This is a genomic window from Rhizobium sp. SG570 (genome assembly GCF_012275345.1).
GTDB lineage: Bacteria > Pseudomonadota > Alphaproteobacteria > Rhizobiales > Rhizobiaceae > Rhizobium > Rhizobium lusitanum.
Map to the genome: position 1 here is coordinate 284,393 of NZ_JAAZQI010000003.1, position 227,897 is coordinate 512,289.

The following is a 227,897-nucleotide window of genomic DNA, read 5'->3' on the forward strand; positions in this document are numbered from 1 at the left end:
CCGCAAACTGTCAACAACACAAACAGTAATACAGAGGGCACGGGGTTGCGAATTGACCAGGCGGAAATGTTCATTTTGCCGCCCCTTCAACATTAACAAGCGCGCCTTCCGAGAGGAAAGCCCCGCCAGATCGCACAAGCATCTCATCGCCCGCCAAGCCAGCTGTAATCTCGACGCGGTTCTCTCTTCGGCGACCGACATCAACGCGGATCCGGTGTACTCGGCGTACTTGATCAATGGCAAAGACGTAATTGATACCGTCTCTGAAAACCAAACTGGTTTCCGGCACGGTCAATGCTCTTTTCGTACCAATATCGATGTTACCAGATACATAGAGACCAACACGGGGTTGAGGCTCTTTAGGCAACTCCACATAAACAATCGAACGGCCTGTATCGCTGCTGACGGTTGGTGCGATAAGTCTGACCTTACCCTGAAACGCCTTTCCGCCCGGCTCCGTGACTTCCGCGGGCAACCCTATCTCGACCTGCGGAAGATATTGAGCTGACACTTCAGCCTGCCATTCGACGCGCTGCTGGCGAATAAGACGAAAAAGCTCCGTGCCGGTGGACACGACTGCACCTAGCGAGGCTGATCGCGAGGTGATGATGCCGTCGTCGACGGCGGTGATAGTGGTTTGCTCAAGTTTAATTTGCTGGCTCTCAAGCGTGGCCCGTTCAGAATCAAGATCTGCCTTCGCGGTCTGCTCCGTGGTCAGGTATTCCACTCTCTTCTGGTCGGACAACGCGCCCGATCCTCCGATCGTGCGCGCTCGATCCGCGTCGACCTTCGCCTTTGCTAGATCTGCCTCTTTTGTAGCGACAGCCGCCTCCTCTTTGCGCAGATCGGCCAGCACGGCTTCCTGATTCAGCCGGACAAGAGGATCGCCCTTCTTGACGATGGATCCGACGTCGGCAAGGACCTCTGTGATACGCAAACCGCTCGTTTCAGATTCAATCACGGCTTCATGCCAAGGCTTCAGCCATCCACTCGCCGGGATTGTTTGAGGCCAGTCTTGGAGCGAAGGTTTAACCGTCGCGACAGTCAGTGCCGCGGCCCCCTTGGTTTGTCCCTGTTCTTCTGCCGCGACAGGGCGTGTTCCAACCATGCACGTCGATATGACGGCAAAAAAAGCCCCACAAATAACGCGCTTTAGGTCGTCGCGGAGATGGGGATTTCCCAGATAAGTCTTATGTGAAATAGTCATTGAGCGGATTGCTTTGCCTGAAGGTGCGGAGCCTCGTTCACGTCGCGAACGGCCGGCTGTGAAATGTCGATCGGACCGGTCCATCCGCCTCCGAGCGCTTTGTTAAGCGAGATATAATATGTCGCGATATCGGCTTTGGTCTCGATGAGACTTTTTTGGGCCGAGTACAAAGACCGGTCGGCGTCCAACACGTCGAACAGATCCCCTTCGCCGGCGATTTGCAGCTGCTTTGAAAGCTTCGCAGCCGCCCGATAGCCTTCGACCGACTTCGCCAGATCCACCGAGCGCGCCCTCGATCGATTGAGAGAAATTATGGCGTTCTGAACATCCTCTAGAGCGGTGAGGACGGCTGACTGGTAGGAGAAGAGGTACTGATCACGTTGTGCCTTGGCGACATCAACCGCCGCCCTCAACTGGCCACCCTTGAAGATCGGAATCGTAAGCGAAGGGCCAAACGACCATCCGATGGTAGATTTCTTACCCAGATCAGAAATGCTCGTGGCGGAAGAATCAATGGATCCGGTAAGGCTCAGCGACGGGTATCGATTAGCCTCGGCCTCGCCAATCTTTGCTGTCGCTTGGGCCAGTTCACGTTCTGCCTTGCGCACGTCTGGGCGGGTATTCAATATGTCGGCAGGTATTCCGACGGAGATCTTCGCGGGAGGAACGGGAAGCCTTGACCTCTTGCCCAGGAGGCTCTCAAGCAGCAATGGCGACTTGCCGAGCAAGACCCCCAACCGATTGACTGACTTGGCATAGGAGATTTCATAGGATGGAACATCGGCATGGGTGGACGCCGCTTGAGCTTCGGCCTTGGTAACATCGACCAACGACGTACCACCCGCACTATATTGTGTGCGCGTCAGCGCGGCCGTTTGGGCCTGAGATTTTGAAGAATCTTGAGCGAGTTCCGCCAGCTGCTGATATTCGCGTGCCTGAAGATAATAGGTCGCGACATCCCCAATCAGGGTGACGAGCGTATCGCGCAGGTCTTCTTCCGCGGCGTCGACGCCATATTTCGCAGCCTCCGCCGTACGCTTATTGCCCCCAAATAAATCAAGCTCCCAGCTGGCATCGAAACCGGGCTGATAATCATTGTAGGCGGTAGCCGGCGTGCCACCAGACGCGGCCGTGCGGTTGCGTGTCGCGGAGGCCGTGCCCTCGATCGTCGGGAGCAGTGCGCCAACCTGTTCGCGATAGGTCGCGCGAGCTTCCCTTATCTTTGCTTTCGCCGTAGCGACATCGAGATTGGCCGCGACGGCTTGAGCAATAAGGTCATCGAGGATCGGATCCTTCATTTGCTTCCACCACTCCGCAAGTGCTGGTGGCTTGTCCGGATTATCGTGCGCTCTGGTGTTCCAGCTCTTGGGCATGGAAAGCCCCGGCTTCTGGTAGTCTGGGCCGACGACACAGCCGCTGAGCGCACCAGCCAAAAGAAGCAGAGTGCTAAACTGGTGCATATTCAGCCATCGGGCTGAGCTTCGACACCAGCCCTGTGTTGTAGGCGCCAGCTTGCTCCTGCGAGCTCCGCTATCGGTATCCAGTCCCGCCCCCTCTAATGGCACGGGATAAGACTGCGAATGGGATTCAGTTGTCTCAGTCAATACGAGGCTCCAGGGGCAAATTGCCGACGGCCCTCTGATAGCGACTGTGATGTTAAGCGACGTTAAGGAAGTGTAAAGTTGTGTAAAACTTCTTCCGATCGGCGTTGTTGGGTGTATTCGTGCCGAGGAAATGCACACGGAACCTGATATGGCGAAAGTACTTTTGATCGATGACGACAGTGAGCTGACGACCCTTCTCAGCGAATATCTTGTAGAGGAAGGGTTTCAGGTTGAGACGTCGGAAGATGCCCGTGTTGGCATAGCTAGTGCCGCCGACCAATCGGTGGACATCATCGTTCTCGACGTGATGATGCCGCGGATGAACGGCATAGACGCTTTGCAACGCATCCGTCGCCTAGGCGATGTACCCGTTTTGATGCTGACGGCAAAGGGAGATGACATCGATCGAATTTCCGGTCTCAATCTTGGCGCGGATGATTATGTCGCAAAGCCGTGCTCTCCCGGTGAACTGGTCGCTCGCATTCGCGCTATTCTTAGGCGAGCAGGAAGCAGGCCCGGTGATGAAAATATTCTTCAGGTCGGTGACCTCGCCTTACATCCGGCCAGTCGAACCGCCCAATGGCAAGGCAAGCCGCTGGAATTAACGGGTGCGGAATTCAACATACTCGAAGTGTTGGCACGCAATGCCGGGCAATTGGTACCAAAGCAGGAAATCTCTCGGCGCGCATTCGGCCGACCTCTTACGCCATTTGACCGTCGCATCGACGTTCATATCAGCAGCGTACGCCAAAAGCTCGGCACCCGTGATGACGGCACGTCCTGGATTCGCTCCATCCGCGGCCAGGGATATCAACTGGTGCAGGAGTACTGATGCGAAAGTTATTTTGGAGGATTTTCGCAATTGTTTGGCTTACAATGGCTCTATCAATCGCGATACTGTTTGCGATCGGTTCTGTCTTTGGACTGGTACCTCCCGCGCAAGAACTCCGCGACCAACGGACATCTTTCGCGCTCGATACAGCCGCTAGGTTATTGGCGACAGGCGGGGTTGACGTATCACAACAATTCCTGTCCGCCGTTGCGCAGACGCCGTCGCCAGTCCATCTGAAACTGACGGTCATCGGCGGACCAATGGAATGCACCATCAAGGTTACGGATAAATTTGAAAGACGTGTCGTCAATGCAGACCATTGCTTTCAACTGAGCGCCGAGGCGACGGAAGTCGGCTTTCTATCACGCAATCTGCCGAGGCTCGTCCCTTGGGCTTCAGCCATGTTTGCTGCTGCACTCGCTGCCTATTGGCTGGCGCAATATCTAACGCGGCCCGTGGAACAATTAAGGGGTGGATTGCGCGCCTTGGCGCTCGGCCAATTCGATATACGAATCGGCAATAAGATCGATCGAAAGAGGGATGAGATTGCAGCGCTTGCTCATGATTTTGATATCACCGCGGCGCGTCTGCAGGAGTTCCAGAATATCCAACAGCGTCTCTTTCACGATATATCTCATGAACTTCGATCACCTCTGTCTAGGCTGCAGGCAGCAATTGGCCTTCTGAACAAGAATCCCAGTCGATTGCATGCAATGACCGAGCGTGTCGAACGAGAAATCGCAAGAATGGATGATCTCGTTGGCGAGATTCTGACTCTCGCCAGACTCACCACCACCGAGATTGAACCACTGGAGCGACAGACCGTTGATCTAGTCGACCTGCTTCGCGAGATTGCCGACGATTGCGCGTTTGAAGGCGCTTCGCGCAACATCACTCTGCTTTACGAGGGAGTAGGATCCTGCGTGACATCCGTTAATGGTGAGCTCATTTACAGAGCGATAGAAAACGTGGTGCGAAACGCTGTCAAATATTCCCCATCAAATACACAGGTCCTCATTCGAACCAAGAGGGAAGATCAGGCCTTCGCGATTACCGTGGTGGATCAAGGTCCGGGCATCCCCAAAGATGTTCTCGAGGCAATCTTTCAACCGTTTCGGCGTGGAAGTGATCTTCCCCCTGGCGCCGTCGGTTTTGGCCTCGGATTAGCGATAACAAAACACGCCTTCGCACGCCATGGCGGCGAAGTACAGGCCGAGCTTCCAGCGGAAGGCGGACTGCTCATGCGTATGATTCTTCCTGTTTAACCACCCATAATTTTGCGAAAGTGCAGGCCATGTTCCACTCGCATGCTTTTTGCATTCCCATGATTCTTGCAATCGGAACCCTCAGCAGCTGCGTCGATACATCCGTAAGTGCACCGGCGGCAGACATGCCAAAGACATTCGTTGGCGCGACAAGACTAACAAGAGCCTCACCGATCAGCCAGGATTGGTGGCGCGCTTTTGCTGATCCTGAACTCAATAAACTCATTGAGCTTGGGAGCGCGAAAAATCCCGAGATATTGGAGGCTCAAGGCCGTGTTGGGCAGGCTCGTGCGAACGTCGATCTTGCATCGGCAAACTTGCTGCCGACGGTCTCCGGCGGGGTCGGCAAAGCGCGGGGTGACAAATACGGATTTGGCACATCGACAAATAGTTATGGTACCGCTTCGGGAAGCTGGCTTGTGGATATTTTTGGTGGCGCGCGGGCACAAAAGCGTGCGGCGGAGGCGCGCTTTGATGCTGCGGTGTTTGACGCCGCCGAAACGAGCCTAAACGTACTTTCGTCAATTGGGTCAACCTATGTGGACCTACGCTACTACCAAGAACGAATTGCGCTGGCACGCCAGACCGTTGAAAACAGAAAGCGCAATCTATCCTTGATGCGGGACAGTCAGGGCGTTGGACAAAGCAGTGGACTGCAGATCGTTCAAGCCGAACAGCTCGTGGCGAAAGCCGATGCAGAGCTTCCGTCACTCGAGATCCAGCTTGAGAGTTCTATCGCCACTCTCGCGAGCCTGACCGGGGTGCCGGATGCAGAGCTGCGTGCTGAACTTCATGATAAAGCGGCTCAACCGCGCCCGCGATACAAAATCGGAGTTGGCATCCCTACCGATGTCATCCGCAATAGACCGGATGTGCGGCGAGCGGAAAAGAACTTCATCGCCGCCGCCGAAAGCGTTGGAGTTGCGAAGGCGGCCTTTTATCCTTCCTTGGAGCTCAGCGGCTATATTACGCCGACAGCAGTCGTACACACCGGCCATGTCGACATCTGGCAAATGGCTGCCAATCTAACCGCACCCATTTTTGATGGGGGAAAGAACAAGGCAAATCTCGCTTCCGCGAAAGCACAATTGCAACAAGCACAAGCCGCTTGGCAATCCGCGGTTCTGAATGGCATCGCCGAAGTCGAAAAAGCGCTTGCGGCTTATAATAGAGATGGACGCAATATTGCCGCGCAAGAAAAACTTGCCTCAACGTCAGAAGAGACATTGCGACTTGGTAGGGTGAGTTTCCAGCTAGGTGCGAGTGAATTCTTCAATATTCTCGATGCTGAGCGCGACTACCTCGAGGCCCAGCAGTCGAGAGCACAAGCCATCCGCGATCAGGCACTGCACTACATAGCGCTCTGCAAGGCTGCCGCACCAGTCACGCAAGGTACTAGGGCGCGTGGACAAATCGCTGACAGTCCGCCGACCTACCGCTTGGGTTACAAGTGATGTCATACTTGTCCGGCGGTGGCTGCATGATCGGTATCGGCTAGCCGCGTTAGCCGCTATGCGACTAAGAACGCGGTTATTTCATCGGCCAAGCCAGCGAGAAAAGTGTTCCGATCCGGATGAGGTTCCGGCACATTTGGCGGCAATTCGTCCATGTAGGTGAAATGGCCGGCATCGGGATCAACTTGGACCGCCACAGATGCCTGAGCGGCGAGCACATCCATGAGAAAGCGAGATTGAGCCGGCGGCGTGATAGTATCCTTGGCTCCCACCCAGATTTTCATCGGCATCTTTATACGGTGAAGCGCGCCTGGACGGCGGAAGAAGTCCGTTGGCGGAGCCAAGAGGGCCAATCGCTCAAGGCGTGGAGTCGCGCCTGTAATCAGTTGCTGCCCATCAAGGGTTTCGCCCTCGGCGCCTTGAAGGGCGAGCAGAGCTGTAGCTCCAATGGAATGCCCGATGCCAACGATGGGGAGGTTGCTGTAGGCGCAACTGTCTATAGATGCTTCGAGCCTGTGGATGCGCATGTCCAACTCGGCTTTGGTCGGGACACTTGAGGCCAGCATTTCGAAGTGTGGCGCAATGACCGTGCAACTCCTGTTAGCCATGGTCTGCAGCAAATGATGGTGGCGTGCCGGGTTACCACCACGACCGACTGCGAACAAAGCAATGCACTTTGGCTGCTCGGCCTCGATCCGAGTAATGGTAAAGGCTTCCAACTCGTTTGATACGATGTTGGTATCGGACTCAATTCCCATATTTTCCTCAATCATCACAATAGGTTTAGCATCGTCTTCCGCGACAAACGAAGCTCAAAGTATCTCAATCATTGACGTCCCGACCAGTCACTGATTCAAGGCTGCTTTTTGGTGGCAGCATTGAGCCGGGGCGATCTCACTGAAACAGAATGGCGCATTCTGGAGGGTCTGTTGCCAATCGAACCGAAGAACCGCGGTCGAGGCAGACGGTCCAAGAAGAACCGCTCGACGCCCTCGGACGACCGCTCGCCTTCATTCTGACAGGCGGCGAAGCGGCCGATTGCAAAGCATATGATGCCCTAATTAGCTTGCCCGAACGCTCGCCGGGCGCCTTGCTGGCAGACAAAGGCTATGATGCTGAGACCATCCGTGCCGACCTCGCCGAACGGAAAATCGAAACGGTCATCCCCGGCACGTCAAACCGCCGCGTGAAGATCGAACATGACCGGGCGCTCTACAGGCAGCGCAACCGCATCGAGCGCATTTTCGGCCACCTAAAGGTCAATCGTGCCATCGCTACCCGCTACGATCAACTAGCCAACAGCTTCCTCGGCATGGTCTATCTCGCCACCGCCAGATACTGGCTTAAATTTGTCCACGCCGCCTAGTGTCCCAGAGGAAATGGATCCAGCCAGGCGCCCGCTGTCAAGCTAATGCCATCTCCGACACTGATTGATCGGGACCATTTCGCTCGGATAGTTAATTGCCCGCAGGGATCTGCTGCGCCTTAGAAGCGCACTGAAATCCGCGGAGCTGGAGCGCCGCCCTTACTTGGGCAAGCAGTCGGGAGCCAAGACAGCGACAGAATGACATTGGAGGGACAGTGGCTATTCACGAAGGTGATGAGGCCAGAGTCGGCGGTCTGGCAGATATTTCCATTTCCTTCGCCCGCGCATTGTTTCATGCGCTGGGAGCGTCGTTAATTGGCACCTTTCGATCGTATCCCGCGACCTGTTGATGGAAGATGCCGATTCCCACGTCAAGGCAGCCGCCCTTTGCCGGCGAGGTGCACCAGCTTAGATGACGAGTAGCCCAGTTAAGCAATTCGCTATCTTTATCGGCTAGTTTATTGAAAATTTACCATGGGGAGGGGCTAAAAATGGAAATGTCTATCAGGACAGGACTGACATCACTCCTTGTCGTGCTTGCGCTCGCCTTCTGCGGCAACGCGCTTGTGTCGTTGGTGGGATTGAACGAAACAAACGCATCCACCATCTCACTCGGCAAGAATATGCTGCCGAGCGTTCGGACCATCGGCGACCTGGAGGCCGCCCTTACTGATAAACGCTTGGCCTATGCACAGCACATCCTATCGTTAACGCCAGAGACCATAGCCAAGGCGGAGCAGCGCATCAATGACGTGAAGCAAAAAGCCGCCCAGCAAATTACCGCCTACCGTGCTCTCGCCGCGTCGGATGTCGAGCGGAAGCTGATTGACCAGATTGAAGCCGGTGTCGCGACTTACGACACTCTCGCAGCGCCAATGATCGAACTGTCGCGCCAAAACAAAAACGAGGAGGCAGCCGCCATCCTCAATGGGGCGATGCGGAATCAAGCGATCAAAAACGGTGAGCTGCTCAATCAACTCAAGGACGTCAACCTGGACGTTGCCAACCAAGCCGTCGGCAGCGCGGCAAAGGCATTCTCGTCGGCATTGGGAATCTCCATCGCGACCATCGTCGTTATTCTCGGGCTGAGCGGCTTTGGCATCTACTATGCGGTCAGGATCGTTTCGCTACCGCTGACCCGGATTACCGGCTCCATGAAGGAGTTGGCAGAAGGCGCCCTTGATCGAGAAATCCCTTATCGGTCGCGTGCCGACGAAATCGGGAACATTGCAGCTGCGCTGGAAGTCTTCCGCGAAAGTGCACTTGCCAATCAAAGATTGGAACAAGAGGTTGCTGCCCAGCGAACGCTCTCCGAGCGGGAGCGCGACCGCATTGCTCAGCTCGAAGAGGTGCGGGCCGAAGCTATGGCCTACGCAACGGCGCAACTCGGGAGGGGCCTGAAGCAGCTGTCTCATGGGGACCTGACCGGCCGAATCACGGAACCATTCGTCGCGGAACTCGAGAGCCTAAGGGCGGATTTCAACAGCGCCACGGCCCAGCTCGCGGAAACGCTGCGAGCGGTTGCCGATGCAACCGGCGCCATCGACGTCGGGACGAGCGAAATCAGCCAGGGCGCGCAGGATCTATCGAAGCGAACTGAACAGCAGGCGGCGTCGCTTGAGGAAACTGCCGCGGCCCTCGATGAAATTACCGTCAATGTATCGAACTCCTCAAAGAGAGCCGATGAGGCCCGAGCTGTAGCCGCGCAGGCAAATGCGGGCGCGGCACATTCGGGCGTTGTCGTGTCAAATGCTGTAAACGCAATGCAGAGGATTGAGCAGTCATCCAACCAGATCGCGAACATCATCGGTGTCATTGACGAGATTGCGTTCCAGACAAACCTCCTGGCGCTCAACGCGGGTGTGGAGGCCGCCCGAGCAGGGGAGGCGGGCAAGGGCTTTGCTGTTGTCGCGCAAGAGGTGCGTGAGCTTGCCCAGCGTTCCGCACAGGCAGCAAAGGAGATCAAGGATCTCATACGCAGTTCGAGCGTAGAAGTGCAGAGCGGTGTCAAGCTTGTTAGCGAGACTGGGGAGGCGCTGAAGACCATCGAAGGCTATATTATTACGGTCAACCAGCATATGGGCGCGATAGCAACCTCAGCGAAGGAGCAATCCGTAGGTCTTTCCGAAGTTAACATTGCTGTTAACCAGATGGATCAGGTAACGCAACAGAATGCCGCAATGGTCGAACAAACAAACGCGGCAAGCGCAACGCTCGCCGGCGAAGCAACCAGGCTGCGAGAGCTGCTCAACCAGTTCCAACTCGGCGTGACAAGAGCGTCGCAGGATGCGCCGCGCCGCAAACCTCCCGCCTCGCCGGTTGCCGTCACCGCTCTCCACAAGCCGGCCATTTCTCCGGCACGCAAAATGGCTAACACCGTAGCCGCAGCCTTCGGCGGAAAGACAGCGTGAGTGCTGGCAGTCGGGAAGAGTTTTGACGATAATCGGGGTTGATCCGTCAACGTTTGGAGTGTCAAACGGCGCGGAGAGCGCGCCGCTCGGGCGGAGCGCAAAGTGCCGATCTTTGAAAATAATTTGAAAAAGAAAGTGGGGCCGCAAACACTATCGATGACGGTTCTATGGCATCTGCCTTTGACATCAGCACCACATCTTTCAGGAGTGAGTTTCCGGTCGCCAACCTGTTTCACAATGTTCTCCGACACGATATCTCGCCTACTTGTTGCGTGACGCCAAATCAGATCAAGCTACAGCAACGAAACCCACGGCCTTGACGGGAGTTTCTCGAAGATTATCGGCGTCCGCGCTCGCAGTCCCGCAGGCTGAAACAGCGCCACCCACGGCGATCAGCACGGGATTTTCGTAGCCGATCTTCTCCATGCCCTTGGCAAGGTTTTTGAGGCTGCCGTGCCATTCCCGCTGGGTAGCGCGGCTGACGTCGGCCATGATTACGGCAGCGGTGGAAGGCGGCAGGCCGTTGGTGATCAGCCGATCGGCAATGAGCGGTGCTGTCCTGCCTCCCATGTAGAACACGGTTGTCGTATGGGGATCTGCGACGCATGCCCAGTCAACGTCTTCCGGCAGTCCGCCATGCCGAGAGTGGCCCGTGACGAAGCGCACGGACTGGGCGTGGTCCCGGTGGGTGAGCGGCATGCCAAGGCAAGAGGCCATGGCGCTTGCTGCCGTGATGCCGGGAATAACGTCGACGGGGATGTTCTCGCGACGAAGATGATCGATCTCTTCGCCGGCACGGCCGAAAATCATCGGGTCGCCCGACTTGAGGCGAACGACTCGCTTGCCGGCCTTGGCGAGCGCCAACATCGTTGCGTTGATGTCCTCCTGCCTGCAGCTTTGGCGGCCACCACGTTTGCCTACCAGCATGCGTTTGGCCTCACGGCGGGCAAGTTCCAGCACCTCCGCAGAAACAAGATCATCGAACAGGATGACATCGGCGGCTTGGAGGGCGCGGACCGCCTTCAGAGTCAACAGTTCGGCGTCGCCCGGGCCGGCGCCCACGAGCGTCACGTGACCGGCAGGGTTAGCATTGCTACGAATTCGGTCTGCATCCGCGATCAGGCCTGGTACCGCATCTGCGTCGGGCTCCTCGCCCGCGAAGGCGCGATCGACGAAACGTTCCCAGAAGTTTCGTCGTTGAACTGAGGTGAGGGCGTCTGTCACATGGGCGCGGATAGCCTGCGCAAGCTGAGCCCAGGATTTGACCGACCGCGGGAGGAGTGTTTCGATGCGCCGGCGGATAGCTTGGCCGAGGATCGGAGCAGCGCCGTCGGTCGAGATGCCAATCACCACGGGCGAGCGGTTAACGATCGAGCCGAACTTGAACTGACAGAATGCCGGCTTGTCGATGACGTTGACGGGAACACCGGCAGCGACAGCGTGATCGTGAAAGCAGCATGCTTCCTCGTCGGTTTTGCAGTCGCCTACCGCCAAAGCAAAGCTCTTGAAGCATGCCGCCTGCCAAAATGCATCGTGGTGGACAAACTGGTCAAGTTGCTTCCGAAAGCCCTCGGAAAGCTCGTCCATGGGGCAGAAGACATGCACCTCCGCGCCCGCTGCTGCCAGAAGTTCGGCCTTCCACGCCGCCCCGTCGCTGCCGCCGGCGATCAGCACGGATTTCCCCTTGAGATCGAAAAATACCGGCAGCGAGGTGAGTGGAGCGATCCGCTCCAGTCTATCATTCCGCGGCTTGACGAAGGCAGCCATCGATAATCCCCTTAATTTCAATGCGGCAAGAGCCACAATTGGTTCCGGCATTGAGCTGTCTGCCGATAGCCTCGACCGTGTGGCAGCCGCCTGCGACGGCGCCTACGATCTGGTTGATGCCGACCGAGAAGCAGGAGCAGACGGTTGCGCCAGGGTCCATCTGATCGGTACCTGGCCGGCCGGCGAGCACCGCAAAGCGCGCGCGCGCAGTCTCCAGTGGTGTGCTGAGTTGCTTGACGGCCCAGTCACGCGATACGGCGACAGGTTCGGGCGCGGCATAAAAGGCGAGCAACAGCCGTCCTCCGTCAAAGAAGCCATGACGTTGCTGTCGCGTCGGGTTGTCGACATAGGCGAGATGCTCGCCACGATCAAAAAGGCCGAACGTATCGCGACACCAGGCTTCGATATCGTCAAGTGCCTTGTCGAAGCCGAATTCCACGCGCCATCCGGCTTCTGTCTTCGCGACCGCCCAATAGGGCGCCTCTAGCCGCTCAGGGCGGAAGGCGACAACTGCAAAACCATGATATGCCATTTCGGCTGGCCGTACCTTGACGCCGATATTCTTGAGCGCGGGCTGGCCGGAGATGGGGTCAGTGTGTGGCGCCAGCAGAGCGGCCACGCGCGCATTTGCAGAATACTCATCGTTCCAGTGCATCGGCACGAAGACGCCGCCGCGTGGCTGCCGCTCTGTGAGCAAGGCTCGTAGCACGACTGAACCGAAGGAATTTTCCACCCGTACCAACCCCGCCTTGTCGATGCCGAGTTCAGCGGCGTCCGCCGGGTTGATTTCGGCGAAAGGTTCGGCGAGATGCGACGAGAGCCGCGCCGCCTTGCCCGTGCGCGTCATCGTGTGCCACTGGTCGCGGATGCGGCCGGTATTGAGAATAAAGGGGGCATCCTTGCTTGTGCGGTCATCGCGCTCAGATTTTACGGAGATGAACCTGGCCTTGCGATCCGGCGTGTAGAACTGGCCATCGGCGAAAAATCGCGTGACGCCTTCGGGAGCACCTTTGCGATGCGGCCATTGGAACGGTGACATAGCCTCGAAGATACCAGGAGAGATATCAGCTTTCGCGCCTATGTCGAAGTCGCGTGTGCCGCCATTTTCGAATCCAGAAAGGGCCGCGTGTTCGGCGAAGATTGTGGCGGGATTGTCGTAGTCAAAGCCGTCGAAGCCCATCCGCTTGGCAACTTCGGCCATATGCCACCAGTCGGGCTTTGCGTCGCCGGGCAGATCCAAGAAATTGCGCTGGCGGGAAATGCGCCGCTCGGAGTTGGTGACGGTTCCGTCCTTTTCGCCCCAGCCGGCGGCTGGCAATAGCACATGGGCGAGTGCGGCGGTGTCGGTGTTCTTTTGAATATCGGAAACGACGACGAAGGGGCAGTTGCTAATTGCTTCGCGCACCCGGTCGGCATCCGGCATCGAAACGACCGGATTCGTCGCCATAATCCACAGGGCTTTGATGCGCCCGTCCGCCACGGCTTCGAACATTTCGACGGCCTTGAGACCGGGCCTTGCAGCCATGGTTGGCGAATTCCAGAAGCGTTGCACACGATCGCGCGCGGCTTCGTCCTCAATATTCATATGCGCTGCCAGCATGTTGGCAAGACCACCCACCTCGCGGCCACCCATCGCATTCGGCTGGCCGGTCAGCGAGAAGGGTCCCATGCCTGGTTTGCCGATGCGCCCAGTGGCCAAATGGCAATTGATGATCGCGTTAACCTTGTCGGTGCCGATCGAGGACTGGTTGACGCCCTGGCTATAGCAGGTCACCACCTTTTCGGTTGTTTCAAACAGACGATAAAAGGCCCGCAGTTCACCGACCGCTAAGCCTGTTTCCTCCGAAACATCCAGCATGCTCCTGGTTTGCGCGGCTTCCAGCGCATCGTTAAAGCCGATCGTATGCGCCGATACATAGTCCTGGTCGAAAGCCGACGATCCTGCGAGATGGGCAAGCAACCCATTGAAGAGGGCAACATCCCCGTCGCTTTTGATCATCAAGTGCATGTCCGCAAGATCGGCGCTAACCGAGCGTCGCGGATCGATCGTGACAATTTTCATATCCGGTCGGCTTTGTTTTGCCGCTTGGATCCGTTGGTTGAGCACCGGATGGCACCATGCGAGGTTCGAACCAACGAGTACGATCAGATCGGCGAGTTCGAGATCCTCGTAAGTGCCCGGCACCGTGTCCGAACCGAAGGCGCGTCGATGACCAGCGACGGAGGAGGCCATGCAAAGCCGTGAATTCGTGTCGATATTGGCCGAACCGATAAAGCCTTTCATCAGCTTGTTGGCGACATAATAGTCTTCCGTCAGGCATTGACCTGAGACATAGAATGCGACCGAATCCGGCCCATGCTCGGCGATGGCTTCACAAAATTTCGAGGCTACGAGATCGAGCGCGTCGTTCCAGTTTGCACGTTGACCGTCGATTTCCGGGTAGAGGACACGGCCGTCGAGATCGATCGTTTCGGCCAGCGCCGAGCCCTTGGAACAGAGCCGGCCGAAATTGGCCGGGTGCCCCGGATCCCCTTTAACGGAAGCCTTTCCGTAATCGTCGACCGTCGCAATAACGCCACATCCGACACCGCAGTAGGGACACGTAGTCTTCGTTTCAGTAGGCACGCTTGGTCTCCCCGATGCTTAGTCGCCGATGGTTTACACCCTCCTCTGACATCTCCCCCTCAAGGGGAAGGATCAGGAGCTCGCCGTGCCACTGGTCTCCACCCACTGAACAAGAGCGATACATGCTTTTCTTGTTCAAACGGGCAGCAGCAAACTCAAACCGATCTTCCGTCTTGAGGGGAAGATGTCTGGAACGAACAGAGGAGGGTACCACCGCGCACACGGACATGATCTATTCCGCCGCCATCATCATGGTGTCGAGAGCGATCGACAGCATGCCGTTCTCATTGCGCACAGGAATGGTCCTGACCGAGCCCTTGTCCGCGCCGAGAGCTTGCCCGGTTTCGAGCGAGATGACCCAGTTGTGCAGGGGGCAGGTGACGGCAGCGCCGTGGACGATGCCCTGGGAGAGCGGGCCGCCTTTGTGCGGGCAATGATCCTCGATGGCGAAGACCTCGTTTTCGGCCGTGCGGAACACGGCGATCTTGCCCTGCGGGGTTTTCACGCAGCGTGCGCCGCGCAGCGGGATGTCAGAGATGTCGCCGATCGGATGCCAGGTGTCTTTTGGCCAGTTCATGTCCATCTCCTTACTCCGCAGCCTGATGGAAGCCGACCGTCGCCATCGGCCGGAATTCGTGCTTGTCCTTGCCGGAAACACGCTCCGACCAGGGATCGACCTGGGCGAATTTCTGGCTGAAGACGAAGCGCTCGTAATAGGCCCTACGCTTGTCGGCATCCGTCATGATCTGGCGGCGGATCTCGTCGAGGCCGATGCGCTTGGCCCATTTGTAGATGCGCTCGAGATAGCGGCCCTGCTCGCGGTACATCTGCGTCAGCGCGACGATATGCTCCAGCGCCTCGTCCTCGGTCTTCACTAGGCCGAGCACTTCCGTGCCCTTGATGTCGAGGCCGGCGGCACCAGCGAAGTGGATCTCGAAGCCGCTATCCACACAGATGACGCCGATGTCCTTGCAGGTGGCCTCGGCGCAGTTTCTCGGACAGCCGGACACCGCCATCTTGAGCTTTGCCGGCGTCCACGAGCCCCACATGAATCTCTCGATGCGGATGCCGAGGCCGGTGGAATCCTGCGTGCCGAAGCGGCACCAGTCGGAGCCGACGCAGGTCTTCACCGTGCGCAGGCCCTTGGCATAGGCCTGGCCAGAGATGAACCCGGCCTTGCCGAGATCGGCCCAGACGGCGGGCAGGTCCTCCTTCTGGATGCCGAGCAGGTCGATGCGCTGGCCGCCGGTCACCTTGACCATCGGGATCTCGAACTTGTCGACGACATCGGCGATGGCGCGCAGTTCACCGGAATTGGTGACGCCGCCCCACATGCGCGGCACCACCGAATAGGTGCCATCCTTCTGGATATTGGCGTGGACGCGCTCATTGATGAAGCGGGACTGGTAGTCGTCGGCATATTCGTCCGGCCAGTCGCAGACCAGGTAATAGTTGAGTGCCGGCCGGCATTTGGCGCATCCGCAGGAGGTTTTCCATTCCAGCTCCTGCATGACGGCGGGGATGGTCTTCAAACCCTTGGCCTTGATCAGTCGGCGCACGTCGTCATGGCCAAGCTCCGTGCAATTGCACATCGGCTGTACCGCCTTCGGATTATAGGCATCGCCAAGCGTGATCGACATCAGTTGCTCGACAAGGCCTGTGCAGGAGCCGCACGAGGCGGACGCCTTGGTGTGGGCGCGCACATCGTCGAGCGAGGCCAGGCCCTTGGCGGTGATGGTCGAGGTGATCTTGCCCTTGCAGACGCCGTTGCAGCCGCAGATTTCCGCGTCATCCGGCAAGGCTGCAACGGCCGCCATAGGGTCCAGCGGCGACCCTCCCTGATAGGCCTGACCGAAGATCAGCGTCTCGCGCATCCCGGAGATGTCGGTCGCCTTCTTCTTCAGGTCGTTGAACCAGGCGCCGTCGGCCGTCTCGCCATAGAGCACGGTGCCGATGATGCGGTTGTCCTTCAGCACCAGCCGCTTGTAGACGCCGCCGGCCGCATCGCGCAGCACGATCTCCTCGCGATCGTCGCCATCGGCGAAGTCGCCAAGGGAAAACAGGTTGATGCCGGTGACTTTGAGCTTCGTTGGCGTGTCCGAATGCACGAAGGCGGCGGAGCGGTCGCCCGACAGATGCGATGCGGCGACACGCGCCATTTCATAGAGCGGCGCCACCAGGCCATAGACCTGGCCGCCGACTTCGGCGCATTCGCCAAGCGCCATGATGCTGCCATCCGAGGTCTGCATGCCGTCATCGACGACGATGCCGCGGTTGACGGCGATACCGGCGTCCTTGGCAAGACCGATATTGGGACGAATGCCGACGGCCATCACCACCAGCGTCGCGGGAATGATGCGGCCGTCATCAAGCTCGATGCCCTCGACCTTGCCGTTGCCGATGATCGCCTTGGTATTGGCCTTGGTGATGACCTTGATGCCGCGCTCTTCGACGGCCTTCTGCAGCAGATAGCCGGCGGCGGGATCGAGCTGGCGCTCCATCAGCGTTGCCATAACATGCAGAACGGTGACATCCATGCCGCGCGAGGCAAGGCCGGCAGCCGCTTCGAGACCAAGCAGGCCGCCGCCGATGACGATCGCCTTCTCGCGCGACTGGGCGGCAAGCAGCATCGCCTGCACGTCATCGAGGTCGCGATAGGTGATGACGCCGGGCAGATCCTTGCCCGGGACGGGAATGATGAAGGGCACGGAGCCGGTCGCAATGACAAGTTTGTCGTAGCTCTCGAAGACGCCGTGATCCGAGGTGACGGTCTTGGCCACCCGATCGATGGCGACGATCTTGTGGCCTTTGTAAAGGGTGATGTTGTTCTTGATGTACCAACCGTCGCCGTGGATGATGATCTGCTCGTAGTCCTTCTCCCCGGACAGGACCGGCGACAGCATGATACGGTCGTAATTGACGCGCGGCTCGGCGTTGAAGATCGTGACGCTGTAGCGACCGGGTGCCTGTTCGAGGAGGTGCTCCAGCATGCGGCCCGGCGCCATGCCATTGCCGACGATGACAAGTTTCTGGGTCATAGTTCCAAGTCCTTGAGATTAGGTGGCGGCTACAACGGGGGCAGAGGACCCACGGCGCTCGAGTTGCCTTACGGAGAGATGCATCCAGACGAGCGAAATCGCCACAATCGCGAAAAGCAGCAGGAAACAACTGGACCAAAGGCCGGTGATGTCCTTGAGCAGGCCAAAGACGATCGGCAGGATAAATCCGCCAAGGCCTCCCATCATGCCGACAATGCCGCCGACCGCGCCGATGCTCTCAGGGTAGTAGGCGGGGATGTGCTTGAATACGGCCGCCTTGCCGAGGCTCATGAAGAAGCCGAGGACGAAGATGACGACGATGAAGACGGCCGGGGTAATTCCAAATGCCGAGCTCGTTGGTGTGACAGCGGGCAGGGAAAGGACTAGGGTAGCGACGGCCGACACCGCAAGCATTGCATACATCACGCTGCGTGCCCCCTTCTTGTCGGAGAGTACGCCGCCGAAGGCGCGAAAGACGCTGCCAGGAATGGAATAGGCAGCCGCAACCATGCCGGCAACCTCAAGATTGAAGCCATAGGCGCCGACCAGATAGCGTGGCAGCCAAAGCGAGAGGGCGACAAAACCTCCAAAGGCGAAGAAATAGTAGAGCGAGAAGCGCCATACCTGAACGTTTTTCAGCGGTGCGAATTCCTGAAGCAAGCTCCTGGATGCAACCCCGCGATCGCGACGAGCGCGGAAGGCCGGATCGTCGGTGGTGGTGAACCAGAAAGCGATCGCCATGGCCGCGAGTACCAGCGCCCAGATTTCCGCAACCGCCTGCCATCCCCACGCGATCAGCACGAAGGGAGCGGCAAACTTGGTAACCGCCGCTCCGACATTGCCGGCGCCGAAGATGCCGAGTGCCGTTCCCTGCTTCTCTGGTGGAAAGAACGGGGAAACATAGGCGACGCCTACCGCAAAGGAGCCGCCGGCGAGGCCGACGCCCAGGCCGGCAATCAGCATTTGCATGTAAGTGGTTGCATAGGACAGGAGGAAGGTTGCCACCGCGGCTGCCAGCATTGTGAGCGTGTAGACCACGCGGCCGCCGTAACGCTCTGTCCATATCCCGAGCAGGATACGAACGACGGATCCGGTGAGCACGGGTGTGCCGACCAGCAAGCCGAATTCGGTCTCGCTCAGGCCGAGTTCCTGCTTGATGCGAATGCCTATGATCGCAAAGATCGTCCAGACGGCGAAACAGATCGTGAAGGCGAATGTGGAAATCCACAATGCTTTCGCCGGTTCGCCGGCGGACATGGGCTGTGTTTTCTTAAGAACAGACATGGCTTCTCCCGGGGCTCGACAAGGTCGTGCCAATCCATCATTGAGGGTCAGAAACACAAAAAGCCGCACCTCAGGGCGCGCGTACGAAAGTACACGGAATATCCTGATCGGCGGCTTTGCCTGAGGCGTCCGTCATTGGACGCTAAAATGCGGCCTTTCGGCTTGCTATTTTAGAAGCAAGGACCGTGCCAATTCGAAATTTGGGTCTAGTTATGGCGTTCTAAGCAAAAAAGCTTCCGCCGGGCAGGCTATGAAGCGATTAAATCAGCAGTGCGTGCTCCCAATATTTGGGCATTGCTCACAAAGTAGGCATACTGGTCGTGTTTTTTTGAGCCGCGACATATTCATCGATGCGATCAGGATCAAAAAGGGTGCCGTCGAAAAACCCGTCTGGGCCAAGCGTCAGCATGCCACTTGAGCCCACCGGCGTTTCCATACGCAAGGCGCCCTCGACCTTGGAGCTTGCGGCTGGCATCGCGAGACCCAGCGCCTTCAGAGCGTTCCGGTAAATATCCGGTCGATAAGTGTTGCCGGCGATACGCTGGTGAGATGCGGTGTGTTTGACCTGACCCCAGCGAACCATCTGTGTGTAGAACCAAAGCGCGTGGCTCTTCCACGGAAACGTCGCCGCCTTCGCGTTTGGGACGAAAAAGTCCTTTACGGTTTGAGTGTGCTGGCCACCGATTCTAAGCTCGCCCGTCACCGCGGGCCGCAACAATTCCACAGACTTGTCGATGTATGCAGGTCCGGAAAGCAATATGGCAAGCTCCTCATGGTTGGCAACATCGGCACACCAGAGTGATGCATTGTAAAGCGCCGTGAGCAATGCGGCGAGGGCTTCGGGATGGCTGTCGCCCCAACGGCCATTCACTCCCAGTACCTTTTCGGGGCTGGATTTCCAGATCGCGGCCTTGACCGTCGCGAGATGCGCACCTCGTTTCAAAACGCCGAACGTATTCCACGGTTCACCGGCGCAATAGCCATCGATGAAACCAGCCTTCAGTGCATTTCCCATATCCGCAGGAGGCAGGATTACGATCTCAACCTCCCGATCGGGATCGATGCCGCTCGCAGCAAGCCAATATCGAAGTTCGTAGTTATGTCCGGAATAGGGATGCACCACGCCGAAACGGAGCTGATCTCCAGTTCGCTGTGAGATCACCCGCCGCAGCGCCATGCCGCTTGAGCGGGCATCGAGATTGCCAATCGCACCATTCTCGACCATTGCCCGCCACAAGCCACCCGACACCGTGACGGCATTTCCGCCGAGGCCAAGCGCCATGGGCACGATCATTCGCGGCGCCGGCGCCGTGAGTCCAAGGTTACAGGCGATCGGCATCGGCGCGAGGATATGGGCAACCTCAAAGTGCCCGACAGCTAATCTATCCCTGATCGTTGCCCACGAACGCTCGCGCACGAGCGTGAGATCCACCTGCTGCGCTTCGGCAAAGCCCCTCTCTTTGGCAACGACCAGGAGGGCACTATCCACGAGCGGCAAGAAGCCCGCGGTGATTTCGTACCTACTCGTCTTCATGTGTCCCCTCCCGGATCGAGCAGGCTTGCCGCGGTAACGAGGCTTTGAGCAATCTCGACAATTTTCCTGTTCTGGCCCATCGCCGTTCGCCGCAGGAGTGCATAGGCCTCCATCTCCGAAAGCCCGCGCGCGCGCATCAGCAATCCCTTGGCGCGTTCGATCAGCTTTCGGTTTTCCAACTCGCCGCGTGCTTCTTCAAGTTCGCGGCTCAGTCGCGAAAACGCATTGAAACGACTAATCGCCATCTTAAGGATGGGTCGAACACGTTCCTGCCTTAGACCGTCGACGATATATGCTGAAACCCCAGCGTCCACAGCAGCTTCGATGGAAGCTTCATCGGACTTGTCTACGAACATCGCGATGGGCCGATTTACGGCACGTGATATCTGAAACATGCTTTCCAACACGTCCCGGTTGGGGTTTTCAAGATCGATGACAATCACATCAGGATTGATCTCGGTGATCCGCCTCGCAAGACCCGTCATATCGGCGATGATTGTTACGTTGTCGTACCCTGCGTCCCGCAAACCTTCTTCAATGATGGATGCGCGAATGCGGTTCTCATCAATCACCAGTACATTCAGACTGTTAGGTTTCATGAGATCGACGCCACAGGTTATCGGCATTCATTCAATGTCAGGCGCGCAAATAGTGACGGCCGAAACGAAGAGACTCCGCACATGCGGGAAGTCTGCTTCAAAATCAAGCGCTGTCTTGGGTATTGTTGCACGAATAGCGACATGGCAGATATTGAGCGGGTGTCTTCGCTCATTAAACGTAGGGTCACCGCAATCTGGAGTAAAAGATATTACCAGATGTCAGAACTAACCGAAGCAAGCGCGGCGATCGGCCTGGTGATAGCATTGTGGGCGAGCGGAGGCTGAAGGCGGAGGATCCTGGCACATTAGAGTGTCGGCGCTTATCATGCACTGCATTTTCGGGATGAAACCCCTGGTCGGTGATGCTGACGTGGAACAGGCGGCAAAAAGATTCTGTTCGTTATGATTGAGATCCGAAGAAACGGTTTTTTGTCGAACGGAAGCCGAGCCTTTCGGACATCTCATGCGCGGCTTTCAGAAGACTGTCTAGATAGGAGGCACGGTTGCGCAGGCCGTCCTCACGTGGGGCAACTAGGCAGAGAGTGGCGATGCACGAGCCCTCGGCCTGATAAATTGGGACAGCGAAGCAATGAGTGAAATTCTCCACCTCGCTGTTGAAGGTGAAATATCCGTCGTCGGAGGCCTGCCGCACCTGAGCGATGAAATCCGCCGGTTCCAGCTGTCTACCATCCGGCAAGACGAAATCCTCCGGCGGAATGAAATCAAGAATTTCTCGATCCGAAAGATGCGCGACGAGCAGACGTCCGGAGGCTGTCCAGGGAATGGCGACGAGTTCGCCGACATTCGAGGAGATGCGGAACGGACGGATGCCCTCGCGCATCATGGCGACCGTGTATTTATTGCCTTCCAGCAGGCACATCTGCGCGGTTTCGCGGGTCTCCTCTGCCAGAGCGTTCAGCACGCGATCGCATTCGCGCATTAAATCGAATTGTTCGGCATAGGCAGTTCCAAGGAAATAAAGGCGACGGCCGAGAAACACCCGGCCATCGTCCCCTTGATAGTCAAGCATGCCGTGGCCGAGCAAAAGATTGACGAGTTCATAGATAGAGGAGCGCGGTGCGCCGATTTCCGTGGCGATCTCGTTCGGACGCATTGGCTGACGCTTCATCCGCAGAAATTCAAGGATTTCGAAAGCTCGATCTAGACCACGCATGCGTCGCGATATGGTATCGTTCGGTGTGTCGGCCATGCTCTTCTCCGAATATTCTCAACCGGTCGCAACCGGCGCAATGGGATGCAGTGCGGTGGTGGGTTCTTGCCGATTATTCGGCATTGATGCCCGATGGCCCTCAAGGAGAGGCTGCGATAGCATTCGCCTGTGTGCTAACGCAACGCTTGTCCCGCGCCACCTTATCCCTGTCAGTTGAAACTTGAGGTCTTGAGGAATTCGGCAAGCCGATCTGTTTTCGGACGCACAAACATGTCCTTCGGGTCTCCTTCCTCACAAATGACGCCTTGATTCATGAATATGACACGCGATGAAACCTCGTAGGCGAAGCGCATTTCATGCGTCACGAGCAGCATCGTCATGCCGTCGGCGGCGAGCCCCTTGATGACTTGAAGAACCTCGCCCACCAGTTCGGGATCGAGGGCTGACGTCACTTCATCGAACAACATCAGCCGCGGCGCCATGGCGATTGCACGGGCGATGGCGACACGCTGCTGTTGGCCACCGGAGAGCTGGCCGGGATAATGGTTGGTGCGGGTTGCAAGGCCAACGCGGTCGAGCCATGTGTCTGCGACGGCGCGAGCTTCCGGCTTCGACATCTTCTTCACCTTGACGAGGCCCAGCATCACGTTTTCGGCTGCGGTCATATGCGGAAAAAGATTGAACTGCTGGAAGGCCATACCCGTCAGCGCGCGTTGACGCGCGATTTCCTTCTCGCTCTTGCGGCGGCGGGTGCTACCGTCGACGTGATAGCCGATCTCCTCGCCATCGAGGCTGATCTTACCCCCCTCAAATTCCTCCAGCATGTTGACGCAGCGTAGCATCGTCGTCTTGCCGGAGCCGGACGAGCCGATAATGGAAATGACCTCGCCCTCCTGTACGCTACAGTCGACGCCCTTGAGGACCTCATTCTGGCCGTAGGTTTTGCGCAGGCCCTGGATGTCTAGAATTGTCTTGGCCATCGGTCGGATCTCCTCAGGACGGCAGTGCGGTCTTGCGCTCGACATATTTGCCGAAACGCTCAATACCGAAGTTGACGATGAAATAGAGAGCGCCAGCGAGAAAATAGAACTGGAGGCTCATGAAATTGCGGGAGATGATCTCCTGTGTGCGCAGGAGCAGCTCGGCAACGCCGATGACGGATAGCAGCGTCGAGGCCTTTACCATCTCGGCGGCGGTATTCACCCAGGCCGGCAGGCACTGGCGCATTGCCTGCGGCCATAAAACCGAGGTGAAAGTCTGGCTGAAAGTAAGGCCGATTGCCTTGGCGGCCTCCGTCTGACCTTTCGGGATGGCCTGAAGCGCGCCGCGCACGATTTCACCGACATGCGACGAGCAAAAGATTGCAAGGGCAAGGACACCAGCAGAAAACGGTCCCAGATTGAGACCTACCGCGGAAGAGACGTAATAGCTTGCCAACACGAGCACGAGCACGGGCGTGCCGCGGATGATATCCGTATAGGCCCGGACGGTAAGGCGTAAAACGGTACCGCCGTAGACGAGCGCCAGACCGACGAAAACACCGAGCAAGGAACCGGCGAGAATGGCCAGCAAAGAGATCGACACCGTCACGCCAACGCCGTTCATGATAACGTAGCGGGCGATCCAGATTTGTTCGAAAAATGTGTGGGACATCCGGTCTTACCTGGGCAGAGCCAGCCGGCGCTCGACGAAGCGCATCAGGGCAGCGATGAGGAAACAGGTTGCGACATAGAGAGCTGACGTGACCAGCCAGGTCTCTATGACGCGGAAACTCTCGACATTGATCTTGCGGGCCGCGAAGGTGAGTTCCGGCACGGCGATGGCGGCGGCGAGAGACGTGTCCTTGAAGAGCGAGATGATCGTCGAGGACAATGACGGCAGCACGTTGCGCAACATCAACGGGGCGATGATGGAGCTGCGGATCTGCATCGATGTCAGGCCGATGGAGAGACCGGCTTCGGTCAGGCCCCTCGGAATTGACAGCAGTCCGGCGCGGAATACTTCCGCCAGATAAGCTCCGGAATACAGCGCAAGCACCAGAACGAAACTCTGCAGCTTGTCGAGGCGGAAGCCCATCTGCGGCAGCGCGAAGTAGGCGAAAAGCACCAGGACGAGGATCGGCAGGTTGCGGACCACCGTGACATAGACCTGCGCCGGCACGACTGCGATACGTTTTTTTGACGTCAGCGCGAAGGCCAAGACGAGACCGATCGCAGAGCCGATCAGGATCGAGACTACGGCGAGGCCGAGGCTGAGCGCCAGACCGCTCAAGAGAAAGTCGAAGTTGCGCCAGACGGCTGCGAAATTCAGCGTGTAACCCATGGCGGGCCGTCCCTTTTCAGGCTGGCGGAGCGGGGAGGTTCCCGCTCCGCTCTGCTGTTACTTGAACTCGACCGGGAAGCCGATCTGCGGAGGGGTAAGATCCTTGCCGAACCAGGTCTTGTAGGACTTGGCGTAGCTATCGAATTCGACGCCCGTCATAGCTTCGTGCAGCGCGGTGTTGACGAAGTTCAGCCAGTCCTGATCGCCCCGCTTGACCGCGCAGGCATAGGTCTGCGGGTTCCAACCGAAGCCGGCATCCTTATAGCGGCCGGGATTCTGCGTCATGTACCAGGCGAGCGACGACTGATCGGTGGCCACCGCATCGGCACGTCCCGATTCCAGCGCTTGATAAATGAGATCGACGGATTCGTACTGATCGACCTTAGCGTCGGGTAGGGCCGCATGGACCATGGACTCTGCATAGACGTTCTGGAGAACCGAAATGGTGATCGAAGAGCCGGCCGCCTTCAACGCGGCATAGTCGCCATATTTGCCGTCAGCCTTGAGCATCAGCCCAACGCCTTCACGATAATAGGGAATAGTGAACGCAACCTGCTGCGCGCGTTCACCAGTAACGGTCATGAACTGGCAGGTAATGTCGACCTTGCCCGTCGTGATGTTCGGGATACGGGCGTCGGACGACTGGTTTACATATTCGATTTTATCGGGATCGCCGAAGAGTGCCTTGGCGATGATGTGGCCCATATCGACGTCGAAGCCCTGAAGCTTGTCGTCCGCGCTCTTGAAGTGCCATGGCGCGTTGGTGCTGCCGGTGCCGAGGACAAGGTGCCCGCGAGCGAGCACTTCGTCGAGTTTGCTGCCGTCGGCGAAGGCAGGCGTGGATGAGAGGAGGGTTGCGGCGACCAGCGACATCACGCCGGCGCGGAAGGAAATAGTCATAGCGTTCCCCTTGGTTAAGCGCTTTTGGATATCCAATATACCGGACATGTGTCTGTTCTCTTGGATGGGCATATCAAGGAGCACGGCTGATGACTTGTCAAGAGTGGCTGATGTTGCCGATCGTTAAGGATGTGAATGTGAGGACGAGTTGGCATCCGTCTTTCCGATGACCTGCTTCGGATCGCGGGCGTCAACGCTTGATCAGGAAGTCCAGAGCTTCGAGGATGTCATGCTTCCGAACCTGGCGGCGACGGAGACGAACCCCGCCGTCCGGCAAGCTCGGGCGGTCTCGGATCAGTGTATTTTCAGCAATAAAAAGTGTGAGGCCGGATGATGATCAATCTGTCCGTCGTGATTTGACCCGTCTTTCCGCTTGGCACCGACCCTGCCAGGCGGAGACAGGCCTATGAAGTGCTTCACTATTCTGAAGCAATTGCGGGATCAAAGGTTTGCTCGTTCGGAAAAGCTAAGGTGATGTTACCGTTAAGCGTGCGGCGGCAGGGGAGCACCGGCGAGTTTTGTCTTGATCCAGTCCGAAACGCGATAATAGCGCAGGGTGAGCTTAGGCCCATAGTTCATGTAGAAGGGCGCTGACGTCAGCGGCTCCAGCTTGAGCGAAAGATCCTTCTCGGGCACGCCCCTAGCCCATTCCGCCAGAATGCCGCCAAGCATGCTGCCTGTCGGCACACCGCGGCCGGAAAGACCGGTCAGCGCGACAACGCCGGTTGCCAGGTCATAGAGGCGCGGGACCGTGCGATATTGCATGTCCAACTCGCCGAACCAGAAGTATTCCCAGCGGATCTCCTGTTTGATCTGCGGATGCAGCCACTTCAACCTATCGCTCATGACTTGCCGCGTGTATTCCATGTCGCGGCCACGTCGACCCATTGGAAACATGGAGGCGACGATCCGTCCTTCGGCATTGTATTTGTAAACATAGATATCGCCGCGGCCATCGTGGATGGTGGTGTTTCGCGGCAGGATCGATTGGCGCTCCTCATCGGAAAGCGGTTGGGTAGCGGCGACGAAGACTTTCTGGATTTTGAATGTCTGGTCAAGTTTCGGCCAGCCGCCCACGGTGTAGGCGCCGGTCGCGAAGATCACCTTGTCAGCGATGACCTCGCCCTTGGCCGTACTGATCGCCCATCCGTCGGCCTGGCGCTCGCATCCGGTCACCGGCGAGTTGGTGTGGATGATGCCGCCCTCTTGGATCACCGCCCGCGCGAGACCCCGGGAATAGCCGAGCGGGTTCAGATGCCCCGCCTCCTCATGCAGCCAGCCGCCATGAAAGCGCGGGCTGCCGGTGATAGCCGCCACTTCGTCCTTGTCGAGCGCCCGGGTCCTGGCGCCGACGGCATTGTAGGTCCGCACCTTCTCCTGGATCGTCTTCATCGCGCCGGGGTAGGGAGCGCCCATGACATAGCCGTTCTGCTGCCATTCGCATTGGATCTGATAGCGCCGGATCATGCTGGAAACGCGGTCATTCGCGCGGGTCTGCCGGGCGATCAGCCGCTCGGCCCAGGGCTCGTCCAGCATCGCGCGCAATTCGGGCAGGCTGTAGTGCGTGAAGGTCGGCGTGCAATGCCCGGCATTGCGGCCGGAGCCGCCGAAACCGATTTCTTCCTTTTCGAGAAGCACGACGCTGATGCCGCCGCTGGCAAGCTCCAGCGCCGTCGTCAGTCCGGTATAGCCACCGCCGACGATGCAGACGTCTGCCTTGGTTGTGCCTTCCAACTCTGTGGTTTCGGGAGCCGGCGGTGCCGTCGCGTACCACAATGTCGTCTTGAACGGCGAAAACTTGGCCATAGCGGTTTTCCTCAGTTCAGGTCGCTGCGGGCGTCGAGCGCATCGCGCAAGCCGTCGCCGATAAAATTGAAGCTGGTGACGGCAAGGGTGATGGCAACGCCGGGAACGATCGCCAGCCACGGGGCACTGGCCAGATATTGCTGGGCACCGTTCAGCATGTTGCCCCAGCTTGGCAAGGGCGGCTGGATGCCGTAGCCGAGGAAGCTGACATAGGCCTCAAGCAGAATGGCGCGTGCAACCGTCAGGGTCGCCGCTACGATGATCGGGCCTATTGCGTTCGGCAGCAACTCGCGAAACATGATCCAGCCGTTGGAAAGGCCGAGCATGCGGGCCGCCAGCACAAAGTCGCGTTCGCGCAACGAGCGCACCTCTGCCTCGACGATGCGCGCGACCTCCATCCAGCTCGTCACAGCTATAATGACGGTGATCATGAAAGGGCTCGGCTTGATGAAGGCGGCGAGTGCCAGCAGCAAGAAGATGCTGGGGAATGACAGGAAGGCGTCGACGAAGCGCATCAGAAGCATGCCGAGGCGGCCGCCATAATAGCCGGCGACGACACCGATCGTGGTGCCGATCAAGGTGCTGAGTACCATGGCGAAGAAGCCCACCAGAAGCGAGATGCGGCCCGCCATGAAAAGGCGCACGGCAACGTCGCGCCCGAGCGGATCGGTCCCGAAAATATGGTAGCCGGCCGTAAAGGGTGGCGCGAAGCGATGGCGCAAATCGATGAAAAGCTCGTCATAGGGAAGTAGCGACGGCCCGATCAGGCAGGTAAGGATGATGAGCGTGATCATGGCGACGCCGAGGAGGGCGAGCCTGTGGCGAGCGAAACGGCGCAGCGTGCGGTTCTGCCACCAGCGCGTATGCGCGAATACGGGCGGGGAGAGACTGGTGGGGGAAGAGGAAGACATGGCGTTTCTCCTAACCGAGCCGGACGCGCGGATCGACGAAGGCGACCAGCAGATCCGCGAGCAGATTTCCGATCAGCGCAAAGACTGCCGAGAACATCAGAAGGCCCATGACGACCGGGTAGTCGCTGTAGCCGAGACTATCGAGAAAGAGCCGCCCCATTCCCGGCCAGGTGAAGACGGTTTCGGCCACCAGCGCGCCCCCGAGGATCGTCGGTAATTGCACGCCGGCAAGGGTGATCATCGGCAGCAGAGAATTGCCGACGACATGCCGCATCAACACGCGTCGAGGCGACAGGCCCTTGGCCTTGGCGGTGCGGACGAAATCCTGGTTGATGACATCGAGCGTGGCGGTGCGCATGTAGCGGCTCCACACAGCAATGTTGACAAGGGCAAGCACCAGGCTCGGCATGATCAGGTGGATCGCATAATCACCGAACGAGCCATTGCCGACCGTGTACATGTTGCCGGCCGGCAGCCACTTCAGCTTCAGCGAGAAGATATAGATGGCGACAAGGCCGAACCAGAAGGTCGGGATCGACAGTGCCACCATGGCGCCGATGGTGGCGCTATAGTCGAAGATCGAATAGCGCTTGGTCGCACCCCTGATGCCGATCCAGGTGCCGAGAACGATCGAGATCGCCATCGAGGTGCCCATCAGGAGCAGCGTGGCGAAGAGGTGGCCGAGAATGATCGATAGCACCGGCTGGTTGTCGCGATAGGAATGGCCCCAGTCGCCCATCAGCATGTGCCTCAGCCAGTCGAGATACTGGATGGGCAGGGGACGGTCGAGGCCCATCTGCGCGGCGATCCGGTCGAGAGCCTCCTTGGTCATGCCCGGCGTCAGCGTATATTGGGATAGCGGACCGCCGGGTGCGAGGGTGAGAACGGCAAAGCCGATCATCGATACGAGCAGCAGCAGTATCAGGCTCTGCCAAAGGCGACTGAGGAGATAGCGAAGCATGGCATTCGTCTCCGATGGTGATGAGATGGGAAGCGGCCAGCCCTCCGACCCGCAACGGATCGAAGGGCTGGAACGGGACGGCTAGGCCTTGGCCCAGTACCAAGTGCCGACGTTCCATGTGTCGATGCGCACGTTGACGTTGGGGATGACGTTTTCAACCCCTACCTTGTGCCCGCGCACGGTCGCATATTGGAACAGCGGCAGAAAAGGTAGGTCGTGGCGCATGATCTCCTGGATCTTCTGGTAGACCTTCTTGCGCTCCTCCGGCACGAAGATCTGGCCGCCTTCAGCCAGGAGTTTGTCGACTTCCGGATTGGCATATTGCCAGGAGTTCTGACCGGCTCCGCCTTTTGCGGTGATTGCGGTGGAGCGGAAGTAATCCGACGTGTCGGGATCGGAGCCGGTCTGGAAGTTGATGCCGACGACGACGGAATCGAACTTCGACATTGTCCAATAATCGCCCCACATGACCGCCGGCGGCAGGTTGGAGATGGTGAGCTCCACGCCGATATCCTTGAAGGTCTGCTGCATGAACTGCTGCACCTGCTCACGGATATGGTTGCCGGCGGTGGTGGAGTTGGTGAAGGCGAGCCTGACGCCGTCCTTCACGCGAATGCCGTCGGCACCGGGCTTCCAGCCGGCATCGTCGAGGATCTTCTTGGCCTTATCGGTGCTGAATTCCTGCTTCGGCAGGTCTGGATTATAGTAGAAGGACTGCTGCGGTATGTAACTCTCGGTCGGCGTCGGCAGGCCGTAATAGAGCGCATCGATAATCGTCTGCTTGTCGATCGCGCAATAGAGTGCCTCGCGTACCGCCGGGTCCTTGAACTGGGGGCGCTCCATGTTGAAGCCGACGGATTCGACGGTGGCAGCGGGAACAACGGCGACGGCCTTGCCATCCAGCCCCTTGGCCTCGTCATAGTGATCCGGCGTAATCCATTGGAGGCCAACGACGTCGATATCGCCGGTCTTGAACTGCGTATAAAGCACCGTCAGGTCGGGAATATATTTGTAGACCAGGGTCTCGAGGTAGGGACCCTCCCCGTAATAGTCGGTGTTGGCCGCAAGCGTGATGTGATCGCCGGCGATGCGTTCGACCCATTTGAACGGGCCTGTGCCGATGGGCGCGTTGTTGAAGGGCGCGCTGTTCTTGTCCTTCTCCGCGCCAAGGATATGCTTGGGCACGATGAAGGTGGCGGCGAGGATCGACGGGTAGGGCGCAAACGGCTTTTCCATCCGCCAGGTAATTTCCGTCGGCGAGACGACGGTGAGATCGCGCACCAGCTCGTGACCAGTCTTGCGCCAACTGCGGAAATCCGGATCGACCATGAGTTCGAGGGTGAACTTGACGTCTTCGGCGGTGAACGGAGTGCCGTCATGCCATTTCACGCCGTCGCGGAGTTTGATCTTCCACTTAAGACCGTCGGCCGAGATGCCGCCGTTTTCGACGGTCGGGACTTCGGTTGCAAGCGCGGGAGAGAACTTGCCATCCGGGGTGACGTTGAAGAGCGGATCGAAGACGCTGAAATGGATACCCTCATCGACTTCGATGTGTATCAGGTGCGGATTGAAGACGGTCGGCTCCTGCGAAAAGCCGATGACGAGCTGACCGGTCGGCTTGGCGGGCGGTGCCGCGAAGGCTTCGCCGCGGCCGAGAATATTGGGCATGATCAGCCCGGAAGCACCGAGCGCCATCATGGTCAGCGCCTGACGGCGGGTGGGTTTCAGGAGGATAGTGTCGTTTGCGTCGGACATGTTGTTCCCCTTTTTGTTGGTAGGACGTTGGCTGTTCTTCTCTCTTATTGTTTTTGCTGTCTTTTATTGGCGAGCAGGTCAGAAACCGCTGATCAGTTCGATCTTCGAACCGTCGTGGAAGCGGGAGAAACGGAAGTTCTTGGGATCGACGATCGGCGGCTTGCCGGTGACGATATCGGCCATCAGCCGCCCGGCGGCCGGACCGATGCCGAAGCCGTGGCCGGAAAAGCCGGTCGCGATATGGAAGCCTGGAATGCTGTCGATCGCGTCGATCACCGGCACGGCATCGGGCGTCACGTCGATATAGCCGGCCCAGCGCTGGGCGATCTCGGCCTTTTCGAAAACCGGGAAGGCTTTCTTGAGATTGGCAAGCGCCGTGTTCGAAAGCTTGGTCGATGGTTTCGGATCGAGAACGCGGCAATATTCGAAGGGGCTTGCCTCATCCATCGCCCAGCGGTCGGGAATGCGGACCTCGTCAAGAAAACGGCCGGAGAGGCGGAAATTCAGCGAGCGCCATTCCTTTTTGAACGCCGGCAAGAACTTGCCGGCATAGCGGAAGGATTTCGGCACGATGTCGACGATGTTCTCGTGACCGGAGGCGATGGTGTAGCCGCCATCCTGGCGCTTTCGCAAAGCAAAGCCGTTGGCCCAGATCGCCTGCTCGGGGCCGCCTTCCAGCGGCTTGGTGCGCAGTACGGAGTTCATCACCTTCAACTGCGGCAGGTCGAGTCCGAACATGCCGGCAAACAGGCTTGACCAGGCGCCGCCGGCGAGAACGACCGCCTTGCAGGCGATCGGGCCGCGCTCGGTGATGACGCCCGAGATTTTGCCGCCGGCCGTCTCGATGCCGCGCACGGCGCATTCAGTGAGGATCGTCGCACCCTTGTCGCGCGCGGCTTCGGCGATTGCCGGCGCTGCGCGTTGTGGTTCCGCCCGGCCGTCTGACGCTGTAAAGAGCGCGCCTTTCAGGTCTAATTGGGAGCCCGGAAAAAGGCTCTTGAATTCAGCGGCGCCAACCATGCGGCTATCGAGCTGATAGCCCTCGAGATTCCGGTTCCATCGCTCATGATCAGCATATTGCTTGTCGTCGGCGCAGGTAAAGACGATGCCCGCTTTCCTGTAGCCAGTGTCGCGGCCGGTGCGTTTGTCGAGCGTGCTCCAGATGCGCAGCGCCTCCGCCATCAGCGGTACCTCGCGCGGGTCACGCCTGGAAATGCGTACCCAGCCCCAGTTGCGGCTCGACTGCTCCTGGCCGATTCCCCCCTTTTCACAAAGCGCGACACGCAGACCGCGCTCAGACAGTTCGAGGGCTGTCGAGGTGCCGATGATGCCGCCGCCGATGACGACGACGTCGACTTCCTTGGGCAATTCCGTATCCCCATGCACGGGGACTACATAGGGGCCGGGCATACTCAGTAAGACTCCTCTAGCTGGCAGTTGATCGCAAACTCCGCGACGCTTGCTTCGTTCGGCAGCTCGATCAGCATGGAAACGATGCGGGCGAGATCCTGAGGGCTCGTCATCTCGCTATCGGCCCTGCCGCTGATGCCGCGCGCCATGTCGGTTGCGACAAAACCTGGGCATATGGCCGTCGCGCGGATGCCGAGATCGAATCCTGCGTGGCGAAGCGCATGGGCGAGAGCGACAGCTGCGAATTTTGATACGGCATAAAGCCCGGATTTAGCGCTTTTGACCCGCTTGCCGGAAAGCGAACCAATGATAATGACGCGACCTCGGCCGCTTTCGGACAAAGCAGCCCAGGTGGCTTTTGCCAGACGCTGCGGGGCTTTGACATTGACCTCAAACAGCTGATCCATGTCGTTGTCATCAGCCTCGATGACGGTCTTGGGGATCATGATGCCGGCATTGGCAACGACTGCGTCGATGCGTCCGAAGGCATCGATTGCCGCATCGTTCCAGCGTATCCCGGCCTGCGCATCAAACGCGTCATAGGCAAAGATATGGACGCGAGCAGGGTCGGCCCAGGCCGGCATTTCCGGCTGCCGCATGCCGAGCGAAAGGCGCCAACCGCGGGCGGCCAATTCTTGCGCCAGGGCAGCACCGATGCCGCGGCTGGCACCCGATATCAAGGCGACGCGGTCTTCACTCACAGCCTTCTCCAATACTCGGTTCGTCATGATCGCTCCAAGATACGCCGATAGGTCCGGCGCAAGATGTCGAGGACCAGGTCGTGCTCTTCATCGGTCATCTCCGAAAAGAATTCGCGGGACTGCAGCGTCACCAGCCTGCGCACATGCTCTGCAAGCTGGGCACCTTTGTCGGTGATGTAGAGGGCTTGAGCGCGGCTATCCTCCGGTGCGATTTGTCGCCGCAGGAGCCCATGTCCCTCCATCTGATCGACAAGCCGCCCCATGGCCGAACGGTCCTTGAAAATCACCTGGGCGATCGTGGAAGGGCGGATGCCGGGATTTCCATCGACAAGAAAGAGCGTGGTGATCTTGCCCGTACCCTGGGCGACATCGAGACCTTCGAGCTTCTCGTCGAGATCGCGGGACACCGCGATGTTGATGCTGCGGATGTAAAAGCTCAGCGTATCCTCGAGCACATCGATGTCGATGTCCTTAACAGAGGTAGGGCCATTCTTGGTCGGTGTCGTCATGGCACGGGGCTCGCGATGGCAGCAGAAATCCACGCCCGCAATCCGTCAAGAAAGGGGATATCGCTGAGATGAACGACAATGGATCGTTTGAATTTTCAACGATATGAAACGTCGGATAGTGGACAAATGCAACTATTTTTTTCGACGTCGGTACAAATTTTAATCGCGGAAAGTCATTGCCTATTTCATAAGCTTGGTGCGCCGTGAAAAAGGCAACATGATCAGAAACATCCCGTTTTACATCCGCAGCAGTAGAGTCCCGGACAAGCGATCCCCTTTAAGCACTTGCTTCCCAGTCACCGCCGGGAATAGCTGCGACGAGGCGTTGCGTATAGGCGTGAGCTGGCGCCTGGAAAATCTGTGATGGTGGTCCATATTCGACGATCTCACCCTTGTACATCACCGCCACCTCGTCGCAGATCTGGCTTGCGACGCGCAGGTCATGGGTAATGAAGACCATCGCCACTTTGGTATCCTGCTGAATCTCGGCAAGAAGCTGAAGGATCTGCGCCTGAATGGAGACGTCGAGCGCGGACACGGCCTCGTCGGCTACGAGCAGCACTGGGTCGAACATCAACGCCCGCGCGATACCGATGCGCTGTCGTTGGCCTCCGGAAAATTCGTGCGGAAAGCGATCATAGGCGCCCTCGTCGAGGCCGACGCGTTTGAGCAGCCGCAACGCCTTGGCCCTGGCCTCCTGCATCGACATCGCGTGTGCCATCGGCCCGACCGTCAAAATTCGGCCGATCGTATGGCGGGGGTTGAGCGATGCAAACGGATCCTGAAAGATCATCTGGATATAGGGTCGCATCGGCCTGAACGCCTGATCGGACATGGTCGCGATATCGCGACCATCAAACAGAATCTTGCCGCCGTCCGAGTTCATCAGCTTCAGGAGCACGCGGCCGAGCGAAGACTTGCCCGAGCCCGATTCACCGACGACTCCGAGCGTGCGGCCCTTACGAATGGAGAAGCTGACATCGTTCACCGCATGCACAACCCGCGCTTTGGAGAAAAAGCCGCCACCGCTTCGATAGGTCTTGTTGAGGTTTTGCACCTCCAGCACGACAGGCGTGTCGGTGGCCCCCTCCCGATCCCTACCGGTCATTCGAGGAACGGCGGCGATCAGCCTTTGTGTATAGGGATGGGTCGGCTCCGTCAGGATCTGCAATGCGGGCCCCTGCTCGACCATACGACCCTTTTCCATGACGATAACCCGGTCGGCAATTTCAGCGACGACGCCGAAGTCGTGGGTGATGAACATGACGCTCATGTTCTTGCTCCGCTGAATCTTGCGAATGAGATCGAGAATCTGCGCCTGCGTCGTGACATCGAGCGCCGTGGTCGGTTCGTCGGCGATCAGGATATCGGGATCAAGCGCCAGCGCCATGGCGATCATCACCCGTTGGCGCTGGCCGCCAGACAGGCGGAAAGGATATTGATGCTGCAGCATGACAGGGGCGGGCAATCCAACCTCGGACAACAACTCCTGTACCTTTTCCTGCCGGCTCGAAGGGGTGCCGACCTTATGGGTCTCAAGGACCTCCAGGATCTGATCGCCGATCGTCATCAAGGGGTTCAGCGCCGAAAGCGGATCCTGGAAGATAATGGAGACAGCCCGACCGCGCAGCCCCTGAAGTCTTTTCGGATCAGCGCTCAAAAGGTCAATGCCCTGGAATCGGATGCTGCCGCTCGTGACCCGGATAACCGGCGCCAGCAGGCCCATGATGGCGTTCGCCGTTACCGATTTGCCGGAACCGGATTCACCGATAATGCAGAGAATGTCGCCCCTGTGCAGATCAAAGGAGATATCCTCGACCGCATAGGCGCGCTCCATGTTCTTGGGAAGGCTCACAGTCAGTCCACGCACCGAGAGAACCGGATCGCTGAAGGCAGCGACATTCTGGATATGGGATGGGGTCATGGAAACCTTCCTTGCTCTGAACCAGGGACAACACGCCGTCTCAGCGAGAACTCGTGATTGACAGAAGCAAGAAGGATGCCGGCATTACCGGACATGACGCAAGCAGAGAAATTCCTTGAGCGAATATTCAATTTCACGACGTCTGTGGCTTTTCGCAATCGTCCTTTGACGTTCAGGCGCTATCGACATTTCCTAGTGCTTGCTGGCTTGTAGGATTGGGAAAAGCCCGCCGACCATCTCGGCGTGCAATACGGGTCTCTTCAAGTGGGTGTTGCTGAAGAGCCCGGGGATGTCACTCCGTCGGACAGGTCAATTCACAAAGGCCCGGGGCCCAAGGCGCCGATGCTGGTCAAATATCTCAACATCATTGAACAGGACCACCGGTTTATCAAGAAGCTGAGCCGCCCGATGAGAGGCTTCAAATCTTTCTAGTCTGCGTCAGCAACCCTGGATGGCATCGCTGTGGCGCGTATGACCCGCAGTCACCAATTTCCAACCAGTGGCCAATCGGCATTTCAGCAATTCGCTGCACAATTGCGTCCGGCGATAGCTGTTTCTGCGGCCTAAAAAAGTTTGCGACAGCCAGCCCTAATCACGAGAAATTTGCCATTTGACGATTGGACGAAAACACTGAGGTCCGAGCGCCTGGCGCTCCGCACGACCTCATCATCCACCAGGTCAACATCCTCGAGATGGAACGGCGAAAGCTATCGTCTCGCTCAAAGCCGCGCCAGAAAGGCAGGCTAAGATCCTTTGGGAAATCACTACGCGCGCAAGACGCCCCGGCTCGGGCTACGCCCTCCCGGCCGTCTCATACGCGCGTAAAGCGTGGCCGACTTTCACTCCGCCGCGTGGCAGGGTTTTGCTCCGCCCTTGACACGCCTCTGAAAGATTTTTGCGTTCCGCGGGGTTGCTATCCGGGCGAAGAGCCTTCAGTAGGTCCTCCTTGAAGAATTGATGCGTAAGACCGGGCTGCGTTTCTTGCAAAAGGTTCAGTGACTGAAGTGACTTTACCGCACTGACCGATCCGCCGATCGCGCGGATGCGTTGAATTCTTCAATCCCGATACTGCGCAGTTGTTCATATTCGGGAGCGCCGGGAAACAGCTTCGCCAATGTTACGAGGCCGCCCAGCAAGAATGCTCGATCAGCATCTCCTAGGCCCGCTCTTACGACCATTGCACCTAGCAAAGCCTGCTGACGCCGTTGAGCCGTTTGCTCAGCCGACATGCGGATGTTCCTTAGCCGTTCCAGACCTATGATCCGCCGGTTGAGACGTTTCAGAGGTGGTGAGAGAGGTCTCTTTTGTCTGCCTGCGAAATCGAGCGGCAATCTCGTTAAAGAGTGCGTCGATCTGCGTGTCGGTAATCTCCATCTCGGCCACGCCCGACTTTGTTGCCGCACGTGCAAATCGTTCGGCAGACTTAACTATCAATAATCTTTTACGTTCCATCAGCGCCTGAATTTGAGTGTCGAGATCTAGAACCGTTGATTTTGAAGCCATATTATCCATATCCCCGTGTCGGTGAAGCTAGCTAGATGCCATTATACTGACTAGTAAGAGTTAGTAAAATAGATTATTTTGATCCGATAGAACCCGTCAGGCGAAACAAATGCCTCGCGTTGGCGGTTCAGGGAGCGATTTGACGGATGCATACTGAACTAGACGGAGAAACGACTATTGCCGATCATGTTTGTTAGGGCACAACTGATCAGTCGAGGCGCTGGACGTTGCGTGATTGCCGCCGCCGCCTATCGCCATCGTAGCCGGATGATCGATAAACAGACCGGCATAGCCTACCGTTCTCGGGGCGATACCGCGGAACTGGTGCATGAAGAATTGGCGCTTCCTGCGGACGTGCCGACCTGGCTAAGCAACGCGATCGAGGGCCGATCCGTGGCCGGCGCCAGCGAGATTCTTTGGAATGCGGTTGAAGAGTTTGAGACGAGAGTGGATGCCCAGCTGGCGCGCGAGTTGATCATCGCACTGCCGGAGGAACTCACACACGAGGAGAACGTGACTCTGATGCGCGAATTCGTGCGCGATCAAGTGACAGCGCGCGGCATGGTCGCCGACTGGGTTTATCACGATAAGCCGGGGAACCCGCACGTCCATCTGCTAATGACCTTGCGGCCTCTGGCGGAAAATGGATTCGGGTTGAAGAAGGTGGCGGTCATCGACGATGACGGTCAGCCGGTGCGCATGCCGGCGTTGGATGCCTCGAAGAAGGGCAAGCAGGTCTATCTGAGATGGGCCGGAGACAAGGAAACGATGAGGCAGTGGAAGTTCGCCTGGGCCGAAATGGCGAGCCGGCATTTGGCGCTCGCCGGCCATGATGTTCGTCTCGATGGCCGCTCTTATGAGGAGCAAGGGATCGGCGGACTTGCGCGGCACCATCTCAGTCCGGCTAAGGCAGCGTCGCAGCGACAGGGCGCACAGATGTTGTTCGCACCCGCCGAACTTGCGCGGCGGCAGGCCATGGCCGACCGGTTGTTGAGGAATCCCGAGCTGTTGCTGACCCAGCTTTCCAACCAATATTCCACCTTCGATGAACGCGACATCGCCAGAGCGCTCAACCGCTACATCGACGATCCCGCAGCCTTCGCAAATATCCGCGCTAAGCTGATGATGTCGGATGAACTGGTGCTCTTGAAGCCGCATCAGGCATATTGGGAGAGTGACGCGTCAACAGAACCTGCAGTCTATACAACGCGCCAGACGTTGCGCACCGAATGGGAGATGGTAAAATCTGTAGAGGTATTGGTAAGAAGCGGCGGCTTCGCGATTGGCGCGAAACGGGTACGTGCCGCAATCGAACGACTTGAACACCGTGATCCCAATCTGTTGTTCCGGTTGGATGCTGAGCAAGTGGATGCGGTACATCATGTTACCGGAGACAGCGGGATTGCGGTTGTCGTCGGCCTTGCCGGTGCCGGCAAGTCAACACTGTTGGAGGCTGCCCGTCTTGCTTGGGAAGGTGATGGTCGGCAGGTGGTCGGGGCAGCGCTTTCGGGCAAGGCGGCCGAAGGTCTGGCGGTGAGCTCCGGCATCCAGTCACGCACACTGGCTTCTTGGGAGCTTGCCTGGAGCAAGGGCCGTGATCTGCTTGGGCCCGGCGACGTGCTCGTCATCGATGAGGCCGGCATGGTGTCATCGCGTCAGATGGCGCGGATGTTAAGGGCGGGAGAGCAGGCAGGAGCCAAGGTGATACTGGTCGGCGATGCCATGCAGTTGCAGCCGATCGGGGCAGGGGCCGCCTTCCGCGCCGTCGCCGAGCGCATCGGCTTCGCTGAACTGTCCGATGTGCGTCGGCAGCAACAGCAATGGGCCCGCGCTGCATCGAGGCAATTTGCCGAAGGCGCGGTGGAACAAGCGCTCGATGCCTACGCCGCCCAGGGTCATATCATCGAGACGCAAAGCCGCGACGAGGCGATCGACAGGATCGTCGCCGATTGGTCGCAGGCAAGGAAGGAGCGTCCGGACGACCGCAAAATTGATCGCAAACAGAGCCCTACTCGGGACCAGACGGAAGCTATTCTTGATAGCCGCGCTTATCCAGATCCTCATCTAAGGGGCGACCAACTCTTAGTGCTTGCCCATACGAATGAGAGCGTGAAGCGCCTAAATGAGGCATTGCGTTCGGTGATAAAGGAGGAAGGGTTTTTGAACCATCCTCGCTCATTTCGGACCGAACGAGGCATGCGTGAGTTCGCCGCTGGCGACCGTATCATCTTCCTGGAAAATGCTCGCATACCCGATCCTGGCCGAACAAAGCCGACGATGCAGCCGGTCAAGAATGGCATGCTAGGCACGGTTATGTCGACGACGGATCGGTTTGGCGCTACGCTATTCACGGTACGCCTCGACAATGGCCATATGGTCGTATTCGGCGAACGTCATTATCGTAACATCGATCACGGCTATGCGGTGACAATCCATAAATCGCAAGGAGCGACGGTCGAGCGCAGTTTCGTGCTGGCGAGCGGCATGATGGACCGCCATTTGACCTATGTGGCGATGACCCGTCATCGTCATCGCGCCGACCTCTACGCAGCACGAGAGGATTTCGCGCCGCGGCGGCGATGGGACGGAAAGACACGCGTCGCCCATAGTGCCGGCGTGACCGGCGAACTTATCGAGACTGGTCAAGCAAAGTTCCGCGAGGGAAGCGAGGTTGATCCGACGCCCTATGCCGATCTCAGGACGGACGACGGCAAGCGACATCGAATGTGGGGCGTTAGCCTACCGGCAGCCCTTGCGCAAGCCAACATCAACATTGGTGATAGCGTTACGTTGCGAAAAGACGGAATGGAGCCCGTCACGGTCAAAGTGCCCGTTATCGACGAAGAGACGGGCGCGAAGCGCTACGAGGAGCGGCGGGTCGAGCGCAATGTCTGGACGGCAATTCGGGTAGAGTCAGCTGGGGAGAGACAGTCACGGATTGAAATGCAGAGTCATCGCCCGAAACTGTTCAACGAGCTCGTCGAACGCCTTTCGCGCTCGGGCGCCAAGTCGACGACACTCGACTATGAGGCGGAAGACGGCTACCGGCGATATGCAAGGGATTTCGCCCGCCAGCGCGGGATCGTCTGGCTGGCGGACAAGGTCGGTGCCATCGAGGATGCCGTCCACAGACAATTGGCCTGGTTCGCGGAAAAGAGGGAGCAGCTTGCTGCTCTCTGGGAACGGGCGGGCAATGCGCTATCGTCCGCTATCGAGAAGGATCGGCGTGTAATCTATGGCGACGCAAGGCACGTTTTGCGAGATATCGACTCGGAGGATGGTGTAGTCAGCGCGTTAGCACGCAGGGAGCTGGGACATTCGTCGACCGTTGCCACCGCAGCAATGCAGCGAACCTTGCGTTCAACTGATGCCTCCGCTCCACCAATACTTCCCGCGGTGACCGAGTTCAGGACGTCGATCGAGGAGGAGGCGCGCGATCGGACACTGGCTAAACCTCACTATCATCAGGCGCGAAAGGCCTTGACGCAGGCCGCGGAGCGCATATGGCGTGATCCGGCAGGCGCGGTGCAGATGATCGAAGATCTCGTCGTCAGAGGTGTCGCACCCGGTCGGATTGCCGCTGCCGTGGACAGCGATCCCGCCGCTTACGGAGCGTTGCGTGGCTCGGGCAGGATGTTGGATCGGTTGCTGGCTGCCGGGCGCGAGCGCAGGCAGGCGAGCGAGGCCGTTGCAAACGCCGCGACGCGCCTCTCCTCATTGGCTTCGACCTATGCGTCCTCGTTCGAGACGGAGCGTCAAGCCGTCGAAAACCAGCGTCGGCGCATGGGCATCGCCATTCCAAGCCTGTCGCAAGTAGCCCAACGCGAACTGACGCGAATTATGGCAATGGTGAAGCAGAACAGACAGTTATCGGAGGAGATGATCGCCGGGCTCGATCCGAAAATCCGGGATGAATTTGCCACGGTTAGCACTGCGCTTGATGCTCGCTTCGGACGCGGCGCCGTCTTGCGCAACGACAACGATCTAGTCAGCCTAGTGCCTCCTGAAATACGAAAGACATTCGGCGCAGTGCGAGATAACTTTAAAATCCTACAACAGATCGCTCGTCTCGATGAAAACCAGAGGATTATTTCAGAGCGCAAGGCGCGGGTTGCGGGTCAAACGCGGACCATGGAAAGATAGACCTGGGGCAACGGGTAACCATGCCTTAACATCGAGTCCGAGGAAAGAATACTCATGGTGCCAACCGATAACCACGAGCAAAGTGGAGTCTTCGATGGGGATCTAAAAGCCAGCCTCGCCCACTGTTTTGAGCGCATATAGGACTTGGACTGCCAACGCCGCCCATTTTGATCAATGCTCGGTTATCCGCTCGACGCTGGTTGATCAAGACGCCGGTTCAAAGGCCGGTATGATCGCCGTTGTTGAGACGGACCAGAAGGAGGAGACGCTCGCCGCGGAGACCGGCCAGCTCGAAGAGCCAAAGGCGTCACTGGCGGTCACCACGAGCGATGGAGGGAAGACGGTTAGTACCTCTGTCGCTGACAATGTTCAGAAGGCGGGAGATGCTCACGGCAAGCCGACGAACTGGGACGATCAGCACTCCGATCGATGGCACCATCCGGTCGGCCTCGATCAACAAGCCTATATTCCGAACAGCGACATCGGCTTCGTGTCGGTCGGGCAACCGGCCGTGGTCAAGATCGAGGCGTTCCCGTTCACGCGCTATGGCGTGATCCATGGTCGCGTGACGGCTGTCGCCACCGACGCCATTCCGGAGCCGGATGCCAACCAGCTCGCGGGCGATCCGACCAAGCTGCCACAGGCAACCGTGCCAACGGCGAATGTGCAGCGGGTTCAGAACCTCGTCTTCCCCGTTACCATCAAGCTCGACAGCAGCGTCATGAACGTTGACGGCAATTCGGTAACCCTGTCTCCCGGCATGGCCGCGACGGCAGAGATCAAGACCGGTAGACGAGGGATCCTCTAATATCTGTTCTCGCCGATCGTCGAAGTCACGTCGTAGGCCATGCAGGGACGGTGAATCGAATCCACTCACTAGCGAATCCAATTGTTCCAGCGTTGAAGCAACATTGCATTGTTGGCGTTGATCCAGTCCGCATCCGGCACGACAATGTAATCGCGAACATCCTCAGCGCTTGGCATGGTCTTTCTAACCTCCTCAGGGATCAGTGCAGCCGCCTCGATGCTGGGAGGAGTGCAGGACAGAATAGTGCAGGCCTGTGCCTGAGCTTCGGGAGAGTTTAGCCAGAAGGCAATCAGTTTCAGTGCATTGTCGTGATGGGGCGCACCTTTGATCAGTGCGATGCGATCGCCAACCAGAAAGGATGCCTTATAGGACCAGCCAATGGGCAGACCCTCAGTTTGCATCGCCTTTGCTCGCGTTAACCAGATCTGGCCGAGTGAATAATCGCCATTGCGGAAACCCTGCACGCTCTGATCGCCAGTCTTCCACCAGATCGAGACAGCTGGGCGGATTTGATCAAGCCTCTTCAACGCACGATCGACATCGAGAGGAAACAACTTGTCTCGCGGTACGCCATCGGACAGAAGGGCAGCTGCCATCACCCGCCAGGGATCGTCAAAGTTGGGAAACGCACGCCCACCCGGAAATTTCTTCGTATCCCACATATCCGCCCATGTCTCCGGCAGGGGATCGCCGACCTTGCCAACCCGATAGGCCAGCAGAGTGGCCGTCGACTGAAGAAGAGCGCCGCCGGCCACACAGGCGTGAGGTCCAAGATCCTTGCGGTCGATAAATTGGCGGCAGAACTCGGTGAGATCCTCCGTGACCTCACGATGTGCTTTTGAGGCTGCCTGTATCTCGCCGTCAAGGTATAGATCCCAGGTGACGTTGCCTGTCTTTACCATTGCACTGGCTTTGGCGCGCATTTCAGCATTGGTGGCGACAACCGTCACAACCTCGATGCCTGTGGCCTTGGTGAATGGGTCGAACCACGCCTCTTTAAGGGCCCGGTCATACGCCCCACCGGTTGAGGCGATGATGACTTGTCCTGCAGCTGTCGCCGATTGTGGAGGGGCAAGTAGCCCCAGGAGGCCGGCAGCAGCATAGGCCAATCGCCGGAGTTGGAATTTACGTGTCGGATAGCTTTCAGATGACATGGAATGTTCTCTTTGTGTGTGTTTTGAATTTGTTGGCTTCGGCGTCATTGACCGGCTTTGCGGGCGGTCAGCAGGTGTGTCGTTCCCATCAGAAGCAAGGAGACGGCGACGAAAACCGCAGACGCAGCGGCAATCACCGGCGTCAGATTGAAATCGATGTCTTCGAACATCTTACGCCCGATTGATTTTCCGCCGGTGTCCGAGATGAAAAAGGCGACAGTCGCCTCGTCGAATGATGCAAGGAAGGCGAAGACGGAGGCAGATGCGATGCCGGGCGCAATATTAGGCAGCACAACTCGAAAGAATGTCTGCAGCCGGTTTGCGCCACAGCTCAACCCCGCAAGCTCCAACGTCGGATCGAGGCGCTGGAGCGATGCCGTAACCGTAATAACGACATAGGGGATGGCAAGCACGGTATGTGCGATCAGAAAACCGATAAAGCTTCCAGTAAGCTGCAACGGTGAGAAGACCAGATATAGGGCAACGCCGAAGACGACATGCGGAACGATCATTGGCCCAACCGACAGGACCTGAAGCGCGTTTTTGAAGGGAAGATCCCCCCGGACGATGGCAAGCGACGCCATGGTTCCTATGATGGTGGCGCTTGCAGTTGTCGCAATTGCGATCTTGATACTAAACCATGTCGCCGCCATCCAGTCCGGATCACTGAAATAGACCTGATACCAGTGCCAGGTCAGTCCCTGCGGCGGGAACTGAATGTAATCGGTTTGGCTTAGCGACATCGGGATGATGAGCAGCGTCGGCAGAATTAGAAAGAACAGGATGCTTCCGACGAGCACGCCAGCACCGATGAGCGCTGCTGCCCTGCCAAGGGGATGCAAAGCCGCGAGCCTGAGCCTGCCGGTCGCAGCGAAAAGTGGTGGCAAGGTGGAAGATTGATCAATGAACACTGCTGAATCCTTTGCTGAAGGAAAGCGCCTTGCGAAATACGACGATGAAGACGATCGTCATGGCGAGAAGAACCGTCGACAGGGCGGCGGCAAATGGCCAGTCGAGTAGAACAGTGGTCTGCTGGCCGATCAGGTTCGCCATCAGCATCGAACCCGGGCCTCCGACCAGAGCCGGCGTGATGTAAAAGCCCAGCGCAAGAACGAAACACATGGTTGCGCCGGCAAAGACACCTGGGAGGCTGAGCGGCAAGGTCACGAAGAGGAAGGTCCGGATCGCCCCGGCTCCAAGATTGCGTGCCGCTCGGGCATAGTCCTGTGGGAGCATTTGCAAGGTGGAAAAGATTGGGACAATGACGAAGGGCAGGAGCACATGCGTCATCGCCAGCACGACGGCACCTTGCGTGTAGAGAAGCTTGAGCGGTCCATCCGTCAGGTTTGTCGCGACGAGTAATGAATTGACGATGCCGTGACGCTGAAGCAGCACGATCCAGGCATATGAGCGGATGAGAACCGAGGTCCATAACGGAATGAAGACGCATGCCGCAATGACCAAGGCCAGCCTCCCTTTGAGGCGGGCCATGGCAAGGGCGACGGGGTAGCCTATGAAAACGCAACTAACGGTGACAGCAGTGGCGATTCCCACGGTATTCGCAAGAACGGCCGCGTAGAGAGGATCATCCAGAAGGCGCCCGTAATTGGCGAATAGGCCTCCGATAAAGCTGAGGGTGATTAACTTGGTCAAAGGATAAAGGAAGCCGATCGCATAGATCGCCAGAAGCGGCAAGACCAGCAGCCAGGAAGAGATGGCTGCATGGTGTCGTGCAGAACCGGGCCGCATCCATGTGGCCGGCCGTAACTGGTTTGTCGCGGTCGAAGGGGAAGCTGGCAAGGTCATGCGGCAAATCCTTCCTTGATCGGGAAGGTTTGCACCCTCGCTTCATCGATCAGGAGATTGACACTGCTTCCTTGCTCGAAGGCCGTCGCTTGTCCGGCGGGCATCTGCACCCGCAGGACAACGCTGGGCAATCTTGTGAGGCGGACAAGCAGGATGTTGGTCGAGCCGAAGAAGACAGATGCCTCTACGATGCCGGCACCCGTACTGTCGCGATTTTGGCCTGATGGTGCCAGACTTATATGTTCGGGCCTGATGGCAAGGTGAAGCGGTGAACCCTTTACCAAATGGATGGCACTGCCATCCGAAACGGTTGGAGCCCTCAACAGGACGTCTTCCGCTACCTGAAATACATGCTTGCCGCTCTCGGTCCCGACATAAGTACCGGGCACGAAGTTCATCACGCCTATGAAGTCAGCGACGAAGGCGTTGGCAGGTTTGCCGTAAAGCTCGGTAGGCGTTCCTATCTGCTGCAATTCGCCTTGCCGCATGACCGCAACTCGATCGGACATCGCCAGAGCTTCATCCTGATCGTGTGTGACATAGACAACGGTCGCGCCGAGTCGCTGCTGTATGCGTTTGAGCTCGAATTGCATCGCCTCGCGCAGCTTCTTGTCGAGTGCGCCAAGTGGCTCATCCATGAGAATGACCGGCGGATCGAAGACCAGCGCTCGGGCAACCGCAACCCGCTGCTGCTGCCCGCCTGATAGTTGGTTCGGATAGCGATCCCGGTATTCGGACAGTTGAACGAGTTGAAGTATCTCCTCCAGTCGCGATTTAAGCGGCGCTCCCGAAAGCGCGCGGCGCATCTTCAGCGGAAACGCAATGTTCTGCCCTACCGTCAGATGCGGAAACAACGCATATTTTTGAAAGACCATGCCGATATCACGACGGTTGGGTGGCAGAGGCGTGACGTCTTTGTCGCCAATGCGGATCGTCCCCGCGGTCGGCATCTCGAAGCCGGCAATCATTGTCAGCAGCGATGTCTTGCCGGATCCAGACGGACCGACGATCGAGACGAACTCGCCCGGTTCGATCTCCAGATTTGTGCATCTGACAGCCCAGATGTCTGCATAGCGTTTTTGGAGTTCCGAAAGGATCAATCTTCGGCCAATCAAATCATTACCCTCCTTCTGTTGAGCGAGAATTCCCCAATTTTTTCGCGCAGCCTTAGCCATCCGCGAACGGTGCTAGCCTCTTTTTGGCAGCCCGGCAGATCGCTTGAATGCACATTTCATTGAACCAGCAGCCCCGTGACAGTCACAAAGCGGGCTGCTAAAGCTATTTTGATGTGACAATCGCTTTGCGAAAACTTCACATAATCTTTTTGTTGCATCAAAATACTGGCCTGTCAACAGCGGGAACGGAAAATGATATTAGAACTGGCAGAAGGTGCGGGTTTGGATAGGCAGGCTAGCGGGTTGGGAGATGCCGCATATCGGGAAATGAAGGAGCGCTTGATCCGAGGTGTCTATGAGCCCGGCTACAAGATGACGGTACGCGCCGTCGCTGAGGAGCTGGGGATCAGTTCGACGCCTGCTCGCGATGCCATCAATCGCCTGATCGGCGACGGCGCACTGGTTTACGCCGGTCCCAAGACGGTGATTGTTCCCGTTCTCAGGGAGTCGGATTTAAAGGAGATAACCTCGATCAGACTTGCTCTGGAGGGTCTTGCGGCCGAGCGGGCGGCGTTGCATGGGAATAGTCAAGATATTGATAAATTACGACAAATTCAGGATGAGATCAATTCGGCTCTGGAGGTGGGTGACTACACGGCAGCGCTTCGGCACAACAAGGAATTTCATTTCTCGGTCTATCGCATGGCAGGCCTTCCTTATCTAGTCTCAATGATTGAAGGGCTCTGGCTGCGCATCGGTCCGTCGCTCTACAACCTCTATCCGGAGTTTGCTGAAGAGAAGTACGGCGTGCGCAATCATGAGATGGCAATGGAGGCGCTCGCTGAGCGTGATGGCGCCGCTTTGAGGGCCGCCTTTGAGAGCGATATCCGCGATGGCTATCGCAGCCTGCGGCGCGCGGCGAGGAGAAATTTGGGCTCTTGATGTCAAAATTTTGATGCATTGACTTGACGGCGAGTAATTTTGTTGCAACAAAAATATAAAGGCGGTGCAAAGACACGCGTCTGAACTTGCAACAGAAAGCCTCCTATCATGTTTACGGACAAAGCTCAGGGACGAGGCTGGTCGGCTATTCGAGCCCGATCAGCTCATCTCTTTCGCCGGGGAAAAGGCGTTTTTCCGGCTGGTGTTACACGCTCCACGATCGAGAGGGATCCCATCCCGATCTACGTCGCCAAAGGCGAGGGAGCCTATGTCTGGGATGCGGACGGCAACCGTCTGCTCGACCTCAACAACAACTTTACGACATTGATCCATGGCCACGGTTTCGCGCCCGTCATGGAGGCCGTCGAAAAAGTCTTGAAAATGGGCACATGTTTCGCCAATCCCACGGAATATGAGATCGCGCTAGGCGAACTACTGGTCTCGCGCCTACCGGCGATGGAACAGGTGCGTTTCGTCAATAGTGGTACCGAAGCCGTCATGTTTGCCATCAAGGCTGCGCGGGCCTTCACCCGACGATCAGCAATTGTCCGCTTTGCGGGTTCCTATCATGGCGCCTATGACTGGGCCGAGGCCGGTCAGGGTGGCGTGATCGTAGACGACGCTTCCGGGAGAAATTTGCCTAAGCTCGGTTATCCCGGCGCGCCGCAATCGATCGCCGACAATGTCCTTGTTCTGAATTTTAACGATGTTGCCGGTATAGAGCATTCAATCGCGCCGAGAGCAAACGACGTCGCTGCCATTCTCATCGATCCGATGCCGAGCAGGGCAGGCCTGCTGCATCCGGCGCCCGACTTCATCGCTACAGTATCCGCCGTCGCCCGCAAATACGGCATTCTTGTCATTGCCGATGAAGTTCTCAATCTAAGGCAGGGTTTTGCCGGTGCTTCGGCCCGCTATGGTCTTGAACCGGATCTGATCACAGTCGGCAAGATCATCGGGGGCGGCTTTCCAGTGGGCGCCATTGGTGGCCGCACGGACGTCATGGCTGTGTTCGGTAGTGACGATGAGGCGCCGCTCCTTTCACAAGGCGGTACGTTTTCGGCGAATCCCGTGTCCATGGTTGCCGGAAAGGCTGCAATGGAGGCCATGACGCTCGAAGCCTTCGACCGTCTAGAGCGATTGGGGGATGGTTTGCGCAAGGGGTTGGCGGATGTAGTCCTGAAACGGAGCGCCCCGTTTTCAGTTTCCGGAGCGGCGTCTTTGTTTCGCATCCATCCGAGGAGGATCGCGCCGACGAGTTTCCATATGGCGACCATGACATCGGAGGAGAATGACGTCATGCGGGCGCTCTCGCGACATTTCCTGGCATGCGGGATTTTGCTGCCGTTCGGCGCCGCGGCATGCCTGTCGACACCGATGTCTGACGCCGATGTCGAAAGCGTTGTCGCAGCATTTGATGACTTTCTGGAAAAGAACAGCAGAACGGATTGGGAGGGACGGTAATGAAAGAAACCTCAATGATGGGTACGGTCGCCGATCGGATCGCAGAAGCGCTCGGACGTCATGGTGTTGAAATGATTTTCGCCCAGAGCCTGCCGTCCGCGCTCATCCTTGCCGCCGAGGCGCGCGGCATTCGCCAGATTGCCTATCGGCAGGAAAACATGGGGGGAGCCATGGCGGATGGCTATGCCCGTAGCTCCGGAAAAGTCGGGGTTGTTGCCGCCCAGAATGGCCCGGCCGCGACCCTGCTTGTGCCGCCATTTGCCGAGTGCCTGAAGGCGAGCATTCCGGTTGTAGCAATGGTCCAGGATGTTGAGCGTGACCAGACGGACAGGAACGCTTTCCAGGATTTTGATCAGATAGCCCTGTTCCAATCCTGCACCAAATGGGTCCGGCGCGTCACAGTTGCTGAACGGGTCGACGACTACGTCGATGCGGCATTCACTGCCGCCACCTCCGGTCGCCCCGGCCCAGTAGCATTGCTGTTGCCGGCTGACCTCTTACGTTCGCCCACGCCCGTCGCCGGAGCACCCCGCATCAGCAATCTCGGACGATGGCCGCTTGATCGAACCCGACCATCGGATCACGATCTGCAAACAGCCGCCGAACGGATCGCCAATGCCCGATCGCCCGTCGTTCTTGCCGGCGGCGGTATCCACTGTGCTGGGGCAGCTGAAGAACTGGCACGTTTGCAGGATGAGGCAGGCCTGCCTGTCTTCACGACCAATATGGGGAAGGGCGCTGTCAGCGAATTCCATCCACTGTCTGCCGGTGTCCTGGGCTCTCTGGTCGGCCCGCGATCCCTTGGCTTCTACAGCCATGAGCTTATGTCAGAAGCGGATCTGGTCGTCCTTGTCGGGACGCGCACCAATCAGAACGGCACTGACAATTGGCGACAGATACCGGCCAAGGCAAGTGTGATCCATATCGATATAGATCCAACGGAGGTGGGCCGAAATTATGAGGCTCTCCGACTTGTCGGCGACGCGAGGGAAACATTGGCGGCGTTGCGCCGGTCGCTTGAAAGCTGCGACCTCGCGCTCAGACGAAACTTGCGCGCGCCTCTCGAAGAGCGGATTGCTTCATTCTGGCGACATTTCGATGAAGCGCGCCATACCCAGTATGCCTCGGTCGATTCTCCCATTCGTCCGGAGCGGGTCATGGCTGAGTTGCAGCCCTGGCTGCAGCGCGATATCGCAATCGTCGCGGACGCCAGCTATTCCTCCATGTGGATTCTTGGGCAGCTGAGGGCGCCACGGGCGGGCATGCGTTTCATCACACCGAGAGGCCTAGCCGGACTTGGTTGGGGTTTTCCGCTTGCGCTCGGCGCTAAGGCTGCCGAGCCGAAGCGTCCAGTGGTCGCGGTCGTCGGCGACGGCGGTTTTGCCCATAGCTGGGCCGAGCTCGAAACGATGATGCGGATGCGTTTGCCGGTGACCATCATCGTGCTCAACAATGGCATTCTGGGTTTTCAGCGCGATGCCGAGACTGTGAAGTTCGGCCAATATACCTCCGCGTGCCATTTCGCCGAAGTCGATCACGCCGCGCTTGCGAAAGCCTGCGGATGCCCTTCGATCCGCATTAACGATCCCGCAGCAATCGCAGCAGCTCTGAAACGTGGCATCGAAGGAAACGAACCGCTGCTCATCGAAGTGATGACGGATCCAGAGGCACATCCACCCCTGTCACTGTTCGCTGAGATGGATCGTGCAGCATGACCTCGGCTTCTCGGCAAAAGCTTGCTGTCGTGACCGGCGGCAGCTCGGGAATCGGCTTGGCAACCGCTGCAAGCCTGCTCGCGCATGGCTACAAAGTGGCTATTTTCGGGCAGCGCCGGGACCATGTCGCAGCCGCAGAGCAAATGCTTTCGGCGCGGTTCGGCGCTGAGAATGTCTTTGCTCGGACGGTGAACTTGGCCAAGCCGATACAGATACAACGGTTCTTCCATGCGCTGGAGCGCGAGTGGACCACGGCGGATATCCTCATAAGCAACGCGGGTATATCCCCAAAGGGCGAAAACGGTGCAACACCATTCCTACAGATCACCACCAACGAGTGGCACTCGGTTCTCGCGGTCAACCTGACTGGCGCAATGCGGTGTTGCCAGGCCGTCCTACCGCACATGATCGACCGTGATTTCGGGCGCATCGTGTTCATCAGTTCGATTGCTGGCCGCACGATTCCACAGATATCGGGTGCAGCTTACGCCGCGTCGAAGTCAGCGCTTGCCGGGTTGGCTCGCTCGCTAGTAGCTGCCTCTGCCGGTCACCGCATTACCATCAATCTTGTGGCTCCCGGCAGGATTGCGACGCAAATGGCAGGGGCACCAGACGGTGAGACCAACAGGGCTGCGCTTGCTCGCATTCCACTCGGACGGATCGGGACACCGGAGGATGTTGCGGCCGCCATCTGCTTTCTCGTCTCGGAAGAGGCGGGGTTCATCAATGGTGCCGTGCTGGATGTGAATGGCGGTGAGTTTGCTCCGCTATAATACAAGCCGGAGGAGGAGATATGGATTTTCGAATTCTTGTCCATTCGCACGATGTGCAAATGTTTCTGCTTCTGCAACATCTTCTCGCCATTGACGGGTTTCCTGTCGCACTTGTGCGCACTTTGGACGAAACGGTGCGCGCACTGCGTGACGATAGCGTGCGAGTCGTCATCATGTATGGCGCGTCCTCTGAAATGGGCCCTGGGGGCTTGCGATCTCTCAAGGTCGCACGGCCTGAAATCGCAATTGCTCTCCTTTGCAATGAATTCGACAAATTAAGGGATCCATTGTTCGAAAAGGATGGTGCCGATCTTGTTTTAACGCGCCCCTTTGATCCGGTTCGTCTCATCGCATTTCTTCGCTGCCTCAGGTCAGATGCTCTGATCGAAAAAAGCGGCGTCGCGGCAGAGGCCAATGTGCTTCGCTACGCCGACCTCGAAATGAATTCAGCTACCGCCAAGGTGCATAGAAGTGGTCACGATGTCCCATTGACCGCCTTGCAGTTCCGCCTGCTACGCCATCTCTTGCAAAATCCTGAAGCTGTTCAAAGCCGTGAGACGCTGATTGATGCAGCGTGGCCAGCGGATGCTGATGTTGAGCCACGGACGGTGGATATTCATATAGGTCTCATTCGCAAGGCACTTCGAACGTTGGGGCCGGATCTCATTCGTACTGTTCGTACGCGTGGCTATGCGCTGACCAACTAGTTCAGCCTGCGGCTGAACGCTCCACTCCAAAGTAACGAGGCGCCCCGCGCCTTTCTTCTGCTCGCCATTGTTGTAGTAGCTTGCCGCCCTGGGTCACAGATTTATACAGGGATTGTTGCATGGCTCCTGCAGGGGAACGCCACGATGCGCCGCCTCGATCAGATCGCTGGATCGAAACCCGTGGAAAAAAACCTCCGGATCCAGACCCGCTCGCTTACAACGTGCCTTCAAGATTGATCCTTTTGCCCCCATTGATCGATACGGCGGAAAACTGGGCCGGGCAACGACCTAGCGCAAGTGCGGTAGCATATCAGAGGAATTTATGACCGGAGCGCCATAAAGGTCGTGTTCCCTGGGGGTACTGACATGCGCTGTGATTTAAGCCGGCTTGGAACAGCGCTTGATCTGGCCCATTCAAGGAGAAAACGGCATATGGCCAGATCTCGGCAGACCCCACCAGTGCTGGGGTGCAATCAAAGCACGACGACCTTTGTGCCCACGGCGACCCGGCCATAGAGATCCATCACATCCGGATTTGCCATGCGGATGCAGCCAGAGGATACCGCCTTGCCGATCGAGTTGGGCTCGTTGGTGCCATGGATGCGGTAGAGGGTGGAACCAAGATAGAGCGCTCTCGCTCCAAGGGGATTATTGAGACCGCCATCCATGTAGTCAGGCAATTCCGGCCGGCGAGCGATCATTTCCTTGGGCGGCGTCCAGGTCGGCCACTCTGCTTTGCGGCTGATCGTCTCCGTGCCCTTCCAGGCGAAGCCCTGCTTGCCGACACCGATGCCGTATTTGAGGGCAGTTCCGTCGTTGAGCACGAGATAGAGGCGCTTTTCCTTTGTGGAGATCACGATCGTGCCAGGATCGTAGCCGGAAAAGGGGACAACCGTGCGCGGGATGGGTGACCGCGCCAGGCTCGCCCGCCTGTCATCTTTGACGCCAGAATTGAGTTGGGGAGAGATCGCGCCCCGATCGATCGAAGCCCGCCGTTGTGGACGGGGTTGCGACGGGAAATCGCCGTTTTCGTCGTCATAATAGCCATAGGGGTCACCCCGATAGTAATAGTCATCGTCGAAACGACGATCATCGCGATAGCGCGGCGGCGCCTCCCGCCCATAGTGCGGAGTAGCATAGCCGCCATCCAGGTCATCGCCATAATCCGGCAAATACCGCCATTCCTGGGCATGCACGGAGACGCTTGTCATCAGCACAGCCAGAGCGGGCAAAAGGATCAATCTTGAAGTCTTCATGTCACAACCAACTTACCGAACAACGCACGGGACTGCGCCCCGCGTCGGCGGGGTATGCGTGCCGCCGACAATTTCGGAAGCGACAGGCATAATTGTGGCAGCGGCGATCGAAAACGAAGATTTGCGGACGGCGTCAGTAGAGCAATCGAGTTCGTATCGTTCCCGGGATCTGGCGAAGCGCATCAAGTATGTCATCGGCTGTCTGGCCGACGCCCTCGGCTTCGATGACCACGTAGCCGGTGTCGCCGTGCGTCTGCAGGAACTCACCGACGATATTAAGTGCGCGGGACGAAAAAATCGCATTCAGACTGTTTAGCATGCCAGGGCGATTTTCATGAACATGGATGAAACGCGTGCCGTTTGGACGTGGCGGCAATTGAACCTGGGGAAAATTGACGGCGCCCAGCGTCGAGCCGACGTCGGAATATTCCACAAGCTTCCTGGAGACCTCTCCTCCGATGCGCTCCTGGGCTTCTTCGGTCGAGCCGCCAATATGCGGCGTCAGTATGACATTGTCCAAACCCTGGAGCGGCGTTTCGAAACGCTCGTTGTTTGATGCCGGCTCCTTAGGGAATACGTCCACGGCTGCCCCCGCGAGATGTCCTTCTTTCAAAACCTTCGCAAGCGCTTCGAGATCCACTACGGTCCCGCGGGAGTTATTGATGAAAAGTGCTCCCTTTTTCATTCTGCGCAGTTCGGTCTCTGTTATCATGTTTTGCGTCGAACTGGTTTCGGGAACATGCATCGTCACGAAATCCGAGATTTCGAGAAGCTCGCCGAGGGTGGCCATCGATTCTGAATTGCCGTGGCGAAGCTTGTCTGAAGGATCGAAATAGCGCACGTTCATGCCCATGCTTTCCGCAAGAACGCTAAGCTGCGAACCGATGTTGCCGTAGCCCACGATACCAAGCGTTTTTCCACGCACCTCACGACTGCCGACAGCAGATTTGTCCCATCCGCCCTCATGCGCAGAAGCAGAACGCGGGAAAATCCGCCGCGTCAGCATTATGATCTCACCGATCACAAGCTCGGCAACCGAGCGGGTGTTCGAATAGGGAGCGTTGAAAACTGGGATGCCGCGTCGGCGGGCCGCATCCAGGTCGACTTGATTTGTCCCCACGGAAAAACAACCGACGGCAATAAGTTTTTTTGCGGAGCTGAAAACCTCCTCCGTCAGCTGGGTGCGCGAACGAATGCCGATAATGTGCGCCTCGGCTATATGGCTCTTGAGATCCTTGTCATCCAAGGCCTTCGGCAAATGCGTCACATTGACGTAGCCGGATGACGTAAAATAGTCCACGGCGCTCTGGCTGATGCCTTCAAGCAGAAGGACGGAAATCCGCTCGCGCGGGAGAGAAAGTTGTCGGGTCATTGAATTGCTTTCGATTTTCGAATTCGACGAAGCCGGGGTTGCTTGTCGGCCGTAAAGCTCGCAGATATGGCAAAATCTTTAGCGACCATCCAACGGAAAACGCAACAACAAACTCCACTCCGACGGCAGATAGGGAGGTGTCAGTCCGTCCAATCGCGCCGAAAGATCCGCTAGGAGACGACATTGACGCTGTCGCTTTGGAGGCTCAAAGCCATCACCATCGATACTTGATCAGGACCGATTGAATTGACGAAGACAGCCAGGCTCGCAACGCGGCGGATGTCGGACGTACGGGCTTCCGGCTGGTGCCAGCCAACGATATCAGTGGCCGGATGTAAGATTGGAGCGTGCAACCTTATGTCGAGAGGCGGTTACCTGAAAACTAAAAGTTGACAATCCGATACTGGTGGCCTATACGGTGATCGTCGATATTTGCTTGCTGAGCTTTGGTTACCGCGCGTTTGGCACCGTGCCCTGAACGAACCTTCCTTTCAAAAATCGCTACCACCATCCGCAACGCTTTCGTGTTGTGGTTTCTTTATTGCTATGAAAGGGTTCATCATGACCACTGGCACAGTTAAATGGTTTAATTCCACCAAGGGCTTCGGCTTCATCCAGCCTGACAATGGCGGCACCGATGCATTCGTCCATATCTCCGCTGTCGAACGCGCTGGTATGCGCGAGCTCGTCGAAGGCCAGAAGATCGGCTTCGAACTGGAGCGCGACGTCAAGTCGGGCAAAATGTCGGCCTGCAATCTCCAGGCTGCCTAAGGCACCCGGTATCGGCTTTCCCTTGACCACGGATGTACTGGCACTGTTGAGAGCATGATACCAAACCAAGGTCAGGCAGATTGCCTGGCCTTTTTTATTGCCGCATTGACCCGGCCTTAATCCAGGAAACATCATGACACAGACATACAGCAAATCTCGCCAGAAGGCGGAGATTGCTTTCGGCAATGTCCAATCGCAATTCTTTGCCCGCAACAACGCCGTCGATGAACTCGACTTCCTTACCCGTTCCCGCGAGGAAAAGACCCTGCGCCTTCGTGAAGCGCGTCTTGCAAAGGAACTACAGGACCGCACTGCGGCGACCGCTTCCCTCCTGGCTAAACGCGCCAGGAAGCCCTGATCTATTTTAACCCGAATCCCAGGATAGACATTTGAAGAACTCCAGAAACACCGAGCTTTCCGATCGCCGCGCGGCAGCCGCGCAAGCAAAGACGGCTCTCCTGACTGCCTATCGCACGGCGCAGACGGCGGCCCAGCCGACCAGGTTGGCGCGGGAGGCGGAACGCGTGGCCGTGGCCGCGGCCCGGGAGGAGCGGCGTCTTGAACGCGAGCGGGTAAAGCTTGAGGAGCAAGAGCGGCTGGTAGCCGAGGCGGCCGAGCGGCAGGAAGCCGTAGTTGCTGCAGCCCGCGCCGAAACCGAAGCGCGTGAGACAGCCGAAAAAGGCCGTATGGCTCGCTTGATCGAAGATGAAGCCACTCGAAAGGCTGACCGCGATCGGCGCTACGCCAACCGCAAGGCCCGACAAGCTTAGTGGCACGTCTCTCTAAGGCCGGTAATCGACCCACCTCGGTTGTTAATCGGCCTTGCTGCACGACCCATCGGCCCAATCCTGCGCAAGGTATGTCGCTGCGTTGAATGACGGTCGCCTACGGCATCGTCGCGACTTCGAACTAAACCCAGCGCCGAATGAATCGCTGCTGAAAGTCTGTCGCCTACGGGAGCCTCCATCGTAGAAAATACGGGCGAGCTTCAGGCAATCAACACGGTCGGGCAGATCGCTATTCAGGAAATCCTGCGGATGGTCATCCGCTCGATGGCGCCCGAGGCAACTTTATGACAACGCCAAGGCGGAAAACTTCGTGAAGACGCTGGGGGTTGAAGCGGTGTATCCGCTGGCGTTCGAAACCAATGACGATGTCAACGAACATCTTCCCTACTTCGTCGAAGAGGTCTACACAAACGTCGGCTCCATTCAGCGCTCTGCTTCTTGGGTCACCAACAGTTCGAGCATTAGCACGTCTAGAAGATCAGCAACCTGATCCTTGCCCACCCCAAGGGGACTACTTCAACTTCAGGCAATTCGAGACCATGGTTTGATGAGAGAAGACTTCATTCAATCGCTCAACGAGGAGCTTGGCGCCGACGTTGTCTTTGGCGCAGACATTCCAGCACGTTTCCGCAATGACTGGGCAGGGCTTGAACCTGTCACGCCATTGGCCCTGGTGCGTCCGCGCACGACCGAACAAATATCAGCAACGCTCAGGCTTTGTGATCGTTTCAAGATTTCGGTCGTTCCCCAGGGCGGATTGACGGGTCTTGCTGGCGGCGCCCGCCCGATCGAAGGCGGCGTTGCGCTATCGCTCGACCGCATGAACGGCATTGACGAAATCGACCCCGTCATGGCGACGATGACGGTCCAGGCCGGTACGCCGCTCGGTGTCATCCAGAGGGCCGCGGAGGAAGCGGGACTTTTCTTCGGGCTTGATCTTGGCGCCCGCGATTCCTGCGTCATCGGCGGAAATCTTTCCACCAATGCCGGCGGCAATCGCGTCATTCGCTTCGGCATGGCGCGCGAACACGTGCTTGGCCTTGAGGTGGTCTTGCCCGATGGTACGATCGTGCGCTCGCTCAACAAGATGCTGAAGAACAACGCCGGCTATGACCTAAAGCAGCTTTTCATCGGCTCCGAGGGGACGCTCGGTATCATCACCCGCGCCGTGCTGCGCCTACAGGCGAAGCCCGCGGCGCTCGCCAGCGCCTTGTGCGGCTGTTCCGGTTTTCCGGCCATGCTGGAGTTACTAAAGAGCGCCCGGTTGCGCATGGGTTCGGCGCTGATCGCTTTCGAGGTCATGTGGCCGAGCTTCTATGATTTCATGACTGGCAATCTACCCGAGCTGCGCCGGGCATTGTCCGAACCGCACGGTATCTATGTGCTGATCGAAGCAGGTGGGCGCGACACGGACGAAAACCGGACGATGCTCGAACATATCCTGTCTGATGCCCTTGAAGAGGGTTGGGTGTCCGACGCGGTCCTGTCGTCCTCGGAGCGTGAAGCCCGCGAACTCTGGGCGGTTCGCGATAGCGTTTCGGAATATGGGCGGCTCATGGGACCTCAGACTGCGTTCGATGTCGGGCTCCCCACCAGCGTAGCCGGCAGCGTGGTGAGCGAGATTGAAGCGGCGATGAAAAATCGCTGGCCCGACGCAATTGCGCTCAGCTACGGCCATATCGGTGATAGCAACCTGCATTTCGTCTGCAACATCCCCTCGCTTGGCAAGTCGCAGCCGCATAAGGAAATCACCGAGCTTGTGTTTACGGCTGTCGGCCGGGCGGGCGGCACGATTTCCGCCGAACACGGGATAGGCCTGCTGAAGAAGCCCTATCTCAAGCTCTCCCGCACGCCGGAAGAGTTGGCCCTGATGGAGCGCATCAAGCGCGCTATCGATCCGAACAATATTCTCAACACCGGTAAGGTGCTGACGATTTGAGCCGCCCGTCTCTGAAGCTAACTCGGTGGACATACCGGCGAAGCAAGCTTCGAGTTCCTGAGCTCGAACCGGACCGGGCCCCCATGTTTTCATCGATAGCGTCCTTGGACATTACATGAATCACCTCAAGGGCGACAGGAAGGCGGCGGAGAAAAGTCGTAAGAGGCAATCTGTCATGGCGAGTGCGCGAGGCATAGAGGAACCAATCGGGCGCGATATGTTTTAAGTTTAAACTTGTTTTTTGCTCTGTATCGCTCGATACTGAAATCTCCGCGGTGGGCTTTGAATACCGGTTTGGCCTGTCACCGTTTTCTAGCGAGTACGGAGAGTTCGACATGGCCTTCGCCTATCTTGCCTTTTTCGAAAGCTCCGACGACGGTGACCTCGCAATCAGCGAAGCCGATCTCGCAACCGTTGCCGCAATCATCAAGACAACTCCCGGCCTTGCATCCGCGAATCTCTATACGCCCGAGACGACCAACGACATGTACAACAAGGTCGAGCGATCGCCGGTTCTTGGACTTCAGCTTTATTTCGATCAACTGACCACACTCGAAAGCGCCATCGGCCCTTCGGGCCATCTGCAGCAGCTCGCGGCCTTTGATGTTCTCACCAGCATAAGGGGTACTAAGGCGACGCAGCAGGCGATGTATGTGCGGCCGTTTCCGGTCGATGACGGCAAGCTGCGCACCGGTGACGGTCAGTTGCCATGCAGCTACGTGGTTCACTATCCCGGCCCCGCCGGGGATATGAATGCCTGGCTACACCACTATGTTAGCCACCATCCGCAGGTCATGCGCACCTTTCCGGATATCCGCCAGATCGAGGTTCTATCACGGGTCGACTGGTGCGGCTTCCTACCCTGGGAGCGCGTCAATCACATGCAGCGAAACCGGGTGATGTTCGATAACCCCGTCGCCCTACAGACCGCCTTGCAGTCTCCCGCGCGCGTTGCCATGCGGGAGGATTTCAAGACGCTTCCTCCCTTTGAAGGCGGCAATTCGCATTTTCCGATGGCGACACGGATCATCGTCCCATAAGCAAAGACGCACCTATTCGACCTGATAACCTGTCTCGGCCAATACCGGCGACCATTCGGCTTGAACGTCGTCCGGCGGCACGGAAGCGAGCAGGCTTTGCGTATAGGGATGCTGCGGGTTGGCGAAGACCGTCTCCGTCGCGCCGCTCTCCACCACCTCGCCGCGATACATCACCAGCACGCGGTCGCAGAGATAGCGCACGACGGAAAGGTCGTGCGAGATAAACATCATGGAGAAACCGTGTTCGTCCCGCAACTTCAATAGGAGATCCAGCAGTTGCGCCTGAACCGAAACATCGAGGCCAGATACAATCTCATCGGCGACCAGAATGCGCGGCACCGAGCAGAGGGCGCGGGCAATATTGACGCGTTGCTTCTGGCCACCGGACAGTTGTGAGGGGAAGCGCATCGCCGCATCCGGCGGCAGGCCGATTTCAGCGAGCAGCTCGGCGGCGCGATCCATGCGCTCTCGCTTGCTGGCGTGGAGGCCACTCGCCTCATTCGCCTGGGTGACGATGCTACCGACCTGGCGGCGCGGATTGAGCGCCGATTGCGGATCTTGAAACACCATCTGGATATGGTCGCGGCGATAAGCCTTTTCCGACGATCCATTGGCGGTAATATCGCGGCCCGCAAGCGTGAGGCGACCTTCGGTCGCTGTATCCAGCCCGACGACAAGACGGGCGAGCGAGCTCTTGCCGCTACCGCTTTCTCCGACGATGCCAACGAATTCGCCTTCACCGAGCGTGAAATCGACGCCGTTGACCGCCCTAAACTTGGGGTTCCTGTTGAAGGGGCTCCAGGCGACCGTGTAGGCCTTGGTTAGCTTTTCGCCTTGCAGATAGTTCTTCGCTGTCTCGACGTTGCGGGCCGGAGCCAACGGCGGCGGCACGATCTCAGGCGTCTTTTCCGTGCGGATGCAGGCGGCGATATGGTCGGGTGCAATTTCCGCAAGCGGCGGCTCGGCCTCGGTGCAGGCGGCGACGGCATTCGGACAGCGGGAGGCAAAACGGCAGCCGGTAATATCCTTCAACACGCGTAGCCCCGGCATGCGCTCTGGCAGGATGTAGAGGCCGCGGCGCTCTCCACTGATGGTGGGATTGGCGAGTTGAAGACAGCGCGTATAGGGATGTGCCGGCGCCGAGAACAGTTGCTTGGCGGGTCCGCGCTCGGCCGGACGCCCGGCATAGAGCACCATGATCTCATCGCTGATCTGCGAAGCAAGCCGCAGGTCATGGGTGATGAAGATGACCGCCGTGCCGTCACGCTTCTGCATCTCGGCGATCAGCTTGACGATACGGGCCTGGATGGTGACGTCGAGGGCCGTTGTCGGTTCGTCGGCGATCAGCAGGCGCGGGCGGCTGGCAAAGGCCATGGCGATCAGGATGCGCTGGCACATGCCGCCGGAAAGTTGATGCGGGTATTTGCCAAGTAGCGCTGCGCCATGTGGCAGGTGCACTGCTTCGAATTCGGCAAGCGCCCGCTGCCGCCAGTGTTCGCCCGGAGCGAGGCCAATTCGCAAGAGATGTTCCCTCATCTGCTGACCGACGGTCAGCACGGGGTTGAGGCCGGACAGGGGCTCCTGCGGGATGAAGGCGATGTCCCGACCGAGCAGATTGCGACGGCGCTCCGACGCCATTGCTACAAGGTCCTCACCGGCGAATTCTAGTGTCCCCTTGGTGACGGCGAAGCCGCTCGGGAGGAACTGCGAAATAGTGCGGCCGATCATCGACTTTCCGGCGCCGGACTCGCCGACGAGGCCGAGAATCATGCCCGGTACCAGCGTGAAGTTGAGATCGCTCAGGACGGGAAAGGACTCTTTGCCCGCGAATGAGTCTACGCAGAGGTTTCGTGCGGCTAATATGGTCATGTCAGGTCCTCTCCGTCTGCGTCAGGCGCGAGTCGAGGGATCGGCGCAGACCGTCTCCGAGAATGTTGAAGCCGAAGACGGCAAAGAAGATCGCGAAAACCGGACAGAGAAGATTGAGTGGCGCCTCGTAAATGTTCTGCCGGGCGTCGGCGATCATCTGTCCCCAGGCGGGTGTGTCTGCACCGACGCTCATGCCGACAAAGGAGAGGATCGCCTCGACGATGACGGCGACGCCCATTTCCAGGCTCATGAGCGTGATCAGCAGCGGCAGCGTGCCGGGCAGGATTTCGCGCGTAATCGTGCGCCAATGGGAAAAGCCGACGAGCTGGGCGGCGGCCACATAGTCTCGCCGTCGCAGCACCAGCACCTCGCTGCGTAGCACCCGGCAAAAGCGCGTCCAGTCGACGAGCACGATTGCGAGGATCACATTGCGAATGCCGGTGCCGAGGCCGACCATCAGGATCAACGACAGGATGACGGGCGGGAAAGAGAGCCAGATTTCCACGACGCGCCCGATCAGCCAATCGACCCAGCCGCCGAAATAGCCGGCGATATGCGCCAGGATCGCGCCGATGATCATGGCGCCGAACGAGGCGATGAAGGCGACGGTGAGCGCAACGCGCGTGCCGAAGATCAGGCGCGAGAGGATACAGCGTCCGAGGCTGTCGGTGCCGAGCGGAAACATCGCGTCGCCGCCATCCGCCCAGGCAGGCGGCGTCAGGATGGACAAGAGGTTTTGTTCATTCGGATCGTTGAGTGCGATCCAAGGCGCGAAAATCGCGCAGACCGTCAGGATGGCAATGATGACGAGGCCTGTCTGAACGCGGCCGGATCTCAACCAGAGCGGAAGATGTTTCATTATCAGCGCGCCGTCAGTTTTGGGTTGAGGATCAGGTAAAGACTATCGACCACGGTATTGATGACGAGGACGGCGACGCAATAGGTCAGGCCCGCGCCCTGAATGATCGGCAGATCGGCATTGCGGATCGCATCGACCATCAGATTGCCCATGCCGGGGTAGGAATAGATGAGTTCCACCAGGAGCGTGCCGCCGAACAGAAAGCCGAACTGCACGCCCATCAGGCTGAGTGTCGGTAGGATGGCGTTCTTGAGCGCGTGGCGGATGAGGATGCGTTTCTCCGACAGGCCGCGCAGCCGCGCCTGCTGAATATAATCATCCTGATAGGCGTCGAGCAGGCTCGATCGCAGCACGCGCATGAGCGACGGCGAAAGCGCGATGCCGAGCGCGAGGCTCGGCAGTATCATATGCTTGATCGCGTCCCAGAAGACCGCAATGTTGCCGGTGATGAGGCTATCGAGCAGAAGAAAACCCGTCACCATCGGTCGCTCGAAGCCGGGGCTGAGGCGTCCGGTAAACGGCAGGAGATTGAAGAAGACGCCGAAAATCAGGAGCAGGAACAGGCTCCACAGGAACTCCGGCAGCGACAGAAGCAGGATGGAGAGGAAATCCATCACGGCTTCTGCGCGCGTTCCGCGCACGTAGAACAGGAAAAGCCCGCCGGCGAGGCCGAAGACAGTGGCAACGACCATGGCGAGCACCGCCAGCTCGATGGTCGCGGGCAGCGTCGAGCCGATCAGCGAGGACACGTCCTGGCGGAAATGGATCGAGCGACCGATATCGCCATGCAGAAGCTTGACGAGCCAAATGCCGTATTGCTCGATGAGCGGCCGGTCGAACCCCATCTCCTTGCGCATCGCCTCGATCTCTTCGACCGTCGCATTCGGTGGCATCGACATTGCCGCCGGATCGACCGGCAGGACGCGCAGGATGCAAAAGAGAAGCGCGGACACGATGAGCAGGATCGGTATCGCGGTCAGAAGACGTTTTACCAGCAGTTTGGCGATGGTCACGAACATGCGCATGCCTTGTCTTACGAAGCCAGGAAGGCAGCCCGGAGCGAACCCCGGACCCCATGGTCTTTCAAGCTATGCAGCGCAAACTCACGACCACGACATGGTGTTGCCCAGGATCCAGGCGTTGCCATACTTGGCGTAAGCGAGGTTCTTTTTGCGGACCAATGTCTGGACGCTCTGCAGGAGCGGAATGGTGGCTCCGGTTTCGACGGCTTCTTTTGCAAGATCCCGGTAGCCGGCCACGCGCTTGTCATAGACAGGCTCGGCGAAGAGGTTGAGAACCTTCTGGCCGATCTCCATTCCCTTCCATGCGCCGAACGGCATTTTTGGATTCAGCAGATAGCCGGAGAAGATCTCGGGGTCACCCGTGGCGTTGTCGAAGCTATAGAGGGTCGCCTCCGGCAGTTTGCCGCCACGATTGAGCTCGAAATACTTCGAATATTCGATCTGCTGTATCTCGCACTTGATGCCGACCTTTCCCCACATCTGAACAAGCGCGCGGGCGATGTCGAAATCGCTGGGGAACTGGCCGTTGGTGGCCGCAAGCGTGATGGTTGCAGGCTTGTCGGCGCTGAAGCCGGACTTGGCGAGCAGCTCCTTGGACAGGGCTGGATCGTATTTGAAGCTGTAACCTTCGACGAAACCTGGTGTGCCAGGCGTCGCGGGAACCGAGAGTGGGACGGCCGCACCGCCATAGAAAGCCTTGGAAAGGGCAGCCTTGTCGATGGCGTGGTGTGCAGCAAGCCGGACATTCTCGTCGGCAAAGCCCATGTCGTTGCGGATCTGCAGCAGGATGATGCGGGTGAACGGATTGATTTCGGCGGTGAGCCCCTCCACCTTGCCGAGACGTTCGGCCTCACGGACGGGGATGTTGACGGTGAGGTCGATCTGGCCGGACTGGATGGCGGCGGTGCGCGCCGAAGGATCCTTGATGATTTCGATGGTGACGTTCTTGATCTTCGGCTTTACGCCGAAATAATCATCGTTGCGCTGAAGTACGATGCGTGAGTTCATCTGGTAGTCGACGAGCTTGTAGGGTCCAGTGCCGACGGGCTTTTTCAGGAACCCATCCTGGCCGACGGATTCCATGTATTTCTTCGGAACGAGATAGCTTCCGAGAAAAGCCAGCCATTGCGGCGCGGTCGGTGTCGGTGCCGAGAATTTCATGATGCCGCTGGTCGGCGACGTAACTTCGATCGCGGTCAGATTGCGCCAGGAATTGGCGATATCGAGCTTCAGGCCGGATTTGATGCGATCGACGAAGGTGTAGCTGAAGTCCTCCATCGTCATCGGATCGCCATTGTGGAACTTGACATCGTTGCGGATCTCGAACGGCATGGAAAGACCGTCGGTGGCAAGGTCCCACTTGGTAATGAGATTGGGGATGAGCTTCAGATCGGGCGACTGATCGAGCGGCTGGTCAAAGACCAGCTTGAAGATCGGCTGCGCATCCGGAACGAAGCGCTGGTTCGGATCCCAGGACGGCACATCGCTTGGCCAGCCGATGGAGACGCTGTCGGTGTCCGCCGCATAGGTGAAACTTGCGCGCGAGAGCACGGCGCCGCTGACTGCAGCAAGGCCGAGCATCTGCAGGAGATTTCTGCGGTCTAGTTCAAAAGTCATCACGATCCCTCTGGTGTGCACACCTGGCCTTGCTGCTCTGTGCAGCGATAGGGGGCCGGTGAGCCTGCGGCGGTTGTTGAACGCAAGCCTGCAATCTTGCCGAGGGCTTTTTGGTTTTTGCTATTTTAGCCTCTTTTCGCGGGCTTCCCCTTAGCAATTGCGGAGATCGTAGAACGGGCTAAAAATTACTTCAAGCCTAAAATTTATTGATTACTCGAATTTCATTCGGCAAGGGATGTTCCGGGATAAAAGGCGGAAAAATAGGCGTTTCAGGTGGGTGGAAGCGAAAGGCGTCGTTTTCTTTCGGCGCAAGAATGTGGCCGGGTCCGATCGAGGCCGAAAAAAACATTGACGCCCTTTCAAGTTATTTTATGCTTAAAATGTTGTTTGAGCGAATTGATCCTATCATCCCGGCAAATCCGAAGAGGGGACGTTGATGCTAGACCCGCATTGCCATTCAAGCAGCATCAAGGTGGAGCGCCCTGCCGCTCTCACATTTGAATTGATGTCGGATGGGCTGAAGCAGGGAAGCTGGGCATGGGGCAGCTTCGACCGGAGAGAGGTCGAGCCGGGCCTGTTTTGCGGCACATCGATTTTCTCCGGCAAAGAGACCTATGTCCGCCTCGATGTGGATCGGGATCGTTTGCAGGTGGATTACGAGGTCGGCGGGTCGAAGGAGGCCATGCAGTTTCGCAACATGTCCCGCGTCATTCCCGGCGACCTGTTGAAGATGGGGCAGAACACATGCGTCGTCACGCTGCTGACCTGGCGCCTGCAAACCCAGACCGACGCGGAATGGATCCAATTCGGCACGATCCATGAGGCGGAGATGTTCCTGATCAAAGGTCTTCTCGAGCGCGAATGAAGGACAAGATGACACATTCTCCCCATCTATTGTTTGCCGACCGGGCACGCGCCAACCCCGAAGCAGCCTTGTTGATCGCACCGGCCAGCGCCGGGCTACCCTATGCGCCACTGGGGTTTCGTTACAGCTACGGCGAGGTGTTCGCTGAAGCTGCCGCGCTGAGCCAAAAATTTGCGGCCGCCGGTTACGGCCTTGGTTCACGGGTGGCTCTGCTTCTGGAAAACCGGCCGGAATTCTTCACCTTCTGGCTGGCGCTGAATGCCATCGGCGCGTCGATCGTGCCGATCAATCCAGATCTGCGGCGTGACGAACTTGTTTTCCAGCTCGATATGGCCGAGGCGCCGTTGCTGATCGCGATTGCCGAGCGGCTGGCGGACCTTGCCGACATCCATCCCGGCAAGGTCACAGTAATCGGGGCGAACGACGACATTCCGCCGTCGCCTGTGAGGCTGACGGCGGAGCCAGGCGGCCCGGACGCGGAATGCGCCCTGCTGTTCACATCCGGTAGCACCGGCAAGCCCAAGGGCTGCATGCTCTCTAACATCTATTTCATCCGCCTTGCCGAGTGGTACACTACTCAGGGCGGCGTTGCTGATATGGCGGAGGGTAGCGAGATTGCGCTCACGCCGCTGCCGATGTTCCATATGAACGCGCTTGGTTGCACGGTGGTTGGCATGATCATGAAAGGCGGCGCCATTGTGCCGCTCGATCGCTTCCATTCCAAGAGCTGGTGGGCCTCGATCGCCGATTCAGGTGCAACCATCATTCATTGTCTCGGTGTCATTCCGGCCATCCTGCTGCAGATGTCGCCAGTCGAGGCCGAACGCGCGCACAGGGTCAAATTCGCGCTCGGCCCCGGCGTCGATGCCCGGCACAAGGTCGAATTTGAGGAGCGCTATCGCATCCCGATCGTCGAAGCCTGGGCCATGACCGAGACAGGTGGGCGGGCCGTCACCACGACGGCGGCCGACGATTACGCGCCGGGACTGCGCTGCATCGGCCGGCCGCGCGCCGGCATGGAGTACAGGATCGTCGACGATGCCGGCAACACGGTCGACTTGGGGACACCCGGTGAGCTTCTGGTGCGGGCGGAAGGGCGCAACCCGCGAGACGGTTTCTTCAGCGGCTATCTCAAGGATGAGAAAGCGACGGAAGAGGCCTGGGAAGGCGGCTGGTTCCACACCGGCGATGTCGTCTATGCCGGCGAGAACGGGTTGCTCTACTTCTTCGATCGCAAGAAGAGCATCGTGCGTCGCAGCGGCGAGAATATTGCCGTACTTGAAGTCGAGGCAGCGCTTGCCAAGTTGCCCGGCATCAAGGCGTCGGCGGTGACGCCGGTGCCTGACGATCTGCGCGGCGAGGAGGTTTTCGCCTTCATCGTTGAGGCCGAGGTTACAGCAGGCGGCGATCTTCAGCAGCGGGCCTCGCGTATCATCGAGGCCTGCGGTGCATATATCGCCTATCACAAACTGCCCGGCTATGTGGTCTTCATCGAGAAGCTTCCCGTCAGTTCCACACAGAAGGTCCAGCGCGGCGAGATCAAGACCATGGCGGCCAAGGCGGTCGAAGACGGCTCGGCGATCGACCTGCGCAAGCTAAAGGCAACGATCCGCAAAGGTGGCTGATGTGGAGCCCTTTCGAAGGGCGAGCGCATCTGTTATACAATAAATCAAAGCTAAAATCCTTTCTAAGGAGATCCGTATGACACCGGAAAAAATTCTCTATGAAACCGCTGTCACCGCTTTCGGTGGCCGGGACGGCAAGGCGCAAAGCGCCGATGGCAGTTTTGTGGTTGGTCTTTCCGTGCCGAAGGGGCTTGGCGGGCCGGGCGGGGAGGGCACCAACCCTGAACAACTGTTCGCTGCCGGCTATGCTGCCTGCTTCCTCGGTGCGGTGAAGCTGGTCGCGCGCACCCGGAAAATAGCGCTTGCCGACGACGCGTCGGTGACTGCCAAGGTCGGCATCGGCCCGGTGTCAGTCGGCTATGCGCTCGCGGTCGAACTCACGGCTTCGCTGCCGGGTATCGACAGAGCTCTGGCGGAGGAGATCGTTGCCGGCGCTCACGAGCGTTGCCCCTATTCCAATGCCACGCGCGGCAATGTCGATGTGGTTCTGACGGTGGCCGGATGACGGCTTCGCGCCCCCGCAAATCCTATGACGGCGTGGTTCTGGCGGTGCCGGTGGCGGTGCCCTATGAGCGATATTCGATCGAGAGCGCGCATTGGTGGATCGGTCGGGCGTTACGAACGCTGGCAGACGGAGCGGGCATCAGCCATCGGGAATTCGACGGGTTTGCGGTCTCGAGCTTCACCATGGGACCGGATGCGGCGATCGCGCTGACGCAGCATTTCGGCCTGACGCCCCGCTGGCTGGATCATCTGCCAATGGGCGGTGCCTCCGGCATCGTCTCGATCCGGCGTGCGGCCCGCGCCGTGCAGGCGGGTGACGTGAATATCGTCGCCTGTGTCGCGGCCGATACCAATCAGGTCGACACGTTTCGCAAGACGCTCGCCAGCTTCTCCCGCTTTGCCCAGGACGCCTCCTATCCCCATGGCGCTGGTGGACCCAATGCCAGTTTCGCGCTGATCGCTCGGGCCTACATGGATCGCTACGGCGCTACACGCGAGGACTTCGGCAAGCTGTGCGTCGCGCAGCGCGACAATGCGCTGCGCTATCCGCATGCGCTGATGAAGAAGCCGCTGACTTTGGAGCAGTACATGTCGGCACGGCCGATTGCCGAGCCGTTTCATCTCTTTGATTGTGTCATGCCCTGCGCCGGCGCCGAGGCCTTCCTGGTCATGCGCGAGGAAACCGCAGTGTCGCTCGGCCTTCCTTTCGTGCGGCTGCTGTCGGCGATCGAGCGGCACAATGCTTTCCCCGATGATGCCGTGCAGATGCGCGGCGGGTGGGTGATGGATCGCGACGAGCTCTATGGTATGGCCAGCCTGACGCCCGATGATATCGACTTCGTGCAGACCTATGACGATTACCCGGTCATCTCCATGATGCAGTTCGAGGATCTCGGTTTCTGCGGTAAGGGCGAGGGGCCGGATTTCGTGCGCCAGCACACATTCACGATCGACGGTTCCTTTCCGCACAATACCTCGGGCGGGCAGCTCTCGGTGGGGCAGGCGGGCGCTGCCGGCGGCCATCTCGGCATCGTCGAGGCCATGCGCCAGCTTCTGGGCGCGGCGGGCGGCACACAGGTGGCGGACGTCAAGGTCGGCCTCGTGTCCGGTTTCGGTATGATCAACTACGACCGCGGTCTGGCATCGGCGGCGGCGATCCTGGCGAGGCAATCGGCATGACCCGTCCGCTCGCAAAACCACTACGCAAGAACCCGTTTTCCCGCACCAAGGTGCCCTTGCTGCCGCCATCGGCGCGTAGCCGCAAGGCGCAAGGGCTGACGCTTGCAGCCGCCACGGGCCGCTTCATGCTGCAATGCTGCGCCGAATGCGGAACATATGCTTATCCGCCGCGCGACGCCTGCCCGCGCTGCCTGTCGGCAGCACTTCCCTTCGTCGATGCGCCGACAGGCGGTACGCTGCTTTCCAAGACTTCGGTTGAGGTTACCAGTGATCCCTATTTTCGCGAGCATATGCCGTGGCGGGTGGGGCTCGTTCAGCTCGATTGCGGGCCAAGTGTGGTCACGCATCTGCATGGCGATTGTGCCGGCACCGGTAGCCGGGTGACGCTGTCGCTGCAACTCGACAAAAGCGGCCAGGCCGTTTTCTTTGCCAAACCCGTTTCGGAGACGCCGCATATGGAAGACGATCCTCAATGGCGTGAAATGACAGCCGACCCGAAGCATCGGCGTATGCTGATCACCGACGGCCGCAGCCCCACGGCACTGGCTCTGGCCGCCGCACTGAAGAAGGCGGGTGCGTCCACGATTTATGTCGGCATCGCCAACCGCTGGAAGCCATTTGACGGCCAGTTGCAGCTCGAGGCGATCGACGGTGTCGAGATCGTCGATCTCGACCTCACAAGCGAGCGGTCGGTGCAGGAGCTGGCGGCCGATATCGACGCCAAGGTCGAAGTTCTCATCAATACGGCCGACCATGTGCGGCCTGCCCATCTTTTCGACGCGGGCGCTGCCAGTACCGCGCGCGACACAATGGATCATACTGTCATGGGTCTGATGCGCCTTGCCCAATCCTTCGGACCGGTAATGCGGGCGCGCGGCGCGGACGGTGTTGCCGCGGCCGCCTGGGTCAATATCCTCTCGGTGCACGCGCTCAGCAGCGACCCGCAATTCGGCGTGCATTCGGCGGCGCATGCCGCCTGCCTATCCCTCTCGCAATGGCTGCGCACGCAGCTTCGTCCCGGTGGTGTGCGGGTGATCAACGCCTTTGTCGGGCCGCTCGACACGGAGTGGTTCCAGACTGTGCCGCCACCCAAGGTCGCGCCCAAGACGCTGGCCGATGCTATTGTCGACGGGCTGAAGCGTGGGCTTGAGGATATCTATGTCGGCGACGTCGCCAAGGATCTTTATGCGCGGCTTCTGGACAATCAAAAGGCCGTCGAACGCGAGGCGGAACAATGAGCGCCGATATTCTCGAAACTCTGGCTGGTTCGCTTGCTAGCGGTGACATCCGTGTGGTGGATCTCACCCATACGCTTTCACCGGACTTTCCTATCATCGTCATGCCACCGGAGCTGGGCCAGTCCGCCCCCTTCCGCATGGAACGTATTTCCCGTTACGATGCCGGCGGGCCGGCCTGGTACTGGAACAACCTCTCCTTCGGTGAGCATACCGGCACGCATTTCGATGCGCCGATCCACTGGTATACGGGCCGTGATCTGCCGCTAAATTCCGTCGATACATTACCGCCGACGGATATGATTGCGCGGGCCTGCGTCATCGATTGCTCACGCGAAAGCGTCGGAAACGCCGATTTCCTGCTGACGGTTGCCGATGTGATGGTGTGGGAAGAGCAGCATGGTCAAATTCCGCCACGCTCGTGGGTGTTGCTTCGCACTGACTGGTCGAAACGCAATGGTGCAGCTTATGCCAATCTCCTCGCCGATGGTGCGCATACGCCGGGGCCGAATGCGGAGGTCATGCAATGGCTAGTGACCGAGCGCGACATTCTCGGTTTTGGGACCGAGACCATCGGGACCGATGCCGGGCAGGCGGGCCATTTCTCGCCGCCCTATCCGGCGCATCACTATCTGCATGGCGCCGGGCGCTACGGGCTGCAATGCCTTGCCAACCTCGACCAATTGCCGGCGACGGGCGCGATGATTTTTGCGGCGCCTCTGAAGATCCAGGGCGGATCGGGAAGTCCTCTACGCGTGTTGGCCCTGGTTCAGTCGCGCTCGACGGTATGAGGGGCGATCGCCACGCGCCTGGCAGCGGTATCGTAGAAGCTCGTCAAAAGCTCCAGCATTTCGGTCGCATCGCCGAGCCCTTTTTCCGCGTGGTCCATTTTCTGGATGAGCGAGATCAGCAAATGCCGGCGCAGGGTGCGGTAGTCCTGCGTCAGCTTGCTGCCTTTGCGTGTCGGAACATAAAGCGTGTCCTTGCGCGACCGGCCCTTCACTCGCTCGATTAGCTGCAGGGCCTGCAATTTCTTGATCGCATATTGAATGTTGGCGGTGTCGTCGCGGCCGAGGAGGCGGGAGATTTCGGCAAGGCCCTTCGGCTTGTTGCGGTAGCGGATCGTATGAAGGACGGCGGTGTCGAGGCCGCTGAGGCCAGACCCGGCAAGCTCGCTGGCACATTCCGACTGCCAGCGCACGAAGGCGGCGGAAATCCGCCAGAGCGACCATTCGAATTCGGTCAGCGCCGCTTCCGCCACTTCCGTCGCCGTCTCGTCGAGTGGAATTTCGTTTGCTGTAGGCGAATTCATTTGGTTCTCCAGAGTGGATATGGCTACGATTAAAGCCTTAAATTCCCGTTTTGACGAGAGCAAAACGACGCGTGACAACGAACAGGACGAGGGAACAATGCGCATATTCTGGCAAAGCTTCATCGACGCCACGGCCAGCGCCACTTACATGCATAAGCTTTCGGACTACCTGAACGGCATCGCCGAGCCCGGTACGACAGTCGAGGTTTTCGGCATCAGTCCGCCGGACCGGCACTTCGGGCGGCTGGCGGAATTCCGTTGCGCGGCGATCGCGATAGACAACGGGCTTGAAGCCGAAAAGCGCGGCTATGATGCGGTGGTTCTCGGCCATTTTCAGGATCCCGGCCTTTTCGAGCTCAAATCGGCGGTGAGCATCCCGGTGATCGGCGCAGGCGAGGTCTCGATGCACTATGCCGCCCGCTTCGGACGGCGCCTCGCGCTTGTCACCCTCGATGACGTCTTTCAGACCTGGCACTATGAGCAGGCTGATCTCTACGGACTGGGCGACCGGGTGAAGCACGTGGTGGGGATGAATTGCGCGCCATCCGATTTCAGCGCCGCCTTTGCCGGCGACGATGAGGCGCGCAAACGTATGCTTGCAGCCTTCAGTGCCTGTGCCGAACCGCTTGTGCGCGATGGCGCCGATGTCGTGGTGCCGGCCGGCATCCTGCCCGGCCTGCTGGTCGGCGGCGAATATGGCTTCAAGGTGCTGCATGCGCCGGTCGTCAATCCAGCTGCGGTGACCTTAAAGAGCGCCGAAATGGATGTGCGCCTGCGGAAACTCAACGGCATCGACGTGAGCCGCGGCCCCTTCTGCTCGCTCGCAACGTCGGAAGCAGTCAAGGATTTCCGCAGCTTCGTCGCCCATGGCCGGCAGACGCCGTTGTTTTCAGACGACGTCTGAGTGATCTCATCCGATCGTTGGCGTCAGCGCAAGCGTTGCAGCGTTGCCTCTGCCGGGATCAGCGACACATATTTCTCGCCATCGAGTTGCTTGCGATGCTCGGTTTTCGCCGCGATGACCAATGTCGGATCGGTCAGCGCCCGCACGGCCGAAGCGGCCATGATCTTGCCGGCTTGCGGCATTCAGTCGACTGACGGCGGCGAAGGTGCAGCTTTGTGTGGAATTCCAAGCCACAAGGCTCAAGGTGCAGGCGGCATTAATGCCTTTCCTTGAGGAGCGCTTGCGATAGCATCCGGGATGCTTCTCCGGATTTAACCGTGAAAAGCTGCCAATTGTGCAGCCCCTCGATAAGGTCCTCGGTCGACTGTGTGTTCGCCGTCTGACTGCGTGCAGAAATACGCCATATGCTGGCCACCGTATCGGATCTGCTTCCAGCCTCGTTCAAAATGCCCGATCGTTCCTGATGTCGTTTCCAAGTCGCGCCACGCAACCCTCAATCTTGGCCAGCAGGATCTCGAAATCGATCGGCTTGGTTCCTTCGACATCATTGGATGGTTTCGGCAATAAGCTCTCGCTTACACTGCAGGCGCATTCGCAAACTGGAATTCCTTAGACTATTGGTGCTGCATGACGCTCAACCCGCCGTCCACAGTCAGGCAGGTTGCATTCATGAAGGGGCATTCGTCCGAGATCATGAAAACCGCAGCCATGGCGATCTCTTCGGGTGTTGCGATGCGGCCGCCCGGATGAAGCTTCATCGTTTCGGCCTTAGCTTTTTCCGGATCCGGGAAACTATTCCAGTAATCCACGACTTTCTGCGTCGCGACATAACCTGGAGCCAGGGCATTCACGCGAACGTTCTTCGAAGCATATTCGATCCCCAGCGACTTGGTCATTCCCAGAAGGGCGTGCTTGGCGAGCGGATAGGGAAAGGTGTGCGGAATGATCGTGAAGGCATGCGTCGAGGCGATGTTAAGGATCACGCCGCCACCGTTGTCGATCATCTGTGGCAGCACGGACCGGCAGCAGTTCCAGGCCCCCTTGAGGTTGATGTCGAAGCAGCGCTGCCACTCCTCATCCGTTGATTGCAACGGTTCCGCAAATACATTGACGCCAGCATTGTTGACGAGCGCATTGAGGCTTCCGATCTGCTTGTCTGCCTCGGCGATGGCCGCCTTTATAGCCGCCGCGTCGGTAATGTCGGTGGCGTGGTGACCGAGGATGGCGCCCTTCGCCTTCAGTTCAGCGGCCGTTTGCGCAAGAACCGATTCATCACGATCGACAAGGAAGAGACGTGCGTCTTCAGCCGCGAAAGCCTCTGCGATTGCCCGTCCAATTCCCTGAGCAGCGCCTGTGATAAAGACCCTTTTGTCAGAAAGGCGGTTCGGCATCCTGTATTTCCTCTTCAAGCATTGCTGAACATGGTGGGTGGTCAGGATTGGCATTATCCCGGGATTTCGTGGGGTTGCAGCCGGATTGAGCCCTCAAGACCTTCCCCGTGGTGCAGAACCTTCAGATCGCCCAGACCCGGCAGGTTATGGCCGTTGGCCAAATGGGACATTGGCTCGAAGCAGAAGTAGTCCCGGCGAAATTCGGGGTCAAACTTGCTATCCGAAAGAAAAATGAACGTATGCTGGAAAAGTGGGTCCGCGGTCAGGGCGAGGGCCGTGCGGTTTTCCGGCCAGGTGATTTGCGCCTCGCCGCTCCAGCCCTCGAAGCCGTTGTTGATCCAGCGGTTGGGCAAGGGAGACGGCCGCGAAAAGTCGAGCTCGGTCGGAATGTCGGCGGGCTTGCCAGGCAGCCAGCCGGCGGTCTCGGTCCAGTAGCGCTGCGTCTTCGCGCAAAGCGTCGTCTGCTCGGTCAGCGGAAAGAACGGATGCCAACCGAGCCCGAAGGGAAGGGCATCTTCGCCGGTATTCTCCAACCGCATATGCAGCCTCAGCCCGTCGGCAGACAAAGTGATGGTCTGTTTCACGTCGTAGCTGTAAGGCGTCCCCTGTCCTTGGTGGCGGTAACCGATCTGCACTTCGTTGCGGCTGCGGGACAAAAGCGACCATTCGCCCAACCAGCCGTCGCCATGAAGATAATGGGCGTCCCAGGACGTGTTGGGCAAAAGCGAATAGTTGCGACCCCCGAATGCGAAACGGTTGTTGCGGACGCGATTGCCGAAGGGGACAAGCGGATAACAGGCGGAGGAACGTGCATCGGCAGCGTCCTGCGCGGGTCTCAGAAGCGGGATCTTGCGGCCATCCACCAACCAGGAGAAATCGAGCAACAGGCCGCCCGACGTCGAAACACGGGCCGAAAAAGAGCCCGCCTGCAAGTCGATGAGAGCCATTGAGCGGCTGCCTTTCCCGGGCTGATCCTGATGCGCGGCACCCTATATTTGGTCGGGTGAAAGTCAATATATATGTACTATTTATTTCTATGGTTCGCTGGATGTATTCCGCTCAAATCCTTTCAATGACAGGGAAATGAGGCATTTTCCTCAAGATTGACCGCTAGAAACCGCGCTCATAACCAGAAAAATCATACACAAATATTGACTGGTATGATGTTTATTTTTATTCAATATCGGCTGCCGATGCGTGGCAGACCGAGATTTTCAGGGAGAGAGACATGCGTTTGTTCAAAGCAGCCATCGTGGCTGGCACGTTAGCCGTTTTGGCGGCTGGCTCCGCTTTTGCAGAGGACGTCAAGATCGGCTTCATCGTAAAACAACCGGAAGAGCCGTGGTTTCAGGACGAATGGAAGTTCGCGGACCAGGCCGCCAAGGAGAAGGGCTTTACCCTCGTCAAGATCGGCGCCGAGGATGGCGAAAAGGTCCAGTCGGCAATCGACAACCTCGGTGCGCAAGGCGCCCAGGGCTTCATCGTCTGTACACCCGACGTGAAGCTTGGCCCAGGCATTGTCGCCAAGGCCGCGGCCAATCAGCTGAAGCTGATGACGGTCGACGACCGCCTGGTCGATGCCAACGGCAAGCCGCTCGAAAATGTTCCCCATATGGGCATTTCGGCCTCGAAGATCGGCGAAACTGTGGGGCAGGCAATCGTGGACGAGGTAAAGAAGCGCGGCTGGGATTTGAAAAGTGTCGGTGCGATCCGCGTTTCCTACGACCAGCTTCCGACGGCAGTTGATCGCGTCGAAGGCGCCATCTCCGTGCTGAAGGCAGCAGGCTTGCCGGCTGCGAACATCTATGACGCCCCGCAGGCGAAGACTGATACCGAAGCGGCTCTCAATGCTGCCACGACAGTACTCAACAAGCATGCCGACGTGAAGTATTGGGTTGCTTTCGGCCTTAATGACGAAGCCGTGCTCGGCGCCGTGCGCGCGTCTGAATCGGTCGGTATCGCGGCCGACAACATGATCGGCGTAGGCATCGGCGGCGCGGATTCGGCGATCAACGAATTCAAGAAGCCTTCGGCTACGGGCTTCTTTGGCACCGTCATCATCTCGCCGAAACGCCATGGCTATGAGACTGCGCTCGATATGTACGACTGGATCGCCAACGGCAAAGAGCCGCCGAAGCTGACGCTGACCTCCGGTTCCCTAGCGCTACGCGGCGATTACGAAAAAGTCCGCAAGGGTCTCGGCATCGAATAATCATCCACACAAGATGATTTTTAATCCCGGCGGCGTCATCAACACCGCCGGGTTCTTCCCCGATGGAGCGATGATGGCCTTCCTCGAATTCAACAATATTTCCAAAGGTTACCCCGGTGTCCAGGCGCTTTCCAGCGTCTCCTTCGACGTGGAGAAGGGGGCGATCCACGGATTGATGGGCGAGAACGGAGCCGGCAAATCCACGCTGATCCGTATTTTGTCCGGCGATCAGGCCGCGGATCAGGGTAGCATTCTCATTGGCGGCGAGGAACAGAGGTACGGGTCGACCCGCGATGCGTTCCATGCGGGCGTCATCGTCATCCATCAGGAGCTTCAGCTGGTTCCGGAGCTCACCGTTGCCGAGAATCTCTGGCTCGGGCGCTTTCCGAGCAAGGCCGGGGTGATCGACAGCAAGACGCTGATCCAAACCGTTCGCGCCAAGCTCGACGAGATCGGCATCGATGTCGATCCTTCCGCCAAGGTTTCCGCGCTTTCGATCGGCGCCCGCCAGATGGTCGAGATCGCCAAGGCGGTGATGCTGGATGCCCGGGTAATCGCGTTGGATGAGCCGACGTCGTCGCTGTCGTCGCGCGAAAGCGAAATTCTGTTTTCCCTGATCGACAGGCTGAAGGCGAGGGGCGCGGTCATCCTTTACGTTTCGCACCGCCTGGACGAGATTTTCCGGCTTTGCGACAGCCTGACTGTCCTGCGCGACGGCAAACTTGCCGCTCATCATCCCGATATCGGCGAGACGACACGTGAGCAAATCATCGCCGAAATGGTTGGCCGCGAAATCACCAATATCTGGGGCTGGCGCGAACGGCCGCGTGGCGATATCCGCCTCGACGTCAAGACTCTGTCCGGTTCAAAATTACGCAATCCGATCAGCTTTTCTGTCCGCAAGGGGGAGATCCTCGGTTTCTTTGGGCTGATCGGCGCGGGGCGAAGCGAGATGGCGCGGCTTCTATACGGTGCCGATCATCGCCATCAGGGTACCGTCACTATTGACGGCGATACCGTTTCGCCCGGCAATCCGAAGGCGGCGATCAATGCAGGCATGGTTCTGTGCCCGGAAGACCGCAAGTTCGACGGCATCATCCAGGGTCGGTCGATCGAAGAGAACGTCACGATCTCGTCGAGGCGACATTTCTCTCCCTTCGGGATATTGAACCCGAAGAAGGAAGCCTCCGTCGCCGATCAGTTCATCGCCAAGCTCAAGGTTCGCACGCCGTCCCGCAAGCAGGACATCATCAATCTTTCGGGCGGCAATCAGCAAAAGGTCATCCTCGGCCGCTGGCTTTCGGAGCAGGGCATCAAGGTGCTGGTGATCGATGAGCCGACCCGCGGCATCGATGTCGGCGCCAAATCGGAGATCTATGAGATTCTTTATGAGCTGGCGGCCGGCGGAATGGCGATCGTCGTCATTTCGAGCGAGCTTCCCGAAGTCATGGGTATTTCCGATCGCATCATCGTCATGTGCCAGGGCCGCGCCGCGGCCGATGTCGCGCGCGCCGATTTCGATGAGCGCAGAATTCTGACTGCCGCCCTCCCCGATAAGAATGCCGCCGGCACAATTTAATTCAGGAATTATAACGATGAACTCGTTGAAAAAAATCCTTCTCGGCGAACAGGGCCTCGTGGTGATCTTCGCCATCGCCTTTGTGATCGTCTCGATGTTCGTTCCGAGCTTCCTGACGGAGCGCAATATGCTCGGTCTGCTGCAGTCGGTGGTGACGATTGGCATCGTCGCGTGCACGATGATGTTTTGCCTGGCGTCGCGTGACTTCGATTTGTCCGTCGGTTCTACCGTCGCCTTCTCGGGCATGATTGCCGTCATGGTATCGAACTCGACCGGCTCGATCCCGCTCGGCCTCGTCGCAGCACTGATCTGTGGCAGCATTGTCGGCGTCGTCAACGGAGTTGTTATCGCCAAGTTCCGCATCAACGCGCTGATCACGACGCTCGCCACTATGCAGATCGTCCGTGGGCTGGCGCTGATCGCTTCCGATGGGCGGGCAGTCGGCATCAACGATCCGGCCTTCTATCAACTGGCTCTCTCACGCTTTCTGACGGTGCCGACGCCGATTTGGATTATGGTCGTCCTCTTCGTCATCTTTGGTTTCGCTTTGAACCGCACCGTCTTCGGCAAGAATACGCTGGCGATCGGCGGCAATCCCGAGGCCTCGCGCCTTGCCGGCGTCAATGTCGTCAACGTGCGCATCTGGATCTTCGCATTGCAGGGCCTTGTGTGTGCCATTGCCGGCATTCTGCTTGCCTCACGCATCACATCGGGCCAGCCGAATGCCGCAACCGGGCTTGAGCTTTCGGTCATCTCGGCTTGCGTGCTCGGTGGCGTGTCGCTCGCGGGGGGCAGGGCGGCGATGACCGGCGTGATCGTTGGGGTCCTCATCATGGGTATCGCCGAAAACGTCATGAACCTGCTCAACATTCAGGCTTTCTATCAATATCTGGTGCGTGGCTGCATTCTTCTGATTGCCGTCCTTCTCGATAATTTGCGGTCGTCGGCCGCTGGGCGTGGTGCTCGATTGTGACGAACGATCAGATTCCTTGGGAGAAGTCCGCAGACCTTGCAATTGCGCATTGATGCCGGAGCGTGGCACCGCTCATGATCTTGGTCGGGCCAGCGGAAGGGAGTGCAGGTGAAGAGTACGCGTTTTGGATCTCCGCGAGCGACGCATGTTGATACGCCACCTGCACAGGGAAGGCGTAGCGTGCGGGAGGAGTTGCTGAAGAAACTGATTGGACAGATCGTCTCCGGAGATATTGTCGAAGGTTCCCTGCTTCCCAATGAGGCGGAGCTTTCCGAGGTGTATGGTGTCAGCCGCACCAGCCTGCGGGAAGCCATGCAGTATCTGTCGGCATTGGGAATGGTCCGGTCGCGCACGCGCGCTGGGACCAATGTTCTGCCTCGTGAGAACTGGAACTATCTGGATCCGCTGGTTCTGGATGCGACGCTGGAGCTCAGCAATGATCGTAGCTTTTATGAATCATTGCTCGATGCTCGACAGCTGCTGGAGCCGGCTGCGGCAGCGCAAGCCGCTGCGAATGCCACGGCAAAGCAATTGGCACAGATTGCTGAGGCTTTCGAGGACATGGTAGCCGCAAACGCACGCGACAATGAAGCATGGAGCCAGGCAGACCTCGAGTTTCATACCGCGATCATCAATGCCAGTGGAAATTGGGTCTTTCGCCAATTCGCGACTGCCATCCGGGCCGCGCTGCTCGCGAGTTTCCGACTGACCAACCGCGCCAGCCAGTCGCATGAATATGCGATTGCGCGGCATCAGGACGTGCTGGATGCGATCCGAATGCGAAGGCCGGATGCTGCTCGCATCGCCATGGAGCAGCTAATAGGCACTGCGCGGATTGAACTCAGCGATGCACTGCGCGAGAGTAGGCCAGAGGGAAAATAGGAGCGCAAGCGCCTTAGCCAATTTCCTCTCCTCTCGTCACGCTGTTAAGTCTTGTGTTTTCTTGACCCATTTCGATCGAGTGAACCCCGAGCCAGTTCAAAGCTCCTGCGCCGGATGGGTTAGCAAATGTTGACGAGGGCGCTTTAAACACTGAAAGGCGACGGCACGGTCGGACGCCCCGTTCACTAAAGCGGATCACGCGCGAAACTGGCCATGCCCGTTCATTACACCTTCACATCGACCCTTGGTGACTGTTACCATGCCGTCCGCATGACACATCTTTTTGTTGCATCGCATCATCGAATACTGATTTACAAAAGTATTACTATATGATTTTTTGACTGCGGGCCTGAGAAGATGGGCCTTTGGGAGGATATCATGAAGTTGAAGACTGCACTGATCAGTGCCACGATTCTTGCTACCTGCATGTTCACAGCCGCATCTGCAAAGCAGCTGGTCGTCGGCTTCTCGCAAATCGGTTCGGAGTCCGGTTGGCGTGCCGCTGAAACGACCTTGACCAAGCAGGAAGCCACAAAGCGCGGCATTGATCTCAAGTTTGCCGATGCGCAGCAGAAGCAGGAAAACCAGATCAAGGCAATCCGTTCCTTCATCGCACAGGGCGTTGACGCAATCTTGCTGGCGCCAGTCGTCGAAACGGGTTGGGATGCCGTGCTGAAGGAAGCCAAGGAAGCCAAGATTCCGGTTATTCTGCTCGACCGTACGGTCAACGCGCCGAAGGACCTTTATCTGACCGCTGTCACGTCCGACTTGGTTCATGAGGGTAAGGTTGCCGGCGACTGGCTCGTCAAGACGGTCGGCGACAAGAAGTGCAATATCGTCGAGCTGGAGGGCACGACTGGCTCCTCGCCGGCCATCGCCCGCAAGAAGGGCTTCGAGGAAGCCATCAAGGGTCACGACAACCTGAAGATCGTTCGCAGCCAGACGGGCGATTTCACCCGCTCCAAGGGCAAGGAAGTCATGGAAAGCTTCCTGAAGGCTGAAAACGGCGGCAAGGACATCTGCGCCCTCTACGCCCACAACGACGACATGGCCGTCGGCGCCATCCAGGCGATCAAGGAAGCAGGCCTTAAGCCGGGCAAGGATATCCTGACTGTCTCCGTCGACTCGGTTCCGGATCTCTTCAAGGCGATGGCCGCCGGCGAGGCGAACGCGACGGTGGAGCTGACACCGAACATGGCTGGTCCGGCCTTCGATGCGCTCGATGCCTATCTGAAAAACAAGAAGGAGCCGCCAAAGTGGATCCAGACCGAGTCCAAGCTCTACACGCAGGCTGACGATCCGCAGAAGGTCTATGAGCAGAAGAAAGGCCTCGGCTACTGAGACGAGGGGCGACCGCACCGGGCGAACAATTCAGCCGATGCAGTCTCTTACATCGAATGCCGGCGCATCATCTGTATGCGCCGGCTATCGCTTTCGAATATTGGCTCAACCCAAGGACATTCACGCTTCATGGCTCACGACGTCGAGCGACTTCTGACAGCGACAGGCTTTTGCAAATATTTCCCAGGCTCGACCGCCCTCGATCATGTCGATTTCACTTTGATGCGCGGAGAAGTCCATGCGCTGCTCGGTGAAAACGGAGCGGGAAAATCGACCTTGATCAAATGCATGACCGGCGCCTATCGCCGAGATGCAGGCACTTTGGTTCTCGATGGCACTGAGATTGATCCGCATGATACGCTCGCAGCCCAGAAGCTCGGTATTGGAACGGTCTACCAGGAGGTGAACCTGCTCCCGAACCTGAGTGTGGCGGAGAATCTGTTTCTCGGTCGCCAGCCGAGGCGCTTCGGCTTGGTCAGCAACCGCGTCATGAACGGCATGGCCAGGGATCTGCTGGCGCAATACGGCATAGATATCGACGTTGGCCGTCAGCTCGACCGGTTCTCGGTCGCCATCCAGCAGGTGATCGCGATCGCCCGTGCCGTCGATCTCTCCGGCAAGGTCTTGATCCTGGACGAACCGACCGCAAGCCTCGATACGCAAGAGGTCGCCATGCTGTTCGGCATCGTCAGGCGGCTGAAGCAACGTGGCTTAGGGATTGTTTTTATTACGCATTTTCTCGAGCAGGTTTATGAAATCTGCGATCGAATCACCGTTCTCCGCAACGGCCGCCTGGTCGGCACGCGGAATGCGGAAGGACTTTCACGGCAAACCCTGATTGCCATGATGCTCGGCCGTGAGCTTGCGCAGGCGGAGAGCGCCGCAAAGCAGGTCACCAACGAAAGCGGGCCGGTAAAGTATCGCTTCGCGAATTTCGGCAAGCGCGGCAAAATCAAGCCCTTCGATATGGAGGTGCGTGGCGGCGAAGTGGTCGGCATCGCCGGTCTGCTCGGGTCTGGCCGCACCGAGACCGCCGAGGTACTCTTCGGCGTCGAACGATCAGACAGCGGCGAGGCGACGGTCGAAGGCAACAGCGTTACGCTTTCCAGTCCGCGCGCCGCCATCAAGAACGGTTTCGGCTTTTGCCCGGAGGACCGCAAGACAGACGGCATCATCGGCGATCTTTCCATCCGCGAAAACATCGTCATGGCCCTGCAAGCGCGTCGTGGCTGGGCGAGGCCTCTGGCGCGCAGCGAACAGAACGCCATCGCCGATCGCTACATCAAGGCACTGGATATCCGCACGACCGACCGTGAGAAGCCGATCAGGCTTCTGTCGGGTGGCAATCAGCAGAAGGCGATCCTTGCGCGGTGGTTGGCGACCAACCCAAGCTTCCTGATCCTTGATGAACCGACGCGCGGCATCGACGTCGGCGCGCATGCGGAAATCATCCGCCTCATCGAAGATCTTTGCCAGCAAGGCATGTCGCTGGTGGTCATTTCATCCGAACTGGAGGAACTTGTCGCCTATAGCTCGCGCGTCATCGTCCTGCGGGATCGCGAGCACATTGCCGAGTTGACCGGCAGCGAGATAACCGCCGGAAATATCGTCGAGGCCATTGCCACCACTCAAAATACCCGTGAGGACGCATGATCTCGCAAATTAAGGCATCCCTGTTTCGCTTGATGCCGCAGCTTATTGCGCTGGCGGTCATTCTTCTGTTGAATTTCATTATGTTCCCGCAGTTTTTTCATCTGGAAATTCAAAATGGCAGACTCTACGGGAGCGTGATCGACGTGCTGAATCGCGGTGCGCCTGTCGCGCTGCTATCCATCGGCATGACGTTGGTCATTGCCACCAAGGGGATTGATCTTTCGGTCGGTGCGGTCATCGCGATTTGCGGCGCGGTAGCCGCAGCTTCAATCGTTGCAGGCTATTCGCTTGCCTATACCCTGTTGCTGACGATCGGCGTGGGTTTGGCGTGCGGCCTCTGGAATGGCTTTCTCGTGGCTGTGCTCGATATCCAGCCGATCATTGCAACACTGGTGCTGATGGTGGCTGGCCGCGGCATAGCGCAATTGATTACCGAGGGCATGATCCTCACCTTCAACAATGACGGGCTGATCTTCCTAGGCAGCGGCGCCTTTGCCGCGTTGCCCATGCCCGTGGTAATCTGGGTGCTCGCGGCGCTTGTCGTCATCCTGTTGGTCAGGCGCACGGCGCTTGGCATGCTGGTCGAAGCGATCGGCATCAATCGCCGGGCAAGCACGCTCTCCGGCATCCAGACGCCGGTGCTGCTGATCGCCGTCTATGCGCTGAGCGGCCTTTGTGCTTCCATCGCCGGTATCATCGTTTCGGCCGACATCAAGGGCGCGGATGCCAACAATGCCGGTTTGTGGCTCGAGCTGGATGCGATCCTCGCCGTGGTCGTCGGCGGCAACTCGCTGCTTGGCGGTCGCTTCAGCATTGTCGGTTCGTTGATTGGGGCGATGATTATTCAGTCGGTCAATACAGGCATCCTTCTGTCCGGTTTTCCACCGGAGTTCAATCTGGTCATCAAGGCAATCATCGTTATCGTCATTTTGGTCATCCAGTCTCCTGCCCTGCAGTCCGCCACCGCGTTCTTCCAGCGGCGCCGAGGCGAGGGACAGATGGTCCATAAGGAGCAGGCGAAGTGAATTCGAAATATCTTCCACTGCTCGCGACCATCGTCATCTTCATCCTGGCCTATGCGGGTTGCGTGGCGGAGTACCCCAACATGCTGTCGACGCGGGTGGCCGGCAACCTGTTGACCGACAACGCCTTCCTGGGGATTGCCGCGGTCGGCATGACATTCGTGATCATTTCGGGCGGCATCGACCTGTCGATCGGTTCGGTCATCGCCTTTACCGGCGTTTTCCTGGCGATCATCCTGCGGGACACCTCGATCCATCCGCTGTTGGCTTTTGCTCTCGTGTTGCTGATCACTACGGTCTTCGGCGCCGGCATGGGCGCCATCATCCACTATCTCAGCATGCCGCCCTTCATCGTAACGCTGGCCGGCATGTTTCTGGCGCGCGGAATTGCCTTCGTGATCTCCATCGACAGCATCCCGATCGAGCATGATTTCTATTCGCGGCTCAGCGATCTCTATTGGCTGATGCCGGGCGGCGGTCGATTGACCTTGATCGGCGGCGTCATGCTGCTCGTCTTTGCCGGCGGCATTGTTCTCGCGCATCGCACGCGCTTCGGCGCCAACGTCTATGCTATGGGCGGCGGCGTGCAGACGGCCGAACTCATGGGTGTTCCGGTTGGCCGCACGACCATCCTGATATACGCCTTGTCCGGCTTTCTCGCCGGTCTGTCCGGAATCGTTTTTTCTATCTATACATCAGCAGGATATTCGCTTGCCACGGTCGGTGTTGAGCTAGACGCTATCGCGGCCGTGGTCATAGGCGGAACACTGTTGACGGGAGGCGCGGGGTTCGTTGCAGGAACCCTCATCGGAATCCTGATACAGGGCCTGATTCAGACTTACATCACCTTCGACGGATCGCTTTCCAGCTGGTGGACGAAGATTTTGATCGGCTTATTGCTGTTTGCATTTATTCTGATGCAGAAAGGCCTTCTTCTGCTTTCCCGATTCAATCGACGTTACGTCTAAGGGAAGGGCGGTGCGGTAACATCAGCGGAGGGTAGATGTGGAATGCGTTGTCACGGAAGTTGACTCGCAGTCCGGCGTACAAAATCCGTTGCCGCTGGTTCGACTCCGCTCGAGAGCGCCGATTGTGGCTTTTGATCCGCTCGACAAGGCGTTGCGCGAGACCTTTGCGGCGCCTCTGCTGGCTGAAGCTCGAACCGAGCGATGAGGTCGCGGAGATTCACAATTTGGTTGACCAAGCCGTTTGTGGCTACGGTCAATTCCGGGGGCGAGGAAGCAGAGCCTAGCCTTTATCCCACCTCTGAAAGTTCTTTATCCTTCGGGCGGCAAAATTCGATCAACTGCTTTGAGCTCATTGGTCGTGCCAGAGCGTATCCCTGCAGTAAGTGGCAACCAAGATCTCTCAGGATCTTCACGTGCTCCATTGTTTCCACACCCTCGGCAACGATGTCGATGTTCTGCGACCGGCCGATTTCGATAATCGAGGAGACCAGACGGCGTTGAGATGGAGACGCGACAATCGGTTTGATAATTTCCCGGTCGATTTTAAGCCTTCGCGGCTCGAGCCTAAGTAAGCTTATGATGCTGGCATGCCCGGTGCCGAAATCATCAATCTCGATTTCAATTCCAAGCTCTTTGAGAGCTGGAACTATGTGATTGAGAACGGGCTGAAGATCATCGAAGGAGATTGTCTCCAGCAGCTCGAAACATAGGCGACCTTTCGCGAAGGGAAGTTCGGATAGCTCGGCAAGCAGATTTGCCTCCACCAGCCGACGCGCAGAAATATTGACCGAAACACGCGGGATGCGCATTCCCAGGCTGTCCCATCTTGTAAGCTCGAACAGAGCCTTCTGCAGGATTAGCCTATCCATGTCGCCGGAACGTCCCAAATTTTCCGCGACAGCGAGAAATTTATCCGGGGCGAGCAGACCGTTTCGCGGGTGATCCCAGCGCGCAAGTGTCTCGACGCCGGCGATATCCAATGTGCTTGCATTGAACTGCGGCTGGAAAAATGCAACCAGTTCGTCGCGATCGAGCGCATGATTGAATTCATCCGCCAATTCCTTCGAACGGATTGCGGCGCTACGAAGCGCCTCGGTGAAAATGGCCGCGCGACCGCGGCCCACATTCTTCGCCTCGTACAGAGCCAAATCGGCATTCAAAAGCAATTGGCTCAGGTCCTGCCTACGAGCATATTCAGTTTCCCAGGCGACGCCGACGCTTGCGCCGACCACACACTCCGAGCCATCAACGAATATGGGCTGCTTGAGTGTATCGACAATCTGTTGGGCCAATTCGTTTGCCTTAGGCGCGGGATCGGCGCTCCAGGTTGCGAAGATGAACTCATCTCCACCGATCCGAGCCGCTACGTCGTTTGGGCCGGCCAAATTGACAAGGCGCGAAGCCACTGCCTGCAAGACCGTATCACCTCCGGCATGCCCTTTCGTATCGTTGATCTCCTTAAATCGATCCAGATCGATATGAATCAGTATCAGACAATCTTCTGGATCGGGCCTCGGCGATTGCGAGATCATCTGATCAATAAATCGGCGATTGGGAAGCCCCGTTAGTGCGTCATGCAACGACAGGTATTCGAGCCTTTGCCGCGCTCGAACGAGCTTTTTCTTGTGAAGGCGAAGTTTTTCAATGGTTCTTTGGCGTGATTTGGTCAGAAAGCCTACCCAAACAATTGGCGCAACGACACACAAAGACAACAGGCAAGCATAGAGCTCAAAAGTGGCCATGCCGCTGTTTTGGCCCCATCCGCCCTTAGGCACTGCGACAAGGGTCCATCGGCCATAAGTCATATCAACGGATGCCACGACCGGATTCTTCGAAAAAGTTTCCAGGTCGCCGAGAAAAACTTGTTTGGCCAACTTCGGTTCCGCTACGGCGCTGACGGCAATCTCAAGGTCGGTCGATTCAAGGCCACTATCTTGGTAGAGCCTTGGTATGTCTACGATTCCAGAAACAAGACCCCAGAAGATCTGGCTTGTTCTGTCATTGATATAGACCGGGCACCTGACCACGAAAGCCGTTCCGCCCTGCACGAGCTCCACAGGGCCCGTCAAAACGATATTGTGGGTGTTGCGCGCCAGCATTGCGCTATCCCGTTGCTTTTCGTTCGTTCGATAGTCGAGTCCGATCGCTTTTTCGTTTCCCTTTTCTGGATAAACCCACTTGACCACCATGCCGGGGGCTGCGGCGAAGCTTCGCAATTGTGAATCCGGCTGCAAAATCTCCGCGGCGAGTTTGGAGAAAGCGCTTTGGTCCATCGCCGGATTGACTGTGATACCGGCCGCCAGGCCTTGCAACAGTTTCACGTTGCCATTGAGGTTCGTCTGAAGCCGAGATGATATGGTGGCAAGCTCACCGGCAACAATTGAGCGTTCGTCGGCTACCGATCGTTCCAGCCTCCAGTTCGTTGCGACACAGACGACGAATACTGCAATAGTCGTCGCAAATATTGCCGGAGCAAATGCGCTGGTATGGCTTACTGCAGAACTCGCGAAGCCACGCAATATTTTTTGTTTTCTTCGAAACTTCATCAGATTGCCGGTATAGGAAACGGGCCTGCATCCTTACACAGTTTCTTTAAAGCAACGCTAAGTCCGCTAACCAACCTGCTATTGAGGAAAGCTGTGTGTGTTGTTGAGAAAGCGCCGTAAAGTTATCGGCCTCGGGTTAAAGTACCCTCGCAAATTTTCTCGTCCGAACGAGAGCCGCGACGTCGCGTGGGGTAAATATCAAGCTGGCGTGCGATGAGACTCCGCACGCCTTTGCTCGCGCAGACGTTCGAGATCAGTTTCCCAAAAGCATCGTGGCCATTGCGTTTGCGATGGCGTGATCGCCGTAAGGCTTCGAGAAGAATTGGCTTCCCTCAGGAAGGCTGCTCTCTTTGAGGATGGCCCTGCCGGAAGCAACGATCAATTTTACCGGCGGCCATCGGCTACGGATGTAGTGGGAGAGCTTGATGCCGTCCATCGTTCCGGGCATTTCCACGTCGGTGAAGACGAGGTCGATATCGGCCCTCGATTCCAGAATGCGAATTGCCTCGTCGGCGTTGCTTGCCTCGAGCGCCTCGTAGCCGGCGGATCGGACCAGGTCGATGGCGCCCATTCGAATTAGCGCGCTGTCTTCGACCACTAGGATGACCGCCTTGCCATTAAACATATGTCACTCGGTTTTGTGTGAGCCGGGAACCCTGGACTCAGTTGATAACGTTTCGGTGAAAGGTCAGTTCCTATGCGGCCGCTGGGATTCTGGTTCGACGGTCGGCATCCCCGCGATGACTTATGATCACTGCGGTTCCTGGGCTTGCGTCGTTCAACTTAATCTCACCCTGTAGGTTCCGGGCGAGGGCCTCGACGATGCCTGTGCCTAGTCCAGCCTTGGCAGCAACGCTGCCAGTGGGCATGCCTACGCCATCGTCAGCTACCGAAAGTGTCCAGTCGCTGCCGGTCGAGCGATAGTCGATCGCGATCCTTCCCGTCTGCTGGTCAATAAAGGCGTGTTTGAGAGCGTTGATCACCAATTCGGTCACGATAAGCCCCAGGCTGACGGAGACGTCCGCTTCGACGGCGCTGTCATCCACCGTCACCGATATCGAGAACCGGCTCTCGTCAGCAATCATCGATGCGCCGAGGCTCTCGCAAAGCTGGGTGAAATAGCTACGAAGTTCGACATTGCCGCCGCTCGATGTCGAGAGTTGTCGCTGAACGGCCGCAATCGACATCACTCGGTGATGGGCGTTGTGAAGATGTCCGCGCGCTTCCTCCGACTGCACCCGACGTGCACTCTGCATAAGGACGCTCGCAATGATCTGAAGGCTATTTGCGACGCGATGCTGAACTTCCTGTATCAGGATGGCTTTGTCCCGGACGAGGTCATCTTTCAGTTTTGCTTGGGCGCGCGCGTCGGTCACGTCGGAGAGGGCCACCAGCAGCCGGATATGGTCCTTGTTGCCGTCGTCAAGGATTTGCGCATTGACGACCAGTTGGCGTGTCTTCTGGTTTGGCCGCATAAGGTCAATTTCGTAGGCCTCGATCCTCGCACTTCCGGCTGCCGTCGCCTTCAGAAGAGAAGTGAGCTTGGGCATCGCCCATTCGCCGTTTCCAAGCTCACTCAGCGCCCTGCCGGGAATTGTCGCAGGATCGATCTCGAAGGTTCGGCAGAACGATGTGCTCGCCGCAATGACCTTCTGGTCTGCAGACAGGAACAGCAACGGCTCGTTTGATGAAACCACGACGGCAAGCGTACTCGCTGCCTCGAAATGGGCAATCGGTTCTTTGGACATGAAAATGGCCCTCATGGGCCGAAAACTCGCGTAGCGAATCATCACTCGGCAGGAGCGCCGTCAATGCAAACCTTGGAATGACGCTCTAAAGCACGCTAGCACATCCGCTTCCGATCGGCATCATACTTATTGCCCTAGCAGGATCTTAAGCTAATCGTTACTGGTTCGCCTCCTGCCAGAAAATCGACCCCAAAGATATTTTTGATCACACTGGGTCTACTTGCCGGGATATTGAACGTCTTGCTCCTTGCTTCCAACACTTGTTGCTGCGCTGGACTGGAGATCAGCCATCTGCATCGCAGCCGACAGAAGTTCCTCTCGGCTACGGAGACCACTGTGATAAAGCCTGGCAACCGCCACTGTCAGCTTGCCTACAGCGACTGGATCTTTCGAGATACCCCTCGCACTGGAAACCTCCCTTACGACGCCTGCGCAAAGCCGGGCATCCTCCCGCGACAACAGTTGCGTTGAATTCATCTTCCCCTCCGAAAGTGGCCCGCCCCTTGATGGGGCGGGCTAAGCGTATCACTCTTAGAAGTCCATGCCGGCACCGGCGGGGATCGCCGGAGCGGCTTCCTTCTTAGGTTTCTCGGCGATCATGGCTTCCGTTGTTACGAGGAGGCCGGCGACAGATGCCGCATCCTGAAGTGCCGTGCGCACGACCTTGGCAGGATCGATGACGCCCTGGGCGTAGAGATCGCCGTATTCACCCGTCTGGGCGTTCCAGCCGTAGGAGAATTCCGTCTTCTCGCGCAGCTTGCCGACGATCACCGAGCCTTCGGCGCCGGCATTTTCGGCAATCTGGCGCACCGGCGCTTCGATTGCGCGGCGAACGATCTCGACGCCGACACGCTGATCCTGGTTGGCCGTACTGAGATTGTCGAGTGCCTTGACGGCCCGCAGCAGCGCCACGCCGCCGCCGGGTAGGATGCCTTCCTCGACGGCCGCGCGGGTGGCATGCAACGCGTCGTCGACGCGGTCCTTCTTTTCCTTGACCTCGACTTCCGTCGAGCCACCGACACGGATGACGGCGACACCGCCGGCGAGCTTGGCAAGGCGTTCCTGCAGTTTCTCGCGGTCATAATCGGAGGTGGTTTCCTCGATCTGCGCGCGGATCTGCGCAACGCGGCCGTCGATCTCGGCCTTGGAGCCGACGCCATCTATGATCGTCGTATTCTCCTTCTCGATCGCTACCTTTTTGGCTCGGCCAAGCATGGTCAGCGTCACGTTCTCCAGCTTGATGCCAAGATCTTCGGAGATGACAGTACCGCCCGTGAGGATGGCGATGTCTTCAAGCATGGCCTTGCGGCGATCGCCGAAACCAGGAGCCTTGACGGCAGCGATCTTCAGGCCGCCACGCAGCTTGTTGACGACGAGCGTTGCAAGAGCTTCGCCTTCGACGTCTTCAGCGATGATGAGGAGCGGCTTGCCGGACTGGACCACGGCCTCGAGCACCGGCAGCATGGACTGGAGGTTCGAGAGCTTCTTCTCGTGGATCAGGATATAGGGATCCTCAAACTCGACCCGCATCCTGTCCTGGTTGGTGACGAAGTAGGGTGATAGATAGCCACGGTCGAACTGCATGCCTTCGACGACTTCGAGTTCGGTTTCGGCGGTCTTGGCTTCTTCAACCGTGATGACGCCCTCGTTGCCGACCTTTTCCATCGCTTCCGCGAGATAGCGGCCGATTTCCTCGTCGCCATTGGCCGAGATGGTGCCGACCTGGGCAATCTCGGAATTGTTGGAAATCTTGCGGGCGTTGGTCTTCAATTCCTTGACGATTGCGTCGACAGCCAAATCGATGCCGCGTTTCAGGTCCATCGGGTTCATGCCCGACGCCACCGCCTTGGCGCCTTCCCTGACGATCGCCTGGGCAAGAACTGTTGCGGTCGTGGTGCCGTCGCCGGCAATGTCGTTGGTCTTTGACGCGACTTCGCGCAGCATCTGTGCGCCCATATTCTCGAACTTGTCTTCGAGCTCGATTTCCTTGGCGACAGTGACGCCGTCCTTGGTAATACGCGGTGCGCCGAAGGACTTGTCGATAACCACGTTTCGGCCTTTGGGACCGAGCGTCACCTTGACGGCGTTGGCGAGTACATCGACCCCCCGCAGCATGCGGTCACGGGCATCGGTGTTGAATTTTACGTCTTTCGCAGCCATTCTGTTCACTCCTTTACTAGGCAGCAAGTTCGACTGGTGATTGGAAGCGCCTTAAGCGGCCTGCTTCTGCGTTGCCTGGGCCTCGATGACGCCCATGACATCGCTTTCTTTCATGATCAGAAGGTCTTCGCCGTTGATCTTGATCTCTGTGCCCGACCATTTGCCGAACAGGATGCGATCGCCGGCCTTGACGTCGAGTGCCTGCAACTGGCCGGCATCATTGCGCGCACCGGGGCCGACAGCGATGACCTCGCCTTCCTGCGGTTTTTCCTTGGCGGTATCGGGAATGATGATGCCGCCTTTGGTTTTCTCTTCGGATTCAACCCGGCGGACAAGAATGCGATCATGAAGCGGTCGGAACGACATGTTTTCCTCCAATGGACAAACAATGATGACGTTGTTCCCCGGCCGGACCGGATGACCAGTCCGGGCGGGCGCAAAACCTCGATCGAGCGTCTTGCGCGAAATGATCTGGTTTGTCGGATTTTCGATTTCAAGAGGTCAAAATAAAAAAATTAGCACTCTTCAGGAATGGCTGCTAACACACTGGAAAGGAACAACAACCTGGCCTCGAGCGTTCAAAAAATCATTGATGGATGCAAAAATTTACGCCACCTTCAGATTGTTACGAAACGGAGATGAAGCATGCGATTTTCATCGGATCTGGAGCGTCAGCTCAACGGTTATGGCCTTACCACCGCGCATATCCTCTACCGCATTCCCGATTTCGAATCCGTCCTTCAGACTTATGTCTGGCAGGACTATGATTTGGCTCCCGATTTCCCTGAGATGCAGAAGTTCCTCAACTACTGGCAGGCGAACCTTGACGGGCCGCTGCATTCAGTGCGCTACACCCATCAGCGTCTGATCGGACCCAGCGAATGGCGCCGCGTTGAAGGCGAGTTCAAGCTGCATTGAGGCTCGAGGGTCTCCATCCAAATCCGGACGTTATGGAGGCCCAAAGAGCTCAGTCGCCAAGGAATATACAAGCAAGAAAAAATTTTCAGACGAGGCTCTTGAACTCAAAAATCCGAAAAACCAAATCGATTGCCGCCAGCCGCTGAGAAAAGGGCTGGTCATGCTGGGAGCGCTGTCTTTCGGCGCTTCCGTATCCATGTTGCTTCAAGGAGGATATGGCTATGGCAACGACTTATAACTATGCACCCCTGTTCCGCTCGAGCGTCGGCTTCGATCGGGTCTTCGATCTTCTGGAAAATGCCCAACGCGGTCGTTCGATCAGCGATTGGCCACCCTATGACATCATCAAGACCGGAGACGACAGTTACCGAATTACGATCGCGGTGGCGGGCTTTGCTCAAGACGATCTCGACATCACCTTCCAGTCCAACCTTCTAACCGTGACGGGCAAGAAGGAGGAGACCCCTGGTGAGGGCTACCTGCATCGCGGCATCGACGGCCGGCCGTTTGAACACCGGTTTGAGCTTGCCGACCATGTTAGCGTGAGCGGAGCCGATCTGAAGAACGGTCTGCTTTCGATCAACCTTGTTCGCGAGATCCCGGAGGCGCTCAAGCCGCGGAGAATCTCCATTGAAGCCGCGCCCGCTTCGACATCGACTGCACCCGCACAGATCGACGCGCAGAAGGCAGCTTAATCCGCATTCTGTTGAGCAAGGGCGCCGTCATGACGGCGCCCATCAACATCTGGGTTGGGAAGGAGAGCATGATGAAACCCGATATGTTCCAAGAGCCCGTTTCTATTCTTGTCGGCCTCGGCTTTCCGGCCGAGATTCGTTCGGTGACGGAAGCTTATCGACATCTCATGGAATGGCCGGCCTCTTCTAGAGACCCCGCGCATTCAATCGCGCTCAAGGCCTGCGATGCGGCACTACGAGGTGAAATTGAAGCTGAGACCGTGCGCGGCCTATTTGCCGCCTTCGCCGAGAAACACGATCTCCTGGCGCCCGACGGCGATGTCATCGTCGCGTCCCGGCTGCGGCGGGACAGAGATCCGCACGTGCGTTGAGAGGCGTCGATGAAGGAGAATATCTTGAAACAAGCCGTCAGCGATGCCGTGGCGATTGGTCTGGCTGTTCTGATGTCGCGAACGTCAAGTTTCGGCGTCTCATTGACGTCGTGACGACAGTCCGCGCTTCCGAAGATGACAATCGGACGAACTTGGCGGACTGAGCGTTGGATATCCAGGGATCGATTCGAAGACGGTTTCGTGCGGGGAGCGCTTAAACCGGTTCGATCCACGGGGTGCGTTTGCCTCGGTCAGCGCTTTGGCAGATGACGAACCATAGTCTCGATCCAGCGACGTGTTTCGTCGACTTGGTAACTGCCATAGCACCTCGACCAACGCACAAAATTTCCACGTCGTGAACGCTCACCGGGAAATGGATAGCCGCGAAGTTGGGGCAAACCTTTAACTCCGATCAATTTCGCGCCGGTTGCTGTCTTTTGCGCGAGATTGATTGTAGCGAGCTTCAATACCGCCGCCGGGTCCGGTAATCGGAAAGCTTTCAGAAGGTCTATCGAGGTAACGAAGCTAGGCCGGTGGATGGCGGTTTGCTCCGTCGACGCGACAAGCTCTATCGGCTGAGCCAGCCCGTGCGGTTCATGATCGGTGCCTGTTTCGGCAGGGTTGCTGCTGCTAGTGATGTTCGAGCGCGATTTGCCGGCAATGTTCGAGATAGGCTTTGTCATGGATCGACAAGAGCTCGGTTACGCACGTCCAGAGCCACGACGGTGCATCCGGCTTCCTCTTGCGCCCGCTGGTAAGTTCGCCCGTCCACGAACGCCACTCTTGCTCGCCCATCTGCCGGGCGTGAGCAAGGCCCACGACCCCGCCGAGATAGTGGCCGATTTCGCAGAGTTCTTTTGCGCCAAGACGTCCGAGGTCGATTTTCATATCCTGGGGCGCGATCTCGCGAACGAACACAGCCTTATCCATCACCCTTGCCGCAACCATGCGATTGCCGAGATTGGGTGACAGAGCCTTTGCTCCCGCGACGACCCTTTCGGCATCGTCGCGCGGCATTCCGGATCCGGCCGCCGAAGGGGCGGCGGCACCCATTGCCTCCTTGATATCAAGCAACGAAACCGGCCGGTGCTTGTCATCACCAACCAAAACAGCGCATCGCAGATGGCCGAGCGAACTGCAGCCCTTGACCCAGTAAGCTGCGTCAAGCACGGTCGGGTTGCCCGATTTTTGCAGTTTTTCCGGCTCAAGGACGATTTCCCCCAGTTTCCTCTGCCGGCAAAGCGCAAGAACCGCGGCGCGTTCGGACCTGTGCAGCGGCCAAAGGCGCTTGTTGCGGGGAAGCAAGGGGTGTTTTGTGTGAAAATTCTCCATTGCTAGATCTCGCCAGCGCCTACGCAATGAATGTCTGACAAGCTTTCTGATGTCCTTCGGTTGGCGCAGGTGCGGTGTGTGCGCCTGACTTTCCCCGGATGCGGATTCGTATCCACCAATAAGGGCATCCAGCATTCTCGCAGTGGTCACACCAGGAAGGTCAGAATCCCGCGCGGCGGAGGCGAGAGAAAGCCCCAGCCTTATGAGATCGTGAGCGGGATTGCCAATGACAGCCTGATCGAAATCCCTGATCTGAACGGCAACGTCGCCGTTGCGATTCGCCAATGCCCCGAGATTGCCCAGATGACAATCACCACAGATCCACACGGCGGGTCCGTCAGGGACTGAGAAAGAGTGTCGGGCCAGCCAGTTGTAAAACAGTCTGGTGGTCCCCCTGATGTAGGCTTCCGGGGACCGTGCCATCTTGAGGTTTCGTCGGGCGATCAGGAGAGAATCGCGGTCCTTGGCGCTCATCCGTTAGCCCTCGCGTCGCACATCGTAAGGCGCGGCGTGCATCCTAATAGGCGGTAATTCAAAATGAGTGTCCGCTGCACGGCCATCCTCGCGAACGCTTGGAATAATTATCATAACGCCGCCTCGTCGGAACAGTTCCGCAGGCCGACCGGCGTTGCCTCTGAGCCCCACTTCAGCGATCGACCGGCTGGGCGTTGCCTTTCGCTGACGCGGTCGGACATTGAAACTCACTTGTGAGCGTGGGCACGGAACAAACTTCGTTCGCTTCGGTTACCCCTCCTCAGGAAACAAGGAGGATCACCAATGGATCATACAAATCATGTTCGCCTCGTCACGACTGAACTGACGCCTGCCGTGCTTGAAGGCGCGACCATTTACGGCGCGGACGACCACAAAATAGGCACGCTGGATCACATCCACGGCTCCGGCGCAAGCGGCACCGCCGTCATCGACGTAGGCGGCTTCCTCGGCATCGGAGCAAAGCCCGTAGGCGTTGCGCTAACGGATCTGCAATTCATGCGCGACGAGGATGGCGATGTCCATGCCGTCACAAACTGGACAAAGGATCAGCTCAAGGACATGCCAGAGCACAAAGACTAGCGTTCTAAGCTCACGAACATCAAAGCCCGGCCATCGCGCCGGGCTTTTCCGTATCTCGGCGGCCTTGTAGAGCTCCGCGATCCGTAGGCAACTCCTGGGCGAAACAATTGAACAACCTCATCCAGTCGCAACTGCCGCTGATCGCGGTGATCGAAGCCGCGATCAGTCCGTATTGCGTGGCGAGCGCGGTGAGCGGAGAAGGCTTCTTCGTTAACATCGAGCGGGACGATGTCGGTATTTTGCCCGCTTACTTCATTGATTTTCTGGAAATTCCTCACGGGGGAGGCTCATCGTTCGCAATGAATGATAGGCCTCTGTTCCCCTCCGAATGGCGATCCTTGGCGTCAAAGGATCGGTCTACCGCCGGTAACCGCGATCGTGGCGCCAGAGACATAGCTGGATAGAGGATCGGCCAACATCACCTACGCCGTCGCTGAACCGCCAAAGAGTTCCGGTCCGATAACAGATCGCAGGACCCAGCAGCCACCACCTAGGCCAGATGGCGGCCATCTTCATCTTCAGACTACTACCAGGCGATTTCATAGAACGACGCCCCGCGGCTCTCTGGGTCACAGGAAGGGATATCCCTGTGCAGGACAACGTTGGCAGCCAAGTGTCGTGGATCGATTTAGACGTTGAAGTTCGGCATTATGCCACGCATCTTCAGCGCATTTTCGCAGGCCGCTCCCGACGCAGTGTTGTCGAAAACGCACCAGCTGTCGGCGGCAAGCAACCCCGCAAAGGAAAGGATCTCCTGGTCGTTGTAGCTCGAATAGTAGATCTTTGGTTTGCCGTGCAGACGAACATAACGAGGCGGATGCAGAAAATCCGTAGTCCGCCAGACAGGAGCGGGATCTGCCAGTACCCGGTCAAGCGAATATCGGTCAATCAGAGCCCTTGCTTGGGCCGCCGCCCAACTTTCGTGTCGAACCTCAAGAACGATTGGGCCGGGATGCGCACTTCGCATCGTCTCGAAGGCGCGCTCGGCATCATACGGATCGAACATTAAAGTCGGTGGCAGCTGGCAAAGCAAAGGCCCGAGTTTCTCGCCCAGCGGCAAGATCTTCTGGAGAAAGATTTCGAATGCTCCGCCGATGTCTCTTAGCTTGCGAACATGGGTGATCTCTTTCGGAATCTTGATCGCAAACCGAAAATCTTTCGGAACTGAATCAGCCCATCGACTGAAGGTGGCTGCTTTATGCTGCCTATAAAACGTCGAATTTATTTCGACGCCCTTAAACACCGCCGCGTATCGGCTAAGTCCACTTCCTTCTTCGGGAAAGCGGTCGGCGACTGCTTTTGGAATTGACCAGGCGGCTGTGGCAATGATCGGCAAGTTCCAGTTCCTCTCGATGGGCGGAAGCGCTTGAAGAAATTGCGTGATGCCTGTCAGTAACCGAGAAGCCGGGGCCGTTGTTCCAACTGTCCATCGCCGGCAGGCGGGCCTGAACACGGCGATACACCGCTCGGGCGACCTGGGCAGCCCGCGGACTCGCATCGATCTAATGCGACTGGCCGACAACAACGCCAGCTTCTCGAGAGGGCAGATTTACGGAGCCGCCGGCCTGAAGCGGCCGACCCTAATCCGACGTCGTTTATGGCAAACGACCATTCAGCAGATGAAGCGCCCCGGTCCTTACAGTCCGTAGTTGGGCAAAACCGTACGAAGCTCGAGATCGATAGCCCGCCATGACTTCAAGAAGGAAATTGGCTCCGCACTCCCGTGATCACAATACGTCGCTCGAGCAACATCGCCCCGACCAAGTGTCGGCTCAGTGCCGCGTTTTTGTGACGCTTCCAGATGGCCACGTTTAAACGGCTCCGGGAATTTCCTCTGTCACAACTTCGAAACGCGACAGGGTTGCAGGGCCGAAGGCAGTTGTGAGCGCAACGTCGGTGGCGTCCCGGCCGGTCGCCATCAAGATGCGGCCAATGCGCGCCTTGTTATGCCGGGCATCGACGGTATGCCAATGGCCTCCGAGATAGACTTCGAACCAGGCGCTGAAATCCATCGGGCTAGGATCCCTGGGGACGCCGATGTCGCCTAGATAGCCTGTGCAGTACCGTGCCGGGATGTTCATACAGCGGCAAAGCGTGATGGCGAGATGTGCGAAGTCGCGGCACACGCCGACGCGGTCATTGTATCCGCCAAACGCCGTCCGGAGGGGATTCGCCTTCTGATAGTCGAACGTGATGTGATTGTGTACGAAATCAAGGATTGCCTTCACGCGTGGCCACCCGAGGGGCGTGGACGAGAACTGCTTCCAGGCGAAGTCCGTCAGTTGGTCGGTATCGCAATAGCGGCTACCCAGCAGATAGACAAGCACCTCGTCCGGCAGATCCTTGATATCGTGCTGAAATGCATGTTGCGGCACCGGATCTGGAAGACCTCCGTCATAGATCTCGAACTCTGTTGAGATCGTGGTTATTCCGGGCGGTGCGACGATTCGGCTGCAAGCATTACCGAAGCCGTCAATGTAGGACCAAGCCTCGATTGGCCGATCGAAAATCACGACCTGTTCCGTAAGAAGATCCACGCGGCGGGAGGGGTGAATATTGAGGACCAACAACATGGGGGTGGCCTGCTGGCATTCATAAGCGAGGTGAAAGCCCGCGCGTATCTTCATCATTGTGTCCTTCGTACGAGATATCCGCCAGAAGCGATCATTTAGCGGCAACGCGCGGGCAACGAAGGTGTTCCGCTCACTCGTGGAGTCCTAATGCTGCGATCATCGGTCGTGACTTTCACCTGTACGGACATGTCGGCAAAATCGTGTGGACTTCCGGCGCAGCTTAATTCCCCACCAAACAGCTCTTGTCGCTCATCCTAGCTTCAAGGATCTGGGAGCCGGCGCGGATCTCAGTTGAGGACATACGCCGAAACAAAGAGAGAACATAGTCAATCTTCGCGGCGGTATCAGCAAGTCCAATTATATGGCTCCTGCACACTGGGAAACTACTAGCCCGCCAGGGCGTTTTGATTCTGTGAGGTTAATAGCAGGAGAAGGGCAATGGCAGACGACAGTACCACGACAATGTGGGCGACGTTTGACTCCCGCGAGGCGGCCGAGCTTGCCGTCGAACATCTGGTTGAGCTGCGCGGTATCTCAAGGCCGGACATTTTCATCCAATCTGCCACGACCGAAAATACCGCAGGCTCGGCATCGTCCGGTAGTGACGCCTCTCACGATGGAGAAGCGCGCACCGACGCCGCGCTCGAAGGTGAGATCGTGGTCGCCGCCGATCAGATCGCCTTCGTTCAACGCAATCACGGTGATGCTGGCGCGATCCGTGTATTGGGTCGCTAGGTCGCCAATGGAAGCCGGCGGGAAAGCCGGATCCCTTCTTTTGCCAGAATTGGAGGAGCTTGGAGTTTATGACCGACAATCTTTCGACGTACCGTGCAAAGCGCGATTTCAAGAAGACCGGGGAACCGAGTGGCGAAGCTCAAGTCAAGCCATCGAACCGCCGGCGATTCGTGATCCAGAAGCACGATGCTACCAGTCTCCACTATGACCTTCGGCTTGAACTCGACGGCGTCTTCAAATCCTGGGCCGTGACGAAGGGGCCTTCGCTCAATCCGCACGAAAAGCGGCTGGCCGTGGAGGTGGAAGATCATCCGCTGGACTACGGCGACTTCGAAGGCACGATCCCAAAGGGGCAATATGGCGGCGGTACGGTCATGTTGTGGGACCGCGGCTATTGGGAACCGGAGGGCAGCAAGTCGCCAGAAGAGGCTCTGAGGAAGGGCGACTTCAAATTCACCCTGGAAGGCAAGCGCCTCCATGGGAGTTTCGTCCTCGTTCGCATGCGGCATGACCGGGATGGCGGCAAACGGACCAACTGGCTGTTGATCAAGCATCGTGACGACTTTTCGGTCGAGGAGAACGGCGCCGCTGTCCTTGAAGAAAACGCTACGTCGGTGGCGTCCGCGAGGACGATGGAGGCAATCGCATCCGGAAAAGGCAGGAAGCCGAAGCCATTCATGCTGCATAATGGCGAGGTCGAGGCGGATGCAGTATGGGACAGCAGTCACGGTCTTGCCGTCGAGGGACGCCACACAAGGACCAAGACCGCGAAAAAGCCGGCCGCCGCCAAGCGGATGAAATCCGCCATGCCGGATTTCATCCCGCCGCAACTGTGCGAAACCCTGGCTCGCCCGCCATCAGCCGACGGTTGGATCCATGAGATCAAGTTCGACGGCTATCGCATTCAGATGCGAATTGAGGATGGTGAGGTGACGTTGAAAACCCGCAAAGGCCTGGATTGGACAGGCAAGTACCCGGCCATCGCCAGGTCGGCTTCCGCTCTTCCAGATGCCATTATTGATGGAGAAATCTGCGCACTCGACGAAAACGGCGCCCCGGATTTCGCCGCTCTGCAAGCCGCGCTGTCGGAAGGAAAGACCGACGCTCTAGTCTACTTCGCGTTCGACCTCCTTTTCGTCGGGGACGAAGACGTGCGCGAGCTCCCGCTCACCGAACGAAAGGAACGGCTTGCGGCGCTCTTGTCGGGCGCCGGCGAAGATCCGCGTCTGCGCTTCGTCGAGCATTTCGAAACCGGTGGCGATGCCGTTCTCAGATCTGCCTGTCGTTTGTCGCTGGAAGGGATTGTCTCCAAGCGGGGCGATGTGCCGTACCAATCGGGCCGCACGGAGACCTGGGCGAAGTCGAAATGCCGGGCAGGGCACGAAGTCGTCATCGGCGCCTACGCAAAAACCAATGGCAAGTTCCGATCGTTGCTCGTCGGCGTCAATCGCGGCGACCACTTCGTCTATGTCGGGCGCGTCGGCACGGGCTATGGCGCCAAGACCGTCGAGACGTTGCTCCCCAAACTGCGGGAGATGGAAACATCTAAATCGCCGTTCACGGGGATTGGCGCGCCGAAGAAAACTTCCGATATCGTTTGGCTGAAACCAGAACTCGTTGCCGAGATCGAGTTTGCCGGCTGGACGGCCGATGGCCAGGTGCGTCAGGCGGCCTTCAAGGGCTTGCGGGAAGATAAGCCGGCCGCAGAGGTCGAGGCCGAGAAGCCGGCCTCACCCGCCAAAACCGAGGTGCCCGACCCCGAGACGTCGAAACCTGCGCCAAAGCCCTTTCGGAAGGGCGGGAAGGTGGAGGTGATGGGCGTGATGATTTCCAGTCCGGACAAGCCGCTATGGCCGGATGCCGGTGATGGGGAGCCGGTGACCAAGGTTGATCTGGCGCGCTATTACGAAGCCGTCGGCTCCTGGTTGATCGACCACATCAAGGGGCGACCTTGTTCCATTATCCGCATACCCGACGGCATTGGGGGAGAACAGTTCTTTCAGCGACACGCCATGCCGGGAACAACGAACCTGCTGGAACTGGTTACGGTTCTTGGCGACAAGAAACCATACCTACAGATCGATCGGGTCGAAGGTCTTGCTGCGATCGCCCAGATCGGCGGTGTCGAGCTACACCCGTGGAACTGTGAGCCTGGTCAGCCGGAGGTGCCCGGCCGTCTGGTGTTCGACCTCGATCCCGGTCCCGATGTCAAATTCTCCACCATCGTCGACGCCGCCCGCGAAATCCGCGACCGGCTGGACGACCTCGGGCTCGTCAGCTTCTGCAAGACGACGGGTGGCAAGGGACTGCACGTGGTGACGCCGCTTGCCGTGCCGAAAGGCAAGAAACTCAGCTGGGACATAGCGAAGGGCTTCGCCCATGACGTCTGCGAGCAGATGGCACGTGACAATCCGGGTCTCTACCTGATCAAGATGGCCAAGAACCAGCGTGAAGGGCGCATCTTCCTCGACTACCTGCGCAACGATCGCATGGCGACGGCTGTCGCACCTTTGTCTCCACGGGCGCGGCCGGGCGCCACGGTGTCGATGCCGCTGACATGGACCCAGGTCAAAGCGGACCTCGATCCAAAGAGATTTACGGTTCGCACAGTTCCTGGGCTGCTTGCGACAAGCTCGGCATGGCAGGATTATTGCGACGGTCAACGGCCGCTTGAGCAGGCTATCAAGCGCCTCGGGAAGTCCAGACAGGTAGCTTGAGCGTTCGTGGCGGCCTGGCGACTGAACAGGATTTCGAATTCGTGCGGCAAGGCACCATGGAAAAGGAACAGAACGAAGCCACCTCAACTGAGCCGCGCGTTGGCGCAACGACAGACTTGCCTCACGATCGGATTACCGTGCAGCGCTTTCGTGAGTCTTTCCCGCGTGCACGCTGGAGTGACACCTTAAATGCCTGGTTTGTGCCCGGCCGGACCGCCGAGAGGCGAATTGGACGCTGGCGCGCCGAGATGGAAGCGGAGGCGGACGCTTTTGCCGACGAAAAGGGCAGGGATGCTTTCGCATTCGATCCAATCGAAAGCCGCTATCTCGAAGCGACGCCTTCGGCCTTTCAAATCCGGACACCCTACTCGCGCACTGTCGTGAACGAAATACGAGAAATCCCGTTCGCGCGCTGGGACGCGGATCGCCGGCTGTGGACTGTCCCTTACCGATCATACGACGAACTCCGCCGACGATGGTCCGCAATCGAGGCGGCAGCCGCGCGCAACGAACCCGAGGTTAGGAAAGCGCGCCGCGAGGCCACTAAGGGCACGGAGGAAGAGGAGATATCGAAGGCGAAATTGAAGGAGCGTAGGCGAAAACGCTATCCTGTTCCCGCTGACGATGTCCCGCCGTTCGAGCGTGCGGTCGGTACGCATGCCGGTGTCGTTATCTTCATCGGCACGGATGCCGAGCTGGCAGACCCCGCGACTGTCAGTGCGTTCTATTTTCCTGCAGGGCAGAATGAGGAGCATGTATGGGCGCGGTGGCGGCTCGGTTCTTTGGAGGAGCTGGTGATGACCTGGCCGGCACGAATGCGATCTGGAGAGGAAGAACTCATTCGAGGTTGGTGGTTCCCGGATCTGGAAGAATTGCGAACCGCGCGGCAAAAGGCCAGATCAAGACGGCGCGCCCAGTAGCGCAAGGAAGAAAAGCATGGCAAGTAAGTGGTGATAGCTGGGAGAGAAGCGCCCCGATTGGGCAGGCGGCAGATGCTGAACGAGCTTGAAAAGCTTCGAGCTCGCCGCAGATCTACCCGCGTGAAATGGTCAGGCTACCGTCCGGTCGGGGCATCCCGTTCGGCCACCGTTGAAACGGGGTTTTGGAAAATCTCGGCTGGTTCGGCAAGCGACTCACACCGGAAATGTGCGCGGATGAGCGTGTTGGCGATCAGGCCCTTAGCATGTGGGCGAATGAGAACGGTGGGCATCCGTCGGAACAGAATAGTCCGGGCAAGGGCCGCGACCTTTTTCATTTTATGCCGTCCCGCAGCCTATCGCTTAGTCTCGACTAAGTGTAGCCATTTCAATTGTCTCGATCAGATCTGTGGTTGGCGAAGGCTTTGACAGCCATACGCCGATGCGAGGGCGGGCTCCCGGTCGGCGACAGCGATGACGTCGCGGAGTAGACCATAAATGGGACGTTTCTCTTTACTAACATCTGAGCATTCCGTCTCGCAGGCGCGGATCGACGATGGCGAATACAGGGCTGCTTCGCTTGAGCCAGGCTTCCGCGTCTGCGCAGGATGAGATGGTTCGAATTTCTTGAAAGCCCACATTGCCGAGAGCGTCCTCAACGTCGAGCGCTATTAATGGCTCGTCTTCTAGCAGTAGGACAACCCGACCGCCACCTCTCCCAAATACCGCACGAAAGTACTAATGACACGCGTTGCCGAAATGAGGAGCGCGCTTGAAACAAGATCAACGTCGACGAAAATCACTTCTCGCCAACCCTTTGGAGGTCCAGGCATTTTGCGTTGGGCATTGACGCTGGAAGGAATAGCACCGGACGAAGCCTCTTCTGTCCAAGATAATCTAGATCGATCGGCGTTCTCAACGCGTTGCGCCGAAGACCCAGGCGAGGGCGGCGACGACCGCCACTGCTGTTAATGGTTGCTTGCGGATCCGATCTTCGATTTTACGAACCGCGCTCCAACCATCAGCCTTGGCAGTACGTGCCGTCTTCGAAACTAGCGGTGAGCCGAACGCCGCCTGCTGCCGCATCGCGCTGTTGGCCGCCTCGGCATCGACCCGCACGACCGAAACCGCACTACGCGTGGCCGAAATCGGGTCGGACGCGGGAAAAGTGCCCTCGAGCCCGGTATCGAGCTCGCTCATTCGGGCGCGGGTCCGCTGCTCCTTTTGTTCCTTACGCATGGACTGGACCGCAGGCGATTGTTTGGACGTCGGCATAAATGTTTCCTCCATAACGTTTAGGTGGTCAGGGTAGCGATCGCGAAAGACGGCCCCTGCCGATGGGGGCGCAGATTTGCCGGTTTCGGAAACCGGCTTTCTTGGTTGTATGGCCATGGGACGGCCAGGCAATCGAGGAAGATCGCAGTACGCTGAACTTCGCATAGCCGCCCTCATGATCAGAGCCGTACCTCCTTACCGGGGTAAGCTGTCCCGATCGCGCTGACGACCAGTAGTTTTGCCGCCAATGCGATAAGACCCAGTGGTAAACGATGGATAAGTCTTCCGGCCACAAAGGCCGCACTAGCTGCCGCCGAAAGCTTCAGCCATGGATGTGAACCCATCTGCGCATGCGCGCAGCCATCAACCCATTCAACTTTGGCGTCAACGACCCTCGCCGCCTGAATGAGGATTGTGTTGACGCGCGCTCGGACAATCGCAATGTCGGTCTCGAGAGCTTGCAAACGCATTTCCAGTTCTTCAAGAGCGTGGGGCTCGTCTACGACATCAGCACCCTCCCCAAAAGAACGGTATTCGTCGAGAATTGTCGGTGCGCCGGCAATTTTGTTGCCTCCAATGCTGTCAGATTCGATATCGTTCGGGTTCATTGTGAATTCCTCAACATCTGGAGGGGTCTCGCACGACATATGGTGGCTCATCGCCAGGAATTGTCACGAAGTCTCCCGGCATCGATCAGCTAGCAAGGAACTCGTGCAGACCAACAATGTTCCGCCAATGCAAGAGTGCCCTTGCCCGCCGCCCACGAAGTCTGGCGATCGGTGGTGTAGAGCAAGCGCGCTACAGAACAGAAATTGGGTTACGTTTGCAACAGCGTAGCCCGGCGCATATCAGCGAAAAAGATTTTCCAGGCCGCTGTGATCCTCTACCGTACATCCATTTCTTTTGTTAGCTCGTTGATCGATGGGGCTCGTCGTTTCGCTGCCATCAGCAGATCCAATTCGATTGATGAGGGTCCGAACCGGACGAACAGGCTTTTGGCCGTTTCCGCCGTAAGTCCATACTTTTTCTGAAATTCTGCCAGAGAATAGGGAATACCGCGTATCGGCCGACGCCGCTTGCAAAGCTGCGCTTCCATCTGTAACCATCCCGTTCGTTTCACTCATCTAATGGATGGCCACATAGAAAGTTCCGTTCACCGCAGTGTTAAAAGTCTCCCTTTGAGGATGTGAACCGAACGTTTTTGGCCGCATGACATCACTGGTTGCTTGGCAGGGACCATACCATCGACAAAAGTAGCGAATTCAGGTCCTTCTCCCGCTCACAGTCCTCTCGAGCCGATCGATCCAATCATGCTTTTGAGAGTTTTTCTTGAAGGCAACATGGAAGAGCATGATGGACATCGATCCTCCAGTCGTCATTGGGGCCGGTCTCGGGTTGATGGCACCAACGCTTACATCCAGCTCTTTGGTGAGCGTCAAAAAGCGCGCTCAGGCATTGCAACTGGGTCTTCAATTCGGCGCGGAAAACGGCACCGTTCTGGGCATGGCGCTCGTCGGTTCGCTGGTGGTTCGTTCCGACGCCTTCGTCACTGGCGCGCATGCCGCGCTGATCATTTCAGCGTGTCTTCTTTTGGCGGCAGGGGTAGCTATTCTGTAGTGGTCACGTTTGGCTCTTGCAAGCGAACCGGCCGTGCTGACATTCCAGAAATTGGGCTTGTCGCTTCTGTAGCGTCGACCAAAAATCGTCCTCACCGCAACTTGTAGAAAACAGAAAACCGGGACCCTCCCATTCCAGGCCGGTTAATGCCCCGGTGGGATACACAACGACCCGCCTGGTAGTGCGATCCACCCGGCACAAGGCTAGAGTCAAGTGCAATGCAAGGTAGAAACTGCGAGCCCAAGCTCAGCTTTCTGCTATGCGTCCGGCGGTATATGGGACTCCACGCCAATAGTTCGCAGATTGTTGCGAACTTCGACGACGCCGGGCACGGACAGGACGAATACTTCAATGTCTCGGAACATTGACCTCGTTTCGACGCTGCCGTCCAATGTCACGATGCCGTTGTTGGCATGCACATCGATGCTGTCGGCATCGATCTCGTCGTCCTGATGGAGCCATTCGGTAATTGCCGCTTCCAATTCATCGCTGCCGATGCGATCCGTTGATAGAGGGCCGGCGGTGTGGGCGGAGTTTTCCTCAAGGCCCGTCGCGTTGGCTGCGTCTACGATGAGATACGTGTCGGCCTCTTCGTCGAAATTCGGCGGGTTGGCGCCATATCCCCGATTTTCCGTATTGGCCGAGCCGAGCCCACCTTCGTCAGGATACGGCCAGCCATCACGTTTGTCGCGGTCTTGATAATCGCGATAATCCTCTTCCCGTGACAGATTTTTCGATTTTCGAGACTGCGTCATGATTATCTCCTTTGTTCTGATCAGTTAAACAAAGGAGCCCCGATTTTGTTTCAATCATATCTGTCACGTGATGGCCAAATGGATGAATGATCAAGACCTGACATCCGACCTTCCAGGCTGACGCGAGGTCCGCTCATTCTGCGCCCCTGGCGCGCGAAACGGGATCATTTGTTCGTGCGGTCGAGCAGGATACGCATTTCGTCGAAGCGCCGCTTCCGGTCGGCATCGGCATCGCTTGCGGAATAGCAGACCTGGGACACGCAGAACCGCGTGAGATGGTAAGGTGGGTCGGACTTATCGAATTCACATTCGAAGCTGTCGATCATATCTGACTTGCTGGTTCCAGGTCGGGTGGAGTACGTCAAACGAGCTCCGGGCGGCTTCAATTCTGGAAAGGATTGGATGATTCCGACGTTGAGATGATCAGTCAAAAGGAAATTCTTGGCAACGACCTGGCATATGTTTTCGAGCTGAGGTGATTGAGCCTCTGCCACGGCTGGCGGCAACAGGAGGGTGGCCGCCACGATCAACGTCTTCAATGCTTTTTCTCCGATGTTCGGGCGTTCGGTCATTCTCTGGCGGGGCCAAAAATCGCTGCTAGTGCCTTGAATAGTACCCATGGATGATGGCCTTTCCGCAGTTCTAAAATGACTGCATATCGACGTTGAGCGCGCATTTTATAGTCTTTTCAAATGTCTGCTGTTGGAGCAGCTGTGCCGGTGATTGCGTTCAATGGTAATTGATGAGCGTCACCACTCCCGGAGATTCGCCTATGAACCGATGAAAGAACGATCCAACGTTCTTTCGGTTCCGGAGAAGCGGACGAAGACCGGGTTCTTTTCGCCCTTCCGCTGGAACAGATCGGCCGATGATCTCGTCAGAGGTGTCGCCATCAGGACATCCCTCCAAATACAGCATGTCTGCGCCAGTCGTCCGCGGAGTGAGCGAAAGCTTTTGGGGTCGGCGAGCACAATCGGAACAATGCTCCACAAATTGAGTTAGTCACGAGGCAACGGCACCAAGCAAGAGAAGTTGCGAAACACGTTCAATCCTTGCGGTGCGCGAATTGCCCAGTTGGATCACGGGGAATTATGGCTACTGACAAACATGAACAAATCCGCCGCCGCGCTCACGAAATCTGGGAGAACGAGGGTCGCCCCGATGGCGCTGCGTTGCGCCATTGGCTGCAAGCCTGCGATGAACTGGAGGAGGACAATGAGCACGAGACATTGCAAGACCTGCTAGATGCAGACGATCATGACGCTGAAGCCCTTCTTCATGCCGCCGGCGAAGCGTCGTCAAACCGGACGCGTAAAAAGACCGCAGGGCATTGATCGTCATGCAACATCTTGACCACGCGATCCAAATCGCACTCGAGGCCCATGAGGGACAGGTCGACAAGACAGGCCGGCCGTTCTTTGAGCATTGTCAGCGGATCGCGCTTGTCGTTTCCGGCAGTGAAGCTCGGACGGTCGCATATCTTCATGACGTCGTCGAGAAGGGAAGAGGTTGGACGCTCGACCGCCTGAGGGAAGAAGGCTTTCCGCCAACGATTGTGTCGGCTGTAGATGCAATGACGCGACGGATGGGGGAAACAGATGATGAGTTCGTGAGACGGGCAGCATCAAATCCGCTTGCGCTGCCCGTCAAGCGAGCGGATCTCGAAGATAATTTGTGGCAGGCAGAGCAGACCGGCATGAACCCTGAGAAATATCAACGGGGGCTAGATATCCTGTTCGGCGTGATAGACGGCTAAACGGCGCCTTCGCCCGCCTAAAGCACCGGGCAGCCCATACCTCAACGAAGGCGGGTTCCGTTGGAAAACATCGCCGGGCTCCATATTCGCGGACGTGAAGAGCTTCTCGCGGACGATGCCTGGCGAGTGCGAAAAGATGCGCGGTTGCTGACTGCCGACGATCGAAGAACATTGCGATGCGCCACGCGGCCAACGGAGCGAAGCTCGGCCCCATCAGCGTTAACCAGAGCTAGGTGCCACACTTTCCTCACCAGCCTCTGGCAGCGTGCCTACGCCCGGTGTCTTTGTCTCGTCGATCAGATGTTCGGATGTTCCGCCGAACTTGCTGGCTTTTTCTCGTTTTGTGCCTCAATTGCCTGTTGCGCCTTCTTGTCTTCTTTCGCCATTCCTCTGATCCTTCCTATTCGTATCCCCTATTGGCCATCATCGATTTTCGTCTTCAGACCGGTTCGTCTATCTCGATCATGACGGGGGCGTGGTCGCTGGTGTGGTCCCAGCTTCTCGGATCTCGATAGACGTTGGCTGACCGTAAGAACGGCGCAATGGTGGGACTTAGGAGAAGATGGTCGATACGCAGTCCGGCATCGCGCTCAAAGGAATTCCGCCAGTATTTCCAAAAGGTATATATCCGCTCGTCCGGATGAAGATGCCGGATCGCATCTGTCCAGCCCTGTGCGACGAGGCCCGCATAGGCCTGACGTACTTCTGGGCGGAACAGTGCGTCGTCCCGCCAGCGCTCCGGGGCATAGACATCCATATCCGTCGGCATGACATTGAAGTCACCCACGAGCAGCGCGGGAACCTCAAGCTCGAGCAGGTCCGCGGCGTAGTCATGCAGGCGTCGGAACCAGGCGAGCTTATAGTCGAATTTCGGGCCGGGTGCGGGGTTGCCATTCGGCAGGTAAAGGCAACCCACGAGCAAACCTTTGACGGCCGCCTCGATATACCGGCTGTGGGTGTCTTCCGGATCGCCTGGAAGCCCACGCCGCGTGAAAACAGGCACCGTGCCCTTGGCGAGGATTGCCACACCGTTCCAGTTCTTTTGGCCGTGCCAGATCGCGCCGTAGCCGGCGCGCTCGAGCTCGCGATGAGGAAACCTGTTATCAGGTGCCTTGAGTTCCTGAAGGCATGCAACGTCCGGGATATCCTCTTCCAACCACCGAAGCAGAACCGCTAGACGCCCATTGATGCCGTTGACGTTATAGGTGGCTATCTTCAGCATGTTTTCCTCGTGCGTGACGCAGGGCCGTCGCATCCGCAGGTCCGTGTTGCGCGGCCCGCACTCGACAAGAAAAGGCGAGCGGGTGGCAATTTGTTCCGAGCGAAGGCACATCGTCGCGCCGGTACAAAGTAAGCGTCAACCGATAAGCCCTGCAGTGCTGCTATCACGAATTGCCGGTGCCGAGAGCACATTGGACAGCTGCTACCAAGGAAGCCATCGAGTAGGGTTTAGTAAGCCATGCGATCGGCTGTGCCGGAGCGGCGCGAGCGCGGATCTCCAGATCCGAATGGGCCGTTGAGAAAATCGAGCGGAGGCCATATGTTTTAAACAGTTCGAGCGCGGTATCGACCCCGTCCAACGTTCCGGGGAGACGAACGTCCATCACCACCAGCGTAGGAGTTTCCCCGCCAGCAATTTGCAAGGCCTCTTCGGAGGAGCTTGCCAGCGTTACCTCGAAGCCGGCTGTTCTCAAAGCTTCCTCCATTTGGATTGAGATCAGGAAATCGTCTTCAACGATCATAATCCGGGTCGGCACGCCGGGGCTGCGATCGAGGGCCGGCTTGTCGACCCACTGTTTTGCCGGCAGTTTCTCGTGCGCGGGCATCAGGATGAGATCCAGCATGCAACGATGATGGGGTCCGAAGCCGTCGAATAAGCTTTCAGGAAAAATAAATGCTGCATCGTGTCCTCGGTTCAGTTGTGACAGAAAACTGACCACGCAACTGTCGTGCGAGGCCTTGAACCAGCTTCAATCCGGACGAACGGTGTCGAACAGATTCCCAGTCAAAGCCGGGACCATCGTCTTCCACAAAAAGGCAAATCTTGCCATCTGCCCTCAGGAGGCCCGCCTCAAGTGTTCTTTCGCGCGCGTTGCCACCGTATTTCAGGGCATTCGTCAGAAGTTCGTTCAATATGAGGGCGAGCGGCATTGCCGTATCGTTCGCCAGTACCGTATCATCGATCGAATATCGAATGGTGACCTGTCCTGGGAACGTCTGACGTGCGGTTTCGCAGACTGACTCTAGAAGTTCTCTGGCGGAAAAATGCGCGGCGTCCGTCGTGCTGTAAAGAACCTGCTGCGCCGCAGCCATTGCGGCAATTCGCTTGCTGGCATCGCGAAGAATTTCGCGCGCTTCGGTATTATCCGTCTTGCGACTTGCCAAGCTCACCAACGACTGGAGCATCTGCATATTATTTTTGACACGATGGTTCAGCTCGTTGAACAGCAAGCGTATCTGTGTTTCCGCCTCTTTTCGTTCGCTGATGTCGACCAGCATATTGATCCCGCCGATGACGGCGCCCGTTTCGTCGCGCAATGGTGTGGGGTGAGGGATGAAAGGTATCCGCGTCCCATCCGGCCTTTCCGCGACGGCCTCCACCCCCCGCACGATACGACCCTCTTTCACCGCAATCGCCATTGGGCATTGGTCATGGGGCAGCGGCGTGCCGTCGGGCCAATAGAGTTTCGAACTCACGCACCATTCGTCAGAGCCGATTATGGGGATGCGGCCTGCAAGTTCAACGGCTGCTTCGTTGTAGTAGGTGATCTTGCCGTTGGCGTCGGTGGTATAGATTGCTGCCGGTATCGCTGCGAGCAGATCTTTCATTTGCTGTTCGTTGCTTCGAAGCTTAGCCTCCGCAGCCTTGCGATCCGTGATGTCGCGCGCGATTTTCGAAGCACCGATAACCCTGCCGTGATCGTCCCGGATGGGCGAAATGGTCAACGAGATTTCCACCAGTGCGCCGTCCTTGCGTTGGCGCACCGTCTCAAAATGATCAACGCGCTCGCCACGGCGAATACGCCCGAGGATGAGGGGTTCTTCATCCAAGCGATCCGGCGGAATAATCATGGTGATCGGCTTGCCGATGGCTTCTTCCGGCGGATAGCCGAATAGACGTTCGGCACTGTCGTTCCACGACGTAATGATGCCGTTAAGATCTTTGCTCACGATCGCGTCATGGGACGACTCTACGATTGCGACAAGCTGGTTGGCGGCGCGTTCGGCTAGCTTACGCGCAGTTTCGTTGCGAACCCGCTCCACAGCAAATCCGAGTTGCCGGGCGACGGTCTGGGCCAGCCGAATCTGCGATTGGCTGAAGGCATGCGGAAGATCATAATAAGTCATGAACTTCCCCAAAAGGCGGCCTTGCGAGATGATCGGAATGAAGGCCAGTGCGCCAATCCCCTCACTGCGTATCGCATCCCTTAGTGGTCTAGGCAGATCCGCTCTCTCTATATCTTCGATTGTAATAGGCTCCGGATTGGTACTCTGCAAGGACCAGGGAGAATGACCCGCGACCGCTGACTGATAGGCGGGTGAAAGGCGACGTGAGGCGACAAAGTTCAACTCTCCTGTCTCGCTGAACAGTAAAACCGCAGAGCGGTCGCAACGGAGTGCTCGCCCAATCACACTCAGAGCGAGCTGGTAAACGTCATCAAGGGTCGCCGCGCGCTGAAGGCCATCGGTAAATTCATAGAGCGCAGACTGTTCTTCCACGTGGCGCAGGAGGGCGATTTCAGCTTCTTTACGAGCAGTCACGTCATGCTGGACACGCACGGCATATAGAAATCGACCCTCTACGTCCTTGACACTCTCCGAGGTCACCGCAATCCATAGTTTGGTACCATCGCGCCGAACGATGCGCTTCTCAATGGTATAGTGATCTATCTCTCCGCGCACCTGACGTCGGAATTCATGTTCGTCGATATCAGCGCTCTCCGCCAAGAACGGATCGAAGATCGAGCGATCCAGCAATTCGCTCGCAGGATAGCCGAGCAAATCTGCAAGGCATTCGTTAACGCGCCGAAGTTTACCATCTGCGTTGACTTCGGCGAGGCCGATGCCTGCGTGATCGAAGGTGGCGACGAGGCGCTGCTCCTGGCGCTTAACGGTGTCCTCTGCCTGAATGCGCCGAGTAATATCGTGAAAGCAGCTGATGGCCCCATCGATTACCCCATTTTCGCCCTCCACAGGCTCGATGTGAACCATCACCGAGATCACAGACCCGTCAGGCCGCTCAAGTTTTCCCTCTAGCCCGTGAATTGCTTCTCCCGTCCGCAGCACGCCCGCCATGGGCGCTCTTGCGGGCGAAATCTGCCGGCCGTTCAAGTAGAACTTGTGGGAGCCGCAAAACCGGTCGTCGTCAGAACCGATCGCCGGTACCCGACCCCAGAGTGCTGCTGCCTGCTTGTTGAACCAAAGAATGCGGCCCCGGACATCGCAAGCATAAATTGCCAAAGGCAGGTTTTCGATCAGATCCGGCTTCGGCTGTAGTGGGAATTCAGACCGCAAGACATGAGGTAAAGCGGACTCCACTACAATATCATTACGCATATCAGGAACCTTCGCTTGAACCCGTCTTTGCTGAAACGGCGCGTCATGTGGAAAGTTCCATTAAGGACGCGTCGCTGGCTGACGTGTTCATCCAAATTCCGGATCTCGTCAGGATCGTGGGGACCAACAGCTCGGCAGGGAGGAAAACGCGATGGCACCTGCGTACCAAAGGCCACCGAACGTCAATCTCCCTGCGCCGAAAATGCATTCATAGCTCAGAGATCAACCTTGGCATTTTCTCCGATATCCGGCTTTGCACTCGATATCGCGGCAGCGACCATTTTGATGTAGCTGACGATCGTGCCCGAGCAGTCCCAAAACTCCGCAAAGGACGGGGTGACTTTCAAAACCCTGATCGCAGGGTCATTCGGGCTGTCCCACCATATCTTCGCGGGTGGCCCCCATAACTCGTCGATCCACCGCCGATCCTTAAGAATCTCGGCTTGCCCGGAAACCGAGACATATTTCTGCCTTTTCGTGTCGGCGTAGGCCAGGCACACGTCGGGTCGCAACGCAATTTCCTCGTCCTTGTGAGCCTTAACATCGGTCAGGAAATAGATCGCGTTTTCTATGCGCTCAGCGTGAGCCGTCATCGGCCGCGCACGCAGCTCAGACCCATTTTGCGTGGCCAACATGCAAAAGCCGATTGTTTCGACGAGATCCCAAACGCGCGTCGCATCGTCCTGTTCGGTCATGTCGCTCTCCCGCTGTTAGAGATACCAAACCCCCAATGCCGTCTGGTTGTTCCCTTCCTCTGGGTCGCTGTCTTGAAGTCTCGCTACCTCGCTATCCGGTGATGTTACGTGGGCGGAAGGGGAGTGAAGGGCCGCGGCTGCGGGTCAGATCAACCTGCGGCTAGTCACGGTGTTCCGGCGCGCCGAAGTCCGATGCCGATTAGAAAGTGCGAACCTCCGTGGATGTCACGCTGGAAATCAGCAGGAACCGATCGGCACAAATCCCGAAAGTCGCCAGTCCGTCCGACAGTGGACAGGAACCTGACGAGGCCTTCGCGAGTTCTGCTTAATGATGTGATAGGAGAGATGAGATGCAGGTTACAGAGACACGCGTTGCGTTGAGCGATGGGTCGACAACGGTGGAATTCGTTAGCGAGGGATCCGAATTCGTTTCGGTCACCTTCAGTACCCCGAACGACGCCCTCGACGACTCAGGGGCGATCACCCACGCCAAGGCCCTTATGGTTCAGCTTGCCACTTTTGGCGACGAACAAGAAAGAGACGGTAGCGTCAACCGCTACGATGCTTTGAGCAACGGCAATTTTGATGAAGGAAGTAGGGGCCCGGAGCCTGTTCCCAGTGCTCGGTCCAGCAAGGACGCGGATGTTTTTGAAGAAGAACTCGAACAGGGGCTGGAGAATAGCTTTCCCGCCAGTGATCCTGCCTCCGCAACCGTGACAAGTATTCCCTCGAGGCGATCGGGCAACTGATGGCGAACCGTGTCGCACTGGTGACTGGCGCGGGTTCCGGGATCGGACGGGCCTCGGCCATACTCCTAGCCTCCAGGGGATATTCGGTTGGCGTTCTCGGTCACAACCAAGAAGAGATAATAGCCACGGCTGCCGCGATTGCGGAGAGTGGCGGAGCAGCCATTGCTCTGGCCGCGGACATAGCCCTCGAAAATCAGATGAGAGAAGCCGTTCGCGCGATTGTCAGACAATTTGGCCATCTTGACGCCGTTGTCGCCAATGCTGGGATTAACGGTGTGTGGGCTCCAATCGACGATCTGAAGCCGCACGAATGGGACCAGACTGTCAGGGTGAATCTAACGGGAACCTACCTGACACTTCACATCACGGTCCCGGAATTGAAGCGCAGCGGCGGCGGCTCGATCGTCGTCGTCTCGTCAATCAACGGTACGCGCACATTCACCACGCCCGGTGCGACGGCATATACCGCGACGAAGGCTGCACAGGTCGCCATTGTCCAGCAACTGTCGCTGGAACTTGCCCGCCACCATATCCGTATCAACGCTGTCTGCCCCGGCGAAATTGAAACCAACATTGAGGCCAATACCGCGTTGCGAGACGAGGCCGAAACTGCGATCCCCGTTATCTGGCCGGAGGGTCAGGTTCCCATTACAGGCGGCGCACCCGGCAAGAGCGAGGACGTTGCCGAAGTAATCGCTTTTCTCGTCTCCGACGCGGCGCGGCATGTCACCGGAACGCCGATATGGGTCGACGGCGGCCAGGGGCTGCTGCGCTGATGGACGCCATCAATTTGAACAGACAATTTGCCTGGGGGCCAATTCTTCATGACGACGGTAGCGCGAGTTTTCGCTTGTGGGCGCCGGCCCTCCGGGAATTGAGCCTCCGAATAGACGGCCAGGTTCTTGCGATGGAGCGGAATATCGAGGGCTGGTTCGAAACGCTTGTCGAGACGAAGACGGTCGGCACGCCATACGGATTCGTGCTTCCGGATGGAAGGATCGTGTCCGATCCAGCGTCGCGCCAGCAGGCGACGGATGTTAGTGGCCTATCGATCCTTGCCGATCCGCATTCATATCGCTGGCAAAATCGGGATTGGAAAGGCCGTCCTTGGGAAGAGACGATAATTTATGAGATCCACATCGGGACATTTACGCGCGAGGGAACTTTCCGGTCGGCAATCTCAAAGCTGGAACAGCTCGCGAGTGTAGGCATCACTGCCGTTGAGATCATGCCATTGGCCCAGTTCCCGGGCGGGCGTGGCTGGGGCTATGATGGTGTCCTTCACTATGCGCCCCACAATGCCTATGGCTTACCCGATGATTTCAAGGCATTTGTGGACGCGGCCCACGGCCATGGCCTGATGGTTTTCCTCGATGTGGTCTACAACCACTTCGGTCCGGAAGGCAACTTCCTCGCGGACTATGCTCCCGACTTTTTCCATAGCGACAACCCAACGCCATGGGGACCAAGGATCGCATTCGAACGGGATCCCGTGCGGCGCTACTTTCTCGACAATGTCGTCTACTGGTTGAGAGAATTTCGCCTCGACGGGCTGCGCTTTGACGCTATCGATCAGATTGACGATAGTAGTCCTCTTCACATCCTGGAAGAGATACCGGAGACGGCCCATGCGGCAATCGGCAATCGGCGCCTCCATCTGATCACGGAGAACCCGGCAAATGGTGCCGAGCTGATCGCGGACAGGGCGGGTGGCGGACGCCTCTACACGGCCGACTGGAACGACGATTTTCATCACGTCTTGCATGTCATCGTCACGGGCGAGAACCAGGGCTACTACGCGCCGTTCAGAGAACATCCCTGGGAGAAGCTTAGGAGGGCTATGGCCACCGGCTATCTCCGGCAGGGAAAGCACATTCTTGGCGACCGACGCGTGCTGACTGAGGCGTTATCTCCAACGGCATTCGTCCACTTTCTGCAGAACCATGATCAGGTCGGAAACCGGGCGCTTGGCAATCGTCTTCATACCATGGTCGACGAGCGTGCCCTTCGGGTACTCACCGAAATCCTTTTCCTGTCTCCACAGATCCCGCTTCTCTTCATGGGCGACGACCATCTAAGCTCGAAGCCCTTCCGTTTCTTTTCGGACTACCAGGGGGATCTCGCCGCGGCAATTCGGGAGAGCCGCCCGAAAGAGGCTGAAAACTTCGGCGGGCTGCCAGAAGGTATGCGTGTGAGTGATATCCCCGACCCCAGTGCTGCCGAGACTTTCCTGCAATGTAAGCTCGATTGGCAGGAGACCTCCGACGAAGGGCGCCGCGAATGGAGCGACTGGCTTCGACGCCTGATCGGCTTCCGGCGCGATCACATCGTTCCCCTCCTATTCCATGCCCGGGGATATGCCGGCTCGATTGTCACCGCGCCGGAGCGGTGTCTCTTTGTGGACTGGCGGTTCGTAGACGTTGTCCTGCATATGCGCGCAAACCTGTCGGAGGAGGACGTCATCTGTGACAGATCGGCTTCGGCGACGATTTATCCGTCCGAGCAGCGGACGGAATCTGGCTTGCCACCCTGGTCCGCGACCCTATTCATGACGAGGCTGTCAGAGCGGGAAGCCGTTAACGATGACGAGGTTCGTTAGATGAGCGACACCGAGATGATCAATGGATTTGAGCTTACCATGATCGATGTGGGACCGAGGTCTCTGCCCGTGGGTTACGGAGGCTCGGGGCCGCCGCTGCCGCTCACGGACATCCGCGCACGGCATATGACGTGGGGCCGCGTAGCTGATCTGCTGATTACATGCAGAATGGTCAATCGTTTGGGAATTCGTCATCCCTTGGTCGCGCCGGCCGTCAAGCCCGCAGACGAAGAGTTTCTGGAAGTAGAGAAAGAGAAAGGCGATCGGGACGGTCATGACAACCGATGCTGCCTTGACCGCGCCCCAATCAGTGTTGAATTCGGTGGAGAACTGATACGGCGAACGGTCTCCTCGGACTCGGCGCGCTGATCCAGGTCTGCGCCAGCTTGCCGAACAATTTCATCGCCTTCGAATACACGACCGGCGATCCCGACTGGTGGTACGACATCGTGGAGGGCCTGCCCCAGACGATCGTGAGGAGCGGCTTCGTCGATATCATCGACCGGCCGGGCATGGGCGTCGATCTCGTGCCGGAGAAGGCGAAACGCAATCTTGCGGAAGACGACCGCGATTTCTTCGACTGACGCGAATGTCTCGGCGGCAGTGGCTCGTCAAACTGCGCAATCGGGAAACGAGGCTGAAATCCGATTGACATTGCTGTTTTACGATTCCTATAGTTGGTCCGTTATGAACTAGAGGAAGTTCATATAAAAACTGGTTGACGGCGTTTCAGAGGAGTGAAGCGCTTGCAGCCAAAGGAGGAGGCTCATGGGAATCCGATGGAGCCGCGTCACCCCGCATTTGGCCGTTGCGCCTGCGGCCCTGCTGACGCTTGTCTTTTTCATTGGGGCAATAGGCTGGACCGTCTATCTATCATTCACGGCCAGCCGCCGCTTTCCGGACTATGAACTGATCGGTTTGAAACAATATTGGCGGCTGTTTCATGATTCATCATGGCTGCTGTCCCTGCAAAATCTGGTGATCTTCGCCCTTGGCAGCCTGCTGTCGATCGTCGTCGGCTTCATCCTTGCGGCGCTGATCGATAAGGAGGTGCACGGCGAGGGCTTATTCAGAACCATCTTCCTTTACCCCTTGGCGGTTTCGCTGATCGTGACCGGCCTCGTGTGGCGATGGCTGTTCAATCCCAGCCTCGGTATTGAGAACGTTCTTCATTCGCTTGGCTGGCAAAGCGCATCCTTCAACTGGCTCGCAAGCCAGGACACGGTCATGTTCGGCGTCATCCTTGCCGCCGTCTGGCAATCGACCGGCTTCTTCATGGCGCTGATGCTGTCCGGACTGAAATCGATTAACACCGAGATCTGGCAGGCCGCGCGTCTAGACGGCGTACCCTTCTGGCGCCTCTACATCGAGGTGATCATTCCGATGATGAAGCTCACCTTCCTGACCTGCATCATCTTGCTCTGCATCGGCGTGGTGAAGGCCTATGACATCATCGTCGCCATGACCAACGCCGGCCCGGGCGGCGCGTCCGTCATGCCTGCCTATTTTGTCATCGACGCCTACTGGCAGAAGCAGAACCTCGGTTTCGCCTCGGCGGGCGCGACCGTGATGCTGCTGACCACGCTCGTTCTTTTCCTGCCGCTCGTCATCGTCACGGCTATCAGGCAGAGGAATGCGACATGACGGCGATACCCCTGACATCGCAATCCGCTAACCAGGTGAAAGCCCGTCGTCGCCCGTTCATTCGGCCGCATCGCGTGGTGGTCTTCGTCTTCCTGCTGATGGCCGCCGCCTTCTTCGCGGTGCCGCTCTACGTCATCGTGGTGACGTCGTTCAAGACGATGGACCAAATTCGGCTCGGGCAGATCTTCTCCCTGCCCTCACCCTGGACGACCGATGCCTGGACCTACGCCTGGACGCAAGCCTGCTCCGGCATGAACTGCAACGGTGTGCGGGTGGGTTTCGTTAATTCGCTCTATATTCTTGCGCCGAGCCTCGTGCTGACGATTTCGCTCTCGATCATCACCGGCTACGGGCTTGCGCTCTGGAACGTCAAATGGGCGAACGGCTTCCTGTTTGTGCTCTTCATCTGCGCCTTCGTGCCCTTCCAGATCATCATGTATCCGCTGATCAAGATTGCCGGGACGCTGCATATATACGGCACGACCTTCGGCATCGCGGTCATTCACAGCGTCCTGTCGCTGCCCTTCCTGACCCTGATCTTCCGCAACTACTTCCGAGGAATGCCGCCGCAGATCATCGCGGCGGCGATGATCGACTCAGGCTCGTTCTGGCGGATCTTCTTCGAAATCGTGCTGCCGATGTCCGGCAACATCATGATCGTCGTGCTGATTCTGATGATCACCGGCATCTGGAACGACTTCCTGGTCGGCCTGACCTTTGGCGCACAGGATACGCAGCCGATGACGGTCGTGCTCAACAACATCACGGTTACGACCACCGGCGCCAAGAATTATGCCGTCGACATGGCGTCGGCGCTGCTGACCGCGCTGCCGCCGCTCGTCATCTATTTCGTCCTCGGTAAATTCTTCGTGCAGGGCATCACGGCCGGCGCCATCAAGGGATAGAGGCATGCCATCCATCGCATTCAACAATATCGTCAAGAAATTCGGCGCGCTCACCGTTATCGAGAACCTCAATCTGAGCATCGGCGACGGTGATTTCCTCGTGCTCCTCGGCCCATCGGGCTGCGGAAAGACCACTCTCCTCAATCTGCTGGCCGGGCTACTGGAAATCGATGGCGGCGAGATCCTGATCGGCGAGCGCGACGTCAGCTATCTCGACCCCAAGGATCGCGGCCTCGCGATGGTGTTCCAGTCCTACGCGCTCTATCCGACCAAGACCGTGCGCGGGAATATGAACTTTGGGCTCTCGTCCCGCGGCATCACCAAGGCGGAAGCGGAGCAACGCATCGCCTGGGCGGCAAAGCTGCTGCAGATCGAGCATCTGCTCGACCGCAAGCCTTCCCAGCTCTCCGGCGGCCAGCGCCAGCGCGTTGCCATCGGCCGGGCGCTGGTCAAGCAATACGGCGTCTGCCTGTTCGACGAACCGCTCTCCAACCTCGACGCGAAGCTGCGCAACGAGATGCGGATCGAGATCAAAAAGCTGCACAACCAGCTGAACAACACCGTCGTCTACGTGACGCATGACCAGATCGAGGCCATGACCATGGCGACGAAGATCGCGGTCATGAACAAGGGCGTCATCCAGCAGTTCGGCACGCCCGATGAAATCTACAACGAGCCCGCCAACCTGTTCGTCGCCGACTTCGTCGGTTCTCCGGCAATGAACGTGCTCGACTGCACAGTTCGGAGAAACGGCAGCGGGCTGGTGGCCGTGGAGGACAAGGGCAGCGCCGAGATCAACCTCGGCCACTATAAATGGAAGGGACAGGCGGCGGAGAGCGGCGCGGTCAAGGTCGGATTCCGCGCAGAAGAACTTTTGACGGAAGAACGAGGTGATGCGGGCGCGACCATTCGCTTCGATTGCCCGGTCGAATATTTCGAAAAATCGGGCGCCGATGCCTTCGCTTTTCTGACCATGTCCGGAAAGAGCATCGCCGTCCGCGTCGATGGACGCGATGCGAATCGCTATCGCGGCAGACAGAGTCTGCCCGTCTATCTGCCGCTCGATAAGCTTAATGTCTTCGATGCGCCGACCGGCCGGCGGCTCTAGCCAGAATTCAAAAGGCCAGGTTTCAAAAGGGAGGAATGACGCATGAGGAAATGGAAATTTCTGGCGGGGGTAGCGCTGCTGCTTGCAGCCACCACACTTGCAGGCAATGCGCGGGCGGACGATATCGTTGTTTATCACACATGGTCGAAACCTTCCGAAATCGCTGCACTCGGCGTGTTGCGTGATGCCTGGGCCAAGGACGGACACCAATGGAAGGATCTTTCGATCGCCCATGATTCCGGGGCCAATGTCAGCCTGATGAACATGATCACGGGCGGCAATCCACCTGCGATTTTCATGAACTCCGATCCCGGCATCTATCGCGATTTGAACAAGCAGAATCTCGGCATGCCGCTGACCAAGCTCTTCAACAGCATTGGAGCCACCAAAAACTTTCCGCCTTCGGTGCTGAACAACATTACTGTCGACGGTGAGATCATGAAAGCGCCGGCGACGGTGCACATCGACGGCATGATCTATTACAACAAGCATGTCGCCGATGCGGTCGGCATCGATCCGAAATCCTGGAAGTCGCTCGATGACCTGTTCGCCGCCTTCGACAAGGTGAAGGCCGCGGGCTATATCCCAATCGCTCAAGGCGGCGATCAATTCCAGAAGGCATATCTGCTGCAGGCACTTATCGCGGCTGAGGAGGGCCCTGATATCTACAACCGCTTCTACGGCGAAAAGCCCGACAAGAGCGTGCTCGACACACCCGAAATGCGCGCCGCGCTGAAGCGATTTCGACAGATCGCCAATCACACAGATCCGGGATCGCCGAACCGTCAGTGGAACGATACGACCAATCTGGTCATCACCGGCAAGGCGCTGCTGCAGATCCACGGCGACTGGATGAAGGGCGAGTTCCTGGCGGCGAACAAGAAACTCGGCACTGATTTCGATTGCATGAACATTCCCGGTACCAGGGCCGTCGTCGTGACCGTCGATTCCTGGGGGTTTCTCAACACCGGCAATGCGGAAACTGCCAAGGCACAGGAAGACTTTGCCAAGCTTGATGTCGATCCAAAACTGAACGCGGAATTCGTCCTGAAGAAGGGCGCAAGTCCGGTTCGAACCGACGCCGACACGACCAATCTCGATGCCTGCAACAAGCTCGTACTCGATACGCTTAAGGACCCGAACAAGCAGGTATCGAACCCCTTCAACACGGCCGACGCCGATTGGTACCGGACGATCTGGGAAGAGGCCGACAAGTATTGGAGCGATCCGAAGCGCACTGACGACGACTTCATCCATGCCATGCAGGATGCCTACGACCACATCTTCTGAGCTAAGTGCAAAAAAGCCGAGGCCGCCAGGCTAGGCGGCCTCGGGACCCATAGTAACGGTTAGAGGCCGGTCAAACGGTTTCCGCCCGCAGCTTTTCAATTGCCTTCAGCTGGATGCAATGGGGCGCCATTTCCATGACCTCGATCTGCGTGCCGTCGGGATCTTCGATCCATCCGCCGCGATTGCCATCAATCCCGCGTTTGGTCTGGCGCGGCTGGCTCGGTTGAATGCCAGCTTCTGCAAGCTCCGCGAACGTCTTGTCGATATCGTCGACCGTGAGGCAGATATGGAAGATGCCAATCACATCCGGTCCGGTTTGCGGCCGTTTTACGCCCTTTGGGAAAAGTTCGAGATACTGGTCGTCATTGATCCTGAGATAGACGATCCACGCCTCTCCCTGATCATTCAGCAGGCGCGTCATTTCGCGAAAACCAAGCTTTTTGTAGAAGGAAAGCGACTTGTCGAGATCGCTCACGCGCAGGGCGATATGCCCGAGATGTCTGAACAGATCCATGGCTCAGGCCTGTCCATTGATGCGGCGGATGGCCGCCGTCTGCATGGCGTTGACGCCGAGTTGCATAAGCTCAATTCGATTGCCTTCAGGGTCCGCGATCCAGGCCTGGTAGTTGTGGTCGACGCCGAGCTTCTTTTCGGCCGTGAGTGTGACGCCGCGACCGGTGATTTCCGCGATAGCCGCATCGATATCATCGACTTCAAGGCAGAGATGGTTGTAGCCGACATTGGCAAACGGCGGCGCGCTGTCGCCGACGCCCTCGGGAAAGAGTTCGATGAACTGCGTATCGGTAATGCGCAGATAGACGATCCAGAGACGGCCGTCGCGCTCCAGCCTGAACATTTCATCGAAGCCGAGTTTGTTGACGTAGAAATCCATCGAACGTTCGATGTCCTTCACGCTCACGGCAACATGCCCGATCGCTTTCACATTTTTCATTTTTCTTCCTCCTCCTTGAAATCCTCCGGAAGCGCGGCTTTTCAAAGAGCGCCTTGCTCCAGAGCAGCATCAGGCAACGATAGAATAGCTTGAGTATTCCGTTGCCTTGTTTACATTTGAACCGGATGAAGTTCATTTGCGAATTTATCGAAACTTTCGCTCCAGAGTCAACCGAAGCGAGCTACAATTGCGCCAAAGGCATGCATTGCTTATTGAACGCAGAGCATCCCCTCATCAGGCCAACAGGGTTCCGAATGCACGAGATCAGTGAAGACGCCGCCCAGAAGTATCGCATCCCGGTCATCGAACAGATGGTCGAGGTCTTCGCGCTATTGGAGCGCACCCCCGAGGGTGCGACGATCCGTGATGTGGTCAAGGCGGTGAAGCTTTCGCGGACGACGGTCTATCGAATGTTAAACACACTGAGCGCTCACGACTTCGTCCATCGTTCTCCCACTGGCAGTTATACACTTGGCCGGCGGCTCCTGACACTTGCCGCCCACGTCGCTCCGTCTGTGGCAAGCTACGACTTGCTGGCGATTTCACAGCCGTATCTGAATAGAATTTCGGAGGTGACAGGGGAGGGCAGCAAGCTCACAGTTCCCTCAGGTGACAATGTTCTGGTGGTCGCTGCTGCCCAGGGCCGCGGTCAGTACGCGCTGACTGCGTCGGCAGGCCAGCGGCTTCCCTTCCATGCTGGGGCTGCCGGCAAGGTCCTGCTTGCTTTCGCAGCGCAGGAGGATATTGCTCGCCAGCTGACAAAGCTCGAGAGTTTCACCAGCTTCACGATTTCCGACCCTCACCGGATGCTAAAAGAACTAGAGAACATTCGTGCCGCCGGATGGGCGCGGGATATGGGCGAGCAAATGTCCGGCGTTCATGCCATCGCCGCCCCGATCCGCGATTATCAAGAGAAGGTCGTCGCGGCGGTCAGCGTACCCTTCGTTGCTGGCGTCGATGAACGGCGAATTGAGGAAATCAGGCGCGTTGTGCTTTCGACAGCGGACGCAATCACGAGGGAGATCGCGCAGGCGAAACCAGCGGTCGTTTCGGTTGAGGCAGCCGCTGTCAACCCCAGCCTGCATCGCAAGACGGCGAAGAGGAATTAAAAGCGCTTCGGCGAGATCCGAGCCTCTCCTCTATCTGCCTGCGAATATCGTTGGTGAGTGGATGGAGCGCTTCAGCGGGTAACGAACCACAGGGCTGTAGCCCATCCGTTTTATGACCAGGCGCATTAGCGGCCGCGCTGGAGTGACATGAGGTGGTCGTCAAGCTGTCGCGCATGCGATATCACGTTATCTCGTCAACGACGAGAGAGGGTGTGGTTTTGTGAAATCAGGCCAGCGTGCCGATCACGGCCTTCCTGTCAGACATTCGAACACGCTCCAATAGCATTGCTGCACGGACCAAATTTCAACATTTTGCATCTATGCGGCCCGGATCGAAAATAGCTTGATTGGTCCAGCATACCGCATAAGCGCAACGCGTCCCCTCGACGGGCTTGCGGCAGTCAACCTTTCGAGCCTCACGGCGGAGTTCTAACTCGCTCATAGTTATGTGCCCCTCGGCAGAGAAGGTAGCATGAAACCGCTGCTAATTAGAAATATGACAAATGACTGGGCCATATAGGAAAACGCGATGGCAAACGCTCTCTACACGCGACTGCAGGCCACGGCAAAGCGCCAGATTGAGATTTCTGGCCAAAGCGGTAGAGGGCGGCGAAGGTCCCGAAATGGCATACACTGCCAAGCTCGTGCCGACGACGTGCGAGCAGCGCTGTGTCGACGGCACCACGATCCTCGCCGTGAGAGGCACATCTACAGTTCATCAGTCGGGATCGCCATCGTGCCTCCGGTCGGTGACATCGTTTCAGCAGGCGGCGTGGACGACCACATCGTTGCCGACGCTGACAACTATGATGGCGTGACCAGTACTATTTTCATCGTTCATAAAATATAAGTTGAAACATATGAGCGGAGTACTCCCTCTTGGATGGTTGTCGCGGCGTCTATTGTGGCGACAATTAATAAGAATGATCTATTAATGCCGTGGCCGACAAGGCGGACATTCATAATCACATGGCGCCACGGAGATAGCGCCGGCGCCCGCCCGTTCCATATTCCCGCCTCGCATGCCAGAGCGACACTGCCGTGATGTGAAAACATGTCCGTGTTCTCTTAGGGTGTTAATTTTTAGACGGCACGTTTACAAGCCTAGTAATTGAGCAATAGGGTATTGCCGGAAGCTTCGCTTGAGGCTCAGACTGCCCCATTTCAGTAGGCATTTTCGTGGCATCCTCATCCTCAAATCTTACCGATGGCCTTCTTATCAACGCTCTTAATGAGGTGCTGGTACGCTGGGGTTTAACGCTAGTAGCCCTCGTTAGGTACGGGGCTGACAAGCTGCTGTGTGTGGGTCGCCTCTGTGAGCGTATAGACCGGGCAGACTCATCCGATCGTCTGGTGATCGAGTGGCCCTGAATTCACAAAAAACAAGAGAGGGAACTGATGATAAGTATTTTCAAAACATTGAGAGAAGGGGTGCAGCTTCTGGCGGTAGTCATGCTGATCGCTTTTGGCGGCTCGCAGGCGGTTCATGCTGCCGGGTTGAAAATCGCGATGGTCATGCCTGGTCCGATCAGCGACAATGATTGGAATTCGGTCGGCTACAATGGGCTTCAGGCGGCTGCCAAGGCGTTGGGTGCAGAGGTTGCCTATTCAGAAAATGTCAGCGATGCGGATGCCGAGCGTGTTTTGCGCGACTATGCATCGCGCGGCTACAAGTTGATTTTTGCTCACTCGTTTTCCTATGGCGACGCCACCCTGAACGTAGCCGAGGATTTCCCGGACACAACGTTCATGGCGGGAACTGCCAAAGAACTCGCCCCCAATGTCGGCAGTTATTCCAACCCCGATTATCAGGGCGCCTATCTGGCCGGCATGCTGGGCGCCGGGGCATCCAAGAGCAAGACCATCGGCTGGGTCGGCGGCATGCCGGCGCCGAATATGCTCGCCAATTTCCACGCCTACGAAGCCGGTGCCAAGGCGATGGTTCCTAGTGTGAAGGTTCTCCATAGCTTCATCGGCTCCTGGTTTGACCCGCCCAAGGCCAAGGAGGCCGCGATTGCTCAGGTCGAGCAGGGGGCCGACGTTTTATCCGCGCAGGGCGTCGGCGTGATCGATGCCGCAAATGCCAGGAATGTGTTTGCGCTCGGCGCCATGACCGATCAGAACCATCTTGGACCTAAAACCGTGCTGACGAGTGTTCTGTGGGATCTCGGTCCTCTTATCACAGCTGTCGGCAAAGCTGTCGAGGATAAGACTTGGACGAGCCAGAACTGGTCCTTCGGCATTCCGGAAGGTGCCGTCAGACTCGCCGATTTCCACGGGCTGGATGCCGGCGTTTCCTCGGACGTGCTGACGGCCGTCAAGGCAAAGTTTGATGCGATCAAGTCTGGCGCTTTCACTGTGCCGCTGGATACGTCAAATGCCGACTGAGAATGAAGGTTTTTCCGCAACTTCCGGCATCGCGTCGGAGGTTGTCGGGGAGGCTGAGACGAAAGCTGCGCCGCTGCTCGACATGCGGGGCATTCGGGTCATTTTTGGCAGTTTTGTTGCCAATGATGCTGTTGATCTCACCGTCAGGGCAGGCGACATTCATGCCCTGCTCGGGGAGAATGGTGCTGGCAAGTCGACCCTGATGAAGGTTTTGGCCGGTCTCCTGGTTCCCTCCAAGGGCGAGGTGCGGATCGGCGGAAAGAGAGAGACAATAGCAGGTGCTGCTGAAGCCATGCGGCTTGGTATCGGCATGGTCCATCAGCATTTCATGCTGGTGCCTCCGCTCACCGTTGCAGAAAACGTGTGTCTTGGTCTTTCTTCTGCCGGGAGGCTCATTCCCAACCTCAAGCAATGCGCCAACAATATTCGGGCGCTGGCAAAGGCCTATGATCTGGATGTTGACCCGAATGCCCGCATCGCTGATCTTTCGATTGCCAGCCAGCAGCGGGTGGAAATCTTGAAGGTGCTATATCGCGGCGCCCGCATCCTTATTCTTGATGAACCAACAGCCGTGCTGGCGCCGCAGGAAACCAGCGGATTATTTCGCATCCTGCGCCTGCTCGCAGCGGAGGGCGTGGCAATTATTTTCATCAGCCACAAGCTCGACGAAGTGATGGCGTTGACCTCGCATGTCACGGTGCTCCGACACGGCCGCGTCGTGGCGAGCGCCGCCACCGCGGATACAGATGCACGCAGTCTGGCGCGCATGATGGTTGGGGCAGATATCGCTTTGCCAAAGCTGGAAGACGCAGTCCCCTTGGGCGCTGTTGCCGAAGACGACAAAGGCCCCGTGCTTTCGGTCGAGAGCCTCGTCTGCCGTGATACAAGCGGCGTTCGGTGCGTCAGCGGTGCCAGCCTGAACGTAAGGTCAGGCGAAATTGTCGGCATCGCGGGCGTTGATGGGAACGGTCAACAGGAATTGGCCGAGGCGATCGTCGGCCTGCGCAAAGTCGAAGGTGGCTCGATCAGCATAAACGGCTACGCGGTCACGCATGGTTCTGTCGCGGAGCGGATCAACCTTGGTCTTGCCCACATACCGGAGGATCGCCACCGCACGGCATTGGTGGAGTCGATGACGATAAGCGAGAACGCCGTGTTGGAGCGCGTCGGAGATGCGCCATTCTCCAGAGGCGGTTGGATCGACAAGGCGGCGATAGCATCGCTTGCAGATACGATCATCAAGGATTTCGACGTACGCACTACGGGCCGGGAGCAGAAAATCGGAACGCTCTCGGGCGGCAATCAGCAAAAGGTCGTCCTCGGGCGGGCACTTTCGCGTGATCCCAGCCTGATCGTCGCCGTTCAACCCGTTCGTGGTCTGGATATTGGGGCAACCGCATTCGTTCATCGAGAGCTTCTCGCCCGCCGCGCTGCCGGGGCCGGAGTGCTTCTGATCTCGACTGAGCTCGATGAAATCCTCGCGCTTTCAGACAGAATTGTCGTCATGTTCAAGGGCAAGGCAATCGGCGAGTTGAAACGGGAAGAGGTGACCGTCGAACGGTTGGGTTTGATGATGGCGGGGCAGGTGACATGAGCGGAACAGAAGATGTTCAATTGAAACGGCCGTACGTTCCACCCGCATTGGTCAGCAGCACGGCTTCGGCATTAGCCGCCTTCATGGTGGGCGCAGTGTTGATCGCTGCAGTCGGCGTCAATCCGCTGACGGCATATGGTGCACTTCTCGATGCGGCCCTCGGCAGTCGCAATGGGCTGTCGGAGACCTTGGTGCGCACCGTACCGCTTGCGCTTTGCGGTCTCGGCATTGCACTTGCCTTCCGGGCTGGCGTCTTCAATGTTGGCGCCGAGGGACAGTTATACCTTGGTGGGACCGCGGCGGCTGCCGTCGGCGTCGCAGGCTCCGCTCTTCCCTCTGTCCTCCTTCTGCCGGCAATGATGCTGGCGGCGGCGCTGACTGGTGCGCTCTGGTCGGGGCTCGCCGCCTGGCTGAAACTTCGCTTTCGCGCTGATGAGCTGATCACCACGATCATGCTGAATTACGTAGCGATCGATTTCGTCTCCTTCCTTCTGCATGGACCGCTTAAGGATCCCAATTCGCCGTTGGCGCAGACAGCGCGACTGACCACAGAAGCGCGGCTTCCCACTCTTTTGTCTGGAACGCGCCTGCACGCCGGCGTTCTTATCGTCGTAGTCGCTGTCATTCTGGCACATCTGTTTCTCTGGAAACGGGTGGGTGGCTTCCGGTTGCGTGTGGTCGGTTTTAATCCGCGTGCTGCGCTCAATGCGGGGATCGATGTGCGTTACACTCTCATGCTCGGCTTTCTGATCAGTGGCGCGCTCGCCGGCCTTGCAGGGTTTGCCGAGGTATCCGGCGTGCAGCGGCGCATGATCGAGAACCTTTCACCCGGTTTCGGCTACAGTGCCATCATCGTAGCGCTGCTCGGTCAGACCAATCCTGTCGGTGTATTGGCATCTGCGTTCCTGTTTGCGGCGTTGCAGATAGGAGCGACGACTATGGAGTCGGCGGCGGGCGTGCCGAGCACGCTGACGACAGTCATTCAGGGGCTTGTCGTTCTGTTTCTCATCGGCAGAGCGGCGTTGCCGCTCGTCTCGGGCTGGCTTTCTCGCCGATTGCGGCCGGGGGCGGTAACATGAATATGTTGTCCGCTCTGAACGATCCGGTATTTGCTGGCTTTCTAGCGGCTTCAATGCGGTTGGCTATACCGATCATGCTCGCAGCCCTTGGCGGACTCTTCGCGGAGCGGTCGGGTGTCCTGAACATCGGACTGGAAGGCATGATGCTCATTGGAGCCTTCGTAGGTTTCGTTGTCACATTTGCAACTGGGCAATTGGCCATAGGTATTGTTGCCGCCGTGCTTTCTGGCGTCACCGCCGGCCTTCTGCTCGGCCTATATACGATAACGCTTGGCGCCAATCAGGTGGTGGTTGGGATTGCCTTGAACCTGCTGTCGGTCGGCGTTACTTCCTTCTTCTATCGCCTGTTCTTTGGGGCGGCCACGGATCGACCGCGGATCGAACCCTTCGCGCCTGTTGATTTCGGCGGGCTCGGTGATGTCCCGCTGGTCGGCCCGCTGCTGTTTCGTCAGGACATGCTGGCTTATCTCGGGCTCTTATTGATCGTTCTTACCTGGTTTGTGATGAAGAAGACGCGATTCGGGTTGAATATCCGTGCTGTCGGCGAGCATCCCGAGGCAGCCGAGACACTCGGCGTCGATGTCGTCCACACGCGGTATATCGCGATCGCTCTTTCCGGTGGACTGGCGGCACTCGGCGGTGCTTTTTTGTCGCTTTCAGCAACAGGCATCTTTCTCGACAACATGACGGCGGGTCGCGGCTATATCGCCCTTGCCATCCTCATTCTCGGTCGCAGACATGCCGTTGGCATTCTGTTTGCCGCTCTCCTCTTCGGCTCCGCGGATGCTCTGCAACTGCGAGCCCAACTTCTGCCCATCAATGTACCACTGCAATTTCTACTCATGTTGCCGTATGTCTTGACGATTGTGGTGCTTGCCGGATTTGCCGGCCGTCAAGGCACGCCTGCTGCCCTCGGGTTGCCCTTTCTCCGCAGTGGTTCGCAAAAAGGATAACTGACGATGCTTGATCTTCATGAAGCTACCTCGCCTGAAGTTGGGCAGGCGATTAGCAAGGGTGCGGTCGCCGTGCTGGCCGTTGGTGCACAGGAACAGCACGGTGCACACCTGCCGCTGTCGACGGATACGGTCATGGCACAGGGCGTGGCGCGGCGCATTGCCGAGGCAATCGGCGGTCTTCTGTTGCCGCCGATTGCCTACGGTGACGCATGGAACAACGAAGGATTCCCGGGCACACTGTCGCTTTCGCCAGACACCATGCGCGCGATCTTCATGGATATCGGTCGGGGACTTTCACGATCCGGCTTCAGGGCGCTCGTCATCGTCAATGGCCATTTTGGAAATCGAGAGCCGATCGCGCTGGCTGCCCGTCTGCTGAAGCAGGAGACGGGTTTTCCCGTCTTTCATCTGGATTATCCAGGTATGGAGCAGGCTGCAAACGATATCTGCGACAGCAAGCCCGCCGCGCCGACCTTCTACCATGCGGACGAAGTCGAGACCTCGATGATGCTGGCGCTGGCCCCTCATCTGGTGAGAATGGACAAGGCCGCAGCGGAATATCCGACATTCCCCGCGACGTTTGGCATGGAGGCGATCAGTCTCAGCACGTTCAACAAATCCGGCGTCTTCGGCGACCCAACGTCGTCCACGGCAGCCAAGGGTGAGGCGCTGATTGCGCGTATCGTTGATGAGAGCGTCAAACTTGTCGAGCTATTCCTCTCGGATAGATGACAAATGCAATCCGATCGCTGTTGCTTCGTTTCCGGCGACGCCGTGCATCCTCTTCGTCAACCGGATGGACGAACCGAGAGGGCGGCTGAGGGACGTGATCGCCGCGCTTCAAGACTACGCCAACCACACGCTTTTGCTTCGCCAGATCCCGATCCGCGAGGGGGACAGGATCATAGGCAGTTGCGATCTGATTTCGGAACGGGCGTGGCGCTATCGGGAAGGCCAGACTTCGGCGCTGATCGCAATCCCCGAAAGCGCGGCCGAGCGCGAGCACGAAGCGCGCAGCGAGCTCCTGGAACACCTGTCCGAATTCGATGACCGGCTTCTCGAAGAACTGATCGAAGATCACGAGCCGCCCAGCAACGCGCTCTATGCCATTTCATCGCGGCTTGTGTGACCATTCGCTGACACTCGGGGATGGTTATCCGGCATGGGTATAGCATGGTTAGTCGTTGAAGTATGTTGGAGGCTTGATGACACGAGTGAAAAGTTACTAACTTCTGCGCAATGTGTCGCCCACTTAGGGTTCCAATTGCCTCAAAGAAAATTGCCCTGCCAGGTGGGGCCAGGCAGGGCAACAACAGGAGTATTGTTGAGAGCGCGAGTCGGATGTGAACTGGAGTTTAGTAACTTGCGCAGCTCAATCTATCATTGTGTGACAGTTTTGTGAATTGTGGCATTCGCATCAGGCGAGAGGAGAAGAACTCGCCGTTCGCACCAACTACTCGCAAACGGTTTCGCGCACTACTACCCGATGATGATGACGGTAGCCGTAGCGCCTCTCTGTCCAGCACCGGCGATGATACCTATAGCGCGGAGCGTCATAGTATCCATCATCTGCGTAGGTCGGTGGATCGCTGTAATAGCGTGGCGGCGGCGCATCATAGTCGTAGCGAGATCCGACTCCGTATTCAAAGTAGACCTGAGAGAATGCCGGCGATGCGGCCAAGGTCGTTGCGAGCGCCAGCGCCGCGATTACAATTCTTTTCATGTCTTTCCATTCCCATTTACATACAGCTGTGACGCGCTATCCCGCGCCTTAAATGTAGTATGCCATGAGCGGCGCTCGTGAATACGGACCAAAGTCCCGACCAAGTAAGGACTTAGGCCTTAGAGCTTGTGAAAGCTCTGTTCGCCAGCGTTGCGTGGCCTCCTCGTACTCAAATCGTAAGATGAGATATCGTCTCCAACCGAATAAGTAGGCGGTGGCGACTGAGGGTTTATACGTGCTCCCGCCTGCAAGATGAGCGGTGTTATGCCCTTTCGAAAACATGCATCTATTCCAAATGATCTCAATTTTCGTGAAGCGTTATTGCTTTGGACTCGCAAGTTTGTCAGATCCGACACGGGGGCAACGCGCGTTACTCAGCGGACGATTGATGTGTTGTGCGCCAATCCCAGCCTCCTCGACGGACGTGACATAAACGAAGCGATTTTCATGCTATTGCGTCGGCACGCGTTCAATGAATTCGAATTGTCGTCTGAGCAAGGCCATCGAGGTGATGGCGCCATGTCTGGGAAAAAGCTGATGTGCTGAGGCGAATAGGCCGTTACGATCGGCAGACCGAGCATGTCGGCGTCCGCCCTCACAGGCATGGGAGCATTGTTTACGGAGCAGCGTCGACTAAAATTATCTTATTTGTATTAGATACTTAACTCCGGACTAAGGCGTCATATAACGCCTCCATCGGATGAGAAGTTCGATTCCCTTCCTCTCCGCATTGACTGCTCGGTCCGGCGACGACGTGTGTCGGCCGACGCCTGCTCAGGCAAAACACCGATTCCCTTGAAGGCGGGGGCTTGCTCCCTTTGGAGCGTTGAAAATCGGATATCATTTCCGCAACCGGATGGTTTTGACCACTACTAAGTGTTCTTACCAATGAGGTGATCCGCTTCACGTCGACGACGGAACCCCGATATCCACCAATTGGTGGTCCTTGGCTGTCTCTCCAATAAACGTCGGCCGATAAGTTCGATCAGCGCGGGCGCCAATGTTGTGCGTTTTATGGTGGTAGCCGTTGCTCGGGCTGAGTAATCCCCATTCCAGTTTCGACACCTTGCTACCTCGGCCTGGTGGAAACGCGAAAGTGCCTGGGCGTCATACCCGTCTGCCTTTTGAAAACTTCGTAGAAACGAGCAGCCGACCCAAACCCGCAATCGTCCGCGATGTCCAAAATCGAGTCATCCGTTTCGGCTAGCCTCTGCATGGCGCGAGCCAACCGATACCGGGTCAAGTACTCCATAACGGATATTCCCAATACGCTGCGAAATGCTCTGCTGGCAGTGGTCGAGTGGACGTTCGCGTGCTTTGCTATCGCCGCCAGTGTCAGCGCTTCACCATACCGCTGACCGATCAAATCAGTTAGGAGTTGGGTGTATCGTATCTCCGAACCCGACAATCTTGGATTGGAGGCCATTGCAGGCCTGTCGAACGTGTGATCGAGAATCAATCGCCGGACCACGATCGACACTTCATCCTTTACGAGTTGCTGGCGCGCCGAGCCGCCTACCAGCCATTCATCGGCCCAGCGCTCGCGAACGTTGATGGTCCCGCTGGAGGCTCCGGCTTCGTTTACGAACGCACCCTGAAGGACTGCCTGTCTCGACGCCGCGTCGATCGGCAAAGCGAGAAAGTCCACGAGAGGGAGATAGACGCATACCAGCGGAGACTCCGGAGTGACGACGATGGTCTGGTGCGGGATTGCTGCCCAGAACAGCACCATTCGACCCGCTTCCACATATTCCTGTTTCCCGTTGAACAGGTAGGTCATCGACCCCTCAAGGAGGAGATTGATCTCTATGTGGTCGTGCCAATGGGCAGAGATCATCGTGTCCGCGACGTGGCGCTCAACCGTAAAGTCTCGCGGGGATCCAATCCACTTACCTTCGCTTACCGTCGATTCGTTGCCCACACATGCTCCGATCCTGGAATTATTTTCCATTTAGCAGGAAGAAATTCTCGGTGGGAAGAGGCAATCAGTTGTCGGTCATCAACTCGGGAGCAACCCCATGCCGAAAATTTGCCTCGTTGGAGCCGGAAGCACCGTCTTCGCTCAAAACATTCTCGGTGACGTCTTATCGACGCCGACCGACCACGACTATGTCATCAGTCTTTTCGATATCGATCCGGAGCGGCTGAAAACTTCAGAGATCGTGGCCCGTCGCATCTGCGAGGCCTTGCATCTGAACCGTGTGCGGATCGAAGCGACGCTCAATCGGAGGGAAGCGCTAAAAGATGCGGATTTCGTGATCCTGATGATGCAGGTGGGCGGCTACAAGCCTGCGACCGTGACGGATTTCGATATCCCGAAGCAATACGGTCTGCGTCAGACCATTGCAGACACGCTGGGCATTGGAGGCATTTTCCGGGGCCTTCGCACCATCCCGGTCCTGGACACCATCTGCCGCGACATGCAGGAAGTCTGCCCCGACGCCTTGCTTATGCAATACGTGAACCCGATGGCGATCAATTGCTGGGCAATCAAGGAGATCGCGCCGGAGATCCGCAATGTAGGTCTCTGCCACAGCGTTCAGCACACAGCGGGCCACCTTGCCGAATGCCTGGGAGAAGACATCGGCGAGATCAACTACCTTTCCGCAGGGATCAATCACATTGCGTTCTTCCTGAAGTACGAGAAACTTCATGCCGACGGCCGGCGCGAGGATCTGTATCCCCGGCTAAAGGCGCTTGCCGCAGAGGGCAACGTGCCCGAGGACGACCGAGTGCGGTTCGATGCGCTCAAGAGGCTCGGCTTCTTCGTTACGGAGTCCAGCGAGCACTTTTCGGAATATACGTCCTGGTACATCAAAGATCGACGCCCGGAACTCATCAATGAGTTCAACATCCCGCTCGACGAGTATATCCGCCGATGCGAGGTCCAGATATCCGAGTGGCACGCTCTACGACAGGATCTGGAGGGCGGCAAGCCAATAGACGTCTGCCGGAGCAACGAATATGCTGCTGGCATTATCCATGCTGCGACGACCGGGAAGCCCGCTCTCATCTACGGCAATGTGCCCAACGCAGGGCTGGTTGAGAACCTTCCCCCCGAATGCATCGTCGAGGTGCCGTGCCACGTGGATCGCAACGGAATTCAACCTATCCGGATCGGCCGGATTCCTTCTCAGCTTGCCGCTGTCATGAAGTTGAGCATTTCCGTCCAGGAACTCACGGTCGAGGCCGCTCTTACTGGGAAGCGGGACAGGATTTACCAGGCAGCGCTCCTTGATCCGCACACTTCCGCTGAACTGTCGCCGGACGAGATCTGGCGCATGGTCGATGACCTGATCGAGCGACACGGCGATCTGCTACCCGCCTATCGCTGAAAAGCTCAACATCGGAAGACACACAACGGCGCTCATCCAGCGCCGTTTTTTGTTCGTTAAATCGATCATAAAAAATCAATATTATGATTGACAGTGAGCGAAATGAGCCGTTATGTGATCACCATTGAATGACGAGAGGAGGTGCTCATGAGTCTGACCAATGGTTTGAAGACCGATCGGCTCGATCTCATACGTAGTCATCTCTATGCGAATGGGTTCTCTAGTATCCAGGATATTGCCGACGCCGTGGGCGCGTCGCTCGCTACGGTTCGACGCGATCTTCAGGTGCTGCAGGAAGCAGGCGCCATCGATCGCGTGCACGGGGGTGCCCGGATCGCGGAAGGTACTTCTGTGGAGCTGGCATTCCAGGAGCGCGAAAAGCGGCAGCTGGCCGCCAAGCGCGCGATCGCCGCGCACGCGTATGAGCTCCTGTCCCCCCGAACGGCGATCTTCCTCGATGCCGGGACGACCGTTCTGCAGTTAGCCAAGCTGATCCGCATCAATCCGATTCCTCTGCGGATATTCACGAACGGTTTGATCGTGGCTCAGGAGTTCATAAACGTTCCAAACCTCGAAGTCGTTCTGGTTGGAGGACAGCTTCGCAGCGAAAACGCGTCCCTCGTGGGTCCGCAAGCCGAAGCCATGCTGGAATCCATCTGGTTCGACCAGCTTTTCCTTGGTGCCAGCGCGATCAGCAACGATGGCGCGATCTACAGCGTCGACAGTGCAGAAGCCAGCGTCAATCGAAAGATGCTGGCTCGGTCAAACAGCAAGTTCGTCCTCACGGACTCGACGAAGTTCGGTACGACTGCGACCTACAAGGTTGCCCCACTCAGCGAGGCAAAGTTGATCACCGACGACGGTCTGTCCAACGAATGGCGCACGCAGCTCGAAAAGGCCGGTGTCGAGACTTTGTTTGCTGATCAGGGGGTGAAGTCTTGAGGCCTGACCTGATTCTCGGCGTTGACGGTGGCGGCACGAAAATGATGCTCGCTCTTGCCGACCGAAACGGCACCTTCCTTCGAACTGGCTTCGGGGGTGGTGTGAACGCCATGGACAATCCCGGTTGGCGTGACGAACTCAGTCGATGCCTGGAGCCCTTCCGTCACCAAGAAGGGTTGGTCTCGGTCGCGGCAGCCCTCCCGGTCTTCGGTGAAGTGGCGACGATTTCGCGGCAACTGGACGAGGTCGTCAACCGAGCGTTTCCCAACGCCCGCACTCGCGTCCTGAACGATGTCGATGCGGCACATCTTGGAGCCTTTGCAGGCAGGTCCGGGATACTCCTGCTCTCGGGCACGGGGTCGATGGCTTGGGCGCGAGATCGGGCGGGTGAATCTTTTCGGGTCGGCGGATGGGGCGACATTGTCGGGGATGAGGGCAGCAGCCACTGGATCGGTCGATTGGCACTCAACGCGGTGAGTCAAAGCATCGATCGGCGTTCTGCTCCGACTGCCTTGACCGAAGCGATCTTCTCTCACCTCGGCCTGGACCGGAACAATCCTATGGAGTCGCTGGGCTCCTGGGCAACAGCGCACGCTAGACGTTCAAGCATTGCCGCTCTGGCGGCGGTCGTCGATCGCACAGCGGCAGCAGGCGATGATACCGCAATTGCTGTTCTCGAATTGGCCGCGGACCAGCTTGCGAGCCACCACCTTGCGATAGCCGCGCAGTGCGAGCCGGGAGCAAACTGGACCTACGCGGGCGGAACGTTCCGAAGCAGGCTGCTTCTCGATGCACTGGCAAAGCGGATCGGCCGTCCCCCGGTTTGTCCGAGCTTGCCCCCAATCGGCGGAGCTCTTTTCGCTGCCGCCCAACTTCTCGACTGGCCCACAGATGAAGGCTGGATCGAACGCGTCGCAAAATCGGCGAAGGCGGCGTTCGAGCATTGAACCGATGCCGGGTCTAAACATAAGAAGGATGGGAACATGCGTAAGAAATTCTTGTTACTGCTCACTTCGGCCGCGCTGGCCATCGCTCTCCCTGCTGCCGCACAGGACAAGCCCCTAGCGGGTAAGTCCATCACCGTGCTGATGCCATCGCCACAAGGGCCTGACATTGCATCGGCATTCGAAGCGGAGACGGGTATCCATGTCGATTTGCAGACGCTCTCGTGGGATGACATCCGACCGAAACTGGTGACGGCCCTCGTCGCAGGCACTGCCCCCGCCGACGTGACGGAATTCGACTGGTCCTGGACGGGCCAGTTCGCAGCTGCCGACTGGTACATGCCCCTGAACGATGTGGTCGACGCTGACACGATCAAAGACATCGGTGTTGCCAAGATCTTTACCGTCGATGGCAAGCTTCTCGGGATCCCATACACCAACGATTTCCGCGTGATGCTGGTCAACAAAAAGCATTTCGCCGACGCAGGGGTCACAGAGATGCCCAAGACTCTTGATCAGCTGGTCGCAGCGGCAAAGAAAATCAAGGAAAAGGGCATCGCCACTTATCCGATCGGCCTACCGCTTTCAGCTACCGAAGGCGCATCGACGAGCTGGTATCTTCTGACGAAGGCCTTCGGCGGCGAGTTGTTCGACAAAGATTTCAATCCGCTCTTCACCAAGCCTGACTCGGCAGGTTACAGGGCGCTCGCATTTGAGCTCATGCTTCTGAAGGAGGGTCTGGTCGATCCTGCGTCTACCGGACTGAAAGATAGCCAGATCAACGAAGGTATCTTCTCACAAGGGCTCACAAGCATCATGATCTCGGGTGAACCCGGTCGCCTTGGCTCGATGAACGATCCGAAGCAGTCGAAGGTTGCCGGACAGGTCGAGGCAATCCTGGTTCCCACGGAAAGCGGAGAAACACGCAGCTTCGGTCTGCCGGAGGCGCTTGCCATTCCGAACGTTTCCCCGAACAAGGACGCGGCAGTGGCCTTCGTCAAGTGGTTCACAAGCCGCGAGTTTCAAAAGAAAAACATGGCGAACGGCTTCCTCCCGACCAGGACGTCTGCATTGAGCGAGCTGAACTCCGAAGGCAAGTTGAACAGCGGTGACGCGTTGATCGCGCAATCGAAGACCGTCGAAGCGCTTTTCCCGCAGGGAACACCTCCGTGGTATCCCCAGTTCTCGAGCGGCGTGAACACCGCGATCAACAGCGTTGCCAAGGGCCAGATGACCGTTGATCAGGCAGTGGAAAGTATCGCTTACGCAACGAAGCAGGCAATGGCGCAATGAGCGCTGTCTCCTATAGCGGGACCGCGGCGAAGAAGGGTGTCGGCCGGAATGCCGACACCGCGCTAGGCGTGCTGTTGGTGTCCCCGATATTCATAACGATGGCGGCCCTCGTCTTCTATCCGATGACGCGGACGATGTGGGACAGCCTCCATCGGATCAACCCGATGCAAGCTGGGACGCCATTCGTCGGACTTGATAATTACACTCGAATGCTGTCCGACGCCCAGCTCGGCAGCACTTGGATGAATACGCTTATCTATGTTGTGCTGGCGGTTATCGCCGAAACGGTATTTGGCGTCCTGGCCGCATCGTTGATCAACCAAATCAGGGTAGGTCGGCAGTGGGTGCTCGCGGCGGTCATACTACCGTGGGCTCTCCCGGGCGTCGTAAATTCGGTCATCTGGCTCTGGATATACCAGCCGGGCGCAGGCCTCCTGAATGGTATCCTGACATTTTTGGGACTGCCTTTCGAGAACCATGTCTGGTTCAATGACCGCACGAGTGCGATCATTGCCGTCACTGTCGTCCACGTGTGGCGGATGATGCCTTTAACGATCGTGATCGTACTGGCGGCGATGCAAAGTATCCCGGCGCACCTTTACGAAGCAGCCCGTATCGACGGAGCGACACGACCACAGATGTTCGCTCTCGTCACGTTGCCGCTGGTACGAAGCGCGATCGCTGTGTCGATGACCAACGCTACGGTGAATGCATTCAACCTCTTCGACGAGGCGTGGGTCTTGGGCGGATCAAGCCTGGAAACTCGGCCGATCCTTGTTCAGATCTATCTCGAGACGTTCCAGAACTTGCGTTTCTCCTATGGCATGGCCTTGTCGGTTGTCATCACCTTCGTCTCATTGCTCATCTCGCTCGTCTACGTTCTCCGGGTCTATCGCAACACGAGGTTCGATTGATGAAAACATCGCTCCATTATCGTGTGATGATATGGACGGGCATCGCCGTTCTGTTGGTCTGGTCTCTCGGCCCGATCTACTGGACGGTCGCCAGTTCGGTAACGCCAACGGACGACTTCTCGGTCAGGCCGATCCATTTCTTCCCGCAGCATTTCACGTTCGACCACTATTCTCGACTTCTCGGCATCAATGTCGACCGTATCGGAGGGGTCGAGGTATGGCGGCAGTTTCGACTGGCGCTTCTAAACAGCGTGATTACTTCGGCGGCCGCCACGCTTCTCTGCGTCGCGGTGTCCGCGCTCGGTGCCTATGCGTTCACTCGCATGCGCTTTCCCGGGCGTAACGTTCTCTTCGGACTGGTTGTGGCGACTCTTGCCGTTCCGGCTTACGCCGTTCTGATCCCGCTCTACCAGATCATGATCAAGATGCATCTCGTCGACACCTATGTCGGGGTTGCCCTTATTTACGTGTCTGCCTACCTGCCGCTGTCGCTCTGGCTTTTGCGCAGCGTGTTCGAGGCGTTGCCGCTGGCACTCGAAGAGGCGGCGCAGCTTGATGGGGCAGGGCGCTTGTACATCCTTTTCAAGATCGTACTCCCCCTTGCAGGCCCCGGTCTGACGGCAGCGGCGATCCTCACGTTTCTAGGGGCCTGGGGGCAGTACCTCGTGCCGCTCATTTTCTCGCCTCAGGCGACCAAGCCGTTGACGGTATTGATCCCTGAGTTCGTCACCAAGAACTTCATCGACTACGGGCTGATCACGGCCAGCGGTTCCATCGCGATCGTTATCCCGGCCTTGGTCGTCATCTTTCTCAACCGATACCTGGTCAGCGGATTGCTGGCAGGCTCGGTCAAGTAATCGGAGCTAAAATGAACACCACCGAAAAAGTCATCCGCGAGCAGTTTCCATTTTGGGAAAAGGCGCTGGGTGCGAACAGCGCGACTGCCAGACAGGACGTCCTCGTTTACGTGGGATGCGGAACTTCCTACTACCTCGCCATGTCGCTTGCCGCCTACGCGAACCGCGCCGGCCGCCGGGCTATCGCGGTTCCCGGTGCCGAATGGCTCAACCGACCCTCCTACTTTTGGCCCGACTGGAAGAACACCCATGTCGTTGCGATCTCTCGCAGCGGTGAAACGACCGAAACCGTTGCCGCCGCGAAAAACAGCCGGGAAAACGGCGCCTTCGTGACGTCACTCACCGTCGAGGCGGACAGTACGCTTGCCAAGAACAGCGATTCGGTCGTCACATCGCCGACGCATGCAGAGGAAGGTATCGTCATGACCGCCTCCGCGAGCTTGATGCTCTTGCTCGGTCTGCAGATGGTAGGCTCCGAAATCCCCGCATCGATCGTCGCTTCTGCCCAAACTCTTGCAGAGAAGCTGGATGAGCTCCTCGACTATGAAGTTCTGGACCGCGGCCATTTTGTCTTCCTCGGTGGCGGCCCCTTGTTCGGTATCGCTTCGGAGGGCGCGCTGAAGCTTTTGGAAATGAGCCAGGTTATGACGCAACCGTTTCATCCCCTCGAATACAGGCATGGCCCGATCAGCCTCGTCGACGCCAAGACGGCAGCCGTCATGCTCTACAGCACCGATCAGAAGGATGCGGAAATGAAGCTTGTCGAGGAGCTGCGCGAAAAGGGTGCCTTCGTAATCGGGATCGGCGGTCCGGGCGATATCGAACTCGCGGTCGACTTCGATCTGTCGGTTGCGGGCCTGGCTCTCCTGCCTGCGCTTCAGATCCTCGGAGAGCGGGTCGCGCAGTCCCGCGGCATCGACACCGTCCAGCCAAGGCACCTCACGAAGGTTGTGAAGCTGGCATGAGCAAGATCGTCGACCAGAACCGGAAAATTGCGTTCTCCAAGCTTTTCGGCGAACGGAAGCGAGAGTTGCCACGCGGCATCGTTTCCGTTTGCTCCGCACACCCGCTCGTCGTCGAGGCCGCGCTCCGGCGCGCCTCTGACGAGGGCAGCGTTGCCTTGATCGAGGCCACCTGCAATCAGGTCAACCAGGAAGGCGGCTACACGGGGATGACACCGGCGGTTTTCCGCAGGTTCATCGAGAGGATAGCCGAAAAGGTCGGCTTCCGTCCAGAAAACATAATTTTCGGCGGCGATCATCTCGGACCCAACCCGTGGAGGAAGCTCGCCGCCGAAGAAGCGATGTCGCGGGCTGCGAAGATGGTGGAAGCCTATGTCGAGGCGGGCTTCGAGAAGTTGCACCTCGACACCTCAATGGGATGTGCCGGGGAAGCAGCGGCTCTGCCTGATGAGCTGACCGCCGAGCGGGCGGCGCGGCTTGCGAAAGCAGCGGAGGACGCAGCGCGACGCGCCGGCCGCCGACCGCCTGTCTATATCATCGGAACCGAAGTTCCGCCTCCCGGCGGCGCGACACATGCGATCGAGGAACTCGAAGTGACGAGGTCCGACGCAGCGGCGAAGACGCTGGCTGTGCACGCGGCCGCATTCGACGAGGCGGCCGTCCCGGAGGCAATGGACCGGGTCATAGGGATCGTCGTTCAGCCCGGTGTCGAATTCGGAAATGCGAACGTGGTCTTGTATAAACCTGAAAAGGCCCGCGAACTTGCATCCAGACTCAATCGTATGCCGGGTTTGCTATTCGAGGCCCATTCTACGGATTATCAGACCGCTGAGGGACTTTCCTCCCTCGTCGATGACGGATTTGCGATCCTGAAAGTCGGACCCGGTCTGACCTTCGCACTGCGGGAAGCGTTTTACGCTCTTGATGCGATCCGAGCCATTCTCTTGCCGGAACGTACCGCAGGCAATTTGCCAGCAGAAATGGAAGCGATCATGGTAGGCCAGCCGCAGCATTGGTCGGGCCATTATCATGGCTCCAGCGATGAGATGCGATTGCAGCGGCACTTCAGCTACAGCGACCGCATCCGCTATTACTGGCCAGAGAGCGAGGCACTGCGTGCGGTGGAAAGCTTGTTTGCAGAGCTTCCCGATACAATCCCTGAAACCCTCATCAGCCAGCACATGGCTCGTGTTTACCCAGACGTTGTAGCGGGACGGGTACCGGCGCGAGCGAGGGATATCTGCCTCGCAGCGATCGACAGCGCGTTAGCGCCCTATTCGGTGGCAACGGCCACTACTCGTCAGTTGCGATAAGCGCAGCCCTCGCCGCAAAAGCGTTCAAACCGGAGATACCCATGGCGTCAGTCAGCGTCGCGAATGCTCGCAAGAGTTATGGCCACCACGAGATCCTTCACGGGGTCGACATTGATATCCAGGACGGCGAATTTGTCATTCTCGTCGGCCCGTCGGGGTGCGGGAAATCCACGCTTCTGCGGATGATTGCTGGGCTCGAAGAGATCTCCGATGGGAGAATCTCCATCGGAGGTCGCGTCGTCAACGACGTAGCGCCAAAGGAAAGGGACATTGCGATGGTGTTCCAGTCATATGCTCTTTATCCTCATATGACCGTCGAGGAGAACATGGGGTTCTCGCTCAGACTGGCAAAAGCTCCTAAAGACCAGATCAAGGCGCGCGTTCGAGAAGCAGCCCAGATATTGAGCCTCGAACATCTTCTCGAACGCCATCCCCGCAACCTGTCAGGAGGACAGCGCCAACGCGTCGCGATGGGTCGAGCTATCGTTCGCAATCCGCAAGTGTTCCTTTTCGACGAGCCGCTTTCCAATCTCGATGCGAAGCTACGCGTGCAGATGCGCTCGGAAATAAAACAGCTGCACCAGCGGTTGAGGACGACCACGATCTACGTGACGCACGATCAGATCGAGGCGATGACCATGGCCGATAAGATCGTTGTGATGCGTGATGGCTACGTGGAGCAGATCGGTTCGCCCCTCGACCTCTACGACCGCCCGGAGAACCTTTTCGTCGCTGGGTTCATCGGCTCACCCGGAATGAACTTCATCAAGGGCAAGAGCATAGGGGGCAGCTTTGTTTCAAACGATGATGTCACACTTCCGTTGCCTCCGGGGATTTCGGTTCATGATAGCCACGAGATCACTTATGGCATACGACCCGAGCACCTTGGCGTGGAGGGCGACGGCTTGAACGGCGAGGTCGTGCTTGTCGAACCGACCGGTGCCGAGACGCAAGTGACCGTGAAAGTCGGGCCTGACCAGATGATTGCAAGTGTTAGGGAGCGCCTTGACCTTAGAGCCGGCGATCATATCAAATTGTCGCCCAATCTCGCGAAGGTGCATTTGTTCGACTCGGTGAGTGGAACGCGGCTTACGTCGTAAATGTATCCGCTTGCCGGCTATGGGAGATCATATTGAATAAGATCCTAGTTATCGGAGAAGTCCTCGTCGAGATCGTCGCGCTCGAAAAAGGCTATGGCTTCCGATCTCCCATGAACCTAGTCGGCCCGTTCCCGTCCGGTGCGCCACCGATTTTCATCGACCGAGCCGCAAAACGGTTCTGTCGCAAACAGGTAGCGAACCGACCGCCGGCATTGGGATCCGTGATTTTCTGCCCTGTTTCCCTGCAAACCGTGTCTTGGTGAGGTGAAGGGTATCCAACTCTTCGGGTCCGAAAACGGTATTGCCAAGTTGTTTGAGGCTGGTCGCGTGCCATTACGGGGCGGCTATTTTACGCCGCCATTTCAGCGGTGTACCCGGCCCACAGGCCGAATGCGTCAATCCGTGCATGGCGGTACGAAATGGCGGTAAGACTGTCGCGGCGAGGGCGGGAGATCGTATTGATTTGGTCATGGGCAGACAGAAAGCGTTGCGCCTGACGAGGCGATTTGAACCGCCCCATGATCTTCTCGCGTTTTCGGGTCAACCGGTGCGAGTTTTCAATTCTGTTGTTCAAGCCCTCATGCGCCCGATGATCGGCATCAGCATCGATCGCCCGCCAGAGCCAGAACTTCTGTCCGCCGACTGCAATGACGGCCTCATCCATATGCTACTTGTCATTTGGCTTGGGGCGATCCCTGCGAATGCAGGTGGCAAAATGGCGGTCAAAGCGATTAATCCATAATCGAACAGTTTCCCGGCTGACGATCACACCGTGCTCAGCAAGCAGCTCTTCCACATCCGCCGTGCTCAGCGAAAACCGGGGATAGGCCCACACCCCATAAGCAACAATCTCACGCGGAAAGCGAGATCCCTTCAACCGGGGAAAAAAGCGCGGCAATTTCATTGCGCCTCGATACCTGATAAGCCAGCCTCAAACAACTTGGCAGTACCGTTCCGGCAGGTGATGAGCCGGCTTCCGCCGCAATTCCCCTCAGATCGGCTCGTGAGAATAGCGCGGCTTTCCGCCGGGCTTGATCTGTGGAGGCCCGCAAACTGGTTTGCAGCTCTGGCTTTGCGGCCGCTCTGATCAGTGGAAAGTCGAGCGCTCGATGACTGGGCGCTCATGTCAAACCCCAATTGCAGAGGGAATATGTATGCGTAGAAGCTTCATATCGACTGCGGACGTGGTGGATATTCTGTCCATCCAAAGGGTTTTGAGCCGGGTAGGATCGTTTGCCGATCAAAAGCGATGGGAAGATCACCGCCAACTTTTTTCGGATGAGGTGGTCATTGATTTCGGAGGTGTCAAACCGTCGCAGACCATTAGCTCCGATAATCCGATGAAACGGAACAAGGCGTCCTATAGGGCGTGAAGACCCAACACACGTTCACAAACCAGGATGTGGAGATTATGGGCGATACCGCGACAGCCACCTCAATCTGTGCAACATATGCTGCAGCTAGCGGAACTTGACGATTATCTTGTCTGGGATCTGTCCCTTAAGTTCGAAATGCAGATGTAAATAATACGCCTGTCCATCGCCGCCGCGACTTATGCTCCTACGCCGCTGCGTTTGATGTTTGAGCTCCATTGGTGATAGGTTCAAAGCTATCCAGCTGGAGCATCACCGACTTCTACCCTGCTGATGCTCGTTCGACGTAACGCAAAATTCTGGTGACAGTTGACCGACTAACACCTGCCTCTCTGACGATACAATCCGTTGACTTACCTTCGGCCTTCAGCCGCAATACGTCGTCGGATTTGTGTCTCGTGGCGGAAGCTGACGAATCATGTGCCACCCGCGTGCCGAGGGAGAGGGAGACTGTATTTTCGATCGCTGAGGTTTCGTAATCCTCGGTCTTAACGGGCGCCATAACACGCTCCTTTGCAATCATTGGACTGTCAGAATTAATGACGCCGATGTTGCTGCGAGTAAATTCAGATCTTAGGAGTATCTGATGCAAGCTTTATTCGGTACGGACGCTGAGGCGCGCATACCGGCCTCGTTGCAATACTAGTGAACCGCGTACAAAATAACTTACTCTGGAACCGACGCCATTTGAAATGCCGTCTTTTGTAAGTAGGCCCAGTTGTCTTCCCTTCTTGTTGCATTCGGTCAGAATGACTCTGCACTAAGTGGTTATCGCGTGGCCGTGCTGACATGCAGATGATCGTTATCAGATGGAGGCTTTCGCCGCACAGCGTAGACTCTGCCGAATAGAAGTGCTGCAGGAGGATCAGCGGCGTTCCTGCATCTGGGCCGAGGCGGCGCTAAGCGAAGCGGATGCGTCCAGCTTCGAGATATTTCGTGGGCGCAGCCTCCAAGGAAACGATCATTTCAATTCCTTTCGATTGCCGTGAGGATTGGTAGCGGGCGGCCACTGCGCGCCGCGAAAGAGTCGGAGCCATGGAAAGACGAGCGTCCTGCATGGCGGTCCAAGGTGCGTCGTCGGGAAGCGGAGGAATGGTCACAGGCTCGCGGCGGTCGAAGCCGACAAGCGCAGCGTCCACAAGATCCTCCACCTCCATCAGCATCGATTGGGAAAGAGTTGATGTCCTTGCCCGACCGCTCCCGGAGTTCCGTCCGTGTCGCGCCGGGGAGGACGGCTTGCATGTAGAGACCTTGACTGGAGTAGTGCGCCGTCATCGATTGGCTGAGGTTCAGCAGGAACGACTTCGAGCCGCTGTAGATGCCGTCATAGCGTTCCGGGGCGAGGGCCAGCACGGAAGAGATATTGATCACTGCCCCTTGGCCCATCTTGGCGAAGGCCTTGACGTGCATTCCACTCATTTGCACAGCTTCGTTGACAGATACAAACCGCTGTCAACGCATCTTACAGCCGGAATTGAAAATCGCGTGCCGGATGCCCTAAAGCACGACGTCCGGAAACGCGAAGAGCAAATCAAGCGTTGAAGCCGGCGTCTACACTGAGAACCGCACCGGTGATCAGACCAGCAGCCGGACCCGCCAGAAACGCCACCACGCTCGCGACTTCACGGGCTCGCCAAACCGGCCGAGCGATGTGAGGCTGCGCTCCACCTGATCAAGCCCCTCTTAGAACATGCCGTTGGAATTGGCTGCCTGCTCGGGGATCGGCTGAAGAATGTCCCAATGTTCAACCACCTTGCCCCTTTCAATACGAAATATATCGACGCCGGCAGTTCCGCGGTCCTCTTTGTTCAAATAGGCGCAAAAGTGTATTGCAACGAGATCGCCGTCGGCAATCGTGCGTTTGATTTCGATTTTGAAATCCGGAAACTGCTGGTGAAAACCTTTAACAAAGCCGACAAAGCCTTCAGGGCCGTCGGCCACCTGGGGATTGTGCTGTATATAGGTTGAACCGACGTGGGCGCTAATAGCCGAAACCGGATCCTTTTCAACAAAGGCGCGGCGGTGAAAATCCAAGGCGATATCCTTGTTGGACTGTATTCTCTCACTCATCTGTAGCTTCCTATTGACGACTAACTTTTTTGCGGGTTTCAACGCGAGGCCTCACGCCGGTCTTGGAGTAAACATGCCTGCATACATGCCGTTATCGACAACAAGGACATGACCGTTGATCGAGCGGGCAGCGCCAGATGACAGAAACAACAATGCACTAGCGACATCTTGCGCCGTGGCAATACGGCCGGTCGGGGAAACTGCCCGGAATTCGTCGCGCGAAATTCCATAGGCATCGATTGCTTCCTGCAGCATTGGCGTGTCGACGGGGCCCGGGCTCACGCAATTGCAATTGATGCCGTCGCGGCTGACCTCCATTGCCATCGCCTTGCAAAGATTGATGACGGCGGCCTTGCTGGTCGAATAGGCAAGGGCGTTGGCCATGCCGTACATGCCGGCAAGCGCGGTGGTAAAGAGGATTGCACCGCCGCCGTGCTGGCGCATGATGGGAATGGCGAGGCGCGACAGGCGAAAGGCACCGAGGAAGTTCACCTCCCAGACCGCGCGCAATTGCTCTTCCTCCAAGGTCTCTACACCGCCGGAAGTCCCGAAACCTGCGTTATTGATCAGGACATCGACGGTCCCGAACCGGCTGGTCGCCTCCGCTATGATCTTCCGGCTCAGTTCGGCGTTGCCAAGATCGCCGGACAGGCCGAAAGCCTCCGCGCCCAGCGTGCGGCATTGCGAGACAATGGGATCTAGCGACGCGCGTCCACTCAGGATGAGCCGCGCCCCCTTCTCGGCAAAGGCCAGAGCAGTGGCGAAACCAATTCCTGATGTTGCGCCGGTTACAATGACGACCTTGCCGTCGAAATCCTCAACCATTGCGGTCCTCCATGCGGCTTGCGGGCACCAGAATGATTTTGCCTCCGCCGTTTCGCTCCTCCATCAGGCGATGGGCCTCCGCGGCCTTGGCAAACGGCAGCACCTTTGCCGGTGCGAGGTCGAGACGCCCGCTTTTGAACAGCGGTTCGAAGCTCTTCAAGGCCGCAACCACGACTTCCGGCTGTCTTCTGTAATAGTCGCCCAGAAAGAAGCCCGTGACGCGGAGATTGCCTTCCAGCAATTTCGTCACGTTGATCGGGTTGGGTGTCGGCGCGGCATGGCCATAGACCACCGCGCGGCCGTTCGGCGCGAGGCAATCGAATGCGCCTTCCAGGATCCGTCCCGAGGTCGCATCCATGACGAGATCGACGCCATGGCCGTCATTGGCGGCGCGCACGGCGTCCGTCCAGTCCGGCTTAGAATAGTCGATGACGGCGTCTGCGCCACCGGCCATCGCCAGGCCGGCTTTGCTTTCATTGCCGACGCCGGCGATGATCCGCCTGGCACCGTGTGCCTTGGCAATCCTCACGATCAGGGAGCCGACGCCCCCGGTGGCACCCTGCACGAAGACCGTGTCGTTGGGTGTCAACATTCCAGAGTCCGTGAGGGCCAGAAATGCCGTCAGGCCCTGAATGGGAAGCATCGCCGCCTGTTCGGGCGAAAGCCCGTCGGGCCATGGCATCAGGCTTGCTGCGTCGACGGTCATGTAGTCGGCGTAAGCGCCCCCGGTGATATTGGCACCGATGACGCGCTCGCCGATCCGCGCGCTGTCCACACCGTCGCCGCAGCTTTCGACGACACCGGCAAATTCGCAGCCCGGATTGAAGGGCAGCGGGGTGGGCACGGGATAATGGTCGCCACGCCGCCGGACCAGATCGGCAAAATTGACACCGGCTGCGAGAACGCGCACAACCACCTCACCCGCTTTCGGCTGAGGACGAGCCAAGGTTTCAACCTGCAGAACATCCGGGCCGCCGGTTTGGTGAAAGCGGACCGACAGCATCGTTTGCGAGAGGCTCATTTCGACACTCCTTGGGTACGTTTGAACGGCAGTTGCAACAAGAACCAGATCAATCGGGGCGTCAGCAGCCGCAAAGCCAGTCTCGCCTGTTCAGGCGTAATGACGGCAGACATGGGCATCGCGCCAAATATCTTGCCTTTGATCAGCAAGTCTGCGCCCTTTGCCTCAATCGAGCTGATCGTCATGAGTTCGGTCTTGTCTGTGGTGAAGATTTTCATGCCGCGCTCACCTTGTCGAAATCGAGCCCGATCGCCTCAAAAGCCTTCATCGCGGCGGCTCTGCCTGCGCCGAATACGCCGCCGCCCGGATGCATGAACGGACCGACGAGGAACAGGCGTTCAATGCCGGGAACCGTGAGGCCACCAAGGTCGGGTGTCGGGCGGTGGGAGCCGAATTGATAGGAGTAGGGCGCGATGCCGTGAATGTCGCCCTTCTGGAAGCTTTCTGAATCGCGTTCCAGATCGAGCGGACTGTAAATCGCGCGGGCGATGAAGTTATCCTTGCCGAGATTGGTGATGAATGTGCCTGCTTTTTCGCAAAGCCAGTCGGCATAGTCTTCCTTGTAGCTGTCCCAGCGCGCGGCACCGCCATCCTTGAGGTCATAGGGCGCATAGCTGAACATCAGGAATGTCGCGTTGCCCGCAGGTGCTCTCGTGGGATCGACATTGGACGGGCAATTGGCGCCGAAAAGTGGCCTTTCAGGCAGCATGCCGTAACGCAGTTCATCAAAGGACCGCCGCAAATGTTCGAGCCGGGTCGGAAGCAGCTCCGTGATGATCGTGCCGTTCACATGGCCACCAGCCGCAAACTTCGCAGGCTCCTTCAGCGCGCCATGAACGACAAACGCGCTGAATGCTGCCGGCCGGGTTATGCGGGCGGCCTTGTCGACGTAGGGATCGAGGTTGTCGATATAGGCATGCAGACGGTGGGGGTGGAGTGCGCCGATGATGCAATCCCTTGCGAAATATTCGCCTGCCGCGGTCCGGACGCCAACGGCGCGGTCGCCCTTGACCAGGACCTTTTCGACCCTGGTTTCGGTCAGGATGGTGCCGCCATGATCGCGCAGCTGCGCAACGAGTGCGTCTGTCAGCGCACCGCTGCCGCCCTTGGCGACGCCAATGCCGTAGCGTTCGAGAAAGGCGACGAACATGAACAACCCGATGCCCGTGCCCATCTCGTCCGGGAGCTGAAGGTTTTCCGTCACCAGCTTGAGAAAATGCACCCTGACATAGTCGTTCTCGAAATACTCGGTGATGATGTCGAGGGCGCTTTTCTGCATGATCATCAGAATTTCACGGCCCTCCCGGCTCTGGTCGAGCATGGCGCTCATGGCGCCGTTGGGGATCGGGGGTGAGTAGAGGCCCGACAGAAGCATGGGGAGAATGCGGTCGCCCAATTCGGCAAGCTTGAGAAACGAGTCTGCGTCCGCTTTGGAGAAGTGCGCGATCGCGGCATAGTTCTTCGATCGGTCCGTATAAAGCGACAGCGTCTCGCCGTCGTTGAAGACGGAAATATGCGGCGGATCGGGATAGATATATTCAAGGCCGTAGCGGGACTTCAGGCCGAGTTCGTCCTTGGCAATGACCGGATTGGCCTGGATGAAGATATGGGCTGTGCTGTGCTGATCGTGCCGGAAGCCGGGCGCGGTCAATTCGCGCGTGACAACACCGCCCCCCAGCCACGGCTGGCTTTCGAGGACAAGAACGCTCTTGCCGGCTTTCGCAAGATAGGCGGCGGCGATCAGTCCGTTATGTCCCGAACCAATGGCGATGACGTCGTACGTCGTGGATGTACTCATGATTTCCTCCCGAAATGACTGTGTCCGACGCGAAGCGCTCCAGCCGCTTCACGTCATCACATTTGTCTTCTGGAAGGTTGTATCAACGACCAAAGCATTTGCAAAAATGATTTCTTTTATGTATTTCCATAGCTAGGATGAATGGTTGAAGGGTGAAAGCTCAAGGCAACGCGGCTGATCGCGTCAAGGCCGTCGGCTTTCCTGCCGGGGTGATGACATGCATTTCAATGGCTTGGATCTCAACCTGATCGTCGCGCTCGACGCCATCCTGACCGAGCGGAACGTCACCAGGGCGGCCGAGAAATTGAATATCAGCCAACCCGGCATGAGTGGTGCACTGAACAGGTTGCGGCAATATTTCAACGACGATCTCCTGACGCAGAACGGCAAGCAGATGATACCGACGCCCTTGGGTGCTGCACTTTCCGTTCCGGCAAAGGAAATACTGGCAACCGTCCGGTCGCGTTTGGCCGTCCAAACGCGGTTCCTACCACAGGAAGCACGGCGGAGTTTCACCGTGATGGTGTCGGACTATGCAGCGACGATCTTTCTGGCGAGTGTTTTGCGTGCGCTTTCGGTGGAGGCGCCTGGGATGACTTTCGACCTGCACCAATATGCCGATCTCCCGAGCGAGGCATTGGAAGCGGGGCGCATCGACGTCCTGCTCGGTCCCCAGCAGGCGCTTTCGCAAAATCACCCTTTCAAGCCGCTCTTCGCCGATGATTTCGTCGGCGTCGCCTGCGCCGACAACGACGCCGTAGACGATGTCACTGATATCGAGGCTTTCCTGGCGATGCGGCATGTTCTTGTAAGACTGGGCGGGTCCGGCCTGCCGACCACCGACGCGACGTTTCTCGAGAGGTCTTTTTCACGGCGAAGGATCGAGGTGATCGTTCCATCATGGAGCCTCGTGCCGCATTATTTGATGGGCACGCAGAGGATCGCGATCTTTCATCGCCGGCTTGCTCATGATTATGCGCGGCATTTCCCGCTGAGAATATTCGAGATCCCCACGACCCTTCCTGCCTTTGAAGAATGCGTCCAGTGGCGCGCTTCGAGCCGCGGCGATCCCGCCATTCAGTGGCTCGTTGAACGGATGGAGACCCACGCGCGAATGCTCGACACGGTGTCTGCCTGATCGGGAACTGTGACAGGTCCGCTCCCTCCCGACGAACAAGGCGGCCCCGCAGTCAGTAAGACCGCGGGGCCGCCATGGTGTTCGATGAGACGGATAGCTATTCGCCGGCGGCGGTGACAGGATGGTGGCTCGCCCGCACCTTGGAGAACGCGATAAACGCAAGCGTTGCGCAGACGCAGGCTGCAAAGCCGATCGATGTGTAGCCGGACATCTTGATCAGGGTTCCGCCAAGGATCGGGCCGATGGCCGCCCCGGTCATCAGCATGGCCGGCGTCGCAGCAACGGCCCGCCCGCTGGCGTCCAGCCGCGACAAAAGACCGAATGCGAAGGTATGGGTGAACACCATGGTCGCCACAAAGAGCGGACCTGAAATCGCATAGGGAAGGAAGGCAGAGCTCAGGGTGATGATGAGCGCAAAGACTGCCTGCAGAACCGGTCCGGCAAGAACCACCTTCTCCGCGCTCAGGGTTTTTTCGAGAAAGCCGGCAATAGGTCCAGGGAACAGGGCGACGATGCCAAGAGCGATCAACACGCCGGCAATCGCATCCATGGAGAACCCGTGTCCGATGCCTATTTCCTGGTAGAAACCGAAGACCATCGACTGGGTGACAGCCATCAGGCTGACGCCGATAATGCCAGCCCAAACGGCGCGGCTGAGCTTTTGCGTGCCAGCCGCCGCGACGGGATCATGGGCGAGGGTTGGCTTTGGAAAGGCGAGCAGCGATGTCAGGCTCGCCAGGATCATGAGGCTGCAGAAAACGAGAAACACCATTTCCCGACCATGGGTCGCCACAAGCTTCGGGACCATCCCGAGGAAGACTGTACCGAATATTCCGATTGCCGCACCGGCCATGGCGAACAGCCGGTGCGGGTTCAGGCTTCGCCCGATCGTGCCATGGGTAAACGAAAGCGCCGTTCCAGCAGTGAATCCGGCTGCTGCATGGCAAATCGCCATGGGAATGAACTGGGTTTGCTGCATTGCTGCGGCCCAGGCCATCGCCGCCAAAGCGAGCGACACCGTCGTGACCATCCGGCCATTGAAGTCATTGAATCGCGGCGCAAAAAGCAGGCTTGCGGCGACCGTTCCAACCAGGAAAAGTGTCACCATCGCGCCGGCTTGTTGCGGATCAAAATGGTACTCGGTGATCAAGGTGCTGATCCACACCGGCAATGCCACCAGATCAATCATCCCTGCGACATGTGCGATGAGCAGCGCCATGCGCGGGCGCCAAGTTTCTTTCGTAACCATTGTGGCCTCCTCCACCGATGTCTCGCTTTCGCTCGGCTCCCCCCGAGCGATCCGCAGTCCAACGCCACAAATGTCGCCTGCCTCCTCACTCAAGCAGAAACTTGGACAGGGCGGGCACGTTCAATGTGTCGACTGAGTTCGGTAAGCCTAGGCACGAGCCTTGTATTTGCAAAGGTGATTTTCCTGATCGAAAATCATAGTTCGCAGCGATGGATGACTGCGCTCTCACCATCATGTCGTTCGAGTCCTGTCCCTCTCACGGCGCAAGAATGACCGCCCTTACTCGAGGCCGTCTGTCGCAAACGTGGATGCCGCAACCTTCAGTTTCTCCCGCACCCAGGTTAGTGCCGGATCGCGTGAGCGGTAACTGTGCCATTGCACCGACTGTTCGAGGAGCGGGAGATCCAGGGGCGGATCGACGATCGTGAGGCCGCCGGTCTTCACCATTTCTCTTGCAAGACTTCGTTGAACAAGCGCGAGCCGATCGCTTCCCCTGACCAGCACGGAAAGCGTGGAAAAGGCGAACGTCGATACATCCACTCGTATAGCCAAGCCGACCTCGCGGCATGCGCGTTCTGCAAAGCTTTCTCCGCCATTCGGCGGACGCATCACCACATGACCTGATGTTTCGAACTGCTCACGGGTCATTCTCGCTCCGGTCGCAAAACGGCTGGAGGAATCCGTAACGCAACAGATTTCATCGGCAAACAGCACGTCCGCCGGATGGTGGGTGGAGCAGAAAACGGACGGCGCGATCAGAAGATCGGCTTCCCCCCGTTCCAGCAGCAGATGCGGAAAGTTCTGTTGCGGCTTGAAATCGAATTGCAGGCCGGGAGCCTCCGCAGCGACGACCGCCATGAAACGCGGGATCAGCGTGTGCAGCGAGTAGTCTGAAACCACCATGCCAATCACGCGGCGGCTATCCGCGGGATCGAAGGATGGCGTCGAGACGACGGCGCTGTCGATGCGCACGATGATATCGCGCAAGGGCTGTTCGAGAGAGGCGGAGAGTGGCGAGAGTTCCATCGTTCGCCCGACCTGGATCAGCAGCGGGTCGTCGAAATACTCCCTAAGACGCCCAAGCGCATTGCTCATCGCCGATTGGGTCATGAACATTTCATCCGCCGCGCGGCTGACATTGCGCAGTCGGATCAGGGTGTCGAGCGCCACCAGCAGGTTGAGATCGAGATTTTTGAAACGCACGGCTCCTCCACGTATTTAGATTATCAATACCATGGATTGAAACAACCAATTTCATAAACGTTTTTCTTTTCGTTAGATCTCGATCTGGGAGGAGTGATCGATCGGCCACGTACATGCGCCGCCGTCGATTTCCGCCTGAAGCGTCAGAGTGACTGACGCGAGAGTTGAGGAGGCATTGTGTTCAAATATTTCCCCACCAATTACGTCTGGAACCTGTCGGTCAACCTGTCTATCGAGATGGGCGCCCGCATCGGGGAGATCGAGGAAATGTGCGCCCCTCTGCAGGAGGCTGCGAAGGCCCCCGATGCGGCTGGCGTCATGGCCTTTCGCCAGACCTGGGCAAGCATGGGCGACAAGCTCATTTCGCTCTCCGAAGAAGACGAGGCGCGGGGGCGGATGATTTCCGCCGGCGACAAGCTCATCCGCGCCGCAAACTATCTGCTGACGGCTGAGCGGCTGCAGGCGCATGGGTCGGAAGGGCGTCTGGCGCTTTACCGCCGCTTTCTCGACACGTTCGAGAAAGGCCTGCGGCTGTCGGGGTCTTCGTGCCGCCGCGTCGAGATTCCCTATGAGGGAACGCATCTGTCGGCGCTCTATCTGCCGGCGGAAGGCGTCAGCGGGCCGCAGCCTTCGCTCGTTCAGGTTAACGGCCTCGACAGCACCAAGGAAATGAAATTTCTCGTCGGCCTGCCCCAATGGCTCGCCAAGCGTGGCGTGGCTTCGCTGTTGGTCGATCAGCCGGGAACCGGCGAGGCTCTCAGACTGCAGGGGCTGACCGCACGTTACGATAGCGAGCATTGGGCGAGCCGCGTAATGGACTGGCTGGAGACGCGGCCGGATGTCGATGCGAAGCGCATCGGTATGGAGGGCGTCTCGCTCGGCGGCTATTACTGCCCCCGCGCCGTGGCCTTCGAACCCCGTTTCGCCTGCGGCGTCGTCTGGGGTGCCAATCACGACTGGCGCGACGTGCAGAAGAAGCGCCTCGCCCGCGAAGGCAATTTTCCGGTGCCGCATTATTGGGAGCACGTCCGCTGGGTCTGGGGTGCCAAGGACATGGACGACTTCATGCGCATCGCCGAAAATGTCCATCTCGACGGCGTGCTCGACCGGGTACGGGTACCCTTCCTGGTCACCCATGGGGAAAAGGACAGCCAGATCCCGCTGCATTGGGCCCGGGCCACCTATGACCAACTGGTCAACAGCCCGAAGCGCGAATTGAAGATCTTCGATGCCCGCACCGGCGGCGTCCAGCATTCGAGCTTCGACAATTCCGCCAATGCCGGCGCCTATATCGCCGATTGGGTGGCGGAGGTTCTCGGCGGACGCACAGCGGTAGGAGACGCGGCATGACGATCAAGCTGATGATGTTCGGACGGCGCTCACCGGGTCAGACCCTCGCAGAGCACCGCCATCACATGAAAGACGTCCATGGTCGGATCGTACTCGATTACATCGCTGCCGATCCGCAAAACGCGCCGCGCAAATATGCGCAAAATCATGGGCTGGACGCAGTCTTCGCGGCCGATGGCGCCGCCCCCGCTGCCCTGCGGCTGGGACTGGATTTCGTGACCCAGCTCTGGTTCGAGGATATCGGATCGGTGAAGGCGTCTCGGGAAACGCCGTTCTACAATGAGCGCCTACGCCCCGACGAACCGCGCTTCGTCGACAACGCCAACGTTGTCGGACAGCCTTTCTCGGAAGAGCGCGTACGCGAGCCGGCTTCTGCAGCGGCCGATCTCAAATTATTTGTCGTCAGGCCCGCAGGCGCGGCGGCGGTCGATCTTGTTGATCGTATCGCTTCGAGCGATGTCGTCTATTCCGGCTACTGTCGCAATATGGCCGTCACACCAGGACCGATTGCCGTCGTCGACGAATTCTGGACGCACGAAGAAGCGGAGGCTGCCCGACTTCTCCATCATTGCCGCCAGGCGCTCGAAACGGGCGAGACAGAAGGCGGACGTTCCGCCGCCTATCTCATCGCCCGGGAATACAGATTATTTGCCGGCCGCTGAGGCGCCAGTCCAAGGGAGGATCATCATGAACATCATCGGACCCGATTATCTCGTGTTCGGCGTCGATAACGTCGCCACTGCCGCAGACTATCTCTGTGATTTCGGCCTGCATGCCGTCAATGTCGATGAGACCGGCGGCCTGTTTGCCGCGCTCGACGGAACAGGAATCGTCATCCGGCATAAATCCGACCCATCCCTGCCCAAGCCGCTTCCGACGGCCAACCTTCTGCGCCAGCAGATCTACGGCGTGCGTTCGGCTGATGACCTCGACGCGATCGAAGCGGAGCTTTCCAAGGACCGGCGCGTCACCCGCCTCGCCGACGGCTCTATCGAGACCAGCGACGCCCATGGCTTCGAGCTCAAATTTCAGGTGACGATCCGTCGTGAGCTCAACATGCCGGCCGAAAAGATCAATGCGCCAGGCGCGCCCGCCCAACGCAAGCCCAACGAGATCGGCGTTTGGGAAGAAATGCCCGCCGCGCCGCGGACGCTCAGCCATGTCGTCCTCTTCGTGCCAGACCTCGAGGTCGCGACGGACTTCTACTGCAACAGGCTTGGTTTCGTGATTACTGACACGCTGAAGGGCGCCGGCCCTTTCCTGCGGCCAAAAGCAAATGATGATCATCACACGCTATTCTTCATTCGCACACCGGAATACATGAAGGGCTGCGAACACCTCGCCTTCCATATGGGAGGGCCGACCGAATTGATGGTTGCCGGTACCCGCTTCGTCAAGAAGGGCTATCAGAGCTTCTGGGGCCCAGGCCGCCACAAGTTCGGCTCGAACTGGTTCTGGTATTTCAACAGTCCGCTCGGCTGTCATTTCGAATATGACGCCGACATGGACAAGCACGACGACAATTGGGTGGCGCGCGAGGCGCCGATGGGCGCAGAGGCGTCGCAGATCGTATTGTTCGAAATGCGCGAAAAATGGGTGCCCGGAGGCCCGCCTCCCGGCGCGAAGGGTTGACCCAATGACGGCGCTGGGCCCGCATCAGGTGGGTCTCTGTCGCACCGAGGACATCGGCGAGGGCGAAGCTCGAGGCTTCGGTCCGGTGGGAGGATATCGCCGGAAGATCATTGTTCTTTGCAAAGAGGGACGACTTCACGCCTGGCTGGACGCCTGCCCGCATTATCCGCAGGGCACGCCGATGGCTTGGCGGTCTAACGCCTATCTGAATGGCGACGGCACGCATATCGCCTGCCATTCGCATGGGGCGCTGTTCGACATCGAAACGGGAGAATGCGTCTTAGGTCCCTGCCTGGGGCAGGGGCTGACGCGGGTGGCGTTGACGGTCAACGAGGAGGGCGAGGTTTTCGCCGCTCTGGCCGCGGAGGAGAAAGCACTATGAATGCAGGCATCAACAAAGCCTTGATCATCGGCGGCGGTTTCGCCGGAATGACGGCCGCCGCGCGGCTGGCGCGCCAGGGCGTCGAGGTCGATCTTCTCGAGATCGATCCCGGCTGGCGATCCTATGGCGCAGGCATCAGCCTGCATGGCTCGACATTGCGCGTATTGAAGGAACTCGACCTTCTTCATCGGTTCATGGAGGAGGGATTTGCGTCTGACGGCGTCCAGATGCGTGGTCCTGACGATCGCATCCTGGTGACTTTACCGACGCCGCGCGTTGCCGGTCCCGACGTTCCCGGCGGAGGCGGGATCATGCGTCCGGCGCTCGCCAGGATCCTGCAGGAGGAGGTTGTCGCCGCAGGTGTCAATGTCCGGCTCGGCGCGACATTTTCGACGATCGAGAATCAGGAAGACGGCGTCTGGGTCGACATCGGCGACGGCTCTCCCAAGCGCTATGATCTCGCCATCGGCGCCGATGGTCTTTATTCCCGCGTTCGCGCTATGCTATTTCCAGAAGCCCCGAAGCCGCGCTTTATTGGCCAGTCTGTCTGGCGCGCGGTGCTGCCACGACCCGTGGAGATCAGCACGGTCACCATGTGGCTCGGCCCGAATCTGAAGGTCGGCCTCAACGGCGTGTCAACCGACAAGGCCTACCTCTTCCTGACCGAGGACAAGGAAGTCAACGATTTCGTAGCGCCGGACACGCTTGTGGAGACGCTTCGTGCGCTCCTGAGGCGGTTTCCCTCGCCGATCATTCAAACCATCGCCGATCAATTGTCCGAGGAACATCACGTCATTTATCGGCCGCTCGAACAGATGCTGATGCCGCGTCCATGGCGAAAGGGACGCGTCGCACTCATTGGCGATGCCGTGCACGCGACCACGCCGCATCTGGCGGCAGGAGCCTGCATCGGCATCGAGGATGCCATGGTACTGGCGCAGGAAGTCGGACGCGCCACAACCGTGGATGCGGCGCTAGCGGCCTTCGAGGCCCGACGCTGGGAGCGGTGTCGGATGGTGGTGGAGAATTCGGGGCGTCTGGCCGACATCGAAATCCATGGCGGCAGCCGGGAGGAGCACGCCGCGATCATGAGCGAGTCCATGAGAACGCTCGCCGAAGTTATCTGAGCGGGCGAAACGACATCATGGGACCAGGGGCCGGGCGGTAATGTCGCTCCGGCTCGGGAGGATCAAAAATGACAGGACAAAAATACGGCGTGGGCGGAACGGCAGCGCTGGTGGTGGCTCATTGCGCGGGCATGCTCGATCTTACCGCGTTACCGGTCTGGGTCGGGGCGCTTGTCGAACGGTTCGGATTCAGTCCGCAACAGGCAGGCGGCATCGTGACCTTATTTCTTTTGGGCGCGGTGGCGGCGAGCCTTTTCGTTGCGCCACGCCTCAACCGGATCAATCAAAAACTGGCCGCTACCGCGGGTTATGGCGTCGCCGCGCTCGCCTTCTTCGCCGCATCGACGAAGAGCGGCTTGGCGGAATTGGCTGCGCTTCATCTGGTCGCGGGCTTGGCGGTTGGCACGGGGCTGTCGATGGTGCATGGCGCGATTGGCAAATCCGCCAATCCCCATCGTCTCTTTGCCCTGGCCGGCATCGCAATCGGTCTTCTTGGCATCGTCCTGCTCGGCGTACTGCCGCAGCTATTGATCGCCTTTGGCCGCGAGGCTCTGTTCCAGGTTTTCGGCCTCTTCATGGCCATCGCCTGTTTGTTCTGCGCCGTCCTATTCGTGAATCCTGATCGTGGCGAGGTGCACGCATCGGCGCCGTTCGGTCGTGCGATCTGGTTCACCGTCTTCGGCATCAGCGTCATGACTTTCAATCAGGCAATGGTCTTTTCCTTCGTGGAAGTGATCGGAAAGCTGCGGGGCTTTCCCGCTGAGGGCGTGCTGGGCGTGCTGATCGCCCTCGGCATTGTTAATTTCCTCGTTCCCTCGCCACTGGCGGCGATCCTGCAGAGACGGCTGGTCGCCGAGACGGTGGTCCAGATTGGCCCCGCAGTGCAGGCTGTCTTCGCGGTGATTGTGACGAGCGCCACGGTCTTTGCGCTGTGGGCGCCGGTGGCCGCCTTCTTCGTCGCGATCCAGATTTTCACCCACACCTTCGCTTTCGGCCTGCTCGCCCGTCTCGATCGGACTGGCAGGGCCGTGGCGGCCACGCCGGCGATGCTGATGATCGGCGCGGCGCTCGGCCCGATTGTGGGCGGCGCTCTTGGCCAGAATTTCGGTTTCGGCGCGCTCGGGACGGCGGGGGTGGCTGTGGCGATCCTTTCGATCGTCTTCTTCACCAAAGCGAGGTCCGCATGACCGAGTTTCCCGCTATCACCCGGGTGGTGACCGGCCATGACGACGCTGGCCGTTCAATCGTGGCCCATGTCGGCCCGCTGCCGACCGTCGTGGAGTTGGAAGCCATTCCCGGCACTGTGTTTCACGAAGTGTGGGCGACGTCCGGCGCGCCGGTTCTCGTCGGCAATGGCGAGGATCCCACCATCGGCCCGCTTGTGCTGCCGCCGCCAGGCCGCGGCACCCGTTTCCGCTTCGTCGATATTCCCCCCGACACCGAAGAATTTCTCGCCCATGGCGCGTCGAGGATGGGCGTGGCGTTCTCGGAAATCGGCGACGAAGCCGCGTCGACGGTAACTGAAGAATCCCCGCATCCGCTGATGCACCGGACCCAATCCATCGACTACGGCGTGGTGATCGAAGGCGAAATGACGCTGGTGCTCGACAAGGGCGAGACGCTTCTGAAGCCAGGTTCGGTTGTCATCCAGCGGGGCACGAACCATGCCTGGGCCAATCGCTCCGGCCGGATGTGCCGCATGTTGTTCGTTTTGATCGACGGCGTCTACGAGCCCGCGATTACCGAGGCGCTATCCGGTCGCTGATCGGAGCAAAACATTCTTTGGAGGTTGAGATGAAGCTTGCGACCTATAGAGACGGCAGCCGTGACGGCCAGCTGTGGGTGGTCTCGAAAGACCTCGCGGTGGCCGCGCCGGCGGTGGGAATAGCTTCGACGATGCTGGAAGCTGTCGAAAACTGGGACGCAGTTGCGCCGCGGCTCGAGGCGCTTTACGAACGCTTGGACGCCCGCGAAGAAGCCTTCGCCACGCGCTTCGAACCGGAGCGTTGCATGGCGCCTTTGCCGCGGGCGCCGCAATGGCTCGATGCGTCTGCCTTTCTCAACCATGGGCGGTTGATGGACAAGGCGTTCAACAATCCGGCAAATCCGGATCTCGAGACAATTCCCTTGGTCTATCAGGGGGCGAGCGACGATCTGCGCGGTCCCGTCGACGACATCGAGTTTGTTGACGACAGCCTGTCGATCGACATGGAGGGCGAATTCGGGGTGATCGTATCGGACGTTCCCATGGGGGCGAGCGTCGAACAGGCCGTCTCGCATATCCGGCTTCTGGTGCAGATCAACGACTGGTCGCTACGCAAGCTTGGTCCGCGGGAGATGCGCGCGGGTTTCGGCTGGCTGCAGGCCAAGCCCTCCACGGCCTTCGCGCCGCTCGCCATCACGCCCGACGAAATCGCGCCTTTCTGGGAGGACGCCCGAGTGAAACTACCGCTGCACGTGGCGATCAACGGGCGCGAGGTCGGACGTGCGGACGGCGCCGAGATGCATTTCTCCTTCGGGGACATCATCGCCCATTGTGCCCGCACCCGAAAGCTGTCGGCCGGCTCTATCGTCGGATCGGGCACCGTGTCGAACGCGGATCGCGGTGCCGGCTCCTCTTGCATTTCGGAAATCCGCGTGATCGAGCTCCTCGATCAGGGCGCGTCCGTTACGCCATTCCTCACCTGGGACGATCGGGTCAGGATGGAGGCGCGACTTCCCGATGGATCGACGCCGTTCGGCGTCATTGAACAGCGGGTGGTGAAGGTCTGATGCGTGTTCTCATCACCGGCGCGGATGGGTTTCTGGGCTCCGGTCTCGCCTGGCGGCTTGCCAATACTGCTACGGGCCCGAGCCGGTTGACGCTGACGGATCGCCAGTTCGTCGGCAAGTCCGCACAGATCGCGGGCGCCGATCTGATGCCCGGCGATCTGACGCAGCCGGATTTTCTCGACATCCTGTTCGAACCCGGCTTCGATATCGTCTATCACCTCGCCAGTATGCCCGGCGGCCAGGCGGAGGCCGCGTCTGAGCGCGGTCGCAAGATCAATCTGACCATGCCTCTCGATCTCGCATGGCGAACGGCGGCGAGCCGGCCCGGCGCGCGCTTTGTCTTCGCCTCCTCGATCGCCGTCTACGGCGATGTCGCTGTTGAGGTCATATCGGAGGCGACGCCCACATCGCCGGGGCTGTCTTATGGCGCCCATAAGCTGATGACGGAGATCCTTCTGACCGATCTCGCCCGTCGGGGAGAGCTATCGGCAATCAGCCTGCGTTTTCCGGGGCTCGTGGCGCGTCCACCGACTGAAAGCGGACATGGCTCTGCCTTCATGAGCCAAATTTTTCACAAAATCGGCGCGGGCGAAGATTTCTTGAGCCCGGTTCCGGCTTCGGCGCGATGCTGGTGGATGTCCCGAGCTGCAGCGGTCGAAACGCTTCTGCAGGCCTCCAACCTCCAATGCGATGCGCCGACCGTGCTTTTGCCTCCGGCGCTCTGCGCCACGATGGCGGAAATGGTTCAGGCCATTGCGGCTGTTGTGGGACGACCGGCGTCGATCCAATGGGGCGACGACGCGCGGCTGACCCGTCTGTTCGGAGCGATGCCTGACATCGACGCCTCGCTGGCGCGCGGCCTCGGTATTGCCGGTGACGCAGATCTTCAATCCCTAGCCCGCGTGGCCCTTTCCGGAGACTGACCATGAAAATCGTCGATTTGTCCGTCGCCATCGACAACGATACACCCGCCGACCCGCCCGGACTTGGCCCGAAAATCGTCTATTCCGATCATCAGGCCGGCGCGGAAGAGGTGATGCGTTTCTTTCCAAGCCTCGCGCGGGCGGACCTCCCGGGTGCGGAAGGCTGGGCGGTGGAGCAACTGACGCTGACGGCGCATGCGGGCACGCATCTCGACGCGCCCTGGCACTTCGCCTCGACCATGAATGGCGGCGAGCGCGCCTGGACGATCGACGAGGTTCCGCTGGAATGGTGCATTAGCCCGGGCGTCAAGCTCGATCTTCGCCATCTGCCGGATGGTCATGTCGCCACCGCTGACGAGATCCGTGCCGCCGTCGAAGCAACAGGCGCTCCCCTCCAGCCCTTTGACATTGTGCTCGTCAATACCTCGGCGGGTGCGGCCTATGGGAGGGCGGATTATATCGGCCGGGGCTGCGGCATCGGCCGTGAAGCGACCCTCTGGCTCTTGTCGCAAGGCGTGCATATCACCGGCACCGACGCCTGGTCCTGGGATGCGCCATTCCGGATCACCGCGGAGCGCTTCGCCGCCACCGGCAATGCCGGCCTGATCTGGGAAGGCCACAAGGCCGGGCGAGACGGCGTCTTCCTGCATATGGAAAAACTGACTCGTCTCGATGAACTGCCGGCGCGGGGCTTCACAATCTCGTGCCTGCCGGTCAAGATTCGCGGGGGCTCGGCCGGGTGGTGCCGGGCGGTGGCAATGTTGACGGAAAATGGAAGCTTACGATCCTGACGTGCCCCCGTTGAATTAGGCCATTTAGAACTGGAATTTTCCAGTTGCCGACCTGTCGCTGGACAAGGCGATGCTGTCAATTAGCTCTGAAGCCTGCCCGCAAGCGCAAGCTTGTCGACACGGTCGAGGCAGACCGGAAGGTTTCTATCCGGCGCGCATGAGCGCCTGTGCCGGCAAGTCGGTTATCTGAGCACTGCCAAGACGAATGGTTTGCTATTGAACGCCGATGTGTCGCCATATCAAGTTCACGCCGACGATCGCTATCTTTGGCGATGCCACATGCTGGGCAGCAACCAAAGCTCGCCGGCGCGATCAAAGCGTTACTGCACGAGTTCCCGGATCTTGTAGGCAACTTCCGTGCGGTTCGTCGCATTGAGCTTCTTCATGATGTTGCGGATATGAACCTTCACGGTGCTCTCGCAGAGGTCCATTTCATAGGCAATGATCTTGTTTGCCTTGCCGCGCCTCAGCGCCTCGGCAACGACGACCTCGCGCGGTGTAAACAGACTGTCGAGGCAGCAATTCTTGCTCGCGGCGGGAGTAATCGACTCCTTGGCAGCCAGAATGCTGCTGGCAGGCACGAATACACCTCCCGCGCGGGCAAGGGCCACCGCTTCCGCTGCGACCTTGACGTCGACGCTGGTCGGAATATAGCCGCGGGCACCGCATTCCAGCGCTTGCAAAAGCTGTGTGAGCTCGTCGCTGTCGGCGCCGACGATCACGGGGCTGGCCTTGAATCTCTCCACCAAGGCGCAAATTTTCGTGCTGATTTCGGAGTCGGAAACTTTGCGTCCGCCAATCATGAAGAGAACGGCTGACGGTGCGACCTGCATGTCCCGTATCTGCCATTCCTCGAACGACGCTACGGTGACGATATTCATGCTGTCGTCATAGTCTGTGAGGCTTCTTGATAGGCACTCGCGGTCCAGAGCCCTGGAATCGATCAGAAGGACATAGTCCTCTGATTCTGCCGCGCCGGCGATGCCCGAGGCAACAAACGGCCTCAATGAATCCGGTGTTCGAACTGAAATGATGCGAGCTGCTGTTTCTGAAGTGAATTTCTCATTCGTTAATGACTGTCCGTTCATGGTCGATACCCCCAACCTTTAGTGTGACCCTTATTTTTCTTGTGACCGCCCGAATACTTCTATTCTTTGGATAGCAAAGCCCTTGTCTAAATTTCGGCATTGCTTCTTGCTTCATATTGTTCTCCAAAATCTAGGTTTATGTTGTTGTCAATCATTACTTAATACATCTTATAATTCTTGAATGCATTAACATGTACTAATAATACAGTGACACTGTTGTCACGCAGCTCTACGCCTATGGATGTACTCCGTAGGAGTAGTTGGGTACCAAATTTGGCAATCGGCCAAGTCGGCCGGGTACGTCGCCGTTTTATGCCGCAGTGCATCACTCAGAGCGCTGATTTCTCCTCGCGAATTGACAGGCATTGCCGACGCGAGCCAATTGGGCGGTCTCTGGAACGAGACGGATGCGAAGGCGACGTTCTTCCGGCGTCAACAAAGGCGACATTTTTGCTTTTCAGGCTTGAGATAACCTGTCGACCGCCTGAGGGAGAGGGCGTCCGACGACATCGTTGGGGGCACAAACGGCTCTTTGACTTCGCGAGGAAGAACACGTTTAGAAGAAAGGCCAGTTCGAACCTCTCAGGCGAGCCAGAGCTCCGCTTCTCCGCTATGCTTTATACACGGGTAATGATGATGCATTTCAAAACAGCGCTATCGATGGTGCCCACGTTGACTCCCTATGGCGCTCAGCCCAAAAGAAATTTTGGCTACAGAAGGAGAGAATAATGGCTGCAGAGAATAATGTGTCGCCCACCACAGAGGTTGCAGAGGCGGTTGCAGCAGCAGAGGCGCCTGCTCATAAAAAGCAGCGCGCACCACGGCGCCAGAAGCTGGTGGTCGAAGCGACAGTAGCTGCATCAATTGCGGAGGCTGTGAAATCGCCGAGGGGCCGCAAGAAGCGTGGCGAACAAGCCGGTGAAATAACGTCGACGCCCATCGCAAAGCGCACCAGAAAAAAAAGGACGGCCAAACAAACCGAGCAAGCGGCTGGCACCTCCATTCCGGCAATCGATGAGATCGCGGATCTCATTCAGCTCGAAGAAGAGAATAAGAGACTTCGGAAGACTCTGGCAGATAAGCTGCGCGCGGAAAATGCCGATCTGCGCAAGCGGCTCGGGCTGGCTTAATCGCCGAGAACAACAGAGCGGTTGTGGGATCGACCGTGGCCGCTACTGTCTCAATAGAAAAGAAATTCCGGGCTCGCATCGCTGTTCCGGATCTAAGCTGCGGCAACGTCGTGGTGCGGTTTGCTCGAGGTTGAAGTGCTATGAAATCGCCATGGAAATTTCTTGTTCAATTGACGTCGCGGGCACGACCGGCGGAAACACGCGAGGGTTCGACCGGGCAAAATGCCGAAACCCCGGCGATTGAAAGTGACAGACCGTAAGCGTCGGTGGTTCCGTTAAAATTAACGCAAGCACCCGATAAGTCTGACCAGGATGAAAACCCACCTGTTGATCTCGTGACGTCGCCTTCCGATGAACCTGGAAGCGACCTCGATGCGCCGCCAGTGGCCGCGCTGCCGGTTGAGGTTGGAGAGGTCGAGGCACCAGCGCTTGATGAGTTTCGTCAGTCGAGTGTTGAAGCGCCTGCGTTGGCACCGCTAAATGCGACAAACAAAAAGGCCCTCACGAGTACCGCAGACGACGCGGCCAGCACACGCGAAGAAAACCGCAACCAATGTGGTTTCGAAGAAAACTGCCGCCGCAAATAGCGGGCAAAGTGCACAATCCTCTTTCTCTCGAGAAAGCTTTTTCGATGAGGTTGCAAGGTTGGACGAAGAGATCAGGCAACTGAGAAGCCAATTGGCTCAGAAGCTGTATCTGCAGAATGTTCAGCTTATAAAGATGCTTGAGCGATTCAACCTATCGTGAGCTTCTCTCACACTCTGATCTGGAATATATGCGCGACGAGGATGGCGACGTCCATGCCGTCACAAACCGGACGAAGGATCGGCTCAAGGACGTGCCCGAGCACAAAGATTTGCGCTCTAGGCCCACAAACATCGCAGAATTGGCACTGATTGCTCAGAAGGTCAGAAGCAGCAACAAACCGCCCGGGAGGTGAAGCTAGCTTTCCTATAAAAGAGCGTTTGACATACTCCTCCGGGGTTTCCTGGTTAGAATAAGTTGGCAGGCGTCGTAATTTCTACCATTATTCTTGAGTGCCCGGGATAGTCTCGCGCTCACTTGCGTCTTCAACGTCGCTCGCGACAGGCAGGGTATCCCGATGCTCTCGGACGAATTCCTTTCGTGCGGCGAGCTTGGATACTTCGTCGTTCCCAATCGCTACACCACCAGGCGCGAACTCACCGTCAATCTGCTTCTCCGCCCGTTCCCAATGTTCAAGGTGTTTGCCCTCGGGCTTTCCTTCATGCTCCCATATGGCATACGCCCGCTCTCGGATCTCGTTTTCGCGATCGCGGACGTTGGACGGCTGCGAAGTTTCAACATTCCCACTAGCTGTAGGGTCGATTGATGATTTGGTTATCCTGTCGCGTGCCATGATGATCTCCTCTTTGGGTTATCAACAAATGTGGGGAGCGAATGTTCCAAACATGGTTGCGCTATGCGCGCGCCGGGCGCGACCGCTTCGATACGGGATCGAGGACCGATCGCTGGGAGAAGGCGCCGTTAAGTGCCCTAGCTTCCGACGCGACGGGAACGCAGTTCCACCCGCGAACGTTGCGCTGCTCGCGTCCTGCCGGACCAGCCGCACCAAACCCACCACCAAAGAAGTTAGCTCGCTCGGAATAATGCGAGGAGCGGGATGTCTACCCTCATGAACACTTCGAGAAAGATCAGGATATAACAGTGACAGCCTTCTTTTGCGGTATGCGCATTCTGGTGGCGACATCGTTCCTCGCCATCGCGCCGTTCATGGGTCGATGAGACGTATGTGAAGGTCAAGGGCAAGTAGGGCGTCTTTACCGAACCGTCGGCAACACCGTGATTCGATCGATCCCTTTCTGTCCCCGAGCTACAATATCAAGGCCGCAAAGCGCTTCCTAAGCAAGGCACTTTCTAGCTTGATCCATCAATGAGAACGGCGCCTTTCTAGTTGCGCAGGCGGTGGAAGATGCCCAGCCAGAATTGATATTCTTCATCGTCACCCTCGCACCAAGCCTCAAATGCGCACCATGCCACGGTCGTTGGCGCGCTGTCTCCGCAAAGCGCGATCGTGTCATGGACTATTTGATGATTATTACGAGCAGTATCGGATTTGCCGTCAAAGCAGCCGCCAGAACGCGTCGTTGAATTTCGAGACAAGTCAATACCTCCTGCGTCCGGCGCAGGGAGTTGATTTTGGAGCCGGACGTTGGAAGCTCATTTAGGAGCTGCGAAGGTCGATCCAGCCGACCATCCTATCGTCCTGGGCATTTTGCTCGTGACAAACATGTCACGCCGAAAGGGGCTTCGTGGAAGAAATCCGACGACGTCGTAATTCTGCGACTATGATCGTTTCCGTGAGCGGCGATCGGCTTCTTCCACCTCTATCCTCAGTACTTCAAGATGATCCTGACAGACTGCTTCTACCTGATCGATCAAATCCGTCGTGCGGTTCAAGAGCCAGGCGAGCGCCTCACGGCTTATCTCATAGTGCTTTGAATAGCGCGCCTTGACATATGCTTCATTGAGAATGTTGAACCAGGCGACAAAGCGCTGCTGATCGCGGGGCCAAGCGTTCGCCAACTGCTGCGCCTGACTTTCAGCGAGGCCACGCAGGTGCTTGAGATTGTGGGAGGCTGGGCTGTAATTGGTCAGCACGAGTAGCAGCGTGGCGTAAGCCTGTTCGATCGACTGATGTAGGAGGAACGCGGATTCTTTGAGATCACCTTCATTCATGTAAAACAACGAGCCTTTTGCGAATTTCCGAGCATGGGGAAGCCGGTCTTCGAAATACTCTGTTGCGAATTTATAGGCATCCGCAGGGTGAAGGAGATTGGGATCGGCCAACGGCGTGTCATCAAGCTCATATAGCACAATGCCATCTCGGCGGAGGTCGACGAAGAAATATCGGCCTTGCTTGAGTAGGGTGTTCACCTCGCGAAGTGAATGTACGATGAAATTCACCGGCGTCTTGATTTCCGGCAAATGTATGAACCGATCCGCGGCCTTCTGCCAATAGCCGGAGAAATCGGTAAGCTTGCGATTGTTGACGACAATCAGCAGATCGAAGTCCGAGCGGTATCCTTTTTTGGTATACGGCTCGTCGACCCAGCTACCCCGCGCATAGGATCCGAACAGGATGATTTTCAGGATGCGGCCACGCTTCTTGAAATCCGCTGAGCCGCCCTTCAGCGCGTCTTCAAACTCCTCATGTAACACCTCGAGGACCCGAGCGAGCTCGCGCTGCTTGAGCGGCGGTAGATGGTCGATGCTGGACTTCATGAACAACGGCGGCTCTTTCACGGACATTGGATAGGCATAAAGGAGCTTGCGCTCCAAATCCACAGGGTGCGCGAAGGCTGTGAGAAAAGCAACAAAAATGTTGCATCAAAAATTGGAGAATTACACTAGACTTTTATGTAGGAAATGTGAATATTGAGCGATATAGCGCCGAAATCGACAGAAATCTGTGAAATACGGCGATTTTTCCGCTATTTTTGATGCAGCATAATTCCAAATCACTGATCTGGTAGCTACAAGAGAAGGGCTGTCGTATGAACCCAGAGGTGCTTTTCTGGTCGCAAAATCCCGACTTTTATCTCGTGTTCAGCCACATTCTCGCAGTGGAGGGGCTGAGTTGCGTGCTCTTGGACGAGGAAGAGGTGGGAGAGCTTGCAGGACGCACGTCTGTTTTAGCGATTGTCCTCGACACCGAAAACAATGCTGAGCATGCGCTGCGCGTTTGCAGCCTGATCAAAGCCGATCGGACAACGGCGCATATTCCTTTGCTCGCGCTGATTCCCGGCGGCGATGAGCGGCACTATCTGGATCTCCTCAAGGCCGGTGTGACCGAAAGTTTTGTTCGCCCGATTTCGCCGGCAAGGATATTGGGCTATCTGCAATCTCTCCTGTCGGGATTGCCTCTGGGAATGGGAGGCATTCGGCGGGACGGCAGTACGTTCAACGTTTGGAAACTCAGTATCGAGGTAAGCAAGAGGCTGGTCAGGCACGGTTCGAAAGAAATTCAGCTAGGCCCGATCGAATTCAAGCTTCTATGCCGCTTGCTTCAAGCACCGGGCCGCGTCTTCAGCCGATCGGAACTCATCGAAGCGGCCTGGCCTCCTAATTACTATGTCCAGCCAAGAACGGTCGATGTTCATGTCGGCCGGTTGCGCCGCATGCTGGAGCAGATGATCGGTCGCAACATTATCCGCACGATCCGGTCCAGCGGTTACGCGGTTGAATTTGGCTAGTTCCTACACAAACAGCTTCACATATGATCGACTATGTCACATCATGCATATTGTATATTGCAGAAGAATTCCGTCCCCGTTTATTGAAGTTGCTGGGGCGATGATTTCAACCTCCGGTCTGCACACTGACCGACCGGAGTTTGAAATATGGAAAAGAAGATTTCCGCACGTTCTAATCGAAACGGGAAGGCAACTAATCGTAATACGGGCAGCTTGATCGATACGGCTGGGCGCCATTTCGAAGCTGCCCATTACCAAGGTATCATGTCGATTTACGCCCATCCGTCGGAAGGTAGGGCCGTCAGGCCGAACTTCGAGGATCGCGTGGTTGTCGACTTTGTCCGATGCTCCTATTTGGGTCTGGACAATCATCCCGACATTGTCGAGGGTGCCGCTGAAGCCGTACGGAGTTCGGGCACACTGCATTGGTCGTGCGCCCGCACCCGGTTGAACTTTGCAAGTCTCGGTGAATTGGAAGAATCCCTCTCCGATCTCTTCGCCGCGCGGGTGATCACTTACACCACAGTGCTCGCAGCCAATATGAGCGCCCTGCCGTTGGTCGCATCTGGCCATCTTACTGGTGGTCTTAAGCCCGTCATGGTGTTCGATCGCCTAGCGCACGCAACCCTTGCCCACCACAAAGGAACCATTGCCCAGGAGACACGTGTCGAGACAATAGCCCACAACGACCTCGATGCTCTCGAGCGGCTATGCCGCCAGAATAAAGCCGTCGCATACATCTGCGACGGCGTCTACTCCATGGGTGGCAGTGCTCCGATATCCGCGCTGCGCCGTCTCCAAGAACAATATGGCCTGTTTCTCTATATTGACGATGCGCACGGAATCTCGCTCTTCGGCAGGCGTGGTGAAGGCTTTGCGAAGTCCCTAATTGGTGAATTGGGCGACAGGACCATTATCGCAGCCTCTCTCGGCAAGGGCTTTGGTGCATCTGGCGGCATGCTCATGCTGGCTACGGCGCATCAGGAGGTCCTGTTCCGCAGATTTGCAGTGGCTCATGCCTTTTCGGCATCGCTCAACACGGCCGCTATTGGTGCCGGCCTGGCATCCGCACAATTGCATCGAACCGAAGAATTACCCCATCTGCAGCGAACGCTACAGCAAAAAATAGCCTTGCTTGACGGTCTGATGCCGACGGAACAGCATGGAGCCCGGCTTCCGATCCGCACTGTCCATTTTGGTGATGAATTACTCGCGATTGGCGCCGCGACAAGTCTCTTCAGGCAAGGCTTTTACACCTCGGCGATCTTCTTTCCCACCGTATCAAGGGGCAACGCCGGTCTGAGGATATGCGTCACTGCAGGCCACGCAGATGAGGAAATCCGGTCTCTCTGCGCAGCAGTAGTTGCGATCCAGGATGAAATCCAGGCAAATTCGGAATAATCGGCGAGCAGATCTCGGCGACGAGTTCAAACGGCACATCTGACCTCGCATCCTGCAAACGTCATTCTGTGATCGGCGACCATTTGGAGCGCCGACCTAGCAGTAGCTGCAAGAAACGAAGATCCGAGGCGTATAAGTGGATTTAGTCCAAATCGCTTGCAAACGCTCTATAGAAACGCAGGTTCTCGCGAGGTTTGGCGAGCCTTTTTGACGAGGGGCGCGAGCCAATCGTTCGTCCGCAGTTAGAAAGCGCTTGTTCAACATCTTTTCTGCGCAAAACCGATATTGCAGATGCGACCATCTGCAATCGCGCATCGAATTATAGTGCATTAGGATATATAGTATAATCGCACCCTTTGCCCGTGCTAGCTACTCTGCCCAAAGGCTCGAAGCTTCTCAAAAATCTCAGGTGCGATCTCGAATTGACGTGCCTTGCCGCGTCCCATGGAATTCTTCACGAAGGTCTCCGTGAGCATGCCACGTTTGAGTAACGGTTCTATGACTTCCGAAACGCCCATACGCGTCAGCTTCGTAATTTCAACGAGATTTGAGATAGTTAGGGCCTGATGCCCCTGATTCATGATGTAGAGAATGCTCATCATGCCGACCTGCTTCAGTCTGGATTGCGGCGTCTCGTCTTCCTGCGGATGGTCCATGATTTCGCGCAGAATGAAGGCTGCGAACGAAAGACTGTACAATTGTGTGTTGAAGGTGCTTGTCATCTTTTTAACTGCATTATATAAGTTAGTATGAGCGACGAAGGACTTCCCAAGGGAAGTCGCAACGATCGCTTGATGCTGTCACATCGAAGGGTCCTAGCCATGAAAAACCTTCTGGTTGGTATAGTCTCCGCCGTTGCCGGCTGTGTTCCCATATACCTTATTTTAGGGGGTGATGCGCGCGCCGATGACTGGGGATGCCAGGTTATCCTGTGTCTTTCCAATCCGGGTGGCCCAACGCAATTTGCCCAATGCCGCCCACCGATCAGCAAGCTCTGGCAGGCGCTCGCCAAGGGAGCTTCCTTTCCAACTTGCAGCGGCGTCGGCTTCCGGGCCTCCCAACCCGGCTATGAACCCTATTCATGCAATGACGGCTATAGCCTGACCGCACGCTATGGTGACCGCGGCCAGGAGGCCATCTGTATTTCCGCAACGCTTCAAAAGGTCGATGCCCGATATTGCCGCTCCGGCCGCGATAGCGCTGCCGAAAACACCGATTTGGTCGCCTTGGCTCGATGGCAGCGTAGGGAAAGGCACCTGCAATGCATGGGTTATCCGACTGAGCGACCGAGCAGGCGCTTGCAGCCGCATTACGTCGACGTGACCATCGACGGTGTCGGTAGCCAACGTGTGTGGTATTGATCGATGACCATCGCCTTCACAGATCTTGCTGAAACCTGCGCGCCAGCGGTTGCGATGGAAACGCTGGCTGCCGTCGTCAGCCTGGAAAGCAATTTTCAGCCCTTCAATATCCGCATCAATAGCGGCCTTCCGCTTGAGCGGCAGCCAAAAAGCAAGGCGGAGGCGATCGAAACCGCAGCCACGCTGGTTGCTGAGCACCAGGACATCCAGCTCGGGCTTGGCGGTGTGGGGATCGAGGAACTGCGTAAGCTCAATCTAACAATCTCCGATGCTTTCGATCCCTGTCTCAATCTTAAGGCGACCGCGACCTTGCTCGACGGTTACTATCGTCTGGCGGTCCGCGCAGGTGCTGCTTCGGGACAGGCCGAGCGCGTGATGCTGCAATCCTATTATGGGCGCTCCGATCCTTCCGTCGGGAAAATGGTTCGATATGACGAGCAGATCCGGCATGAGGCAAAGCGGCTTTCGGCGAGATTGGCCTCGTTGGCAATCGGGCAGGGACCTCACAGGCCGGATGGTGTCGACGCCAAGGCATTTGCGATACCTTCCGTCGCTAAGGCCGAGGCATCGCAACAGCCGGTAGCGAGAGCGCCATTCTGGGATGTGTTCAATGCGGCGCGACGCTCGTCCGCGCTCGTTTTCCAAAACGATCAACCGGAGCAGCCTGAATGATATCAAGGATTAACATCCGTGCACTTGCGGCCATTGTCTCTATGGCTGCTGTGTTTTCGGCAGTCACGATCGAACCCGCCTTCGCCCAGAGCACCGGCGGCATCGAGACGGTTCTGCAGAACATCGTTACATTGCTCACGGGCAATGTCGCCAAGTTGCTCGCGACGATCGCCGTCATCATCGTCGGAATTGCGTGGATGTTCGGTTATCTCGATCTGCGAAAGGCAGCCTATGTCGTGCTTGGCATCGGCATCATCTTCGGTGCCTCGCAGATTGTCAGTACGATCTCAGGGGGCTGAGAGAATGCCAGACCAAGTCAAACTTGAGGAAGACACGCTTTTTCTTGCTTGCACGCGGCCGGCGATGATTGCCGGTGTCACAATGGAAGCTATGGGCGCCAACGTCATGATGACGACAATCCTCTACATCATCGCAGGCTCGATCGCCTACGCGCTTGTCGGTGTAGTCTTCCATCTCATCTTTCGCGCGCTCGTCAAGCATGACCACAACATGTTCCGCATTCTGCTCGCCTGGATCGAGACGCGCGGCCGTTCGCGCAATGGCGCCTACTGGGGCGGTTCTTCGCTGACGCCATTGAGGCTCGTGCGGCGCTACGATGAGAGGGACTTGGGCCTTGCATAGCGCTTCTCTCCTCAAATCCCGCGAACTCGATCCAGAGACCTTCATCCCCTACATCCGTCATGTAGATGAGACGGTGATTGCGCTCGATTCAAGAGCTCTAATGGTGATGATCTCAATTGAGGGCGTATCGTTCGAGACAGCCGATAGTCTAGATCTGAATGGCCTTTATCGCGACCTCAATACGCTCTACCGCAATATCTCCGACGAGCGTTTGGCAATCTGGACCCATATCATCCGGCGCCGCGACGACAACTATCCCGATGGCGAATTCTCCAATCCTTTCTCGGCATCGCTCAACGGCAAATATCGCGAGCGAATGGTGCGGGAGGACTTGTTCCGCAACGACCTCTATCTCAGCTTGCTATGGTATCCGAACCGCGATCCCGCTGAGAGGTTTGCGAGCTTATTAGTGCGGCTGCGCAAAGCGCGCAACACAGCTTCCGAGCTCGACGCGGATGGGGTGAAGCATCTGCGTGACAAGCTCGCTGATCTAATGGCGGGGCTGCAGCGTTTCGCGCCCCGCGTGTTGTCGATTTGCGATGAGAAGGGCATTCTGTTTTCCGAGCCCAGCGAAGTGTTGCATCAGATCATCGGCGGTCGCCGTGAGCGTATTCCGCTGACACAGGGAAGGATTTCCGCCGCCATTTATTCTGATCGCGTGATCTTTGGACGAGAGACGATTGAGATCCGCCACGAGGGCGCCAGCCGCTTTGCCGGCATGTTCGGCTTCAAGGAATATCCGGCGAGGACCCGCAGCGGCATGCTCGACGGCATTCTATCGGTCCCTTTCGAGTTGATCCTGACGCAGTCCTTCGCTTTCACCTCAAAAACGGATGCGCGCTCCATCATGGGACGCAAGCAGAACCAGATGGTGAGTGCTGGCGACAAGGCGGCGTCACAGATCGAGGAACTCGATGCGGCGATGGACGAGCTCGAATCGAACCGTTTCGTGCTTGGCGAGCATCATCTGACGCTTGGGGTATTCGCCTCCACGGTCAAGGAACTAACCGACAATCTCGCCAAGGCTCGCTCCCATCTGACCAGTGGTGGCGCCGTCGTTGCACGTGAGGATCTTGGGCTTGAGGCGGCCTGGTGGGCACAATTGCCGGGTAATTTTCGTTATCGAGCACGCTCAGGTGCAATCACATCGCGGAATTTTGCAGCACTCTCGCCGTTTCATGCCTATCCGTCGGGCAAGAAGGACGGCAATGAATGGGGGCCGGCCGTCGCCATGCTCAAGACCGCGTCAGGTGCGCCGTTCTATTTCAATTTCCATTGCGGCGATCTCGGCAATACTTTCGTCTGTGGCCCATCGGGCGCCGGTAAGACCGTGCTGGTCAATTTCATGCTCTCACAGCTCGAAAAGCACGATCCGCACATGGTCTTTTTCGATAAGGACCGTGGCTCCGATCTCTTCGTGCGCGCCGCCGGTGGCATTTATCTGCCGCTCAGGAACGGGGAGCCGACGCGATGTGCGCCGCTGAAGGCGCTGGAGTTGACGCCGGCAAACAAGGTGTTCCTAGCCCGCTTTATCGGCAAGCTAGTCAGCTCGACGGCACGCGATCTCTCCGCTCGCGAAGCCGACGAGATTGCTCTCGCGATCGAAGGCCTCGCCGATTTGCCAAGAGGACAGCGCACGATCGGGGCGCTGCGCGCGTTCCTCAATAATGCCGATCCGGAAGGGATTGCCGCCAGACTGCGCCGCTGGGAGAGCGGAGGGCCACTAGGCTGGGTCTTCGATAACGAGGCCGATGACATCGGCATCGGTTCCAAATTCCTCGGCTACGACATGACGGACTTTCTCGACAACGAGGAGATCCGCACGCCGCTCATGGCCTATCTCTTCTACCGCGTCGAACAATTGATCGATGGCCGGCGCATCATCATCGTCATCGACGAGTTCTGGAAGGCGCTACAGGACGAGAACTTTATCGATCTCGCCCAGAACAAGCTTAAGACCATCCGCAAGCAGAACGGCTTGATGCTTTTTGCCACGCAAAGCCCTCGCGATGCCATCAACTCAGCGATTGCGCATACCATCATCGAACAATGCCCGACGCAGGTCTTCCTGCCGAACTCACGTGGCGATCGTGCCGACTATGTCGATGGCTTCAAGCTTACCGAACGGGAGTTCGAGTTGCTTTCGCGCGAGCTCTCCATCGAGAGCCGCCGTTTCATCGTCAAGCAGGGGCACAACAGTGTTGTCGCCGAGCTCGATCTCGGCGGCTTCGATGACGAACTCGCAATCCTCTCCGGGCGGACAGCAAATATTGAACTCGCCGATGCAATCCGCGCCGAACTTGGAAGTGGCGAGGATGACTGGTTGCAGCCTTTTCAGCAAAGAAGGAGTGCAGGCTGATGTTTCGACCCAAACTGGCTACCCTGACGATGGCGGTCGCCCTAATTCTTTCAACCAGTCCCGCGGACGCACAGGGCATACCTGTGATCGACCAGGCAGCGATTGCCAAACAGATCGAAAGTATCATTCAGCTCAAATCGCAGCTTGATGCGCTGAACCGGCAGATCCAACAGGCCGAGCAGCTTTATGGCTCTCTGAACAAGCTGACAAATATGGCCGATATTGCCGGCGTCTTAAACGATCCCTCGATCCGAAAGGCGTTGCCTGAGGATTTCTCCACTATTGAGCGCCTTCTTAAAGGTTCAGGTTCAGGTGCGCTCGGTGACGCCGCCTCAAAATTCTTAAGCAACAATTCGACCTATAAGACGAGTGCCAATGATTTTTACGCCCAGGAACTGTCGCGCGTTCAGAACAGGAATGCCGGACAGATGAGCCTCGGTCAGCAGATCTACGACGCCGCAACCAAGCGGATCGACGGCATCGACCAGCTGCGCCAACAAATCTCGTCAGCAAGCGACGCTAAAGACATTGCCGACCTACAGGCGAGGTTGCAGGCAGAGACGGCCTTTCTCCAGACCGATGTGCTGAGAATGCAAGGCCTGCAGATGGTGCAGCAGGCCGAGAGGCAGATCGATGAACAGCGCAAGGCCGAAGATTGGCGCAAGCGCATGGATGCCATGGGAGCGGCACTGCCATGAAGTTTCTTGTTCTCTTCACACTGGTCGTCTCATTGTTCGGCTGCTCAAAGGAATCCGAGCGTGTCCATTCCGTCGAGGAATTTCTTGCGGACGAGCAGCTGCTTACCAACACGATTGCAAAGTGCCGCAACAATCCGGGTGAACTCCAAGGCACGCCAAACTGCATGAATGCCGCAGCAGCCGGTTGGAAAGCTCGCCTAGAGCGCATGGGTAAAGCGCTCGGGGGCTAAGCCATGTATCAGGTCTTTGCTTTTGTCGATGGGCAGTTCAAGGCGCCGCTGGAGAGCTTCATTTCCTCGGGCACATCAAATATTGCCAGCTGGGTCGCCGGCCCACTAACGGCGGCTTTGACACTTTATGTCATTCTCTATGGCTTTCTGATCCTGCGTGGGTCCGTGCACGAGCCGATTTTGGATTTTGCCTTTCGGGCGATGAAGCTCGCCATCATCCTGATGCTGGTCAGAAACGCCAGCGAGTATCAAACCTATGTCAGCAAGATCTTCTTCGATAGCTTGCCAAAGGAGATCTCGCAGGCGTTGAACTCCGGAACCGTTCCAAGTGCCTCGACCTTCGATAGCCTTCTGGACAAGGGTCAGAAGTGCGCGAGGGAAATCTGGTCGCACGCCTCATGGGGCATCGACATCGTCACTGGTATCGGCGGTATGCTGGTCATTTTGGCAAGCTTCGTGGTCGCCGCGATCGGTTATATCGTCTCGCTCTATGCACGGCTCGCGCTGGCGATCGTGCTCGCCATCGGACCGATTTTTGTGGCGCTCGCTATGTTCCCCTCGACGCGGCGCTTTACCGAGGCATGGATCGGACAGCTGACCAATTTCGTGGTTCTGCAGGTACTGGTTGTTGCGGTCGGATCGTTGCTGATTACCTGTATCGATTCCACCTTCACAATGATCGAAGGTTACAGCGACGTACTCATGAGGCCTGTCGCGCTCGGCGCGATTTGCCTCGCTGCCGTCTACGTCTTTTATCAGTTGCCAGGAATAGCCTCGGCCCTTGCCGCAGGCGGCGCCTCGCTCACCTACGGCTATGGCGCGGCGCGCGATGCGCATGAAGGCACGCTTGCCCGGGGGGCGCGTGCCGTCGCCCGTGGCCTGCGATCAAAAGGGGCTGGCTGGTGGTGAATTTCAAGCAACGACAAAATGGCTTCTTCAGGATGATGCGAATATTTGTGGTCTTATGCGTCGCGTCGGCACTTGGCAGTTGCGCGTCACTCTCCTATCCCCTGCCCAAATGCGATGGTCACTCGCGTCGACCGCTCAATCGAGCCATGTGGCAGTGGGACGATGATCGTCGACCTATACCGCAATCCCTGGACCGTCCGTCAAGGCAATCCGCCGGCACGCCGCATGGATATATCGAGGAAAAACCGGACGGCGTTCCCACCGCCTTTGCGCATTTCGATGTCGCGAACTCCTATCGACCGTGCGTGGAGTAATGGCGATGGTCACGACGGATAATCTCAAGAGCTATTTCGAAAAGGCGCGGCGCTTCGATCAGGATCGCATGATTCAGTTGGAACGCTCGGCCCGTATCGCCTGGTTCATCGCGATTGCGGCCGGCGCTCTTGCCGCAGTATCGATAGTTGCGCTTGCCGGCCTCACACCGCTGAAGACCGTCGAGCCTTTCGTGGTCAGGGTCGACAATTCGACCGGTATTGTGGATGTCGCTTCCGCGCTTACCTCAACCGCCGGCACTTACGATGAAGCGGTGACGAAATATTTCGCGGCGCGCTATGTGCGTGCTCGCGAAGGCTACGTCTGGAGCGAGGCGGAAGAGAATTTTCGCACGGTCTCACTACTGTCGACGGCATCGGAGCAGACCCGCTTCACTGCTCTGTATCGTGGCAGCAATCCGGATTCGCCCCAGAACATTTACAGCCGCAGTGCCTCGTCACGGGTCAATATCGCCTCGATCTCGCTGATCAGCGGCAACGTCGCGTCGGTTCGCTACATGCGTACGATCACTCGCGGTGACGAGGCGCATACGACCCATTGGGTGGCGACGCTCACCTTTTCCTATGTAAATGCGCCGATGTCCTCGACCGATCGGTTGGTGAACCCGCTCGGCTTTGTCGTCAGCGATTATCGGTCCGACCCGGAGGCCATCAATTGAAACGTCGCTATTTGATTGTTCTGCTCGCGGTAGCAGGTTGGTCTTCGCCCGCCCTTGCGCTAGAGACGCCGCGCGGCGCTCCGCAAGACGGTCGTATCCGCTTTGTTGACTATCAACCCTACAATATCACTAGGGTCGTAGGTTCGCTGCGTTCGTCGGTCCAGATCGAGTTTGCGGCCGATGAAGAGATCGCTCATGTGGCGCTTGGAAATACCGTTGCCTGGGAAGTGGCACCGGCCGGCAATATTCTCTTCCTAAAGCCACGGGAAAACCAGCCGGTCACCAACATTTCGGTGATAACCACGCGCCGGGATGGCTCGACTCGCAGCTATCAGATGGAGCTGACGGTCCGAGATGGACCGGTTGCTGCCGGTCAGGATACTTACTTCTACGTCAAATATCGCTATCCGGCCGACGAGGCTGAGCGTCGGCGCCAAGACGCGGCCGCGCACGCGCAGGCGGCTCAAGCAGGGCAAGCAGACCAAGTATTGGCACTGCACGAGCAATATGGACCACGCAACTGGCGATATGCGGCGCAAGGATCGACAGCCCTCGAACCACAGGCGGTCTATGATAACGGCAAGATCACGACCTTTGCGTTCAGGGCCAATCAGGAAATGCCGGCAATCTATATGGAAAACTCAGACGGCACCGAAAGCCTGGTACCAAAGTCGGTCGATGGGGAGCTTGTGCTCGTTCACGCGATCAGCCGCAAGTTCATCCTCAGAAGGGGAGGCGATGTGCTTTGCGTTTTCAACGAAACCTACGATCCAGCAGGCATCAATCCCGATACCAATACCACGTCTCCTTCAGTGGAACGCGTTGTGAAATCGCAGGCACCAGCCGCGCAGCAATAGGGAGACGGGAATGTCTGATGAGATGGAGGAACCTATTCCCGGAGAACGTGCCGAGACCGCTGTCAGCGGGCGGGCCAATAGTAATCCGGTTCTGAAGCGCGGCGCCGTGGTCTTGGCGATGGTTGCTTTCATAGGATTTTCGCTCTGGTCGATGCGCGATCAGCAAAAGCCGGATGCCAGTCAACCCGAGCGTGTCGTCATCCGCCAGAATACCGACTTCGAGCCGGCCAAGGAGGAACCGAAGACTACAATCACTCTTCCGGAAGCGCAGTTGCCAACGCCTTTGGCGAGAGAGCAAACCGTCGTGACAGAAGATCCGTTGTTGGAGTCTGCCCGTCGTGCGCCCGTGATGGCCTATAATGGGCAGCAGACTTCGCCGCCACAGCACGGCGATGGCGCCGTTTCCTCAGATACTAGCTCCAATTACCTTCCCCTCCCGGGAAATTCCGCGGCGCTCAACGGACAAGCTGAAAACGTAGATCAGCGCTTCAATAGGATGTTAACACCGACGCGCCTGGAAGGATCGCGTGCCGGCATGCTGGGCAACCGCGATTTCATCGTCGCCATGGGCACCTCTATACCTTGCGTGCTTGAGACGGCCCTTGCATCCGACCAGCCGGGGTTCGCCAGTTGCGTGATTAGTCGCGATGTGCTCTCCGACAACAGCCGGGTAGTGCTCATGGAAAAGGGAACACAGGTCGTTGGAGAATTTCGTGGTGGCTTGACCCGAGGCCAGAAGCGCTTGTTCGTGCTTTGGAACAGGGCAAAGACGCCGAAGGGCATCATCATCACGCTTGCGTCACCCGCAACCGATGCGCTCGGGCGAGCAGGTATGGACGGTTATGTCAACACGCATTGGTGGGAGCGGTTTGGAAGTGCCATACTGCTTTCGATCGTCGGCGATGCCACCACTTATGCTGGCACCCGGCTGCAGGACAGCGATGTCCAGGCGCAGAATACCACGTCAGCGGGCCAGCAGGCTGCAGCGATCGCCGTCGAACAATCGATCAATATCCCGCCGACGCTGACGAAGCATCAGGGCGAGCTTGTATCGATCTTTGTTGCCCGTGACCTTGATTTCTCCGGTGTCTATAGCCTGCGCGTCATCGAGCCGCGCAACAAGGTTCTTGATCGGGCGGCATCGGGGGATTTCAGATCTCGAACGACGTTAGTGACGAAGTAGGACGAGGATGACCGAAGCTTCCGACGCAGGCGTCGTCCGTGAGCTGCTTTCGCCACTATCGCGCTTCCTAAAAGACGCATCACTTTATGAGATCGTCATCAACCGACCAGAAGAGGTGCTGACGGAGGGGCCAGAGGGATGGCAGTCTCACGAGCTCCCGGAGCTTGGCTTCGACAAGCTCATGCGTCTAGCGCGTGCCGTCGCGAGCTATTCGAACCAGGCGATCGACGAGTCCCGGCCGATCTTATCGGCTACCTTGCCGGATGAAGAGCGGATCCAGATCGTCGTACCACCGGCAACGACCAAAGGCACGGTCAGTATCACGATCAGAAAGCCGTCGGCGGTGACGCTGACATTGGACGATCTCGAAGGTGCTGGGTTGTTTTCTGAAGCCACCGCCGTGAGCACCGGCGTCGCATCGTGGGATAAGAAACTGATCGATCTTTATGAGGCGGCCAATTACGCGACATTTTTGCAACAGGCCGTGCTCGCGCGCAAGAATATCATTATCTCGGGCGCGACCGGGTCGGGCAAGACCACCCTGTCAAAGGCATTGATCCGGCACATTCCGGAGCAAGAGCGGATTATCTCGATTGAAGATACGCCGGAACTGGTCATCTCGCAGCCTAATCACGTCAGGCTTTTCTATTCGAAAGGAGGGCAGGGGCTGGCGAAGATCGGCGTGAAGGATCTTCTCGAATCCTGCCTCAGGATGCGTCCTGATCGTATTCTTCTGCAGGAACTGCGCGACGGCGCGGCCTTCTACTATATACGCAACGTGAATTCGGGGCACCCTGGGTCGATCACAACTGTACACGCGGATTCCGCGCAGCTGGCGTTCGAACAATTGACGCTGCTGGTGAAGGAGTCCGAAGGTGGCCGTGATCTTACTCGCGATGATATTCGCGCGCTGCTAGGGGCCGCCATCGATGTCATCATACAGTGTAAGAGATCCGATGGCCGATTTCTCGTCACAGAGATATATTTTGAACCGTCCGTGAGATCGAAGTCAGCGAGATGATCGACGCGACAGGTCCTCGTTCTGGATCACAACCCCACGCGCTGTCACGAGCATTGGCTTCCTCGTATCTCTTGGAAACCGTCGACGAGGGAGCGGAACCGCTTTAGCTTGTCGGAACATCGGAGCTGTTGCGGGACGTAAGCCTCAGCTTCTCCAGAAACGATTGGCTTTGACAGCCAGCTTCATCTCTTTACGCCGAAAATAAATCGCCCGACCGCAACGGATTGGGCTGTGACCTTGCACGATGATAATCTGCTCGTCCTTGCGCATGGACTGGGTGATTTCGTGCGGCATGATCAGCGGCCGGCGATGGAGGTTGACGTTTTCTGATTGGCGCGTTCCGCCATTCGCATTACCCCAACCGAGGTTGCGTGAACGACTGCGCACCTCGACGGTCATTTCTCCACATTGAGCCGATACGCTTCGAGCGGTTTCCAGCGCCTTAATCGCCGCGTAGGAGGCGAATGCGCATCCGTCGATCCAGGACGTTGCGCCATCTTTCCCGAAATGACGCTCGAGCTGGCCGACCGATTGATACATCAGCATCAAGGTGATCCCGTATTTGCGGCCACGGTCGCGTGCCTCTTCGAGCGCGCGCATGTATCCCAGCAGATCAACCTCATCAAGCATGAACAGTGCCCGGCGCTGGAAGTCACCGTCGGCCTGGATCATGGCATTCAGTAGTGACCCGATTATAACCCGGCCAATCCCCGGATAGGAGCGCAGGATTGAGGCGGGGATGTTGAGAAATACATCCTTGGATCCTTTGGCGATGTCACGCGATTTGAAGGCATTGCCGCAGACGAGGCTTGCGTAATTGTCCAGCGAAAGCCACTGCGTGTCCTTGGAAGCGGTCGAATAGACGCCGGAAAAGGTCTGCTCGGTCATATTGGTAAACACGCCAAGGGTTTCGCGGATGAAGGCGGATCCAGAGTTTTCCTGGATGTCTCGTAGCATCGAAAGGACGGATGGCTCAGGCTCGGAGACGATAAGGCGCAAGCTACGCAGGTTGCGGCGGCCGGCATAATCGGGAGAGAACATGACGTGGGCGAGCAGACCTGTCAGAAGATTGTGGGCCTGGTTCTGGAAATAGGCGTTGGTGGAAGATTCGATGCGCAGACTGTCAGACAGCAGCATCTGGGCGATACCGACAATATCCTCCTCCTTGCGCTGCGACGTCTCAATGCCGTCAAGTACGTTGAAGCCCATCACCGGATTGGTCGGGTCGAGCACCATGACTTCGCGGCCAAGAGCCTGCATACGGTGGTCAAGCACCATCGGCGCAACCTCTGTCGACGGATCGAGGCAGATGAGCGGTCCCCGATAGCGTAGCGCGGTCGGTATGACGTTGCTCGTTGTCTTAAAGCCGCCTGAACCGGCAAAGAACAGCATGTGGGTTGAATCAAAATCCTGACGGTAGGTCAGAAGCGGCGCTTTCCCGCCCCGTCCCCAGGTCGGGAGTTTGTTTGGATCGAAGGAAAGATCGCGAACGAGTTCACGGTCGACGCGGTAGCGCTCTCCGACAACGATCTCTCCATCCGCGGGAAAGAGTTTCGCGGCCGCCGCCATGGGCAGCCAGTCGGCATCGCCGAAGACGCCACGCCTTGCTCGCTTGATCGGATCGGAAACGACGACCGATACTCGTGCCGAAGTGGCGACAAGGCCAAAGCCGACGATGATGCCCACCACAGCGAAGGCATCGAGGTAGGATAGCGCTCCATCCCATGTGATGATTTGCCGACCGATTAGCGGCACGAGGCGGGAATATTCGCGGGCGCAGTAGTATCCGGCGACAGTCAAAAAGCAGCCCAGGCCTGCGATCGCTATCGGCTTGCGGCGATGCTGCGGCAGGGCCAGAACGATCAGCAATCCCGTGGCTGGGCCAATGAGAAGTACGGGCACGGGTGCGGCACGAAGGAACCAGTAAGCGCCCTTTATAGGTATGCCGCCGGCCCACAATTGCCATTGCGACGAGACGATTGCAGCGGAGAGCGCCGTGGCGACAATCGGAACAAGGGCCAACAGCATGCTCGAATGCAGCCTGGTACCGAGCGCCATTATCCGATTTCCCTATTGGGCGTCGAGCTCAGTTGAGCTGCAAAAGCCTCAGTGCCGATCCGCGTCAGCCACTGCTGCTCGGTCGAGCTTACAAGGATGTTTGCCATCGGCAAGAAGTCGCCAGAGAGAACGGCGCGGTCTGCGTTCGCCAATCCAGCCCTGACGACGATGCGCCGAGTCTGAACTTCGTGCTTTCGCCATGCGCGCTCCTAGCCATTTTGGGGAGTCTCGGCCACGGCTTCAGACGCAGGAGCTGGCGATCGAGGTGTTTGAGAGGATAGCTGGGTGAGGTTCTTGACCTCTGGCTGAAATCGTCGGGAGATATCGTCGAAGATCGCATCGAGTTCTTCATCCGAGATATCCAACTCGGCTAGGCCGGACTTTGTTGCAGCCCTGGCAAAGCGCTCCGCCGATTTTACTATTAGAAGTTTTTTGCGGTCTCTGAGTTTCTCGATCTGTGCGTCAATATCTGAAATAGCTGATTTTGCCGGCATTATAAGCATTCTCCGGTGTTGCGCGGGCACCAATGACATCGATTATACTATAATAAATAATATAGTTAAATGGCTATGTTGATTCAGCCTCAAAAATCCATAACCCGTCAGATAGGGCGATGCCCAAGCCGAAAGGCTGCTGACGTGGGTCTGGTGAACCGCGCGAAGACAATGTGACGATTGTTAACCGAGGGAGAAGTTAGGTGCGGAAATCTTCTGCAAACGGAACCAAGGGACAGACCGACTGGAATGCCATCAACTGGTGGCAGGTCAATCGGCGCGTTCGCAATCTGAGACAGCGTATCTTCCGGGCTTGCCGTGGGCAGCTTCTGGGGCTTCTTGGGAAGTGGCAATACTTCCCCAGGCCCTCTCGAGCGTGACGTTGAAGAAAAATCGCAACGCCGAAATGGCGATGTGGATCGAGCCGGGCATCAGCTTCTTCTCGTTGGCGAGATAGACCTGATAGGTCCGAATATCCTCGCGGCCGAGCAAGTCTGGCGACTTGCCGAAGTGTCGGGCGAACAGCGACACCTGTTGCAGATACGAGAGCTGGGTATTGAGCGAAAGATTGCGCACCTGCATGTCTTCGCTCATGCGCTGGCGAAGTGGGGTCATGATGAGCTCCTCTGTGCGATGGAATGGGCTGGAAAACAGCCGTCCCATCCTCTCGCAGTTGGGGCTCCTACTGAATATCTGACCTACTTGCCGCTCCGGCGTAGCGGAGCGGGTTAGTCCAATGCGGATAACTCAAAGTGGTGAAGGAAGACAAGCGTGCAATCTTCAGCCCCCCCGCCCCGCCCATGCGCAGCGCGCCGCCGATTTCCCGCGTGGTCTGCAAAGCGTTGCCAAATCCAAGGAAGGAGCCGCCGCGTAAGCGGCGGTTCCCCTTGTTCTGGCGAGAAAAATCGCGCCACCAGAGGCGGGCGCTGGATATAAGAGGTTTGCATATTATCGGATATACTCAATTCTATTGAGTATATTGAGATGTTGGCAAACTTGAAATGGTTTGAGAATCGTGTAATATACTCAGTATGGCTATGCAATCTGCATCACTGTTAAACCGACTTGAGAAAGATCTCCCCGAGGGGCTGGTCGTGGATGCCGCTTGGCTGGAAGAGCGCGGTATCGCCAGTAATTTGCGTGCTTACTACGTCAAGGCCGGCTGGCTGGAACAGCCGGTGCGCAGCGTCTATAAAAGGCCGCGTGGCAGGCTGAGCTGGCAGCAAGTTGTTATCTCTCTTCAGACCCTGCTCTTGCGAACACCGTTCTATGTCGGTGGGCGCACGGCATTGGAGCTACAGGGCTTTGCACATTATCTTTCGCATGAGACCAAGACTGTTCACCTCTACGGGCCGGGCAAGCCGCCCGCATGGCTGAACAAGCTGAACCTTCCCCAGCGCTTTGTCTATCACAACAGCGCGACCCTCTTCCGGAATGATCCCGTAACAAAGGAGCTCGGCAGTCTTGCCTGGGATATCGCGGACGGAACAGGCCGTGATCTCACCCGCTTTCAGGGCAGCAGCCTGACCTCGTTTGCCTGGGGGCAGTGGGATTGGCCTTTGACGCTTTCGCAGCCCGAGCGCGCCTATCTCGAAATGCTTGATGAATTGCCGCGCCATGAGAGTTTCCATCAAGCCGACATGATCATGCAGAGCGCAGCAAATTTCAGCCCGAGACGGCTGCAAAAACTGCTGGTGGATTGCGGCAGTGTGAAGGTCAAGCGCCTGTTCTTCTATTTCGCGGATCGGCATGGCCATGCATGGCTCAAGCGTCTGGATAAAACCGCCATCGATCTCGGCAAGGGCAAACGCATGCTTGTGCCCGGCGGCAAGCTCGATCCGGCCTATCTCATAACCGTGCCGGAGGACCTCAATGCCGTTTCGTGATCAGTATCAGGCCCAGGTCAGGCTCCTCATGCGCCTTATTCCCACCGTGGCGCGAGAAGCCTGTTTTGCGCTCAAGGGCGGAACGGCGATCAACCTCTTTGTGCGCAACCTGCCGCGCCTCTCCGTCGATATCGATCTGATGTATCTGCCAGTGAACGAAAGGCCGGAGGCTCTGGCGGACATCGACGCCGCCATGAAGCGCATCAAGGCGGCAGCTTTGGCGGAACTGCCCGGCGCGCGCGTTACCGAAAACGTCCATGATGGAGCGATCCTGCGCCTTCTTGTGATGGCCGAGGGAACACAGGTGAAGATCGAAGTCTCGCCCGTGTTGCGCGGTGTGGTTCACGAACCTTCCACGATTCCCGTCACCGAGGCCGTTGAAGAGGTCTTCGGCTTTGCCGAAACCAGCGTCCTATCCTTCGAAGACCTTTTCGCTGGCAAGCTGGTTGCCGCCCTCGACCGTCAGCACCCGCGCGACCTCTTTGACGTGCGCGGCCTGCTCACCAAGGAAGGGCTGAGCGATGACCTGCGTGAAACCTTCATCGTGTATCTGCTCAGTCACAACCGCCCCATGGGCGAAGTGCTATCAGGCCGCGTCAAAGACCTTGCGAACGAATACCAGAACGGCTTCGAGGGCATGACCGAGGAGGTTGTTGCCATCGAAGAGTTGATAGAAACGCAGCATGAAATGATCGAGGTGCTAATCGGCGGCATGCCGGATCATCACCGTGAATTTCTGATCGGCTTTGAGCGCGGCGAACCGGACTGGCCCTTGCTCAAGATAGGTCATGTCGCAGAGCTTCCCGCCATCCGCTGGCGGCAGCGCAATCTCGACAAGCTCAAGCCCGAACAGCGTTCCGTTCTGGTCGAATTGCTGCGATCTTCCCTTGAACGGCGCGTATAGAAATACCCGCCCCGTCAGCTCTGAACACCGGAAAGCAGCGATATGGGGAGCGTCAACTGGGTAGGGGAAGTACGGCAAGACAAAGCGAACCGGGGTTTGCGCTCGCCTTGCTCGTAAGTGATTGTCTGCAATGTTTTGCAGCCGGAAAACATTGCAGACGCAGCTCGAACAGGCACGCAATGCAGGGCCTGACTTGGATTTACGCTGTACAGATAAGGCCGGCGAGCCGTTCAAACGGCAAGATGTAAGTGTCACTCGCTACACGCCACTGACCCATTATAAATTTGAAAACTGCTTAGTTTAGTGAAGCAACGCCGCCTGATGGCAACAGACTTTGGACCCAGAGTTGCCGCAGAACGCAATACCGGCGGAAACAATCTGATGGCGACCTGGACACAGCACTCCCCGATTGGATCGGTTCACACGTCCGGATGTTCCGTTTCTTCGGCGGCGTTCCACGGCTGATTGGAAGTCAATGTTCCGCCAATTGGAACTTGCAAGGTCGCAATTTGGGGAGAAGGATACCTTCCGGCCGGCGGTTCGCTGCCGACGCGCCCTCTGCAGCGGAGAGACCCGCAACGCCCCCTCAGAATTCGGCTGTAAGTGAGTTTGCCGTGACGGTCTATGGCTCGAGTAGCGGCTTCTGGCACCTGCCGCAGAGACCACGATGTCCAAATACGATGGCAACGCTTACTCAGCGTCCACTTGGTCAATCGCGGTAGGCCCAATCGGTGATTTCAGCGACCTGCTCGAAGAAGCTGCCAACGCCGCCGCCGGTTGGATTAGCCCGCTGGAGCCATTCCACCGCCCATGCGATCCATTCTTCAACGCTGTGACCATCGATTTCGGTGGTGGGCGTGACGTTCATTGATCGCAGCGCTGCCAGGAAATCGCGCGCGGCGGCGAGTTGCGATTTCAGATAGGCGAACAGCGGCGGCGTGAAGTTGACGATCGCGATCGCGATGGAGCCTGGAGAGCCACCAAGCTCCCAACGAGCTCCCGAGATCACATCACGAATGAGGCGGCTCACCGATGAGCATGGCGAGCGGGGCGAGCGGCCCGAGGGCGATCAGCTCGAATTCCATCATGCCGGCGACGCCCAGAGGAAGTTTCTCCAGGAGCTCGTGCGCTTCGGCCGTGCTGGTCGCGTTCACGATGAAGACGACGCCGTAGCCCTCGGTCTGGAAGAACCACTGCTCGATCTTTCCGGCGAGATGGTTGCGAACTGTCGCGCGGACTTCGTGGGGCAGGACCGGCGCGATCGCCTTGGGCGTGCCCTTGGCCGTGACCGACCCGATCGCCAGGATCTTGGTCGTCGGAACGACGACGGCGGCAAGCGCGGGCAGTATCTCGGCATGAACGCGCGGATTCTTGTTGGGCATTTTGCTAATTCCTTTTGATATATTGGTCTGGAACACCACGAACTACTTTGCAGGCTCGGCCAAAAGCACGCGAAGCGGCGCGATCGGGCCGAGCGGGATGATCTGGAATTCCATCATCCCCGCCTGGCCGAAAGGAAACTTGCCCAGCAGCTCCAACGCCTCCTTAGGATCGGTGACGTTCATCATGAACACGACGCCGCTCTGGTCCTGTTTGAGGTACCACTGGTCGATTTTCCCAGCGAGATAGAGCCGAACCGTGTCGCGCACTTCGGCGGGGAGGAGCGGCTTCCACTGGTCCGGCGACCCTTTGGCGGTGAAGGTGCCGATCGCCAGTAGCTTGGTGGTCGGCACGTCAAGGCCCGAGGATGGCGGCGCCGACTGAGCGAACGAAGTGGCCGGCCCGATCGCTGGGAGTAGCGCTACGACGACACCGAAGCACGTGAGGCTAGTCAAGCGAGTCGCTTTCACAGCGAGCTTGTCGAGGACGCGGCTCATGACAGCATCGCCTTCGCCACTTGCGCGGGCTCGTCGGCCTGCAGCCAATGGCCTGCCGGTATGAGGGTTAGGGACGCATTCTTGAGCTGAGACTGGCGCCGCTCGGCCATGGCGGCGGGGAAGTAAGGATCGTACTGTCCCCAGATCAGTTTGACCGGAATATCCAACGCCTTGAGCGCCGCCAGATGCTTGGCGTTTCTGGCATGTTCATCGAAGAATTCCGCGGCCAGCTGTACGAAGGCGGGCCCGGCGCCAGGTTGGACGATGAAGTTGTTGCTGATCAGCGAACCGATGAACGCGCTGAAATGGCGCTTTTGCTCCTCGGGCAAAGCGTCCAGGAATTTCTTCTGCTGCCATCTCAGCAGCCATCCAAACTGTTCGGGGCTCTGGGCGATCGCCATGGCCAGGGGCTGGATGTTCCGGGTCGCAAAGAGCGTGATCATCTCTGGCCAAAAAAAAGTGGAGTCCTCGCTATAGGCCGAGTTGAGCATGATCGCGGAGTCGACGGCGTCCGGATGCGTGAGTGCGTAGTTGAGCGTCGCCATCCCCGAGGAGTCATGAGCGACGGGCACGATCTTCCCTAAGCCCAGACCTTCAACGACTGCTTCAAGGTCACCCAGTTGCTGCTTGAAGCTATAGGCGGCGCCGGCGGGTTTGTCGGAGGCGCCAAAGCCCAAAAAATCGAACGTCACCACGCGCCGCCCGCTGGCGACCAAGTGCGGAATCAGGTCGTCCCAGATGTGCTGGTTATCGGGGAAGCCGTGCATGAGCACGAAAGTTGGCCCGGTGCCGGCATAGTCTCGAGTGTACACGCTTCCTTCGACTCGCGGAATACGGTGCTCGGTGAATGGGGTGTGATCAGAAGACATGCATCATCCTTTCTTCCTCGCGGAAGGGTTGAGGTAGGCGTTTGATTGGCCGTTAGTGCCGCAACACGATCCGCCTCCAGCGAGGTCAAGGAATAGCCGTGCCCGGCGAGCACTCGGCAGCGTGGCCATGGCACTCGAATTGATGACGACCGACTGGACGCTCCCTTCACTATCCAGGTGGTGAGCAATACCTTGGTTAGGCAGGGCGAGATCTGTATGTTGCTTAAGTCTTAACGCGTTTTGTTGACTCGACGTAGGTCGTTCTTGCCACCATTCGTGACATAGAAGGCGCGAGCCTGCGAAGTTCTCTCGTGGGCACCGAAAATAGGCTTCCGAACGTATCTCGTGGATGTCACTAATTTAGGGTAGTATATGAATTCCGGACACTAGGAGTGAATATGCATCGGGTCGGTTTCATCGTACCGCGCGGATTCCAGTTGATGAGCCTTGCGGCGCTAACGGCGTTCGAGATCGTGAACCTGCCCCCGGCTGACCAGCGCTACGACATCCATTTGCTGTCTGAACATGGTGGTCCAGTTCGGTCTTCCTCGGGAATGATGCTGGAAACCGAGGCATTTGGAGATCCCGCCTTCGACACCGTCATCGTGGGGTCGATCACCGAGATGGAAATGCCGCCCTCAGATGCGAGCGTGATCGCGTTCGTACGAGAAGCCGCCAAAGCCTCCAGGCGGACTGCCTCCATCTGCAGCGGCGCGTTTGTACTTGCCGAGGCGGGCCTTCTGAATGGCCGGCGCGCGACGATGCACTGGGCCCATGCAGCGAGCTTCAGGATCCGGTTTCCCGACGTCAAAACGGAAGAGGACCGGATCTTCATCAACGATGGCCCGATCTGGACCTCGGCGGGAATGACCGCAGGGATCGACCTCGTTCTAGCATTGATCGATAATGATCTCGGTCCCGAAACCGCGAAGATGGTCGCCAGGCTTCTGGTCATGAACCAGCGTCGGATGGGCGGACAAAAGCAGCATTCCGCGCTCCTCGACATGACGCCGAAATCCGATCGCATCGAATTGGTTCTGGCTCATATTCGCCAGAATCTCCGGAACCCGCTCACGATCGAGGAGCTTGCGGCGGTTGCCAATCTCAGCCCCCGCCAGTTCAGCCGTGCCTTTTTGGCCGAGACCGGGCAGTCACCGGCAAAAGCCGTCGAGCAACTTCGGCTGGAAGCGGCCAGATTCATGATTGAAGAGGGGCGGCACACGGTGAACGTCGTGGCGCAGGAGACAGGTTTTGCCGACCGCGAACGCATGCGTCGAGCGTTCCTCCGGACCTTCGGTGTGCCCGCGGAGGTATTGCGCAGGACCGCGCGACGGGAGGCGGTGGCGGCTGCCTGACTTTGAGCTGTCAAGAATGCAGGCTTTTGAGTCAGGCTCTCAATGTGGCGCCGTGCGGCGTTCTCAGCCGTCCGGCTCACGCGCGGCGGCCCCATTCGATCTTCCTGTGGTTTGACTGTTAAAACCGCAGCATTCGGCGATCCGCCTTTTGATACAATTATTGTCGGTGTGCCTTTCTTCGGTCTCAGTGTGCGGCCGCTCAATGCAAGGCTGGGGAACAGGGTCGGCTTGGTCGCGCCTGTTTTTAGATTGCCCCATGCATCGCCCTGGCGCCAAGCAGCGTGCGCGTCTTGATAGCGCCATCCGCCAACACGATCGGCGAACGTCTGACGTAGCGCACTTCGGATTGCCATTACGGATGCCTTTTGTTTGAGCTGGACGACGATCGGGATTGCAGAGCGTGCAAAGCTGTTACTAATCCTTTTGCTCGAAGTGACGAGTAAATTCATTCCACTTAAGGTGAAATTGTTCTGCTGATGGTGAAGCATTAGCGTGCCCCCGCAGGTCTGCGCCTCCACCTTCCATCCGGTGGCGATCGCGCCAAGACATATCCGCAGTGCCGCAAGGGGACGTAACGGGATTGCGGCCGCTGCTGAAAGGACGCTAGCTCGAAATTTTGGGGGGGCAGATGTTTGCGGATTTAGAGGTCTTTCAACAGGTGTTTGACGTGTGCGTCACGGGCGCAGGCCCGGTCGGTATTTCCGCTGCACTGGAATTGAGCCGGCGAGGCCTGCGAACGCTGCTTATCGAAGCCGGGCCGAAACGATCGAAACGACCTCACCAAAACGAAACAGGGTTCGACGTAGGAGACGATATCTATCACGCTGCGGACCGACTTACTTCGGCCACCGGACTTGGCGGCACGTCCGAACGATGGGGTGGGCAATGCGTTGAGCTTGATGATATAGACTTCGAAGCAAGAGATTATGTCACACACTCCGGTTGGCCTATTGCTCACGAAAAGATTTCGCCTTTCTATCAGCGGGCGCGGTCTCTTTTGAGCAGTAATATCGGCGACCAGCGATCGGATCCGGATCCGGATCCGGAGCCGGAGAGTGATTTTCCAGCATCCCGGGAAAGCTGGACACGAATACGCAACACAGCGAGAGCCAACAGGGCTGAGATCGCTTCTTCGCAGAACCTCGTCGTCGCTTTAGACGCGAGGGTCAAAGCTCTGGTATTCGACCCAGTAGAAGAACGGGTCCATTCCATGTCGATCGCCTGCCGCGGTAGTTCGTACAAGGTGCGCGCCGACCACTATGTGCTGGCCTGTGGCGGCAGGGGCAATACCCGGCTGCTGCTGAACCTCCAGGTTGCATTTCCGCAATTGTTCGGCGGAAGCGATGGGCCGCTCGGCCGCTTCTACATGGGACACCTCGCCGGACAGATCGCGCAGATCGAATTCGCCACCAAGGAACATGCCGAACGGTATCTTTTTAAGCGCACATCCACCGGAACCTTCGTGTGTAACCGGTTTCAACCCGCCCCCCAATTGCAACGCGCACTCGAGTTGCCGAATATCGCTTTTTGGCCCACAAACCGGAGGGCTGCTGTCGATGAGGTCGATCCGGCGCTCTCGCTGCTATATCTTTGGAACAGTCGGAAGACCGTCGTTCACAGGGCGAGATGGGGCGAAGCCGACCGATCCCGTTACTATAATGTGCTGCATAATGTCCTGCGCAATCCTCTTGGCACGACCTCTGCCGCGCTGGCGCTGTTTAACCAAAAATACCGTGTGGCCGAACCATATGTTCTGCTGCGCAGGCCTGACTTGAGATACGGCCTTCGTTACCATGGGGAGCAAATTCCAAGCAGTTCAAACCGCGCCTTCCTCAAGCCCGTGCAAGATGCGGACGGCCAGTTCAAGCTCGAGGTCTCATTCCAATATTTACCTCAGGATTTTCGCGGCACGCTCCAAGCACATCTCGCCCTTGATCGCTGGCTCAAGGAGCGCAAAATAGGCAAGCTGATATTCGATACAGCCCCCGAGAATCTTGAAGAGCATATCGCCGCACAAGCCAAAGACGGCTACCATCAGATCGGGTTGACCAAGATGGGCGTGGGCCGCAACCACGCCGTCGTCGACCACAACTGTCGCGTCATCGATATCGCTAACCTCTACATCGCCGGTAGCTCCGTTTTCGCTACATCCGGACAAGCTAACCCCACGCTTCCCGCCGTCGCCTTGGCCGTCAGACTCGCCGAACATCTGGCTACTCTGGCCCGCCGTCAAAGCACGGCTGCAGGTTTGTCGACGAGCAGCCGCTTGGAACCTCAAAGGGGAACGCCTCTGAGTGTCCCGCGAAGCATTTGCTGATGTCGTGCTGCGTATCGTGCGTCTGATCCGCCGGCTGAGAATTACGCGAAACTCGGCGTTGCTCGCCGAGAAAGTGTAGGGAAGCAGGGTGGGTCCGGCTTTTTTTGCCCCGGTCCTCTACGATCGCTAGATGGTCGAGAAATTGCGCGGCATTCCTCTCAACGAAACGCGAGGAACGTATGACACCATCATCGGTGCCGTCACCTCGGTCGGTAAAAATGTCCTGCCGCGCGTTGCTGCCCTGCACGACGGTCTTTCCAGGATTGTTGTCTTCCTCCCAATTGTGCGATGTTCCTCAGCGAAACGGCAGGATCTGCGCACAAGGGAAATGGGCGGTATGAGCGTATCGGACTTGGAGGGCAGCGGTGGACCGCGCAAGAGGAGCCTTTATGAGGAGCTTCATGGGCGGCTGAAGGCTGAAATCCTGGAGGGTGCCGTGCCGGAAGGCATCGTGCTGACCGAGGCTGCCCTTGCCGGCATTGTCGGCAGCAGCCGCGCGCCCGTTCGGCAGGCGCTGCAAATGCTGGTCGAGGATGGCTTGATCAATCGCTTCGACGGCCGCGGTTTTGTCGTCGGCTCGTCGGGAACGGCGCCCAGACGGGAGAAGCTGGCCGACTATCTCGGCAAGCTGATCGAGGCCGATGCAAGGCCGATGTTTGCCTGGCAGGCGCTTTATGAAAATGTCGAGCGCATCGTTGTTTACCGCTCGTTTTTCGGGCGCTACCGTATCAATGAAAACGAGCTTGCGCGGCATTTCGGGGTCGGCCGTGCGGTGGCGCGCGATGTGCTCCTGAAGCTCGAAACGCTCGGCATTATTGAAAAGGACGACAATTTCCGCTGGTCGATCGTGCCGCTCGACAGCCAGCGCATCCGCGATCTTTACGAGGTGCGCGAGCAGATCGAGCCGATCGCGCTTTCAAGCGCCTTGGGCGGCCTTTCGGATGATCATATCGGCATGATGCTAGCGCGGCTGTCGACGGCGCTTGCTGATTATCCCGACGTTTCGGCCTCGACCATGTACGAACTGGAGCTCGATCTTCACCTTCGCAGCCTTCAGGCTTGCCCGAACAAGGAGTTCCTGAGCATCCTCAGGCGGACCCATTGCATCCTGACGCTCAGCAAGCATGTCGTCGGCATTCGCATCAAAATGCCGGAATACGAGCCGTTTCTTGCTGAACATATCGGTGTCTTCGAGATGATGCGGCGGCGCGACGAGGAGGGGTTACGCAAGGCCATGCGCAACCACATCCGCAATTCCGAGCCGAATGTCCAGGCGCGCGCTGCCTATATTCGCGAGCATTATCAGCCTGATGATTACAGCTTCATCGCCTAGCAGATAAAAGCGGTATCAGGTGATCGCGCCGACCTGCCAGGGCACGAATTCATTATCGCCGTAGTCGAAGGTTTCGCTCAGCGTCTTCTTGCCGGAGGCAACTGCAATGATGTCCTCGAAGATGCGCTCGCCGGCCGCCTCGATCGTATCCTCGCCGCTGACAATGTCACCGCAATTGATGTCCATGTCCTCACGCATGTGATTGTACATCTCGGTGTTGGTGGCGATCTTGATGCAGGGAGCCGGCTTGAAGCCCGACACCGATCCCCGGCCTGTCGTAAAGCAGATCACGTTGCAGCCGCCGGCGACTTGGCCGGTAACGGCAACCGGATCATAGCCCGGCGTATCCATGAAGACGAAGCCGGTCTTGTCGACGATCTCCGAATATTCGTAGACCGCCTTAAGCGGCATGGTGCCACCCTTGGCGACCGCGCCGAGCGATTTTTCTAGAATGGTTGTGAGCCCGCCGAGCTTGTTGCCGTAGGATGGGTTGTTGTTGAGCTCGGCGCCGTTGCGTCGCGTATAGTCGCGCCACCAGTCGATCCTGGAGAGCAGTTTTTCAGCAACGTCAGGCGTTGCAGCGCGCCGCGTCAGCAGGTGTTCCGCGCCGTAGATCTCCGGTGTTTCCGCCAGAACCGATGTCCCGCCATTGCGAACGAGAAGATCCGAGGCATATCCGAGCGCCGGGTTAGCGGAGATTCCCGAATAGCCGTCCGATCCACCGCATTCCAAAGCCAATTTCAATCCCGAAAGCGGCTGAACGGTCCGTTCGGCCGCGTTGACCTCGGGAAGCATATCCCGGATCATCTCGGAGGCGGCGGCGATGGTCTTTCGCGTGCCGCCGAGATCCTGAATGGTCATGGTGCGCAGCCGGTTTCCCTCTTCTAGCTTGTAGTGCTCCAGAATAGGCGCAATTTGGTTGGTTTCGCAGCCAAGCCCGATCATCAGGATGCCGCCGAAATTCGGATGGCGCGCATAGCCCTGCAGGGTACGCGCCAGGTAGCGGTAGCCCTCGGAATTCATATTGATCGCGCAGCCGCCGCCATGGGTGAGCGCGACGACGCCATCGACATTATCAAAGCCTTCCAGGCCGCCGGTGCGGTTGAAGTGTTCGGCGATATATTTCGAGACGGTGGCCGAGCAGTTGACCGTGGTGATGATGCCGATGAAGTTGCGGGTGCCGACGCCGCCGGCACCGCGATCGAAGCCCATGAAAGTGCGACAGTCCTCGCGCGACAGCATTCCCGTCTCTTCGATATCGACACTGAATTGGTAGGGATGCTCGGATTCGATGACGGCGAGATTCTGCAGGTGCACATGGCCTCCCGCCGGAATGAATTGCGTCGCTATGCCGATCGGCTGGCCAAATTTACGGATTTCCTGACCGGCGGGGATATCGCGCACCGCCACCTTGTGTCCGCGCGGAATCTGCTCGGCGGCGATCAATCCTTCGATGCCGGTCTGGTTCCCGGCACGGATCATCGCGCGGGCAACCGCGACGTCGTCTATGGGATTAAGGAGGATGACAGGCGAAACGGCGGACATGAAGGGTTCCGTGAGGTTGGATTAATGTCTATTGCTAGCAATAGACAATCATTCGACGGGGAGGGCGTCAAGCGTGATTGACGCCGGCGGCAAAGTTCTTTCCATCAGCTGTGCGGCTGGCGTGCAAGCCAGGCGCTCAGATCCGCCTCGGCCCGCTCCAGCGCGCTGTGATTGAGTAGCTTTCGAAGGAGCGCGACGGCAATGGCTCGCGCCCGCAGATTGAACCGGCCCTCGTCGCTCTGGGCACCGAGCGGCTGATAGACGCCAAGTTTGATGTAGAGCTGCTGCAGCCGGTTCTGCACGCTGCGTACCGACAGATTGCGCCTGTGCGCAATCGCCCGATCGGTGAGGCCGAGCGCGATGTCGACAAGGATTTCATACTCGGCCTCGGTGAAGCCGTTGATGGTGCCGAGGCTTCTTTGCTGCATGCCGCGCACTTCGCGGTCGATCACGCACTGGCTTTCGATGAAAATGCTGCGCAGCGCAAGCTTCAGCCGGTCGTCGGAGGCCGATTTCAGGACATAACCGTAGACGGCACCGACCGGCACGATGCGAGAGACGCCGCGGACATAGGCTTCGTCCGAGTAGTTCGACCAGAACAGGATGCGCGTTTCCGGGCGCTCCTTCCAGATGGTGCGCGCAGCCTCGATGCCGTTGCGCTCGCTCATCTGCAGGTCCATGACGATATGGGCGGATTTGCAATCGCGCGCCAGCCGCTCTCCGGCTCCGCCGTTTTCTGCTTCCAGCACGCCATCGCATTCGGGGAGGGCGGCGCGGATGGCCTCGCTGAGATAGGATCGATGGAGAGGATCGTCCTCGATGATCAGCACCTTCATGCCGCAGCTCCCTTGGCCGATAGCTCTTTGGCGGGCAGGCTGACGCTGACCAGCGTGCCTCCGGAGACCGCTGCGGCGTTGATCGCGAAGCGCGCCGAAATCAATCGCGCCCGCGTCTTCATGTTTTCGATACCGCCGCCAGAGGATCTGTGGGCGTTTCCAAGCCCGAGGCCGTCATCGATGACATCGATGGTGATGGCTCCCTCGGTGGCCTTAAGATGAACCACAATACTGCTTGCCTGGGCATGGCGGATCGCGTTGTTGATGGCTTCCTGTATAATGCGAAAGAGCGCGATGCTGACTGATTGCTCGAGGCGGTCGATGGCACCGCTCGTTTCATCGTTCAGCCTCCATGTCAGCGTTGCCCCGCTTTCCTGGATCGACCGTTCGAGGTGGTTTTCCACCGCCTGGGCAAAGCCAAAGAGCTGAAGGACCGAGGGCTTTGCTTCCTCAATGATTTGGCGAAGATCGTGCATGCTGTGCTGCAGACCCCGGAAGAGAGGTTCGAGCGCCTCGCCTGTGACGTCAGGCTGACGCGCCAGCCGTTCCAGCCGCCGCGAAAGTCGAGTGAGATCGGCGAGAATCTGGTCGTGCAGATCCATGCCGATGCGCTGGCGCTCCGCCTCAAGGGCCTCCGTCAGTTTCAGCGCGCCGAGCCGCAGGCCTTCCTCGCGAGCCCGTGCCTCCGCCTCGACGATAGCGGATCGTTTCGCCTGATCGGCCGCGCGGATGGCGAAGAAGTGCGGAGCCAACAGATCGGCAATCACACGTGCGCTTTCGACATCCTGCATGTCGTAAAAGCCCATCTGATGGCTGGAGCAGGAGAGTGCCCCGATGACGTGGCCTTGGACTTTGAGGGGGACATGCAGGCGGCTGTGCAGCGATTGATGGAAGATCGGATGCGAAAAGGCCCCCTGGAAATGGAATTGCGCATCGCTCCAGGCGTCATCTGTCAGCAGATGGTCGGTCTCGCCCCACAGAAGCGTGCGGATGGGGCTGTTGCTGACGGGAGCGGGAAAGCGCTTGCCCCAATCGGTCTCCATTCCGCTTTCGTAGGCCGTATGGAATTTTTCATCCACCATGATGATGCAGACATCGAGGTGATCATGCGGGATGACATGGTTGATCTCGGCCGCGACCGCCTGGATGACGGAGTGAAAATCGAGCCGTCCTGCGATGAGCCTTGAAATGTTGAGGTAATGGTCAAAGACCGATTGCGGCGCCAGATCGCGCAAGACAGGCCCTCCCAGGCAACGCGTCGACCTCAACTCCTCCGGCCGATCGCAGCATGTAAATTTCCAACGCTATTAAGCGCCGAACAAAGTCGTTCGTCCTGCGGACTTGCGCATCTTTTCTGCGGGATCCCGCAAGGTCCCGCCCTTTAAGCGCCTGTACAAGCGTCACAATCTCGGACATCCTGTTTCTACTGAAAGGGGAACCTTCAGTGCAAATAATATTTTCGATCGTTCGTTGAGGAGCGCGCTCGAAAATCTTGGCCTGGAAGTTGAAGTACAGGCTCTTTGGGAGGAAAAAATGAATATTACCAAGATGCTTCTGGCGTCCGCCGTCATCGCGAGCGTTGCCGTACCGGCTGCTGCTTTTGCAGATACGTCATCCAAGAAAATTGCCCTGTCGAACAACTATGCGGGCAACTCCTGGCGCCAGGCCATGCTCACCAGTTGGCAGAAAGTGACCGGCGAGGCCGTGAAAGCGGGCGTCGTTGCCGCCGCCGACCCGTTCACGACGGCAGAAAACCAGGCGACCGAGCAGGCCGCGCAGATCCAGAACATGATCCTGCAGGGTTATGATGCGATCGTCATCGATGCTGCATCGCCGACCGCGCTGAACGGCGCGATCAAGGAAGCCTGCGATGCCAAGATCGTCGTCGTTTCGTTCGACGGCATCGTCACCGAACCCTGCGCCTGGCGCATTGCCGTCGACTTTAAGGGCATGGGCGCAAGCCAGATCGAGTATCTCGCGAAGAAAATGCCGAAGGGCGGCAATATCCTGGAAATTCGCGGGCTTGCCGGCGTTTCCGTAGATGACGAGATTTCGGCCGGCATCCACGATGCGGCCTCTAAATATCCGCAGTTCAAAATCGTCGGTTCGGTGCATGGTGACTGGGCGCAGGATGTTGCCCAACGCGCCGTCGCGGGTATCCTGCCGAGCCTGCCTGACATTGCCGCGGTCGTGACCCAGGGCGGCGACGGCTATGGCGCCGCGCAAGCATTCGCAGCCGCAAAGCGCCCCATGCCGACGATCGTTATGGGCAACCGCCAGGACGAGCTTGCCTGGTGGAAGAAGGAGAAGGACGCCAGCGGCTACGAGACCATGTCGGTTTCCATCGCGCCCGGCGTCTCGACGCTCGCCTTCTGGGTCGCCCAGCAGATCCTCGACGGCCAGCAGGTGAAGAAGGATCTGGTCGTGCCGTTCCTGCGCATCGATCAGAACAATCTCGAAACCAACCTTGCCTCGACCCAGGCTGGCGGTGTCGCCAATGTTGAATACACGCTCGACGATGCCAAGAAAGCCATCGCCACGGCGAAGTAGTCGATATCAACCTGCTATTTAAAACCAGCGCCGCCCGATGAGAGGGTGGCGCTGGGCAGACGCAACGCCCGACCGGACGATCCATGATTGCAGTCAAAGACAATGCTTCGATGAGACAGGATGCCGAGCCGCAAGCGGTCGTCTCGGCCCGCGGCATTAAGGTACATTTCGGTGCCGTCAAGGCGCTTGATGGCGCCGATGTTACAATTCTTGCCGGCGAATGTATCGGTCTTGTCGGTCACAATGGCGCCGGCAAGTCGACGATCGTCAACGTGATCAATGGCGGCCTGAGCCCGCACGAAGGCATCATCGCCTATGAGGGCGACGATAAAGTGCATGGCATCAACGCTGCGCGTGCGCATGGCATTCGTTGTGTTTTCCAGGAGCTATCGCTCGCGCCGAACCTGACCGTCGTCGAGAACATGCGGGTCGTTCACCGCAGCCTCGCCGGCTGGAACTGGCGGCGGCAGGCTGCAGCGATCATCCGCGCCAAGCTCGACGAGATTTTCACCGGCCACAAGATCGATGTCATGCGCACTGTCGGCGAACTTTCCATCGCTGAGCGGCAGATGGTGGAGATCGCGATTACCTTTTGCGCCGTGGGGGAAGAGCCGAAGCTCGTCATTCTCGACGAGCCCACCTCTTCGCTCGATGCCGGATTGGCGGCGCAACTGATGGCCTATGTCCGAGCTTTCGTTCAGACAGGCGGCGCCGTGATGCTGATCTCGCATATCCTTGGCGAGATCCTGTCGACCGCGAGCCGCATTCTGGTCATGAAAGACGGCCGCGTCGTTGCCGATCGCGTGGCTCAGGATTTTACCGTGCACAGCCTTGTTCAGGCGATGGGTAGTGTCGTCAAGGAACAGGATCGCAAAGTGAGGAACGAAGAGCGTGTCGCGGTATCTCCCATTCTTGCGTTGCCTGCGCGCGGCGGCAAGGGTCTTCCCTTCGCGGTCCGCAAGGGCGAGGTGATCGGCCTTGCCGGTCTTGCTGGCCACGGCCAGACCGAAATGCTCCTCGATCTCCATCGGTCGCTCTCGAGCAACTGGCTGCCGGGCAGGCAGGACAAGATCACCTTCGTTGCCGGCGACAGAAGCCTGAATGGCACCTTTCCCCTGTGGAGCATTTTGAAGAACCTCAGCATCGCATCGCTGGGCGAGCTCTCGCAGAAGTACCTCGTCAACAGACAGCGGGAAGAAGGCCTGGGAGCCGACTGGAAGCGCCGCATCGAAATCCGCACGCCAGCCATGGAAAACGGAATCCTGTCGCTATCGGGCGGCAACCAGCAGAAAGTTCTGTTTGCTCGTGCGCTAGCGACCACGTCGCCGATTGTGCTGATGGACGATCCGATGCGCGGCGTCGATATCGGCACCAAACAGGAGGTCTACAGGATCCTGAACCACGAAGCAGCGGCCGGGCGCACCTTCATCTGGTACTCGACCGAGATGGATGAGATCCGCCTCTGCGATCGCGCCTATGTCTTCCGCAATGGCGCCATCGTCGCGGAACTGGTCGGGGACCAAATCACCGAGGAAAATGTGCTGGCCGCTTCATTTGCCGGAGAAGACGCATGAACCGTCCATCTTCCGCCACCTTGCGCCTGCTGATCCCGGCGCTCTCGCTTGCCGTCCTGCTCGTCGCGGTCTTCTATTTGCAGCCGCGCGCCATGAGCTATATCGGCCTCAATCTGCTCTTCAATCTTGCCGTGCCCATTGCGCTCGCGACGATCGCCCAGATGTTGATCATGTCGGTCAACGATCTCGATCTGTCGATGGGAACCTTCGTCAGTTTCACCGCCTGCGTGGCGGCGACCTATCTGCAGTCGTCCCCGCTCATCGGCATCCTCATCCTGGCTGCAGCGATTGCCGTCTATGCCGTAATCGGCATCGTCATCTATATCAGGGATCTGCCGTCGATCGTCGTGACGCTCGGCATGAGCTTCGTCTGGGGCGGTCTGGCGGTCCTTTTGCTGCCGGCACCAGGCGGTACCGCGCCGGATTGGGCGCGCTGGCTGATGACCTCGAAACCGCCACTCGTCCCCATAGCAATCGTCGCGAGCGTCGTCATCGCGTTGATTTCCCACCTGATTGTCATGCGCTCTTCCTTCGGTGTCCTGATCCGCGGTGTCGGTGGCAATCAGCGATCGCTCCAGCGTGCGGGCTGGTCCGTCGTCAGCCTGCGTGCAGCGGCTTACGCTCTGGCCGGCCTCTTCGCCGTGCTGGCCGGTGTTGCGCTTGTCGGCCTTACGACCTCAGCGGATGCGAATATAGCGCTGCGCTATACTTTGCTGTCGATTGCGGGGGTCATCCTTGGCGGGGGCGAATTCACGGGCGGGCGCGTCTCGCCGGTGGGTGCCGTGATCGGCGCGCTGACGCTGACGTTGGCGGGCTCCTTTCTGTCTTTCCTGCGGATCTCGCCGGACTGGCAGATCGGTGCGCAGGGTGCGATCCTGGTCATCGTGCTTGCCCTGAGGCTCTTGCTCAACCGTGTCGAAAAGCGGGAGAAACAATCATGATCGCTCTTCGTGCGCTCGGCCGGAAGCCCTGGATCTGGTCCTTTGTCGCTGCCATCCTCGTGTGGATCATCACGGTGCTTTTCACCGGCGGCGCCAGTTCGATTGGCCTGTCGCAGGCCGCACTCACCTTTGCCGCCTTCTCCGTCATCGTCGGCATCGGGCAGATGTTCGTCATCACGCTCGGGCCTGGCAATATCGATCTCTCGGTGCCGGCCACCATGACGCTTGCCGGTACGATTGCGCTGAAGCTGATGAATGTCGAGGACGGCATGGTCGTGCCGGGTCTTCTGGTGTCGATCGTGATCGGTCTCGGCATCGGGATCGGCAACTATGCGCTGATCAAGCTGTTGCGCATTCCACCCATTATCGCGACCCTCTCGATGAGCTTCATCATTCAGTCGGCGGCCATCTGGAGCAATCGCGGGCTGCGTATCAAGCCGCCCGAGCAGCTGGCAGATTTCACCACGTCCGGCGTGCTCGGCATTCCAAATGTCGCCATCGTCGCGCTTCTGCTCTCGGCGCTTGCCTGGGTCTTGCTGGAGAGGACGATCTACGGTCGTTGGATCTCGGCGATCGGACAGAGCATGTTTGCCGCGCGCATGGCCGGCATTCCCGTCGACGGCACGCGGCTTGCCACCTATGTACTCTGCGCCATTCTCGCCTCGATCTGCGGCTATCTTCTCGCCAGCTTCTCCGGTGGCGCAGCTCTTAATATGGGGGCGGAATATCTGCTGATGTCGATCGCCGTCGTCATCATCGGCGGCACGGCGGTCGCCGGCGGCGATTCAAATGTGCCGGGCATATGGGGTGCGTCCCTGTTCATGTTCCTGGTCGTTTCCATGCTGAACACCTATGGTTTCGGCGCAGGCCCAAGGCTCATTCTCACCGGCTTAATCATCATTGCCGTCATTCTCGTTGCCGGCGGCCGCCCCATCGGCGGGCGCTGACACTGTTCCCAGCGGTCTTTACAGGAAAACAGCAATGCCAAACGACGCACCGTCCATCTACGAAATGTACGACGCGCGGTTCCGCGATCTCGTGGTTCTCAGTGCCGGTCTTGAGGAACTCTATTCCGATTGCCGCTGGGCGGAGGGGCCGGTCTGGTTCGCAGATACCGGATGCCTGATCTGGAGCGATATCCCGAACGAACGCATGCTGCGCTGGGTGCCGGGTGGGAGCGTGTCGGTCTTCCGTGCTCCATCGAATTTCGCCAACGGCAACACGCGCGACCGCCAGGGGCGATTGGTATCCTGCGAGCATGGCACCCGCCGAGTGACGCGCACCGAGATCGATGGTTCGATCACCATTCTTGCCGATAGCTACAAGGGCAAGCGGTTGAATTCGCCCAACGATGTGGTCGTCCGCTCCGATGGATCCGTCTGGTTCACCGATCCGACCTACGGCATCCTGTCGGACTACGAGGGTTACAAAGCAGAGCCGGAACAGGCGACACGCAATGTCTACAGGCTGGACCCGGCGACCGGCGAACTAGAGATCGTGGTCGACGATTTCCGTCAGCCGAACGGCTTGGCCTTCTCACCTGACGAGACCAAGCTCTATGTCGCCGACTCTGCCGCAAGCCATGACATCAATGCTCCGCGGCACATTCGCGTGTTCGACGTGATCGATGGAAACAAGCTCGCCAACGGCCGGGTGTTTTGCGACATCGACGCGGGCATTCCGGATGGATTCCGCGCGGATATTGCGGGTAATATCTGGACGAGTGCCGGCGACGGCGTGCATTGCTTCGCGCCCGATGGCACCTTGCTCGGCAAGATCAAGATACCGCAGACGGTCGCCAACCTGACTTTTGGCGGGCGTCGCCGCAATCAGCTGTTTATCGCTGCGACGCAATCGGTATACCGCGTCTACACCACAGCCACAGGCGTCCAACTGCCCTAGATGTAGTTGGCCCGTTCAGGCGCGTTGAAGTTGATTGTAGCGGTCCTCCGCTACTCTTCGCTGACGATTGCGGACAGCCAGCCCTTAATTTCGTATTGATATTTTTCGCCTGCTTGGCGCAGGTCGACGGATTACGGCTGAGACGACTTCTCTGAACGCTTTCGCCGGGCCGGATACGGCTGCCCGAAGGGCCACACCATTGGCATTCCTTCTCTTGGAATAGAGAAGCGGCTCTGCCGTGTGGGGCAAGGCAGAGCCGGGAGACCTATAACGGCTCACTTAGTGCGACCAAGTGTCAGGGGTGTGAACTTGTCCGTCCGCTAATATTACACTACTCAAGGGTGAATTCCTAGATAATAAATCATCCTTTCGTGACGCGGCGCCTCCGGGTATGTAGGCCTGAGCTCCTTAGGGAAACGAGGAAAATTACAGGGATGACGCGAAATTCTTGGCGACGGTGCGACGACGTTCCGCCGATCGACGGCGGTCCCTCTTCATCAAATTGGCGGTAAATTCAGGCCAGATATGGTCGAGCCCGCGAGAATCGGACGGGCTGGCATCTATTGCAGCTTTTGACCGTCAAGAAGACCATTCTCATAGGCAGCTGCAAGAGTGCTGTTTTCCGGATATGGATTGGGCCTATCGTTCAGGTGTCGTCTTCCTGCAGAAATGCCTTGTTCATAGGCTTCTCTTTCTCTCTCCGATGGGGTCCTCGGCATTTCTCGGCCGAAGCGCCTAATGGCTCTCGAGGTGGCGAGATCGCGTAGTATATTGCAATCAACAATTCCACTTTGGTAGAGCTTGATCAGATCCACCGCAAACATCTCTCGGTTGACATCGTTCAAAACGAACCAGGGCTGAGCAATGATAACGTCGAAAATCTTTTGAAGATTGTCGATCTCCTCTGGTTGAAGAACGCATTCGATGAGGTAGCGACGCATGACCTTCCTCCATCGTACAAGATACTCTCTTTCAGCCTCCCGTGGAATGATAATCAATGGCAGAACTGGAAATCCTATTGTCTCTTGCAAACCCCAAATTGCGGTACATGCGAGCCGAAAAACATAATCGTTTGCACGACATCGCATTTGCCCAGGAGGTGGGGCGCGAGTGTTCGCATGATCCTGTTTTATCTGTAACCTATCCTAAGTTGCCAGCTTGGAGCCATGCGGTTTCAAATGCTCTGCAATCAGTTCCCGAGCCGCTGCGAATACGCCGCTTTGGTCATCGCCCTGGCTTTCCTCAAGCATTTGAAGGGCGTTCTCATACATATCGCGCTCTGCTTCCGCGCTGACCGCGCCGATCCGCCGAAGATGACCGATCAGCGCTGCAAGCATGGCGGAATTCGAAAGCGCCACCGCGCCGGCTGACAGGGCGGCGGCATCACGGTTGTTCGGTTTGCCGGTCATGTGTTCCTCCCGACGGTGAAGTTCCTCCAAGAACGGTCGTCGCTGTAAAATAGAAGAAATATCAGAAGCCGCGCGAATGTCGATGGCGAGGATTCGCCTTCAGGTTACGATCGGGCGCTTTTAGCTGAGGCGGGCAATCGTATCGTCGAGGTTGTCGATCGCGAGTTGTTCGCGGGCGATCATGCCGTCAATATCGATATCTTCGTTGACCCATTTCGCAGCTGCGCCCTGCAACTTCATCGCCAGAAGCTCATTGCGATGGGCGACTTTTTCGTCTCTAATCTTGACAAGCTTTAAGCGAAAATCATCATTCATTTCAAATCCCTCCGCCGGGGGTGGTACTCATCGATAACTCGCGTTAGCCGCCGGCTCGCCACTGTTGATCTCACTCGTGCCCACGTCCGCGATAGGTCGTTGGAACGCCGGCAGCCTCATGGCATTGTGCGAGAGTTTCAAGCCACGCCGCCAATCCAGTCGGCACTTCGGCATTGCCTGCTTCCAACGCCTCCACCCACGACAAGTCGCATTGCAGGGCACTCGCCAGATTGATGGGCGTCCAGCGGATATGCAAAAGGCATTCGGAAAAACGTTCTGGGGTCATGGATCTTCCTATTTTTGACGTAACATTTACCGTGCCAGAGGGACACATGAAGTCAAGTACGACGAAGGTTCCCCTGGTCTCGCAGATCATTGCCGAGTTGCCGCAATGCCATTGGCTTGCCTGGATGAAGAAGGTATCCGACCTCAACTACGGCATTGTGAAGCGGTGCATGCCGATGACAAACGAGAAGAGCTCTGCCTCGTGGCATTGAGGCAGAGCTTAAAAAGGCCTATTGAAAAGACCTCCCTGTGCGAACCTCCGGCTGGGGGGCGCGAGTGTTCGCACGATCCGTGCTTTATCGGAGCTCGCTTAAACGAACCTGAAGGGCGAGTGGGCGCCAGCCTTGTCCGGGGACGTGGACCTCAAAGCCTGGCACTGCGATCATCGGTCGTGACATTTACCTGCACGGACATGTCGTCGAAATCGGATGCGCTGCCATCATAGCTGCCCCACAGGGGTATCGCCTGTTTCGGGTCGCGGGCGACGCCGACCCGGATCAGGTCGCGGTTGCCGACGATACCGTTGGTGGGATCGAACTCTACCCAGCCGGCGCCCGGAAGGTAGATCTGGCACCAGGCATGGGTCGACCCGCCCCCGAGCGTCAACGAGCCGTCACGGTCGGGAACATAGATATAGCCGGTGATGAAGCGGGCAGCGAGCCCAAGCGATCTCGCCGCCTCCATCATTAGCAGTGCAAAATCGCGACAGGTTCCACGCCGAAGCTGCAGAGTTTCCAGCGGAGTCTGCGTGCCATGCGCCAACCGCCGAGCGTAGATGAAGCTCTCGTGGATCGCGTAACATAAGGTCATCAGCAAGTGCCCGGTTTCGGTAGGCTGGCCGATCCGCACGAATTGCCGCGCCCATTTGCCGACCGCATCCCCCGGGTCTGGGTAATGGCGATGGATTGTCCGCTCCAGATCAAGCGCTTCCTCCGGATCGTATGCAAAAGGATAGGTCAAGGCCGCCTCGTCGATCTGAAGGTCGATTGCAATGTGCGGCGTATGGTCGAGGCGAATTGTTGTCTCGAAGCGAAGTTCACGCGAAGCTTCCGCAAAACCAATCAGGGCGACGCAATTGCCGAACACGTCATGGATCCATCGGACGTATTCCGGCTGCGGATCGACCTGCAGGTGGGAGCTCAACAGCCTCTGGTCGAAACTGTCCCTTGGCCTGAACATCAGGCGGTGCTCGCCAAACTCCACAGGTCTTGTGTAGCGATAGGAGGTGATATGCCGGACGGAGAATGTGGTCATCCAATCACCGATGATAGTTGCGAGGGCAGCATTACCTATAAATCCTGCATCTCTTTTTTGCTTGGAAGCGATGCGAGAGCCAATGCCATAGCAGACGCCGCCTGACGATCACAGGCACAAACGCCGGCAGTCGCCGATATGCATCTGCTTCGTAGGGTTTTCCGAGCTTCGATCGGAAGTTTGCCAATTTTATATTGGGTTTCTTAAGGAAAAAGTGCACCATCGCGCTCCGCGCGGGTCCATATGCGAACCACTGATATCGCCGCCGGGCAGGCAACAGCGGAGTCTAAGCGTATTCGCCTCGACATGTAAATTGAGATGGGTAGTCGAAGCACGTTGCCTTGCTTGTCATTATCCCCACCGCCGCCACCAGGCTCAATTTATCGTCGACGCCGGTCAAATCAGTTCTTCGATACTGAGACTGCTGCCCGATATCTCGCATTGCAGGCTCACACGCTCTCTGGAGTTATCGTCTCAAACGGCACGATACGTTGGAGAATTGCCGGGCTGTCGCGATGGGTCAGGGAGGCAATCATTGTTGCGACCAATTCGTCAGAGATTCGGTCCATCGGATGACACAAAGCTGCAGTGATTAGGCCTTCCGTCAGTCCCTTACGCGTCTCCGGACCAAGGTCGCGGCAGACCACCTTCACCTTGTCTCTTCTTTCGGGAGCCGCCTCGCGCAGTGCCCTGAGAACCCCCGAAATCCCGCCTCCAATTATGAAGATACCTCTCAGGTCATCGAGTTCGGACAGCAGTTGGCTAACGATCCGATGAGCCTCCTCGGGCTCTTCATGAGTTGGCCGGCTATCGTCGATTTGGATGTGAGGCGCATGCTCGCGCATATATGAGCGAAAGCTGGCATCCGAGACGTCCTGGCATTGGTAGCGGTGATTACCGATGAACACTGCAACCCGCCCGGGCGATTGGGCAGTCTGGGCTAAAAACCATGCGGCAGTTCTGCCCAGTTTCCAATTGTCGGTCCCGACGTAGCCGGCGCGATCTGGAGCGCTCTGATCCGTTATATAGGCAACGGTCGGCTTGCCTCTAAGCTTGAGAGAATGAATTGTCTGTCCGATCAGGGGATGATCTCCCGCAATGACAGAGACCGCATCGCATTTTTCTCCCAGGGCATCCAATCTGTTTGCGATGTTCTCGGGACTTAAAACGTCGACAAATTCGACCAGCGCCTCGACTTTCTCACCGGATCTCCGCTGACATGCATTGACGATGCTGGAGCCGAAGAGGCGGTATAGCTCTCGGGTCGACTGCTGCAAAAGAAATCCGAAGCAATATGAGGGGCGGGCATTTCTTTGCCGGTCTTCGATGACGCCCCGACCATAGAAGCCGATTTCCTCCGCAGCCTTTTGAACTCTCTCGATTGTCCTCGGTTTCACAGAGGATGAACCGTTAAGGATCCTGTTCACGGTGGAAATGCTCACCTTGGCGGTACTGGCCAAATCCGCGATCGTAGGGCGTGCCTTCATGACATTATCCAATTCATTTTAGAATGGAATAAAAGATACAAAATATTCATTCCATTGCAATAGCTATTTCGAACAAGCAGTTCATTTGGTACTACTGCCTGGCGTTGCCGAGATCGATCAGAGGAGATGTGATCTCGAGAGCAACTTTCGGGAGGAAATCTAATGAAGTTCTTTAAGGGTGCCCTCAAAGGGGTATTGGCGGCGTCTGTTGTCGCCCTTTGTGCCTCTGCCGCCCTGGCCGCCAATATCGCCGTGGTCGGTGGCAAGACGGATGACGAGTTCTGGAGCCGCATCAAGAAGGGTGTCGATGATGCGAGGCCCGTTCTCGAAAAGAACGGCGGTACGGTAACTTATCTCCAGCTGCAGACCTATGACAATCTCGGTCCGGACGCAGCGCAGCTCGTACGCACCGCGATGAGCCAGGGTGTGAAGGGCATCGTGGTCCCTGACTGGGTGCCGGCGGCAGAGGATGAAGCGATCAAGGCTGCTATTCAGAGCGGGATCAAAATCATCCTCATGAACGCCGGCAATATCGATAAGGCGCGCGAGCTCGGCGCGATCAACTATGTCGGCTCGGACGAATATGTCGCCGGCAAGGCTGGCGGCGAATATATGGGATCAAAAGGCGCAAAGAATGTCATTTGTGTCAATACGCTTCCAGGTGCTGCCAATCAGGAGGCCCGGTGCAAAGGCGTGATCGATGGCATCACCGCTAGGGGTGGCAAGGGCAAGCAGTTGCCGCTGCCGGCCACGAGCTTCGGTGATCAAACGGCAATCGCCGAGGCGGTGAAGGCCACACTCATTCAGGATGACACAATCGATGGCGTCCTCAACGTCGGAGCGACCGACGCGGACGCCGCTGCGAGCGGGATCAATCAAGCAGGCAAGGTGGGGAAAGTCGTCCATGGCACTTTCGATCTGAATGCATCGGGATTGGCGCGCATCAAGGACGGCTCTCAGACCTTCGCGATCGACCAGCAGCCCTATCTCCAAGCCCTGCTCAGCGTAACGCTACTGGCATCCCATCTGGACTTCGGCACCAACCTGCCCACGGCGCCGGTGCTGACGGGTCCGGGTATCGTCGATGTTTCCAATATCGACGCGGTCATGGTCGGCGTCAAACAGGGCGCCCGATAGATCGGGCAGGCTTCGCTCCGGCCCGCGAGAAACTCGCGGATCGGCAATGAGACGTCCCATGCTTCGAAAAGAAGCCTGATTGGGGATACAGCAAATGAACAATCTGTCTGTCGGCAACCTCTTGCGCCGCCCTGAGGCGGGTGCCTTTCTCGGGCTCTTTGGAGTGCTGGCGTTCTTCATCATCTTCGGAAGCGCCAAGTTTCTGGAACCTGCCGGGGCCGCGAGCTGGCTGAACGTCGCTGCCAATCTCGGCATTGTCGCTTTGCCGATCGGACTTTTGATGATCGCCGGCGATCTCGACATTTCAATCGGCGCGATGATCCCCGCCGGTTCGATGACGGTGGCGATCATATCCGGCTATTACGGTTTTCCGATCTGGCTCGGCATGCTCGGGTCGATCGGCATCGGTCTCATCGTCGGTCTGACCAACGGCTATCTCGTGGTGCGCACGGCGGTGCCATCGCTGATCGTAACACTCGGCACGCTCTTTGCGGTCCAGGGACTGATGCTCGGCGTCTCGGTTCTGGTAACCGGAACGACCAGCGTCGCCCTGACCGCCGATCCGTGGGCAAAATTCCTCTTCGGCCAGTTTCTATTCGGGTCTTTCCAGGTGATCATCGTCTGGTGGATCGCGATCACCGCTCTCTTCGTCTTCTTCATCCATTTCTCGCCGTATGGAAATTGGGTCTTCGCGATGGGTGGAGACAGGGGCAGCGCGCGGAATGCCGGCATCCCTACGGCGGGACTGACCATCATCCTGTTCGTGCTCTCTTCCACGAGTGCGTCCTTCGTCGGCATGTGCCAGGCCATCCTCTTCAATTCGGCGCAGGTCTCCGGCGGCATGACCTTCATCTTCAACGCGATCATCTCGGTTGTCGTCGGCGGCGTCCTGTTGACTGGCGGCTTCGGTTCCGTGATCGGGATCTTCTTCGGGACGATCACCTTCGCCGTTGTGAACCAGGGCATCTACTTCACAACCTTCGACCGCAACTGGTCGAGCCTCATCATCGGCGTCATGCTGCTGATCGCGGTGCTTATGAACAACACGTTCCGTCACATGGCGCTGACCTACTCGCCGAAGAAGAAGTGAGGGATCAGGATATGAGAACGCCTCTTCTTGAACTCGAAAACGTCAACAAGTCCTTTGGTCCGATCGATGTCCTTCATGACATCACGTTGAAAGTCCATCCGGGGGAGGTCCTTTGTCTTCTTGGAGACAATGGTGCAGGCAAGTCCACTCTCATCAAGACATTTGCCGGCGTCTACAAGCCGACGAGCGGGACCGTGAGGTTCGAAGGCAAGCCGCTGATCTTCAACAACCCGCGCGAGGCCGCCGATATGGGCATCGCGACAGTGCACCAGTTCGGCGGCACGTTCCCGCTGATGAGCATCGGCCGCTCGTTCTTCGTCGGTCGTGAGCCGACCAAGGGCTTCGGCCCATTCAAGATCTACGACCGCAAAACGGCAAACGACATCGCGGTGAAGGCGGTGCGCGAATTCGGCATTACCCGTATCGACGACGGCGATCGCCTGATCGGCGGACTGTCGGGCGGGGAACGCCAGTCGCTGGCGATTGCCCGGGCGGTCCATTTCGGCGCCAGGGTGCTGATCCTCGACGAGCCAACGGCAGCACTCGGAGTCAAGGAAGCCGCCCACGTGCTTCGCATCGTTCTCGAAGCGCGGCGTCGCGGACTGGCAGTCATCTTCATTACGCACAACGTCATTCACGCGATGACGGTCGGTGATCATTTCGCTGTCCTGATCAAGGGCGAGAAGGCGGCCGACTTCCGCAAGGGCGAAAAGACGAGGGAGGAGATCACCGATCTCATGGCAGGCGGGGAGGCGATGGCCGAACTGGAGGCTGAGATCGAGGCTCATTCATCCGCGAATGACGACCATTCCCCGGCGGTCTGAGCGATCGGCCAAACGAACACGGCCAGACAATCAAAACCGGCTCACCCGCCATCGCGGGTGGGGCTGTCAAGTGCAACCATTTTAGAGGTGATCAATCATGAAAATCGCGCTCGACCCATTTATGCATCGACATCTTTCCCTTGAGGAACTCCCTTCGAAGGTCGCCGAACTTGGCTACGAGTGGATCGAACTCAGCCCCAGGGCGGACTTCCTCGAATGGTTCAAGGCGCCGCGCGTTTTCCCCTCGCGGATCAAGTCCTTCAAGAAGGCGCTCGCGGACGCGAATGTAGGCATTGCCTCTCTCCTGCCGATGTACCGCTGGGCGTCCAACGACGAGGCCGAGCGGCAGGCCGCGGTCAAGCATTGGAAGCGCGCCATCGAAATCTGCGTCGAACTCGGCGTCGATACTATGAATTCCGAATTCGGGCGCGGTCCTCACCCGGATAGAGGCTCCTGCTATTGCTGCCATACCGGATCGATGATCGAAGCCTGCGAGGATGCCTGGTGGCGCTCGATGGACGAACTCGTGGCGGTCCTCGAACGCGAAGGCATCAACATGCACGTCGAACCGCACCCGGAAGACTGGTGCGAAACGCTTCAGCCGGCATTGGATATCATCCGGACCGTGAACTCGAAGAACGTCAAGTTTCTCTATTGCGCGCCGCACACATTCTACTTCGGCGACGACACCAAGGCGATGCTGCGCGAGGCCAAGGACGTGCTCGCCCATGTCCACGTCGGCGACACCTTCAATCATAGGGCGTCCTCCGGACTTCGGTATATCCTCAATCCTCCCGGCACGAACGCCCGCGTGCATCAGCACCTCAACATCGGTCAGGGCGAGGTTCCGTGGGACGATTTTTTCGGCACCCTGGCTGAGGTCGGTTTCGACGGTATCATGACCGCCTGCGTCTTTGCATGGGAGGACAAGGCCGACCACTCCGGCAAGTTCATGCGCTCGGAGATGCAGCGTTTCGTCGACAAGTACTGGGCGGCCAAATGACAGCGGATAGGCCCGTCTGCAGCCAGCGCCCCAGTGAGCCCTCGGCGCGCTGTAGCCGAGGCCGACGCGGCTGTGCCGCCACTTGAAATTCACGGACACTACTCCTGGAAGGACAGAGGATGATCAACGGAGAAAGACAGATCGAGCGCCCCCTGCGCTGGGGCATGGTCGGCGGCGGCCGCACTGGGCAGGTGGGATACAAGCATAGAACCGGCGCTCAGCGGGACGGCACCTATCGGCTGGTCTGCGGAGCCTTCGACCTTGATGCCGAGCGCGGACGCGACTTCGGCATGAGGATCGGCGTCGCGGCGGACCGATGCTATGCCGACTACAAGGAACTGATCGCCCGCGAGGCCGGACGCGAGGACGGCGTCGAGGTCGTTTCGATCGCCACGCCGAACTTCACACACTACGAGATCACCAAGGCCTGCCTTGGAGCCGGTCTCCATGTGATTTGCGAGAAGCCTCTGTTCTTCACCGTCGCGGAATGCGACGAGGTCGCGAAGCTGGCGGAGAAAAACGGCCTGATCGTCGGTGTCACTTACGGCTTTACCGGCCATCCACTAGTTCATCAGATGGCGGCGATGGTCAAGAAGGGCATGCTCGGTGACATCCGGATCGTCGACATGCAATATAGCCATGGCTTCAACGCGGGCGACGACACCGGCGCAGGGGAAGCCCTTAAATGGCGCACCAATCCCAAGACCGCCGGCTCGACCTTCGTGCTTGGCGATATTGGGACGCACCTTTACTACCTCTCCGAAGTCGTGCTGCCGCACATGAAGATCGACAAGCTGCTTTGTGACCGCAAGGCCTTCATCCCGACCCGGGCTCCACTCGAGGACCATGCCACCGTTCTTATGCACTACGACAACGGCGCCCGCGGTCGCCTCTGGGTATCCTCGGTGAATGCGGGGAACATGGGTTCGCAGCGCTACCGCTTCGTCGGCTCCAAGGCGTCGGTCGAATGGTCCGACGCTCAACCCGACCAGTTGATCTACGAAGTGCAGGGCGAGCCGAACCGCACGCTGCATCACGGCATGCCATACCTCGAGGAGGAAAGCCTTGCCGTCGACCGCATGGGCGCGCTGCACACCGAGGGCCTGGGGGATAGCTGGTCGAATATCTACCTCTGGATTGCCCAGGCCATAGATGCCAAACGCCGTGGAGACGAGGCTTTCCTTCAGGGCCATCACTATCCGGGCATCAAGGCCGGCACCGAAGGTGTGCGTTGGCTGGAAAACTGCGTCCGCTCGGCTGACGCGGGCGCCGCTTGGGTCGACTTCCAGTGACCCAGCAGAGGACGTGCCGGACTTCCTCCGTCCTACTCCTAGGCGCGTCCTCACCCTCCTTGTTTTGAAAGACAACACGATGAAACTCTCTATTTGTACCGACGTTATGGGCGACCTCTCCTTCACGGATATGCTCGACAAATGCGTGAAGCTCGGCGTCGAGGGTATCGAGATGACCGGCGGCGGCTGGTCACGCGGTCCGCACTTCCGGGCCGATGAGCTCCTGGCCGATAAGGGTCTGCTCAAATCCAAACTCAAGGAGATCGAGGTCCGCGGCCTGCAAATCGCCGCCCTCAATTGCTCCGCCAATCCCCTCGATCCAGGCGACATGGGCAAGCGCCACCGCAAGGAGATGGAGGACACGATCCGGCTTGCAGGCGAAATCGGTGTGAAGAAGATCGTTACCATGTCCGGTCTGCCGGAGGCCGGTCCCGGCGACATGGTGCCGAACTGGCTCGTCTACACCAAGAGCTGGCCGAACGAGATGCCGGAGCGCGACCGCTACCAGTGGGAAGATCGCGCCTTTCCGCTCTGGCACGATCTTGTGAGGCTTGCAGGCGAAGTCGGCGTCGAGAAATATGCGCTGGAGAATTTCTCGGCGATGCTCGTCTGGAACCCGGAGACCCTGTTCCGCCTGCGCAACGAGGTTGGTTCGACAGTCGGTATGAACCTCGACCCGTCGCATCTGATGTGGATGGGTGCTGATCCGATCGCATCGGCGCGCGCGCTCGGGAGCGCGATCCACCACTGCCACGGCAAGGATACTCGCATCGAACGCGGCCTGGCTGACGTGAATGGCTTGCTTGAGCTGAAGGACGTCACCGACGTCGCCAACCGCACATGGAACTACGTCGCCGTCGGCGCCGGCCATGATCTGCAATGGTGGAAGGAGTTTTTCTCTGTAGTTCGCATGGTCGGCTACGACGACTGGGTCAGCCTCGAGATGGAAGATTTCACCATGTCCACCGATGCAGGCATCCAGTCCTCCATCGACGCACTGCAGGCGACGATCAGCCGCTGATCAATGATCGCGGGTGACACTTCGCCCGCCTTCCCTCCGGTTTGTTTTCGACGAGGCCGGCAATATCCAACCTGATCACGATTACCGATGTGCCGCATTGCTGGGGGTGGGTGACGTAAACGCCCTCCGATTTGCCAGGTAGGGAAGCAGCTCTGGACGAGTCCACCGCAAACGAAAATTCGCCATCCCGTATGGGCATTTTCCGTTGCAAGAGTGTCAACGGTGGGAGATTGATCCATCGGGAGGGGCCGAGAACATCTCGGACAGCAGAGGGCTTCGCGACCTTAGCTTGGACCATCAGGTTCTCGTAGGCGATGGAATTGGAAATGGCGGAGACCGGCTCGGCGCAGCGCCGATGCCGGGGGGCGCTTCTAGAAAGGATGTTGGCAAGCTTGTAGGCTTCTGATAAGTTACATGTAACCAAAAATGATGGAGAAATACGTGGCCCTTATATCAAAGCGCATTCCCTCGCGCGTGAAGGTCGGAGAGCATCGCGCCCGATTGCGTGCCCAAGGTTTGCGTCCGATCCAGATCTGGGTTCCGGACGTGCGTGCACCATCGTTCAAGGCCGAGGCCCACCGCCAGTCGCTTGCCGTTGTGGCAAGCGTGCATGCCGACGAGGATCAGGCATTTGTCGATGCTGTGTCTGATTGGGGTGATGGGTGAGGCGCGGCGATATCTGGACGGTCGCGGGTGGCAAAGATTATGCGGGCAAGCCGCGCCCCGTCGTGATCGTGCAGGACGACAGTTTCGACGCCACGGATTCGATCACTATTTGCGCCTTCACATCAGACGAGACGGAGGCGCCGTTGTTCCGGCTTGTTGTCAAGCCGAATGACCGCAACGGTCTGCGCACGGCATCCCGGCTGATGGTGGATAAGATCACAACCGTTCCGAAATCGAAGATCGGCGGGCAGGTCGGACGACTTGACGATGAGGACATCGTGCGCCTCAATCAGGCGATGCTGGTCTTTCTCGGGATGGCAGTGTCGCCAAGAACAAAAGGAGAAGTTTGAGCGTCAGAGTGTGAAAAAAGTGCAAAGATGACCCCGTCGAGAGAGCCCATATACAGAGGCATTTGCTAAGGATCTGGAAGCGCACTTCCTCCAGTGAGGAAAGATGGCTCTGCCTTTTTCCCCAACAAGGGCAAAAACTGTCTCCCCATTCTTCGTTATGCAAATGCGTGTTCTTCAGAACGAACGCGTCACTGGGCAAAGGGTGAGCTGGGGGCATCGTCGAACGAACTATCCTCTGTCTTCACATGCGCACGACTACCTTTCCACCGGCCTCGTCCGTCTCCATCAGCCTGTGCGCTGCCTGGATATCTTCGAAACGAAACACGCGGGCAGGCTTTGCCTGATAGAGCCCTCGGGCCGCATTGTCGGCGATTTGCTGGAACGGAATCTCGCTGAGTGGATAATCCTGGGTGCCGAAGACGAGCGCGCTGGCGAATGCGCTGAGGTGGGCGCCGCTCGGCATTTGGAAGACAGGATCAAACTGGGGCAACGGCGCGCCGCCGCCAAGAAACCCTGCCAGGCAAACGCGACCGCCCCGCCGAACCGCCGCCAGAGAATCGAGCATGGTCGTGGTACCGATAAGGTCCAGCACCGCATCGACGCCAGCCGGCGCGATATCATGCAACTTCGCCGCCAATTCGTTGCCGCCAATTATGACATGCGCCGCGCCGAGCCGGTACAGCATATCAGCGCGATCCCTTCGGCGCGTGGTGGCGACCGTTCTCACTCCCAAACCTCTTGCGATGTTCAAGGCCGCCTGGCCAAGCGCAGAAGTCGCCCCTCGGATCACCAGCGTCTGGCCGGGAGCCAGTTGGAGATTTCCAACCAGGCACGTCCAAGCAGTGGCGTAGGATTCAGGAAGAGCCGCAAGCTCTTCCCAAGGCAGGTCGGTGTCGATGGCGACAACGTTTTCCCGAGGCACGCTCACGAACTCCGCGTAGGAGCCGTTGCGGGTGCGGCCCATCCCGCCCATAAGCGCAATGACCTTTTGCCCCGGCGCAAAGCCTCCCTCGAGATCGGCCTCGACGCTGCCGGCACACTCGATGCCGCTGATCTCCGCCACCTTACCCCAGGCACCGCTTCGAAAGTAAAGCTCCGCTCGGTTCAAGCCAAAGGCCTTGACCGCGATCAGAATTTCGCCTGATCGTGGATCGGGTCTCGGGCGTTCGGAGAGACTAAGAACTTCGGCGGCGCCGGGGCGGGTTATGATAATGGCGCGCATGTGTTTGCTCCTTTTTTCCTCTCAGAAGACATACAAGCGCCCGGCAAAAATTTATTTTACAAAGTTTCTCCAAACATTGTAGACTTTATCGCCATGAATGGTCTCACGCTCGCCCAACTCCGCTCGATCGACGCCGTCGTCTCCGAGGGATCGCTGCAAGCTGCCGCGCTGCGGCTCGGCCGCACGCACCCAACTCTGCATACGGCCATCATCAACGTCGAACGCCAGATCGGCTTCCCCCTGTTTGATCGAACTGGGTATCGCATGGTCCTTACGCCCGCCGGAGAGGCGTTCCTGGCGCGTGCCAGACGCGTGCTCACCGAAATGGCGGACCTTCAGGTCTATGCCGCCCAGCTCGCCGCCGGTGAGGAAAGCGAGTTGCGAGTCGTGATCGGTGATCTATCGCCGCTTCCCGAAATGCTCCAACTCCTGCGTGGTTTCTTCGATGGTCGGCCGGCCACTCGATTGCATCTTCAGTTCGCGGCGATTTCCGGGCCATGGGAATTGCTGTTGGAGGATCTTACAGACCTCATTCTGCATCACGTCGATCAGAGTGATCCGCGCTTTGAAACGATCAACCTTCGTCCTGTTCGCCTGATTCCAGTCGCTGCCCCGAACTTTCTGCCCTTTTCGACAGAGGAGGCGTCGCCGGAACGAATGCGGGACCTGGTTCAATGTGTCATTCGGGACAGCGCGCAAAATTTGCCCGAGAGAAGCTACTATGTCATCGAAGGTGCGCGGACTTGCACGGTCAGTGATCAGCTCATGAAGAAGGAAGTGATCCTGCAAAGCCTTGGCTGGGGCCACATGCCGGATTTTCTTGTCGATGCCGAATTGCGGGAAGGCCGTTTGATTTCTCTGGCCAACGGCTATTTCGGCGGCGGCGTGATTGAGCTGGTCGCCGCCCGGCGGTCCGGCCGGGCACATGGGCCAGCAGCGTCGGCACTCTGGCGTCTGCTGCAGGCGAGCGCTGCGTCGACGTTAAAGGGCAAACCGTGACGATAGTACTGATCGACATTAGCTGGTGTATAGCATAGCAGATGATGTCAGCAGATCTTGCCTCATGCCGCCAGTGGTTCGTCATATCGCATCAGCCGCCCGGCGTTCGCCAGCACCAACAGTGTGCTGAAATTATGCAGGAGGGCGGCGACAACGGCCCCCGCCGCTCCGAGAAAACCGAAGCCCGCCAATACGACGATCGCCACTGTCCAACCGAGGCCAGTGATAACGTTGGTTTTCAGCGTCCGGCGACAGAGCCTGCTGAGCCGGATGCATGTGCCGAGCCGTCGCAGATCGCTGCCGATCAGGATGATGTCCGAGGAGGCAAGCGCAATATCGGCGCCGCCCGCGCCTAAGGCAATCCCGACGGCACCGGCCTTGAGAGCGAGCGAGTCGTTGATCCCGTCGCCGACGACAAGAGGTTTGAAGCCGCTTTTCGTCTCGCTTAGCACGCGCTTCAGCTTGTCTGCGGGCAAGGCCTCAGCCGCGATGTCGGTTATGCCGATCTCGCGCGCGAGGGTATGTGCGACCGATTGGCGGTCGCCGGTGAGTAGAAGCTGTCGATGGAGCCCGAGCGCCCGCAACTCCGTCATCGCAGCCGCTGCTTCGGGCTTGATCGTGTCCGACAGGAGAAGCCAGGCGACAAAATTTCCGCCGATCGACATGCCCGCGAGCGGACCGTCATGCACGGGAACCGGGGGAACGACGACGGACAGGCGTTCAAACAATTGGGGACGTCCGAGGGCCACTTCACCCATTGCCGTGCTCGCAACGACGCCCAAACCTTGAAATTCCCGAACGCTCGTCAGGGGGTGATAAGCATCATGGGCGACGAGCAAGGCCAGCGCTCGGCTCACCGGATGACTGCTGGCAGCGCCCAGAGAGGCGGCCAAGGCCCGAACGATCTCTCGATCCGTATCGGCGGTAAGCCTGATGTCCTTCAGCCGAAGCCGGCCGAAGGTGAGGGTGCCGGTCTTGTCGATGACCAAGGAGGTCAGGTCTGCCAGCTCTTCGAGAAATGCCGAGCTACGGATGAGGATGCCGTGGCGCGCGGCGACTGCGATACCGGCAATCGCCGTTGCCGGCGCGGACAGGACCAGGGCGCAAGGGCAGGCAGCAACCAGGATCGCAAGCATGATCTGGTCATTGTAGGTGAGGAACCAGGCGATGGCCGCTATCGTCAACACGAATGCCAGATATTGCTGGGCGTAACGCTCCAAGAGCCGGGTAATAGGCGGCTTTGAACTTTCCGCGCGCTGCATCAGCGCGATGACTTTTCCAAGCGTCGAATCCTCACCTGTTCGGGTCACCTCGATCTCAAGACGACCGTCCAGGTTGATCGCGCCACCGAAGACGTCCATCCCGGCGGAGACTTCGAGAGGCAAGGATTCGCCGGTGATTGGCGCGGTGTCGAGGCTTGCCTGTCCCTCCCTGACGCGACCATCGGCGGGAATGCGGTCTCCCGCTCTTACCTCCACCAAATCGCCGGGCTTTAGAGATACATTGTCGACTTCACGCGTCCGGCCGTCCGGTGCGATCAGCCGCGCGTGGCTGCGGGTCAGACGTGCCAGCGCCTCCATCGCTTCTTTTGATCCGATGACGCTGCGCTCCTCCAGCACATGGCCGAATATCATGATGATCGGCAGGAGTGCGGCGGTCAGCAGATCGCCCGTCGCCCAGGCAGCCAGCATCGCCAGGGCGATCAACTGATCGGTGATGCCGTGCAGGCTTGGATGGCGCAGACTATGCCAACCGGACCGTATGACCGGAACTGCGACGATCAGCGAGGCAGCCGCCAGCAGAAGCTGGCTGACGCCCTCTTCGTCAGGCGCAAGCCAGCGCCAGCCGATGCCGAGCGCGAGCAAGCTCAAGGCGATCATGGCGAGTGTGAGCTGAACGGCCGCCGCCTGCTTTTCGTTGGCGGTCAGCAGGCCGGTGCTGAGCATATGGCCATGATGGTGCGCGTGGCCGTGGGAGCCGTGCGAATGATCGGTCGCGACACTCATTTGTCGGCTCCCTGCAGAATGAGCCGTGCGTCGTCCCGGGGATCGACCGTGACCACCGAGCCTGCCTGCGACAGGATTTTGCCAACGCGATCCCGATAGAGGCGCCAGAGAAGACCGGGGTCGCTATCGGACCCTTGCGCGTTGGCAAAGCCGGTGACGGTGGCCGTGTCGGCACGCGCCTTTGACAGCCGTTCGCTGGATTGCGCTTCTGCCACCTGCACGATCCGGTCGGCTTCCTGATCGGCGGCCTGCTTGTCCTTTTCCGCGTCGTTTTGCGCTGACGCAATGGCCTGCTCCGCCTGCTGGCTTGCCGTCAGCACCCCGTCGAATGCGCTAACGGCCGGCGTCGGGAGCGCGGATTGAACATCGGCGCGGTCGATCTCGATCCCGAGACCTGTGCCCTTCGCTTTCAGGGAGTTTAGACTGCTATTGATGCTGCTCACCAGGTCGGCGCGCAAACGCTCGCGACGCTCGGCGATATCGCTGCCGGCGGAGACCAGCTCCGGGCGGGCGACCAGAACGCTGTCCAGATCGCGTGAAGCGCAGATCACAACGGCGCTTCGGGTCACGAGGCGGTCCAGTGCCGGAAGGACGTGCTCCTCTTGCAGGACGTAGGTGAAGGGGTCAGTCACCCGATAGAAGACGCGGATGTCGAGCTGAACGACACTCGCGTCGGCGGTCAGCAGGTATCCCGATCCCGCCAGGGTATCGCTTTCCATTGAAGCGTCGGCCTCGCCGCTCTGAGCCGGAGGCGAGCGAAGCAATCCGTTGATCCGGCGTTCCAAGACCGTTGCGGCGTTGGGCAGAAGCAAAACCTTTTCGAAAGGCGCGGGCAGGGCCCATAGCAGGCCAGATTCCTGTACCCTATCCAAGGCGCCCAGGCGCAGGACAACGGCCCGGCTTTGCGGTGCGATCTCCCTGATATTGGATGTCGCCCAGCCGACGGCCGCCAGCACCACGATGGTGGACAGCAGCACGGAAACCAGACGAACAGCCTGATGTTGCGCCGCCGAATTCCTATCCCCGACCGCATTCATCTCTAACGTGCTCCGCCTGCCGACGCGGCGCTGGGTGGACCATCGATCAAAGCCCGGAACGGCGCGGCATCGGTGCGTAGGACAAGGCGCGTGTTGGAATTGACGATCGTGCCGAGCGTGTCGAGCGAGCGAAGCAGTTCGTAAAGCTCCGGCGCGCTCTTATAGGCAGTTCCATAAATCTGCGCCGCTTCGACGCGGGATTTGGCTTCTATATCGGCAGCCTTCACGGTCGCGTCCGCCCGCAGGACTCTCGCGTCGCGTTCGGCTGCGGAGCGAATTTCCGCGGCCTGACGCTTGCCGACCGCCGCTCGCTCGGTGGCGATGGTCTCACGCTCGGCCCGCATGCGGTCGACGGTGGCGTTTAGCGTCACCGACGGTAACGTCAGGCGCTCGATACCGACATCGACAACCCGCAAGCCATAAGTGTCGAACAATTGCTGCACGATCTGGGCCTTGAGCTGTGCTTCCAACGCATCGATCCGAAGCTTGTTCGGATCGGGATTGATCAGCGACGACAGGTCGAAATTGCTGGCTGTGGTTTCAAGCGATGACCCGAGGAACGTGCGGATTTGCACTGCCGCCTGATCCGGCTGGTTCTGAACCGACCGCACGAAGCGCTTGATGGCATCCGGATCGGAGGGAACCTGCCAGATCGCATAGGCCTGCGCGATGATCCGCAGCCCATCCTTGGTCCCGACATCCTGCAGGCCGCTGGACGTTGATTTGGCGCGCAGATCGACGTCGATGGTCTTTTCCAGGGGAATGGGAAGCCGGAAGGCGAGACCCGGATCGATCAGAACGCGAGCGGGATTGCCAAACCGGGTGATGACGGTCGCGGCTCCCGATCTCACCTGGACGAGGCAGGCGGCAACCAGAATGATGGCGACGACGATCATCGCGACGATCAGGCGGGACCACCGAAAGGGCATCGTCTCGTTGTGATCATCGCCGTGAGAATGATGATGATCGTGACCGTGATGGTCCGAGTCCGGATGGGCGTGCGCGTCAGTCATCGGCCGGTTTCTTCGCTTTGGTATGGAGTGTTAGGCTCGGCATTTGTTTTGGGATCGAGCGGTAGCATCATGCTCCGGAGATCGAGGGTCGGAGTGATGCTCCCGCCGATGCGGTGATCGATGACAAGAGCCTTTGAATGGGATAATCCCATCGCTAGTTGATTGAAGTATTCCTCTGTCAGAAATGCCTGTCCCGCCTCGTGGAAGGCCGATTGCTCGGCCTGGAAGCGCAGCTTTGCGACCTCCGAAGCCGCGATTCCTTCCCTTGCCTTCGCGATCGCATCGTCCTGTCGGAGGCTGGCATTCAATTGCGCCTCGTTCGTCTGTTCGGCTGCGGCTCCCCGCTCGCGCGCAACCAGTGCCTCGGCGCTGATCTCTGCCGCCTGGACACCGTGAAATGCATTGGCTGCGCCGGCGGGTGGGTGGATGGCCTCGATGACCACCGCCAGGATTTCGACACCGCTGTTCAACTCGTCCATGCTCTTCTGAACTGTTGAGGCAATATCGCCTGCCAGTGACAACCGGCCCTCGCTCAAGACATCGTTAAGCGTTCTTCTGGCAAAATCATGCACCAATACCCGGTTCGCTGTGCTTTCGATCAAGGCCGGCAGATCGGCGACCCGATAGGCGGCCTTCATTGCCGCCTGGTCCGAAAGACCGATACGGTAGACGAAGCGGACGTCCATGTTGACGATCTGAAAGCTTTGCTCGCCGCCGGTGCCGCTGGCGATGACCTGCGATTTCTCGCTGATGTGCGAGGCATCCCATAGCCGGTTCGCACTTTCCGGCGCTAGTCCTTCGGCATCGGCCAGCGGCTCGCCATTGCCGTTCGTGCTGACGGAGGTTGCCAGCTCGTGCACGCTGCCGTTCTCGATGGCAATGACACGGCCGAACGGCCACGGAAGACCGATGTGAAGGCCGGAATGCAGAATGTCCTCAGCCTTGCCGAACCGCTCATAAACGCCACGGCCGGTCATCGGAATTTCGCGCACGCCGCTCAACAGCCAACCCAGAAGGAGTGTTCCAAGAATGATGGCCGGAGCGGTCTTTCGAATGAACGAGAAAGCCCAAATCTGCCGAAGGTCGATGCCGTGTTTGGTTCGCAATTCAGATTGGATGCCGACCAAAAGCTGAGGCGGCCACTGAAGCGTGCCGGCGACAAGGCTGGTGGCGATCAATGTCGGCTCGCGGCTGTCGTTTTGCGGGCGGAACATGGAGGCGATCGCGCGGAACAGGAACTCAAGCCCGACGAGTGCGACAAAGCCTCCCAACGCCGCCAGGAGTTTGATGGGCAGTCCCGATCCGCGCGCGCTCAGGAACAGGCAGAAGCAAGACAGGACGAGCACGAAAATGGGCACGCGCGCCAATTGCGAAATTGCTCTTGCCTCGGGCCACTCCGCTGCATCGGTCGCAGCGAGTCGTCTTTCCGTCACAAGCAGAAGAAAGGCGAAAGCCAGACAGGCCGCAATGACGACGAGGAACGGCGTTCCGATCGCAGCGCTATCCGCCTTCAATGTCCAGCCGGTGTAGACGATCAAGCATGCGAACATGGATAGACCGGCGACCCGGAGCGGGCTGGCTCCGATCCGCAACAGGAGTGATCGCCCCGCGAAGAAAGCGCTTCCCGTCCATCGCTCGATCAGATCGGGCCCTTCCGTCTCCCGCTGCGACCACGGCGACGTCACGAAAGCAATGAGCCATTGCGCGGGTTTCCCGAGCCGCATACCGGCGAGACCGGCTTTCTTTCGACGCCACTCTGCAACGTCGTAGGCAGATCGAAGCCCGGTGCCAAACAGGATAAGTGCAGCGGCGTTATTGCAAAAGAAAGCCACCCAAATTGGGTTAAGGCTGAACGTATTTGCAATCAGAGCACAGAGCAAAAGCAGGGCCGCAAAGATTGAAACGCTGAAACCCTGGTTTGCAATATCATGCGCTTGAACCGCGGCAAGTTGGAAGTCTGCTCGGTTTTTGATCTCAGGAAGCTGCTGCGTGTCGTCGGAACTAGTTTTCGGCATTCCCATACTTTATGCGCTCTTCCACGCCGCATTGAAGAAAGGTTTTCTATCTATTTCGCCAGCACCGCAGTCATTTGGGTGTAGGGATACGTTATTACGTATCGTACCCTTATCTGCAAGGCTTCGCCTTGAAAAAGGAAAGTCGGCTGATCGGCATCACTTGCGCCGTGTAGCCCCCCGGAAACAAACATAGTTTAGCCTACGACGGGCTTGGCCGACGGCGCCCGTTGTCTGGACAGAGCTGACCTTATGCCACGCGCCGGGTATCGGATCGCAACGCGGCGGCGCGGGTTCTTAAATCCCTGACCCGTCGAGCTGCTGGGTGTCGTCGCCTTCCCAGGGTGAGGGCATCGAGGTGCGATTGAGATTAGCCGAGGGCATCGGCATCCAGCACTTCAGCTCCGGCTCGGCATATTCGATGACGCGGCCGGGCGAGGAATCAGAGGCGCGCCAGCCTTCTACGCCGAACTGATCGCCATTCGACCAGTAGGCGAGGTCGACTTCTGCCGGCCCCTGTTCGGACGGGCGGACCGTGACGAGGATCCGACTGCCGTCTTTCGGCGCGCTTGCCATGTGGCGCCAGCGGTCTGGCTCGTCCATCATTTTTCCTCCTGCCTTGCTGCGGGTTGAAGTGTCGCCTCACCATCGAAAGCGGTCAACCCAAACTTTCCACAACCCATCCTCTATTGGTCGTACTTCGTTTAGAACAGTTGCAGGAAGGCAAGAAGCATGCCGAACCCGGACGCTTGCTTCGTCCGCCGGCCTCCAACAGGGCTAGCCGGGGCGGGCGTTTCGAACACGGTGCCGCCAAAAGGCAACCGCCGTCCGCGGCGCTCCGACCGTCACATAGACCGTCGCCCCTCGCGCGGAGGTTCCTTCTCACATCGTTGCGACCCGCCAGACATCGTTTCGCCTTTCAGCTATTTGGCGTTTGTCGTTCCGACCACCGTGTTCTAATATGATGAAAGACATGCGGACACTCCGCCACGGTTGACGGCGACGCCCCGTTCAATCCGCCATAGCGAGCGTCAGGGATATGACCTTATGCTCATCCGCTATGGGTACGACATTACCGTAACTTGCGCACAACCGACACCGATGCTGACCATGCTGACGCCGCGTCCCGAGCGCTCGGCTGATGTTCGATCGCCGGATGTTGTTGTGACAAGCCCTGAGATAGCAACCACCACCTATCTGGATTTGTTCGGCAATGTCTGCCGCCGCTTCATCGCGCCGACGGGCGACCTGCAGATATGGGGGGACGGAACCCTTGAAGACAGCGGTACCCATGATCCTGCTTTTTGGGATGCGCAGGAGATCGCAGTCGGTGAGCTGCCGGACGATTGCCTCATCTACCTGATGGGAAGCCGTTATTGTGAGACCGACCGTTTGAGCCAGATCGCATGGGACAGGTTCGGCAACGTCGCGCCGGGATGGGGCAGGGTGCAGGCGATATGCGATTTCGTTCACCGACACATCATCTTCGGCTATCAGAACGCCCGCTCGACGCGGACGGCGCTGGAAGCCTACGAAGAGCGTATCGGCGTCTGCCGCGATTATGCTCATCTGGCCATTGCCTTCTGCCGCTGCATGAATATTCCGGCACGCTATATCAACGGTCACTTGGGCGATATTGGCGTGCCGATCCTCGACCCAATGGATTTTAGCGCCTGGATCGAAGTTTTTCTTGGCGGTCGATGGATGACGTTCGATCCGCGCAATAACGTGCCGCGCATCGGTCGCATCGTGGTCGCCCGAGGTCGGGACGCAGCTGACGTCCCGCTCATAGTTTCCTTCGGTCCACACGTCTTGAAGTCTTTCCGGGTCTGGACCTATGACGTCACCGATGCACAACCTCCGGCCACCCAGTAGCAATGGCTGGGCGCGACGGCAGCCCGGTTCCGAGAGCTCGCCGTTTTGTGCATCGTGTAAAGTTTGGTCCCGTTGTAACGGATACTGCCGCGCCGTCGGGTCGGGCACGCACCGCTGACAGCATCGGCGGCTTCTATACTGATGCCGGAGCAGCAGGGAGCTTTCCGCGCCGGCTATTCGGATCCGCCGATTACCCGGCGGGTGAAAGCGGCTGTATCGTCGGCGACGTCAAACAAGGCGGGCATGCTGATGGAGTCTAAATGCAAGAGCGAGTTTCAGACTTTAGCGGCGCACGTTTTGCCGGCAGCTCTGAAATCGCATCGGGTGTGAGCAGAGCATGTTCGAGACGCTGAATCTGGCAGTGGGCCGTTCGGATTTGTGCTGACTACGCCGCCTCAGATACAAGATGGTAAGGTCGGACTAGGTAATCGGAAGGGATGCCCCATTCCTTGTTCAGCTTGTGGATCATATCCACAGTGAGGGCGCGCTTCCGGTTCAAAATCTCGGAAGCGCGCGACTTGGAGCCGAAGAGTTTAGCTAGATCGGATTGCTTTCGCCCGCTCATCTTCATGTGGGCCTTGATCAGCTCGACGGGCTCCGGGGCTTCGATCGAATAGTGACGATTCTCGTAGGCCTCGATAAGAGCGGAAAGGATATCGAAGCGATCTGCATCCGGCGTACCCAAGGCGGGAGGGTTATCGAAATACCGCTCAACCTCGCCAGTAGCCCAGGCAAGGTCTCCATCGTTCCTGATGGCGCGGATGTTGTCCATTACACTGTCTCCGGGATGATATGATAATTCGTATGGGTACCGACGAATTTGACCAGCACCCGTTGACATGGATGGGCGATGTGGACGATCAGGCGATACTTGTCGCCTGAGAAATCGAAGATGATGCGATTATCGCTGACGAAATCGACGTTCGCTCCAAACATCTTTTTGACATCCGCAGGGCCGCTCCGGGCCGCTTTACCGACAATCGCATACGAGGTCTTCAATGGGGTTTCGGCTTGGGGATGGATTTCCCAGAACTTCCTCAATGTCGACTTGGCGATGATCTGCATAGGCATTGTGTAACATATTCCCATCTTGGGAACAAGAAAGATTTCCCCAATTGGGAACGCTGGCCGTGTCGGCAGCCACGATGTCAGACGGTTCCCTAAAGTCATGGAATGCTATCTGACGACGGGAGAACGCGATGCTGTCCTTCGCATCGTCACTGCCGATCTTGATAGCTATCGGCGCTTTCGGGCCGACCACCGACATGGATCCCTAGCGTGTTGAACGTCAAGACCGATGTTTCGATGGGAACGTTGAAACGATGTTGTGAACCCCATTTGGCTTCGTTGTCCGCGATACCCTAACGCGGCTAGCAAGCTTTATCCGGTTCGCGAGATCGCGCGAAGAACGTCAAATGCGTCGAAGTCCAGAATCTGGGATAGCTCTAGAAATTCGACAACGTCCACTCTGCGTTGGCCGCTCTCAAGTCTCGCGACGAACGACTGATATTCTCCAAGTCTTTCAGCGAGTTCGGTCTGGGTCAGGCCTGCAGCCTCACGCTTTGCAATCAACAAAGCAATCAGCGCTTTGTGTCGTTCACTGCCTAGGGTCTTCGCCACCTGTGCCACCCATCCTTGGGAAAGATGGGGTCTTTCATTATATCTGATTTTCAGGTATCTTAAATTCAGATAATTTTGGCTTTTACTGGAGAGACCCTAATGGAGGCGCGCCTGTACTCCCATTTTTTTGACCCTGACAAGCAGGAATCGCCGCTCTGTCGAGGCAACTTTGCGGCTTCCGTCACGGCTTAGAACCCGCACCATTGCCCTGATCACAGCTCTGATTGCGATGACAACGAGACGGCAGAGCTGGCGACGTTCTGCTGGGGCGGAAACGATCGATTGACAGCGAGGAAACAAATCATGAGCATGGATTACATCACCAACGAAGATTGGTTCACCATGACCGAAGCCGAAGCGATCGAGTTGGCAATCGACCGGCATGGCGAAGATGGGATCACATCAGTCGCCTATTGTGCGCTTGAGACGTGGGGTGATCATGGTAACCCCGAATACCATTTTTGGTTTGACCTGTTTCTCAAACTGATAAAGCGGGAGCATGTCGGCTGGGCTTAGAGATCACCGGCCTGCCGTCGTTCTCGTTCGCCCGACACTTCACGAATGTCATATATCAACGCAGCTTCTGAATTCCGCTTAGGACGGCATGTGTCAGCTGTCGATGAGGCGCGGATGGATGATTTCGAAAGGGATAGACGAAGATCACGGGCCGCACATTGGAGGCGAAAGACGATCAAACCAATATCGAGATCGATGACCATGTACACGTTGGATGGCTTATGCTCTTCCATTATATCAAGCCGACGCATGAATGGCGGCATAGTTTCCGTGGGCAACTCGCGGCCACGGCCTAAGAAAAGTCGTAGCTAGCTGCGGCGATTTCCGCCTGTTTTCAACGTCTTCCGTGATCGCCTTGAAGTTCGATCAGTCGATCTCCACAACCGATGAGACTCGCACCATTTCACGAAATATGGGACGCATTCCGTCGGTCTTAATACCCCCCCGGCTGCGGATGGGTCGCGAGCCTCAGGTCTCTCAGGCCGCGATTGCCGTCGCGGTTGCCGGTTGCGGCGACCGCAGTGAAGATGCGTTCAGCATCGTCATACATTTTGAGATTGAGATAGCAGTATCCGCGCAGCACCATCAGGTCCACACGCTCCTGCTGAAGCTGCGAGCGCTGGTCGAGATAGAGGAGGGCCTCATGGTACCGCTTGCCCGAAAAGGCCGAGAGCGCGCGATCGGAGAGAATGGCCACCTGTAATTCAGCGGCGCGCTGGTGGTTCATGGG

General features: G+C 58.1%; 216 protein-coding genes and 12 pseudogenes (2 of these 228 running past the window's edge). 121 read left to right on the top strand and 107 right to left on the bottom strand.

The features are described from left to right. The 3 genes from FHT28_RS08660 to FHT28_RS08670 form a co-directional block, all read right to left on the bottom strand. Positions 1-74 carry the 5' end (the start) of an efflux RND transporter permease subunit gene (locus FHT28_RS08660; RefSeq protein WP_112441993.1) on the bottom strand. It extends 3,064 nt beyond the left edge of the window, so the window shows 74 of its 3,138 coding nt (coding positions 1-74); it begins with the start codon at positions 72-74; the stop codon falls past the left edge of the window. Further along, complete coding sequence (locus tag FHT28_RS08665; protein WP_051963282.1) at positions 71-1,108, bottom strand: efflux RND transporter periplasmic adaptor subunit; 1,038 nt, start codon at positions 1,106-1,108, stop codon at positions 71-73. Before FHT28_RS08665 ends, FHT28_RS08660 begins: the two co-directional genes overlap by 4 nt. Positions 1,109-1,203: 95 nt before the next feature. After that, entirely contained in the window at positions 1,204-2,667 is a 1,464-nt protein-coding gene (locus FHT28_RS08670) for an efflux transporter outer membrane subunit (protein ID WP_047555663.1), read from the bottom strand. 292 nt (positions 2,668-2,959) lie between these two features. On the opposite strand from FHT28_RS08670, the gene FHT28_RS08675 reads away from it, so the two are divergent. The 3 genes from FHT28_RS08675 (at position 2,960) to FHT28_RS08685 (ending at position 6,362) form a co-directional block, all read left to right on the top strand. Then, on the top strand, positions 2,960-3,643 hold the full coding sequence (locus tag FHT28_RS08675; RefSeq protein WP_037191116.1) for a response regulator transcription factor: 684 nt from the start codon (positions 2,960-2,962) through the stop codon (positions 3,641-3,643). Next, the gene (locus FHT28_RS08680; protein WP_037191115.1) at positions 3,643-4,908 is read left to right on the top strand and encodes a HAMP domain-containing sensor histidine kinase; all 1,266 of its coding nucleotides are present in this window, start codon (positions 3,643-3,645) and stop codon (positions 4,906-4,908) included. The genes FHT28_RS08675 and FHT28_RS08680 overlap by 1 nt, the downstream gene beginning before the upstream one ends. Positions 4,909-5,033: 125 nt before the next feature. After that, positions 5,034-6,362, top strand: a complete 1,329-nt coding sequence (locus FHT28_RS08685; RefSeq protein ID WP_162693736.1) for an efflux transporter outer membrane subunit — start codon at positions 5,034-5,036, stop codon at positions 6,360-6,362. Positions 6,363-6,418: 56 nt separating this feature from the next. Here FHT28_RS08685 and FHT28_RS08690 read toward each other — a convergent pair whose 3' ends face one another. Next, positions 6,419-7,120, bottom strand: a complete 702-nt coding sequence (locus FHT28_RS08690) for an alpha/beta hydrolase (RefSeq protein ID WP_131511972.1) — start codon at positions 7,118-7,120, stop codon at positions 6,419-6,421. 149 nt (positions 7,121-7,269) lie between these two features. Between FHT28_RS08690 and FHT28_RS08695 the strand changes: the two genes are divergently transcribed. Together FHT28_RS08695 and FHT28_RS08700 are read left to right on the top strand one after the other, a co-directional pair. Next, positions 7,270-7,728, top strand: coding sequence for an IS5 family transposase (locus tag FHT28_RS08695; RefSeq protein WP_246704817.1), 459 nt, complete (start codon positions 7,270-7,272; stop codon positions 7,726-7,728). A 461-nt stretch (positions 7,729-8,189) separates the two neighbouring features. Then, complete coding sequence (locus tag FHT28_RS08700; protein ID WP_348644975.1) at positions 8,190-10,139, top strand: methyl-accepting chemotaxis protein; 1,950 nt, start codon at positions 8,190-8,192, stop codon at positions 10,137-10,139. A gap of 288 nt (positions 10,140-10,427) precedes the next feature. Here FHT28_RS08700 and cysG read toward each other — a convergent pair whose 3' ends face one another. The 20 genes from cysG to FHT28_RS08800 all read right to left on the bottom strand — a co-directional run bounded on the left by cysG (position 10,428) and on the right by FHT28_RS08800 (position 35,357). Continuing rightward, on the bottom strand, positions 10,428-11,906 hold the full coding sequence (cysG, locus tag FHT28_RS08705) for a siroheme synthase CysG (RefSeq protein WP_051963211.1): 1,479 nt from the start codon (positions 11,904-11,906) through the stop codon (positions 10,428-10,430). Beyond that, positions 11,878-14,532, bottom strand: coding sequence for a nitrate reductase (locus FHT28_RS08710; RefSeq protein WP_168595998.1), 2,655 nt, complete (start codon positions 14,530-14,532; stop codon positions 11,878-11,880). Before FHT28_RS08710 ends, cysG begins: the two co-directional genes overlap by 29 nt. A 232-nt stretch (positions 14,533-14,764) precedes the next feature. Then, positions 14,765-15,115: a nitrite reductase small subunit NirD gene (gene nirD, locus FHT28_RS08715; protein ID WP_168595999.1), complete on the bottom strand. Its 351-nt coding sequence runs from the start codon at positions 15,113-15,115 to the stop codon at positions 14,765-14,767. A gap of 4 nt (positions 15,116-15,119) precedes the next feature. Further along, complete coding sequence (nirB, locus tag FHT28_RS08720; RefSeq protein ID WP_168596000.1) at positions 15,120-17,570, bottom strand: nitrite reductase large subunit NirB; 2,451 nt, start codon at positions 17,568-17,570, stop codon at positions 15,120-15,122. A gap of 18 nt (positions 17,571-17,588) precedes the next feature. Continuing rightward, positions 17,589-18,854: a nitrate/nitrite transporter gene (locus FHT28_RS08725; RefSeq protein WP_168596001.1), complete on the bottom strand. Its 1,266-nt coding sequence runs from the start codon at positions 18,852-18,854 to the stop codon at positions 17,589-17,591. A 298-nt stretch (positions 18,855-19,152) separates the two neighbouring features. Beyond that, positions 19,153-20,388 (bottom strand): CmpA/NrtA family ABC transporter substrate-binding protein, encoded by a 1,236-nt coding sequence (locus tag FHT28_RS08730; protein WP_168596002.1) that lies wholly within the window; start codon positions 20,386-20,388, stop codon positions 19,153-19,155. Then, positions 20,385-20,987 carry an ANTAR domain-containing protein gene (locus tag FHT28_RS08735; RefSeq protein WP_047555896.1) on the bottom strand — a complete coding sequence of 201 codons (603 nt, stop codon included), beginning with the start codon at positions 20,985-20,987 and terminating at the stop codon, positions 20,385-20,387. Before FHT28_RS08735 ends, FHT28_RS08730 begins: the two co-directional genes overlap by 4 nt. 400 nt (positions 20,988-21,387) lie before the next feature. Beyond that, positions 21,388-22,197 carry an IclR family transcriptional regulator gene (locus FHT28_RS08740; RefSeq protein ID WP_168596003.1) on the bottom strand — a complete coding sequence of 270 codons (810 nt, stop codon included), beginning with the start codon at positions 22,195-22,197 and terminating at the stop codon, positions 21,388-21,390. A gap of 170 nt (positions 22,198-22,367) precedes the next feature. Next, a complete protein-coding gene (locus FHT28_RS08745; RefSeq protein ID WP_047555673.1) occupies positions 22,368-23,138 on the bottom strand; it encodes an amino acid ABC transporter ATP-binding protein in 771 nt (256 codons plus the stop codon). 13 nt (positions 23,139-23,151) lie between these two features. After that, positions 23,152-23,811: an amino acid ABC transporter permease gene (locus FHT28_RS08750; protein WP_037191089.1), complete on the bottom strand. Its 660-nt coding sequence runs from the start codon at positions 23,809-23,811 to the stop codon at positions 23,152-23,154. Between the two features lie 6 nt (positions 23,812-23,817). Further along, on the bottom strand, positions 23,818-24,480 hold the full coding sequence (locus FHT28_RS08755; protein ID WP_092575308.1) for an amino acid ABC transporter permease: 663 nt from the start codon (positions 24,478-24,480) through the stop codon (positions 23,818-23,820). Between the two features lie 57 nt (positions 24,481-24,537). Then, positions 24,538-25,380 (bottom strand): transporter substrate-binding domain-containing protein, encoded by an 843-nt coding sequence (locus FHT28_RS08760; protein WP_113084755.1) that lies wholly within the window; start codon positions 25,378-25,380, stop codon positions 24,538-24,540. A 483-nt stretch (positions 25,381-25,863) separates the two neighbouring features. Beyond that, positions 25,864-27,186: an FAD-binding oxidoreductase gene (locus FHT28_RS08765; protein ID WP_168596004.1), complete on the bottom strand. Its 1,323-nt coding sequence runs from the start codon at positions 27,184-27,186 to the stop codon at positions 25,864-25,866. Between the two features lie 11 nt (positions 27,187-27,197). After that, entirely contained in the window at positions 27,198-28,097 is a 900-nt protein-coding gene (locus tag FHT28_RS08770; protein WP_047640572.1) for an ABC transporter permease, read from the bottom strand. Between the two features lie 10 nt (positions 28,098-28,107). Further along, a complete protein-coding gene (locus tag FHT28_RS08775) occupies positions 28,108-29,058 on the bottom strand; it encodes an ABC transporter permease (RefSeq protein WP_047555684.1) in 951 nt (316 codons plus the stop codon). 81 nt (positions 29,059-29,139) lie between these two features. After that, positions 29,140-30,813 (bottom strand): peptide ABC transporter substrate-binding protein, encoded by a 1,674-nt coding sequence (locus FHT28_RS08780; RefSeq protein WP_112442171.1) that lies wholly within the window; start codon positions 30,811-30,813, stop codon positions 29,140-29,142. A gap of 78 nt (positions 30,814-30,891) precedes the next feature. Then, a complete protein-coding gene (locus FHT28_RS08785) occupies positions 30,892-32,223 on the bottom strand; it encodes an FAD-binding oxidoreductase (RefSeq protein ID WP_092575320.1) in 1,332 nt (443 codons plus the stop codon). 2 nt (positions 32,224-32,225) lie between these two features. Beyond that, entirely contained in the window at positions 32,226-32,951 is a 726-nt protein-coding gene (locus tag FHT28_RS08790; protein WP_186453528.1) for an SDR family NAD(P)-dependent oxidoreductase, read from the bottom strand. Next, the gene (locus FHT28_RS08795; protein WP_092575326.1) at positions 32,948-33,433 is read right to left on the bottom strand and encodes a MarR family transcriptional regulator; all 486 of its coding nucleotides are present in this window, start codon (positions 33,431-33,433) and stop codon (positions 32,948-32,950) included. Before FHT28_RS08795 ends, FHT28_RS08790 begins: the two co-directional genes overlap by 4 nt. A 277-nt stretch (positions 33,434-33,710) precedes the next feature. Beyond that, positions 33,711-35,357 carry an ABC transporter ATP-binding protein gene (locus tag FHT28_RS08800; RefSeq protein WP_168596005.1) on the bottom strand — a complete coding sequence of 549 codons (1,647 nt, stop codon included), beginning with the start codon at positions 35,355-35,357 and terminating at the stop codon, positions 33,711-33,713. A 348-nt stretch (positions 35,358-35,705) separates the two neighbouring features. Between FHT28_RS08800 and FHT28_RS08805 the strand changes: the two are divergent. Then, positions 35,706-35,924: pseudogene (locus FHT28_RS08805) on the top strand (DDE-type integrase/transposase/recombinase); the annotation flags it as partial. Positions 35,925-36,367: 443 nt separating this feature from the next. Here FHT28_RS08805 and FHT28_RS08815 read toward each other — a convergent pair. Both FHT28_RS08815 and FHT28_RS08820 read right to left on the bottom strand, forming a co-directional pair. Further along, a complete protein-coding gene (locus tag FHT28_RS08815) occupies positions 36,368-36,586 on the bottom strand; it encodes a conjugal transfer protein TraD (protein ID WP_037191065.1) in 219 nt (72 codons plus the stop codon). Further along, entirely contained in the window at positions 36,576-36,860 is a 285-nt protein-coding gene (locus FHT28_RS08820) for a TraC family protein (protein ID WP_047555898.1), read from the bottom strand. The genes FHT28_RS08815 and FHT28_RS08820 overlap by 11 nt, the downstream gene beginning before the upstream one ends. Positions 36,861-37,037: 177 nt before the next feature. On the opposite strand from FHT28_RS08820, the gene traA reads away from it, so the two are divergent. Together traA and FHT28_RS08830 are read left to right on the top strand one after the other, a co-directional pair. Beyond that, the gene (gene traA / locus FHT28_RS08825; protein WP_168596006.1) at positions 37,038-41,003 is read left to right on the top strand and encodes a Ti-type conjugative transfer relaxase TraA; all 3,966 of its coding nucleotides are present in this window, start codon (positions 37,038-37,040) and stop codon (positions 41,001-41,003) included. 229 nt (positions 41,004-41,232) lie between these two features. Then, positions 41,233-41,811 (top strand): HlyD family secretion protein, encoded by a 579-nt coding sequence (locus FHT28_RS08830; RefSeq protein ID WP_168596007.1) that lies wholly within the window; start codon positions 41,233-41,235, stop codon positions 41,809-41,811. A gap of 68 nt (positions 41,812-41,879) precedes the next feature. On the opposite strand, the gene FHT28_RS08835 is transcribed toward FHT28_RS08830, so the two are convergent. Genes FHT28_RS08835 through FHT28_RS08850 form a run of 4 tightly spaced genes read right to left on the bottom strand, consistent with a single transcriptional unit; the run spans position 41,880 to position 45,886 of the window. Next, a complete protein-coding gene (locus tag FHT28_RS08835) occupies positions 41,880-42,965 on the bottom strand; it encodes an extracellular solute-binding protein (protein WP_168596008.1) in 1,086 nt (361 codons plus the stop codon). A 44-nt stretch (positions 42,966-43,009) separates the two neighbouring features. Then, positions 43,010-43,807, bottom strand: a complete 798-nt coding sequence (locus tag FHT28_RS08840) for an ABC transporter permease (protein WP_047555902.1) — start codon at positions 43,805-43,807, stop codon at positions 43,010-43,012. Between the two features lie 58 nt (positions 43,808-43,865). Then, the gene (locus FHT28_RS08845; RefSeq protein WP_047555699.1) at positions 43,866-44,771 is read right to left on the bottom strand and encodes an ABC transporter permease; all 906 of its coding nucleotides are present in this window, start codon (positions 44,769-44,771) and stop codon (positions 43,866-43,868) included. Continuing rightward, positions 44,768-45,886: an ATP-binding cassette domain-containing protein gene (locus FHT28_RS08850; RefSeq protein WP_047555700.1), complete on the bottom strand. Its 1,119-nt coding sequence runs from the start codon at positions 45,884-45,886 to the stop codon at positions 44,768-44,770. The genes FHT28_RS08845 and FHT28_RS08850 overlap by 4 nt, the downstream gene beginning before the upstream one ends. A gap of 252 nt (positions 45,887-46,138) precedes the next feature. On the opposite strand from FHT28_RS08850, the gene FHT28_RS08855 reads away from it, so the two are divergent. The 5 genes from FHT28_RS08855 (at position 46,139) to FHT28_RS08875 (ending at position 51,487) form a co-directional block, all read left to right on the top strand. Beyond that, complete coding sequence (locus FHT28_RS08855; protein WP_168596009.1) at positions 46,139-46,828, top strand: GntR family transcriptional regulator; 690 nt, start codon at positions 46,139-46,141, stop codon at positions 46,826-46,828. 108 nt (positions 46,829-46,936) lie between these two features. Then, positions 46,937-48,292 carry an aspartate aminotransferase family protein gene (locus tag FHT28_RS08860; protein WP_168596010.1) on the top strand — a complete coding sequence of 452 codons (1,356 nt, stop codon included), beginning with the start codon at positions 46,937-46,939 and terminating at the stop codon, positions 48,290-48,292. Further along, positions 48,292-50,007, top strand: a complete 1,716-nt coding sequence (locus FHT28_RS08865) for an acetolactate synthase catalytic subunit (protein ID WP_113108959.1) — start codon at positions 48,292-48,294, stop codon at positions 50,005-50,007. The genes FHT28_RS08860 and FHT28_RS08865 overlap by 1 nt, the downstream gene beginning before the upstream one ends. Continuing rightward, a complete protein-coding gene (fabG, locus tag FHT28_RS08870) occupies positions 50,004-50,780 on the top strand; it encodes a 3-oxoacyl-ACP reductase FabG (protein ID WP_047555705.1) in 777 nt (258 codons plus the stop codon). Before FHT28_RS08865 ends, fabG begins: the two co-directional genes overlap by 4 nt. 20 nt (positions 50,781-50,800) lie before the next feature. Beyond that, complete coding sequence (locus tag FHT28_RS08875; protein ID WP_047555707.1) at positions 50,801-51,487, top strand: response regulator transcription factor; 687 nt, start codon at positions 50,801-50,803, stop codon at positions 51,485-51,487. 33 nt (positions 51,488-51,520) lie between these two features. Here FHT28_RS08875 and FHT28_RS36085 read toward each other — a convergent pair. The 3 genes and pseudogenes from FHT28_RS36085 to serA form a co-directional block, all read right to left on the bottom strand. Then, positions 51,521-51,721, bottom strand: a pseudogene (locus FHT28_RS36085) (integrase); the annotation flags it as partial. A gap of 239 nt (positions 51,722-51,960) precedes the next feature. Beyond that, entirely contained in the window at positions 51,961-52,743 is a 783-nt protein-coding gene (locus FHT28_RS08880) for a L,D-transpeptidase (RefSeq protein WP_037191043.1), read from the bottom strand. A 133-nt stretch (positions 52,744-52,876) separates the two neighbouring features. Beyond that, positions 52,877-54,115, bottom strand: coding sequence for a phosphoglycerate dehydrogenase (gene serA / locus FHT28_RS08885; RefSeq protein ID WP_168596011.1), 1,239 nt, complete (start codon positions 54,113-54,115; stop codon positions 52,877-52,879). Positions 54,116-54,676: 561 nt separating this feature from the next. Here serA and FHT28_RS08890 point away from each other — a divergent pair. From FHT28_RS08890 to FHT28_RS08915, 6 genes are all read left to right on the top strand, one after another. Next, positions 54,677-54,886 (top strand): cold-shock protein, encoded by a 210-nt coding sequence (locus FHT28_RS08890; RefSeq protein ID WP_037191038.1) that lies wholly within the window; start codon positions 54,677-54,679, stop codon positions 54,884-54,886. Between the two features lie 133 nt (positions 54,887-55,019). Then, entirely contained in the window at positions 55,020-55,244 is a 225-nt protein-coding gene (locus tag FHT28_RS08895) for a hypothetical protein (RefSeq protein ID WP_037191036.1), read from the top strand. A gap of 31 nt (positions 55,245-55,275) precedes the next feature. Beyond that, positions 55,276-55,656 carry a DUF6481 family protein gene (locus FHT28_RS08900; RefSeq protein WP_047555715.1) on the top strand — a complete coding sequence of 127 codons (381 nt, stop codon included), beginning with the start codon at positions 55,276-55,278 and terminating at the stop codon, positions 55,654-55,656. Positions 55,657-55,984: 328 nt separating this feature from the next. After that, positions 55,985-56,164, top strand: coding sequence for a hypothetical protein (locus FHT28_RS08905; protein WP_168596012.1), 180 nt, complete (start codon positions 55,985-55,987; stop codon positions 56,162-56,164). A 57-nt stretch (positions 56,165-56,221) separates the two neighbouring features. Beyond that, a complete protein-coding gene (locus FHT28_RS08910; RefSeq protein ID WP_168596013.1) occupies positions 56,222-57,613 on the top strand; it encodes an FAD-binding oxidoreductase in 1,392 nt (463 codons plus the stop codon). A gap of 335 nt (positions 57,614-57,948) precedes the next feature. Further along, positions 57,949-58,653 carry a hypothetical protein gene (locus FHT28_RS08915; protein ID WP_113084765.1) on the top strand — a complete coding sequence of 235 codons (705 nt, stop codon included), beginning with the start codon at positions 57,949-57,951 and terminating at the stop codon, positions 58,651-58,653. Between the two features lie 12 nt (positions 58,654-58,665). Here the strand turns inward: FHT28_RS08915 and FHT28_RS08920 are convergent, their stop codons facing one another. The 4 genes from FHT28_RS08920 to FHT28_RS08935 form a co-directional block, all read right to left on the bottom strand. Further along, on the bottom strand, positions 58,666-60,522 hold the full coding sequence (locus tag FHT28_RS08920; protein ID WP_168596014.1) for an ABC transporter ATP-binding protein: 1,857 nt from the start codon (positions 60,520-60,522) through the stop codon (positions 58,666-58,668). A 1-nt stretch (position 60,523) separates the two neighbouring features. Beyond that, on the bottom strand, positions 60,524-61,381 hold the full coding sequence (locus FHT28_RS08925) for an ABC transporter permease (protein ID WP_168596015.1): 858 nt from the start codon (positions 61,379-61,381) through the stop codon (positions 60,524-60,526). A 2-nt stretch (positions 61,382-61,383) separates the two neighbouring features. Further along, the gene (locus FHT28_RS08930) at positions 61,384-62,406 is read right to left on the bottom strand and encodes an ABC transporter permease (RefSeq protein WP_210250236.1); all 1,023 of its coding nucleotides are present in this window, start codon (positions 62,404-62,406) and stop codon (positions 61,384-61,386) included. A gap of 78 nt (positions 62,407-62,484) precedes the next feature. Next, on the bottom strand, positions 62,485-64,020 hold the full coding sequence (locus tag FHT28_RS08935; RefSeq protein ID WP_168596016.1) for an ABC transporter substrate-binding protein: 1,536 nt from the start codon (positions 64,018-64,020) through the stop codon (positions 62,485-62,487). A gap of 436 nt (positions 64,021-64,456) precedes the next feature. On the opposite strand from FHT28_RS08935, the gene FHT28_RS08940 reads away from it, so the two are divergent. From FHT28_RS08940 to FHT28_RS08965, 6 genes are all read left to right on the top strand, one after another. Next, positions 64,457-64,885, top strand: coding sequence for a hypothetical protein (locus tag FHT28_RS08940; RefSeq protein WP_168596017.1), 429 nt, complete (start codon positions 64,457-64,459; stop codon positions 64,883-64,885). Positions 64,886-64,893: 8 nt separating this feature from the next. Continuing rightward, complete coding sequence (locus tag FHT28_RS08945) at positions 64,894-66,510, top strand: AMP-binding protein (RefSeq protein WP_168596018.1); 1,617 nt, start codon at positions 64,894-64,896, stop codon at positions 66,508-66,510. A 76-nt stretch (positions 66,511-66,586) separates the two neighbouring features. Next, on the top strand, positions 66,587-67,015 hold the full coding sequence (locus tag FHT28_RS08950; RefSeq protein ID WP_168596019.1) for an organic hydroperoxide resistance protein: 429 nt from the start codon (positions 66,587-66,589) through the stop codon (positions 67,013-67,015). After that, positions 67,012-68,193 carry a thiolase family protein gene (locus FHT28_RS08955; protein WP_168596020.1) on the top strand — a complete coding sequence of 394 codons (1,182 nt, stop codon included), beginning with the start codon at positions 67,012-67,014 and terminating at the stop codon, positions 68,191-68,193. The genes FHT28_RS08950 and FHT28_RS08955 overlap by 4 nt, the downstream gene beginning before the upstream one ends. Then, positions 68,190-69,431 carry an SDR family NAD(P)-dependent oxidoreductase gene (locus tag FHT28_RS08960; RefSeq protein ID WP_168596021.1) on the top strand — a complete coding sequence of 414 codons (1,242 nt, stop codon included), beginning with the start codon at positions 68,190-68,192 and terminating at the stop codon, positions 69,429-69,431. The genes FHT28_RS08955 and FHT28_RS08960 overlap by 4 nt, the downstream gene beginning before the upstream one ends. Further along, positions 69,428-70,219 carry a cyclase family protein gene (locus FHT28_RS08965; RefSeq protein ID WP_168596022.1) on the top strand — a complete coding sequence of 264 codons (792 nt, stop codon included), beginning with the start codon at positions 69,428-69,430 and terminating at the stop codon, positions 70,217-70,219. The genes FHT28_RS08960 and FHT28_RS08965 overlap by 4 nt, the downstream gene beginning before the upstream one ends. On the opposite strand, the gene FHT28_RS08970 is transcribed toward FHT28_RS08965, so the two are convergent. Then, entirely contained in the window at positions 70,198-70,740 is a 543-nt protein-coding gene (locus FHT28_RS08970) for a winged helix DNA-binding protein (RefSeq protein ID WP_162740660.1), read from the bottom strand. The genes FHT28_RS08965 and FHT28_RS08970 overlap by 22 nt on opposite strands. A 97-nt stretch (positions 70,741-70,837) precedes the next feature. Here FHT28_RS08970 and FHT28_RS08975 point away from each other — a divergent pair, with 97 nt between their 5' ends. Continuing rightward, entirely contained in the window at positions 70,838-71,644 is an 807-nt protein-coding gene (locus FHT28_RS08975) for an aspartate/glutamate racemase family protein (RefSeq protein WP_047640615.1), read from the top strand. A gap of 23 nt (positions 71,645-71,667) precedes the next feature. Here the strand turns inward: FHT28_RS08975 and FHT28_RS08980 are convergent, their stop codons facing one another. The 3 genes from FHT28_RS08980 to FHT28_RS08990 all read right to left on the bottom strand — a co-directional run bounded on the left by FHT28_RS08980 (position 71,668) and on the right by FHT28_RS08990 (position 73,982). Continuing rightward, the gene (locus FHT28_RS08980) at positions 71,668-71,826 is read right to left on the bottom strand and encodes an amidohydrolase (protein ID WP_168596023.1); all 159 of its coding nucleotides are present in this window, start codon (positions 71,824-71,826) and stop codon (positions 71,668-71,670) included. A 432-nt stretch (positions 71,827-72,258) separates the two neighbouring features. Then, positions 72,259-73,035, bottom strand: coding sequence for an SDR family oxidoreductase (locus FHT28_RS08985; protein WP_168596024.1), 777 nt, complete (start codon positions 73,033-73,035; stop codon positions 72,259-72,261). A 53-nt stretch (positions 73,036-73,088) separates the two neighbouring features. After that, positions 73,089-73,982 carry an aldose 1-epimerase gene (locus FHT28_RS08990; RefSeq protein WP_168596025.1) on the bottom strand — a complete coding sequence of 298 codons (894 nt, stop codon included), beginning with the start codon at positions 73,980-73,982 and terminating at the stop codon, positions 73,089-73,091. Between the two features lie 281 nt (positions 73,983-74,263). Here FHT28_RS08990 and FHT28_RS08995 point away from each other — a divergent pair, with 281 nt between their 5' ends. The 8 genes from FHT28_RS08995 to yjfF all read left to right on the top strand — a co-directional run bounded on the left by FHT28_RS08995 (position 74,264) and on the right by yjfF (position 83,665). Then, positions 74,264-75,247 carry an arabinose ABC transporter substrate-binding protein gene (locus FHT28_RS08995; protein ID WP_037190992.1) on the top strand — a complete coding sequence of 328 codons (984 nt, stop codon included), beginning with the start codon at positions 74,264-74,266 and terminating at the stop codon, positions 75,245-75,247. A 73-nt stretch (positions 75,248-75,320) separates the two neighbouring features. Next, positions 75,321-76,826, top strand: a complete 1,506-nt coding sequence (araG, locus tag FHT28_RS09000) for an L-arabinose ABC transporter ATP-binding protein AraG (protein ID WP_168596121.1) — start codon at positions 75,321-75,323, stop codon at positions 76,824-76,826. A 16-nt stretch (positions 76,827-76,842) separates the two neighbouring features. Further along, complete coding sequence (gene araH, locus FHT28_RS09005; protein ID WP_168596026.1) at positions 76,843-77,799, top strand: L-arabinose ABC transporter permease AraH; 957 nt, start codon at positions 76,843-76,845, stop codon at positions 77,797-77,799. Between the two features lie 180 nt (positions 77,800-77,979). Next, entirely contained in the window at positions 77,980-78,681 is a 702-nt protein-coding gene (locus FHT28_RS09010; RefSeq protein WP_245297565.1) for a FadR/GntR family transcriptional regulator, read from the top strand. A gap of 378 nt (positions 78,682-79,059) precedes the next feature. After that, a complete protein-coding gene (gene ytfQ, locus FHT28_RS09015; protein WP_047555919.1) occupies positions 79,060-80,022 on the top strand; it encodes a galactofuranose ABC transporter, galactofuranose-binding protein YtfQ in 963 nt (320 codons plus the stop codon). Between the two features lie 129 nt (positions 80,023-80,151). Further along, the gene (ytfR, locus tag FHT28_RS09020) at positions 80,152-81,675 is read left to right on the top strand and encodes a galactofuranose ABC transporter, ATP-binding protein YtfR (protein ID WP_092575392.1); all 1,524 of its coding nucleotides are present in this window, start codon (positions 80,152-80,154) and stop codon (positions 81,673-81,675) included. Then, on the top strand, positions 81,672-82,700 hold the full coding sequence (locus FHT28_RS09025) for an ABC transporter permease (protein WP_037190980.1): 1,029 nt from the start codon (positions 81,672-81,674) through the stop codon (positions 82,698-82,700). The genes ytfR and FHT28_RS09025 overlap by 4 nt, the downstream gene beginning before the upstream one ends. Then, entirely contained in the window at positions 82,697-83,665 is a 969-nt protein-coding gene (gene yjfF / locus FHT28_RS09030) for a galactofuranose ABC transporter, permease protein YjfF (RefSeq protein WP_168596027.1), read from the top strand. Before FHT28_RS09025 ends, yjfF begins: the two co-directional genes overlap by 4 nt. A 287-nt stretch (positions 83,666-83,952) precedes the next feature. Here yjfF and FHT28_RS09035 read toward each other — a convergent pair whose 3' ends face one another. The 6 genes from FHT28_RS09035 to groES all read right to left on the bottom strand — a co-directional run bounded on the left by FHT28_RS09035 (position 83,953) and on the right by groES (position 90,485). Further along, on the bottom strand, positions 83,953-86,211 hold the full coding sequence (locus tag FHT28_RS09035) for an EAL domain-containing protein (RefSeq protein WP_168596028.1): 2,259 nt from the start codon (positions 86,209-86,211) through the stop codon (positions 83,953-83,955). A 253-nt stretch (positions 86,212-86,464) separates the two neighbouring features. Next, positions 86,465-86,836 carry a response regulator gene (locus tag FHT28_RS09040; protein ID WP_092575401.1) on the bottom strand — a complete coding sequence of 124 codons (372 nt, stop codon included), beginning with the start codon at positions 86,834-86,836 and terminating at the stop codon, positions 86,465-86,467. A gap of 70 nt (positions 86,837-86,906) precedes the next feature. Next, entirely contained in the window at positions 86,907-87,959 is a 1,053-nt protein-coding gene (locus FHT28_RS09045) for a histidine kinase dimerization/phosphoacceptor domain -containing protein (RefSeq protein WP_112442851.1), read from the bottom strand. Between the two features lie 216 nt (positions 87,960-88,175). Beyond that, positions 88,176-88,436 carry a hypothetical protein gene (locus tag FHT28_RS09050; RefSeq protein WP_112442832.1) on the bottom strand — a complete coding sequence of 87 codons (261 nt, stop codon included), beginning with the start codon at positions 88,434-88,436 and terminating at the stop codon, positions 88,176-88,178. A gap of 54 nt (positions 88,437-88,490) precedes the next feature. Then, a complete protein-coding gene (groL, locus tag FHT28_RS09055) occupies positions 88,491-90,119 on the bottom strand; it encodes a chaperonin GroEL (RefSeq protein ID WP_168596029.1) in 1,629 nt (542 codons plus the stop codon). A 51-nt stretch (positions 90,120-90,170) separates the two neighbouring features. Continuing rightward, positions 90,171-90,485, bottom strand: a complete 315-nt coding sequence (gene groES / locus FHT28_RS09060; protein ID WP_037190968.1) for a co-chaperone GroES — start codon at positions 90,483-90,485, stop codon at positions 90,171-90,173. Between the two features lie 279 nt (positions 90,486-90,764). On the opposite strand from groES, the gene FHT28_RS09065 reads away from it, so the two are divergent. The 3 genes from FHT28_RS09065 to FHT28_RS09075 all read left to right on the top strand — a co-directional run bounded on the left by FHT28_RS09065 (position 90,765) and on the right by FHT28_RS09075 (position 92,103). After that, a complete protein-coding gene (locus tag FHT28_RS09065) occupies positions 90,765-91,037 on the top strand; it encodes an usg protein (RefSeq protein ID WP_037190967.1) in 273 nt (90 codons plus the stop codon). Positions 91,038-91,258: 221 nt separating this feature from the next. Next, a complete protein-coding gene (locus tag FHT28_RS09070; RefSeq protein WP_047555755.1) occupies positions 91,259-91,732 on the top strand; it encodes an Hsp20 family protein in 474 nt (157 codons plus the stop codon). A 71-nt stretch (positions 91,733-91,803) separates the two neighbouring features. Next, positions 91,804-92,103 carry a DUF982 domain-containing protein gene (locus FHT28_RS09075; RefSeq protein ID WP_047555928.1) on the top strand — a complete coding sequence of 100 codons (300 nt, stop codon included), beginning with the start codon at positions 91,804-91,806 and terminating at the stop codon, positions 92,101-92,103. Between the two features lie 251 nt (positions 92,104-92,354). Here FHT28_RS09075 and FHT28_RS09080 read toward each other — a convergent pair whose 3' ends face one another. Together FHT28_RS09080 and FHT28_RS09085 are read right to left on the bottom strand one after the other, a co-directional pair. Continuing rightward, positions 92,355-92,786 (bottom strand): hypothetical protein, encoded by a 432-nt coding sequence (locus tag FHT28_RS09080; protein WP_168595865.1) that lies wholly within the window; start codon positions 92,784-92,786, stop codon positions 92,355-92,357. Further along, complete coding sequence (locus tag FHT28_RS09085; RefSeq protein ID WP_168596030.1) at positions 92,734-93,909, bottom strand: DUF2252 family protein; 1,176 nt, start codon at positions 93,907-93,909, stop codon at positions 92,734-92,736. Before FHT28_RS09085 ends, FHT28_RS09080 begins: the two co-directional genes overlap by 53 nt. Positions 93,910-94,212: 303 nt before the next feature. Between FHT28_RS09085 and FHT28_RS09090 the strand changes: the two genes are divergently transcribed. Beyond that, entirely contained in the window at positions 94,213-94,509 is a 297-nt protein-coding gene (locus FHT28_RS09090) for a PRC-barrel domain containing protein (protein WP_168596031.1), read from the top strand. Between the two features lie 344 nt (positions 94,510-94,853). On the opposite strand, the pseudogene FHT28_RS36090 reads toward FHT28_RS09090, so the two are convergent. The 3 genes and pseudogenes from FHT28_RS36090 to FHT28_RS09105 form a co-directional block, all read right to left on the bottom strand. Next, a pseudogene (locus tag FHT28_RS36090) lies at positions 94,854-94,943 on the bottom strand (NAD(P)-dependent oxidoreductase); the annotation flags it as partial. A 194-nt stretch (positions 94,944-95,137) separates the two neighbouring features. Then, positions 95,138-95,845 carry a DUF72 domain-containing protein gene (locus tag FHT28_RS09100; RefSeq protein WP_168596032.1) on the bottom strand — a complete coding sequence of 236 codons (708 nt, stop codon included), beginning with the start codon at positions 95,843-95,845 and terminating at the stop codon, positions 95,138-95,140. Between the two features lie 475 nt (positions 95,846-96,320). Next, on the bottom strand, positions 96,321-97,136 hold the full coding sequence (locus tag FHT28_RS09105; RefSeq protein ID WP_168596122.1) for a transglutaminase family protein: 816 nt from the start codon (positions 97,134-97,136) through the stop codon (positions 96,321-96,323). 384 nt (positions 97,137-97,520) lie between these two features. On the opposite strand from FHT28_RS09105, the gene FHT28_RS09110 reads away from it, so the two are divergent. The 3 genes from FHT28_RS09110 (at position 97,521) to FHT28_RS09120 (ending at position 101,454) form a co-directional block, all read left to right on the top strand. Further along, on the top strand, positions 97,521-97,817 hold the full coding sequence (locus FHT28_RS09110; RefSeq protein WP_168596033.1) for a hypothetical protein: 297 nt from the start codon (positions 97,521-97,523) through the stop codon (positions 97,815-97,817). Between the two features lie 68 nt (positions 97,818-97,885). Then, the gene (ligD, locus tag FHT28_RS09115) at positions 97,886-100,534 is read left to right on the top strand and encodes a DNA ligase D (protein ID WP_168596034.1); all 2,649 of its coding nucleotides are present in this window, start codon (positions 97,886-97,888) and stop codon (positions 100,532-100,534) included. Positions 100,535-100,590: 56 nt separating this feature from the next. Next, positions 100,591-101,454 carry a hypothetical protein gene (locus FHT28_RS09120; protein ID WP_168596035.1) on the top strand — a complete coding sequence of 288 codons (864 nt, stop codon included), beginning with the start codon at positions 100,591-100,593 and terminating at the stop codon, positions 101,452-101,454. Positions 101,455-101,690: 236 nt separating this feature from the next. On the opposite strand, the pseudogene FHT28_RS36095 reads toward FHT28_RS09120, so the two are convergent. The 4 genes and pseudogenes from FHT28_RS36095 to FHT28_RS09140 form a co-directional block, all read right to left on the bottom strand. Further along, positions 101,691-101,806: pseudogene (locus tag FHT28_RS36095) on the bottom strand (Ku protein); the annotation flags it as partial. Between the two features lie 560 nt (positions 101,807-102,366). Then, complete coding sequence (locus FHT28_RS09130; RefSeq protein ID WP_168596036.1) at positions 102,367-102,726, bottom strand: hypothetical protein; 360 nt, start codon at positions 102,724-102,726, stop codon at positions 102,367-102,369. Positions 102,727-102,905: 179 nt separating this feature from the next. Then, positions 102,906-103,334 carry a hypothetical protein gene (locus tag FHT28_RS09135; RefSeq protein WP_168596037.1) on the bottom strand — a complete coding sequence of 143 codons (429 nt, stop codon included), beginning with the start codon at positions 103,332-103,334 and terminating at the stop codon, positions 102,906-102,908. Positions 103,335-103,609: 275 nt separating this feature from the next. Next, entirely contained in the window at positions 103,610-103,822 is a 213-nt protein-coding gene (locus FHT28_RS09140; protein WP_037190950.1) for a hypothetical protein, read from the bottom strand. Between the two features lie 257 nt (positions 103,823-104,079). On the opposite strand from FHT28_RS09140, the gene FHT28_RS09145 reads away from it, so the two are divergent. Further along, positions 104,080-104,343: a hypothetical protein gene (locus tag FHT28_RS09145; RefSeq protein ID WP_037190949.1), complete on the top strand. Its 264-nt coding sequence runs from the start codon at positions 104,080-104,082 to the stop codon at positions 104,341-104,343. 257 nt (positions 104,344-104,600) lie between these two features. On the opposite strand, the gene FHT28_RS09150 is transcribed toward FHT28_RS09145, so the two are convergent. Together FHT28_RS09150 and FHT28_RS09155 are read right to left on the bottom strand one after the other, a co-directional pair. Then, the gene (locus tag FHT28_RS09150) at positions 104,601-105,098 is read right to left on the bottom strand and encodes a BON domain-containing protein (protein ID WP_168596038.1); all 498 of its coding nucleotides are present in this window, start codon (positions 105,096-105,098) and stop codon (positions 104,601-104,603) included. A 164-nt stretch (positions 105,099-105,262) separates the two neighbouring features. Beyond that, positions 105,263-105,718, bottom strand: coding sequence for a hypothetical protein (locus tag FHT28_RS09155; protein WP_246703106.1), 456 nt, complete (start codon positions 105,716-105,718; stop codon positions 105,263-105,265). Positions 105,719-106,189: 471 nt separating this feature from the next. On the opposite strand from FHT28_RS09155, the pseudogene FHT28_RS09160 reads away from it, so the two are divergent. Further along, a pseudogene (locus FHT28_RS09160) lies at positions 106,190-106,393 on the top strand (DUF2934 domain-containing protein); the annotation flags it as partial. Positions 106,394-106,437: 44 nt separating this feature from the next. Further along, a complete protein-coding gene (locus tag FHT28_RS09165) occupies positions 106,438-106,854 on the top strand; it encodes an HD domain-containing protein (protein WP_168596040.1) in 417 nt (138 codons plus the stop codon). A 439-nt stretch (positions 106,855-107,293) separates the two neighbouring features. On the opposite strand, the gene xth is transcribed toward FHT28_RS09165, so the two are convergent. The 4 genes from xth to FHT28_RS09185 form a co-directional block, all read right to left on the bottom strand. Beyond that, positions 107,294-108,073: an exodeoxyribonuclease III gene (gene xth, locus FHT28_RS09170; RefSeq protein ID WP_168596124.1), complete on the bottom strand. Its 780-nt coding sequence runs from the start codon at positions 108,071-108,073 to the stop codon at positions 107,294-107,296. 166 nt (positions 108,074-108,239) lie between these two features. After that, positions 108,240-108,794: a response regulator gene (locus tag FHT28_RS36820; protein ID WP_348644976.1), complete on the bottom strand. Its 555-nt coding sequence runs from the start codon at positions 108,792-108,794 to the stop codon at positions 108,240-108,242. After that, positions 108,736-111,411 (bottom strand): PAS domain S-box protein, encoded by a 2,676-nt coding sequence (locus FHT28_RS09180; RefSeq protein WP_081938660.1) that lies wholly within the window; start codon positions 111,409-111,411, stop codon positions 108,736-108,738. The genes FHT28_RS36820 and FHT28_RS09180 overlap by 59 nt, the downstream gene beginning before the upstream one ends. 215 nt (positions 111,412-111,626) lie before the next feature. Beyond that, positions 111,627-112,106 carry a pyridoxamine 5'-phosphate oxidase family protein gene (locus tag FHT28_RS09185; RefSeq protein ID WP_168596041.1) on the bottom strand — a complete coding sequence of 160 codons (480 nt, stop codon included), beginning with the start codon at positions 112,104-112,106 and terminating at the stop codon, positions 111,627-111,629. A 350-nt stretch (positions 112,107-112,456) separates the two neighbouring features. On the opposite strand from FHT28_RS09185, the gene FHT28_RS09190 reads away from it, so the two are divergent. The 9 genes from FHT28_RS09190 to FHT28_RS09230 all read left to right on the top strand — a co-directional run bounded on the left by FHT28_RS09190 (position 112,457) and on the right by FHT28_RS09230 (position 120,401). After that, the gene (locus FHT28_RS09190) at positions 112,457-112,855 is read left to right on the top strand and encodes a hypothetical protein (protein ID WP_113119516.1); all 399 of its coding nucleotides are present in this window, start codon (positions 112,457-112,459) and stop codon (positions 112,853-112,855) included. Then, positions 112,855-113,631 (top strand): SDR family NAD(P)-dependent oxidoreductase, encoded by a 777-nt coding sequence (locus FHT28_RS09195; protein ID WP_113119517.1) that lies wholly within the window; start codon positions 112,855-112,857, stop codon positions 113,629-113,631. The genes FHT28_RS09190 and FHT28_RS09195 overlap by 1 nt, the downstream gene beginning before the upstream one ends. Further along, the gene (treZ, locus tag FHT28_RS09200) at positions 113,631-115,454 is read left to right on the top strand and encodes a malto-oligosyltrehalose trehalohydrolase (protein ID WP_168596042.1); all 1,824 of its coding nucleotides are present in this window, start codon (positions 113,631-113,633) and stop codon (positions 115,452-115,454) included. Before FHT28_RS09195 ends, treZ begins: the two co-directional genes overlap by 1 nt. Beyond that, positions 115,455-115,823: a hypothetical protein gene (locus FHT28_RS09205; protein WP_168596043.1), complete on the top strand. Its 369-nt coding sequence runs from the start codon at positions 115,455-115,457 to the stop codon at positions 115,821-115,823. A 17-nt stretch (positions 115,824-115,840) separates the two neighbouring features. After that, on the top strand, positions 115,841-116,038 hold the full coding sequence (locus tag FHT28_RS09210) for a hypothetical protein (RefSeq protein ID WP_246703104.1): 198 nt from the start codon (positions 115,841-115,843) through the stop codon (positions 116,036-116,038). Between the two features lie 184 nt (positions 116,039-116,222). Then, entirely contained in the window at positions 116,223-117,098 is an 876-nt protein-coding gene (locus FHT28_RS09215; RefSeq protein ID WP_037190935.1) for a sugar ABC transporter permease, read from the top strand. Then, the gene (locus tag FHT28_RS09220) at positions 117,095-118,003 is read left to right on the top strand and encodes a carbohydrate ABC transporter permease (protein WP_051963186.1); all 909 of its coding nucleotides are present in this window, start codon (positions 117,095-117,097) and stop codon (positions 118,001-118,003) included. The genes FHT28_RS09215 and FHT28_RS09220 overlap by 4 nt, the downstream gene beginning before the upstream one ends. A 4-nt stretch (positions 118,004-118,007) precedes the next feature. Next, on the top strand, positions 118,008-119,111 hold the full coding sequence (locus FHT28_RS09225) for an ABC transporter ATP-binding protein (RefSeq protein ID WP_168596044.1): 1,104 nt from the start codon (positions 118,008-118,010) through the stop codon (positions 119,109-119,111). Between the two features lie 42 nt (positions 119,112-119,153). Further along, positions 119,154-120,401, top strand: coding sequence for an ABC transporter substrate-binding protein (locus FHT28_RS09230; RefSeq protein WP_037190931.1), 1,248 nt, complete (start codon positions 119,154-119,156; stop codon positions 120,399-120,401). A 70-nt stretch (positions 120,402-120,471) separates the two neighbouring features. Here FHT28_RS09230 and FHT28_RS09235 read toward each other — a convergent pair whose 3' ends face one another. After that, positions 120,472-120,915, bottom strand: a complete 444-nt coding sequence (locus FHT28_RS09235; RefSeq protein WP_037190929.1) for a VOC family protein — start codon at positions 120,913-120,915, stop codon at positions 120,472-120,474. Positions 120,916-120,918: 3 nt separating this feature from the next. Further along, on the bottom strand, positions 120,919-121,353 hold the full coding sequence (locus FHT28_RS09240; protein WP_168596045.1) for a VOC family protein: 435 nt from the start codon (positions 121,351-121,353) through the stop codon (positions 120,919-120,921). Positions 121,354-121,442: 89 nt separating this feature from the next. On the opposite strand from FHT28_RS09240, the gene FHT28_RS09245 reads away from it, so the two are divergent. From FHT28_RS09245 to FHT28_RS09275, 7 genes and pseudogenes are all read left to right on the top strand, one after another. Next, positions 121,443-122,462, top strand: a complete 1,020-nt coding sequence (locus FHT28_RS09245) for an IclR family transcriptional regulator (RefSeq protein ID WP_246703103.1) — start codon at positions 121,443-121,445, stop codon at positions 122,460-122,462. Between the two features lie 1,398 nt (positions 122,463-123,860). After that, positions 123,861-124,850, top strand: coding sequence for a BMP family protein (locus tag FHT28_RS09250; protein WP_168596046.1), 990 nt, complete (start codon positions 123,861-123,863; stop codon positions 124,848-124,850). Next, complete coding sequence (locus tag FHT28_RS09255) at positions 124,840-126,444, top strand: ABC transporter ATP-binding protein (protein ID WP_168596047.1); 1,605 nt, start codon at positions 124,840-124,842, stop codon at positions 126,442-126,444. Before FHT28_RS09250 ends, FHT28_RS09255 begins: the two co-directional genes overlap by 11 nt. Beyond that, positions 126,441-127,523 (top strand): ABC transporter permease, encoded by a 1,083-nt coding sequence (locus FHT28_RS09260; RefSeq protein WP_168596048.1) that lies wholly within the window; start codon positions 126,441-126,443, stop codon positions 127,521-127,523. The genes FHT28_RS09255 and FHT28_RS09260 overlap by 4 nt, the downstream gene beginning before the upstream one ends. Further along, positions 127,520-128,476 carry an ABC transporter permease gene (locus tag FHT28_RS09265; RefSeq protein ID WP_168596049.1) on the top strand — a complete coding sequence of 319 codons (957 nt, stop codon included), beginning with the start codon at positions 127,520-127,522 and terminating at the stop codon, positions 128,474-128,476. The genes FHT28_RS09260 and FHT28_RS09265 overlap by 4 nt, the downstream gene beginning before the upstream one ends. Positions 128,477-128,482: 6 nt before the next feature. Then, positions 128,483-129,211, top strand: coding sequence for a creatininase family protein (locus tag FHT28_RS09270; RefSeq protein WP_168596050.1), 729 nt, complete (start codon positions 128,483-128,485; stop codon positions 129,209-129,211). 37 nt (positions 129,212-129,248) lie between these two features. After that, positions 129,249-129,605, top strand: a pseudogene (locus FHT28_RS09275) (elongation factor G); the annotation flags it as partial. 327 nt (positions 129,606-129,932) lie between these two features. On the opposite strand, the gene FHT28_RS09280 reads toward FHT28_RS09275, so the two are convergent. Then, positions 129,933-130,202: a hypothetical protein gene (locus FHT28_RS09280; RefSeq protein ID WP_080760497.1), complete on the bottom strand. Its 270-nt coding sequence runs from the start codon at positions 130,200-130,202 to the stop codon at positions 129,933-129,935. Between the two features lie 1,069 nt (positions 130,203-131,271). Beyond that, complete coding sequence (locus tag FHT28_RS09285; protein WP_113085094.1) at positions 131,272-132,153, bottom strand: helix-turn-helix domain-containing protein; 882 nt, start codon at positions 132,151-132,153, stop codon at positions 131,272-131,274. Positions 132,154-132,220: 67 nt separating this feature from the next. Between FHT28_RS09285 and FHT28_RS09290 the strand changes: the two genes are divergently transcribed. The 10 genes and pseudogenes from FHT28_RS09290 to FHT28_RS36105 all read left to right on the top strand — a co-directional run. After that, positions 132,221-133,537, top strand: coding sequence for an alpha-glucosidase/alpha-galactosidase (locus tag FHT28_RS09290; RefSeq protein ID WP_168596051.1), 1,317 nt, complete (start codon positions 132,221-132,223; stop codon positions 133,535-133,537). A 147-nt stretch (positions 133,538-133,684) separates the two neighbouring features. Then, positions 133,685-134,479, top strand: a complete 795-nt coding sequence (locus FHT28_RS09295) for a DeoR/GlpR family DNA-binding transcription regulator (RefSeq protein WP_168596052.1) — start codon at positions 133,685-133,687, stop codon at positions 134,477-134,479. Then, complete coding sequence (locus FHT28_RS09300; protein ID WP_168596053.1) at positions 134,476-135,426, top strand: BadF/BadG/BcrA/BcrD ATPase family protein; 951 nt, start codon at positions 134,476-134,478, stop codon at positions 135,424-135,426. Before FHT28_RS09295 ends, FHT28_RS09300 begins: the two co-directional genes overlap by 4 nt. A 36-nt stretch (positions 135,427-135,462) precedes the next feature. After that, entirely contained in the window at positions 135,463-136,716 is a 1,254-nt protein-coding gene (locus tag FHT28_RS09305) for a sugar ABC transporter substrate-binding protein (RefSeq protein WP_092576079.1), read from the top strand. Beyond that, positions 136,713-137,630, top strand: a complete 918-nt coding sequence (locus FHT28_RS09310; protein WP_168596054.1) for a sugar ABC transporter permease — start codon at positions 136,713-136,715, stop codon at positions 137,628-137,630. The genes FHT28_RS09305 and FHT28_RS09310 overlap by 4 nt, the downstream gene beginning before the upstream one ends. Beyond that, complete coding sequence (locus tag FHT28_RS09315) at positions 137,630-138,487, top strand: carbohydrate ABC transporter permease (RefSeq protein ID WP_168596055.1); 858 nt, start codon at positions 137,630-137,632, stop codon at positions 138,485-138,487. Before FHT28_RS09310 ends, FHT28_RS09315 begins: the two co-directional genes overlap by 1 nt. 11 nt (positions 138,488-138,498) lie before the next feature. Continuing rightward, entirely contained in the window at positions 138,499-139,452 is a 954-nt protein-coding gene (locus FHT28_RS09320) for an SIS domain-containing protein (RefSeq protein ID WP_168596056.1), read from the top strand. Continuing rightward, complete coding sequence (locus tag FHT28_RS09325) at positions 139,449-140,762, top strand: D-tagatose-bisphosphate aldolase, class II, non-catalytic subunit (RefSeq protein ID WP_168596057.1); 1,314 nt, start codon at positions 139,449-139,451, stop codon at positions 140,760-140,762. The genes FHT28_RS09320 and FHT28_RS09325 overlap by 4 nt, the downstream gene beginning before the upstream one ends. 41 nt (positions 140,763-140,803) lie before the next feature. Continuing rightward, positions 140,804-141,862, top strand: coding sequence for a sn-glycerol-3-phosphate ABC transporter ATP-binding protein UgpC (gene ugpC / locus FHT28_RS09330; RefSeq protein ID WP_037190893.1), 1,059 nt, complete (start codon positions 140,804-140,806; stop codon positions 141,860-141,862). A 32-nt stretch (positions 141,863-141,894) separates the two neighbouring features. Then, positions 141,895-142,035, top strand: a pseudogene (locus tag FHT28_RS36105) (sugar kinase); the annotation flags it as partial. Positions 142,036-142,211: 176 nt separating this feature from the next. Here the strand turns inward: FHT28_RS36105 and FHT28_RS09335 are convergent. The 8 genes and pseudogenes from FHT28_RS09335 to FHT28_RS09375 all read right to left on the bottom strand — a co-directional run bounded on the left by FHT28_RS09335 (position 142,212) and on the right by FHT28_RS09375 (position 148,949). Next, positions 142,212-142,766: pseudogene (locus FHT28_RS09335) on the bottom strand (DDE-type integrase/transposase/recombinase). Positions 142,767-144,134: 1,368 nt separating this feature from the next. Then, complete coding sequence (locus tag FHT28_RS36110) at positions 144,135-144,374, bottom strand: hypothetical protein (protein WP_246704818.1); 240 nt, start codon at positions 144,372-144,374, stop codon at positions 144,135-144,137. Between the two features lie 392 nt (positions 144,375-144,766). Next, positions 144,767-144,847: a hypothetical protein gene (locus FHT28_RS36825; protein ID WP_348644922.1), complete on the bottom strand. Its 81-nt coding sequence runs from the start codon at positions 144,845-144,847 to the stop codon at positions 144,767-144,769. A 71-nt stretch (positions 144,848-144,918) separates the two neighbouring features. Next, positions 144,919-145,305: an ester cyclase gene (locus FHT28_RS09355; protein WP_168596059.1), complete on the bottom strand. Its 387-nt coding sequence runs from the start codon at positions 145,303-145,305 to the stop codon at positions 144,919-144,921. A gap of 51 nt (positions 145,306-145,356) precedes the next feature. After that, complete coding sequence (locus FHT28_RS09360) at positions 145,357-146,130, bottom strand: SDR family oxidoreductase (protein ID WP_168596060.1); 774 nt, start codon at positions 146,128-146,130, stop codon at positions 145,357-145,359. Then, positions 146,123-147,151 carry an NADPH:quinone oxidoreductase family protein gene (locus FHT28_RS09365; RefSeq protein ID WP_168596061.1) on the bottom strand — a complete coding sequence of 343 codons (1,029 nt, stop codon included), beginning with the start codon at positions 147,149-147,151 and terminating at the stop codon, positions 146,123-146,125. The genes FHT28_RS09360 and FHT28_RS09365 overlap by 8 nt, the downstream gene beginning before the upstream one ends. Continuing rightward, entirely contained in the window at positions 147,148-147,369 is a 222-nt protein-coding gene (locus FHT28_RS09370; protein WP_168596062.1) for a hypothetical protein, read from the bottom strand. Before FHT28_RS09370 ends, FHT28_RS09365 begins: the two co-directional genes overlap by 4 nt. Further along, positions 147,366-148,949 carry an NAD(P)/FAD-dependent oxidoreductase gene (locus tag FHT28_RS09375; protein WP_168596063.1) on the bottom strand — a complete coding sequence of 528 codons (1,584 nt, stop codon included), beginning with the start codon at positions 148,947-148,949 and terminating at the stop codon, positions 147,366-147,368. Before FHT28_RS09375 ends, FHT28_RS09370 begins: the two co-directional genes overlap by 4 nt. Before the next feature lie 217 nt (positions 148,950-149,166). On the opposite strand from FHT28_RS09375, the gene FHT28_RS09380 reads away from it, so the two are divergent. After that, a complete protein-coding gene (locus FHT28_RS09380) occupies positions 149,167-150,087 on the top strand; it encodes a LysR family transcriptional regulator (RefSeq protein ID WP_168596064.1) in 921 nt (306 codons plus the stop codon). 97 nt (positions 150,088-150,184) lie between these two features. Here the strand turns inward: FHT28_RS09380 and FHT28_RS09385 are convergent, their stop codons facing one another. Next, positions 150,185-151,336 (bottom strand): MFS transporter, encoded by a 1,152-nt coding sequence (locus FHT28_RS09385; RefSeq protein WP_168596065.1) that lies wholly within the window; start codon positions 151,334-151,336, stop codon positions 150,185-150,187. Positions 151,337-151,615: 279 nt separating this feature from the next. Beyond that, entirely contained in the window at positions 151,616-152,539 is a 924-nt protein-coding gene (locus FHT28_RS09390; protein WP_168596066.1) for a LysR substrate-binding domain-containing protein, read from the bottom strand. A 177-nt stretch (positions 152,540-152,716) separates the two neighbouring features. Here FHT28_RS09390 and FHT28_RS09395 point away from each other — a divergent pair, with 177 nt between their 5' ends. From FHT28_RS09395 to FHT28_RS09440, 10 genes are all read left to right on the top strand, one after another. Beyond that, a complete protein-coding gene (locus tag FHT28_RS09395) occupies positions 152,717-153,889 on the top strand; it encodes a prolyl oligopeptidase family serine peptidase (protein WP_168596067.1) in 1,173 nt (390 codons plus the stop codon). After that, on the top strand, positions 153,886-154,551 hold the full coding sequence (locus tag FHT28_RS09400) for an EthD domain-containing protein (protein WP_168596068.1): 666 nt from the start codon (positions 153,886-153,888) through the stop codon (positions 154,549-154,551). Before FHT28_RS09395 ends, FHT28_RS09400 begins: the two co-directional genes overlap by 4 nt. Before the next feature lie 25 nt (positions 154,552-154,576). After that, on the top strand, positions 154,577-155,521 hold the full coding sequence (locus FHT28_RS09405; protein ID WP_168596069.1) for a VOC family protein: 945 nt from the start codon (positions 154,577-154,579) through the stop codon (positions 155,519-155,521). 4 nt (positions 155,522-155,525) lie between these two features. Then, positions 155,526-155,903, top strand: coding sequence for a Rieske 2Fe-2S domain-containing protein (locus FHT28_RS09410; protein WP_168596070.1), 378 nt, complete (start codon positions 155,526-155,528; stop codon positions 155,901-155,903). Next, positions 155,900-157,030 carry an FAD-dependent oxidoreductase gene (locus tag FHT28_RS09415; protein WP_168596071.1) on the top strand — a complete coding sequence of 377 codons (1,131 nt, stop codon included), beginning with the start codon at positions 155,900-155,902 and terminating at the stop codon, positions 157,028-157,030. The genes FHT28_RS09410 and FHT28_RS09415 overlap by 4 nt, the downstream gene beginning before the upstream one ends. A 68-nt stretch (positions 157,031-157,098) precedes the next feature. Beyond that, on the top strand, positions 157,099-158,217 hold the full coding sequence (locus FHT28_RS09420) for an MFS transporter (protein WP_168596072.1): 1,119 nt from the start codon (positions 157,099-157,101) through the stop codon (positions 158,215-158,217). Beyond that, the gene (locus FHT28_RS09425; RefSeq protein WP_168596073.1) at positions 158,214-158,795 is read left to right on the top strand and encodes a cupin domain-containing protein; all 582 of its coding nucleotides are present in this window, start codon (positions 158,214-158,216) and stop codon (positions 158,793-158,795) included. The genes FHT28_RS09420 and FHT28_RS09425 overlap by 4 nt, the downstream gene beginning before the upstream one ends. Before the next feature lie 29 nt (positions 158,796-158,824). Then, entirely contained in the window at positions 158,825-159,802 is a 978-nt protein-coding gene (locus tag FHT28_RS09430) for a fumarylacetoacetate hydrolase family protein (RefSeq protein WP_168596074.1), read from the top strand. Further along, positions 159,802-160,725, top strand: a complete 924-nt coding sequence (locus FHT28_RS09435) for an NAD-dependent epimerase/dehydratase family protein (protein WP_168596075.1) — start codon at positions 159,802-159,804, stop codon at positions 160,723-160,725. Before FHT28_RS09430 ends, FHT28_RS09435 begins: the two co-directional genes overlap by 1 nt. Beyond that, entirely contained in the window at positions 160,722-161,516 is a 795-nt protein-coding gene (locus FHT28_RS09440) for a cyclase family protein (RefSeq protein WP_168596127.1), read from the top strand. Before FHT28_RS09435 ends, FHT28_RS09440 begins: the two co-directional genes overlap by 4 nt. Positions 161,517-161,836: 320 nt before the next feature. Here the strand turns inward: FHT28_RS09440 and FHT28_RS09445 are convergent, their stop codons facing one another. Continuing rightward, positions 161,837-162,397 carry a response regulator transcription factor gene (locus tag FHT28_RS09445; RefSeq protein ID WP_348644977.1) on the bottom strand — a complete coding sequence of 187 codons (561 nt, stop codon included), beginning with the start codon at positions 162,395-162,397 and terminating at the stop codon, positions 161,837-161,839. Positions 162,398-163,332: 935 nt separating this feature from the next. Between FHT28_RS09445 and FHT28_RS09450 the strand changes: the two genes are divergently transcribed. The 3 genes and pseudogenes from FHT28_RS09450 to FHT28_RS36115 all read left to right on the top strand — a co-directional run. Continuing rightward, positions 163,333-163,734, top strand: coding sequence for a SyrB-like regulator (locus tag FHT28_RS09450; RefSeq protein WP_047561198.1), 402 nt, complete (start codon positions 163,333-163,335; stop codon positions 163,732-163,734). Positions 163,735-164,000: 266 nt separating this feature from the next. Next, positions 164,001-164,321, top strand: coding sequence for a hypothetical protein (locus tag FHT28_RS09455; RefSeq protein WP_168596077.1), 321 nt, complete (start codon positions 164,001-164,003; stop codon positions 164,319-164,321). 173 nt (positions 164,322-164,494) lie between these two features. Beyond that, positions 164,495-164,587, top strand: a pseudogene (locus FHT28_RS36115) (PRC-barrel domain containing protein); the annotation flags it as partial. Positions 164,588-164,761: 174 nt separating this feature from the next. Here the strand turns inward: FHT28_RS36115 and FHT28_RS09465 are convergent. Next, entirely contained in the window at positions 164,762-165,112 is a 351-nt protein-coding gene (locus tag FHT28_RS09465) for a DUF2934 domain-containing protein (RefSeq protein WP_052212604.1), read from the bottom strand. A 947-nt stretch (positions 165,113-166,059) separates the two neighbouring features. Beyond that, complete coding sequence (locus FHT28_RS09470; RefSeq protein ID WP_092576232.1) at positions 166,060-166,998, bottom strand: nucleotidyltransferase and HEPN domain-containing protein; 939 nt, start codon at positions 166,996-166,998, stop codon at positions 166,060-166,062. 272 nt (positions 166,999-167,270) lie between these two features. On the opposite strand from FHT28_RS09470, the gene FHT28_RS09475 reads away from it, so the two are divergent. Both FHT28_RS09475 and FHT28_RS09480 read left to right on the top strand, forming a co-directional pair. Beyond that, complete coding sequence (locus FHT28_RS09475; protein WP_037190887.1) at positions 167,271-167,969, top strand: response regulator transcription factor; 699 nt, start codon at positions 167,271-167,273, stop codon at positions 167,967-167,969. Positions 167,970-168,116: 147 nt separating this feature from the next. Continuing rightward, positions 168,117-169,370, top strand: coding sequence for an aminotransferase class I/II-fold pyridoxal phosphate-dependent enzyme (locus tag FHT28_RS09480; protein WP_168596078.1), 1,254 nt, complete (start codon positions 168,117-168,119; stop codon positions 169,368-169,370). 365 nt (positions 169,371-169,735) lie between these two features. Here FHT28_RS09480 and FHT28_RS09485 read toward each other — a convergent pair whose 3' ends face one another. After that, on the bottom strand, positions 169,736-170,092 hold the full coding sequence (locus FHT28_RS09485) for a MarR family transcriptional regulator (protein ID WP_168596079.1): 357 nt from the start codon (positions 170,090-170,092) through the stop codon (positions 169,736-169,738). Positions 170,093-170,191: 99 nt separating this feature from the next. Between FHT28_RS09485 and FHT28_RS09490 the strand changes: the two genes are divergently transcribed. The 12 genes from FHT28_RS09490 (at position 170,192) to virB11 (ending at position 180,293) form a co-directional block, all read left to right on the top strand. After that, positions 170,192-170,731 (top strand): hypothetical protein, encoded by a 540-nt coding sequence (locus FHT28_RS09490; protein ID WP_092576107.1) that lies wholly within the window; start codon positions 170,192-170,194, stop codon positions 170,729-170,731. 3 nt (positions 170,732-170,734) lie between these two features. Further along, positions 170,735-171,403: a lytic transglycosylase domain-containing protein gene (locus tag FHT28_RS09495; RefSeq protein WP_168596080.1), complete on the top strand. Its 669-nt coding sequence runs from the start codon at positions 170,735-170,737 to the stop codon at positions 171,401-171,403. Continuing rightward, positions 171,400-171,702 (top strand): TrbC/VirB2 family protein, encoded by a 303-nt coding sequence (locus FHT28_RS09500; RefSeq protein WP_037190870.1) that lies wholly within the window; start codon positions 171,400-171,402, stop codon positions 171,700-171,702. Before FHT28_RS09495 ends, FHT28_RS09500 begins: the two co-directional genes overlap by 4 nt. Before the next feature lie 4 nt (positions 171,703-171,706). Continuing rightward, entirely contained in the window at positions 171,707-172,045 is a 339-nt protein-coding gene (locus tag FHT28_RS09505; RefSeq protein WP_168596081.1) for a type IV secretion system protein VirB3, read from the top strand. Next, positions 172,038-174,404, top strand: a complete 2,367-nt coding sequence (locus FHT28_RS09510) for a VirB4 family type IV secretion system protein (protein ID WP_168596082.1) — start codon at positions 172,038-172,040, stop codon at positions 174,402-174,404. The genes FHT28_RS09505 and FHT28_RS09510 overlap by 8 nt, the downstream gene beginning before the upstream one ends. Further along, positions 174,404-175,102, top strand: coding sequence for a P-type DNA transfer protein VirB5 (gene virB5 / locus FHT28_RS09515; protein WP_037190863.1), 699 nt, complete (start codon positions 174,404-174,406; stop codon positions 175,100-175,102). The genes FHT28_RS09510 and virB5 overlap by 1 nt, the downstream gene beginning before the upstream one ends. Further along, on the top strand, positions 175,099-175,332 hold the full coding sequence (locus tag FHT28_RS09520) for an EexN family lipoprotein (RefSeq protein ID WP_037190860.1): 234 nt from the start codon (positions 175,099-175,101) through the stop codon (positions 175,330-175,332). The genes virB5 and FHT28_RS09520 overlap by 4 nt, the downstream gene beginning before the upstream one ends. A gap of 3 nt (positions 175,333-175,335) precedes the next feature. Beyond that, the gene (locus FHT28_RS09525) at positions 175,336-176,241 is read left to right on the top strand and encodes a type IV secretion system protein (protein WP_037190858.1); all 906 of its coding nucleotides are present in this window, start codon (positions 175,336-175,338) and stop codon (positions 176,239-176,241) included. Between the two features lie 319 nt (positions 176,242-176,560). Next, positions 176,561-177,232 (top strand): virB8 family protein, encoded by a 672-nt coding sequence (locus tag FHT28_RS09530; protein ID WP_037190856.1) that lies wholly within the window; start codon positions 176,561-176,563, stop codon positions 177,230-177,232. Continuing rightward, positions 177,229-178,089: a P-type conjugative transfer protein VirB9 gene (gene virB9 / locus FHT28_RS09535; RefSeq protein WP_037190854.1), complete on the top strand. Its 861-nt coding sequence runs from the start codon at positions 177,229-177,231 to the stop codon at positions 178,087-178,089. The genes FHT28_RS09530 and virB9 overlap by 4 nt, the downstream gene beginning before the upstream one ends. 10 nt (positions 178,090-178,099) lie before the next feature. Continuing rightward, a complete protein-coding gene (gene virB10, locus FHT28_RS09540; RefSeq protein WP_168596083.1) occupies positions 178,100-179,272 on the top strand; it encodes a type IV secretion system protein VirB10 in 1,173 nt (390 codons plus the stop codon). A 7-nt stretch (positions 179,273-179,279) separates the two neighbouring features. Continuing rightward, positions 179,280-180,293: a P-type DNA transfer ATPase VirB11 gene (gene virB11, locus FHT28_RS09545; protein WP_168596084.1), complete on the top strand. Its 1,014-nt coding sequence runs from the start codon at positions 179,280-179,282 to the stop codon at positions 180,291-180,293. Positions 180,294-180,437: 144 nt separating this feature from the next. Here virB11 and traG read toward each other — a convergent pair whose 3' ends face one another. The 4 genes and pseudogenes from traG to FHT28_RS09565 form a co-directional block, all read right to left on the bottom strand. Then, entirely contained in the window at positions 180,438-182,351 is a 1,914-nt protein-coding gene (traG, locus tag FHT28_RS09550) for a Ti-type conjugative transfer system protein TraG (RefSeq protein WP_168596085.1), read from the bottom strand. Beyond that, complete coding sequence (locus FHT28_RS09555) at positions 182,351-182,521, bottom strand: conjugal transfer protein TraD (protein ID WP_168596128.1); 171 nt, start codon at positions 182,519-182,521, stop codon at positions 182,351-182,353. The genes traG and FHT28_RS09555 overlap by 1 nt, the downstream gene beginning before the upstream one ends. 39 nt (positions 182,522-182,560) lie before the next feature. After that, a complete protein-coding gene (locus FHT28_RS09560; protein ID WP_168596086.1) occupies positions 182,561-182,845 on the bottom strand; it encodes a TraC family protein in 285 nt (94 codons plus the stop codon). Positions 182,846-183,165: 320 nt separating this feature from the next. Then, positions 183,166-183,460, bottom strand: a pseudogene (locus FHT28_RS09565) (site-specific integrase); the annotation flags it as partial. Positions 183,461-183,876: 416 nt separating this feature from the next. Here FHT28_RS09565 and FHT28_RS09570 point away from each other — a divergent pair. Both FHT28_RS09570 and FHT28_RS09575 read left to right on the top strand, forming a co-directional pair. Next, positions 183,877-184,731 carry a type IV toxin-antitoxin system AbiEi family antitoxin domain-containing protein gene (locus FHT28_RS09570; protein WP_113119533.1) on the top strand — a complete coding sequence of 285 codons (855 nt, stop codon included), beginning with the start codon at positions 183,877-183,879 and terminating at the stop codon, positions 184,729-184,731. Next, the gene (locus tag FHT28_RS09575; protein WP_168596087.1) at positions 184,718-185,635 is read left to right on the top strand and encodes a nucleotidyl transferase AbiEii/AbiGii toxin family protein; all 918 of its coding nucleotides are present in this window, start codon (positions 184,718-184,720) and stop codon (positions 185,633-185,635) included. The genes FHT28_RS09570 and FHT28_RS09575 overlap by 14 nt, the downstream gene beginning before the upstream one ends. A 709-nt stretch (positions 185,636-186,344) precedes the next feature. On the opposite strand, the gene FHT28_RS09580 is transcribed toward FHT28_RS09575, so the two are convergent. From FHT28_RS09580 to FHT28_RS09595, 4 genes are read right to left on the bottom strand one after another with little or no spacing between them, the layout of a single operon-like run. Further along, a complete protein-coding gene (locus tag FHT28_RS09580; protein WP_168596088.1) occupies positions 186,345-186,665 on the bottom strand; it encodes a hypothetical protein in 321 nt (106 codons plus the stop codon). After that, the gene (locus FHT28_RS09585) at positions 186,646-187,017 is read right to left on the bottom strand and encodes a hypothetical protein (RefSeq protein WP_047561237.1); all 372 of its coding nucleotides are present in this window, start codon (positions 187,015-187,017) and stop codon (positions 186,646-186,648) included. Before FHT28_RS09585 ends, FHT28_RS09580 begins: the two co-directional genes overlap by 20 nt. Before the next feature lie 42 nt (positions 187,018-187,059). Beyond that, entirely contained in the window at positions 187,060-187,470 is a 411-nt protein-coding gene (locus FHT28_RS09590) for a hypothetical protein (protein WP_246704819.1), read from the bottom strand. 38 nt (positions 187,471-187,508) lie between these two features. Beyond that, the gene (locus tag FHT28_RS09595) at positions 187,509-188,381 is read right to left on the bottom strand and encodes an alpha/beta hydrolase (RefSeq protein WP_113119535.1); all 873 of its coding nucleotides are present in this window, start codon (positions 188,379-188,381) and stop codon (positions 187,509-187,511) included. 398 nt (positions 188,382-188,779) lie between these two features. On the opposite strand from FHT28_RS09595, the pseudogene FHT28_RS09600 reads away from it, so the two are divergent. The 3 genes and pseudogenes from FHT28_RS09600 to FHT28_RS09610 all read left to right on the top strand — a co-directional run bounded on the left by FHT28_RS09600 (position 188,780) and on the right by FHT28_RS09610 (position 193,386). Further along, positions 188,780-189,858 (top strand): annotated as a pseudogene (locus FHT28_RS09600) (GlxA family transcriptional regulator). 506 nt (positions 189,859-190,364) lie between these two features. After that, the gene (locus FHT28_RS09605) at positions 190,365-192,053 is read left to right on the top strand and encodes a GMC family oxidoreductase (protein WP_168596090.1); all 1,689 of its coding nucleotides are present in this window, start codon (positions 190,365-190,367) and stop codon (positions 192,051-192,053) included. Between the two features lie 130 nt (positions 192,054-192,183). After that, positions 192,184-193,386, top strand: a complete 1,203-nt coding sequence (locus tag FHT28_RS09610; protein ID WP_246704820.1) for a GntR family transcriptional regulator — start codon at positions 192,184-192,186, stop codon at positions 193,384-193,386. A 15-nt stretch (positions 193,387-193,401) separates the two neighbouring features. Here FHT28_RS09610 and FHT28_RS09615 read toward each other — a convergent pair whose 3' ends face one another. The 3 genes from FHT28_RS09615 to FHT28_RS09625 all read right to left on the bottom strand — a co-directional run bounded on the left by FHT28_RS09615 (position 193,402) and on the right by FHT28_RS09625 (position 197,002). Next, positions 193,402-194,931 carry an altronate dehydratase family protein gene (locus FHT28_RS09615; RefSeq protein ID WP_037190808.1) on the bottom strand — a complete coding sequence of 510 codons (1,530 nt, stop codon included), beginning with the start codon at positions 194,929-194,931 and terminating at the stop codon, positions 193,402-193,404. A 104-nt stretch (positions 194,932-195,035) separates the two neighbouring features. Further along, the gene (locus FHT28_RS09620; protein ID WP_168596091.1) at positions 195,036-195,767 is read right to left on the bottom strand and encodes a response regulator transcription factor; all 732 of its coding nucleotides are present in this window, start codon (positions 195,765-195,767) and stop codon (positions 195,036-195,038) included. Beyond that, positions 195,764-197,002, bottom strand: coding sequence for a sensor histidine kinase (locus FHT28_RS09625; RefSeq protein ID WP_168596092.1), 1,239 nt, complete (start codon positions 197,000-197,002; stop codon positions 195,764-195,766). Before FHT28_RS09625 ends, FHT28_RS09620 begins: the two co-directional genes overlap by 4 nt. 298 nt (positions 197,003-197,300) lie before the next feature. Here FHT28_RS09625 and FHT28_RS09630 point away from each other — a divergent pair, with 298 nt between their 5' ends. The 5 genes from FHT28_RS09630 (at position 197,301) to FHT28_RS09650 (ending at position 202,734) form a co-directional block, all read left to right on the top strand. Next, complete coding sequence (locus FHT28_RS09630; RefSeq protein ID WP_037190798.1) at positions 197,301-198,317, top strand: ABC transporter substrate-binding protein; 1,017 nt, start codon at positions 197,301-197,303, stop codon at positions 198,315-198,317. An 83-nt stretch (positions 198,318-198,400) separates the two neighbouring features. Further along, positions 198,401-199,891: a sugar ABC transporter ATP-binding protein gene (locus tag FHT28_RS09635; protein WP_168596093.1), complete on the top strand. Its 1,491-nt coding sequence runs from the start codon at positions 198,401-198,403 to the stop codon at positions 199,889-199,891. Beyond that, positions 199,888-200,832: an ABC transporter permease gene (locus FHT28_RS09640; protein ID WP_047639548.1), complete on the top strand. Its 945-nt coding sequence runs from the start codon at positions 199,888-199,890 to the stop codon at positions 200,830-200,832. Before FHT28_RS09635 ends, FHT28_RS09640 begins: the two co-directional genes overlap by 4 nt. Continuing rightward, positions 200,829-201,779, top strand: a complete 951-nt coding sequence (locus FHT28_RS09645) for an ABC transporter permease (RefSeq protein ID WP_037190793.1) — start codon at positions 200,829-200,831, stop codon at positions 201,777-201,779. Before FHT28_RS09640 ends, FHT28_RS09645 begins: the two co-directional genes overlap by 4 nt. 34 nt (positions 201,780-201,813) lie before the next feature. Then, positions 201,814-202,734 carry an SMP-30/gluconolactonase/LRE family protein gene (locus tag FHT28_RS09650; protein WP_168596094.1) on the top strand — a complete coding sequence of 307 codons (921 nt, stop codon included), beginning with the start codon at positions 201,814-201,816 and terminating at the stop codon, positions 202,732-202,734. A gap of 560 nt (positions 202,735-203,294) precedes the next feature. Here the strand turns inward: FHT28_RS09650 and FHT28_RS09655 are convergent. From FHT28_RS09655 to FHT28_RS09670, 4 genes are all read right to left on the bottom strand, one after another. After that, complete coding sequence (locus tag FHT28_RS09655) at positions 203,295-203,675, bottom strand: hypothetical protein (RefSeq protein WP_037190787.1); 381 nt, start codon at positions 203,673-203,675, stop codon at positions 203,295-203,297. 204 nt (positions 203,676-203,879) lie between these two features. Further along, complete coding sequence (locus FHT28_RS09660; protein WP_037190786.1) at positions 203,880-204,143, bottom strand: hypothetical protein; 264 nt, start codon at positions 204,141-204,143, stop codon at positions 203,880-203,882. Between the two features lie 120 nt (positions 204,144-204,263). Continuing rightward, positions 204,264-204,458 carry a hypothetical protein gene (locus FHT28_RS09665; protein WP_037190784.1) on the bottom strand — a complete coding sequence of 65 codons (195 nt, stop codon included), beginning with the start codon at positions 204,456-204,458 and terminating at the stop codon, positions 204,264-204,266. Between the two features lie 70 nt (positions 204,459-204,528). Further along, positions 204,529-204,744, bottom strand: a complete 216-nt coding sequence (locus FHT28_RS09670; protein ID WP_080760641.1) for a hypothetical protein — start codon at positions 204,742-204,744, stop codon at positions 204,529-204,531. A gap of 46 nt (positions 204,745-204,790) precedes the next feature. On the opposite strand from FHT28_RS09670, the gene FHT28_RS09675 reads away from it, so the two are divergent. Then, complete coding sequence (locus FHT28_RS09675; RefSeq protein WP_168596095.1) at positions 204,791-204,955, top strand: hypothetical protein; 165 nt, start codon at positions 204,791-204,793, stop codon at positions 204,953-204,955. Positions 204,956-205,106: 151 nt separating this feature from the next. On the opposite strand, the gene FHT28_RS09680 is transcribed toward FHT28_RS09675, so the two are convergent. Both FHT28_RS09680 and FHT28_RS09685 read right to left on the bottom strand, forming a co-directional pair. Beyond that, positions 205,107-205,997: a transglutaminase family protein gene (locus tag FHT28_RS09680; protein ID WP_047561255.1), complete on the bottom strand. Its 891-nt coding sequence runs from the start codon at positions 205,995-205,997 to the stop codon at positions 205,107-205,109. A 449-nt stretch (positions 205,998-206,446) separates the two neighbouring features. Next, positions 206,447-207,484: a LacI family DNA-binding transcriptional regulator gene (locus FHT28_RS09685; protein WP_047561257.1), complete on the bottom strand. Its 1,038-nt coding sequence runs from the start codon at positions 207,482-207,484 to the stop codon at positions 206,447-206,449. A gap of 162 nt (positions 207,485-207,646) precedes the next feature. On the opposite strand from FHT28_RS09685, the gene FHT28_RS09690 reads away from it, so the two are divergent. From FHT28_RS09690 to FHT28_RS09725, 8 genes are all read left to right on the top strand, one after another. Then, positions 207,647-208,621, top strand: a complete 975-nt coding sequence (locus FHT28_RS09690) for a substrate-binding domain-containing protein (protein WP_047561259.1) — start codon at positions 207,647-207,649, stop codon at positions 208,619-208,621. Between the two features lie 94 nt (positions 208,622-208,715). Next, a complete protein-coding gene (locus tag FHT28_RS09695) occupies positions 208,716-209,711 on the top strand; it encodes an ABC transporter permease (protein ID WP_037190771.1) in 996 nt (331 codons plus the stop codon). Between the two features lie 11 nt (positions 209,712-209,722). Then, a complete protein-coding gene (locus FHT28_RS09700; RefSeq protein WP_047561262.1) occupies positions 209,723-210,535 on the top strand; it encodes an ATP-binding cassette domain-containing protein in 813 nt (270 codons plus the stop codon). A gap of 97 nt (positions 210,536-210,632) precedes the next feature. After that, positions 210,633-211,538 carry a sugar phosphate isomerase/epimerase gene (locus FHT28_RS09705; protein ID WP_037190766.1) on the top strand — a complete coding sequence of 302 codons (906 nt, stop codon included), beginning with the start codon at positions 210,633-210,635 and terminating at the stop codon, positions 211,536-211,538. A 119-nt stretch (positions 211,539-211,657) separates the two neighbouring features. After that, entirely contained in the window at positions 211,658-212,830 is a 1,173-nt protein-coding gene (locus FHT28_RS09710; RefSeq protein ID WP_037190764.1) for a Gfo/Idh/MocA family oxidoreductase, read from the top strand. A gap of 79 nt (positions 212,831-212,909) precedes the next feature. Then, the gene (locus FHT28_RS09715; RefSeq protein WP_047561264.1) at positions 212,910-213,851 is read left to right on the top strand and encodes a sugar phosphate isomerase/epimerase; all 942 of its coding nucleotides are present in this window, start codon (positions 212,910-212,912) and stop codon (positions 213,849-213,851) included. Positions 213,852-214,292: 441 nt separating this feature from the next. Next, a complete protein-coding gene (locus FHT28_RS09720; RefSeq protein ID WP_245297591.1) occupies positions 214,293-214,517 on the top strand; it encodes an antitoxin MazE family protein in 225 nt (74 codons plus the stop codon). Further along, entirely contained in the window at positions 214,514-214,867 is a 354-nt protein-coding gene (locus FHT28_RS09725; protein ID WP_037190759.1) for a type II toxin-antitoxin system PemK/MazF family toxin, read from the top strand. The genes FHT28_RS09720 and FHT28_RS09725 overlap by 4 nt, the downstream gene beginning before the upstream one ends. A gap of 241 nt (positions 214,868-215,108) precedes the next feature. Here FHT28_RS09725 and FHT28_RS09730 read toward each other — a convergent pair whose 3' ends face one another. Next, positions 215,109-216,089, bottom strand: a complete 981-nt coding sequence (locus FHT28_RS09730; RefSeq protein ID WP_047561268.1) for a zinc-binding dehydrogenase — start codon at positions 216,087-216,089, stop codon at positions 215,109-215,111. On the opposite strand from FHT28_RS09730, the gene FHT28_RS09735 reads away from it, so the two are divergent. Further along, positions 216,090-217,088 carry a LysR family transcriptional regulator gene (locus FHT28_RS09735; protein WP_348644978.1) on the top strand — a complete coding sequence of 333 codons (999 nt, stop codon included), beginning with the start codon at positions 216,090-216,092 and terminating at the stop codon, positions 217,086-217,088. Positions 217,089-217,150: 62 nt separating this feature from the next. Here the strand turns inward: FHT28_RS09735 and FHT28_RS09740 are convergent, their stop codons facing one another. The 5 genes from FHT28_RS09740 to FHT28_RS09760 all read right to left on the bottom strand — a co-directional run bounded on the left by FHT28_RS09740 (position 217,151) and on the right by FHT28_RS09760 (position 223,759). Then, on the bottom strand, positions 217,151-219,094 hold the full coding sequence (locus tag FHT28_RS09740) for a heavy metal translocating P-type ATPase (RefSeq protein ID WP_168596096.1): 1,944 nt from the start codon (positions 219,092-219,094) through the stop codon (positions 217,151-217,153). After that, a complete protein-coding gene (locus FHT28_RS09745) occupies positions 219,091-220,131 on the bottom strand; it encodes a protease modulator HflK (RefSeq protein WP_037190753.1) in 1,041 nt (346 codons plus the stop codon). The genes FHT28_RS09740 and FHT28_RS09745 overlap by 4 nt, the downstream gene beginning before the upstream one ends. Before the next feature lie 2 nt (positions 220,132-220,133). Further along, positions 220,134-221,144: a protease modulator HflC gene (locus tag FHT28_RS09750; protein ID WP_047561273.1), complete on the bottom strand. Its 1,011-nt coding sequence runs from the start codon at positions 221,142-221,144 to the stop codon at positions 220,134-220,136. Next, positions 221,141-222,868, bottom strand: coding sequence for a protease modulator HflK (locus FHT28_RS09755; protein ID WP_246704821.1), 1,728 nt, complete (start codon positions 222,866-222,868; stop codon positions 221,141-221,143). The genes FHT28_RS09750 and FHT28_RS09755 overlap by 4 nt, the downstream gene beginning before the upstream one ends. A gap of 585 nt (positions 222,869-223,453) precedes the next feature. Further along, complete coding sequence (locus FHT28_RS09760; protein WP_037190746.1) at positions 223,454-223,759, bottom strand: hypothetical protein; 306 nt, start codon at positions 223,757-223,759, stop codon at positions 223,454-223,456. A 444-nt stretch (positions 223,760-224,203) separates the two neighbouring features. Between FHT28_RS09760 and FHT28_RS09765 the strand changes: the two genes are divergently transcribed. Next, on the top strand, positions 224,204-225,031 hold the full coding sequence (locus FHT28_RS09765; RefSeq protein WP_168596098.1) for a transglutaminase family protein: 828 nt from the start codon (positions 224,204-224,206) through the stop codon (positions 225,029-225,031). A 385-nt stretch (positions 225,032-225,416) separates the two neighbouring features. Here the strand turns inward: FHT28_RS09765 and FHT28_RS09770 are convergent, their stop codons facing one another. Then, on the bottom strand, positions 225,417-225,803 hold the full coding sequence (locus FHT28_RS09770) for a type II toxin-antitoxin system HigA family antitoxin (RefSeq protein ID WP_168596099.1): 387 nt from the start codon (positions 225,801-225,803) through the stop codon (positions 225,417-225,419). Beyond that, positions 225,803-226,096: a type II toxin-antitoxin system HigB family toxin gene (locus FHT28_RS09775; RefSeq protein ID WP_168596100.1), complete on the bottom strand. Its 294-nt coding sequence runs from the start codon at positions 226,094-226,096 to the stop codon at positions 225,803-225,805. The genes FHT28_RS09770 and FHT28_RS09775 overlap by 1 nt, the downstream gene beginning before the upstream one ends. An 82-nt stretch (positions 226,097-226,178) precedes the next feature. Here FHT28_RS09775 and FHT28_RS09780 point away from each other — a divergent pair. Next, positions 226,179-226,396 (top strand): annotated as a pseudogene (locus FHT28_RS09780) (Lrp/AsnC ligand binding domain-containing protein); the annotation flags it as partial. 15 nt (positions 226,397-226,411) lie between these two features. Here FHT28_RS09780 and FHT28_RS09785 read toward each other — a convergent pair. Next, on the bottom strand, positions 226,412-226,651 hold the full coding sequence (locus FHT28_RS09785) for a helix-turn-helix transcriptional regulator (protein WP_348644979.1): 240 nt from the start codon (positions 226,649-226,651) through the stop codon (positions 226,412-226,414). Between the two features lie 303 nt (positions 226,652-226,954). Here FHT28_RS09785 and FHT28_RS09790 point away from each other — a divergent pair, with 303 nt between their 5' ends. Continuing rightward, on the top strand, positions 226,955-227,167 hold the full coding sequence (locus FHT28_RS09790; protein ID WP_246704822.1) for a hypothetical protein: 213 nt from the start codon (positions 226,955-226,957) through the stop codon (positions 227,165-227,167). Positions 227,168-227,600: 433 nt separating this feature from the next. Here FHT28_RS09790 and FHT28_RS09795 read toward each other — a convergent pair whose 3' ends face one another. Then, positions 227,601-227,897 carry the end of a cellulose synthase gene (locus FHT28_RS09795; protein WP_210255707.1) on the bottom strand. Its footprint extends 2,085 nt past the window's final position, so 297 of the gene's 2,382 nt are visible here — the last part of the coding sequence; the start codon falls outside the window, past its right edge; it ends in the stop codon at positions 227,601-227,603.

What these genes read in the sequence shown, in the direction of transcription:
- FHT28_RS09620 (WP_168596091.1), bottom strand. Translation starts at nt 195,767, where the DNA reads ATGAAGGTGCTGATCATCGAGGACGATCCTCTCCATCGATCCTATCTC.
- ugpC (WP_037190893.1), top strand. Translation starts at nt 140,804, where the DNA reads ATGGCGTCAGTCAGCGTCGCGAATGCTCGCAAGAGTTATGGCCACCAC.
- FHT28_RS08895 (WP_037191036.1), top strand. Translation starts at nt 55,020, where the DNA reads ATGACACAGACATACAGCAAATCTCGCCAGAAGGCGGAGATTGCTTTC.
- FHT28_RS09495 (WP_168596080.1), top strand. Translation starts at nt 170,735, where the DNA reads ATGACCATCGCCTTCACAGATCTTGCTGAAACCTGCGCGCCAGCGGTT.
- virB10 (WP_168596083.1), top strand. Translation starts at nt 178,100, where the DNA reads ATGTCTGATGAGATGGAGGAACCTATTCCCGGAGAACGTGCCGAGACC.
- FHT28_RS08935 (WP_168596016.1), bottom strand. Translation starts at nt 64,020, where the DNA reads ATGACTTTTGAACTAGACCGCAGAAATCTCCTGCAGATGCTCGGCCTT.
- FHT28_RS09365 (WP_168596061.1), bottom strand. Translation starts at nt 147,151, where the DNA reads ATGAGCCTCTCGCAAACGATGCTGTCGGTCCGCTTTCACCAAACCGGC.
- FHT28_RS08845 (WP_047555699.1), bottom strand. Translation starts at nt 44,771, where the DNA reads ATGACCTTGCCAGCTTCCCCTTCGACCGCGACAAACCAGTTACGGCCG.
- FHT28_RS08790 (WP_186453528.1), bottom strand. Translation starts at nt 32,951, where the DNA reads ATGACGAACCGAGTATTGGAGAAGGCTGTGAGTGAAGACCGCGTCGCC.
- FHT28_RS08745 (WP_047555673.1), bottom strand. Translation starts at nt 23,138, where the DNA reads ATGGCCAAGACAATTCTAGACATCCAGGGCCTGCGCAAAACCTACGGC.
- FHT28_RS09470 (WP_092576232.1), bottom strand. Translation starts at nt 166,998, where the DNA reads ATGAAGTCCAGCATCGACCATCTACCGCCGCTCAAGCAGCGCGAGCTC.
- FHT28_RS09730 (WP_047561268.1), bottom strand. Translation starts at nt 216,089, where the DNA reads ATGCGCGCCATTATCATAACCCGCCCCGGCGCCGCCGAAGTTCTTAGT.
- traG (WP_168596085.1), bottom strand. Translation starts at nt 182,351, where the DNA reads ATGGCGCTCGGTACCAGGCTGCATTCGAGCATGCTGTTGGCCCTTGTT.
- groL (WP_168596029.1), bottom strand. Translation starts at nt 90,119, where the DNA reads ATGGCTGCGAAAGACGTAAAATTCAACACCGATGCCCGTGACCGCATG.
- FHT28_RS09765 (WP_168596098.1), top strand. Translation starts at nt 224,204, where the DNA reads ATGCTCATCCGCTATGGGTACGACATTACCGTAACTTGCGCACAACCG.
- FHT28_RS09025 (WP_037190980.1), top strand. Translation starts at nt 81,672, where the DNA reads ATGATCTCGCAAATTAAGGCATCCCTGTTTCGCTTGATGCCGCAGCTT.
- FHT28_RS09075 (WP_047555928.1), top strand. Translation starts at nt 91,804, where the DNA reads ATGAAACCCGATATGTTCCAAGAGCCCGTTTCTATTCTTGTCGGCCTC.
- FHT28_RS08830 (WP_168596007.1), top strand. Translation starts at nt 41,233, where the DNA reads ATGATCGCCGTTGTTGAGACGGACCAGAAGGAGGAGACGCTCGCCGCG.
- treZ (WP_168596042.1), top strand. Translation starts at nt 113,631, where the DNA reads ATGGACGCCATCAATTTGAACAGACAATTTGCCTGGGGGCCAATTCTT.
- araG (WP_168596121.1), top strand. Translation starts at nt 75,321, where the DNA reads ATGGCCTTCCTCGAATTCAACAATATTTCCAAAGGTTACCCCGGTGTC.
- FHT28_RS09695 (WP_037190771.1), top strand. Translation starts at nt 208,716, where the DNA reads ATGAACAATCTGTCTGTCGGCAACCTCTTGCGCCGCCCTGAGGCGGGT.
- FHT28_RS09575 (WP_168596087.1), top strand. Translation starts at nt 184,718, where the DNA reads ATGCCGTTTCGTGATCAGTATCAGGCCCAGGTCAGGCTCCTCATGCGC.
- FHT28_RS09145 (WP_037190949.1), top strand. Translation starts at nt 104,080, where the DNA reads ATGGACATCGATCCTCCAGTCGTCATTGGGGCCGGTCTCGGGTTGATG.
- FHT28_RS08975 (WP_047640615.1), top strand. Translation starts at nt 70,838, where the DNA reads ATGCGCATATTCTGGCAAAGCTTCATCGACGCCACGGCCAGCGCCACT.
- FHT28_RS08820 (WP_047555898.1), bottom strand. Translation starts at nt 36,860, where the DNA reads ATGGCTTCAAAATCAACGGTTCTAGATCTCGACACTCAAATTCAGGCG.
- FHT28_RS09700 (WP_047561262.1), top strand. Translation starts at nt 209,723, where the DNA reads ATGAGAACGCCTCTTCTTGAACTCGAAAACGTCAACAAGTCCTTTGGT.
- FHT28_RS09105 (WP_168596122.1), bottom strand. Translation starts at nt 97,136, where the DNA reads ATGAAGATACGCGCGGGCTTTCACCTCGCTTATGAATGCCAGCAGGCC.
- FHT28_RS09130 (WP_168596036.1), bottom strand. Translation starts at nt 102,726, where the DNA reads ATGCCGACGTCCAAACAATCGCCTGCGGTCCAGTCCATGCGTAAGGAA.
- FHT28_RS08795 (WP_092575326.1), bottom strand. Translation starts at nt 33,433, where the DNA reads ATGACGACACCGACCAAGAATGGCCCTACCTCTGTTAAGGACATCGAC.
- FHT28_RS09120 (WP_168596035.1), top strand. Translation starts at nt 100,591, where the DNA reads ATGGAAAAGGAACAGAACGAAGCCACCTCAACTGAGCCGCGCGTTGGC.
- FHT28_RS09485 (WP_168596079.1), bottom strand. Translation starts at nt 170,092, where the DNA reads ATGACAAGCACCTTCAACACACAATTGTACAGTCTTTCGTTCGCAGCC.
- ytfR (WP_092575392.1), top strand. Translation starts at nt 80,152, where the DNA reads ATGGCTCACGACGTCGAGCGACTTCTGACAGCGACAGGCTTTTGCAAA.
- FHT28_RS08815 (WP_037191065.1), bottom strand. Translation starts at nt 36,586, where the DNA reads ATGTCGGCTGAGCAAACGGCTCAACGGCGTCAGCAGGCTTTGCTAGGT.
- FHT28_RS08740 (WP_168596003.1), bottom strand. Translation starts at nt 22,197, where the DNA reads ATGGCCGACACACCGAACGATACCATATCGCGACGCATGCGTGGTCTA.
- FHT28_RS08990 (WP_168596025.1), bottom strand. Translation starts at nt 73,982, where the DNA reads ATGGCTCTCATCGACTTGCAGGCGGGCTCTTTTTCGGCCCGTGTTTCG.
- FHT28_RS09505 (WP_168596081.1), top strand. Translation starts at nt 171,707, where the DNA reads ATGCCAGACCAAGTCAAACTTGAGGAAGACACGCTTTTTCTTGCTTGC.
- FHT28_RS09080 (WP_168595865.1), bottom strand. Translation starts at nt 92,786, where the DNA reads ATGACAAAGCCTATCTCGAACATTGCCGGCAAATCGCGCTCGAACATC.
- FHT28_RS09670 (WP_080760641.1), bottom strand. Translation starts at nt 204,744, where the DNA reads ATGACCCCAGAACGTTTTTCCGAATGCCTTTTGCATATCCGCTGGACG.
- FHT28_RS08945 (WP_168596018.1), top strand. Translation starts at nt 64,894, where the DNA reads ATGACACATTCTCCCCATCTATTGTTTGCCGACCGGGCACGCGCCAAC.
- FHT28_RS09085 (WP_168596030.1), bottom strand. Translation starts at nt 93,909, where the DNA reads ATGAGCGCCAAGGACCGCGATTCTCTCCTGATCGCCCGACGAAACCTC.
- FHT28_RS09400 (WP_168596068.1), top strand. Translation starts at nt 153,886, where the DNA reads ATGACGATCAAGCTGATGATGTTCGGACGGCGCTCACCGGGTCAGACC.
- FHT28_RS09385 (WP_168596065.1), bottom strand. Translation starts at nt 151,336, where the DNA reads ATGGTTACGAAAGAAACTTGGCGCCCGCGCATGGCGCTGCTCATCGCA.
- FHT28_RS09450 (WP_047561198.1), top strand. Translation starts at nt 163,333, where the DNA reads ATGGCTGCAGAGAATAATGTGTCGCCCACCACAGAGGTTGCAGAGGCG.
- FHT28_RS09640 (WP_047639548.1), top strand. Translation starts at nt 199,888, where the DNA reads ATGAACCGTCCATCTTCCGCCACCTTGCGCCTGCTGATCCCGGCGCTC.
- FHT28_RS09490 (WP_092576107.1), top strand. Translation starts at nt 170,192, where the DNA reads ATGAAAAACCTTCTGGTTGGTATAGTCTCCGCCGTTGCCGGCTGTGTT.
- virB11 (WP_168596084.1), top strand. Translation starts at nt 179,280, where the DNA reads ATGACCGAAGCTTCCGACGCAGGCGTCGTCCGTGAGCTGCTTTCGCCA.
- fabG (WP_047555705.1), top strand. Translation starts at nt 50,004, where the DNA reads ATGACCTCGGCTTCTCGGCAAAAGCTTGCTGTCGTGACCGGCGGCAGC.
- FHT28_RS08770 (WP_047640572.1), bottom strand. Translation starts at nt 28,097, where the DNA reads ATGTCTTCCTCTTCCCCCACCAGTCTCTCCCCGCCCGTATTCGCGCAT.
- FHT28_RS09465 (WP_052212604.1), bottom strand. Translation starts at nt 165,112, where the DNA reads ATGGCACGCGACAGGATAACCAAATCATCAATCGACCCTACAGCTAGT.
- FHT28_RS09415 (WP_168596071.1), top strand. Translation starts at nt 155,900, where the DNA reads ATGAATGCAGGCATCAACAAAGCCTTGATCATCGGCGGCGGTTTCGCC.
- FHT28_RS08785 (WP_092575320.1), bottom strand. Translation starts at nt 32,223, where the DNA reads ATGCCCGGCCCCTATGTAGTCCCCGTGCATGGGGATACGGAATTGCCC.
- FHT28_RS09595 (WP_113119535.1), bottom strand. Translation starts at nt 188,381, where the DNA reads ATGTCTTCTGATCACACCCCATTCACCGAGCACCGTATTCCGCGAGTC.
- FHT28_RS08670 (WP_047555663.1), bottom strand. Translation starts at nt 2,667, where the DNA reads ATGCACCAGTTTAGCACTCTGCTTCTTTTGGCTGGTGCGCTCAGCGGC.
- FHT28_RS09165 (WP_168596040.1), top strand. Translation starts at nt 106,438, where the DNA reads ATGCAACATCTTGACCACGCGATCCAAATCGCACTCGAGGCCCATGAG.
- FHT28_RS08780 (WP_112442171.1), bottom strand. Translation starts at nt 30,813, where the DNA reads ATGTCCGACGCAAACGACACTATCCTCCTGAAACCCACCCGCCGTCAG.
- ytfQ (WP_047555919.1), top strand. Translation starts at nt 79,060, where the DNA reads ATGAAGTTGAAGACTGCACTGATCAGTGCCACGATTCTTGCTACCTGC.
- FHT28_RS09040 (WP_092575401.1), bottom strand. Translation starts at nt 86,836, where the DNA reads ATGTTTAATGGCAAGGCGGTCATCCTAGTGGTCGAAGACAGCGCGCTA.
- FHT28_RS09740 (WP_168596096.1), bottom strand. Translation starts at nt 219,094, where the DNA reads ATGAGTGTCGCGACCGATCATTCGCACGGCTCCCACGGCCACGCGCAC.
- FHT28_RS08950 (WP_168596019.1), top strand. Translation starts at nt 66,587, where the DNA reads ATGACACCGGAAAAAATTCTCTATGAAACCGCTGTCACCGCTTTCGGT.
- FHT28_RS09110 (WP_168596033.1), top strand. Translation starts at nt 97,521, where the DNA reads ATGGCAGACGACAGTACCACGACAATGTGGGCGACGTTTGACTCCCGC.
- FHT28_RS09295 (WP_168596052.1), top strand. Translation starts at nt 133,685, where the DNA reads ATGAGTCTGACCAATGGTTTGAAGACCGATCGGCTCGATCTCATACGT.
- FHT28_RS09520 (WP_037190860.1), top strand. Translation starts at nt 175,099, where the DNA reads ATGAAGTTTCTTGTTCTCTTCACACTGGTCGTCTCATTGTTCGGCTGC.
- FHT28_RS09790 (WP_246704822.1), top strand. Translation starts at nt 226,955, where the DNA reads ATGAGCATGGATTACATCACCAACGAAGATTGGTTCACCATGACCGAA.
- FHT28_RS08735 (WP_047555896.1), bottom strand. Translation starts at nt 20,987, where the DNA reads ATGAAACCTAACAGTCTGAATGTACTGGTGATTGATGAGAACCGCATT.
- FHT28_RS08915 (WP_113084765.1), top strand. Translation starts at nt 57,949, where the DNA reads ATGGCCTTCGCCTATCTTGCCTTTTTCGAAAGCTCCGACGACGGTGAC.
- FHT28_RS08940 (WP_168596017.1), top strand. Translation starts at nt 64,457, where the DNA reads ATGCTAGACCCGCATTGCCATTCAAGCAGCATCAAGGTGGAGCGCCCT.
- FHT28_RS08875 (WP_047555707.1), top strand. Translation starts at nt 50,801, where the DNA reads ATGGATTTTCGAATTCTTGTCCATTCGCACGATGTGCAAATGTTTCTG.
- FHT28_RS09380 (WP_168596064.1), top strand. Translation starts at nt 149,167, where the DNA reads ATGCATTTCAATGGCTTGGATCTCAACCTGATCGTCGCGCTCGACGCC.
- FHT28_RS08925 (WP_168596015.1), bottom strand. Translation starts at nt 61,381, where the DNA reads ATGAAACATCTTCCGCTCTGGTTGAGATCCGGCCGCGTTCAGACAGGC.
- FHT28_RS09240 (WP_168596045.1), bottom strand. Translation starts at nt 121,353, where the DNA reads ATGAAAAATGTGAAAGCGATCGGGCATGTTGCCGTGAGCGTGAAGGAC.
- FHT28_RS09090 (WP_168596031.1), top strand. Translation starts at nt 94,213, where the DNA reads ATGGATCATACAAATCATGTTCGCCTCGTCACGACTGAACTGACGCCT.
- FHT28_RS09665 (WP_037190784.1), bottom strand. Translation starts at nt 204,458, where the DNA reads ATGAATGATGATTTTCGCTTAAAGCTTGTCAAGATTAGAGACGAAAAA.
- FHT28_RS09050 (WP_112442832.1), bottom strand. Translation starts at nt 88,436, where the DNA reads ATGAATTCAACGCAACTGTTGTCGCGGGAGGATGCCCGGCTTTGCGCA.
- FHT28_RS09525 (WP_037190858.1), top strand. Translation starts at nt 175,336, where the DNA reads ATGTATCAGGTCTTTGCTTTTGTCGATGGGCAGTTCAAGGCGCCGCTG.
- FHT28_RS09530 (WP_037190856.1), top strand. Translation starts at nt 176,561, where the DNA reads ATGGTCACGACGGATAATCTCAAGAGCTATTTCGAAAAGGCGCGGCGC.
- FHT28_RS09770 (WP_168596099.1), bottom strand. Translation starts at nt 225,803, where the DNA reads ATGGACAACATCCGCGCCATCAGGAACGATGGAGACCTTGCCTGGGCT.
- FHT28_RS09370 (WP_168596062.1), bottom strand. Translation starts at nt 147,369, where the DNA reads ATGAAAATCTTCACCACAGACAAGACCGAACTCATGACGATCAGCTCG.
- FHT28_RS09260 (WP_168596048.1), top strand. Translation starts at nt 126,441, where the DNA reads ATGAGCGGAACAGAAGATGTTCAATTGAAACGGCCGTACGTTCCACCC.
- FHT28_RS09500 (WP_037190870.1), top strand. Translation starts at nt 171,400, where the DNA reads ATGATATCAAGGATTAACATCCGTGCACTTGCGGCCATTGTCTCTATG.
- FHT28_RS08760 (WP_113084755.1), bottom strand. Translation starts at nt 25,380, where the DNA reads ATGACTATTTCCTTCCGCGCCGGCGTGATGTCGCTGGTCGCCGCAACC.
- FHT28_RS09425 (WP_168596073.1), top strand. Translation starts at nt 158,214, where the DNA reads ATGACCGAGTTTCCCGCTATCACCCGGGTGGTGACCGGCCATGACGAC.
- FHT28_RS08835 (WP_168596008.1), bottom strand. Translation starts at nt 42,965, where the DNA reads ATGTCATCTGAAAGCTATCCGACACGTAAATTCCAACTCCGGCGATTG.
- FHT28_RS09320 (WP_168596056.1), top strand. Translation starts at nt 138,499, where the DNA reads ATGAACACCACCGAAAAAGTCATCCGCGAGCAGTTTCCATTTTGGGAA.
- FHT28_RS09285 (WP_113085094.1), bottom strand. Translation starts at nt 132,153, where the DNA reads ATGGAAAATAATTCCAGGATCGGAGCATGTGTGGGCAACGAATCGACG.
- virB5 (WP_037190863.1), top strand. Translation starts at nt 174,404, where the DNA reads ATGTTTCGACCCAAACTGGCTACCCTGACGATGGCGGTCGCCCTAATT.
- FHT28_RS09480 (WP_168596078.1), top strand. Translation starts at nt 168,117, where the DNA reads ATGGAAAAGAAGATTTCCGCACGTTCTAATCGAAACGGGAAGGCAACT.
- FHT28_RS09195 (WP_113119517.1), top strand. Translation starts at nt 112,855, where the DNA reads ATGGCGAACCGTGTCGCACTGGTGACTGGCGCGGGTTCCGGGATCGGA.
- FHT28_RS09150 (WP_168596038.1), bottom strand. Translation starts at nt 105,098, where the DNA reads ATGACGCAGTCTCGAAAATCGAAAAATCTGTCACGGGAAGAGGATTAT.
- FHT28_RS08960 (WP_168596021.1), top strand. Translation starts at nt 68,190, where the DNA reads ATGACCCGTCCGCTCGCAAAACCACTACGCAAGAACCCGTTTTCCCGC.
- FHT28_RS08970 (WP_162740660.1), bottom strand. Translation starts at nt 70,740, where the DNA reads ATGAATTCGCCTACAGCAAACGAAATTCCACTCGACGAGACGGCGACG.
- cysG (WP_051963211.1), bottom strand. Translation starts at nt 11,906, where the DNA reads ATGGCTGCCTTCGTCAAGCCGCGGAATGATAGACTGGAGCGGATCGCT.
- FHT28_RS09405 (WP_168596069.1), top strand. Translation starts at nt 154,577, where the DNA reads ATGAACATCATCGGACCCGATTATCTCGTGTTCGGCGTCGATAACGTC.
- FHT28_RS08775 (WP_047555684.1), bottom strand. Translation starts at nt 29,058, where the DNA reads ATGCTTCGCTATCTCCTCAGTCGCCTTTGGCAGAGCCTGATACTGCTG.
- FHT28_RS09205 (WP_168596043.1), top strand. Translation starts at nt 115,455, where the DNA reads ATGAGCGACACCGAGATGATCAATGGATTTGAGCTTACCATGATCGAT.
- FHT28_RS09235 (WP_037190929.1), bottom strand. Translation starts at nt 120,915, where the DNA reads ATGGATCTGTTCAGACATCTCGGGCATATCGCCCTGCGCGTGAGCGAT.
- ligD (WP_168596034.1), top strand. Translation starts at nt 97,886, where the DNA reads ATGACCGACAATCTTTCGACGTACCGTGCAAAGCGCGATTTCAAGAAG.
- FHT28_RS09585 (WP_047561237.1), bottom strand. Translation starts at nt 187,017, where the DNA reads ATGCCCAACAAGAATCCGCGCGTTCATGCCGAGATACTGCCCGCGCTT.
- FHT28_RS09690 (WP_047561259.1), top strand. Translation starts at nt 207,647, where the DNA reads ATGAAGTTCTTTAAGGGTGCCCTCAAAGGGGTATTGGCGGCGTCTGTT.
- FHT28_RS09755 (WP_246704821.1), bottom strand. Translation starts at nt 222,868, where the DNA reads ATGCGGCTCGGGAAACCCGCGCAATGGCTCATTGCTTTCGTGACGTCG.
- FHT28_RS09290 (WP_168596051.1), top strand. Translation starts at nt 132,221, where the DNA reads ATGCCGAAAATTTGCCTCGTTGGAGCCGGAAGCACCGTCTTCGCTCAA.
- FHT28_RS08765 (WP_168596004.1), bottom strand. Translation starts at nt 27,186, where the DNA reads ATGGCCAAGTTTTCGCCGTTCAAGACGACATTGTGGTACGCGACGGCA.
- FHT28_RS09420 (WP_168596072.1), top strand. Translation starts at nt 157,099, where the DNA reads ATGACAGGACAAAAATACGGCGTGGGCGGAACGGCAGCGCTGGTGGTG.
- FHT28_RS09570 (WP_113119533.1), top strand. Translation starts at nt 183,877, where the DNA reads ATGGCTATGCAATCTGCATCACTGTTAAACCGACTTGAGAAAGATCTC.
- FHT28_RS09710 (WP_037190764.1), top strand. Translation starts at nt 211,658, where the DNA reads ATGATCAACGGAGAAAGACAGATCGAGCGCCCCCTGCGCTGGGGCATG.
- FHT28_RS09065 (WP_037190967.1), top strand. Translation starts at nt 90,765, where the DNA reads ATGCGATTTTCATCGGATCTGGAGCGTCAGCTCAACGGTTATGGCCTT.
- FHT28_RS08685 (WP_162693736.1), top strand. Translation starts at nt 5,034, where the DNA reads ATGCCAAAGACATTCGTTGGCGCGACAAGACTAACAAGAGCCTCACCG.
- FHT28_RS09635 (WP_168596093.1), top strand. Translation starts at nt 198,401, where the DNA reads ATGATTGCAGTCAAAGACAATGCTTCGATGAGACAGGATGCCGAGCCG.
- FHT28_RS08665 (WP_051963282.1), bottom strand. Translation starts at nt 1,108, where the DNA reads ATGGTTGGAACACGCCCTGTCGCGGCAGAAGAACAGGGACAAACCAAG.
- FHT28_RS09560 (WP_168596086.1), bottom strand. Translation starts at nt 182,845, where the DNA reads ATGCCGGCAAAATCAGCTATTTCAGATATTGACGCACAGATCGAGAAA.
- FHT28_RS08985 (WP_168596024.1), bottom strand. Translation starts at nt 73,035, where the DNA reads ATGCCGAACCGCCTTTCTGACAAAAGGGTCTTTATCACAGGCGCTGCT.
- FHT28_RS08920 (WP_168596014.1), bottom strand. Translation starts at nt 60,522, where the DNA reads ATGACCATATTAGCCGCACGAAACCTCTGCGTAGACTCATTCGCGGGC.
- FHT28_RS09190 (WP_113119516.1), top strand. Translation starts at nt 112,457, where the DNA reads ATGCAGGTTACAGAGACACGCGTTGCGTTGAGCGATGGGTCGACAACG.
- FHT28_RS08910 (WP_168596013.1), top strand. Translation starts at nt 56,222, where the DNA reads ATGAGAGAAGACTTCATTCAATCGCTCAACGAGGAGCTTGGCGCCGAC.
- FHT28_RS09255 (WP_168596047.1), top strand. Translation starts at nt 124,840, where the DNA reads ATGCCGACTGAGAATGAAGGTTTTTCCGCAACTTCCGGCATCGCGTCG.
- FHT28_RS09775 (WP_168596100.1), bottom strand. Translation starts at nt 226,096, where the DNA reads ATGCAGATCATCGCCAAGTCGACATTGAGGAAGTTCTGGGAAATCCAT.
- FHT28_RS09135 (WP_168596037.1), bottom strand. Translation starts at nt 103,334, where the DNA reads ATGAACCCGAACGATATCGAATCTGACAGCATTGGAGGCAACAAAATT.
- FHT28_RS09355 (WP_168596059.1), bottom strand. Translation starts at nt 145,305, where the DNA reads ATGAGTGAGAGAATACAGTCCAACAAGGATATCGCCTTGGATTTTCAC.
- FHT28_RS09305 (WP_092576079.1), top strand. Translation starts at nt 135,463, where the DNA reads ATGCGTAAGAAATTCTTGTTACTGCTCACTTCGGCCGCGCTGGCCATC.
- FHT28_RS09475 (WP_037190887.1), top strand. Translation starts at nt 167,271, where the DNA reads ATGAACCCAGAGGTGCTTTTCTGGTCGCAAAATCCCGACTTTTATCTC.
- FHT28_RS09650 (WP_168596094.1), top strand. Translation starts at nt 201,814, where the DNA reads ATGCCAAACGACGCACCGTCCATCTACGAAATGTACGACGCGCGGTTC.
- FHT28_RS09230 (WP_037190931.1), top strand. Translation starts at nt 119,154, where the DNA reads ATGAGGAAATGGAAATTTCTGGCGGGGGTAGCGCTGCTGCTTGCAGCC.
- FHT28_RS09660 (WP_037190786.1), bottom strand. Translation starts at nt 204,143, where the DNA reads ATGACCGGCAAACCGAACAACCGTGATGCCGCCGCCCTGTCAGCCGGC.
- FHT28_RS09685 (WP_047561257.1), bottom strand. Translation starts at nt 207,484, where the DNA reads ATGAAGGCACGCCCTACGATCGCGGATTTGGCCAGTACCGCCAAGGTG.
- FHT28_RS08980 (WP_168596023.1), bottom strand. Translation starts at nt 71,826, where the DNA reads ATGCCGCAAGCCGGCAAGATCATGGCCGCTTCGGCCGTGCGGGCGCTG.
- FHT28_RS09375 (WP_168596063.1), bottom strand. Translation starts at nt 148,949, where the DNA reads ATGAGTACATCCACGACGTACGACGTCATCGCCATTGGTTCGGGACAT.
- FHT28_RS09315 (WP_168596055.1), top strand. Translation starts at nt 137,630, where the DNA reads ATGAAAACATCGCTCCATTATCGTGTGATGATATGGACGGGCATCGCC.
- FHT28_RS08725 (WP_168596001.1), bottom strand. Translation starts at nt 18,854, where the DNA reads ATGTCTGTTCTTAAGAAAACACAGCCCATGTCCGCCGGCGAACCGGCG.
- nirB (WP_168596000.1), bottom strand. Translation starts at nt 17,570, where the DNA reads ATGACCCAGAAACTTGTCATCGTCGGCAATGGCATGGCGCCGGGCCGC.
- FHT28_RS08855 (WP_168596009.1), top strand. Translation starts at nt 46,139, where the DNA reads ATGATATTAGAACTGGCAGAAGGTGCGGGTTTGGATAGGCAGGCTAGC.
- FHT28_RS08890 (WP_037191038.1), top strand. Translation starts at nt 54,677, where the DNA reads ATGACCACTGGCACAGTTAAATGGTTTAATTCCACCAAGGGCTTCGGC.
- FHT28_RS09140 (WP_037190950.1), bottom strand. Translation starts at nt 103,822, where the DNA reads ATGGAAGCGCAGCTTTGCAAGCGGCGTCGGCCGATACGCGGTATTCCC.
- araH (WP_168596026.1), top strand. Translation starts at nt 76,843, where the DNA reads ATGAACTCGTTGAAAAAAATCCTTCTCGGCGAACAGGGCCTCGTGGTG.
- FHT28_RS08880 (WP_037191043.1), bottom strand. Translation starts at nt 52,743, where the DNA reads ATGAAGACTTCAAGATTGATCCTTTTGCCCGCTCTGGCTGTGCTGATG.
- FHT28_RS09615 (WP_037190808.1), bottom strand. Translation starts at nt 194,931, where the DNA reads ATGTCCGCCGTTTCGCCTGTCATCCTCCTTAATCCCATAGACGACGTC.
- FHT28_RS09630 (WP_037190798.1), top strand. Translation starts at nt 197,301, where the DNA reads ATGAATATTACCAAGATGCTTCTGGCGTCCGCCGTCATCGCGAGCGTT.
- FHT28_RS09605 (WP_168596090.1), top strand. Translation starts at nt 190,365, where the DNA reads ATGTTTGCGGATTTAGAGGTCTTTCAACAGGTGTTTGACGTGTGCGTC.
- FHT28_RS09655 (WP_037190787.1), bottom strand. Translation starts at nt 203,675, where the DNA reads ATGCGTCGCTACCTCATCGAATGCGTTCTTCAACCAGAGGAGATCGAC.
- FHT28_RS09705 (WP_037190766.1), top strand. Translation starts at nt 210,633, where the DNA reads ATGAAAATCGCGCTCGACCCATTTATGCATCGACATCTTTCCCTTGAG.
- FHT28_RS09310 (WP_168596054.1), top strand. Translation starts at nt 136,713, where the DNA reads ATGAGCGCTGTCTCCTATAGCGGGACCGCGGCGAAGAAGGGTGTCGGC.
- FHT28_RS09250 (WP_168596046.1), top strand. Translation starts at nt 123,861, where the DNA reads ATGATAAGTATTTTCAAAACATTGAGAGAAGGGGTGCAGCTTCTGGCG.
- groES (WP_037190968.1), bottom strand. Translation starts at nt 90,485, where the DNA reads ATGTCGTTCCGACCGCTTCATGATCGCATTCTTGTCCGCCGGGTTGAA.
- FHT28_RS08730 (WP_168596002.1), bottom strand. Translation starts at nt 20,388, where the DNA reads ATGAAGACGAGTAGGTACGAAATCACCGCGGGCTTCTTGCCGCTCGTG.
- FHT28_RS08800 (WP_168596005.1), bottom strand. Translation starts at nt 35,357, where the DNA reads ATGACCCCATCCCATATCCAGAATGTCGCTGCCTTCAGCGATCCGGTT.
- FHT28_RS09745 (WP_037190753.1), bottom strand. Translation starts at nt 220,131, where the DNA reads ATGAATGCGGTCGGGGATAGGAATTCGGCGGCGCAACATCAGGCTGTT.
- FHT28_RS08680 (WP_037191115.1), top strand. Translation starts at nt 3,643, where the DNA reads ATGCGAAAGTTATTTTGGAGGATTTTCGCAATTGTTTGGCTTACAATG.
- FHT28_RS08965 (WP_168596022.1), top strand. Translation starts at nt 69,428, where the DNA reads ATGAGCGCCGATATTCTCGAAACTCTGGCTGGTTCGCTTGCTAGCGGT.
- FHT28_RS09185 (WP_168596041.1), bottom strand. Translation starts at nt 112,106, where the DNA reads ATGACCGAACAGGACGATGCGACGCGCGTTTGGGATCTCGTCGAAACA.
- FHT28_RS09360 (WP_168596060.1), bottom strand. Translation starts at nt 146,130, where the DNA reads ATGGTTGAGGATTTCGACGGCAAGGTCGTCATTGTAACCGGCGCAACA.
- FHT28_RS08695 (WP_246704817.1), top strand. Translation starts at nt 7,270, where the DNA reads ATGGCGCATTCTGGAGGGTCTGTTGCCAATCGAACCGAAGAACCGCGG.
- serA (WP_168596011.1), bottom strand. Translation starts at nt 54,115, where the DNA reads ATGACCCGACAACTTTCTCTCCCGCGCGAGCGGATTTCCGTCCTTCTG.
- FHT28_RS09155 (WP_246703106.1), bottom strand. Translation starts at nt 105,718, where the DNA reads ATGGGTACTATTCAAGGCACTAGCAGCGATTTTTGGCCCCGCCAGAGA.
- FHT28_RS08690 (WP_131511972.1), bottom strand. Translation starts at nt 7,120, where the DNA reads ATGGGAATTGAGTCCGATACCAACATCGTATCAAACGAGTTGGAAGCC.
- FHT28_RS09215 (WP_037190935.1), top strand. Translation starts at nt 116,223, where the DNA reads ATGGGAATCCGATGGAGCCGCGTCACCCCGCATTTGGCCGTTGCGCCT.
- nirD (WP_168595999.1), bottom strand. Translation starts at nt 15,115, where the DNA reads ATGGACATGAACTGGCCAAAAGACACCTGGCATCCGATCGGCGACATC.
- FHT28_RS08860 (WP_168596010.1), top strand. Translation starts at nt 46,937, where the DNA reads ATGTTTACGGACAAAGCTCAGGGACGAGGCTGGTCGGCTATTCGAGCC.
- FHT28_RS09220 (WP_051963186.1), top strand. Translation starts at nt 117,095, where the DNA reads ATGACGGCGATACCCCTGACATCGCAATCCGCTAACCAGGTGAAAGCC.
- FHT28_RS09325 (WP_168596057.1), top strand. Translation starts at nt 139,449, where the DNA reads ATGAGCAAGATCGTCGACCAGAACCGGAAAATTGCGTTCTCCAAGCTT.
- FHT28_RS08755 (WP_092575308.1), bottom strand. Translation starts at nt 24,480, where the DNA reads ATGGGTTACACGCTGAATTTCGCAGCCGTCTGGCGCAACTTCGACTTT.
- FHT28_RS09430 (WP_168596074.1), top strand. Translation starts at nt 158,825, where the DNA reads ATGAAGCTTGCGACCTATAGAGACGGCAGCCGTGACGGCCAGCTGTGG.
- FHT28_RS09265 (WP_168596049.1), top strand. Translation starts at nt 127,520, where the DNA reads ATGAATATGTTGTCCGCTCTGAACGATCCGGTATTTGCTGGCTTTCTA.
- FHT28_RS08995 (WP_037190992.1), top strand. Translation starts at nt 74,264, where the DNA reads ATGCGTTTGTTCAAAGCAGCCATCGTGGCTGGCACGTTAGCCGTTTTG.
- FHT28_RS09180 (WP_081938660.1), bottom strand. Translation starts at nt 111,411, where the DNA reads ATGCGTAATGATATTGTAGTGGAGTCCGCTTTACCTCATGTCTTGCGG.
- FHT28_RS09680 (WP_047561255.1), bottom strand. Translation starts at nt 205,997, where the DNA reads ATGACCACATTCTCCGTCCGGCATATCACCTCCTATCGCTACACAAGA.
- FHT28_RS08865 (WP_113108959.1), top strand. Translation starts at nt 48,292, where the DNA reads ATGAAAGAAACCTCAATGATGGGTACGGTCGCCGATCGGATCGCAGAA.
- FHT28_RS09270 (WP_168596050.1), top strand. Translation starts at nt 128,483, where the DNA reads ATGCTTGATCTTCATGAAGCTACCTCGCCTGAAGTTGGGCAGGCGATT.
- FHT28_RS09070 (WP_047555755.1), top strand. Translation starts at nt 91,259, where the DNA reads ATGGCAACGACTTATAACTATGCACCCCTGTTCCGCTCGAGCGTCGGC.
- FHT28_RS09045 (WP_112442851.1), bottom strand. Translation starts at nt 87,959, where the DNA reads ATGTCCAAAGAACCGATTGCCCATTTCGAGGCAGCGAGTACGCTTGCC.
- FHT28_RS09760 (WP_037190746.1), bottom strand. Translation starts at nt 223,759, where the DNA reads ATGGACGAGCCAGACCGCTGGCGCCACATGGCAAGCGCGCCGAAAGAC.
- FHT28_RS08955 (WP_168596020.1), top strand. Translation starts at nt 67,012, where the DNA reads ATGACGGCTTCGCGCCCCCGCAAATCCTATGACGGCGTGGTTCTGGCG.
- FHT28_RS09610 (WP_246704820.1), top strand. Translation starts at nt 192,184, where the DNA reads ATGGTCGAGAAATTGCGCGGCATTCCTCTCAACGAAACGCGAGGAACG.
- FHT28_RS08675 (WP_037191116.1), top strand. Translation starts at nt 2,960, where the DNA reads ATGGCGAAAGTACTTTTGATCGATGACGACAGTGAGCTGACGACCCTT.
- FHT28_RS09750 (WP_047561273.1), bottom strand. Translation starts at nt 221,144, where the DNA reads ATGACTGACGCGCACGCCCATCCGGACTCGGACCATCACGGTCACGAT.
- FHT28_RS09675 (WP_168596095.1), top strand. Translation starts at nt 204,791, where the DNA reads ATGAAGTCAAGTACGACGAAGGTTCCCCTGGTCTCGCAGATCATTGCC.
- FHT28_RS09715 (WP_047561264.1), top strand. Translation starts at nt 212,910, where the DNA reads ATGAAACTCTCTATTTGTACCGACGTTATGGGCGACCTCTCCTTCACG.
- FHT28_RS09435 (WP_168596075.1), top strand. Translation starts at nt 159,802, where the DNA reads ATGCGTGTTCTCATCACCGGCGCGGATGGGTTTCTGGGCTCCGGTCTC.
- FHT28_RS09410 (WP_168596070.1), top strand. Translation starts at nt 155,526, where the DNA reads ATGACGGCGCTGGGCCCGCATCAGGTGGGTCTCTGTCGCACCGAGGAC.
- FHT28_RS09645 (WP_037190793.1), top strand. Translation starts at nt 200,829, where the DNA reads ATGATCGCTCTTCGTGCGCTCGGCCGGAAGCCCTGGATCTGGTCCTTT.
- FHT28_RS08930 (WP_210250236.1), bottom strand. Translation starts at nt 62,406, where the DNA reads ATGCGCATGTTCGTGACCATCGCCAAACTGCTGGTAAAACGTCTTCTG.
- FHT28_RS08750 (WP_037191089.1), bottom strand. Translation starts at nt 23,811, where the DNA reads ATGTCCCACACATTTTTCGAACAAATCTGGATCGCCCGCTACGTTATC.
- FHT28_RS09035 (WP_168596028.1), bottom strand. Translation starts at nt 86,211, where the DNA reads ATGAAGTTTCGAAGAAAACAAAAAATATTGCGTGGCTTCGCGAGTTCT.
- FHT28_RS09225 (WP_168596044.1), top strand. Translation starts at nt 118,008, where the DNA reads ATGCCATCCATCGCATTCAACAATATCGTCAAGAAATTCGGCGCGCTC.
- FHT28_RS09445 (WP_348644977.1), bottom strand. Translation starts at nt 162,397, where the DNA reads ATGAATATCGTCACCGTAGCGTCGTTCGAGGAATGGCAGATACGGGAC.
- FHT28_RS09280 (WP_080760497.1), bottom strand. Translation starts at nt 130,202, where the DNA reads ATGAAAAGAATTGTAATCGCGGCGCTGGCGCTCGCAACGACCTTGGCC.